This window comes from Jeotgalibacillus salarius, assembly GCF_004405125.1.
Lineage (GTDB): Bacteria > Bacillota > Bacilli > Bacillales > Jeotgalibacillaceae > Jeotgalibacillus > Jeotgalibacillus salarius.
This window is the reverse complement of sequence record NZ_SORX01000001.1, coordinates 1-181,459: the sequence shown is the minus strand read 5'-3', so window position 1 is coordinate 181,459 and position 181,459 is coordinate 1. Positions and strand designations below refer to the sequence as shown.

The window sequence follows — 181,459 nt, the reverse complement described above, 5'->3', positions numbered from 1 at the left end:
GTGCACTCACCGCGCAAAACAGTGCATCCGATGCCCGGGCGGCGTGAAGCAGCATTTGATGCACTTCGGAAACAGGGTCTTAGAGTCTAAAAGGCATGAAGTGGGTGGGTGGACAGCCGAAGTGTGTGGATAGGACATCGAATTCGGTGGTTTGTGCACTCGCTGGGCGATCTTGTGCACTCAACCCGGGTGTGTCGTACACTCACCGGCCAAAACAGTGCATCGGGCGTCATGGCAGTGCCCAGACCCGCTTCTACCCGCTCCACGAAAACAAAACTAGAATTTTCCCTCAATTTAGACTATAATAATACTCATTGATTCGTAAATCGAAATAAAAGGGGCGTACATATATGACAACAGATTACTTATACCATCCATTTGCATCTCAACGTAATACAGTTTTTGCTAAGCGCGGAATGGTCGCGACAAGTCAGCCGCTAGCTGCACAGGCAGGGCTTGAAATTTTACAGCAGGGCGGTAATGCGATTGATGCAGCGATTGCGACGGCTGCTGCACTGACGGTCGTTGAGCCGACTTCGAACGGGATCGGCGGCGATGCGTTTGCACTTGTGTGGACGAAGGATAAGCTTCATGGACTAAACGCGAGCGGTCCGGCACCGAAGTCTATTTCAATAGAAGAAATGAAGAAGCGCGGTTATGAAAAAATGCCGGTGTTCGGTGTTGAGCCGGTAACAGTTCCAGGTGTGCCGGCAGCGTGGGCAGAGCTTTCTGAGAAACATGGCAAGCTTCCTTTTGAAAAGCTGATGGCACCTGCGATCCGTTTAGCGGAAGAAGGCTATCCTGTGTCACCGGTTCTCGGGAAGTACTGGAAGTCTGCAGCTGAGAAGTTCAAAGAGATTTTCAAAGACGACGTCTACAAATCATGGTTTGACACATTTACACCTGAAGGACGTGCGCCGGAAATTGGTGAGATGTGGTCTTCTAAAGGGCATGCTGAGACGCTAAAAGATATTGCTGAAACGAAAGCGGAGAGCTTTTACAATGGAGGTTTAGCTGATAAAATTGACGCTTATATGAAGGAGCACGGCGGCTATTTATCAAAAGAGGATCTTGCAGCGTTCAAGCCTGAATGGGTCGATCCTGTTTCGGTCAACTACCGCGGCTACGATGTGTGGGAAATCCCGCCGAACGGCCAGGGCATGATCGCACTGATGGCGCTGAATATTGCGCAGGGATTTGAGTTTGATGAGTTCCAGAGTGCAGAAACCTATCATAAACAAATTGAAGCAATGAAACTTGCATTTACAGATGGAAAAGCGTTCATCACTGAGCCTGAGGACATGCCGATTTCAACTGAAGAGCTTTTATCTAAAGGGTATGCAGATAAACGACGTGAGCTGATCGGTGACAAAGCGATCGATCCTGAGCCAATGGAGCTTCCAAAAGGAGGAACAGTTTATCTTGCTGCAGCGGATGATGAAGGGAATATGATTTCTTATATTCAGAGTAATTATATGGGCTTTGGTTCGGGTGTTGTTGTACCTGGAACGGGCATCGGCCTCCAGAACAGAGGGCATGATTTCAGTCTCGATGCTGAGCATCCAAATGCGTTAAAGCCTGGTAAACGAACGTATCATACGATTATCCCGGGCTTTTTAACGAAAGACGGTCAGGCAGTCGGTCCATTTGGCGTGATGGGTGGCTATATGCAGCCACAGGGGCATTTCCAGGTGGCAGTGAATACGATTGATTTCCATTTGAATCCGCAGGCAGCGCTTGATGCGCCGAGATGGCAGTGGATGAACGGGAAGACGATTCATGTTGAGCCACACTTCCCGAACCATTTAGCTCAGGCACTTGTACGCAAAGGACATACAATTCAGGTAACAACAGACGGCGGATCGTTTGGACGTGGACAGATTATCTGGCGCGATCCAAAGACGGGCGTATTAAAAGGCGGGACAGAATCCCGTACAGACGGACAAATTGCAGCGTGGTGATTAAAATTGACGAATAGTAAACAGGGCGGTCTGTTCATGGGGTTTTTCAGAGTCGGCATTTTCGGCTTTGGCGGCGGACCGTCATCCATTCCGCTCGTTCATAAAGAAGTGGTGGAACACTATAAATGGATGAGTGACGAAGAATTTTCAGATGTACTGGCGCTCGGGAATGCAATGCCGGGGCCAATTGCAACAAAAATGGCAGGTTACATCGGCTATCGTGTCGGCGGGATATTCGGCATGATTAATGCAGTGTTTGCTACAACGTTTCCTTCAGTCGTGGCGATGATTGTGATGCTGATGGCACTGAACGCTTATCGTGACGTCTCCTGGGTAAACGGTATGTCAGAAGCAGTGGTGCCTGTGGTAGGTGTCCTGCTCGCCGTGCTAACATGGGATTTTGTGAAGAAATCCAAAAGTGCATTTGGCTGGGGAAAAGCAATCGCACTGATTTTGGGAAGCTTTGTGCTGCTTGAAATGGCAAATGTTCATCCGGCTATTTTAATACTTGGCATTCTGCTTTATGCATTGCTGCTTGGCGGAAAGCGGGGTGCAAAAACATGATATACTGGGAAATCTTTTTAGCATTTTTTATTCCCGGCATTCTCGGCTACGGTGGCGGACCGGCTTCCATTCCGCTCGTTGAAAATGAAGTCGTTGACCGTTTTGGCTGGATGACGACACAGGAATTTTCAGAGGTACTCGCACTAGGGAATTCTCTTCCGGGACCGATCGCAACAAAAATGGCGGGCTATATCGGCTATGCTGAAGGCGGTATTTTAGGCGCAGGGGTTGCGCTGTTTGCGACAATTGCTCCATCTCTTATATTAATGGTTGTCCTGCTCGGTTTAATCATGAAATACAAAGATTCACCGCGCGTGAAAATGATGTCTACGCTCGTCCGCCCGACAATCGCAGTGCTGTTAGGTGTGATGACATGGGGCTTTTTCGCGGATGCAATCGAGGCTACAGGCACGGTACAGACAGCCGTACTTGCAGTGATCAGCTTTGTTCTGCTTGAACGATTCAAGGTGCACCCTGCATTTGTGATTGCCGGCGCACTGGTTTACGGAGCGGTTTTCTTAGGGTAGATATAAGCATCTTGATTTAAGGGAGTGCTGAAAATGACGTATTCAATCGTGGGTTATGATCCGGTAGAAAAAGAATGGGGTATTGCCACACAATCTAAATTTCTGGCAGTCGGTGCAGTTGTACCGCATGCGGTAGCGGGTGTTGGAGCAGTTGCCACACAATCATACGCAAACACAGCTTACGGTCCAGAAGCGATGACGTATATTATGGCCGGGAAAACGGCTGAAGAAACGATTGAACTTTTGATCAAAGAAGATGAAGACCGCGCCTATAGACAGGTTGGAGTGATTGACAACCAGGGGAATGCGGCTACATACACAGGCGAGCAGTGCTATGACTGGGCAGGCGGCATGACTGGCAAAAACTTCGCCATTCAGGGGAACATTCTCGTGGAAGGAACCGTGGAGTCAATGGCACGTGCGTTCGAAAATGCGGAGGGTCAACCGCTCGCTGACAGACTTTTGGCATCACTAGCTGCTGGCCAGGCTGCCGGAGGAGACTCAAGAGGGCAGCAATCTGCAGCGCTTTTAGTAGTAAAAGAAAAAGGCGGTTACGGCGGCTATAACGACCGTTTCATTGATCTGCGTGTTGATGATCACACTACCCCGGTTGACGAACTTGCAAGAATTTACCGCATGCACCAGCTGTATTTTGCGCCGTCAAAAAAAGAATTTATTATGCCCATTGAAGATGAAGTCGAGAAAAAACTTGAACTTCAACTCGTACGGCACGGCTACCTGAAGGACGCCATCACAATCGATAAAGCACTGAGAAATTACCTCCATACCGAAAACTTCGAAATGCGCGAGCAGGCAGAGGGTTATGTGGATATGGAAGTTGTAGAGTATATGGAAAGAAGCTAAAGCCGGGCTGCTGCCCGGTTTTTGTTTTTGGGTTGGGGGTTATGCTATGGTGCACAGTCTCAGTTGCCGCCATTTTCGGCTGAGCGGTAGCAATCAGCGTTCAGGCGGTAGTAATACACACGGGAAGTGGTAGCGATCGACCCGTGAAGTCGTAGCAATCCCCCATTTGTGATGTCCTATCCACTTACAAAGTTGCTGCACTTCATACTCTTGATGCATTTAAGAAAATAAAAGACAGTTTCCCAAGTGCATGCAGGGCCGGGTGTGATTCACGGACTCAGTTGCCGCCATTTTCGCCTGAGCGGTAGCAATCAGCGTCTGAGTGGTAGCAATCCACCAGTGAAGTCGTAGCAATCCTCCGCTCAAGTGGTAGCAATCGCACATTTAAGAGGTCCTATCCACCTGCGAAATTGCTGCACTTCACTCTCTTGATGCCCTTAAGTAACTAAAAACTCTACTGGTATACAATAATTTCTCGTAATTAAGTCTCTTCTGAAATATAATAAATCTATCTTCAGAAAGGAGTGAAATTTTGTATACGAACGAAAGATTCCCCTCTATTAAACACCAGTCATATCAAGCCATGATCAGGCGACTCCCCAAAAGCCATCCGAGCTATCAAAGACTCCTGAATAAAAAAAGTATAGAAGACTCAGGATTGCATGGTGAAATGTATTTCGATCAGGTAGCATCAAAATTACTATCCCCAACATGTCTCCATTTAAAAAACTCCTTACTTACGCTATTTAAGGAAACGTTTCAGGTCGACTCTATTATTATCACCCCATATTTTATATTAATCAGTGAAATTAAAAATATGGTAGGAAATTTGATTTTTGATAAAAAAGGAGGCAGCCTAACGCGAATGTTAAATGGTCAAAAAGAGTATTTTACATGTCCGTTATTTCAAGTTTCCAGGCACACTGAATGTGTTGAATACCTATTAAATCAGTTAAATATCTCAGTCCCTGTTATTGATCAGGTCATATATACCAACCAGTATGTTGAGTTTACAGTAAAAGATTCAGAGATCGACATTTATGAAAAGATTCTCCGCATTGAGCAGTTTACTTACCACTATCGAAAAATTATAAAAAATTACCCTCACAAGCACCTCACTGAAACGCAAATTAAATTTATCTATCAAACCCTTCTTCAAAGAAATGTCCTCCCGTTTTGGAATAATCATCTTACCCTATTAGGTATCTCTCGTGATGAAATAATTAAAGGTTTTATATGTCTGGAATGTAATAACATTGCTGAAACTGCTTATGGAGGATGGCGTTGTCATACTTGTCGTAAGCGGGTGGATCACATGTTTTATCAAAATATGATTGATTATTTTTTGCTGAGTGGCTACACAGCTAAATCAAGTGATTTGAAAGATTTTCTTGCCATGTCAAGTAACAGGCAAGTGCTCACTTATATAAATAAAATTGACATTCAATCAGAAATGGTAGGGAGGCAAAGAATATTTTTTAGTCCTATTCATGCCAAATCTACATTCGAATGAGGGGGAAAGTCGCGTTTTCTGCAGGAGTGGTAGCAATCGCACATTCATGATGTCCTATCCACAAGCAAAATCGCTGCACTTCACCCTCTTAATTCTCTTAAGAAACCCAAAGACTTTTTCCTAAGTGCATGCAGGCTAAGTTGTTGCTAATTTCAGCTGGGCGGTAGCAATCAGCGTCTGAGTGGTATCAATCCACCAGGGAAGTCGTAGCAATCACTCAAACAACTTGGAGCAATCCACCCAGGAAATCGTAGTAATCAAGATTGATCAGCGTCATGCCCGCTACCCACCATCTCACATCCTCCAATTCTTGTATCCACACTTCACTAGTGATAAGATAATTAGGTGTATACGTATGTTTAAATTGAACGCAGCAGGGGTATACCTTCTGCTTACATTTCGAAAAGCAAGGACGGTTTTTTCCGCCCGATATATAAAGGAGCGTTAACATGTCTGGAATTTTGAATAAAATTTTTGATGGTAATAAGCGTGATGTGAAACGTTTTGATAAAGTGGCTGAACAGGTAATTGCGAAATCGAGTGAAATTGAACAGCTTTCTGATGATCAGCTGCGCGGAAAGACTGAAGAACTTAAAGCACGTTATGAAAATGGTGAAACACTGGATGATCTGATGCCTGAAGCATTTGCCGTGGTTAAGGAAGGTGCTAAGCGTGTGCTTGGACTGGATCCATATCGCGTTCAGATGATGGGTGCTGCTGCACTTCATGAAGGTAACATTGCTGAAATGAAAACCGGTGAAGGTAAAACGCTGACGTCTACAATGCCGGTTTATTTAAACGCGCTTACTGGCAAAGGCGTGCACGTTGTGACAGTCAACGAATATCTTGCCAGCCGTGATGCTGAGGAAATGGGCCATCTGTATAACTTCCTCGGTCTGACAGTCGGACTGAATTTAAACAGTATGGAAAAAGATGAGAAGCGAGAAGCCTATTTAGCTGACATTACGTACAGCACGAATAATGAACTCGGCTTTGACTATTTGCGCGATAACATGGTGCTTTATAAAGAGCAGAAGGTTCAGCGTCCATTGCACTTCGCTGTCATTGATGAAGTTGACTCAATTTTAATCGATGAAGCGAGAACACCGCTGATCATTTCGGGACAGGCGCAGAAAAATACACAGCTTTACATTCAGACAAACGCATTTGTCCGTAATCTCAGAATAGAAGAGGATTACACGTACGACGAGAAGACAAAGGGTGTTCAGCTGACTGAAGACGGAATTACAAAGTCAGAGAAAGCGTTCCGTATTGATAATCTGTTTGATTATGCGCACGTGACATTGAACCACCACATTACTCAGTCGTTAAAAGCGCATGTATCAATGAAGCGCGATTTCGATTATGTAGTCGAAGAAGGCAAAGTTGTGATCGTTGACCAATTTACAGGCCGTCTGATGAAAGGCCGTCGTTACAGCGATGGACTTCACCAGGCAATTGAGGCAAAAGAGGGTCTGGAGATTCAAAATGAGTCAATGACAATGGCTTCAATCACATTCCAGAACTACTTCCGCCGTTATGAAAAGCTGTCCGGTATGACAGGTACAGCGAAAACTGAGGAAGAGGAATTCCGCAATATTTATAATATGAGAGTTGTTGTAATTCCGACAAATCGGGAAATTGTACGTGATGACAAAGCAGACCTGATTTTTGCTTCTGTTAAAGGGAAGCATATGGCGGCAGTTGAGGATATCGCGGAACGCCATGCGCAGGGGCAGCCAGTGCTTGTTGGTACTGTGGCAATCGAAACGTCTGAACTGATCGCAAGCGAATTGAAGAAAAAAGGCATTCCGCATAACATCCTGAATGCGAAAAATCACGGCAGTGAAGCACAAATCATTACGGATGCCGGTAAACGTGGCGCTGTAACGATTGCGACGAACATGGCCGGCCGTGGTACAGATATCAAGCTTGGCGACGGAGTGAAAGAGGTTGGCGGTCTGGCAGTTATCGGTACTGAACGTCATGAATCACGCCGAATCGATAATCAGCTTCGTGGTCGTGCAGGACGTCAGGGAGACCCTGGAGTTACACAGTTCTATCTTTCGATGGAAGATGATCTGATGCGCCGCTTCGGATCAGATAACATGAAAGCGATGATGTCACGCCTTGGAATGGATGATACACAGCCGATCCAGAGTAAAATGGTGACGCGAGCAGTGGAATCAGCTCAGAAACGCGTTGAAGGTAACAACTTTGATGCGCGTAAACAGCTTCTGCAATACGACGATGTATTGCGTCAGCAGCGTGAAGTCATTTACACAGACCGCGATGAAATTCTTGAGTCTGAAAACCTGCGTCACATCGTTGATAAAATGGTTGAAACATCTGTCCATGATGCAGTTGACGTACACGCTCCAATGAATGAAGAGAGAAAGAACTGGGATCTGAAAGCTCTTGAGAACTATATCTTTGCCAACCTGCTTCCTGAAGGCGTCGTGACAGCTGAAACGCTTGAAGACAAGTCGAATGATGAAATGAAAGCACTCATCATGGACGAAGTCACAAAGCGTTACAATGAGCGTGAAGTAGAACTTGGTGAAAGAATGCGTGAGTTTGAAAAAGTCGTCCTTCTCCGTTCACTTGATACGAAGTGGATCGACCATATTGATGCAATGGACCAGCTGCGCCAGGGTATCCACCTTCGTGCATACGGTCAAATCGACCCGCTGCGCGAGTATCAGAACGAAGGCTTTGCGATGTTCGAAACGATGCAGCAGTCTGTGAATGACGAAGTGACGAAGTATATTATGAAAGCCGAAATCCGCAGTAACCTCGAACGTCAGGAAGTTGCCCAGGGGCAGGCAGTGAACCCGAAAGAAGACGGCGAAACAAAGAAAAAAGTCCAGCCTGTCCGCCGCGAAAACAACGTGGGCCGCAACGATCCATGCCCATGCGGCAGCGGGAAAAAATATAAGAACTGTCACGGAGTTTAATTGGATCTGTGATTAGTATCTTTGTAGTATGACTTAGATATATTATGACAAGACTCAGCTGGTGATTGGAGTGGGGGACGTAGACTCTCGCCCCGAAAAGGGTTAGGTGAGATCCCGCAAGGCGAAGCCTGAGGAAGCTCACCGCCCGGGGCAGGAAAGCGAAGTCCCCCACGGAAATCACCAGCGGTTTTTTAAAACAATTTAACTTTAAGGTGGAACTCAAATGGAATTATCAGACGTAAGAAACGAGCTCGAAAAAACAGCCAAAACACTGGCTGACTTCAGGGGGTCTCTTTGACTTAGAAAACAAAGAGGCAAAACTCGCTGAAATCGATGAACTGATGGTTGACCCAACTTTCTGGGATGACCAGCAAAAAGCGCAGGGAATCATCAACGATCAAAACGCATTAAAAGATGTTGTGAATGGCTATCAAAACCTGGTCGACACTCAGGAAAACCTGGAAGTGACACACGAGCTTTTAAAAGAAGAGCCGGACGAAGAGATGCACGCCGAAATGGTTTCTGAACTGGCGGCATTCCGCAAAACGCTGGATGATTTTGAATTGCAAATGCTGTTAAGCGAACCTTATGATAAGAACAATGCGATACTTGAACTGCATCCGGGTGCTGGCGGTACTGAGTCTCAGGACTGGGGATCGATGCTGCTGCGCATGTATCAGCGTTGGGGTGAAAAGCGCGGTTTTAAAGTAGAGACACTGGACTATCTTCCAGGTGATGAAGCTGGCATTAAATCAGTGACAATTCTATTTAAAGGTCATAACGCGTATGGCTATTTAAAAGCAGAAAAAGGCGTACACCGACTTGTGCGTATTTCGCCGTTTGATTCATCAGGTCGCCGTCACACATCATTTGTGTCGTGTGACATCATGCCTGAATTCAATGATGAAATTGAAATTGAAATCCGCACTGAAGATCTGAAAGTGGATACGTACCGTGCAAGCGGGGCCGGCGGTCAGCACATTAACACGACTGACTCAGCTGTCCGTATCACGCACATTCCAACCGGTTCGGTCGTGGCGTGTCAGTCTGAGCGTTCACAGATCAAAAACCGTGATTCTGCGATGAAAATGCTGAAGTCAAAACTTTATCAGTTAAAGATTGAAGAGCAGGAACAGAAGCTTGCTGATATTCGTGGTGAGCAAAAAGAAATTGGCTGGGGAAGCCAGATCCGCTCGTACGTATTCCATCCGTATTCAATGGTGAAAGATCACCGCACAAGTACGGAGTCAGGAAACGTACAGGGCGTCATGGACGGAGACATTGATCCGTTTATTAACGCGTATCTGCGTTCTAAAATTAATAATTAATGTGTGGGAGGTCCGCTGCCTGGGTGCAGCGGATTTTTTTGCGGAAGAAAGGTAGACCCGGGACAGACCCGTTTCTACGCAACCGGCCGGAGAGTAACGGTCACATGTAGCGCTGTGACGGCAGTTAGACCCGGGCAAGGGCAGCCTTCACCCAGACTCTTCACCGCACTAACGCTCTAGCATGACAATATTCACAGAAATGTCTCTACATGCTATACTCTCTAGCGGTGTAGACTTGAATAGAGAAAGGATGACAGTCAATGGGCAAGCGAAATCGCCGCGGTCAGAGTGAACCGAAAGCATGGCACGGGGCAATTGACTATGTATACGTAATCATCGGGGCATTATTTGTCGCGATTTCTTTTAATGTATTTTTACTTCCAAATGCGGTCGCTTCGGGCGGCACAAGCGGGATTAGTACAATTTTAAATGGACTGTTTGAGTGGCGTCCTGCTATTGTGCAGTATGCTTTTAATATTCCGCTATTTATCGCAGGCGTGATTTTGCTCGGCAAAAATTTCGGACTGAAATCATTTGTCGGTACACTCGCACTGCCTGGGTGGGTATTTTTGACGGAGAATTGGGCACCATGGACAGAGGACCCTCTGCTTGGCGCATTATTTGGTGGGATTGGTGTTGGAATTGGTTTAGGAATCGTATTTAGAGGTAAAGCATCTACAGGCGGTACAGATCTGGCTGCTCAGATTATACATAAATACAGTGGCTTGGGACTTGGGACGAGTATTGCAATGATTGATGGTTTGATCGTGCTCAGTTCAGCAATTGTTTTTAGCATTGAGCAGGGGTTATATGCACTGATTGCCCTCTACGTTACGAGTAAAACAATTGACCTTGTTCAGGTCGGATGGCAGCGCTCGAAAATGGTGCATATCATTACAAATCGTCAGGAAGAAATCAGCCGTGCGATTTTTGAAGAAGTAGACAGAGGTGTGACAAAGCTTTCAGCATACGGTGGTTACACAGATCGTGAACGTCCGATCCTAATGTGTGTCATTGATCAGACTGAGTTCACTAAATTGAAGAATGTAGTAAAAAAGATTGATCCGAATGCTTTTGTGATTGTAAATGACGCATCTGAAGTGTTAGGTGAAGGTTTTAAAAGAGATTAAATTGTTATTTTAAGAAAAGATTTTACATTATTTTAAAGATGAGGTGGATATTGATGAAAAAATGGTGGTTAGGTGTTGCACTGGGATCTGCAGTTTTACTTGGAGCATGTGGAGGCGGAGAAGAGGAAGCAACTGATACAGGCTCTTCAGCCGGTGAAATGGATCCTGAAGAGATTTTTATTGGAAATTGCTCTGGCTGTCACGGTGATAATCTTGAAGGTGCAAGCGGTCCAAACCTGCAGGAAGTAGGTTCGAGGCTGAGTCAGGATGAAATTCTGAATGTGATTCAGCAGGGGCAGGGAAGCATGCCTGCTGGTTTAATTGAAGGTGAAGAAGCAGAAGTAGTTGCAGAATGGCTGTCAGAAATGCAATAATATAGCCGAAGTTGAGCATCTTTTTCCAAATTGGAGAAAGATGCTTTTTATATTTCATTGACGAAATGAAACTGTAATATAAATGTCGTTAACAAAATTCGCTAGAATGATATAATGTTCTTGTGCCTTCAGCAGAAATCCTGCAAAATTAGCTATTTAATCCTATTGTGCAGCGAATCATGGCACTTACACCAGTCAGCTAAGTACAGTCATCAAGGAAATTTAAAGATAAGGTGAGTATTTTTTATATGATACAGATGAATGAAGTATACAAGAAGTACCCCAACGGAATCATGGCTGCAAACGGATTTGATGTGAAGATACAGTCCGGAGAGTTCGTCTATGTAGTCGGACCAAGTGGAGCTGGTAAATCTACATTTATCAAAATGATCTACCGTGAAGAAAAGCCGACAAAAGGTAACATTATGGTAAATGGAATCGATATTGCGAAACTGAAGAGCAAACGTGTGCCTTACTTACGCAGAAATATCGGTGTGGTTTTTCAGGATTTTAAACTCCTGAATAAGCTGACTGTTTACGAAAATATAGCTTTTGCTTTAGAAGTAATCGAAGAACAGCCAAAGGTAATCAAGCAGAGAGTAATGGAAGTGTTAGATCTAGTTGGATTGAAACACAAAGCCCGCATGATGCCCGATGAGCTTTCCGGAGGGGAACAACAGCGAGTATCTATCGCACGCTCCATCGCAAATTCACCTAAAGTGATGATTGCAGATGAGCCTACAGGAAACCTTGATCCGGAGACTTCATGGGAAATTATGAACTTGTTTGAAGAAATTAATTCACGCGGCACAACGATTATTATGGCTACGCATAACCGAGAAATTGTGAACACAATCCGCCACCGTGTCATTGCCATTGAAAATGGTGTCATTGTCCGTGACGAACAGCGGGGGGACTACGGTTATGAAAGCTAGAACTTTATCAAGGCATTTCAGAGAAAGTTTTAAAAGTCTTGTGAGAAACGGATGGATGACATTTGCATCTGTCAGTGCTGTAACTGTAACATTGCTCTTAGTCGGCGTATTCACAGCTCTAATGCTCAATATGAATAAAGCCGCTGATGATATTGAAAATGATGTTGAAATGAATGTCTACGTTGAGCTCGAAGCCGATGAACAGGCAGTATCCACGCTTGAACAGGAAATTGAACGGCTCACCGGTGTTGAATCCGTTGACTATTCAACGAAAGAAGAAGAATTATCCGGTCTGATTGACAGTTTCGGTGAAGAGATGGCACTGTTTGAACAAAATAACCCTCTTCGCGATAAATTTGTCGTCAAAGCCGTTGACCCGAGACAAACTGAACGTCTCGCTTCCCAGATCGGTACGCTTGAAAGTACACACTCTGTCGAATACGGCGAAGGAAAAATCGATCGGCTATTCAGCATCCTTGAAGTCAGCAGGAATGTCGGTGCCGTTTTGATCTTCGGTTTATTGTTTACCGCAATGTTCCTGATTTCAAACACAATTAAGATAACAATTGTTGCAAGAAGAACAGAAATTGAGATTATGAAGCTGGTTGGCGCGTCTAACTGGTTTGTCAGAATTCCATTCATACTCGAAGGAATCTGGCTCGGCATTATCGGCTCAATCCTGCCGATCGCAGCCGTATCAATGATCTACTACAATGTCTATGAATATATGGAGCCACGGCTTGAAAATTCATTCATACAGATCCTTGAGTTTTCACCGTTTATTTATCAAATTAACGCATTAATTCTACTGATGGGCGTCGTAATCGGCGTATGGGGAAGCTTTATGTCCGTCAGAAAATTCCTGCGCGTATAAAAAATTATTGAAATCCACTGATAATTTTGTTTTACAGCTGGGATTGGAGCGTAAGGCGGCGACTCCAGCATGAACGACGGACAGGTGAGACCCCGCAGTGCGAAGCACGAGGAGGCTCACCGCCGTCCATGCGGAAAGCGTCCGCCTGAAGCGGAAATCAACAGCCAATTTTTACAGAGAAAAAAGAAATGCTAGATTCGAAGGGAGAACAATATTTGTGAAAAAGTCATTCGTCAGCCTGTCATTAGCAGCAGCATTAATTGCAAGCAGCATACCTGCACTTAACACAGCTTCTGCTGAATCATTAGACAACTTAAAAGAAGAACGTTCATCAATTGAGAATCAAAGAGAAGAAGTCAGCGGTGAAATCAGCACTACCAATAACCGCATTGAAAAGATTGTAAAAGAGCAGGAGAAAGTAACTGCTGAAATTAAAAAGCTTGATAGTAAAATTGAAGATACAACTGATAAAATCAATGGCGTAGCTGGTCAGATTGATGAGACTAATGCGCACATCGCAAAGCTTCGCGGAGAAATTGAAGAATTAAAAATAAAGATTGAAGAGCGTACGGCGCTTCTTGAAGAACGCGCACGTGCGATTCAGCTTACAGGCGGTTCAGTAGACTATGTTGATGTACTGCTGGGAGCTGAAAACTTCGGTGACTTTATCGACCGTTTCTCAGCTGTTAACACATTAGTATCAGCTGACCGTAAAATCATGGAAGAACAGCACCAGGATAAAGTATCTCTTGAGCAAAAAGAAGAAGAAGTGAAGCAGCAGCTTGCTGAACTTGAAGCTCAAAAAGCTGAGCTTGACGGCTTAAAAGCTGATCTTGATTCTCAAAAAGCAGACAAGAATTCTCTTATGGAAGAACTTGAAGCAAAACAGGCAGAGCTTGAAGATGAAAAATCCAAGCTCAAAGAAAAAGACGGAGAACTTAAAAACCTTGCAGCAGATGTAGAAGACCGCATTGTTGCTGAACAGGAACGTCTTGCTGAACTTGCAAGACAGCGTGAAATCGAGCGCCAGAAAGAACTTGAGCGTCAGCGTAAAGCAGAGGCAGAGAGAGCCGCAGCAGCAGAAGCGGCCGCAGCAGAAGCCGAGGCAGCAGCACGTGCAGAAGCAGCAGCTGCTTCACAAACAAGCAGATCGTCGTCAAGCAGTTCAAGCAGTGCTTCGACACCTGCACCTGCACCACAGGCAAGTGCACCAGTATCAGCTGGAGACTGGGTTAATCCTGCAAGCGGAAGAATCACAACTGAATTCGGTTATGACATTCTGAACGGCAAGCCAAGATATCACTATGGAATTGATGTTGCAAATGGAACAGGATCATCAATCGTTGCAGCAGCTGGCGGTTACGTTGTTGAAGCATCATCAGGTAATAACGGCGGCTACGGTAACATGATCTTAATTACACACAACATTAATGGACAGACTTTCACAACAGTATATGCTCACTTAAGCAGTATCGGCGTATCTAATGGCCAGTATGTAGAAAAAGGTCAATATATCGGCGGTATGGGTAACACAGGATTTTCATTCGGATCTCACCTTCACTTCGAAATTCACGAAGGACAGTGGAACGGATCTAAGTCAAACGCTGTTAACCCGCGTAAATATATCTCATTCTAATCTAGCAGACTCCCAAACTTTGGTTTGGGAGTTTTTTTATTGAGCGGCACAGTGGGGACGGAGTTAACTGCGACACTTTTAGAATCATTCTAAAAATGAATCACTTAACTCCGTCCCTAGTGTGCTGCATAAATAATGGAAATCACATTCAACCTGCACTAAAAAATTACCAGACATAATCAATTACGATTCATTCATATACTCCTCCGAGGAGGGGCGGCGTATGATGGTGCAGAGGGTGAGAATGGCTGGATGGGTATTTGCTGTAATGTGTTGTGCAGGGGTGTTTTTTCTGATCAGTGCAGAGCCGGGTCCTGAATATGAACCAGTGATGCAGACTTTAGAATTAAATGAAGCGCCGGATTTTATACTGGCCATGCAGGATGGTACTGAACTTACTAAGCAGGATTTTTCCGGGAAGCCTCTGATACTTAATTTCTGGACGAGCTGGTGTCCGCCTTGTATTGAAGAGATGCCTGAACTGAAGAAATTTACGCGTGACCATCCCGATATTAATTTGATTGGTGTCAATCTGACAAAAGAGGAATTTAAGAAAGAGTCAGCGTTTAATTTCATCGATGATCACCAGATTAATTTTCCGATTGCATTGGATGAGGATGGTGATCTTCAGAAGGTTTTTCGGATATTTACGATTCCGATCACAGTCGTGATTACGCCTGATGGCAGGATCTATGAAACGTTCTTCGGTCCGGTCACTGCACAGCAGCTTGAAAAGAAAGTGAATGCACTTCTAAGTGAAAATACAGCTTCATAATGTTTAACAGGGAGGGGGAAGCTGGTGAAAAAAGCACTGATGATCCTACTATGTATGGTATTAGGAGCCGGCGTTTATTATAGTGCAGATCGTTTTATTGTGAAACGTGTTCCTGAAGAAGTTTCAGTGGAGCGGTCTAAAATTGAAAAAGCGCAGCAAATGATTCAGGAAAGCTATGTTGAAAATGTGGATGAAAAAAAGTTACTTGATGGTGCGCTAAAAGGTATGGTAGCTGCACTCGGTGATCCATACTCTGTGTATATGGATGAGCAGGCAACAAAACAATTTCATGACTCCCTTGATTCTTCATTTAGCGGAATTGGCGCAGAAATTACGCAGCAGGATGGGGAATTTATCATTGTTGCTCCGCTGAAGGAATCGCCTGCTGAGACTGCGGGGCTAAAGCCGAATGATGTCATCACTCACGTCGATAATGAAGAGATTGCCGGTCTTACGATTTACGATTTAACGTCAAAAATCAGAGGTCCTAAAGGAAGCCGTGTTCAGCTTGGCATTAAAAGAGGTGAATCTGAAAAGTCCTTAACGATCAATGTGGTTCGGGATGATATCCCTGTAGAAACAGTCGCTCACCAATTATATGAACGGGACGGTGCAAAGGCCGGGTACATAGAAATCAAAACGTTCGGTGAGGGTACAGGAAAAGATGTGAAAACTGCTTTGGATGAACTGGAAAAAGAGGAACTGTCGGGGCTGATTCTCGATGTCCGCGGGAACCCTGGTGGTTTATTGTCAAGCGTTGAGGAAGTGCTTGGGAATTTTATTACTGATAAAAAACCGTTTATGTATGTGGAAGAACGCTCCGGTAAACGTGAAGCGCTCACCTCAGCTGCGAAAGATAAAAAAGAATATCCGGTTGTGGTGCTTATTGATGAAGGCAGTGCGTCTGCTTCAGAAATCCTCGCTGCAGCGATGTATGAAGTGGAAGGTTATACGCTGATTGGCACAAAATCATTTGGCAAAGGAACTGTTCAGCAGTCGCTTGAGCTTGGAGACGGCAGTCAGATGAAGCTGACGGTTTCTAAATGGCTGACCCCTGATAAACGCTGGATTCACCGCAAAGGTATTCAGCCTACACTCGAAGTCGTACAGCCGGAAGTTTTTGAGCTGTCGCCTGTTCAGTCTTCGATCGTACTTAAAAAAGGAATGAATGATGAACGGGTTGCTTCACTTCAAAGGCTCCTGGATGGTCTGGGTTATAAAATCGATCGTACAGACGGCTACTTCAGTGCTCAAACTGAAAAAGCGATCCAGGAATTCCAGAAGAAGTCCCGTTTAAAAGAGACAGGGGAAGTTAATACGTCAACGTTAAAAAAGCTGGAATCCACGCTTGAACTATATAAGAAAAATCCGAACCATGATCATCAGCTTCAATCAGCGATCGAATTTATCGCGAGACATTAAGGTGAGATGTTAGCTTGAAGTTCCCGGACATTTACCGGCAAAATTCCTATATAGCGATTCCCTCAGGTCTGATACAATAAATAGAAGAATTTGTTTTTGACCGGGGGGATCGTATGTTCAGTAATTGGCTCAATGAATTGCCGGGTGCACTAGTATCAGGAATCATGAATCCGGTATTGATGATTGCATTGGCAGCCGCCATCATCGCAGGGGCTGCAAGATTAAAAAGGGAACGACGTGATGTAAGAACAGCGGTAAAACCGTGGTACATAGAAATACTCAGCTTTTTAGGACTTTCTTTAGTAATCGGCCTTTTGTTATCCGCTGTGATCAGCGGTTCAGGTCTGGTTCTTGAAGTATTCTGGATCTATGCAGTGAGTGTATTGATGATTCTGTTCACAGGAAGCGGCCAGTTCAGGCTGTTATCAGCAGGATTTATCTTTCCGCTGGTATTAGCTGCAATTTATGGGCTCGGGTATTCGGGTATTACACTGCCAGAATGGATCCCTGATCTGCCTGTAGCTTTTATAACTGCAGGTATCATCATGGGACTGCTTTTAATTGCAGAAGGGCTGTTGATCCAGCTAAATGCGGTCCGGCAGACGTCTCCTCGCTTGATCAGAACGCCGCGCGGATTGAAAGCAGGTGCATTTTTCACAAAAAGAATATGGCTTGTACCGCTTCTGGTTCCTGTGCCTGATGGACTGATCAGCGAAACAGGCTGGTGGCCACTGATCGCGGTTGGTGATTCATTCTCACTCATGATTCTTCCGGCAGTGTTAGGTTATCAATTAACAGTCGTTCATGACCTGCCAGGCAGTATATTAAAAGTGAATGGTGCACAGGTAATCTGGCTCGGTGTCCTGTCAACAGTCATTGCAGCTGGTGCATTTTGGGCGCCGTACTTAATATTTGCAGCTTTTGGCATTGCGTTCGCCGGCAGATTATTCATCATGCTGAAAACCCGTGCAATTTGCAGAAGGTCAGGCTATCATTTTATGAATGGTGAAAGAGGTGTCATGATCATTGATGTCCTCCCAGGCACACCTGCAGCAAAAATGGGACTGATGCGAGGCGAAATGATTCATAAAGTAAATGGTGAGATCGTTAAAAATGAGCGGGAATTCTATGAAGCGGTTCAGAAAAGCCGTGCCCATTGTAAGCTGGAAGTACTCAATCATGCAGGCGAAGTACGCTACACGCAGGCTGCATTGTATGAAGGCCAGCACTATCAGCTTGGACTCATTTTAATAGAAGACCGCAAACGTGAAACAGCCTGATAAATCGGGCTGTTTTTAACGTAACCGGCTCATTTCCGTTACAGGCGGATGCTTTTCGAGTGGCGTGTGCCAAGCCTCCGCGGCTCTGCCAGCGGGATCTCAGCGTACACGCGTCTCAAGCCGAAGTCCAAGCCTTCCACTGCAATGAACCTAACTTTTTTCATTGTGAAGGAAAAAAGATGAAGCTGACAGTTGTTTACTCCTTTTTAAATTCATCTACATATTCACTTTGTAAAGAATTCATATCTTAGGTATTGTACTTTCTACACTGCTAGTGCTACGATTAGCTAAAAATAACGGGGTGAGCTGATGGGCATTCATCATTATTTTAAAAGTTTATCGGACATGGAGAAACTTTTCAGGTGTCCGGGCAAGTTTAAATATAACGAACACACTGTAGCAGCCCATTCATTTAAAGTAACGAAAATTGCTCAATTTCTCGGAACGGTTGAAGAGCATCACGGTAAAACAGTTAATTGGAAAAATCTATATGAAAAAGCATTAAATCATGATTATCCCGAAATTTTCACTGGAGATATTAAAACGCCGGTAAAATATGCATCGTCTGAATTAAACAGGCTGTTCAGCGAAGTGGAAGAAGAGATGGCGCACAAGTTCGTTTTGGCAGAATTTCCTGATGAATATCAGTCAATCTACCTCGCGCGTTTTAAAGAAGGGAAGGACCGGACGCTTGAAGGGAACGTTTTATCTGTTGCTGATAAAATCGATCTGCTATATGAGTCGTTCGGTGAGATTCAAAAAGGTAATCCTGAGCCGATTTTTCTGGAGATTTATCAGGAGGCGCTTTCAACGATCCTCAGGTTCAGAGAAATGAAAAGTGTTGAATTTTTTCTGGAAAAAGTATTACCTGATATGCTCGCTGAGAAATTTATCCCCCATTCGGAGTTAAGTAAGATTACGGAAAACCTTATTGCAGCATCAAAATGAGTTCAGTATGATTGAATCGAGAGGTGATTAAATGGGCACGAAAATTCTTATGGCCATGTTCCTTCCAGCACTATTAGTTGTATTATTTACCCGCATCACCTACAGCCGCACGATCGCCATGCTGCTTACAATTGCACTGATCGCCGGGTCTTCTTACAAAGGGTACACAGGCAGCTGGTACGTCATTATCGTCGATGCCGCTTCACTGACTCTCGGACTCTGGTACGTTAACCGCTATATGAAAAATTACACCAAAAAGCAGCGCGGAATCGCATAGATTCTGTGCTGTTTTTCTGTATCGCTCTGGAGAACCGCTGATCTGCGCTCCAGGCGGATGCTTTCCGAGCGGCGGTCGCTGAGCCTCCTCGCCTTTGGCTGCGGGGTCTCAGCTGTCCCGCTTATCGCTCCGGAGTCACCGCCTTCCACTCCGATCAGCTGAGTGTGTAGAATAACTATGTTATGTAAAAATGATTAAATGCCAATGAATTATTTAAATTCTTTAACAAAATTCAGCTGACCCTTGTAGTGGAGGGCGGAGACTCCCGCCCCGGAAAGGGTCAGGTGAGACCCCGCAAGCGAAGCTGAGGAGGCTCACCGCCCGGGGGCAGGAAAGCGCAGCCCTGAACGGAAAGGGTCAGCGGTTAAAACAGCTCAAGATGCTTTTTGAGAATGTATGTTCGCTTTTTGCTGTCATTTTCAATCTCATGGTGGTAAACTGGTTGAGACAATTAATTTGCCATAAACCCTGTTTCGTTTCATCATAAAGGGTATGAATATAGAAGAAGGTTTTTTCGGAATTATTTTTAGGAGGCGTAACACATATGGTGCAGGAATTTGATTTGCAGTCAAAATATCAGCCAGCGGGGGATCAGCCTGCTGCAATTAAGAAGCTTGTAGAGGGCTTGGAACAGAATAAGCAACACCAGACATTACTCGGTGCAACCGGTACAGGGAAGACCTTTACGGTTTCGAATGTTGTGCAGGAAGTAAAAAGACCAACGCTGGTCATTGCCCATAACAAAACGCTTGCGGGACAATTGTACAGTGAATTTAAAGAGTTTTTCCCTAATAATGCAGTTGAATATTTTGTCAGCTATTATGACTATTATCAGCCTGAGGCCTATGTGCCGCAGACGGATACTTTTATAGAAAAAGATGCGAGTATCAACGATGAAATTGATAAGCTGCGACACTCTGCCACGTCTTCATTATTTGAACGTGATGACGTGATCATCATTTCATCCGTTTCCTGCATCTACGGTTTAGGTTCGCCGGAAGAATATAAGGAATTGGTTGTTTCATTAAGAATGGGTATGGAGATCGAACGTAATCAGCTGCTGAGAAGGCTGGTTGACATTCAGTATGAGCGTAATGATATTGCATTTACGCGCGGAACTTTCCGTGTGCGCGGTGATGTTGTAGAGATTTTCCCTGCTAAAAATGATGAGCATTGTATCCGTGTAGAGTTTTTCGGAGATGAAATAGACCGGATCAGAATGGTGGATGCACTAACAGGCGAAATTCTTGGTGACCGTGATCACGTGGCAGTTTTCCCTGCATCCCACTTCGTGACGCGTGAAGAAAAAATGCGCAAAGCGATTGAAAATATTGAAATAGAGCTTGAAGAACAGTTGAAAATCTTAAGAGCGGACGATCATTTGCTTGAAGCACAGCGTCTCGAACAGCGTACACGCTATGATCTGGAAATGATGAGAGAGATGGGATTCTGTTCAGGGATTGAAAACTATTCAAGACACTTAACGTTGCGTGAAGCAGGGGCAACACCGTATACATTGATTGATTATTTTCCGGATGATTTCCTGCTTGTCATCGATGAATCCCACGTTACGCTTCCGCAAATCCGCGGTATGTATAACGGGGACCAGGCGCGTAAGAAAGTACTTGTAGATCACGGGTTCCGTTTGCCGTCTGCAATGGATAACCGTCCATTAAAATTTGAGGAATTTGAAAAGCATGTGAACCGTGCGATATATGTATCAGCAACACCTGGTCCATATGAAATTGAACATACGGGTGAAATGGTTGAACAGATTATCCGTCCAACCGGTCTGCTTGATCCGACGATTGAAATCAGACCAAGTGAAGGACAGATTGATGATTTACTCGGTGAAATTCAGGAGCGAATTGAGAAAAATGAGCGGACGCTGATTACAACACTGACCAAAAAAATGTCTGAAGACCTGACCGATTATTTGAAAGAAATCGGCATTAAGGTTCAATATCTTCATTCCGAAGTAAAAACGCTCGAGCGGATCGAGATCATCAGGGATCTTAGAATTGGTAAGTATGATGTCCTGATCGGGATTAACCTGCTTAGAGAAGGTTTGGATATACCTGAAGTATCACTGATCACCATTTTGGATGCAGATAAAGAAGGCTTCTTACGTTCTGACCGTGCACTGATTCAGACAATTGGACGTGCGGCACGTAACTCAAATGGTCATGTTATTTTGTACGCCGATAAAGTAACTGATTCCATGCAGCGTGCGATGGATGAGACTGAAAGAAGACGTGAGAAACAGGTTGCTTATAATGAAAAACACGGGATTACTCCGGTTACGATTAATAAGGAGATCCGCGATGTAATCAGAGCTACGCATGCTGCTGAAGAATCAGAAGAGTATGTATCTCCTGCTGAACAGATGAAGAAACTGTCTAAGAAGGAACGTGGCAAAGTGATTGAATCAATGGAAATTGAAATGAAGGAAGCAGCACGAGCGCTTGATTTTGAAAAAGCGGCTGAATTGCGCGACCTTATTTTAGAATTGAAAGCGGAAGGATGACCTGACAATGGGTAAAGATCAGATTATTATACAGGGCGCCCGCGCTCATAACCTTAAAAATATAGATATTAAAATTCCGCGTGACAAACTCGTAGTGATGACAGGTCTTTCAGGATCAGGTAAGTCATCACTAGCTTTTGACACGATATATGCTGAAGGGCAGAGACGTTATGTTGAGTCTCTTTCAGCTTATGCAAGACAGTTTCTTGGCCAGATGGATAAACCGGATGTTGACACTATTGAAGGCTTATCCCCGGCAATTTCAATTGATCAGAAAACAACTAGTAAAAACCCGCGTTCAACAGTTGGAACAGTCACTGAGATTTACGATTATTTAAGACTGTTATTTGCAAGGGTTGGACGCCCTGTCTGCCCGGATCATGGGATTGAGATTACCTCTCAGACTGTTGAACAAATGGTCGACCGCATTTATGAATATCCTGAAAGGACGAAGCTGCAGGTTCTGGCCCCACTGGTTGCAGGCCGTAAAGGCACGCATGCCAAAATTCTTGAGGATGTAAAGAAGCAGGGGTATGTACGTATCAGGGTAAACGGTGAAATGATGGACGTCAGTGATGAAATCGAGTTGGATAAAAATAAGAAGCATTCGATTGAAGTGATCATCGACAGAATCGTGGTAAAAGAAGGCGCTGAAGCCCGTCTTGCAGATTCACTTGAAGCAGCGTTGAAGCTGGGTGACGGTAATGTCATTGTAGATGTAATCGGTGAAGAAGAGATTAAGTTTAATGAGCATCACGCGTGCCCGGTTTGTGGATTCTCAATAGAAGAACTTGAGCCGCGCATGTTTTCATTTAACTCGCCGTTTGGTGCATGTCCGGATTGTGACGGGTTAGGAACGAAGCTTGAAGTGGATCTTGAGCTTGTCATTCCGGACTGGAACCTTTCTCTGAACGACAATGCGATTGCGCCCTGGGAACCGACAAGTTCACAATATTATCCATCTATGCTGAAAGCAGTCTGTGAACATTACGATATTGATATGGATATCCCTGTTAAAGACATTCCGAAGAAAAAGATGGATAAAATTTTAAAAGGTTCCGGCAAAGATAAGATTTATTTCCGCTATGAAAACGATTTTGGACAGGTTCGTGAAAATAACATCAACTTTGAAGGGGTAATGCGCAACGTCGAGCGGCGATACCGCGAGACAAGCTCCGACTATATTCGTGAGCAGATGCAGAAGTATATGGCGAAGCATCACTGCCCGGCATGTGAAGGGCATCGTCTGAAGCGTGAAAGCCTGGCTGTAAAAGTTCAGGATCTTCATATTGGACATGTCACATCATTTTCAATTGAAGAAGCAAATGAATTCTTTGATCAGCTTGAGCTATCAGAAAAAGAAATGCAGATTGCCAGATTGATTCTGCGTGAAATTCATGAGCGTTTAAATTTCCTGATCAACGTTGGTCTCGATTATTTAACACTCAGTCGTTCGGCAGGAACATTATCCGGTGGGGAAGCGCAGCGGATTCGGCTCGCAACTCAGATCGGTTCACAGCTGACTGGTGTGCTGTATATTCTTGATGAACCTTCAATCGGCCTGCACCAGCGTGATAATGACCGTCTGATTGGTACACTTAAAAATATGCGTGATATCGGCAATACGCTTATCGTTGTTGAACACGATGAAGATACGATGATGGCTGCGGATTACTTAATTGATGTAGGACCCGGAGCTGGTGTTCACGGAGGAGAGATTGTAGCTGCCGGTACACCAAAACAGGTGATGAAAAGCAGCAAATCACTTACTGGACAATATTTATCAGGTAAGAAATTTATTCCTCTGCCGGCTGAGCGCAGAAAGCCGGATAAAAAACGCCAGCTTGAAATCAGGGGAGCCAACGAAAACAACCTGAAGGAAGTGGATGTTAAAATTCCTCTTGGTTTATTTACATCTGTCACAGGCGTTTCCGGATCAGGAAAAAGTACGCTGATTAACAGTATTCTTCATAAGTCACTTGCACAAAAACTGCACCGTTCTAAAGTGAAACCTGGTGAGCATAAAGAAATTAAAGGAATCGATCAGCTTGAAAAAGTGATTGATATTGACCAGTCTCCAATCGGCAGAACACCGCGTTCAAATCCTGCCACTTATACCGGGGTATTTGATGATATCCGTGATGTATATGCAACGACGAATGAAGCGAAAGTGCGTGGATACAAAAAAGGCCGCTTCAGCTTTAACGTAAAAGGTGGCCGCTGTGAAGCCTGTCGCGGGGACGGAATTATCAAAATTGAAATGCATTTTCTGCCCGATGTCTACGTACCTTGTGAAGTATGTCATGGCAAGCGCTATAACCGTGAAACGCTCGAAGTGAAGTATAAAGGTAAAAATATTGCTGATGTTTTAGAGATGACAGTTGAAGACGGACTTTCATTTTTTGAAAACATTCCAAAAATAAGCCGTAAACTTCAAACGATCGTGGACGTTGGACTTGGCTACGTCACACTCGGTCAGCCTGCTACAACACTTTCCGGTGGTGAAGCCCAGCGTGTGAAACTGGCATCAGAACTGCACAAACGTTCAAACGGCAAATCAATGTATATTCTGGATGAACCGACAACAGGTCTTCATGTAGATGATATTTCACGTTTATTGACTGTCCTGCAACGCCTTGTAGATAACGGAGATACTGTCTTAATTATCGAACACAATCTGGACGTTATTAAAGCGTCTGACTATATTATCGACCTGGGACCAGAAGGCGGTGACCGTGGTGGAACTATTCTCGCATGCGGTACACCTGAGGAGATCGCTGAAGTGAAAGAATCTTATACCGGGAGCTATCTGAAACCGGTACTGGACCGTGATCGCAGCCGCATGGAAGATAGAATGGCTGAACGGACAGGCGAAAAAGTCAACGCTTAAACCGATCTGCAGGTTTAGCAAAAAATCAGCCTCAGGACCGGTTATCATTTCCCGTTTATCTGTCATGCTAATAATCAAATGAAACTTTTATTCCGTTCATTCGTATAAAGGGTAGCACGTTCAATAGATTGTAGAGGCAATTTCAACAAAAAGGAGAGTGTCAAATACATGGAAAACGAACGCAAGAGAATTTTAAGTATGGTGGAAAAAGGAACGATCACTGCGTCAGAGGCTTTAACGCTTTTAGAAGCACTTGAAAAGAATCCAGGCAGCAGTGCGAGTTCTGCAAGCAGCAGCACAACTTCCACTCATCAGGAAACGACTTATGAGAAACAAAGTCATTCACGTGAGAAAGAGTCAACTGACTCAGGAACCAGCGGTCAGGGCAGCTCTCAGAAAAAAGACTTCCCATTTAACATTGATGAAATGATCAATGACCTGTTTGGTAAAGTTGAGAAAAAGGCAACTGATTTTAAAACAGAACAGAATAAAAGAAATACACAGCAACAGAAAGATAAGCTGACTGATTTCGTCCAAACTGCATTTGAAAAAGTCAGAGGACTGGACCTGGAATTTAACATGGGACCGTCAATGGAATTCAAACATGCCTTTGAATCAGAAAAAGCTGAACTGATTGACATTGAAGCAAGTATTGCCAACGGGAAGCTCGTTATTCGTCCTTGGGATGAAGATTTCGTGAGAGCGGAATGTAACGTAAAAGTTTACCGGGAAGACGATGAATTCAAAGCAAAGCAGCATCTGAAGGATTCTGTAGTCTTTAATACGAACTTCAAGAAACTCCGCTTTATTTCTGATTTGAAAATGATGAGCCTGGATACAGTTCTTTATGTGCCGAAAGCGAGTTATGAAAGATGGGATATCCGATTATTCAACGGCAAATTCCACGCTGAAGGCGGTAATGTAAATAAAGTTAAAGTACGTACAGCAAACGGGAAAATTGAACTTTCAAACATGCTGATTGAAAAAGCAGAGCTTGAAACTGCAAATGGTGGCATTAACGTTGAAAATACTCGTGCGGATCTGATTGAAGCTGAATCAGTTAACGGTAAAGTAAATGTAGAAGGTGCAATCGATGAAATCGATGCGCAATCTGTTAATGGAAAAGTTGTCTGCAGTACATCGAGCACTTCTGCCCGGAGAATTGAGGCAAAGACGCTTGCGGGACCAATCGAAATCAACGTGCCTGACTCCATTTCACTTGATGGAACGCTCAAAACAAATTTCGGGAAACTGAAGGTTGATTTTGATCAGATGGATCATGTTGAAGAACGCGAAGAAATGATGCAGCGCAGGTTGAACTTCCGAAAAGATCGTGAAGGTGCATCTAAGCTCTATATTACAGCAGATGCCAAAACCGGAGCTGTAATGGTCAAATCTTATTCAAAAAAGAGTGAAACAAACGCTTAAGTATTTCGTCTAAATAGGTGACCAGGATTCACACATATAAAAAACAGCCTGATGCGCGTCCCCCCCAGACCAGCGCATCAGGCTGTTTTGTTTTTAATGCGGACCTCTGAGCCTGACTGAGTGTGCATGATTCGTGTGTGATGTCGCTATTTCAGCCGGTGATGGTGCGATACACCCGGGTTGAGTGCGCTATTACTGCCCGTGAGTGTCCTATTTCGTGAATTGATTGTTCTCAAAGGTCTGGAATATCCACCGTAGACCTGGGACAGACCCGCCTCTACGTACCTCATCACGATAAAATGTTTCCAAACCCTCTCATCATGGTATAGTACAATAAATACATAAGGCGGGTGAGGAAGATGGAGACGTTTATTAACCGCATCATGTGGTTCGGTTTCAGTACGGTTGGAGCTGCATTTCTTGGAACAGGTGTCCTATTTGTTGTACTGGCCCTGGTGACGATGAATACTGACATTATGGGTCTGTTTAAATGGATTCTGCTCATTTTTAACTGGGGTGTTGGTGGAATCAGTCTGTTGATTTCAGTTGCTATTCTGGCGCTGGGTCTGAAAATGCGTTTTTCTTCAGGAAAACAAAATACAGAAGTATCAAATGCAAATTAAAAAGAAGTCTGCACAGCGCAGACTTCTTTTTAATTTGCTTATTAACATTATTTAATAATGGCTTCAAACCCCGCTTTTTTCAACGCCGCCAACTGATTTTCTGCATTATCCCGGTCCAAAAATGCCCCTGTCTGAACAAAGTAGATCCTTTTAGCTTTCCCCAGAAATTCAAGTATGCCTCTACCTATCGCTTCGCCGCATAAAGTGCGGTACTGGTCACTTGCGAGCAGCTGCTTTTCCTGTCGGTTTGTCATAAATCCACATTCCACAAGAATCGAAGGCATTTTTGTTTCCCGGAGAACGTGAAAGTCAGCTTTTTTAATTCCTCTGTCAGGTCTCTTGGTCGTTTTAATTAAATGACTGTGAACATGATGTGCCAATTTATTTTCCTCATTTGAATGAAGGTTATGAATATAAGTTTCTATCCCCTGCACACCATTCCAGACTGATCCACCAAACGCATTTGCATGTATAGAAATAAACAAATCCGCACGTCCATCATTAGCGAGGTTTGTTCTCGCAGAAAGCGGTACGTCGTAGTCATCACGGTGTGGTGTTAAAACAGTTACTCCTGCCCGCAGCAATATTTTTTTAGCTGCAAGTGCTGCGGCTTTGTTAAATGCATACTCGTTCATGCCATCCGGACTTCTTTTACCCGGAGTGCTATAGCTGTGGCCTGCATCGATACAAACGATTGTCATAAAAGTTCCTCCTTTAATATAAGTGAGGTGCGGGTTTCGGTCGTGCACTTAAAAGATCGTCTATCTCCAAACATTCAGACACCTTGTCAAAAATGTTTCGGTTTTCTAATGTAGTGCTTCATTTTTCAAAGTGCTACAATAGACTGTATGTGAGATAAGGTAGGAGGTTCTTTATGGCTAAAGTGACGACGAATGAAATTATTGAGAAGTTTAAACTCGAGCTGGTCAGTGGTGAGGAAGGCATTCACCGCCCGGTAACAACGAGTGATATATCAAGACCGGGTCTGGAAATGGCGGGTTATTTCAGCTATTATCCTGCTGAGCGTATTCAATTGCTCGGACGGACTGAAATGTCTTTTTATGAACTTCTTTCAACGGATGAAAGAAAGGACCGGATGAATCAGCTTTGTACGGATAATACACCGGGCATTATTTTGTCACGTGATATTGAAGTGCCTAAGGAATTAATTGAGGCTTCTGAGCTAAATCAGGTACCGGTCATGAAAACACCGGTTAAAACGACGCGTTTTTCAAGCCGTCTGACTAACTTTCTTGAGAGCAAGCTTGCGCCGACGACTGCTCTTCATGGTGTGCTCGTTGATATTTATGGTGTTGGGGTCTTAATCACTGGTAAAAGTGGTGTAGGTAAGAGTGAAACAGCGCTTGAGCTGGTGAAACGCGGACATCGTCTTGTAGCGGATGACAGCGTGGAAATTCGCCAGGAAGATACGGATACATTAATCGGTTCATCACCGGAACTCATTGAGCACTTACTTGAGATCAGGGGACTTGGCATTATTAATGTGATGACGTTATTCGGTGCCGGTGCAGTACGCAGTCACAAACGTGTCACGCTCGTCATTGATCTGGAAATCTGGGATAAGACGAAACAGTATGATCGTCTGGGACTTGATGAAGAGACGATGAAAATTGTTGATACAGATGTTACGAAAATTACGCTGCCGGTTCGTCCAGGTCGAAATCTGGCTGTCATTATTGAAGTTGCGGCGATGAACTTCCGTTTAAAAAGAATGGGTATGAATGCAGCTGAACAATTTTCAAGTCGTCTGAACGACATTATTGTAGATGGGGATCATGACGACATTTAATCAGGAGGAAAACTTATGATGCTTTTAACAGCCCAGCCGATTGATCCGATTGCATTCAGCGTCGGACCGCTCAGCGTGGCATGGTATGGACTGATTATCGGAACAGGAATTGTACTCGGATATCTGATGGCTAATCACGAAGCGAACCGCCTCGGGATGCCGAGAGATATGTTCGCAGATCTTTTAATCTGGGCAGTGCCGATTGCGATTATCAGTGCCAGAATTTATTATGTGATTTTTCAGTGGGATTACTATGCGCAGAACCCGGGCGAAATCATGGCGATCTGGAACGGCGGAATTGCGATCCATGGAGCGCTAATCGGCTCAGTCGCTACAGGTGTAGTGTTTGCGAAAAAGAAAGGTCTTTCTTTCTGGAAGATTGTCGATATTGCTGCGCCTAGTATTATCCTCGGTCAGATGCTCGGGCGCTGGGGCAACTTTATTAATCAGGAAGCGCATGGCGGCGAGGTGTCACGCAGTTTTCTTGAAGGATTGATGATACCTGAATGGATCATTAATCAGATGTATATCAATGTGAACGGAAGCTATGCCTATTACCATCCGACATTTTTGTATGAGTCGGTGTGGAGTTTAGGTGTGCTGATTTTATTACTTTTATTAAGAAAAGTAAATCCACTTCGCGGGGAAATCTTCCTGAATTATGTGATTTGGTATTCAGTCGGACGTGCTTTTATAGAAGGATTGCGTACAGATAGTCTGATGCTGACTGAAACAATCCGCGTTGCACAGGCGATTTCAATTTTGCTGGTCATCGCAGCGATTGGATTGATTCTTTACCGCCGTTTTGGACAGGGCATCACGACACGTTACGCTGATAAACGAAATTAGGTGAATTGAATGAATAAGCAAACGTTTATTGACGGTTTAAAAGCTGGACTGAATACGACATGGACGCTTGGGAAAATCATTTTTCCAATCACTTTTATCATTACCATTCTTCAGTTCACGCCTGTTTTGCCGTTTTTAACCGAACTGATTGCGCCGTTTATGGGGTTGTTCGGCCTGAGCGGGGAAGCAGCAGTGCCACTCGTTTTAGGAAATCTGTTAAATTTGTACGCGGGAATTGCCGGAATTTTATCGCTGGAAATGACAGTAAAAGAAGTGTTCATTATTGCTGTTATGCTTTCTTTTTCTCATAATCTGTTAATTGAGACAGGTGTGGCGTTAAAAGTTGGTGTAAAGCTATGGGTGGTGCTGCTCGTCAGACTTGGACTGGCCTTTGTATCAGCAATTGTCATTAACCTTGTCTGGACCGGTGGTGGTGAGATTGCCCAGTATGGCATGGTGCCGGTTAGTGAACCGGATATCAGCGGATGGGGCTCAATCATCCTGCTTGGACTTGAAAAAGCTGCCTTTGGCGTGCTGCAGCTTGCGATGATCGTGATACCATTAATGGTGGCAATCCAGATCATGCGGGATATGAAGTGGCTTGATGTGTTTTCCCGCTGGATGGCCCCAATTACAAGAGGGCTTGGTATGAGAGAAAATACGTCCATGACACTTGTGGCTGGACTGACAATCGGACTTGCATACGGAGCAGGTGTCATGATTAAGGCTGTCCAGGAAGATGGAGTCAGTAAAAAAGACGCCACACTGGCATTTATTTTTCTCGTTGCATGTCACGCAGTTGTCGAGGACACATTAATCTTTATTCCGTTGGGTATTCCGATTTTACCGTTACTGCTTATTCGAGTCATAACGGCAATTCTTCTGACGATTACAGTAGCAGCGATCTGGAAGCGGGCTGAGAGGAGAGAACCAAGTTATGAGCAATCGCATTGATACAGTGTTATTCGATCTGGATGGCACACTGATTGATACAAATGATTTAATTATATCTTCATTTTTACATGTCATGGATCATTACTATCCGGGAGAATATAGCCGGGAAGATGTGCTCCAATTTATGGGACCGCCTCTGGTTGATTCATTTCAGACACTAAATCCTGAGAGAACACAGGAGATGGTTGATTATTACAGAGCATATAACCTGAAAATGCACGATGAGCTCGTGACACCATTTGAAGGCGTGAAAGAAACGGTTCAGACATTGCATGAACAGGGTATAAAAATGGCAATTGTGTCAACTAAACGAAATGACATGGTCCGCAGAGGTCTGAAGCTGATGAAGCTTGATCAGTATTTTGATGTGGTGATAGGCCTTGACGATGTTGAACATGCGAAGCCTCACCCCGAACCATTACAAAAAGCACTGGACGCACTCGGCTCGAAAGCTGAACATGCGATTATGGTCGGTGATAACCATCATGATATCGAGGGCGGACAGAATGCAGGCACGATAACTGCCGGCGTAGAATGGACTTCAAAAGGCATAGCGTATCTTGAAACCTACAATCCAGATTTTATGCTTAAAGAAATGAGTGACCTGTTGAAAATTATTAAGGAGAGCGGTTCATGAGAAGAACAAAGCGTTATCCTGTAGAAGGATCGAATTCGCTTTGGCAGCTGTATAAAACCGTTTCTTTTTTCAAGGTCGCACGTAACTTTGTCGTACTTCAGACAGCGCGCTACACGCCATTTTTCAGCGTGAAGAACTGGATGTACCGCAAACTTCTGGGGATGAAAGTTGGAGAAAAGACGGCTTTTGCCCTGATGGTCATGCCTGATACCCTTTATCCTGAAATGATCAAAGTAGGCCGCAATACAATCATTGGCTATAATTCAACGATTTTAGCCCATGAATATCTAGTCGAAGAGTACAGACTCGGGGAAGTAGTCATCGGAGATAACGTGATGATTGGCGCTAATTCAACTGTGCTGCCTGGTGTTGTGATTGGTGATGGGGCTGTTATTTCAGCAGCAACACTCGTTCACCGCGATGTACCGGCGGGGGCGTTTGCCGGCGGAAATCCGATGCAGATTATTAAAATGCCTGAATAGAAAAAAGAGCAGAGGGATTGAATCCTCTGCTCTTTTGCTGTTTTATGCTGGAATGCTGGTTTTTGATACGCGCGTCTGGGGGAATACCTGAAGCATTTTAGCTCCAACGACAGCGGCAACGACCGCGAGTACAATATCCTTTGGAATCGTTGGCAGCATCCAGATCCACGCCATCGTGTATGTGAAGCCATCCGGTGCATTGAACCACAATTTATAGGCCATATACATCCAGTTGGTTCCGAGTACGTAGTTAATCACAGAACCAATCAGTGCTGCTGTAATCAGCATTGCAAATGACTTATGCTTTTCAGTCAACAAACCGACAACCCACGCGACAACAATATAAGACAGAATAAAGCCGAATGTCGGACTGATTAATGTACCAAGTCCACCGCCCCAGCCTGCGAATACGGGCATACCAGCAAGGCCAATCAATAAGTAAACCGTCATTGCAACTGGTCCCCATTTTTTGCCGAGCAGGATACCTGCGATCAGGCAGACGACAGTTTGAAGTGTGACCGGAACATTTCCGATAACCAGAATGGGTACTATTGAAGTGATGTTCGCTCCAATTGCCATGAGTGCTGCGAACAGTGAAGCCAGCACCATTCCATGAACAGGTGATTTTACCATTTGAACCCCTCGTTTCTTGTTATATATGCAAAGTATCTATGTACAAAATTGATTATAATTCTAAGAATATTTTTAGTCAACTATATATTTATATAGGTTAACTAAAAGTTAATGCTACATTCATTTCTGGAATATTTTTTATTAGTAGCTGCTCAGCTGACCATTGGAGTGGAGGGCGGAGACTCCCGCCCCGGAAAGGGTCAGATGAGACCCCGCAAGCGAAGCTGAGGAGGCTCACCGCCCGGGGGCAGGAAAGCGCAGCCCTCCACGGAAAGGGTCAGCGGTAATAAAGATCCACCATTACAATGATGTTTCAATTTAGTGAAATTAAGTGTTAATGGTTTGCTTTTTTCCTAATGTCCGTTACAATGCAACCTAGGCTAAGAAATAGAGATTTTGGAATTTCGAAAGGGGTTTTACCAAATGAACTTTAAAAAAATCTTTCTTCCATTTGCTGCAGGTGCACTAGCGCTCGGACTCGCTGCATGCAGTGATGATGAAGAAGCAGCGAATACAGAAACCGAACAAACTGAAGAGACTGAAGAAGCGACGCCTGAAGAACAGCAGGCAACAGAAGAGCAACAGGCAGCTATGGAAGAGATGCAGGCTAAGATGGAAGAGCAGCAGGTTGCAGAAGATGAAGTGGTTGCAACGATCAATGATGAAGAAATTTTAGGTGAAACCTATAATTCAGCATTGGCTACTACTCAAAGTAACCTTCAACAAAGTGGACAGGACCCTACAACTGAAGAAGCAGCAGAACAGGTTAAAAACCAGACATTAGATCTGTTAATTAATCAGACGCTGATTACTCAAAAAGCCGATGAAGCAGGACTTGAAGCATCTGAAGAAGAGATTGACGAGGAGTACGCTGCGTTCCAGGAACAGTTCGGCGGTGAAGAAGCGCTGAACGAAATCATGGAAGCACAGGGTATGGATATGGAAACACTTCGCGGACAAATGGCTGACTCAATTAAATTTGATAAGTACGTAGACCAGGTAGCACCTGTTGAAGAACCAACAGATGAAGAAATCCAGGAGTACTATGATCAGTCATCTGCACAAATGGAAGAGCAGGGTCAGGAAGTACCTCCACTTGAAGAAGTGAGAGAGCAAATTGTAGCTGGTATGACTCAGCAACAACAGCAGGAACAGTTAATGGCTCATCTTGAAGAGCTGAAAGCTGATGCAGAAATTGAAAGATTGATCTAAATGTTTGAGAGGCATCTCCTTTATGGGGATGTCTTTTTTTATTGCACGAAAGATTAATGCAGTGCGGTCTTCTGGTGGCTGGAACGTGCGTTCAAAAAACATGGTTGCTACCGTTGAGTTGGTGATTGCTACGAGTTTCCGGGTGTATCACTACAAGTCGGAGCACAATTGCCACGACCTTTACGAAAATAACGACAACCTCGTCATATATAAGTACTTCCAGCCCTGCATGTACTTAGGTAACAATCTTTTAGTTTCTTAAAGGCATGAAGAGAGTGTTGTGAGACAACTTTGCGGGTGGATATGACATCGGAAACCGTTGATTGCTAAAACTAGACGGGGTGATTGCTACGAGTTCCCGGGTGTATCACTACAAGTCGGAGCACAATTGCCACAACTCCGGCTAAAACAGCTATAAACCTCAACCCTGGTCAGTATTCCCGCCAATACAAATCCTTCTTTGCCCATTCCTCAAACATCACCCTTGACTATCTCTTCTGACCCTAGTAAACTACAAAATATCTTTACTTAGTTATCGTATTAGCGAACTAAAGGATTCAGTTAATAATTTTAGTTATCCTCATATAAAAGGTATAATGAAATGATACGTTTTTTATCTGTATGATTGAAAAGTTATTTTATCAACAATCAGCTGAGCTTTGGAGTGGTTGGTGGAGACTCCAGCCCGAAGAAGGGACAGTTGAGATCCCGCAAAGAGAAGCCTGAGGAAGGTCACCGCCCGGGGGCAGGAAAGCGCAGCCCTCCATGGAAAGGCTCAGCGGTTTAAATAGTACTGAAAGGTTGTGGAGACGATGTCAAAGTTGTTTATGTTTGAGAAACCGATCGGAATGAGAGATACGTTTCCTCATTTATATAGTCTGAAAAAAGAAATCCGTATGAACGTTGAAAATGAAATGATCAACTGGGGCTATGAATTTATGGAAACACCAGCCCTTGAATATGACGAAACAGTAGGTGAAGCGTCAGCTATTTTGGATCAGCAGCTTTTTAAATTGCTTGATCAGCAGGGAAGAACACTTGTACTGAGACCTGATATGACAACACCAATTGCACGTGTAGCAGCTTCAAAGCTGTTAAAAGACCGCAATCCGCTCAGACTGGCATATGCGGCAAATTTATTCCGTGCCCAGCAGCGTGAAGGCGGCAGGCCGGCTGAGTTTGAACAGATTGGTGTAGAGCTCATTGGTGACTCAACGGTCAGTGCAGACGCAGAAACGATTGCCCTTTTAGCATCAGTACTAAAAGCTTCAGGGTTGAAAGACTTTACGATTGCAATCGGGCACGTTGGCTTTCTGCAGGAGCTGTTCCTGCAAATCGTCGGTACGGAGGAAAGAGCTGAAAAGTTAAGAAAGCACCTTTACGAAAAAAATTATGTAGGTTATCGAAAGCATGTTGATTCATTACCGCTTTCTTCTATTGATAAGCAGAGGCTGATTAATGTTCTTCACATACAGGGCAACGGCGGCTCTGTGGCGAAAGCTGAAGCGCTTTTAGAAGGTGAAGGCGGCCGGGGAGCGCTGCGCGAGTTAGAAGAATTGCTTTCAGTGTTAAAAGACTATGGCGTAGAAGATTATGTGAAAATGGATGTATCGCTTGTCAGCCATATGTCTTACTACACAGGCGTACTGTTTGAAGTGTATGCGGACAATGTAGGGTTTGTTCTTGGTAATGGCGGACGTTATGATCATTTATTGAAGAAATTCGGTGCTGAAGTTGGCGCAACAGGATTCGGTATCAGAATGGACTACTTGATGGAGGCGCTGAATCAGAGCGTTGAACAAGTCCAGCCAGCGCTGATTTTATTTTCAGCTGAGAGAAGAAAAGAGGCTGCTGATAAGGCGGCTGAATATAGAAGTAACCAGCAGCCTGTAATTGTGCAGGATGTCAAAGGTGTTTCTGACCTGGACAGCTTTACGTCAGGATTCAGAAATGTTCATACGTTTATTGGAAAGGCAGGGGATCAGGCATGAAGGAATTAACGATTGCCATGCCAAAGGGGCGTATTTTTGAAGAAGCAGTAGTCATGCTGAAAGAAGCCGGCTACAATTTGCCACCTGAATTTGACGACTCAAGAAAACTCATCATAGAAGTGCCGGAAGAAAATTTGCGTTTTATTTTAGCAAAACCGATGGATGTGCCGACGTACGTTGAGCATGGCGTTGCGGATATTGGGATTGCCGGTAAGGATGTCATGCTTGAAGAAGAGCGACACGTGTATGAGTTACTTGATTTGAAAATCAGCCAATGCTATTTAGCGGTAGCAGGGCTTCCTGATACGGAAATGAATGAAGTCGCGCCAAGGATTGCGACGAAGTATCCAAATGTGGCCTCATCTTACTTTAGAGAACAGGGTGAGCAGGTTGAGATTATTAAGCTGAACGGATCAATTGAGATTGCACCGATTATCGGTTTGACTGATCGGATTGTTGATATTGTTTCAACTGGACGTACTTTGAAAGAGAATGGTCTGGTTGAGTATGAGCATATTGTGGATATCACGTCTCGTCTGATCGCGAATCCGGTGAGCTATCGTCTGATGCATGACCGGATTAGTGAGATGACGGACAGGCTTGAGAAAGTTGTGAACGGGTAATTTTGGATCTTTGACAGTGGCGCACGATCTGCGTTTCAGGCGGACGCTTTCCGCAGGGACGGCGGTGAGCCTCCTCGGCTTCGCCTGCGGGGTCTCACCTGTCCGTCTTCTCCTGCTGGAGTCGCCGCCTTACACTCCGATCAGCGCTGCGAATCAAACACTTTTATCCCATCTTGCTAAGAGAAAGGAATTATTTAGAATGGACATTCGTTTTTTAAATGAAAGCAAAATTCCGCGTCAGTCGCTTGATCAGGGTACTGAAGCGCAGCGGAAGAGTGTGCAGGACATAATTGCAGCAGTAAAAGAAAAGGGTGACGAGGCTGTCCGCTTTTACACTGCGCAGTTTGACGGTGTGAAGCTTGAGTCATTGAAAGTAACGGATGGTGAAGTGGACGAAGCACTTCGGGAGCTTGATGAAGAATTGCTGTCGATTTTACAGGAAGCTGCAAATAACATCCGTTCTTTTCATGAAAAGCAGGTTCAGCAGTCCTGGATGACGACTGAAGAAAATGGAACGATTCTCGGGCAAAAGGTCACTGCGCTCGATGCAGCGGGTATTTATGTGCCAGGCGGGACTGCCGCTTATCCTTCTTCTGTCCTGATGAATGCGATTCCGGCCCAGGTTGCAGGCGTGAAACGGATTGTCATGGTGACACCACCCGGTAAAGACGGTAAAGTGCCGGCGGGTGTTTTAGCCGCGGCGCGTCTTGCGGGCGTTAGGGATATTTATAAAATTGGTGGCGCTCAGGCAGTTGCAGCGCTTGCTTATGGTACTGAATCAATTGAACCGGTTGATAAAATTACAGGCCCAGGGAATATTTTCGTCGCACTCGCAAAACGAGAAGTGTTTGGTACGGTTGATATTGATATGATTGCCGGACCGAGTGATGTGACTGTGCTTGCTGATGATACTGCTTTTGCACATGAAGTGGCAGCTGATCTTTTATCACAGGCAGAGCACGGTGAACTGTCACAGGCCAACCTCGTGACAACTTCAAAAGAGCTTGCTGAAGCTGTGCAAAGAGAAGTGGAGTCACAGTTACATGAACTTCCAAGACATGATATGGCACGTGTAGCCATTGAAGAACACAGTGCAATTTATGTGGCAGGGTCAGTTGATGAAGCAGTAGAAGCGGTCAATCAAATTGCGCCTGAGCATCTCGAAGTACAAATGGAAAACGGTATGGAACTGATCGGGAAAATCCGTCATGCCGGCGCCATTTTCGTAGGCCGTTACAGCTCAGAGCCGATCGGTGATTACTTTGCCGGACCTAACCACACACTGCCAACGAGCGGAACAGCACGTTTCTCAAGCCCGCTGTCAGTAGATGACTTCGTGAAAAAGTCCAGCATTATTTCGTACAGTAAAGCTGCCTTCGACGAACATGGCAGCAAGGTTGCCAAATTTGCCAGACTCGAAGGACTCGAAGCCCACGCACGTGCGATTGAGGCTAGGGGTAAAAACTAAAAACTTTTTAAGAACCGCTGAGCCTTCGAAGGACTGCGCTTTCCTGCCCCCGGGCGGTGAGCCTCCTCAGCTTTGCTTGCGGGGTCTCACCTGTCCCTTCCTGAGGCGGGAGTCTCCGTCCTCCGAAGGCTCAGCTGGATTAGATATTAGCATGATTAAATACTATTGATGTTAAGAAGAGGACATTTCACTACGCTTCTCTTCAAATCCACAGCGGTGATCGCAGTGGAAGGTGGTGACTCTAGCGTGAGAAAAGTGTCTGGCGCGGGAGTTGACGTTCTCCGAAAGCTGAGCTGGAGTGGTATTAATTTTTATTTTCAATCGCAGAATGTGATTTTGCTTCATATGAATGTCCATCAATATACCTGCACAGCTGATGATTGGAGCGTAAGGGGGCGACTCCAGCAGGAGAAGCCGGATAGGTGAGACCCCGCAGGCGCTTGCGCCGAGGAGGCTCACCGCCGGCCCTGCGGAAAGCGTCCCCCTGGAGCTCCAATCATCAGCCCACTTTAACAGAGCTACTAAAATATCTGATGTATACATACAAAGGAGTGTCCAAAATGACTGAACGTAAAGCTTCATTGAAAAGAAAAACGAACGAAACCAATATATCGCTCTCACTGAACATTGACGGTGAAGGCACAAGTGACATTCAGACAGACGTTCCGTTCATGACCCATATGCTCGACCTGTTCACAAAACACGGTCACTTCGATCTGACAGTTGAAGGGCGCGGCGATGTGGACATTGACGGTCACCATACAACTGAGGATATCGGCATTGTGCTCGGTCAGGCCCTGCTTGAGGCACTTGGTGATAAAAAGGGAATCAAGCGTTACGGCAATGCATTCGTACCAATGGACGAGGCGCTTGCGCAGGTAACGGTTGATTTGAGTAACCGCCCTCATTTAGTGATGAATGCAGACTTTCCTGCAGCGCGCGTAGGAGATTTTGATGTGGAACTGGTGCATGAATTTTTATGGAAGCTGGCCATTGAAGCGCGAATGAATCTTCATGTGAATGTTCATTACGGTTTCAACACGCATCATATGATTGAAGCAGTATTTAAAGCGCTTGGACGGGCTCTTGATGAAGCGACTCAGATTGATCCCCGTGTAAAAGGTGTGCCATCTACGAAAGGGATGTTGTAAATGATCGGAATTGTCGATTATGGAATGGGCAATCTTTTCAGCGTCAGTAAAGCGCTCGAGCGGATTGGTGTTCCATATATAATCAGTGATAAAAAAGAGCAGCTTGATAAGACAGACGGACTGATTCTGCCCGGTGTTGGCGCTTTTCGCGATGCAATGAAGCTGCTTGATGAGACGAACCTTTCTGAGTTTATAATAGAACAGGCTGATAAAGGTAAACCAATTTTAGGAATCTGCCTTGGAATGCAGCTTTTATTTGACGAAAGTGAAGAGAACGGCGTTTTTAAAGGGCTCGGTCTTTTAAAAGGAAAAGCAGTCCTGTTTCCAGGTGAGTCAAATGGCGAACGCTATAAGGTTCCGCATATGGGATGGAATAAACTGAAGTTTCATCAGGATTCACCGCTGACTGCTGAAGTACATGCAGATCACGTGTACTTTGTTCACTCTTACTTCATTACGGGTGAAGAGCGTGATGCGCTGGTTGCCTCGTCCGATTATTTTGAAGAGGTGCCGGCAGTGGTTGGAAAAGGAAATGTATTCGGCATGCAGTTTCACCCTGAAAAAAGCGGTGATTTAGGTATGGCACTATTGAAAAATTATACACAGTACGTACAAAATACGGAGGTGGAAGTATGAGTTTCACAGTCTATCCGGCAATTGATATGAGAGGCGGAAAGTGTGTTCGTCTAACACAGGGAGATTATGCTCAGGAAACGATCTATGGTGATTCACCTTTTGATATGGCAAAGCAGTTTGTGGATGAGGGTGCCGAATGGATTCACATGGTTGACCTTGACGGTGCAAAGGACGGCAAACGTGTAAATGACGTATTTGTTGAACGTGTTGTAAAAGAACTGCCAGCACGTGTTCAGGTAGGTGGCGGAATACGTACAGAAGAAGACGTGGTACACTACCTTGATCAGGGTGTTGACCGTGTGATTATCGGAAGTCTTGCAGTCACAAACCCTGCTTTAGTGAAAGAGTGGCTGAAGAAATATGGCAGCCGCATTGCAATCGGTCTCGATGCAAAAGACGGTTTCGTGGCCACGCACGGCTGGATTGAAACGTCTGAATTAAAAGCAGTTGACCTTGGAAAAGAGCTTGCAGAAGCCGGCGCTGAAACGTTTATTTTTACAGACATCGCAACTGACGGCATGCTGAGCGGTCCAAATGTTGATGCAGTTGTTGAACTTGCTGAATGCACTGGCGCTGAAGTGATTGCTTCTGGCGGCGTCAGCTCCCTTGAAGACCTGCGCACGCTTCAGGCAGTGTCAGGAATCGGAGTTGCAGGTGCGATTGTCGGTAAAGCAATTTACACGAATAAATTTACCGTGAAACAGGCGATAGAGGAGACATCGTAATGCTGACAAAACGGATTATTCCATGCCTTGATGTGAAAGAGGGCCGTGTGGTAAAAGGGATTCAGTTTGTTGAGCTGAGAGATGCAGGTGATCCGGTTGAGCTTGCCCGCGCATACGATCAGCAAGGTGCAGACGAGCTTGTCTTCCTTGATATTTCAGCTTCACACGAAGGTCGTAAAACAATGGTGGATGTTGTGCAGGGTGTCGCTGCAGAGCTCGCCATTCCATTTACAGTGGGTGGCGGTATCAATGCACTTGAAGATATGAAGAGAATTCTGCGCGCCGGTGCTGACAAAGTTTCGTTAAATACAGCAGCCGTACTGAGGCCTGAATTGATTCGTGAAGGTGCTGAATATTTTGGCACGCAGTGTATCGTTGTTGCGATTGACGCGAAATGGGATGAGGAAGCCGGTACGTGGCGTGTTTATACACATGGCGGCAGAAAGTCGACTGATAAGCTTGTGATTGATTGGGTGAAAGAAGCTGCGTCACTTGGAGCAGGGGAAATACTTCTGACTTCGATGGACCGTGATGGTGAAAAGTCAGGCTTTAATATCGCACTGACAAAAGCGGTTAGTGAAGCAGTCAATATTCCGGTGATCGCTTCAGGCGGCGCTGGTGGCAGTGAACATTTTACTGAAGTATTTACTGAAGGAAAAGCAGATGCGGCTCTTGCTGCTTCAATTTTCCACTATGAAGAAACGAGTGTAAAAGAAGTAAAAGCACATTTAAAAAATGAAGGAGTGAATGTAAGATGACCATTGATACAGCGAACATTCGCTTCGATGAAAAAGGGTTAATTCCTGCAGTTGTGCAGGATGCTTTAACAGGAGAAGTACTGACAGTTGCGTATATGAATGAAGAATCATTTAAGAAATCAGCTGAAACAGGAGAAACGTGGTTCTACAGCCGTTCGCGCCAGGAGCTTTGGCATAAAGGTGCGACGAGCGGTAACACGCAACGAATTGTGGACATGACGCTTGACTGTGATGGCGATTCACTCGTTGTCCGGGTTAAGCCTGAAGGACCGGCATGTCACACAGGCGCACGTTCATGCTTTAACGAAAAAGTATTTGACTCCGGTGAAAAAGTTGCCGGCACACAGATTCTGTCAGTGCTTGAACAACTGATTGCTGAACGTGACGCGGAACGTCCTGCAGATGCTTATACAACGTACTTGTTTGAAGAAGGCGTTGACAAGATCCTGAAAAAGGTCGGGGAAGAGTCGGCAGAAGTCATTATTGCAGCGAAAAACCGCGATAAAGAAGAACTGAAATGGGAAACGGCTGATCTGCTGTATCACACGCTCGTTCTCCTGCGTGAGCAGAAGCTGCCGCTTGAAGATGTGATGAGTGTACTTGAAGAGCGTCACCATAAACCGAAATAATTGCTGCACCCGACTCCTTAAATGGAGCGGGTGTTTTTTAGTGCGTTTGGGTTGGGGCTGTTTTTTAAATAGTGGTAGCAATCCGGCCATGACTTGTGGCGATCCACCAGGCAACTTGTAGCAATCAGCAGCTGAAGTGGTCGCGATCATGTTTTTATGATGTTATATTCGCCCCAAACGTAGTTGCACGACACCCACTTGATGCCTTTGAGAAACTAATGTCCTGTTTCCGAAGTGCACGAAGAGCGGCTTCGCTGTGCCCGGGCATCGGATGCACAGTTTCGCGTGTTGAGTGTCCAGTTTTGGCCGGTGAGTGCATGATACACCCGGCACGAGTGCACAACATCCGGGCGCGGATGCACAAACCACACAATCCGATGTCCGACTCGCGCTCTCTGGTTGTTCACTCCGCCCGCTTGATGCCCTTGAGAAACTAATGTCCCGTTTCTGAAGTGCACGAAGAGCGGCTTCGCTGTGCTTGGGCATCGGATGCACAGTATCGCGTGCTGAGTGTACAGTTTTGGCCGATGAGTGCATGACACGCCCGGGTTGGGTGCACAACATCCGGCCGCGGATGCACAAACCACACAATCCGGTGTCCGATACGCGCTCTCTAGTTGTTCACTCCGCCCGCTTGATGCCTTTGAGAAACTAAGGTCCTGTTTCCGAAGTGCACGCAGAGCGGCTTCGCTGTGCCCAGGCATCGGATGTACAGTTTCGCGTGCTGAGTGCACAGTTTTGGCCGATGAGTGCACGACACGCCCGGCACGAGTGCACAACATCCGGGATTGAGTGCACAACCTGCCATATTGGATGTCCTAATCCGCACACCCTCCGCACTCCTGCCGATCTTCTGCAAAAATCGTGGAGTTCATCCCCTTTTCACACTCTTCAATCCGTGCTAGAATTGATTAGTTAATACAATGTACGGAGGCTATACATGAAAAAAGGATCGGATCACCAAAGAGGAAAACTTGTGCCATTTACCCAGACTGGAGAAAGTCTGTATAAAAGAGGAATGGCCATTTATCAAAAAGGTCAGCTGGAGAAAGCTGTGAAATATTTAGGCAGAGCAGCTGAGCTTGAGCCGGAAGAGCCAATGATTGCACTGCAGATTGCGATGATTGAAACGGAACTGGGACATTTTCAGGATTCCAATGACCGTCTGGAGAAAATTGCTAAGTCGACCGATCCGTCAATGACAGAAATTCACTATTTCATGGCGAATAATTATGCACATCTGGGACTGTTTCAGGAAGCGTACCGTCATGTGAATGCATATTTAGATGATCAGCCTGATGGGGAGTTTTCAGAGGATGCTGAAGATCTTCTTGAACTGCTTCAGTTTGAAGAAGATGATGATGTTGAAGAAGGATTCGAACAGGATGAGCTGATCATTCATCAGGAAAAAGCGGGGAAACTGCTAGCCGACGGTCAGTTTAATGAAGCGATAGAAGTACTCGAAGGCGTCGTTGAACGCTTTCCGGATTACTGGTCTGCTTATAATAATCTGGCGCTTGCGTATTTTTATCAGGGTGAGACAGAGCAGGCTTCTGCTATTTTGTCTGAAGTGCTCAGTAAAAATCCGGGGAACTTGCACGCTTTGTGTAATTTAGCGGTATTTTATCATTATGAAGGGCGCGATCAGGAATTAAAGGAGCTTGTGACTGCTCTTGAAACGGTAAGGCCGTTCCTGATCGAACACCGGTTCAAACTTGGCGCAACGTTTGCTTTATTGGGGCGTCATGAACAAGCTTACGGATGGCTTAAAAGCCTTGCGAAAAAAGGGTTCGAAGGTGATGGTGGTTTTTACTACTGGCTTTCACACTCCGCCTGGCATTCCGGTCACAAAAAAGCTGCAGAGGATGCATGGAAACGTGTCATGGAAGATCAGCCTGAGAAAAAAGGGCAGGAACCATGGAACCGTGCAACAACACGCAACGATGAAAAGTTAAAAACATTTTATCCCGAAGAGCGGATGTTTATCCTTTTTAAAGATATTCAGGAATCAGACAGTATTTTGAAAGAAGCACCTCCAGCGTATTTTACACAGGTTGAAAAAGACTATTATGACATGCTTAAGTCTGATGAACCGGTTGACTCGCCCCTGAGCAGAGCGCACAGTGTGGCAGGAGAGCTGATGAAACACTTTGATCTCAAAGAGAAGACGCATCAGGGATTATTTTATATGTGGTTCCACATTGTTTATCACGCGTCTGTTGAGGGCTATCCATTTAAAAATGTAGAAGCGCTTGCGGGAGCGGCTGAATATTTATGGCGCAATGTAAGAGGGACGAATCTCCCCCAAAAAGAAATTGCAGCCAAATACGGCGTATCACCGGGTACACTCGCAAAATACCGTGGTGAAATCGATCGTTTTCTACCATAGGCAGATAATTGGACGATTTTTAAACCTTGAATTACGATATATTATGAAATTAAACTTATGAACTCATCAAAAGGAGTGTCATTTCATGACTGAAGAAAAAATCTATGATGTGATTATTATTGGCGCAGGTCCTGCAGGGATGACAGCTGCTGTTTATACGTCAAGAGCGAATCTTTCTACTCTGATGCTTGAGCGCGGAGTACCTGGCGGCCAAATGGCGAATACAGAAGACGTTGAAAACTATCCGGGATTTGACCATATACTTGGACCGGATCTTTCTAATAAAATGTTCGAGCACGCAAAGAAATTCGGTGCTGAATATGCATATGGTGACGTTAAAAGCATTGAAGACGGCAACGACTACAAGACAATCAAAACTAGTTCCAAGGAATTCAAGGCACGTGCAGTGTTAATTACGACAGGTGCTGAATACAAAAAACTTGGCGTGCCGGGTGAAAAAGAACTTGGCGGCCGCGGTGTATCTTACTGTGCGGTATGTGACGGTGCATTCTTTAAAGGAAAAGACCTTGTCGTAGTAGGCGGCGGTGATTCTGCTGTTGAAGAGGGTGTGTATCTGACACGCTTTGCAAACAAGGTAACAATTGTTCACCGCAGAGAAGAACTGCGCGCGCAGAAAATCCTCCAGCAGCGGGCATTTGATAATGAAAAGATTGATTTTATCTGGAATACCACAGTAAAAGAAATCAATGAAAAAGATGGTAAAGTCGGTTCTGTAACGCTTGTATCAACTGAAGATGGATCAGAAAATGAATTCGCGGCAGACGGCGCATTCATTTATATCGGAATGGTGCCACTGACGAAGCCGTTTGAAGGTCTTAATATCTTAAACGATGAAGGCTATATTGAAACGGATGAAAAAATGCAGACAAATGTACCAGGCATTTTTGCAGCTGGTGATGTGCGTGACAAGACACTGCGTCAAATCGTTACAGCAACCGGCGACGGCAGTGTAGCTTCACAGGCAATCCAGCATTATGTTGAAGAGCTTGCTGAGTCAATGAAGGTAAAGTCTTAATTAAATGATGGTCTATAACAACCGCTGGTGATTTCCACGGAGGACTGCGCTTTCCTGCCCCCGGGCGGTGAGCCCCTGCACGCTTCGCATGCACGGTCTCACCTGTCCCTTTTCTGGGGCGGGAGTCTCCGTCCATCGTTCCAATCACCAGCTTTATTTATTTTAAAACGAGATAAAAATTCTTCAAAAACATTAATATTACATTTAATACAGTGAATTAAGTAACTGATCTTCTGAATAGTAAGGTTACGTTTTAAAATTTTATTTTTGAATTTGCACTGAGTTGATCGAAGCGGAAGGTGGTGACTCCAACGCGATAAGCCGGACAGGTGAGACCCCGCAGGCGCGAAGCGATGAGGAGGCTCACCGCCGGCCGCGTGGAAAGCATCCCCCTGAAGCGGAAATCAACAGCCACCTTAGATAAAGATAATTTCAATAACCAAATCTTTATCTAATCGTTACCAAACTGTAATGGCTATGCAACAATTAGTGGGTATAGTAAGACCATAAGTAATTGACCCCCTTTTACTATATATTTTTTGGCACGGACCCCGAATAGGTCCGTGCCCTTTTTTTGTTTTCATACAGAAAAGGAGATTTGCATACAGATAGAGAAGGAGTCGGTACGGCTTCATTGTGAGAGCCTTTGAAACCATGTATAATGAAATGAATGAGCTAAAAATGAGCAGGTGATAAAATGCAAAGAATTACAAATTGTGTCTATATAAAAGATAATCAGGCGCTGCTTCTCCAAAAGCCGAGAAGAGACTGGTGGGTAGCTCCGGGCGGTAAGATGGAGCCGGGGGAGTCAATCAGAGATGCCTGTATTAGAGAATACAGAGAAGAAACAGGTTTTTATGTAAAAAATCCTGAAATTAAAGGAATTTTTACGTTTATTATTAAAGAAGGTAATGAAGTGATTTCAGAGTGGATGATGTTTACGTTTCTGGCAACAGATGCTGATGGTCTTCTTCTGGATGAGTCGCCGGAAGGTATTCTACAGTGGCAGCCTGTTGAAGCGGTTCAGTCACTTGATATGGCTGAAGGAGACCGGCATATTCTTGAGTATGTGATTCATGGCCAGGGCGTTATATATGGCACATTCACATATACAAAGGATTTTGAGCTTCTATCTTATCGTCTGGATCCAAGCTGAGAGGGAGTGTCATGATGTCAACAGATATGGAATTAGTGATTATTACAGGGATGTCGGGAGCAGGAAAAACAGTCGCCATTCAAAGTTTCGAAGATCTGGGTTTTTTCTGTGTAGATAATCTGCCTCCCACTTTACTGCCTAAGTTTCTTGAACTGATGAAAGAATCAGGGGATAAGATGAACCGTGTGGCAGTGGTCATGGATTTAAGAGGGCGTGAATTTTTTGACTCACTTTTTCAGGCACTGGATCGATTTGATAAAGATGAACTGCTGAAGCCCCGCATTCTCTTTTTAGAAGCAGATGATCAGGCACTTGTGAGACGATACAAAGAAACACGCCGTTCCCATCCACTGGCACCTGAAGGGCTGCCGATGGATGGTATTAAGCAGGAAAGACTGCTTTTGGCAGAGCTTAAAGGACGTGCGCAGACCATTTACAATACGTCGAATTTAAAACCGAGAGAGCTGCGCGAGAAAATTCTCCAGGAGTTTTCGGTGAACAAGCAGTCTTTATTTACAGTGAACGTCATGTCTTTTGGGTTCAAACATGGACTTCCAATTGATGCTGACCTGGTATTTGATGTGAGATTCCTTCCGAATCCGCATTATATTGATCATATGAGAGCCCAGACAGGCCTGGATGAAGAAGTATCTGAGTATGTAATGAAATGGACAGAGACAAAAAAGTTTTTAGAAAAAACGGTTGATCTGCTGCAGTTCATGCTTCCACATTACAAACGTGAAGGCAAAAGTCAGCTTGTGATTGCAATCGGCTGTACAGGCGGTCAACACCGTTCTGTAGCGCTGACTGAACAAATCGCACGCGCATTTGCCAAAGACTATCATACTCAGATTACCCACCGCGATATTCATAAAAAGCAAGGATTGCCTAAGACATGACTACTCCGAAAAGCAACGGTAAAGTTGTCGTGATCGGTGGCGGAACAGGCCTGTCTGTTCTGCTCCGCGGGCTGAAGCACCACCCGCTGGATCTTACGGCAATTGTAACCGTAGCGGATGATGGAGGCAGCTCGGGAAGAATCAGGGACGACCTGAAAATTCCGCCTCCAGGAGATATTAGAAATGTAATTGCAGCATTGTCTGATGTTGAACCGCTGGTAGAAGAGATGTTTCAGTACAGATTTGCGAGCAAAAACGAATTAAGTGGTCATTCACTGGGGAACTTAATCATTGCAGCAATGGCTTCAATTACCGGTGATTTTGCACACGGTATAGAGGAAATGAGCAAAGTGCTGAATGTCAGAGGGCGTGTGCTTCCATCTGCCAATCAGAGCATTGTACTTTCAGCTGAAATGGAAGATGGCACAATTATTAAAGGTGAATCGAAAATTCCATTCAGCGGTAAGAAAATTAGCCGCGTGTTTTTATCCCCTAAGCATGTGGAAGCACTTCCGAAGGCTGTTGAAGCAATAGAGGAAGCAGATATGATTATTATAGGACCGGGCTCCCTGTACACGAGCATTTTGCCCAACCTTCTTGTAGAAGAAATCGGCAGTGCCGTATTAAAGAGCAGTGCGCCGAAGGTTTATATTTGCAACCTGATGACACAGGCCGGTGAAACACTGAATTATACAGCCTCACAGCATGTTGAAGCGATTTATCAGCACATGGGAGAACAATTTATGGACTATGTGCTCGTTAATAATGAAGACGTTCCGGCAGAGATCCGTTCACTTTATGATAAAGAAATGGCGGAGCCGGTAAAATTTGATGTGGATCGGTTAAAAGGACTCGGACTTCAAGTGGTTTATGATAAAATAATTATTAATCGCGAAGGACTTATACGACATGATACAGATCGTGTCGCAGAAATTGTTGTTCGCTTAATGACTGGTTCAACAGATCAGTTCGCGTAGTTAGAGAAAGAGGGAGGCGGAAAAGACAAATGTCGTTTGCGTCAGAAACGAAAAAAGAACTCACCCAGATTGAGGCAAATGAATGCTGTTCAAAAGCGGAGCTCGCTGCGCTGATTAGAATGAATGGATCGCTGTCTTTTTCAAACAAAGTTTTAGTGGTGAATATACAAACAGAAAATGCGGCAATTGCCCGCAGAATTTATACTTTAATAAAGAAAAGTTACACGGTTCAGGTTGAGTTACTGGTCCGCAAAAAAATGCGTCTGAAGAAAAATAATGTATATATCGTAAGAATCGTGGAACAGGCACGTGCGATCCTGGAAGATCTCAATATACTCGGTGAAGGCTTCCGCCTGAATCACAATATTTCACCAGCGACAATCGGTAAAAAGTGCTGCCAGCGTGCATACCTGAGAGGTGCATTTCTCGCGGGTGGATCTGTCAATAATCCGGAAACGTCGTCTTACCATCTTGAAATCTTTACACTGTATGAAGAGCATAACGATTCGCTGGCTAATCTGATGAACCAGTTTGATTTGAACAGTAAAACAATAGAGCGGAAAAAAGGCTTTATCACTTATTTAAAAGAAGCTGAGAAAATCACCGAATTTTTCAGCCTGATTGGTGCTCACCAGGCACTTCTCAGATTTGAGGACGTGCGGATCGTCAGAGATATGAGGAACTCGGTGAATCGCCTTGTGAACTGTGAAACAGCCAACCTGAACAAAACAATCGGTGCAGCGCTTCGCCAGGTTGAAAACATCCGTTTTATTGAACGTACGGCGGGCCTTAGTGTTTTACCAGACAAGCTGCGGGAAATTGCAGAACTCAGAGTGGCTTATCAGGACGTGACATTGAAAGAACTTGGAGAAATGGTTTCCGGCGGCGCTGTCAGCAAGTCCGGTATTAATCACCGTCTAAGAAAAATTGATCAGATTGCTGAAAAATTACGTAAGAATGAAATGGTAGGAAATTAATTTGAGACAGGGGGAGATCAGATGCAGCAAAAAGAGGTAACGGTAAAGTTGAAAAATGGATTGCAGGCACGTCCTGCATCCATGTTTGTTCAGGAAGCTACAAAGTTTCAATCAGATGTGTATATTCAAAAAGAAAACAAGAAAGTAAACGCCAAGAGTATTATGGGCTTGATGAGTCTTGCGCTCAGTACCGGTGAAAGCTTTACACTTATTACAGATGGCGCTGACGAAGACGCTGCAATGCAAACGCTTGCAGCATATGTAGAAGAAGCGAACTAACGAGGACCCTTTTCGGTTTATTGCCGGGGAGGGATTTTTCACCTTAAAAAGCTGTGAGTGGAGAGATGGTAACGGTCGATTACAGTGAAAAGACGGTCACTGAGCCTGATATGACGGTCGAGATGTGTGGAAACGACGATCGAGGGGCTGGGTACGACGGTCAGCGGAGCGGAAACGACGATCACGGGGCAGAATACGACTGTCGCCGGCGCGAATAGCACGCTCACCAGTACATATACGCACATCAATCCGGGTGTATCGCTACTTCTCCAGAAGATATTGCAACATTTAAAATAATAAAAGAGCATATGCTTTTAAGTGCAATTAAAAAAGCCGACCACTCATCAGAGTGATCGGCCAGGCTTAGCGCCCTCGAAGGGAATCGAACCCCTATCTCAAGAACCGGAATCTTGCGTCATATCCATTAAACTACGAGGGCATGGTTTAACGATGCTTTTCTATTATAATAAAGGAGTTTTAGGATTGCAAGAGAAGTTTTATAAGGTAAGAAGATGGTTTAGACTTGTTAATTAGGCACTCAGATGGGTATGATGAAAGGAAGAAAGAATAAGTCATTTTGTTTGACCTTGTTTGACCTTCATTGTAAGATGACAGTACATATTGATGCAACACAACCACTAGATTGTTAAAGGAGGATTTTTAAATGAACTTAATTCCAACAGTAATTGAACAGACTAACCGCGGTGAGCGTGCGTATGATATTTATTCACGTTTGCTGAAAGACCGTATTGTTATGCTCGGCAGTGGAATTGATGATAACGTTGCGAATTCAATCGTATCACAGCTGCTATTCTTAGAAGCTGACAATCCTGATAAAGATATCTACCTTTACATTAACAGCCCGGGTGGAAGTATCACAGCGGGTATGGCAATTTACGATACAATGCAATTCATTAAGCCGAAAGTACACACGATCTGCATCGGTATGGCAGCATCAATGGGTGCATTCCTTCTAGCTGCAGGCGAAAAGGGTCACCGCTACGCACTTCCTAACGCTGAAGTAATGATCCACCAGCCACTTGGCGGCGCACAGGGACAGGCAACTGAAATTGATATTGCTGCTAAGCGTATCCTGTTCCTTCGTGAAAAGCTGAATAAGATTCTTGCTGAGCGCACTGGTCAGGATTACGAAACAATCTCTAAAGACACTGACCGTGATAACTTCATGACAGCAGAGCGCGCGCTTGAATATGGTCTTGTTGACCAGATCATGGATCGCAACAAGCTTGCTGAAGATGGTAAATAATTAATGCGATTAGCCGGTCTCTCTAAATGGGGGATCGGTTTTTTGTATTGATAAATTGTGGGCTGGGGTCGTATCTGCGGTGTTAGTTGTACTTATCTCAGCAGTTGTGGTCGTGATCTCACTTTACGTGGTACAAACACACGGCGTGTTGGTATTAAGCCCCGTGCGTGTCGGTACTAATCCAAGTTTCAGTTGTCCATCACCCTTTTTTCCAATTATAATAAAATCTATCAAACCCCGAGGTGAACCAAATGATTGTACACTACTACACACGCAAAAACTGCGGCTTATGTGATGAAGGAAAGTTAATGCTTGAGCTTGCGCAGGAAGATCACGGCTTTGAAATAGAAGAACGTGATATTGATACGTCTGACGAATGGACAGAGAAGTATGGACTGATGATTCCGGTAGTGGAGGCAGATGGTGAGATCATCCAGGCCGGACGGATAGATTTTGTGACAATAAGTAAACGTTTTCAAAAAAAGTCTTGACTTTATTTCTTGAAACGTTATAAGAACATTGCTATGATTAGAGATGTAGCAGGAATCTTTTTTTTGATCCGGATGGGACATAAAATGTCTATGTGGGACAAAAAATGACCAGGAACACTTCGATGTCAGGAATATCATTGCCCGGCTATGAAGTGCTTATTCACTAAAAAGGAGCTTTGATATGCCAAACATAATTGACATCCAAAAGCGTCTGGTGCCTGACCTGCTAGAGAAAATTCAATTGAAGTACCAGGTTTTAAGGTCTGTCAGGTTCTTGCAGCCTGTTGGCAGAAGAAGTCTTGCGCAGTCTCTTGGTATGACGGAGCGTGTATTAAGGAAAGAGGTCGAGCAGCTGAATGCTCAGGATCTTCTAACGATTCATTCTTCAGGCATGAGCCTGACAAGAGAAGGAATGGAAATCCTTATTCCGCTTGAACGCATGATCAATGAGATTTCGGGTATAACCTTAATGGAGCATTCATTAAAAGAAATGCTGAAAGTAAAAGAGGTTATGATTGTCCCGGGTGACAGTGACGATTCGCCATGGGTAAAGGAAGAGCTTGGCCGCGCAGCGATTCAAAGTATGAAGCCTTATATCGGCACAGACACAATCGTTGCAGTGACCGGCGGTACGACCATGTCTGCAGTTGCGGGCATGCTGACACCGGATTTTGCCACACCTGAAACTTTATTTGTTCCAGCGCGGGGCGGTATCGGTGAGGACGTACAAAATCAGGCGAATACAATCTGCTCGACAATGGCCATGAAATCCGGTGCAAAGCACAGAGTATTATATGTGCCTGACCAGGTCAGCCGGGAAGTGTACGAATCGATTACAAAAGAACCTGCCATTAAAGAAGTGATGTCACTTATTACTTCAGCAGATATCGTCCTTCACGGAATCGGTGATGCTTTTACAATGGCGAAACGCCGTCACACAACTGAAGAGCATTTCCATACGATTTCACACGGACAGGCTGTAGGCGAAGCATTTGGTTATTATTTTGACGTTGAGGGCAACATTGTCCACAAGGTGAAAACCATCGGACTTCAGCTGAAAGATCTGGGCAACGTACCTAATGTATTTGCTGTTGCCGGAGGACATTCCAAGGCACAGGCAATCCGCGCTTACTTTAAAGGAGCGCCTCAAACTTCTTCGACTCTGATTACAGATGAAGGAGCAGCAAAAGAGCTTTTGAAAGGCTAAGCCCTTTTAAAATATATAAAGCACCATCCCCAAACATCTTAAGGAGGAATTATTCATGACAGTGAAAATTGGAATTAACGGATTTGGACGTATCGGACGTAACGTATACCGTGCAGCACTTAACAACCCGGAAGTAGAGGTTGTAGCAGTAAACGACCTTACTGATGCTAATATGCTTGCACACCTTCTACAGTATGATTCAGTTCACGGCAAACTTGATCAGAAAGTAGAAGTTGATGGAGACGACAACCTTCTCATTGACGGTCAAAAAGTAAAAGTACTTGCTGAACGTGACCCTGCGAACCTTCCATGGGGCGAGCTTGGTGTTGAGATCGTAATCGAATCAACTGGTATCTTTACTAAAGGTGAAGCTGCTGCTAAGCACCTTGAAGGCGGAGCGAAGAAAGTTATCATCTCTGCACCAGCTAACGGTGAAGACCTTACAGTTGTTATGGGTGTTAACGAAGACAAGTATGACCCTGCTAGCCACAATGTTATTTCAAACGCTTCTTGTACAACGAACTGCCTTGCACCATATGCTAAGGTTCTTAACGACAAGTTCGGTATCAAGCGCGGTATGATGACGACAGTTCACTCATACACAAATGACCAGCAGATTCTTGACCTGCCACACAAAGACTACCGTCGTGCGCGTGCAGCTGCTGAAAACATCATCCCAACTTCAACTGGAGCTGCAAAAGCAGTATCTCTTGTACTTCCAGAACTTGAAGGCAAGCTGAACGGTATGGCTATGCGTGTACCAACGCCAAACGTATCACTAGTTGACCTTGTAGTTGAACTTGGTCAGAACGTAACAGCTGATGAAATCAATGCTGCACTTAAAGAAGCTGCAGAAGGCGACCTTAAAGGAATCCTTGCATACAGCGACGAGCCACTTGTATCAACTGACTACAATGGCAACACAAACTCTTCAATCGTAGATGGTCTTTCTACTATGGTTCTTGAAGACAACATGGTAAAAGTACTTTCTTGGTACGACAACGAAACTGGTTACTCAAACCGTTGCGTAGACTTAGCTGCTTACATGGCTAAAAAAGGACTGTAAGAAGTCCGGAATTTATAAAGAGTATGATTGGTCTTTCGACCGGTCATCCCTTATAATAAGAGGGTGAAATGGGGAGAGGGGAATGATCCCCACTCCCTTTTTTCATCTGCTTGCCAATCATTTGAAGGAGGCCTGTACTCAATGAACAAGAAAAGCGTAAAAGATGTTGATCTTAAAGGACAACGGGTATTCTGTCGCGTAGACTTTAACGTTCCAATGAAGGACGGCGAAGTATCAGATGATACACGCGTGCGCGCAGCACTTCCTACGATTAAGTTTTTAACAGAAGCTGGAGCTAAGGTGATTTTAGCTAGCCACCTTGGACGTCCAAAGGGTGAAGTTGTTGAAGAACTTCGTCTCGCGCCTGTTGCAAAGCACCTGTCTTCACTGATTGGAAAAGACGTGAAAACAGTTGATGAAGCATACGGTGAGAAAGCTGAAGCAGCAGTATCTTCTCTTGAGGAAGGGGACGTTCTCGTTCTTGAAAATGTGCGCTTCTATCCTGGTGAGGAAAAGAACGATGCTGAACTTGCGAAGCAGTTTGCAAGCCTTGCTGATGTGTATGTAAATGATGCATTCGGAGCAGCACACCGTGCACACGCTTCAACTGCAGGAATTGCAGAACATCTTCCGGCTGTATCAGGTCTGCTGATGGAGAAAGAGCTTGATGTATTAGGAAAAGCTTTATCTAATCCGGAGCGTCCGTTTACAGCAATTATTGGCGGAGCGAAAGTGAAAGATAAAATCGGTGTCATTGATCACCTTCTTGATAAAGTGGACAACCTGATTATTGGTGGCGGACTTGCTTACACATTCGTGAAGGCACAGGGTCATGAAGTTGGTAAGTCTCTTTTAGAAGAAGACAAGATTGATCTTGCCAAACAATTTATGAAAAAAGCAGAAGACAAAGGCGTGAAGTTCTATATGCCGGTCGATATCGTGGTAGCGGATGATTTCTCAAACGATGCCAATATTAAAGAAGTTTCAGTCGATGAAATCCCGTCAGACTGGGAAGGTCTTGATATCGGACCGAAAACACGCGAATTGTACCGAGACGTAATCCTTCAGTCTAAACTGGTTATCTGGAATGGACCTATGGGAGTATTTGAACTTGAATCATTTGCGAATGGTACAAAAGCTGTAGGACAGGCCCTTGCTGATGCACAGGATACATATTCTGTCATCGGTGGAGGAGACTCAGCAGCAGCAGTCGAGAAATTCGGCATGGCTGATCAGATGAGTCATATCTCAACAGGTGGCGGTGCCTCTCTTGAGTTTATGGAAGGGAAAGATCTTCCAGGCGTTGTCGCACTAAACGATAAGTAAACCAGGAAAGGATGTTTTAACATGCGTAAACCAATTATTGCAGGAAACTGGAAAATGAATAAAACAGCATCTGAAGCAAGAGCTTTTACTGAAGAAGTTGCTTCTAAAGTACCTTCAAATGAGAAGGTAGATGCTGTAATCTGTTCACCGGCACTATTTTTAGCACATCTGGTTGATTTAACTCATGACTCTGATGCTGCGATTGGTGCACAGAACATGCACTTCGAGGAAAATGGAGCATTTACAGGTGAAATCAGCCCTGTAGCTTTAAAAGACATTGGGGTACAATATGTCGTTCTTGGACACTCTGAACGCCGTGACATGTTCAATGAAACGGATGAATCAGTGAACAAGAAGACACATGCTGCTTTCAAGCACAGCCTTACACCGATCGTGTGTGTAGGTGAATCACTTGAACAGCGTGAAAACAATGAAACAAAAGACTTTGTCGGCGGACAGGTGAAGGCTGCACTTGAAGGATTATCTGAAGATCAGGTAAAACAGACAGTGATTGCATACGAGCCTATCTGGGCAATCGGCACTGGTAAATCTTCAACTGCAGAAGATGCGAATGAAGTATGTGCACACATCCGTTCAGTTGTTGCATCAGTTGTGTCACAAGAAGCTGCTGACGCAGTTCGTATTCAGTATGGCGGCAGCGTAAAACCTGCTAACATCGAAGAGTACATGGCACAGAGCGATATTGACGGAGCACTTGTCGGCGGTGCAAGCCTTGAAGCAGATTCATTCCTTGCACTTGTGGAGGCTGGCGCAAATGCGTAAAGCGCCAGTTGCTTTAATAATCCTTGATGGTTTTGCATTGCGGGCTGAATCTAAAGGAAATGCAGTTGCACAGTCAAAGAAACCTAATTTTGACCGTTACTGGGAAACCTTTCCCCATAATACACTGACAGCATGCGGTGAAGCTGTTGGACTTCCGGATGGGCAAATGGGTAACTCAGAAGTCGGTCACTTAAATATCGGCGCAGGGCGTACGGTATATCAGAATTTGACGCGCATTAACATTTCAATTCGTGACAAGGAGTTTCACTCTATCCCGGAATTCCTTCGTGCAGTTGATAATGCCAAGCGTCACAACAAAGCCCTTCACATCATGGGGCTGCTTTCTGACGGCGGCGTACACAGTCACTACGAACACCTCTTTGCATTGCTTGAACTTGCAAAAGAGTCAGGTTTGACTAAAGTGTATGTTCACGGATTTTTAGATGGACGCGACGTTGCTCCTTCATCTGGTCTTCAGTATATTGCGGATGCTGAAGCAAGAATGAAAGAGATCGGCGTTGGTGAGTTCGCTTCGATTTCCGGCCGTTATTATGCGATGGACCGTGACAACCGGTGGGAACGCGTTGAAAAGTCTTATCATGTGATGGTTGACGGTACTGGTCCTTCATTTAGTTCAGCTGAAGAAGGTGTTCAGGCATCATATAACGAAGAAGTGTATGATGAGTTTGTTATTCCATTTGTAGTTGAAAAAGACGGCGAACCTGTCGGCAGAATTGAAAGTCAGGATTCAGTTATTTTCTTCAACTTCCGGCCTGACCGTGCAATTCAAATGTCATCAGCTTTAACAAATCCTGATTTTAAAGGATTTGATCTTGGTCCGAACAAACCTGAAAATCTGCAATTCGTCAGCTTCACACATTACAGTGATAAAGTGCGTGCTGATGTTGCGTTTAAATCAGAGGATCTGAAAAACACAATCGGTGAAGTGCTTTCATCTCAGGGCCTTACGCAGCTGCGTATTGCTGAAACGGAAAAATTTCCTCACGTTACGTTCTTTATGAGCGGCGGCCGTGAAGAGAAATTCCCGGGCGAAGAGCGAATTCTGATTGATTCACCTAAAGTGGCTACGTACGATCTGAAGCCTGAAATGAGTGCATATGAAGTAACGGACGCGTTACTTGATGCAATCAATGAAGACCGATTTGATGCGATTCTGCTGAACTTTGCGAATCCGGATATGGTTGGTCACAGCGGTATGCTCGAGCCAACAATTAAAGCGATTGAAACTGTAGACGAATGTCTTGGCAAAATCGTTGATCTGATTCACGAAAAAGGTGGACATGCCATTATCACAGCAGACCATGGTAACTCTGATGAGGTAATAACTTCAGAAGATAAGCCGATGACTGCTCACACAACAAATCCTGTACCGGTGATTGTAACAAAGGAAGACGCGGAGCTTCGCGAAGGCGGAATGCTCGGCGACCTTGCACCGACTATGCTTGATTTAATGAAGGTTGAAAAGCCTGAAGAAATGACTGGTGAGTCACTTATTAAGAAGTAGTTGACTGCTGATAATCGCTGATCTGCGCTTCAGGCGGACGCTTTCCGGACGGTTGTTGCTGAGCCTCCTCGCCTTCGGCTGTGGGGTCTCAGCTTCCAACTAATCGTCCCGGAGTCGCCGCCTTCCGCTCCGATCAGCTGAGTAACACTTTCATAAAAGATACAGAGACTTTTCCGGACTTTGTATCAAGAATAAACCTATTTAAGTAAACAAGTTAATAAAGCAGTGTAACTTCCGGCCTGTAAATTAGCTTTTACTAACAAAATATTTGCACCTAGTTGATTGTAGCGGAAGGGGGGACGACTCCAGCAGGAGAAGCGTGACAGGTGAGACCCCGCAGACGCGCAGCGTCGAGGAGGTCCGATTGAACCGGAGCCAAAAGCGGCTCATGCGGAAAGCGTTCCCCCCTGGAGCGGAAATCAACGGCTCAAGTATTGAAATTAATTTATCCCGAAAAATCATTTAAAAGAGGAGAGATTTTAACATGCCATTTATCGTAGATGTATACGCACGTGAAGTAATCGATTCACGCGGTAATCCAACAGTAGAAGTTGAAGTTTACACTGAAGGCGGCGCATTTGGCCGTGCACTTGTACCATCAGGTGCTTCAACAGGTGAATATGAAGCAGTAGAACTTCGTGACGGTGACAAAGACCGTTACCTGGGTAAAGGTGTTCTTAAAGCAGTTGAGAACGTAAATAACGTAATCGCGCCAGAACTAATCGACAGCTATTCAGTACTTGACCAGGTATCAATCGACCATGCAATGATCGAGCTTGATGGCACTGAAAATAAAGGTAAATTAGGCGCAAACGCAATTCTTGGTGTTTCTATGGCAGTAGCACATGCTGCAGCTGACTACCTTGATGTACCACTTTATCAGTACCTTGGCGGATTCAACGCGAAGCAGCTTCCAGTTCCAATGATGAACATCCTTAACGGCGGAGAGCACGCTGATAATAACGTAGACATTCAGGAATTCATGGTTATGCCTGTAGGCGCTGAAACATTCCGTGAAGGACTTCGTATGGGTGCAGAAATTTTCCACTCACTAAAATCAGTTCTTAAAGACAAAGGTCTTAACACAGCTGTTGGTGACGAAGGTGGATTTGCTCCTGACCTTGGTTCAAATGAAGAAGCACTTTCTACAATTATTGAAGCAATTGAAAAAGCTGGTTACAAGCCGGGAGAACAAGTTCTTCTTGCAATGGACGTAGCGGCTTCTGAAATCTTCAATAAAGAAGATGGTAAATACCACCTCTCTGGAGAAGGCGTTGTGAAGTCTTCAGAAGAAATGGTTGACTGGTATGCAGAAATGGCTGACAAGTATCCAATCGTATCAATCGAGGATGGCCTTGATGAAAACGACTGGGACGGTTTCAAGCTGTTGACTGAAAAGATCGGTGATAAAGTTCAGCTTGTTGGTGACGATCTGTTCGTTACAAACACTGAAAAGCTATCACGCGGAATTGAGCAGGGAATTGGTAACTCAATCCTGATCAAAGTGAACCAGATTGGTACACTGACTGAAACATTTGATGCAATCGAAATGGCGAAGCGCGCAGGTTACACTGCTGTTATCTCTCACCGTTCTGGTGAAACAGAAGATGCAACAATCGCTGATATCGCAGTTGCAACAAATGCTGGTCAAATCAAGACTGGTGCTCCATCACGTACAGACCGTGTTGCGAAATACAATCAGCTTCTTCGTATCGAAGATCAGCTGGCTGCAACTGGACAGTACCTTGGCGTTAAAACTTTCTATAACTTAAACAAATAACAACGAATCCTCTCTGCTGTCATGGCAGGGGGGATTTTTTTGCGGTACAGTAGGACGGTGTCCACTGATAGGTTTGTGTAATGATTCTAAATGCAGCACCTACACCTTCCCCGGTGAGCCCCCGATAATGACATCTTTCAAAGCCTTTTTCATACAATGATGTAGAGGTGAAGATTGTGACGAGAGTTAAACATACGAGTAAGGATATTGATTTAATTGCAAGGATGATGAGGGCAGAAGCTGAGGGTGAAGGGAAATTAGGAATGCTGATGGTTGGGAATGTCATAATCAACCGAGCAGTAGCGGATTGTCTGGATTTCAGAGACGTCAGAAATATAAACGATGTGATTTTTCAAATCCAGGGTGGAAATTATTCTTTTGAAGCAGTGCAAAAAGGTAATCTATTCTATAGTCCTGCAAGAGATTTAGAGAGAGAGTTAGCGCGGCGGGTGGTGAAGTCCTGGAGGCAGCACCCTTCTAAATACGCGCTTTGGTATTTTAATCCTTATGCGCCTTGCCCTCCAACGTGGTATGGTCAGCCGTTTGCGGGACAATTTAAACTTCATTGTTATTACGAACCGCAGGCGAATACTTGTGACAGTGTCTATAGATAGCTACATCTTAAGTGTATTTGATAGATCCTCCCGCAGATAAAAGCAGGGAGGGTTTTTAAATGTTTAGAAAAGAGGGGGACGGATATAATAGATATAACCGAAAAGTAAACTGAATAAAAATAATATTCAGTTTACTTTTCGGTTTTTTGTTAGATATTATTAGAATATGAATGCCATGGCAGTATTTGATTCTCCAAAAGAAGGAGGGGCTTTTGATGGAACAAATGATTATGTGCGAAGTGAACAGCTGCAAATTTAACAAAGAAGGTGTCAGATGCGGTGCGCCTAAGATTCATGTAGCACCACATAAAGGACGTGCGGATTCGAGTGATGAAACAGACTGTAAGACATACGAGCATGTATAAAAAAAGCGGCTGCCGTGCGAAGCAGCCGCTTTTTTCAATCCGTACTTACTGCTTTTTTCGCCGAAACAGCTGAGAACGTAATCGTAATAGCACAAAGAACAGCAATCACAATGAAGCCTAATACGATGGGCCACGTATCAGTAAAGCCATCAATTAAGACGGTCCGCATCGCTTCAAATAAGTAAGTGACAGGATTAATCGTTGCAGCTACTTTCAGCCACGCAGCGTCGATCAATTCATATGGAACGAATGTGGTACTCAAAAAGATCAGCGGGAAGAAAATAAACGTTCCGGCCTGGGCAGACTGTGCATTTTTTGCACGCAGCGCTACCCCGACTGAATACCCTGCAAATGCTAGCCCCCAGCCGAGGGTTAACAATAATACTACGACAACGCCCCATGCACCACCGGCAACTTCAAGCCCCAAAAAGAATCCGACACATATAATTAAACCGGCCTGAATGACTAGCTGAAGCATTCCTGCAATGATCGGTCCAAGCACAATCGCAAGCCGCGAGCTCGGGGTCAGAAGCAATCTTGAGAAAAAGCCATTATCCAGATCTTTTACAAGTGCCTGACCTGCACCACCAGCGCCTCCGATTGCGGCAGATACGATAGAGACTGGCAGAATAAATGCCAGGTAATTTGCCCCTTCAAATGCAGGAAGGTTCGCGATCCCGCTCAAGCCTGCTTCATAAACGAAAAGAAAGAACATACTGATTGCAAGATTCGGTATAAAAATAAGCGGGTTTCTTAAAATCGTAACAATGCTCCGCTTTGTCATAACAAGCGTGTCTGAGAAGAAATTTCCCTGCTGTTTATTCAATTGAATCACCTTCTTTCTGTTCGTTTGTCACTTGAATAAACACGTCATCAAGTGAAGGTGGCTTCACGTTCAGCTGAGCAGGATGCAAATTTTGTTCATCCAGCTTTCTGATGACATCAGCTAAAATAGACGTTCCATTTTCTGTGAGAATGGTGATGTCGTTTTTGACCCGTTCAGTCTGGTAATCAGGTGAAGCAACAGCCTGCTGTGCTTTTACTGCATCTTCTTCCTCATCAAACTGCAGCACGACTGCATCAAGACCCAGCGTTCTTTTCAATTCAGCAGGGGTTCCGGTTGCAACAATCTGACCCTTATTAATGATCGAAATGCGGTCAGCAAGCTGATCAGCTTCTTCTAAATATTGTGTGGTCAGAAAAATCGTTGTGCCTTCTTCTTTATTCAGTCGTTTAATTTCCCGCCAGATGGCTTTACGATTAGCTGGATCAAGTCCGGTTGTCGGCTCATCCAGAAATAAAATTTTCGGCTGGTGAACAAGTGTCATTGCAAGGTCAAGCCTTCTTCGCATCCCGCCGGAATATTTTCCGCTCAAGCGGTCTGCATCCTCAGTCAGTCCGACAAGCTCGAGTAATTCATCTGCTCTTTTTTTAGCCTCTTTCTTGGTGAAGCCAAATAGCCTCGCCTGAAATTCCAGCAGCTCTCTACCTTTCAAATCGGGGTCTATACCTGTTTCCTGGAGCGCAACGCCTATCGAAAGACGCACCTTTTCAGGATCCTTGCTCACATCATATCCGGCTACTTCAAGCTTTCCGGAAGTAGGTTTTAAAAGGGTCGTCAATAACTGTACAGTAGTAGATTTCCCAGCACCATTAGGACCGAGAAATGCAAAAAATTCCCCTTCCGCGATATCAAAAGATACGCCTCGTACTGCTTTTATATCACCTTTGAAAGTCTTTACAGCATTTTCAACGTGAATGGCACCATTCATCATGTAACCTCCCGACATAAGTGTCAATTTTGATTATATTCTATGCTTCTTTAACTAATCTGACAAATTACAGTGTTTTTTACTCTGAGTCTAAAACAAAGATTGTATGCCTTATGGGCGTATGATAAAATGGTACGAGTGTAAGGTCGGTTCAGGAGGTGGAACACATGGAAACATTATTAACTGTCTTATTAGTCATAGTATGTATCTCGTTGATCGTCGTGGTTCTTCTGCAGTCAGGTAAAAGTTCTGGTCTGTCAGGCGCTATTTCAGGTGGTGCGGAGCAGCTTTTCGGCAAGCAGAAAGCACGTGGGATGGACCTTGTTTTAAATCGTATAACAATCGTTCTGGCGGTACTGTTTTTCGTATTGACGATTGCAGTTGCCTTCGTGGTAAAATAAATGCTCAAAACCCGATCAGATGGTCGGGTTTTTATTTTTTATGTGTAAGAATTGTGCGGATGGTTTATATAAAATCGTTTTGCGGATATAAACGTTGAGCTGCGCTGCGGGGGGACGCTTTCCGGACGGAGCTTGCTGAGCCTCCTCAGCCTGCGGCTTGCGGGGTCTCAGCTTCTCTCTAATCGTCCCGGAGTCGCCCCCTTCCGCTCCACTCAACTGACTTTTCTAGTTATTGCGATAGAATACTTATTTTTAGCAATCCTGAAGATATTTAATGATCAGGCACAAACAGATAATGTGATGCCACAGTCAACTCGTGTGACCCTGCAGTCAAAATAGGTATCACGACCGTCGCGGCGGGTCTCACTACCGTAAACCCGGGTGTATCGGACGGTCAGCGAGGAGAATATGACGGTCACCGGCGATTTTGCGACGTTCAAACCGTTCAAAGTGTCTTCAGCCGCACGAACAATGCGCTCTAATAGCTTTCCGGCGCGTTTTCTACTAAAATAGAACAAGATGAATTTGCAATTGGAGTGACGGAAAATGAAATTGAATTTACCTAAACCTTTTACATTTGAAGGCGGGAAGAGAGCGGTTTTGCTGCTGCACGGATTTACAGGAAATTCTTCCGATGTCAGAATGCTTGGCCGCTTTTTAGAAAAGAATGGTTATACATCTCACGCCCCTCACTATAAAGGACACGGCGTGCCACCTGAGGAACTGGTTAAAACCGGACCGAAAGACTGGTGGAAAGATGTTGAGGAAGGGTACGAACATTTGAAAAGTCAGGGCTATGAAGAAATTGCAGTTGCCGGACTTTCACTTGGAGGCGTATTTTCACTTAAGTTAGGTTACACTGTTCCTGTAAAGGGTATCGTGACAATGTGTGCGCCGATGTACATTAAGAGTGAAGAAGTGATGTACAAAGGAGTTTTAGAGTACGCCCGCGAATTTAAAAAGTATGAGAAAAAAGATGAAGATCAGATTGAAGCTGAAATGAAGGAATTTGAAAAGACGCCGATGAATACGCTGAAGGCACTTCAGGAGTTAATCGGTGATGTGAGAAATTCTGTGGACATGATCTACACGCCGACTTTTGTTGTGCAGGGAAGACATGATCACATGATTAATACAGATTCAGCAAATATTATCTTTGAAGGCATCGAAACTGATCAGAAGAAGCTGAAATGGTATGAGGAGTCAGGCCACGTGATTACGCTTGATAAAGAGAAGGAACAGCTGCATGAAGATGTGCTGGAGTTTCTTGATTCCCTTGACTGGTCAGTTGAAAAATAACAGCTGAAAATGGAGGGATCGCTGATGGAAGATTCGGTGATGAAGATGAAAGACAAACTGCTCACGTATATGCGTGAAGAGGCTTATAAGCCGCTGACTGTGCAGGAATTTGAGGAAGCATTTGAGATTGATGATGCGGTTGAATTTAAAGCCCTGGTAAAGTCACTTGTGATTTTAGAGGAAAAAGGTGAAATCGTCAGAACGCGCAGTAACCGGTATGGACTTCCGGAGAAAATGAACCTGGTCCGTGGAACACTTTCCGGACACGCAAAAGGCTTTGCATTTTTAATTCCGGATGAGCCTGGCAGAAAAGATGTGTTTATTCCGCCTAATGAGTCTGCGCATGCGATGCACGGTGACAAAGTCATGGTCCGCGTATCAAGTGAATCTAAAGGGGACCGTGAAGAAGGTACGGTTGTACGGATTCTTGAGCGCAAGACGAAACAGGTCGTCGGGACTTATACAGAAAGTAAAAATTTCGGTTTTGTCATGCCGGATGATAAAAAAATGACGAGTGATATTTTTGTTCCGAAAAACGCGAGCAAAGGTGCGGTCGAAGGGCACAAAGTGATTGTGGAAATTACGGCATATCCTGATGGACGCAACAGTGCTGAAGGGGAAGTCATTCAAATCCTCGGCCATAAAAACGACCCGGGCGTTGATATTTTATCAATCATCCATAAGCATGGTATTACTATCGAGTTCCCGGATGAAGTGATCCAGCAGGCGAATGAAGTGCCTGATGAGATTGACCCGGCTGATTTGAAGGACCGCCGTGACCTGCGTGAAGAAACCACGGTGACGATTGACGGTGCAGATGCAAAAGACCTTGATGATGCCATTTCACTGAAGAAATTGGACAATGGCAACTATCAGCTTGGTGTTCATATCGCTGATGTCAGTCACTATGTTACGGAAGGTTCTCCAATTGATGAGGAAGCCTACGACCGCGGGACAAGCGTTTACCTGGTGGACCGTGTCATCCCAATGATTCCACACCGCCTGTCAAACGGGATCTGCTCACTCAATCCTAAAGTCGACCGACTGACACTTTCATGTGAAATGGAGATTGATCAGAACGGCGGCGTCATTAAACATGAAATTTTCCAGAGTGTGATCCGTACGAATGAACGAATGACATATACGGATGTCAATAAAATTCTGGTCGATGAAGATGAAGCGCTGATTGAAAAGTATGAGCCGCTTGTACCGATGTTCCAGGACATGGAGAAGCTCGCAGCGATTCTACGCGGTAAGCGTTTTGGCCGTGGTGCGATTGATTTTGATTTTAAAGAAGCTAAAGTGCTTGTAGATGAAGAAGGTAATCCAACTGAAATTGGTATTCGTGAGCGTTCTGTCGGTGAAAAACTGATTGAAGAATTTATGCTTGCTGCCAACGAGACAGTCGCTGAACATTTCCACTGGATGAACCTGCCGTTTATTTACCGTATTCACGAGGATCCGAAGGCTGAGAAGCTGGAACGTTTCTTCGAGTTTATTACGAATTTCGGTATTACGGTAAAAGGAACAGGTAATGAAATTCATCCGAGAGCGCTGCAGGAAATCATTGATGACATCCAGGGAACCCCTGAGGAAATGGTCATTTCCACAATGATGCTTCGCTCAATGCAGCAGGCAAAATATGATGATAACAGCCTTGGTCACTTTGGTCTGGCGACTGATTTTTATACACATTTCACATCGCCAATCAGACGTTATCCAGACTTAATTGTGCATCGCCTGATCAGAACGTATCTGATTAATCATAAGGTAGATGAAAAAACACAGCAAAGATGGGCAGAACAATTGCCGGAAACTGCTGCGCATACATCAGGACGTGAAAGACGTGCTGTTGACGCAGAGCGTGAAACGGATGAACTGAAAAAAGCTGAGTACATGATGGACAAGATCGGTGAAGAGTTTGACGGCGTGATTTCATCTGTGACAAACTTCGGTATTTTCGTTGAGCTGTCCAATACAATTGAAGGTCTAGTGCACGTCAGCTACATGACAGATGATTATTACCGCTTTGATGAGCGTCATATGGCGATGATCGGTGAGCGGACAGGCAACGTATTCAGAATCGGCGATGAAATTTCAATTCGTGTTGTAAACGTGAATAAAGACGAGCGCGCAATTGATTTCGAAATCGTGGGTATGAAAGGCACACCAAGAGTTCGCAGAGAAACAGCGCGTGTAGTTGACAGCCGAGGCAAAGCCGGACGTGATAAGAAAAACCGCAAACGTGATGACGGCGGTAAGGGAGACAAAAAGAAATTTTACAAAGGCGCTCCGAAGAACAAGAAGAATAAAAAGAAGAAAAGAAAGTAAGGTGCAGGGGTCAGCTTTGACCCTTCTGCCTTTTGTCGGGGAGGATGTAACAGATGCCTAAAGGAGAAGGTAGAGTTCTTGCGCAAAATAAAAAAGCGCGTCATGACTATTTTATTGAAGAAACTTTTGAAGCGGGAATTGTGCTTCAGGGAACTGAAATCAAATCGATTCGCAGAGGACGAGTGAATTTGAAGGATTCTTTTGCGCGTATCAGTAACGGAGAAGTGTTTTTAAATAACGCGCACATCAGCCCTTATGAGGAAGGTAACCGTTATAATCACGATCCGCTGCGTGAAAGAAAGCTGCTTTTGCATAAACAGCAGATTAATAAGTTAATAGGTTTAACAAAGCAGCAGGGCTATTCAGTTGTTCCATTGAAAATGTATCTGAAAGATGGATATGCAAAAGTTCTGATTGGAATTGGTAAAGGTAAAAAGAAATATGATAAGCGTGAAACGTTGAAGAAGAAGGACGCGCAGCGGGAAGTCGCACGTGCATTGAAAGATCGTCAGAGGTAGGTTGTTCCAGTTGAAAAAAGACGTTAGTATGTTATAATAGATTATGCCGTTAAAGCGGCAGGACAACCGGATACTATCCGGATCCCGTACTGAACCAGGTGTATGCCTGATTCATCCTTATCATGGGGACGTTACGGATTCGACAGGAATGGTTCGAGCTTGAGTTGCGAGTCGGAGGGATCGTCTCCGTCATCAACGTCAACAAAAATAGTTAACAACAAACAAGATTACGCTCTAGCTGCCTAATAAGCACTTGAGGCCTCACTTGTCTATCACCCATGTAGACCTGCCTGAGGTTCACTTATAGTGGGATACGCAGTCTGCTACCACCTGAAGCAGCCTGAAGAGACTAATCAGGTTAGCCGTTCGGACGCCTGTCAGTTGGCATAAGTTACGGTGAAATGCGAATAGGCTGACTACGCTCGTAGAAGCTTAAGTATTGAAGTTTCTGGACGTGGGTTCGACTCCCACCGTCTCCACCAAATATATATTTGGTGGTTTTTTATTTGGTTTTAAAAGCAAGTTCAATGGTATAATGAACTCATAAGATCACATATTAATGGCAGCGTATGTTGAAGGGCTGTGATTGTATGTGTAAGAAGGAGGAAGACAACATGGCTTCAGAGTCAATTGTAAAAGTCCAATCCAACAAAAAGATACGTGAACTCAGTAAGGCATTACAGGAAGTAGAGATGATCCAATCCAGTTTAAACAAAACTAAATGATTATTTTAGCTCTTTCTAAATGAAGTCAACGAATTAATTATAAAGTCTACTTTAAGAAGAAAATGAATAAATGGGTTTTACTTCCACTGTATTTATTATCAATATACATCAGACGAACGATTATTTAAAAGGAAAGAGTTAATATTTTTTATGACAGAATTAATAAAGAAAAAGATTAAATTATTTCACAAACCTAGACAAGGATTAATTTCCTTGTCTTATTATTATTGCTATTATGTAATAAAGTTTGGTTATAATAATGAACATTCTTGTTTTTTGATATAATTAATATACCGATTATTGTTAAATTTCATCAAATTTATTTAGTTTACACATACATATGGAGATACTAAATATTATTAGTCCTAAAATAAAGGTAAAAGGATGAGGTTAATATGGAGGATGGAATACTTGAAGGTTTAGAAAACTTTGAAACAGAAGACGATCAATTAATAGATGTTACTATCTCGAATGAAGAACATAATATTTATCCTGAAGCAAATATAAAAGTTGAAAGAAGTCAATATTCTGTTTATGAATTGAATAGGAAATATTTAAGGGAACAATTGATATTAGATCCTGATTTTCAAAGAGAGGTAGTTTGGATAAAGGATCAGCAATCAGAGTTAATTGAGTCTGTTTTAATGGGAATACCACTTCCTATATTTTATTTGAATGAAACAAAAGATGGAGAATTAGTCGTTATTGATGGACGTCAACGGTTAACCACTTTTTTTTCTTTTTTAAATAATGAATTTAAATTAAAAAATCTAAAAGTATTGAATTCGTTAAATGGTTTACACTTTAAAGAACTTGAAGAAAAGATGAAGGCAAATTTAGAGGACTTTCAGATAATTGCACAAGTGATTAAACCTCCAACACCGGATAGAATAAAATTCGATATATTTGATAGGGTTAATCGAGGTGGAACCCCTTTAAATAATCAAGAAATGAGAAATGCACTGTATCAAGGAAAATCAACCACTTTACTTAGAAATCTTGTTCAACTAGATATATTTAAATTTGTGACCAGTAATTCTATAAATTCTACAAGAATGAAGGACCGTTACTTAGTTTTAAGATTTATTTCTTTTTACTTATGGAGAAAAGGTCTACTTCTAGATCCTAATGGTTCTCCAATTGAATATAAGAATGATATTGATGAGTTTCTAGGGAAATCTATGGAGTACCTAAACAAGTGCAATGATAACAAAATCGAATATTTAACCGATTTATTTATGAATACAATGCAAAATAACTTTATAGTGTTTGGAAAGGATTCATCTTTTAGAAGATTGTCCAATAGTGATAAAAAAAATCCAATAAATATGATACTTTTTGAAGCATTTGGTTATTTATTTGCGCATTTTGATCAGAATTATTGTATTGAAAATAAGGAATGTTTAAAGGATATGTGTAATCAATTATTATCTACAAAAGAATTAAATAAATTACTTACCGACGATAGGGGGCGTGGAGTTGTTATTCCAGATGTATTTAGTATGTTTGATGATTTAAAGGAGAGGCTTTTACATGATAACAAATTTAACGATTAATGGACTGAAGAGTTTTGATGAGACTTCATTGGAATTAAACAATTTTACATTACTTGTAGGCATGAATTCTGCTGGAAAATCTACAGTTATCCAAGCGCTATTATTAGCAATCCAAAACATAACGGACGATGGACGTTCTCCACTAAATGGGAGGCTAGTTTCTTTAGGTGAGTTTTCAGATGCAAGAAATTTTATTAAGAATGCAAAGTCTTTTTCAATAAAATTAAGCTCTCAATTCGAAGATTTATCGCTTAATTTTTTTGAAGATGATGGAATTGTTCAGTGTGAAATAAATCCAAATCAAAATGAACTAACCCGATATTTAAACCAAAAGAATAAAAAAATTCACTACATATCTTCTAAAAGAATAGGTTCACAAGACTTATATGGAAAAAATTTCGAAAAAAATAATGACTTTGGAATTTTAGGAGAATATGCAATAGATTTTTATGAATCAAATAAACAAAAAATGGTTGAAGAATACTTAATTAAGGATAAAAATGTTGGTTATACTCTTGCGCTACAATTGAATTATTGGCTAAAGCATATCGTTAATAGTGAGTTAATCACAGAAGATATAAAAGATACTGATAAAGTCAAAGCAAAATTTTTATCTGTCAATAATCGATATGTTAGACCCAAAAATATTGGTTCTGGCCTAAGTTATATAGTTGCAATACTTGTGAGTGCATTAACATCAAAAAAAGACGATTTAATTATCATTGAAAATCCAGAAATCCATTTACATCCACGCGCTCAATCTAAATTAACTGAATTCTTAACTTTTATTTCTGATAAAGGTATACGATTTATAATTGAAACTCATAGTGACCATATTTTTAATGGAGTACGAAAATCAATATACAATAAAAATATATCTAAAGAGAAGGTGTCTACATACTTTTTCTCTATAGACGATAAAGAAATGGTAACAAACTCTGTGAGAATTGAGTTTAATAATAATGGTAATGTCATAAATCACCAAGATGGCCTCTTTGATCAGTTTGACGACGACTTAGATGAATTATTGGGGTTATAGTATGGAGATTTTGATTAATGAACTTTCTTTAGATGGTAGTTTCAGGAATTTGGAAGAGTTTTATGATTCATTAAGATCAGTATTAAAAATACAAAAACTAATGGAAAAATCAAATGCTTCTTTTTTAAAACACCAAGAACTATACACATTTAAGGTGACAAAAGAACTAAACCTCCATGATGCATTTAGGGATAGAAGAACAAGAACAAATAATGAAATTCGGAGATTCAAACAATTATTAAACAGTCTAATGTCAGATCCCTCTTTTTGGCATGAAGACCAAAGACATAATAGTAAGGATCAATACTTATGCGAGTTCACTTCAAATACAAGTGGTTATTCACTTGCAGAAGCCTGTGAAAGAAGTAAAATAGTTATGTCATTCTCGAATGCTCGTTTTGCAAAAGAAATTCTTGAAGTTAATAAAAATGGGTGTACTTTTGATCTAATAAATATTCAAAATTTCACTACTTTTAGTGAGTTACTTTATGAAGAGAATGTGATAGGTGCTCGAGTTTATTGTAATCATAGATTCGAAGGAACTAATTTATCTTTTGCATACTTGGAAGAAGGATATGATTTTAGTATTCTCGAAGAAAGTGAGGAAAAAGCATTTATTTCTACTTTTAAGATGTTTAATGAAATGAATTGGGATGCAATTATGAGATCTGATGGATTAGATTTCAAAAAATATCAACCAGCAAAAAAAGATAACTGGTTTTTAGGTACTCCATACTCAAGTAAACAGATATATAAATTCAGGACAAGTCAAAAGTTTCGTTGCTTCGGATATAGAGAAGGAGATACATTTATTGTTTTAAGATTTGAAACGGATCATAGTATTAGCGATAATGGATAAATCTATAATCCTATTCTTTTTATGGTTCATTTATTAAGGTAGGGAAAAGACAAGGAATTTAATCCTTGTCTTTTTTTGAGTGCGCCTGGCATGGGTGCAATCTATAGGATGAGAGTCCCTAACACTCAAGGCAGTTGTACTGGTTAGTTTAGTTTAAGGGTGTCCGAGGTGACCTGGAACCTGAAGGAAGCGGGCGACAAACCTCTGGTTAGAGGAACACGAATCTCATACAAAGCTTGTTTACTGGATAAGTCTGTTCAACAAGACAAAGTCCAAACTGTCGGAGGTACAGAAAGTAAATGAGGCGGATAGATGGAGGGAAGATTGCACTCTTACGCGGGGAGATTTGGCGGATATGCCTTGTATACTTGGTAACTGGATAAGCTATTCTCCGTAGAACCGCCAGGAAGTCAGCTGAAGTCATAATACCAAATTTTCTTGAGACAGCCGAGAAGGACTGAACAATCAAGAGAGTGCCACGATCTGGTTCATGGTAACTGAGAGACTCACAGACAATCTGAAAAGAGCTGTTTATCAAGAAGTAGCGGTGAATTCCGTGTGGGCTGGTGGAAGTGTGAGGCGCTGCCATCGAAAGAGGAAACGTGAAACGCTAAGGAAAAGAATAACAGCGATGTTGATGAACACGATTCTGTCAAAACCGAATATGCCTGACGCACTCTAACGTATAGAGAGTAATAAGGAAAGGCATGGCGCGGATCTTACGCCCGTTCAAAACCTAAGAACGCAAATTATTGCACAAATGGCAGTCGATTCGAAAAAATCTCCTTGTGGGAACTTACAAAACAGATCCGGTACGTCGGATTGAAATCTCGAAACCAGACGGCGGAGCTCGATAAGGACGGAATAGTGATCTATAAAGATAAGCTAGTTGTATCAAAAATTGATCGATTAGCTAGGTCAACTCTTGATCTTCAAATGATTGCTAGTGAGTTAAAGGATAGGAAGATTGGGCTCGTATTCATAAAGGAGAATATTGATTTCTCCACTCCATCTGGTGAGTTGATGTTTACAATGCTTGGGGCTATAGGACAGTTTGAACGTACCTTAATCAAAGAAAGAACAGCAGAAGGAAGAGAGAGAGCAAAGTTAAAAGGTAAACATATGGGAAGACCGAGCAAACCTAAGAAGAATATAGAACGTGCTATGGTTTTGTATAATGAGCGGGCACACAATGGAATGAGTGTTAATGATATTTCCAAGCTTACAGACGTTCCACGTTCAACTATATATGCTGAAATAAAAAAGAAGAAAGTAGCAGGTCAATCCAGCGATGAATGGTAACATGCTATCACACAAATTTGTCCTTACCGTTTAATACAGTAAGGATTTTTACTTTACCCGTTACTTAATAATGAGTCGTATAGGACAATATTTAGATCAACAACTCTATACTATTTTAACATTTTAATTTATTTATTAAATTTTCAGAAGCTAGATATAAATTTATCAATACTGTATTTTCATCTAACTAAAATTAAATAAGTCTTTTATGATTATTTAAGTATGGTATAATTTAACTATAATTTTACCTTTATTATAGCAATGAATTAGGTGGAAAGAATGTAAAACATAAATTTTTACGTAGTTTAGGAGGGCTAATAGTGAGTAAAAAAGAAAAGTCTGTTCAAGAATTGACTTCAGCAGAATCCAAGTCTATTGGATTCGATTATCAATATTACTTCTTCTTAAATGAAGTATTAAAAATTGAAAGTGAAGAGTCTGTTGGATATGAAGTGCGTGATGATGTTCATATCGATAAAGCTGATGGAAAACAAATATTAATTCAATTGAAACATTCAGTTGTAACAAAAGCTAGTGGAGGAATAAGCAATCTTTCTGAAAAAGATATTGATTTGTGGAAGACAATTTCTAATTGGATTGAAATGATTAACGATAAAACTGAGGGAAGAAAGGAATTGAAGGAGCAATTAAAATACATATTAAATACTAGCTTTATTTTAGTAACAAATAAGTCAATAACTTCATCCAATCTGTTTTTCATAAATATAGAAGAATTCCAAAAAGGAAATATTAGTATTAATAATATTAGAGACTATTTAGCGGATTTATCTAAGGTTAAAAAAGGTAAGAATAGTTCAGTTACGGATTGCTATATAAAAAAATTATTAAAACAAGATGATACATGGTTAGAGCCTTTTTTGAGAAATTTAGAAGTCAAAAATAATGTTGATGATTTAATCAATCTAGCTAAGTTAAGAATTAAAGAAAAAAATGTAAATGACACCAGACTTGAAGATGTATTTAAAGCGGTAGATAGTAGTCTTAGAAAACTAATTTATGATGAAGTAAAAGATGGAAACAAAGTAATATTAACTTTTTCTGAATACCATAAAAGATTTACAAAATACTTTGAATTGGGTAGGAGTAGAAAGTTACCAATTAGATTAAATAATCCAAAACACAACAAACCTGCTGATCCTGAAAAACATACTTCAATAAAACAACTTATCGATATAGAAGTTATAAATCCAGAAGATGAAGATTTTGAAGATAAGATAGTTGAAATTTTCACTTGTAAATATTTAATGCATAATAATTTAGAGCAATGGATTCAAGACGTAGATATAACAGAAGAACAGAAAGATAAATTTGAACAGGATGTAATAAAAAAATGGGATAATCATTTTAATAACATCCATTCTAAAATTAGAAGAAAGTTAAGAAGAGTTAAATTAGATGATATAGATCAAGAAGAATTAATTGAATCAGCTATTGATTGTTATTATGGGACCCTAGGAATGTCTTTGAAGATAGATGAAACGGAATTAGATGCTAGATTGAGTAATGGTTATATTTATCTTTTATCGGATAAGCCCTCTATAGGATGGTATTTTGGTTGGAAAGAGAGGTATAAAGTTGATGGCTAACATAGCGAGCAATGTGATGACAGAAGATTTTAATTCTTCAATTGCAGGATCAAATTTATATAACAACGAACTTATAGGGTGTGTAGCAATATATAATGTACTCAGTCAATCTAAAACTATCAGTTCGGCAAAAGCTATGCTTATAATTCCTCTGATGTGTCATAACGGTTTTTTAAGTTACATAAACAGAGCAAATACGGATTTGAAAAGTATTGAACAATTAGTCATTAGAAAACCTGAGCTCGTTTCAAACTTTAATGAACGTTTTTATTCTTTAATGCTTAATTCTATAAATTCAATCTCCATATTAAATTCAATAAATGTAATTGAATTCAGTGAAAATAATATTAAAATATCAGAAAAAAAAGACTTCTATTCTATAGAACAGACTTCTAAATTGGGATTACGAGCTAAAAAAATTATAGCAGCATCTCCAACCGTTGCAAAATTATTAGAAGATGATGTAGAAAATTTATATCTTCAATTGAGGGTGAAATTATGAGATTTCATATTAATAAACTAATTTTGTGGTTTAATAACGGCAAAATAAGAGAATTGGAATTTGAAAATAATAAGGTAAATATTATAACGGGGGAAAGCGGGACTGGTAAATCTGAAATAATAAGTATTATTGATTATTGTTTCTTTTCCAGTAAGCCTAATATTACTGAAGAAAGAATAAATGAGAATGTAAAATGGTATGGTATTAAATACAATATAAATGATAAGAATTATACTGTTGCTAGAGGGGCAATACAAGATAGGGTAGTGTCAAAAGAATACTTTTTCTCACCTAGAGGAGGTATCCCTAGAAATCCTAAAAGTAATATTGAAGAAAAAGATTTAAAGGTAATTATTGATAAAGAATTTAGCATAACAGAAAATACTGTTTTTCCGTATGGGGGTAAGAAAATCTCTTTGGGTAGTAAGATCTCTCCTAGATATTTTTTTATGTTTAATACTCAATCAGGAGACGTCATCTCACATAGTGAAGTATTTTTTGATAATCAAAATGATGACAAGTATAGAGAAGCATTAGAGAGGATTTTTGATCTAGCAATAGGGATAGAGTCTGAAAGAAATATAGGAATGCGGGAAAAAGTAAAAAAATTGGATCAAGAAGTAAATGCTCTGACAAAAAAACTAAACTTAATAGATAAAGAACTAAATGTATTTAATGACAATCTTATAGATTTGTTCCAATTAGCGAAAAAATATAATTTAATTGGGTATACTGAAATAGACCAAAATAGTATATTACCAAAATTAAAAGAAATTGTTGAGAATTATAAGGAAGAAAATATAGATTATAATTTAGACAAAGTTAATAAGTTGAAAAGTAAAAAGAACTCTCTAATTAGAAAAATAAGAAATCTCAAAAGATTTAAGAGTGAATATGAAAATTATAAAAATATAGAGAAAAATAATTTAGATAGTTTAAAGCCAATTGAGGTAATTAAAAAAAATTATTATAATTTTCTAGACTTGCCAGACTTGAACTTATTAATAAAAAATTTAAGCGAAGAGTTTGAACAAATTAATGAGAACATAAAGGGGAAGCCGCCTTTAAATTTTAATATTAGTAAAAAAATTAAGGAATATGAAGAGCAATTAGAATCTATAAATGACCAAATTACAGAGGTCCCATTAAATAGTAAGCAGACTAAGAATGAAATAGATAAAATAATGTTTATTGGTGAAATGAAAGCTAAATTATCACTATATGAAAAACAATGGGATGATTCGGAAGATAGACAAATCATTGAAGCATTATTGAAAGATAAAAAAGAAATGAAAAATGAACTTGAGGAATCAATTGTGGATTATACAGAAAGAAGAGAGTCTATTCTAAACTTATTAGATGAGTTAATACAAAATTATTTAGATCAAAGTAGTGCAGCTTTAGGTATATACAGTGGATATAGATCTAATTTTATATATAAAGGAAAGAGGCTTTCATTGAGAAAGCCAAAATCTATCCATCCTAGTAAGGTAGGGAGTAGTTCTAATCATTTATTTTTACATCTTTGTTTCTTTTTTGGACTTCATGAATTAATAATCAGACAAGGCTCTCCTTATGTTCCTCAGTGGATAATATTAGATCAGCCGAGTAGACCTTATTTTGGAGAAGATAATAGCGAACAGAAAAAAAGCTGGAATGAAATAGTGAACTCTGATAGAAACAAAATAACAATTGCTATGACTGTTATCAACAATTTTATAACTTATGTAAATAAGGAATTGAACACCGACTTTCAAATAATTGTACTTGAACATATTCCTAAATCAATATGGGTTGATGCGGAACTAGAGAATTTTTATTTAGTTGATAGTGAATTTAATGGGGGGAATGCACTAATTAGATTTGATACAGAAGGAAATCCCTATTAGAAAATATTATTTATATTATCTTAGACTTTTAACTAGAAGTATTTAAGCAATACTTATTTTAAGCTCGAAAGACTCTCGTAAAAACCTTGAATTTAACTAGACTTTAAACATATTTGTGGGAAAAAGACATAAAAAAAGAAACACTTATAAATCCGTAAAAGCACTGGGTTTTTCAATATTATTACTTCGTATGAAAATATGAATCGAACTATAACAAGATAGTGTTTTTAGAAGTGCTAATATACCGTTTCACTAGTTGAGTTTAATGAAACGAGTTATTAAAAGTTTGTTGCTACGTGGTTTATTTAAAAGAATTTTTAATTTAGTAATTGAGTAATGTGAGGAGAAATATAAATGGGGAAATTAAAAAAAAGCGTTTATAGTCTATCTGGTAAAGAAGAAGATTTAAAAGATTTCAAAATAAGTATGCAAAATAAAATAGGGCATAAAAGGATGTTAATTGATTTTGAGCGTCAGGATGAAGAAGCAAATTACGGAAAGATGCCATATTTTGTATATTCTGGAGCGGTTGAGTTTCCTGCTCAACTAGCTATAAGTATTTTGAGTGAATTGGGTTTAGGAAGCGATAAGTTAAATTTTCAAAAGGGTACTGAAATAATATTTGATAATCACGGTGAGAGTTACAGCTATGTTAAATTCGATGAAATATGGGATTTTATAAAGAAACTTAATGAAAAAAATTTTTTGGTTGCAATGTTACTAATAGCTTCGAGTAATAATCATTGGGTAAGTATTACTTCTATACAACAATTAATTATAAGAGAGTTAAAGGAATATAAAATTGAAATTGACTATAGTAAATCATCAGTTTTTATTGCTATGTCTTTTGGTGAAGAAATGCTAAAAGCCCGGAAATCTATTGCTAATGTAGTAAGAGATTTTGGGTATGAACCAATGTTTATTGACTCGAAAGAACACAATAATCAAATTGTTCCAGAGATTTTTAGCGAAATTGAAAAGGCAGAATTTGTGATCAGTGATTTAACCGAGCAAAAAAGAGGCGTTTATCTTGAAGCTGGTTATGCACTGGCATTAAAGAAACAAGTCATTTTAAGCTGTGAAAAAGAAGATTTTAAAAACAACCATTTTGATGTGAGTCAAATTAATACTATAGTCTGGTCTGATGAAAATGACTTAGAAAGCAGATTAAGAGAAAGAATTAAAGCAATGCACAATTTAGTCAAAGTATAAAAGCAATGATTTGTTAAGAAGGTTAAACATAATTACGGTTTAACAAACTTACAAAACTTAAATGCGACATATAGTAGGCTAAATCAGTTAGAAATATTGTATAGAGTCCCCAAAAAGTATTTAGAAATAGGTTTTTAAATTCTGCTTATACCAGCACAAATCGGTGTGTTATAATTGTAAACAAGGAATTGAACCGAGTTCGTAAAAAAGTTATACTCCCTAATGCTAAAAAACTATATATCAGAAGCTTCAAGTCAGTTGGCATAAGTTACGGTGAAATGCGAATAGGCTGACTACGCTCGTAGAAGCTTAAGTATTGAAGTTTCTGGACGTGGGTTCGACTCCCACCGTCTCCACCAAATGATTATTTGGTGGTTTTTTATTTGTCTTTTATTACCTTTTTAACGCTATCTCAGAGAACGTTAATAAAACATGAAAAGTAACGTTCCCACAATAAAACAATAATAAGAAAAGTATAAAAGCTTTCCATTTTTCAAAACGCTAATAAACCATTTCATTGCGATGTAAGTCATAAGCAGTGTCGTAAAAAATGCTAATAGATATGGGGCTGCGAGATTTGATTTATCCGGCTCGTTCACAAAATTAGACAATCCAAGAACAACACCGGCAAGACTGATGGGTATATATAGCAAAAATGAAAACCTTAGTGCTGTATCCTGATTCATTCCAACTGCGATTGAAGAGATGATCGTTGCGCCGGAACGACTGATGCCCGGAATAAGTGCAAGAGACTGACCAAACCCGACGAGCAGCGAATCTCTGGCATAAATATCACCTTCATCTTTCCTTCCTTTTATATCCTTTATCAGCCACAAAGCAATTCCTGTCATGAATAACATCAGTGCGATGGTTGTCATACTCGTTTGTTCAGCAATGAAGTCATTCAGCAGCAGCCCGAGTATTCCGGCAGGAAATGTTGCAAGGATTAAAAATCTGATGAACTGAAAATCATTTTTATAATCTGATTCTTTTGTTTTCAGATAACTGATCGAGTTTACAATCAGCCTGATAATATCTCTTCTGTATATCATGAGTATAGCTATAAGTGATGCGGTATTGGTTAAGATGACAAAGGTGAATCCCTGTTCGCCCAGTCCCAATAATTCACTGGCAATCATTACATGACCGCTTGAGGATACAGGGATCGGTTCTGTGAGACCCTGTACTAAGCCAATGATAACGATTTTGATTAAGTAGATAAAATCTGATTCATTCATAATTTCCTCCATGCAAAATAAAGACCTGAAGATAAACAACTGTTCAGAGATCTTTAAAGCTCAGGTAAACCAATATATACACTTAATGTCATGATTGAAAATTCAAAGGTGAATTGTTATTCAAACTGTCCACATCCAGCACAATACTCTTCATCCAATCACCTCATTCATTTCTCTTTGTATTCAATAATGTCACCGGGCTGACAATGTAGTGCGCTGCATATCCTTTCAAGCGTAGAAAAACGGATTGCTTTAGCTTTTCCAGTTTTTAAAATTGAAAGGTTTGCCATTGTGATGCCAACTTTTTCTGACAGCTCAGTTACGCTCATTTTTCTCTTTGCTAACATCACATCGATATTAATGATGATCATTCATTTCACCTCATATTGTTAATTCATTTTCCCTTTTCAATTCGATTGCTTCCCACAGGAGTTTTTCGAGTATAGCGGCAAAAACACCGATTACCAGTGAGGCGCCAACGATAATGATGCCTATTAATATAAATCCCGGGGTATCATCCGAACGTGCCACTACCACAATGAACGGCAACGCCATTGAAAAAAGCAAACTAATGAGCACTGCATTTTTTTTAATCAGCTTTAAAGAGATGACAGACTGAGCTGAAAATGCCCGATTTTTATCAATATTTAAAAGTAATTTGAATGCCTGATACAAAGAGAGAAAATAGGGGATCGCCGCTGCATACATAATCAGAATGAATCCGAGTAATACAATCGCTAATGTTTCACCTGCTAATGCCTGATCAATCACATCAAACACCAGAACCGGAAATGCGTACACGCACACGATTAAAATAGGTATTGCAAGAACAAATAGGGTTAATTTAAGTAAAAGAGTGGATCCTTTTTTCATCATGCACCTCTCATAAAAATTATTTAATTTTAGATTTTGGCTTAGTTAAAGTTCATTGTTGTTTATGCAAAACTGGTGATTGTAGCGTAAGGCGGTGACTCCTGCGCCCGGCCGCGGAAAGCGTCCGCCTGAAGCGGAAATCAACAGCCGACTTTAACAAAGATTAGATTTTACAACCTTCAAGTTTGCCACAATCAAAAAACTCACGATCATCAGCAACAGCCAGGAACTGATCTTTCCTACATGCACTAATTCCCATGCTTCATGTTGATTGGGGTACTGCCACGCACCCAGGAAAGTAGCGATGTTCTCTCCAATCCATATTAAAAATCCAATCAGCAGAAAGAACATTAAAATGGGAATTTTAAAGTAAAGACGATTCACTTTAAAGGTCAGCTGAGCCTGATAAAATGTCAGGGCTACAAGCACAAATAAAACCCAGCGAAAGTCCATCATGTAGTGGTGAGTAAAGAAGTTCAGATAAATCGCTCCTGCCAACGGGACTGCAAGAAGCAGTGAGGGCCATTTAATTAGTACCACATCAAACCTTCGCCAAAACTGACACAGATAGCTCGCAACACTTGCATACATAAATCCGCTGAATAAAGGAACGCCATATACTTTAAAAAATGCTTCCTCCGGATAACTCCATGACCCCATGTTTACTTTGAAAATCTCCATCACTAATCCGATTAAATGAAAAACAGTGATCACCTTTAGTTCATCCAGACTTTCAACCCCAAAGCGAACCATTAATACCTGCATGAGCAGACATAAGAATAGCAGCCAGTCATACCGGGCGAAAAAAGGTAAGTCTAAGGTCTGCGTCAATCCAAGGCAAAGAAAGATGTAGACTGGAAACATTGCGGACTTACATTGACCTGCAATGAAAATCCAAAAATCACTTAAAGTAACCCTGCTTTTGATTTCTGTAAAAGTCGTAATCGTGATCGCCCCTCAGTTTCAATTTGAATAACTAGATAATATCACCATATTTATTGAAAAACAATAAATAATTATTAAATATAAATATATTTTTACTTAATATCGTGTTTTGCAATGCTTCATGAGCGGTTTGTATCGAAAGCATGTTAAACCTGAGAATAAAAATATTCCCGGATTAAAGATCTATCAGTTATAATACTTTGTAACTAATAAATGTTGAGTCTATTCATAAATTTTGTTCATTCAGTTAGTCTTTTTGCTCATAGTAATTCAAATCGATATCATTTTTTGTATGAGATATAGTTATGCATGAAGGAATATTTTAAGGGAGAGGACGTCATGTTTGAATATTCTCACCGTAACGCTGAAAGCTTGTTCGATTTTGTACGATTGTTTGATTATGTCGAAGATCTTGTGTTTTTGATGGGTGTGCAGGGGGATCAGGTTATTTATGAATATATCAATCAGGCAGCTAAAAATATGACGGCGCTTTCTGATTGGGTAATTGGTAAAACTGTCAGTCAGGTTGTAAGAGCTAAAGCAGAGGCTGCAGCTTTAAATGGACAATACCTGAATGTTGCCATTATGAAAAAAAGTATTCATTTCACACATACGATTAATAACGGTACAGAGCTTTATACAGGGGATACGACGTTATATCCGCTATTGGATTCAAATGGGGAATGCCGTTTTATCCTTGGTATTGTGAGAGATGTGACTGAAAAACATTTACTGGAGCAGAAATTGCTTGAAACCGAGGAATTGTTTCGCATCATCACTGAAAACACAATGGATGTAATACGAATCATTGATCCAAATGGAATGATTCAATATTCTTCACCATCAAGTGAAGTAATTGCGGGATATAATGCAGATTTTTATAAAGGAAAGCATTTTTCAGAGGTTATCCATAAAGATGACAGAGAAAGAGCAAAAGAACAGTTTCAACTGCTGATTGCTGAGAAACGCAGTGCAGTTGTTGAGATAAGACATATACACAAAAATGGTTACTCCATTTGGAAGGAAGTAGTGGCTACGCCTATTCTTGAAAATGATCAGGTGAAAAGCGTTGTAACATCCTCACGGGACATCACAGAAAGAATCGAATATAAAGAGAAACTTTCGAAAATGGCGTTTTATGATTATTTGTCAGGTCTCCCTAACAGACGATTGATTGACGACCGTCTGGAGATGGCAATTCACCTCGCTGAAAGAACAGGAAAAAAGGTCGGGTTATTATTTCTTGATGGAAGGGATTTTAAAACGATTAATGATCAGTTTGGACATGAAATGGGAGATGAGGTCATAAAAGCTGCTGCACGGATTTTAGAGAAGTGTGTAAGAAAAGTTGATACAGTTGGCAGATTAGGGGGAGACGAGTATGTGGTAGTCTTACCTGACATCAGTCAGGATGAAGACATATTTGCAGTGGCTAGCCGGATTTCAGAAGCGCTGGACGAACCGGTCACAGTAAAGAATACTGTATTGAATTTTATGCTCGATATAGGCATTGCGATTTATCCTACTCATGCGAATCAGAAAAAAACGTTAGTTAATTGTGCTGATCATGCGTTATATCAGGCAAAAAAGCACAGAGACGCTGTTTTTAAAGTATTCGACCCGGAGATCAGCTGAAAAAATAACAAGCACACTGATTTGAATGAACAGGCTGGCATTACATATCACAACATTGTCCTGTTTAGAAGTGTCACCATTTAACTATACAAAAACGTCAGTTATAACCGATATATATAGTACAAAGGTTTTATATTCAAATTTCCCACGTGAGGTGAGTACTTTGCGATATAATCGGCAGGAAGGCTTCAGGTTTTCGTTTAAAAAGCCGTTAGAAGCAGCATTTAGAATCTATGAATTGCATGGTCGTGAGGTTAATTCACAGCCAGGGAAAGCATTGATGCATGATTTGAGCCCGAGCGGTACAAAGATGAGTTCAAAATTAAATTTACCGGTCAGCAATGAAGACCCCGTCAAAATTCATCTGCAGTTTATGCTGAATGAACTGGTGTATGAGATGAAGGCTGAACTGGTATGGAAACGTGCAGGCGGTAATGAATTTTATTATGGGGTTCATTTCTACGCCTCTGAAGATGTGAAAGAAGATATTGTGAAACAGCTTAAACAATACGTTAAAACAGTGTAAAAGAGCGGCTTCCGAGGAGGCCGCTCTTTATGATGAGAAAATGTTAAGTAGAAGTGCTGCGCATGTTCACTTTTGATGCTTTCGATTTGCGATTGGCATAATAAATTCCTGCAAATATGATCACCATGCCTCCAATAAGCGAGGGTGTAACAGGTTCATCAAGCAGCACACTTCCCCAGATCATCGCTGAAACTGGTGCCAGATAGGTAACCGTGGTCGCAAATTCAGGTGATTTCTGCCTGATCAGATAGTAGAAAAGCAAATAGGCTACACCTGATCCAAAACATCCAAGTCCGACTGCAGAAAGCCAGAATGACGTGTTATATGTAAAAGACAGCAGGCTGTATCCATTGAATGTCATCATGATCAGCCCGACCATAGAACCCGTGATCAGTGAAGTGGCTGACAGTAAAACCACTCCGGTTGCCGGTGTGAACCGTCTGACATAGTGTGAGCCGAAGCCGTAACACATCGCTCCGAGCATCATTGTACCGACACCGATAAATTCAGAGCCAAATATATTGCCGATTTTAAATTCTATTAATACGAGAACGCCAAAAAATCCGATCAGAATACCAGTCCACTGCTGCAACTTCAAACGCTGTTTAAATAGAAAAAAGCCGATCAGTCCTGCAAAAACCGGAGTCGTTGCATTCAGGACTGATGCAGTATTCGATGCGATTCTCGTTTCACTAAGTGCAATCAGAGCCCATGGAAGTGCAGCGTTCATAATCCCGCTCACGATCAGGTGCTTCCATGGAATTGGGCGATCAATTTTGCGCCACTGTGCAATCAGAATCGGCAGCAAAATCAGTGCACCGGCAGTACATCTGATAAAAACTGTTCCCCAGACACCTGCTGATTCAGCAAGAATTTTAATAAATACAAATGACAGTCCCCAGATTAGACTGAGACCGATGAGTGCTGCATATGCCCTCATGCTATTCAGCCGCCAATGAGTGTAACGGTGTATTGACGTGAGCGGGGACCATCAAACTCACAAAAATAAATGCCCTGCCACGTGCCAAGCACCAACTTGCCGTTCTGAACAGGAATTGTCTGTGCATGACCGACTGTGCTCGTCTTTAAATGAGAAGCAGTGTTTCCTTCCATATGACGATCCTCCGGATGATTCCATGGATAAACCTCATCTAACCTTCTCAAAAAATCCGTTTTAACATCGGGGTCTGCGTTTTCGTTTACAGTAATCCCGGCAGTTGTGTGTTTGGACGATACAATTGCAATACCGTTTTTAAAAGACTGACTGCTAATCCACTGCTGAATGTCAGTCGTGACTTCAACCATTTCATCTCTGCTATGTGTTCTTACAGTATAAGTGTTAAACATTTATATCATCTCCTTCTTTCACAGTGTACCGCACGAAATTAGGGTTTTCTATCCCGCAACTCATATTTTGACAAATGTTCGTACATTTTTAAAATGAAAGCGTTTTAATTGATAGAAATGTTGATAAATTCAGAATACTTATTGCGGAACCTCACATCTGTATGTATGATGGTCTTTATACAAAAGTTTCGCTGCAACGGTGTAAAGCGGAAAATCATCAGGAGGGTTACACGATGGATAAAACGAAAAAAGATCTGAGAATCAGAAGTAAAGTGATCAGTGAAGGTGTCAACAGAGTTCCAAACAGGTCAATGCTTCGTGCAGTCGGTTTTACAGATGAAGACTTCAAAAAACCAATGATTGGCGTAGCAAGTACATGGAGTGAAGTGACGCCGTGTAACGTACATATTGATAAGCTTGCCCAGCGTGCGAAAAGCGGTGCAAAAGCTGGTGGCGGCGCGCCAATGATTTTCAACACAATTACAGTATCTGACGGCATTGCGATGGGGCATGAAGGTATGTTTTACTCACTGCCAAGCCGCGAAGTGATCGCGGATTCGATTGAAACAGTAACAAATGCAGAGCGCCTTGATGGTATTGTTGCAATCGGAGGCTGTGATAAAACAACCCCAGCCTGTGTTATGGCGATTGCACGAATGAATATTCCTTCTGTCTATGTTTACGGGGGTACAATTCAGCCTGGAAAACTCGACGGTAAAGACATCGACATCGTTTCTTCATTTGAAGCGGTAGGTCAGTACCAGGAAGGGCTGATTGATGAAGAGCAGCTGTATAAAGTGGAGTGCAGTGCATGTCCGGGGGCTGGAGCGTGCGGTGGTATGTATACAGCGAACACAATGGCATCAGCGGTTGAAGCACTTGGGATGAGTATTCCGGGATCTTCTTCAACACCTGCTATCAATGATTACAAAGAGCAGGAATGTGAACAGGCCGGAGAGCTTGTCGTCAAGCTGCTTGAGCAGGATATTTACCCGCGTGACATCATGACAAAAGAAGCGTTTGAAAACGCGATTACAGTTGTCATGGCTCTTGGAGGATCAACTAACGCATTTCTCCACCTCCTGGCAATGGCGCACACAGCTGAAGTGGACCTGACGATGGACGATTTCGAACGTGTACGTCAAAACGTACCGCATATTGCTGATCTGAAGCCAAGCGGTAAATATGTGATGCAGGATCTTTATGAAGCGGGCGGTGTACCTGCCGTGATGAAGCTGCTTTTAGAAGAAGGATTGCTTCACGGCGATTGCATTACAGTAACCGGTAAAACAATCGCGGAAAACCTTGCAGAAGTTCCTTCATTAAAAGAAGGTCAGCAGGTGATCAAACCAATCAGCGAGCCGCTTAAGAAGACTGGACCTCTTGTTGTGTTAAAAGGGAACCTAGCTCCTGAAGGCGCAGTTGCTAAAATGAGCGGACAGAAAATCAGCCGTTTCGAAGGACCTGCAAAAGTGTATGACAGCGAAGCGGAATGTACTAAAGCAATTGAAGGTAATCAAATTAAAGAAGGCGACGTTGTTGTCATCCGTAATGTTGGGCCAAAGGGTGGACCAGGAATGCCTGAAATGCTCTCCATTACCGCAATGATCGTTGGCCGCGGCCTAAATGGTAAAGTAGCACTCATGACAGACGGACGCTTCTCAGGAGGGTCACACGGCTTTGTAATCGGACACATCGCACCGGAAGCCGCAGTCGGCGGACCAATCGGCCTCCTGCAAAATGGAGACATTGTTGCAATCGACAGCGACACACAGGAAATCAACCTGCAAATTTCAGAAGAAGAATTCGAAAAACGTGCACGCGAATGGAAAAAGCCCGTACCGAAATTCACACGCGGCATCCTTGCGAAATACGCAAATAACGTATCCTCATCATCTAAAGGTGCAGTAACTGATTTATTTGAAGAATAAACTCTTTTTTAAAACCGTTCAGATAAATTCTGAGCGGTTTTTTCTCTTAATTAATGACTCTGTTAAAGGTGGCTGTTGATTTCCGCTGCAGGGGGGAACGCTTTCCACAGGGCGTGCGGTGAGCCTCCTCGCGCTTATCCTGCTGGAGTCGTCCCCCCTTCCGCTACAATCACCATCTGTGCTAAAACATCATTGGACTTTAACATAGCTTATTTAATAAAAACTAAATTTAACTGGTGAATTACTATTATAAACTTATTCTTGATTAAACCTTTCTTTTGGAAAAGCTCAGGTTGGCTGTAGTGGAAGGCGGGGACTCCGAGACGACTAGCCTGTCAGCTGAGACCCCGCAGGCTTGCCGAGGAGGCTTAGTGCAGGCCGTCCGGAAAGCCTCCGCCTGGAACGGAAGTCAACCGGCTCCTACTTCCAATGCAAACAGCAGGCAGATCTTTCGATTATAAAAAATAAACATTGTAAGATAAGACTATGAACAATCAGGAGGGATTCACCAATGAAAATTGAAGTTTGGTCAGATTACGTTTGCCCATTTTGCTATATCGGAAAAAGAAAGCTTGAACACGCTTTGAACTCGTTTGAACACAAAGATCAGGTCGAAGTCGTCTATCGCAGCTTCCAGCTCGATCCTGATGCGCCAATGAACGCAACTGAAGATACTGTTACTGCGCTTGCGAAGAAGTACAGCATGTCTTACGATCAGGCAGTAGAGATGACAAACAACGTCGTGGCACAGGCGAAAGAAGTCGGCCTGGATTATGACTTTTCAAAAATGAAGCGCACAAATACGCAGGATGCACACAGGCTTACTCATTTTGCTGCTGAACACGGGAAAGATCAGGAAGTGACTGAAAAGCTGTTAAGTGCTTACTTCCTTGAGTCTAAACATATTGGTGATCACGACCAGCTGGTTGCGATTGCAGAAGACGCAGGACTTGATGGATTGAAGGCGCGTGAAGTCCTGACTTCGGATCAGTATACAGCTGAAATGAATGCCGATATCCAAAAGGCTTCACAAATCGGTGTATCCGGCGTACCGTTTTTTGTATTAGAAAATAAATATGCGATCTCAGGTGCACAGCCTGATGAAGTATTTACACAGGCACTTGAAAAAGTATGGGCAGAAACCAATCAGTCACCGTTAGTAAATGTCGGTGGACAGGGCAATGCCTGCACAGACGATTCATGTAAGAGTTAACAATATAAAAGCTTCTGAAAATGGTGCTTGAAATAGACCGGTTCATTTCCGTTTCAGGCGGAGGCTTTCCGGACGGCCTGCACTGAGCCTCCTCGGCAAGCCTGCGGGGTCTCAGCTGACAGGCTAATCGTCCCGGAGTCCCCGCCTTCCACTGCAATGAACCTGAGTGATCTATACAATATAATGTAACGAAAAGGAAGATGATGCTCAGCAAGTTTGAGAGCATCATCTTCCTTTATTTTGTTTGTGTAGAAAAATTCTACATTTTAAGTGTCTTCACATTTATGACTAGTGTTTCACTATGGGTGTTAAGCTTTCATTGAGCAGAAAAAACGCCTGCAACATGGCAGGCGTCCAACTCTTAAGATACTTTCTCATCTGCATCTTTTTCGATCGTCTCGCGTACTTCATCCCAGCACTCTGTATTTTCAATACCAAGAGACTTAGGTTTGAAGATTGGATCCAGCCCCTGCAGGCGCTGAGCTTCATAATCTTTTAATACTTTAATCGCAATACCGCTTAACAACACGATACCGATGATATTAATCAATGTCATTAAGGCCATAAATACATCTGCCATACTCCAGACCATACCAAGACTTGCATATGAACCGAACATGACCAGACCCATTGTCAGTACACGATAAACATTGAGTGCTGTTTTGTTCTTTCTGATAAACTCAATGTTTGTTTCACCATAGTAGTAGCTTCCGATAATTGAGCTGAATGCAAACATGAAGATTGCTGCCGCGATAAAGATTCCTGCCCAGTCACCAACCTGTGCGCTTAGTGAACTTTGAAGCAATTCAATTCCTTCAAGCCCGCTTGCCTGATAATCAGTGTTGACAAGAATGATGAACGCAGTCGCTGAACATACGATTAACGTATCTACATACACACCTAAAGTCTGAATGAACCCCTGTTTTGCAGGGTGGCTGACATTGGCTGTCGCAGCTGCGTTAGGTGCACTACCCATACCAGCTTCGTTGGAAAATAGTCCGCGTCTGACACCTTGCATAATCGCTGCACCAATACCGCCGCCCAGCGCCTGTTCAAATCCGAATGCGCTATTGATAATTGTCATAAATACAGCAGGAATCTGTGTGAAGTTCATGGCAATCACGACCAGCGCAATCGAAATATATAATACTGCCATAATCGGCACGATCACACTTGAAAAACTGGCAATACGGTGAACGCCTCCAAAGATGATTAAGCCTGTTAATACAGTTACAATCCCGCCGACAATCAGACGGTCAATGCCGAACGCACTTTCAAATGCTAATGAAATTGTATTACTTTGAACAGAGTTGAAAATTAATCCGAATGTGATGGCAATTAAAACAGCAAACACAATACCAAGCCATCTTTTATTTAAGCCTTTTTCAATATAGTAAGCTGGGCCACCACGGTAAGCATTACCGTCTCTGACTTTATATACTTGTGCCAGCGTGCTCTCGATAAAGCTCGTCGCACCTCCGAGAAGTGCCACGATCCACATCCAAAACACTGCCCCCGGTCCACCAATTACAATCGCTACTGCCACACCGGCAAGATTTCCGGTCCCGATTCTTGTTGCAGCACCTATTGAAAATGATTTAAATGAACTGATACTTTTCATCCCATCTGGTACAACTGTCTTGTCTCCGAGTACTTTAACCATTTCTTTTAAATATCTGAACTGTACAAAACGTGTTGCCACTGTGAAATAAACACCAGCTCCGAGCAGTACTGCAATTAAAACGTAAGTCCATAAAATGTTGTTAACCGAATCAATAATCCCCTGCATGACCGTCACCTCATCATTTAATAATGTTCTGAATATTGTATAATATATATAAATATTCATCTCATGTAAATAGGAGATAATAGGAAGAGATGTTGATGTGACAAGGTTATGTGAGGTGCATTTGGTATAAATATCAAATGAATATACATTTTATGAATATTCATTTCCAGTAAAAAAGAGTAAAAACCCTTTGCTTTAGTAAATATATGCGTCACAGTGATAAAGTGATTTCCATTAGAGAATCGAAATAAAAAATCAGCTACTATCACATACAGTTTAAAAAAATGTTACTAAATACTCATTCATTTCTTTTTCAAGATTTAAAGAAGGCTGAGACAAAACAATCTCTTATGTTGATTTAAACAATTTTTTTTGAAATCTAAGTGTAGCGGAGCGTAAGGCGGTGACTCCAGCGCGATAAGACGGACAGGTGAGACCCCGCAGACGCGAAGCGGTGAGGAGGTCAAATGGGGCCACAAAACGGCCCGCGCGCGGAAAGCGTCCGCCTGAAGCGCAGCGAAACGAGTAACAAGATGAGACAGCTTTTGTTCCATCCCCTTTAAGAGAGAATTTAGAGATTAATGTTGTTTAAAATACGTTTCAATCAGCATCTGATACTGCTGATCTGTTAACTCAAAAGGATCATGGCCCGCTTTTTCAAGCAAAGCTTTGGTATGATCATCTTTAAAAATTACAGTGCGTGATAAGTAAGAGTGAAAAACGCGCATAGGCGCATTAATGACTGCGTCCTCTTTAGAAAGTTCTACTGCATTTGCGGTGACGGCCAAATTCTCAACTCCGCTTTGTTCTTTAATCCACTCCATGACAGTTGCATTTTTTGGCGCATGGTTATTTGAAATATGATAAATTTTATTTGCTTCAGCATAATGTGCAGCAGCTGTCAGCACGTCTACTACATAATTGACTGGCACGACATTGTTAGAAGCTTCAGGGTCACAAAGAAGTTTGATCATTTTATTCTGGTCGACCCGTCCACGTGCAACAAGCTTCTTCAGTAATGCCACAGCCTTCAGCAGACCATATAGCGCAAATGTCGTATCAGCTTCACCGGTAGTTGTATCTCCTACAATGATCGACGGTCTGAAGATACTTACCTTTAATTGATCTCGCTTGTCCCACACGAGGTGCTCAGCGTGATTCTTACTTTCTTCGTAATCATTTACAAATGGTCTGTCTGAGGAGTGAATGTCTTCATAAGACAAATCGTCCAATCCGGATGTATAAGCTGTACTCACATGATAGAAAGCAGGAATCTGAAGTTTCTCCGCTAATTCAAGTGCGTGTTTCGTACCATCTACATTTACATCAAACGTTTTTTTTCGGTCATTCGGATCAAATGATAAGTAGGCAGCGGTGTGATATAGAATGTCAATATTTCCGGTAAGCGAGTCCGTATAATGAATCCCAAAATCGGTACGTGTAATATCGCCTGATACAGGATGAATTCTTGCAGCCTGGTCAGGTGTGGTGTTATTTATAAATTGATCAATCTTGTGCTGATTGCGTACTACCGGATAGAGGATGTGTCCTTCATCTAAAAGTGAAAGCATCAGTTTAGATCCTACGAAGCCCGTGGCTCCTGTAATCATAATTTTCATCGTGATCTCCTTTAGAAAAGCATTAGGTTATTATTATAGCAAAAGAGCGGCCCGGTTTTAAAATCCGGGACCGGTCCGGCATTAAACAATAAAAAAGAGCTGCCCCAAAAGGACAGCTCCAGATTGCTTAATATTGACCGCTTTTCTTAAGCTCTTTTCCTTTACGTCTGAAACGCAGGAATACGAGGTAAAGCATTGGTACAATAACCAGCGTCAGTAATGTTGAGAATGCGATACCTGCAATAATCGTAACTGCAAGTGGTGTGAATAGTGCATCTCCACTCACTGCAACAGGGATCAGGGCAACGATTGACGTGACTGCTGTTAATGTGATTGGACGAATTCTCACGCGTCCTGCTTCAATTACAGCATCCCGTACCATCATGCCGTTTGCAATGCCCTGTTCGATAAAGTCAATCAGGACAACAGAGTTTCTTACAACAATACCGGTTAGTGATACCATTCCCATCACAGCAAGGAAGCTGATTGGTGTTTGTGTAACGAATAAACCGAGTATTGCGCCTGCAATTGCCAGATATACAGCTGTCAGCACAAGGAAAGGCAGTGACAGTGAATTAAACTGGAATGCAATCAGCAGGTAAACAAGGAAGATCACGATCGTGAACAGCAGGATGATTTCAGAGAAGAAGTCATTCTGTGCTTCGTTTTCTCCCCCAATTGTCAGAGAATAATCGTCATTTAAAGAAGAACGGACTTCTTCGACAATATCAGTTGTTTTTGCTTCAAGATCCTCCACTTCGCCAGGGAAGGCACGGATTGTAATCGCACGTTCACCTTCTTCGTGCTGGATCCGCTGCAGCTGTGACGTTTCTTCAGCCGATACGAGTTCAGACATTGCGATTAATTGAGGAGGGCCTTCAGATTGTTGGACCGGCACCTCAATGTCATCAAGCGGAATGTCCTGACCTTCTTCAACCGGGTCAACGAGCAGCTTCATATCACGCTGCGTGACGCCATCATCAAATGAAGCCATTGGAATTCCTTCAGTCACAAGACGGATCTGCTGACTGATATTCTGAATGCTAATATCATTTTCTTCGAGTGCATCCCGATTAGGAACATATGAAATAACAGGTTCTTCTTCTCCAATATTATCAAGCACCAGGTCTACACCCAAATCTTCAATCTGAGTCATTACATCATCACGAATTGATACAAGTTCTTCAAGTTCAGGTCCTTTTACTGTAACAGTAACCGGTGCACCTGAAGGAGGACCCTGTTCAATCGTATTCATAAATATAATCGCATCAGGGTACTGACTTCTTAATTCATCAGTCCAGTCATCAATTAACCCTTTTGCCGTCTGATTTTCACGGTCAACACGGGCCACAATCTGACCTGTATAATCACCCGTTGTATCCAGGGAACTGTTGAACAGATTAGGAAGTCCTGTGCCGGCAAATACAGACGTTTCATAAACACCTTCATCCTGTCCGAGCACGTCTGCCATTTCAAGCAGTGTACTTTCCGTTTCCTCAAGAGGCGTTCCGATTGGAAGAGTAACATCAACCGTTACTTCTTCACGATCAGCGGCAGGGAAGAATTCAAATGGTGTAAACGCGATCAGTCCGAAGAGCATTGTGGTGACAAGCAACCCTAACGCACCAGTTAACAACGGTTTTTTTGCTGTTCTTTTCAAAATCTTATCTGCATAAAAATCAGCAAGCAGGTTCAGCGGCTTACCTAGCAGTCCAGGTGAATCAGATACTTTTTTCGATGTGTTTCTGTAAAAACTGTAACGAAGCATCGGTACAAGCAGCAATGCAACGATCGTTGAAGCGATAATTGTTGTAATCAGTACTGTTGGCAAAGCTCTGATAAAGGCCCCGTTTCCACCTGATAAAAATACGAGCGGAAGGAAGGTGAAGACAATCGCTAATGAAGAAGTGACAATTGAAACCCAGACTTCTTTCACGCCGGTTATGACACCGGGAAGTGCTTTATCACCAAGCTTGAATCTGCGCTGTATATTATCGTTGACGACGATCGAGTCATCAACCAGAATCCCGAGTGCAATAATCACGCCAATTACAGAAATCTGATTTAAATCAACACTTGCAGCAGGTAAGGGGATAATTCCCATTAACACTGACATCGGTACCGCAATGGCTACTACAATTGCCCCACCGGCAGTCAGACCGAGTGAACTCGTGACGATAACAGCTAATACGGCAATCGCAAGCGAGAAGAACAGTCCCTGGAAAATTTCATTGACCAGATTTGCCTGTGAATAGTACGGTTCAAACGTAATGGATTCCGGCAGAAGTTCTTTAAGTTCAGCAACTTTTTCTTCTGCTGCTTCACTAACTGAAGGAATATCCTCACCAGTTTCTAAGTATGTTGTAACTGAAACAGCCGGCTGACCTTCAAATGTGATCAGATCTTCCGTTTCTTTAGGTTGTATATCGACAGTTCCTACATCAGAAAGCAGTACAGCTTCTCCCTGAGGACTCTGCCCAATGACTACCTGTTCCATTTCTTCAACAGAAGAATATGATTCAATTGATAATTGATAGATTGTTTCGTCCGCTTCCTGTTTGCCTAGTGGAACCGGGTTGAACTCTTCCTCAATCGCTGTCAGTACCTGAGGGAAGGCGAGTCCGTTTTCCCCAAGGTCTTCACTGTTTAAAGTAAGGATAATTTCTTCTTCCTGAACACCTTTTACAGTGACACCTGAAATACCGGGAATCGAAGACAATTCTTCTTCCCATGTATCCATCACAGTTCGGAGTCCTTCAAAATCTTCACGGTTTTCTGCAGTCAGCATGTAAGATGTGACCGGGAAATTTGCAGCCGCTTCGCTGACAGTAGGGTCAACTACTTCTTCTGGAAAAGCAGACCCTGCATCAGAAACTTCCTGTCTGATAGCAGACAATGTTTCCTGTTTGTCAGCACCATCAGTCAAGGTCACAATAATTTGAGAAAAACCGGCAGCAGATGAAGATGAAATACTATCAATTCCATCTAAGCCATCAAGGTTTCTTTCAATCGGATTTGTGACAGTCCGCTCTACGGTTTCAGGTGTAGCACCCGGGTACGGTGTAGAGATTGTGGAGATGTTAATCGACGTTTCCGGTATTTCACGCTGTGGCAGCTGAAGAAACGTCAGAATGCCGATAATGAGAAATAACACAAATAAAATCATAAATATTTTCGATCGTTTCAGCACCCATTCAAACATGGTTGCACCTCCAATTGTTCTGTTAATAGACTTACTTTTTCACATTACCGACAGATGTGTCAAGAATGAAGGTGCTGGGATGTGCAAAAGGGATGTGACGAGAGGGGATAGAAGGTTGTTTGGATGAGGTGTCTATGGTGACAGTGTTATGTTGCCCGGTGATGGTACGATACACCCGGGTTGAAGGTAGTGTTATCCCGAGCGACGGTCGTAACCGCCCAAACGACGGTAGTATCCCCAGAATCGACTGCACTATTCAGCCCCAAAGACGGTCGTATCCCCAGAATCGTTTATAATATCCTGCCCATAGGCATAAAAAGCACGCAAAAAAACCGGAAAATGTCCATCAGCACATTTTCCGGATTATGAATAAGGATTATGATTCCCATTTAATTAAAATATCCGCGACACCTGTCAGGGTGAAGTCGGCGAGCTTAGAAAGGTCATGCCTGAGTTCAGGGTTTTGGTTTACTGCAATGCTTTTACACCCTGCTGCTTTTGCCATCATGCAATCAACTATACTGTCTCCAACCATTAAAACTTCTTCAGGTGGAACGGTAAAGTCCCGGCAGATTTTTTCAAGCATATCGGGGGACGGTTTCCCATGAGAGACGCTTTCAGGTGTGACGATAAAATCAGCGTCATGAAAGCCGAGCAGTTTCATACATGCATTGGTTCGCTGCTTGTTATCAGAAGTAGCGATTCCAACGACATAACCGGCACGCTTTAACTCCTGCAGGAGACTTACTGCTCCGGGAGTTGGAATAAATGCTTCTTCAATATTTAAAGAATGATTACTTTCAGCAAGCAGTTTTTCTGCCAGTGCGAGAGATTCGATCCATGGTTTACCTGTATGCCGGTACAACAGAGCAGCAATGACCGTTTTTTCCTCGGATTCACTGGCAACTGCCAGCAGTCCACTGTGGTCTACGCCATCTTCTGTAACGCCCATGATCCGATCCCATTCTTCACCGTGGTGAAGTCCTGTGATAGATACAAAACGCTTTTTTCTTTCTTTATTTAAAGCTGTCCAAAAAGGTTCTGCCTGAAACAGTGTGCCATCCTTGTCAAAAGCGACGACTGAAGCTGAGACAGGGAGTTCACCGACCTGAATGGTTCTGGCTGTCATGGCTGACCTCTCCTCTGATTACTTTTGCGCTTCTAAAAATTCCTTAACCTGTTCGGGGCTTTTTGCATTTGCAGAATGAAGATGTGCTTTCTTTTCACCATTCTTAAAAATGAGAAGACTTGGTATACCCATTACTTCCTGCTCGTCTGCAACCTCAGGCAGTTCATCACGATTCAGTTCATACCAGCTATATTGCTGATATGTATCCATAATGTCATCAATGAACATATCCATTCTGCGGCAATCAGGGCACCAGTCTGCTGTGAACTTTACAATCACCGGTTCACTTTTGTTGATTGTTTCTTTAAATTGATCATTGTTTTTGATACCTTGCATTTGTCATCCCTCCATAAAGGAATCATAAGAGTTTTCAATTTAAAACGCAAAAAATAAATTCGGAATTATTGATAATGATTCTCAGAATCATTGACTGATATAAGAAAAGAGTCTAGAATTAAAGAAGAAAAGTTGCTGAAGCCTGCGAAGGAAACTAAAGGAGATCGAATTTGATGCTAAAGACTCAGTCGTTAACATTAGGATACGGAGATTCCATTATAATAGAAGAGCTTGATTTAACCGTTCCAAAAGGAGAGATTTCTGTTCTGATTGGTGGAAACGGATGTGGGAAGTCAACCCTGTTGCGTTCAATGGCCCGTCTGCTTAAACCTCAGGATGGTGATGTGTTACTGAATGGAAAAGAAATCAACCGCTATTCTTCGCGTAAAGTAGCACAGGAAATGGCGATTTTACCTCAATCACCAGTTGCACCTGAAGGACTCACTGTTTTGCAGCTAGTGAAGCAGGGCAGATATCCTTACCAGGGCTTTTTACAGCAGTGGTCTAAAAGAGATGAAGAAGCTGTAGAAAGTGCGCTTGAAGCAACAGGAATGAAAGAATTACAGGATCGGTTTGTAGATGAACTGTCAGGCGGTCAGCGCCAGCGTGCCTGGATTGCTATGACACTCGCACAGGATACTGAACTGATTTTACTGGATGAACCAACGACTTATCTGGATATGACCCACCAGATTGAAATACTTGACTTACTATTTGAATTAAATGAACGTGAAAACCGGACCATCGTCATGGTGCTGCACGATTTAAATCTGGCATGCAGATATGCACATAACCTGATTGCCGTAAAAGACCGTAAAGTGTACAAACAGGGCAAACCTGAAGAAGTAATCAGTTGTGATATGGTAAGGCACGTATTTGAAATGAACTGTCAGGTCACTACAGACCCGCTTTTCGGAACACCTTTGTGTATTCCGCATGGCAGAGGACGGTGTATTGTTCAGGAAACAAAAAAAGCGGCAGATGCAGTTTCATAAATGGAAAACCGTCTATCGCAGGCGGTTTTTATTTTTATCGGGTAATCGAACTTTGAATAAATTTGAGCATAACTCATGATTGAAGCGAAAATCATCAGCAATTCTATCATTTTACAAAGATTCTGACGAATTAAGGTTAATTATACACAAACAGGGAAGGGATGTAAGTACAATGATGAATGAAAAAATGGATGCAATGGTTGAAAAATACGCAGAACTGCTGACAGGTGATACATCTGACCAGTCAATCGAAGAAATCAAAATGTACGTACTATATAATCACATTGCTAAAACAATGCCTGCTCTTGCCAGACACTGGAACAGCCTATATCCGGAAGGTAAAGAGGAAATGAAGAGAATTGTCAGGGATATTCAGAAGAAAAATAAAGCGGTTCGAGCAGAAAAGAAAGAGAATGAAGAAGATTAAGGCATAAAAAATCCGAAAAGTGTGACTCACACTTTTCGGTTATTCTATTCATCCGTTAATGCACTGGAAGCTGACTTTTATCTGCCTGCGCCTGACTCGAAGCCGCCTGGATATTCACAGGCGTTTCCTGTGCCGGATTGTACCAGTTTTGTTGTGCCATAAATGAATAGAGCGTATGCTGCTGTCGTCCGGTTTCATTCAGTAATGATTGCAGAAACTGAAAAAGCTGATTCGTACTGGCTTCATTTGAAGCGACACTATAGCTGACAGCCAGATGTTTTTCCAGTATAAGAAGATCTGTTGCCCAGTCTTTTTCAGACATTGTGGCATGTTGTTGAATATCCTGCATTTAAATTCCTCCTGATTCGGTATAAATTATTGAATCTGATCCTGGGGCTGTCCTGAAAGAAAAGCCGCTGTTCGTTCATAGTGATTTTTGTGCATTGTACAGCATGCTTCCAGAGATGACTTCAGTTGAGGATTTGTACACTGCGAAGCAGCAAAATGTGCTTTTTTTGAAGCCAGCAGATTCCATTCGAGAACGTCTTTCAGGTACAAAAGATCTTTTGTTGAAATTTGATGTTGAGTCATTTTATCGCCTCCTTTTTCGTCCTGTTTACTATGTGCAGGAAATGGAAGGATTATGCGTCGATTTTTGTATTCAAATGAAACTTGGCATGATAAGATTATGCTAGTCCGCTAAAGGATTTCTTATTTTAGAAAAATAGAAAGCGGTTACAAAACAATTTTTGATTCAGGGGGTTTGACATCATGGAACGAGTGATGCGTGATTTCTTTTTATTTTTATCTTCTAATAAACCGATGACGAAGGCAGCAAAGCAGTATGGACTAAAGTTTGGTGCCAGCAGATTCGTAGCGGGAGAGACGGTTGAACAGGCAGTTAAGACCATTAAAGAATTAAATGAAGAAGGTCTTTGTGTAACCCTCGATTGTCTTGGAGAATTTGTGGACAATGAGCAGGAAGCAGCAGAAACTGCTGAACTATGTATCGAAGCTGTTCGTGCAATCGGACTCAATCACCTTGATTCAGAGCTTTCACTCAAATTAACTTCATTAGGATTGGATCTTTCAGAAGAGATCGTCCTTGAAAATATGAGAAGAATCCTTGACGTTGCAACTGAACAAAATGTTTTTGTTACGATAGATATGGAGGATTACGAAAGCTGCGGTAAAATACTCTCCGTATTCACTCAGCTTAAATCCGAATATGACAATATTGGAACGGTGATCCAGGCTTACCTTTACCGCACAGAAGAAGACATGAAAATGCTGAACGCGTATTCTCCGAATCTTCGTCTTGTTAAAGGGGCGTACAAAGAGTCACCAGAAGTTGCATTTCCCGAGAAGAGAGATGTTGACGAAAATTTCAAACATATCATTAAAATGCATCTGTTAAATGGAAATTACACAGCGATTGCAACGCACGATGATGCGATTATCGACTATACGCTGAAGCTTGTAGAAGAACACAGCATTCCAAAAGAACAATTTGAATTCCAAATGCTTTATGGTATTCGTGAAGATCGTCAAAAAGAGCTTCATGCGCAAGGATATAAGATGCGTGTGTATACACCATTCGGCACAGACTGGTACGGATATTTTATGCGCCGCCTGGCCGAGCGCCCGCAGAATGTGGCTTTTGTGGCGAAAGGGATCATTAATAAGTAACTTATGTGACTGTCCAACCGGGCAGTCTTTTAAATTTAGCGGGAGAAAGTGACATTTAAAGAGGGGATTGCTACATCGTGGACGGGGATAGCGACTAGTTCCCGGGTGTATCGCTACAAGTCAACGCAGGATTGCTACCTCCCGGCTGGAAACTGCTACAACTGGCGCGGGATGTCCTGCATTCACTTGATGCACCTGGGAAGCATGCTTTTAAGTTTCTTAAAGGTGTCGGGTGTTGTGCAGGATATCGAGTGAATAGGATAACAGAGCGGGGGAATTGCTGCAACTTCGGGTCGGATTACAACTAGTTCCCGTGTGTATCGCTACAACCCGGATGCGGAATGCTACCTCCCTTACAGAAACAACTACAATCAGGCTTACGCACCCCAAATAGGTCATGCTGAAAAATTTTCCACTTTTCAATGAAAGCGCTTCTAATTTTCTATTGCTTTATTCTGAAAACTTTATTAAAATAGAAATGTAGAGAATTTTCTTATATTTTTTTGCCGTAAAATGAATGAGTATTCATTCAAAAAATGCGGATTCAGTTTAAAGGGGGATCTTTAACAGATGAGACACATTAAAAAAGCAGCAGTAATCGGCTCTGGTGTAATGGGATCAGGCATTGCTGCCCACCTTGCAAATATCGGTATTCCATCGCTTCTATTGGATATCGTGCCAAAAGAGTTAACAGAAGCAGAACAGGCGAAAGGGCTGACGATTGAAAGCCCGCAGGTAAGAAACCGTCTGAGTCAGGGAGCACTTCAGAAATTATTTAAACAAAAACCAGCACCATTATCATCTAAATCAAATGCTGCATTAATCACAGCAGGCAACCTGGAAGATCACATGGACCAGCTTGCAGAAGCAGACTGGATTATTGAAGTAGTTGTTGAAAACTTAGACGTTAAAAAAATCGTATTTGAAAAAGTGGATCAATACAGAAAGCCTGGCAGTATCGTCAGCTCGAATACATCAGGTATTTCAATAGAAGCAATGGTTGAAGGCAGGTCTGAGGATTTCCAAAAACACTTCCTTGGTACACATTTCTTCAATCCACCGCGTTATCTGAAGCTGCTGGAAGTGATTCCTGCGCAGTCTACAGATCCGGAAGTGGTTCAGTTCATGAAAACATTCGGTGAAGACACACTTGGTAAAGGCGTGGTGTTCGCGAAAGACACCCCTAACTTTATTGCAAACAGAATCGGAACATACGGACTGCTTGTTACAGTGAAGGAAATGCTGAAAGGCGGCTACAGTGTCGGTGAAGTTGACTCTGTTACAGGCCCGTTGATCGGCCGTCCGAAAAGCGCGACATTCAGAACGTTAGATGTTGTTGGACTCGATACTTTCATCCACGTTGCGAAGAACGTATATGACAAGGTCGACAGTCAGGAAAAAGAAGTTTTTGAAGTTCCTGACTTTATGTTGAAAATGAGAGACAATGGCTGGCTTGGAAGTAAATCAGGTCAGGGTTTCTTCAAGAAGGAAGGCAAAGAAATCCTTCAGTTAAATCCTGAAACGCTTGAGTATGAAGCGCGAGGAAAGTTAAAAGCAGCTTCAGTTGAAATGGCGAAGCAGGAAAAAGGCTATTCAAACAAAATGAAAACGCTCGTCAATGGAAAAGACCGTGCGTCATCATTACTTTGGTCAATTCTCTCGCCAGTGCTTGTGTATTCAGCAGAACTTCATGGAGAAATTGCTGATGACATTACAGGTATTGATCAGGCGATGAAATGGGGATTCGGCTGGGATAAAGGTCCATTTGAAACGTGGGATGCAATCGGCGTAGCTAAATCTGTTGAGCGAATGAAGGCAGAAGGACTGAACGTTCCTCAGTGGGTTGAGAAAATGATTGCAGACGGTCATGACTCTTTCTATAAGGAAGAAAACGGAGATCTTTTCTTCTATCACAATGGTGATTACAAAGCAGTTGAAGAAAACGAAAAAGTAATCAACTTAAAGCGCCTGAAGAAAAAGAACGGCGTCATTAAGAAAAATTCAGGTGCGAGCCTGATCGATCTTGGAGATGGCGTAGCACTTCTTGAATTCACTTCACCTAATAATGCAATTGGGATGGATATCACTCAAATGATCAATTTTGCAGTGGATGAAGTGTCCAAGAACTACAAAGGGCTTGTCATCGGGAACCAGGGTAAAAATTTCTGTGTCGGTGCAAACCTTGCGATGATTCTGATGGAAGCACAGGATGACAATGTATTTGAAATCGACATGGTCGTCAAACACTTCCAGCAGGCAATGTTGAAGCTGAAGTACAGTTCATTCCCGGTGGTTGCAGCACCGTTTGGTATGACGCTTGGCGGCGGAACAGAAGTTTGTCTGCCGGCTGATCACATACAGGCCTCAGCTGAAACGTACATGGGACTTGTAGAAGTTGGCGTTGGGCTGATCCCGGGCGGTGGCGGAAACAAGGAGCTTTATCTGAACTACTACAACAGCTTGCCAAAAGGCGTAGACTTCGACCTTCAGAAAGTAGCCAACAAAGTGTTTGAAATGATCGCCATGGCAAAAGTGTCAACATCTGCTGCTGAAGCAAGAGACTATAACTTCCTTAGTCAGTCAGACGGAATCAGCGTGAACGGTGATCACCTGATCTATGATGCGAAACAGGCAGTACTTCACCTGGCTGAAAACTACAGCCAGCCTGTAAAAAGGAAGGTGCCTGTCGTAGGTGAGCCGGGATATGCAACACTGCTGCTCGGAGCTCAGTCCATGTATCAGTCAGGCTTTATTTCTGAACATGACTTGAAAATCGCAAAGAAACTGGCATACGTTATAGCAGGCGGAAAAGTACCTTATGGAACAGAAGTGGATGAAGAGTATCTGCTTCAGCTTGAAAGAGAAGCATTCCTAAGCCTGATCGAACAGCCAAAATCACAACAGCGCATGCAGCACATGCTCGTAAAAGGCAAGCCGCTGCGTAACTAAGAGTATTTAAATAACTGTTGTTAATTTTCATAGAATCTGAATTGTTAACAATTCACAACAGAGATTTTCATCTAAAGAGTTTAATGACCATCCAGTCGAACGGAGCGCAGGGCGGTGACTCCGACGGGATATGACGGATAGGTGAGACCCCGCAAGGCTTTAGCCTGAGGAGGCTCACCGCCGTCCCCGCGGAAAGCATCCGCCCGGAGCGCAGTTTGACGGTGTATGCAGATAAAACCAGCATTTAAGGGGGAGCACTATGCGTGAAGCAGTAATTGTTGCTGGAGCAAGAACTCCAGTCGGTAAAGCAAAAAAAGGTTCACTGGCTCATATGCGTCCAGATGATTTAGGCGCTATCGCTGTCAGAGAAACATTAAAACGTGCAGGAAACTATGATGGTGAAATTGATGATCTGATCTTCGGCTGTGCAATGCCTGAAGCAGAACAGGGAATGAATATGGCGCGTAACATCGGAGCGCTTGCAGGTTTATCATACACAGTACCTGCTATCACAATTAATCGTTACTGTTCATCAGGTCTTCAGTCAATTGCATACGGTGCAGAACGGATCATGCTTGGTCAGGCTGACACAATCATTGCCGGTGGAGCTGAATCAATGAGTCTTGTGCCTATGATGGGTCACACTGTTCGTCCGAATTCAAAAATCGCAGAAGAAATGCCTGAATATTATATGAGCATGGGCCATACAGCTGAAGAAGTTGCAAAAAAATATGGCATCACGCGTGAGGATCAGGATGCTTTCGCTGTACGAAGCCACCAAAAAGCGGCTAAAGCAGTTGAAGGCGGCGTGTATGATGAAGAAATCGTACCGGTCGAAGTGACTCGCCGTACAGTAGGAAAAGATCACAAGATTAAAGAAGAAACGTTCACATTTGCAAGAGATGAAGGAGTCCGTGCTAATTCATCTGTTGAATCACTCAGCAAGCTTCGTCCGGCGTTCTCAATGACAGGTTCGGTAACGGCAGGAAATGCTTCTCAAACAAGTGACGGAGCAGCTGCAGTCATGGTAATGGACCGCGAAAAAGCTGAATCACTTGGTCTTAAGCCAATCGCTAAATTCCGTTCATTCGCAGTAGGCGGCGTACCACCGGAAATTATGGGTGTAGGTCCTGTTGAAGCGATTCCAAAAGCGCTAAAACTTGCTGGTCTTTCATTATCTGATATTGATCTCTTTGAACTGAATGAAGCCTTTGCTTCACAGTCAATTCAGGTCATCAGACAGCTTGGTCTGAATGAGGATATTGTAAACGTAAACGGCGGTGCGATCGCACTTGGTCACCCGCTTGGCTGTACAGGAACGAAGCTGACGCTATCACTTCTACACGAACTGAAGCGCAGAAATCAGCAATTCGGTGTTGTCACAATGTGTATCGGCGGCGGTATGGGTGCAGCAGGCGTCTTTGAAATGATTAATTAATTTAGTCTTTTAGAATAAACGAAAAGTTTATAAGTTACATTCAGCTGTGACTGTAGCGGAAGGCGGTGACTCCAACGCGATAAGCGTGTCAGCTGAGACCCCACAGGCGCTTGCGCCGAGGAGGCTCAGCGCACGCCGCGTGGAAAGCGTCCGCCTGAAGCGAAAGGAGCAGCGTTAATAAAGCACAAAAACAAAGGAGGAATTTTTCATGTCAAACGAAACAAAAGCATTGGTTAAAGGCGGCAGTTTTCTAATTGAGGATGTAGAAGCTTCAAGCGTATTTACACCTGAGGACTACACAGACGAGCAGAAAATGATTGCAAAAACAACTGAGGACTATGTGATCAATGAAGTGGTTCCTGAAGTTGAGCACATTGAAAATCACGAGTTTGACCGTTCTGTAAAGCTTTTGAAAAAAGCAGGTGACTTAGGTCTTCTTGGCGCAGACGTTCCTGAAGAGTACGGCGGTCTTGGACTTGATAAAATCAGTTCAGCACTGATCGCAGAAAAAATGTCACGTGCGGGCGGCTTCTCAATCACTCACGGTGCGCACGTAGGGATTGGTTCTCTGCCTATCGTTCTATTCGGTAACGAAGATCAGAAGCAAAAGTATCTTCCTTTGCTTGCGACGGGAGAAAAAATTGCTGCCTATGCATTAACTGAACCAGGTTCAGGTTCTGATGCACTTGGAGCTAAAACGACTGCTAAATTAAATGCAGCAGGCACTCACTATGTACTTAATGGTGAAAAGCAGTGGATTACAAATGCAGGTTTCGCAGATGTATTTGTTGTCTATGCAAAAATCGACGGCGAGCACTTCTCTACATTTATTATAGATCGTGATTTCCCAGGCGTTTCTGTAGGTGCTGAAGAGAAGAAAATGGGAATTAAAAGTTCATCAACACGTACGTTGATTCTTAGTGATGCGGAAGTGCCGGTTGAAAACCTTCTTGGTGAAGCAGGCAAAGGTCACGTCATTGCCTTTAACATCCTCAACATTGGCCGTTATAAGCTTGGAGTAGGTACTGTTGGAGCGTCTAAACGTGCGCTTGAGCTTGCAGTGAAGTATACAAATGAGCGTAAACAGTTCAATACACCAATCTCAAGCTTTAACCTGACTAAAGAAAAGCTATCAACAATGGGCGCGAAGCTATATGCAACTGAAAGCTCGGTGTACCGTACAGTAGGTTTGTTCGAAGACCGTATGAGCCAGCTGTCTGATGAGGAAATTAAAGACGGTAAAGAAGTAGCAAAATCAATCGCTGAATATGCAATCGAGTGTTCTCTGAACAAAGTATTCGGTACTGAATCACTTGATTATATTGCCGACGAAGCAGTTCAGCTGCACGGCGGTTACGGCTTTATGCAGGAATATGAAGTAGAGCGCATTTACCGCGACTCACGTATCAACCGTATCTTTGAAGGAACAAACGAAATCAACCGCTTGTTAGTGCCTGGTACTTACCTGCGTAAAGCAATGAAAGGCGAACTGCCATTGCTTCAAAAAGCACAGGCGCTTCAGGAAGAACTGATGACAATGATGCCTGAAGAAATCAGCGATGAGCCGTTAAAGCAGGAAGAATATCTTGTGAAAAATGCGAAGAAGATTGGTCTTCTGGCTGCTGGTCTAGCTGCTCAGAAATACGGCAAAGCGCTTGAAGCAGAACAGGAAATCCTTGTAAACATTGCAGATATCGTTTCTCTGGCGTATGCAATGGAATCTTCACTTCTACGTACGCAAAAAGCTGTTGAAAAATCAGGTCTTGAAAAGAACCAGCAGAAAGTTCTTTATACGCAGATCTTCTGTCAGGAAGCTTTCAACGAGATTGAACAGCATGCAAAAGAAACATTGATCGCAGCTGAAAGTGGAGATTCACTTCGCATGATGCTGTCAGCACTTCGTAAGTTCACTCGTTTCACACCGGTGAACCTGATTCCGAAGAAGCGTGAAGCAGCAGCTAAGCTGATCGATGCTGAAAAGTTTGTCGTTTAATTAATAAAATATAAATCGACTTAAAGAGCCTGAAACGATTATGTTTCAGGCTCTTTAATCGTTCCGCTGCGCTTCAGGGGACGCTTTCCGGACGGTTGTTGCTGAGCCTCCTCGACGCAAGCGTCTGCGGGGTCTCAGCTTCCAACTAATCGTCCCGGAGTCGCCCCCTTCCGCTACGCTGCACTTAGATTTGTCATCTGTGCTATGTAACTAAGTCCCTGTCTATTAATCAATAGAGCACTCTCAATTGACTTCCAATGAATAAATCTTTACGATATGTTTAAACTTTTAAACATATAGACATAAGGAGAGTGGTTATATGAATGTTTTAATTACTGGCGCTTCAGGAGGAATAGGAAAAGAGTTTGCGAAGTTATTTGCTGAAAATGGGCATAATCTAATTCTTACGGCGAGAAGTGAAGATAAGCTGCAGGCACTGGCTGCAGAACTTGCAGATAAATATACTGTTCAAGTGCAAGTCTTTAAAAGTGATTTGTCGCAGTCAGGTGCTGCTCAAAAATTGTATGACGATGTAAAAGCACAAGGTCTGACAGTGGACACATTGATTAACAATGCAGGTGTAGGCTTGTTCGGTGAGTTTCACAATACAGATTTGCAGAAAGAGCAGGAAATGATTCAGTTAAATATCACTTCTCTGACAGAGCTGACCAAATTATTTGGAAAAGAGATGGTCAGTGCAGGACAAGGGAGGATACTCAACGTTGCTTCAACAGCTGCATTCTTCCCGGGACCGCTGATGGCTGTTTATTACGCATCTAAAGCGTATGTGAAATCTCTGACGGAAGCATTGGATAATGAATGGGCAGACCTTGGCATTCAGGTTTCCGGTCTTTATCCGGGGCCAACAAGTACTGGCTTTAAAGATCAGGCTGAATTAAATGATTCAAAACTATTTAAAGGCGGGACTATGAAGGCACAGGCTGTCGCAAAAATTGCTTATATTGAATTTATGAATGGGAAAAAACAAATTATCCCTGGTGGCATGAATAAGCTTCAGTCCCGTGCCAGCAGATTGATTTCAAGATCTGCTGCCGCCGGAATTGTTAGAAAAACACAGGAAAGAGAATAATTTTTAAAAAGAGGTGACAACGATGGGGGAACAGGCAGAAAAAGCATTTCGGGATTGTATTCCGTTATTTCAGGCATTAAGTGATTCTTATCGTCAGGATATTGTATTGATGCTTTCAGATAAAGATTCAATGACAGTGAATGAATTAACGGATCGACTTCCACTATCCCGTCCTGCAGTTTCTCACCATTTGAAAATTTTGCGTGAACAGGGTATTTTAAAAATGGAACAGCACGGAACGCAGCGCAATTATTCACTGTCACTTGAAGGAGCGCTTGAAACATTAAAGCACCTAATCATTACAGTGGAAGACCGCTGTTATTAAAAGGAGGAAATGAAGATGGCAATCACTTTTTACACATATCCAAAATGTGGCACGTGCCGTAAAGCAAAGAAATGGCTGGATGAGCATGAGGTGTCTTATAACGAGATTCATTTAATTGATTCTCCACCTTCTAAAGATGAGTTGGCAGAGCTACATAATAAGAGCGGCCTGGAGTTAAAGAAGTTTTTCAATACAAGCGGTGTGAAGTATCGTGAGCTGGGTTTAAAAGACAAGCTTGCGGACATGACTGACGATGAAAAGCTTGAATTACTGGCATCAGACGGCAAGTTGATTAAACGTCCGCTTACGACTGATGGAAAAAAGGTAACAGTTGGTTTTAAAGAACCTGAATTTGAAGAAAAATGGCAGGTATAAATCATAAACATTTCTTGTTTTCGGGCACCTGTTATGCCAATATGAAGTAGTATAGAAATCAATTCGTATGCGGAGGGAAATGACATGAGTTCACCAAAAGAATTGCGTTATTCAGAAGAACACGAGTGGGTAAAAGTTGAAGACGGAAAAGCACGTATCGGCATCACAGCGTTTGCACAATCAGAGCTTGGCGATATCGTTTTCGTTGAATTGCCGGAAGTAGGCGACGAACTTCAGTCGGACGAGCCGTTTGGCAGTGTAGAATCTGTGAAAACAGTATCAGAGCTTTACGCACCAGTCAGCGGAAAGGTCATCGAAGTCAATGAAGACCTTGAAGACAGCCCGGAGTATGTCAACGAATCACCTTACGAAAAAGCATGGATGGTCGTTGTTGAGCTTTCAGACGAGTCAGAACTTGACGAACTGATGGATGCAGAAGCTTACGACAAAATGACAGACGAAGACTGATTAATGTGCCGTTCACCTTTTGTGGTGGGCGGTTTTTTAATGCTTTTCCACAAAATAGAAGATTGTTTGTCACACCTAATAATTTGTAAAAGAAAATATATTACTTGCACAGCTGATGATTGGAGCGGAAGGGGGCGACTCCAGCGGGAGAAGACGGACAGGTGAGACCCCGCAGGCGCACAGCGATGAGGAGGCTCACCGCCGTCCCCCTGAAGCGGAAATCTTCAGCCACCGTAACAAAGTAACCTGATCTTCTCCATCTCATTTACTTGCATTTCTCCACAGTACAGGCGACAATTAAATCAGCAGCATACCATGTTAGAAAGCCGTGCGATCCTTAAGGTGAGGGTGTGATGGGAAATGGAGTGCAGGAAAGTCATTATTGTTGAAGGGAAATCTGATAAACGCAAAGTTCAGCCGATCATCAGAGAGCCAGTGGACATCATTTGTACAAACGGCACAATTAGCCTGACGAAGATGGATGAGCTGATTGATGAATTGTATGAAAAGGATGTATATGTTCTTGTAGATGCAGATGATGCGGGAGAAAAGCTGCGCAAACAGTTTAAAAGAGAAATGCCTGAAGCTGACCATCTGTATATTGACAGAGCGTATAAAGAGGTCGCAACAGCCCCTGAACAGCATCTCGCCGTTATTTTGGCGGGAGCAAATATTGATATTAACACTGAGTTTTTGGAAAGAAGGATGAATCTTTAATGATACAGGAATGGTCAATCGAGGAATTGGACGAGAGACTGAAAAATCAACAGCAGTCAGCGATGTATCTTTACACACCGATGTGTGGAACGTGCAAACTTGCAGGCAGGATGCTTGAAGTAACAGCTGCTGCCATCAGAGATACTGACATTGGTAAAGCGGATCTTAATTTTGTGGAGCCACTGGCAGAGCGCTACCAGATTGAAAGCGTACCTTGTCTGTTGCTTTTTAAAGACGGTCAGATGGTCCGGAAAATATATAAATTCGAGTCGGTTCCAACGATATTCGAAGCATTTGAACAGCTGTCAAATCAGCCTGTTCAAAAGTAAATGTGCAATATTGAAAAAAATTCGTTGACATTAAATTTAAGGTCATGATACGATTTGTCTCGTACTCTTAAAGAACTTAACTTAATATGCGAAACTCTTATCAAGAGCGGCGGAGGGAAGTGCCCGATGAAGCCCGGCAACCGACAGTCTAACTGGAAAGGTGCCAAGTCACACAGGTGTAAACCTGGAAGATGAGAGAAAGACGTTTTTCATTTTGGACGCCTTTCTGCTCATCACGCAGAAGGGCGTTTTTATATGCAGATGAAATAATCGGAGGATTATACTACTCTTCTGCTTTAACGAGATACCAAGTTAATTAAGGAAAGCAGGTGATGGCATGATAACCATCTCGGATGTAAAAAAGGTATTTAAAACAAAAAGCGGTTCACTCACAGCTGTAGACAACGTGAACCTGGAAATAAATGAAGGTGAAATTTTTGGCGTGATTGGTTACAGCGGTGCAGGTAAAAGTACATTGATCCGAATGCTGAACGGCCTGGAACAGCCTTCTGAAGGTAAAGTTGATATTAACGGAAAGCTGATTTCCTCCATCAGAGGTGGGGATTTAAGAAAAGCCAGACAGAAAATCAGCATGATCTTTCAGCATTTCAACCTGCTGTGGTCACGTTCAGTGAAAGATAATATCTCTTTTCCACTCGAAATTGCCGGAGTGCCTAAACAGGAAAGATTAAAAAGAGTGAACGAATTAATTGAACTGGTTGGTCTCGAGGGGCGAGGAGATGCCTATCCGTCACAATTGAGCGGTGGACAGAAACAGAGAGTCGGGATTGCAAGAGCGCTGGCAAACGATCCGGAAGTACTGCTTTGTGATGAAGCGACGTCAGCACTTGATCCGCAGACGACCGATTCAATACTCGAACTGTTGGTAGATATTAATAAACGCTTGGGACTGACGATCGTTCTGATCACACATGAAATGCACGTGATACGAAAAATCTGTCACCGTGTTGCGGTAATGGAAGATGGCAAGGTTGTTGAACTAGGAGATGTGCTTGATGTTTTCAAACAGCCGAAAGAACAAATTACAAAACGTTTTGTTCAACAGGTAACTGAGCCTGAAGAAACGAAAGAAACGATTGCCCATCTTCTGGAGGAGTACCAGGATGGAGAAGTCGTCAAGCTTACTTTTGTTGGAGAATCTGCCGGACAGCCGGTAGTTACGAATCTGATCCGATCATTTGATCTGCAGGTCAACATTCTCCAGGGGAAAATTTCACAAACTCAACATGGCGCCTATGGCTCATTGTTTATTCATTTACACGGCAAACCGGATGAGCTGGCCCGGGCAATTGAGTTTTTACAGGCAGCAAGCGTTGGAGTGGAGGTGATCACGCATGATTGAGCAGATTTTCCCGAACGTTGAGTGGCCGGTCATGTGGGAAGCGACATATGAAACCATTTATATGACCGTCATTTCAGTTGTGATCACATTTATCTTAGGTTTGGCCCTCGGGCTGCTGTTGTTTCTCACTTCTAAAGGTAATCTGTGGGAAAACAAAATTGTCTATGCGATTACAACAGCATTCGTCAATATTTTCAGGTCAATCCCATTTATCATTCTGATCGTTCTGCTGATTCCGTTTACTCGATTCCTGCTTGGTACAATCAGGGGTGCTGATGCAGCGTTGCCCGCATTGATTATTGGTGCAGCACCATTTTATGCGCGGATGGTTGAAATCGCACTGCGTGAAATTGATAAAGGTGTGATCGAAGCGGCAAGGTCAATGGGTGCTAAGGTCAGTACGATTGTCATGAAAGTTCTGATCCCTGAATCTTTACCGGCACTTATTTCAGGTATTACGGTTACAGCGATCGCACTTGTAGGTTATACAGCAATGGCCGGTGTCATTGGTGCAGGAGGACTTGGTAACCTTGCCTTTCTCGACGGTTTCCAGAGAAGCCGTGATGACGTTACGCTGGCAGCCACCATTATCATTTTGGTGATCGTATTCATCATCCAGTTCTTCGGTGACTTCTTTACGAACAAGCTTGATAAAAGATAGTGTACAAATTGCTTTACGATTTATTTATAAAATAAACCATATTTAAAGGAGAGACTTACACATGAAAAAATTCGTAGCAGGAACATTCGCAGCAACAAGTATCTTTGCATTAGCCGCTTGCGGTTCAGATAGCGCAGAAGAAGAAATCGGCACAGGAGAAGACGGTGAGCCAGTTGAATTAAGAGTTGGCGCATCAAACGTACCACACGCAGAAATCCTTGAGCAGGCTCAGCCAATTCTTGAAGAAGAAGGGGTAGACCTTCAAATTGAAACTTATCAGGATTACATTTTGCCTAACCAGGATCTGGATTCAGGCGAAATTGATGCAAACTATTTCCAGCACATTCCTTACCTTGAATCTCAAATCGCAGAACATGAGTATGATTTTGCAAATGCTGGCGGCATTCACATCGAACCGATCGGCGTATATTCTCAGGAGCATTCTTCACTGGAAGATCTTCCGGACGGTGCTGAGATTCTAATGAGTAATTCAGTAGCTGATCACGGCCGTATCCTGACAATGCTTGAAGCTCAAGGTCTTATTACGCTGGATCCTGACGTGGAAAAAACTGCAGCGGAAGTATCAGACGTTGTTGAAAATCCTAAAAACCTTCAGTTTGAAGCAGACTACGAAGCAGCACTTCTTGTTCAACTGTATGAAAACGGAGAAGGTGACGCTGTACTGATCAACTCTAACTATGCAATTGATGCAGGAATTAACCCGCTTGAAGATTCAATCGCACTTGAAGATTCTGATTCACCATATGTAAATGTGATTGCAGTAAACAGTGGGGATGAAGAAAATGAAGCAGTACAGAAACTTGTTGAAGTTTTAACTTCTGAAGAAATCCAGGACTTCATTCTTGAAGAGTGGGGCGGCGCAGTCGTTCCGGTTGATGGAGAGTAATATATAGAAGAAATAAAACTGTCCGGTTTGCGCCGGGCAGTTTTTTTTCGTTCCAGAGCCGGTTGATGAATTGCGAAATTGTCGCTGTTTCCGCGCGATTTGTATCAATCTCCGCCCAGAAGGTAGCGATACGCCCGGTAACTTGTAGTAATCCCCGCCCAGGACGTAGTAATCCACCCGCGAACTTGTAGCAATCAAACAATGTCAATGTCGAACCCTCCCAAAAAAATTACCAAAAAAATTTTTGAAAATGTTTCAGGTGTTGGTACTAAAACAATGTAAACCCTTACATAAATCAGGATAATATTTGTAATAGTGAAAAAATTGTGATAGGGTGTTTACTAAGTTATGCAAGGGGTAATACACCATTAGGTTGAAAACACTTTCGCCACGGAAAAAACTAAACGAGAAAAGGAATGATTCATTATCCATCCTATCAAAGTTGATTTTACAACTGACATGGAGAAGCAGATGCTAAGTTCGCACGGAGTTGGTTACGAAACGTATATGAGAGATCACAATGTGCGTATGAACGTGGAAATGAAACGTGAACAAGAATACAAAAAATCGCAGGACTTAGTCCAGGAACTTGAAGGTAAAGTCATTAATCATTTATAATAGTAGAGAAATGAAAAGTCAGTGTATCTTACACTGACTTTTTTGATTTTATAAACAAGGAACGGCACCATTTGATTCTAGTTTTAATTTGTTATAAGATTAGAATGAGAATAAACTGAGAATGGTTCTCCCATTTCAAATATATATAATACGGAGGTAATTAGACAATGGCTTCAACTTTAGTAATTAAAGATCTCCACGTTGAGATCGAAGGCAAAGAAATTTTAAAAGGTGTAAACCTTGAATTAGATAGCGGAAAGATTCACGTTATTATGGGACCTAACGGAACAGGTAAATCAACGCTTGCTTCTGCAATTATGGGACACCCTAAGTTTGAAGTAACAAAAGGTGAAGTACTGCTGAACGGCGAAAACGTTCTTGAAATGGAAGTAGATGAGCGCGCACTTGCAGGACTATTCCTTGCAATGCAGTACCCAAGTGAAATCACAGGCGTGACTAACGCAGACTTCCTTCGTTCTGCAATCAATGCACGCCGTGAAGAAGGTCAGGAAATTTCTTTAATGAAATTCATTAAAGAATTAGATAAAAACATGGACTTCCTTGAAATGGATCAGAACATGGCACAGCGTTACCTGAATGAAGGTTTCTCAGGCGGTGAGAAGAAACGTAATGAAATTCTTCAGCTGATGATGATCAGACCTGAATTCGGTATTCTTGATGAAATTGACTCCGGTCTTGATATCGATGCACTTAAAGTTGTATCAAAAGGAATCAACAAAATGCGCGGCGAAGACTTTGGCTGCCTGATTATCACACACTACCAGCGTCTCCTTAATTATATCGAGCCTGATCATGTACATGTCATGATGCAAGGCCGCGTAGTGAAATCTGGTGGACCTGAACTTGCTAAGCGCCTTGAAAGCGAAGGTTATGAGTGGATCAAGCAGGAACTTGGTATTGAAGACGAAACTGTAGGACAAGAAGCGTAATCGATAGGAGGATGAACATGACGACACAAACGAAATTGCCGGTTGATCAGCAAACGGTGCAGGCTTTTTCAGAAAAGAACGGCGAGCCTGGCTGGCTGTCGTCCCTTCGATTGGACGCACTTGCGAAAGCAGAAGAGCTGCCATTGCCGAAGCCGGATAAAACAAAGATTGATAAATGGAATTTCACACAGTTCACACACCACACTGTTGAAAGTGATGTGTATGCATCATTAGAAGAGCTTCCTGAATCATTGAAGTCTCTTATAGATGCTGATAAGCAGGAAAACCTGTACATTCAGCGTAACAATACACCAGCTTACCTTAAGCTCTCAGAGAGCCTGAAAGAAAAAGGTGTGATCTTCACAGACATTCTAACTGCTGCGAAGGAACACTCCGATCTTGTAGAGAAATACTTTATGAAGGACGCAGTTCAAGTGGACGAGCATAAGCTGACTGCGCTTCATGCAGCACTTTTGAACGGAGGAGCATTCCTTTATGTTCCTAAAAATGTTGAGCTTGAAGATCCGATTCAGGCTGTGTATGTTCACGACAATGCTGACTCTGCTCTATTCAATCATGTGCTTGTAGTAGCTGAAGAAAACTCATCTGTAACGTATGTTGAGTCTTATCTTGCAACTGAAGGAGCGGGCGAGTCAGTCGCGAATATTGTAACTGAAGTTGTAGCAAAAGATAATGCGCGTGTTGTATACGGAGCTGTTGATAACCTGTCAGAAGGCACAACAACTTACGTAAACCGCCGTGGTATTACCGGACGTGACGCTAAAATTGAGTGGGCACTTGGCATGATGAATGATGGAAACACCATTTCAGAAAACACTACGCACTTAATTGGTGACAATTCATTTGGTGATACAAAAATGGTTGTAGTCGGCAGAGGAAATCAAAAGCAGAACTTTACGACTAATATCAGACACTGGGGTAAAAACTCAGAAGGTTATATTCTTAAGCACGGCGTAATGAAAGATGCAGCATCTTCAATTTTCAACGGAATCGGTAAGATTGAAAAAGGCGCGACTAAAGCGAACGCTGAACAGGAATCACGTGTTCTAATGCTGAGTGAAAAAGCACGAGGAGATGCGAATCCAATTCTGCTTATTGATGAAGATGATGTGACTGCAGGTCACGCTGCTTCAGTTGGCCGTGTTGATCCGATGCAGCTATTTTATCTGATGAGCCGCGGTATTTCACAACAGGAAGCAGAGCGTCTTGTTATTCACGGATTCCTCGCACCTGTTGTATCGAAACTTCCGATTGAAGGAGTCAAGCAGCAGCTTACAGAAGTAATTGAAAGGAAAGTGAATGTATGAATGTTCAAGAGATCCGCAGACAGTTTCCAATATTGGACCAGGAAGTAAACGGTCAGCCGCTCGTCTATTTAGACAGCGCAGCTACTTCTCAAAAACCGCTGTCTGTGATCCAGGCGCTTGAAGCGTACTATAAAGGGTACAACTCAAACGTGCACCGAGGTGTACACACGCTTGGAACCCGGGCCACAGACGGGTATGAAGGAGCTCGAGAAAAAGTTCGTAAATTCATTAATGCCGCATCGCTTGAAGAAGTGATTTTCATGCGCGGTACGACAACTGCCATCAATACAGTGGCACAAAGCTACGGGCAGGACAATGTGAAAGAAGGCGATGAAATCGTCATTACTCATATGGAGCATCACAGTAACATCATTCCATGGCAGCAGCTTGCTAAAAGAACCGGAGCGGAGCTGAAATACGTACCGCTCCAGGAAGACGGTACACTGTCACTGGATGATGTCCGTGAAACAATTACCAAAAAGACGAAAATTGTTTCTATTATGATGGTGTCCAATGTGCTTGGTACGATGAACCCGATTAAGGAAATTACTGAAATTGCTCATGAAAACGGAGCAGTTATGGTAGTGGATGGTGCACAGGCTGCGCCGCATATGAAAGTTGATGTACAGGCACTTGATTGCGATTTCTTCGCTTTTTCCGGTCATAAAATGGCAGGTCCGACAGGTATTGGTGTGCTTTATGGAAAGAAAAAGCATCTTAACGCAATGGAACCTGTTGAATTTGGCGGAGAGATGATTGATTTCGTAGGGCTTCAGGATTCAACATGGAAAGAGCTTCCATGGAAGTTTGAAGGCGGCACACCAATCATTGCCGGTGCCATTGGACTTGGGGCCGCGATCGATTTCCTTAACGAAATCGGTCTGGATGAGATTGAAAAGTATGAGCATCATCTTGCAGCCTATGCGATGGAGAAAATGTCTGAAATCGATGGTTTAACGATTTACGGACCTGAAGATCCATCAAAGCGCGCAGGTCTTGTAACGTTCAATCTGGATGATGTCCACCCGCATGATTTAGCGACTGTACTTGATGCAGATGGTATCGCGATCCGTGCAGGTCATCATTGCGCTCAGCCGCTTATGAAGTGGCTTAACGTATCTTCTACTGCCCGTGCAAGCTTCTATTTGTACAATACAGAAGAAGATATTGACCGTTTAGTCAATGGACTCGTTAAAACAAAGGAGTATTTCAGCGATGTCTTTTAATAATTTAGATCAGCTGTATCGACAAGTGATTATGGACCATTATAAAAACCCCCGAAATAAGGGTGAAATCGAAGATAGTGTTACAATTGATATGAACAACCCTACATGCGGTGACAGAATCCATCTGACACTGGATGTACAGGATGGTATTGTAAAAGAAGCGAAGTTTGATGGAGAAGGATGCTCCATTTCAATGGCGTCTGCTTCTATGATGACACAGGTGATCAAAGGACAGCCAGTAGAAGAAGCATTAAAATATTCCCGGATCTTTTCAGATATGATGCTTGGCAAAGAATACGATGATTCAGTTGACCTTGGTGATATTGAAGCACTGCAGGGTGTTGCAAAATTTCCTGCCCGTATTAAATGTGCAACGCTTTCATGGAAAGCAATGGAAAAGGGAATTGACCAGCAGTCTGAATAACTGCAAACAATAAAGGAGGAATCATCATGGCGAAGAAAATGCCAGAAGTTGGCGATTATAAATATGGCTTTCATGATAAGGACGTCTCAATATTCCGTTCTAAGCGTGGTTTAACACGTGATATCGTGGTAGAGATTTCCAGCATGAAAGAAGAGCCTGAGTGGATGCTGAATTACCGCCTGAAAGCTCTTGAACAGTTTTACAGTATGCCAATGCCTCAATGGGGCGGCGACTTAAGCGGCCTTAACTTTGATGAAATTACGTATTACGTAAAACCATCTGAGCGAAGCGAGCGCAGCTGGGACGAGGTTCCGGAAGAAATCAAGCGTACGTTTGACAAGCTTGGTATTCCTGAAGCTGAACAAAAATATCTTGCAGGTGTATCTGCACAGTATGAATCAGAAGTTGTGTATCACAACATGAAAGAAGATCTTGAAGACATGGGTATTGTCTTTAAAGACACTGATTCAGCACTTAAAGAAAACGAAGAGCTTTTCAAAAAGCACTTCGGTACTGTTATTCCTTCAAGTGATAACAAGTTCTCGGCGCTTAACTCAGCAGTATGGTCGGGTGGATCATTCATCTATGTACCTAAAGGTATTAAAGTGGATACGCCACTTCAGGCTTACTTCAGAATTAACTCTGAAAACATGGGTCAGTTCGAACGTACACTGATCATTGCTGATGAAGGCTCAAGCGTACATTATGTTGAGGGTTGTACTGCACCAGTGTATACAACAAACTCACTGCATAGTGCGGTTGTTGAGATCATTATCAAAAAAGATGCTTACTGCCGTTATACAACGATTCAGAACTGGGCAAACAATGTGTTTAACCTGGTAACGAAGCGTGCAGTATGTGATGCAAATGCAACAATGGAATGGGTAGATGGAAACATCGGCTCTAAGCTGACAATGAAATATCCTGCGGTTATCCTTCGTGGTGAAGGTGCACGTGGTATGACACTGTCTATCGCGCTTGCAGGTAAAGGTCAGCACCAGGATGCAGGAGCTAAAATGCATCACTTAGCGCCAAACACATCTTCAACAATTGTCTCTAAATCAATCTCTAAACAGGGCGGTAAAGTAACGTACCGCGGTATCGTACACTTCGGACGTAAAGCACACGGTGCACGTTCTAACATTGAGTGTGATACATTGATTATGGATAACGAATCAACATCTGATACAATTCCATACAACGAAATTCTGAATGACAACATTTCACTTGAGCACGAAGCGAAAGTGTCTAAGGTATCTGAAGAGCAGCTGTTCTATCTGATGAGCCGCGGAATTTCTGAAGAGGAAGCAACAGAAATGATCGTAATGGGCTTCATTGAGCCATTCACGAAAGAGCTTCCAATGGAATATGCAGTTGAGATGAACCGTCTGATCAAGTTCGAGATGGAAGGTTCAATCGGTTAATATAACAAAAACCCGTACTTTTTGGAGTGCGGGTTTTTTCATGTTTTGATCCTTTGTAAAACCGCTGAGGCTTGCCGTTCAGGACTGCGCTTTCCTGCCCCCGGGCGGTGAGCCTCCTCAGCTTCGCTTGCGGGGTCTCACCTGTCCCTTCCTGGGGCGGGAGTCTCCGTCCTGCACGGAAAGCCCCAGCTATGAATGCACTTATAAATTAATAATCGCTTCCAGAGCTTAGATCAATAATTTATAAACGATCCAAATCTCATTAGTAATTCTCAATGAAGCGCAGCGAAACGATTATAAAAAGCCTGAGATATTTTTATCCCAGGCTGCTAATTTAGTTTTATTTAGTAAGACAAATCTTCTGAAACCTTCCCGGCTGAAGATGGTCTCCACATGAATCCAATCGCTGCACCAACAAGTGCCGGCAGTATCCAGCCGAGTCCGATTTCATATAAAGGTAGGTAAGTCATATAAAAACCTGTTACGGCATCAAATGCTCCGTTTGCAATAACAGGCAGTGTGCCAACAAGTGCATTGTAGCCGTCGATCAGGCTGACGAAGAATGTCAGGAACATGGCGCCTGCATAAATGCTTCGCTTGTGACCGAACAGATTTGAAGTCAGCCCGAGTAAGATCAGAACAATTGCGAGTGGGTATAAGAACATCAGTACAGGTACAGCGTACTGGATAATGTTCGTTAAGCCGAAATTCGCAATGAGCAGTGACATGAGTGACAGGATTAGCACAAACGTTTTATAGCTGACTTTTGGATAAAGCTGATGGAAAAATTCACTGCAGGCGATAATCAGTCCGATACTTGTCTTCACGCAGGCAAGTACGATAATCAGTGCAAGCAAAATAGCGCCAAATGGTCCGAAGTAATGCTGTGCGACTGCAGCAAATGTCAGTCCGCCATTTTCAAATGTGCCGACTGCAGAAGGACTTGAAGCACCCATATAAGTAAGCAGTCCATAGATTAGCATCATTAGTCCTGTAGCGATCAGTCCGGACATTAGCGTTGTTTTGGCAATTGCTTTTTTATCTGTAATGCCAAGGTTCTTAATTGCATGTATGACGATGATACCGAAAGCAAGTGCTCCCAGCGCATCCATCGTATTGTATCCTTCACGAAAGCCGCTCATGAATGGAAGTGTCTGATAATCTCCTACAGGTGCAGCAAATTTCCCCATTGGATTGACGACAGCAGTAATGATTAAGATCGATAGGAAAAATAAGAAGACAGGTGTCAGATATTTACCGACAATATCCATTACCTTTTCAGCTCTTAAAGATAGGACATAAACGATTGCGAAGAAAACAATACTGAAAACTGCAAGCCACAAGCGTGTCTGTTCCGGACTGATAAACGGTTCGAATCCTACTGTAAAAGGTACTGTAGCAGTTCGGGGGATTGCAAAAAATGGCCCGATTGTCAGATAAAGAATGAGTGCGAAAACTGTACCGAAAAGAGGATGAACTCGACTGGCTAAGTCATGAAGTCCTTTGCTCCCTGATAGTCCGATTGCAAGAATACCCAATAGTGGAAGCCCAATGGCGGTTACAAGAAAACCGATCAGTGCTGGCCAAAATGATGTTCCGGCAAGCTGTCCGAGCTGGATTGGAAAAATTAAATTTCCCGCTCCGAAAAATAGACCGAAAAGCATAGTACCGATTATAATATAAGTTGAAAATGAGATCTTCTGTTGCATATGTGTGTTCCTTTCCATTGCCTTCTTAAATAAGAGGCGTTGATGTAATAGAAATAACCCTAACAAGAATCCAAGCGCAGCACAATAGCGTTTAATGTATTTATCCAATCATTTTTTATGGTAACGCTTACTTATGTAAATATCTGTTTTTTATTTGTATACCGGGGTCATCTCATACGATATGTTGATCGCTACGCGGGCACTTAACTGTGATACAATCATTGTATTAGAACGGTCATAAGCAGGTGATCATGTGATTTATATTGGATTAACAGGATGGGGTGACCATCCTGATGTATATGACGAACATTCATCAAAACAGGATAAGCTGAAAGACTACGCCGGGCATTTTCCAATCGTGGAACTTGATGCCTCTTTTTACGCGGTACAACCCGAACGTAATATGAAAAAATGGATAGCAGAAACACCTGCTTCATTTAAATTTATCGTCAAAGCGTATCAGGGAATGACAGGCCACCTGCGCGGTGAAAATCCTTTTGAATCGCGTGAAGAAATGTTTCATGCATTCCGGTTGTCACTGATTCCTTTGATCGAAGCAGATAAACTTGGTGTTGTCCTTCTGCAATTCCCGCCGTGGTTTGACTGTCAGAAACATAATGTTGACTACATAAGATATTGTAAAAAGCAGCTGGAAGGACTTCCACTTGCAATTGAATTCAGAAATCAGACCTGGTATACAGATGAATTTCGGGCGCGAACACTTCAGTTCTTGAAAGATGAGGAGCTTATTCACAGTGTCTGTGACGAACCACAGGCAGGTGAAGGCTCAATTCCTCTTATCGCTGAAAGCACGCATAGAACAACTGTTTTCAGATTACATGGCAGAAATACTGCCGGATGGACGAAAAAAGGGAATGAAAACAGCTGGCGTGAGGTGCGCTATCTTTATGATTATACTCAGAGAGAACTCGAGGATCTTGTATCTGTCCTTCACAAATTGGAACGGCAATCCGATAAAGTGTATGTGCTGTTTAATAATAATTCCGGTGGTCATGCAGCTTCTAATGCGAAGCTGATGATCGATCTTTTAGGATTAGATTACGGAGGATTAGCACCTCGCCAGCTTGATTTATTTTAAGATTGGAATGAATAAAATGGAATGGATATTACTGCCTTTAATCGGGCTCGCAGCGGGTGCAATCGGTTCGCTTATCGGACTTGGTGGCGGAGTGATTGTGGTTCCGGCCTTATTGTTTTTTGGACCGGCACTGATGTGGATAGAAGGCATTACCCCTCAGACAGCTGTTGGGATTTCTCTTGTCGTGATGATTTTTACCGGGTTATCCTCGACGCTGGCTTATTTGAAAACTAAAACAGTCGATGTGAAAAGTGGACTTCTATTTTTTGCAGGGAGTGGCCCGGGTGCTATATTCGGCTCTTATATTAATCAATATCTGACACTGGATTCTTTTCATCTCTACTTTGGATTTTTTATGATCTTTTTAGCTTTTATCCTTTTAATAAGAAACAAAATAAAACCATTTGGAAAGTTCAGTCAGGCTTCGTATCAACGTCATTTTACTGATCCGCAGGGCGTACAATGGACTTATGGATTTCCACCGGTTGCAGGCATCATTGCAGCATTTGCGGTAGGTTTCGCATCAGGTTTATTTGGCATTGGAGGAGGGTCCGTCATGGTTCCTATCATGATCATCGCTTTTTTATTCCCGCCTCATGTAGCTGTTGGAACTTCAATGCTTATGGTATTCCTGTCTGCGCTCCTGGGCTCAGCTTCCCATATTTCACTCGGAAATGTGGACTGGCTATATGTTGCGCTGCTTGCACCTGGTGCATGGTTTGGAGCAAAGCTCGGTGCCTGGATGAATCAGCGGATACAGTCTGACAAATTGGTTATCGTTCTCAGATTGATTCTGGTCCTGATTGGAATCAGATCGATTCTTGAAGGTATATATGGCTGAATCAAGTAACTGGAGGTAAAAGCGTTATGAAAGAAAGAATTACGCTCTATCATACAAATGATTTGCATAGTCATTTTGAAAACTGGCCGCGAATCCACCAATTCTTAATTCAACAGCGACGTATGCTTGAGCAGGAAGGGGAAGAAGTATTCCTCTTTGATATTGGAGATCATGCGGACCGGTCACATCCATTGACTGAAGGCTCCTCAGGGAAAAGAAATGTTGATATGCTGAATCATGCAGGCTATGATGCTGTAACGATTGGTAATAATGAAGGAATTACATTTTCTTATGATGAACTGAATGAACTTTATGATCATGCTGAATTTGAAGTTATACTGGCAAACCTTTTTACCTCAGAAGGAAAAAGACCTGACTGGGCACGCCCTTATCTTATCAAAACTACGAAAAGCGGCATAAAAATAGGGATCACTGCCGTTACTGCTGAGTATCCGGTCTTTTATGAAAAGCTTGGCTGGCATATTACATCTGCTAAAGATGAGTTAAAAGCGCAGGTCAGAGCAATGAAAGATAAAGTTGATGTGATTATTCTGTTGTCGCACCTGGGGATTCGGGAAGATGAATGGGTGGCGGAAGAATGTCCTGATATCGATGTGATTATGGGCGGTCATACACACCATGTGCTTGAAAATGGACGTCTTCATCATCAGGTCCTGCTTGCGGCAGCCGGTAAATTTGGAATGTACACAGGTAAAGTTGAAATTGACTTTGATCACGTCAGCAGAAAAGTATCAGGTGCAACAGCAACACTTTATGAAACAGGCGGATTGCCAAAGGCTGACGATCAGGAAGCCGAGTGGCTTGCTGAAGGAAAAGAGCTTCTGTCGAATGAAATCACAGTGCTTGATCAGCCGATTCAGCATAATCCATTGCAGGAAGAATCCCCATTAACAAATTTATTGGCAGAAGCAATTCTTGAATGGTGTGATGCCGATCTATCAATTGTAACCGGAGGACTGTTGCTACACTCACTTGAAGCAGGTCCGGTGACTGAATACGATCTTCATCACATTCTTCCGCATCCGATTAATCCCTGTCTTGTTGAATTAACTGGCAGTGAACTGAAGGAAGTGATTCGGCAGTCACGTCATCAGGCCTGGCCGACTACTGTCATTAGAGGACTTGGCTTCAGAGGAACAATCCTAGGAGAATTTGTATATAAAGGACTGGAAGAAAAAGAACATCAGTTTTATGTTGGTAATGAACTTGTACGCTCTGACCAGGTGTATCGAATCGCAACAGTAGATATGTTTACTTTCGGGTTTTTCTTTCCGGAAATGCAAAGAGCAAAAAAATATTATTTCATGCCTGAGTTTTTACGTGATATTTTAAAAGAGAAATTAAGAGGGGATGCCCGTTAGAAACTGATAGCAGATAGAAAAGGGTGGTCAATGAATGAGGTTAATATCCACAAAAGTACTTCGTGCGGGCATGGTGCTGGGTCACACTATATATAACGTAAATGAAAAACCTTTGTTGCAAGCCGGGGTCACACTGACGGATGGAATGGTTGAACGCTTACGTTTTTTAAAGGTTCAATACGTCTATATTTCAGATGAGCAGTCCAAGGGCATCGAAGTAAAAGAAAGTGTGCCGGTTCTTGTTAGACAGGAATCGATCAGGGAAATGAAAGAAACATTTTCTTCTATTCAAACGTGTAAGCAAAAAAACATGTCAGCGATGCTGGAAAGCAAAACGAGTAAAATTCAGGATGTTTTGAAAAGTATTATGAGCGAGATGGATGCAAATCAGGACCTTTTAATGATTTTGTCAGATGCCTATCTCTATGACTCATATATTTTCCACCATTCCTATAATGTCACGCTTTATACACTGGCGATTGCTAAAGAGCTTAAGCTGCCTGTAAAACAGCTTGAGCAGATAGGGCTTGGCGCGATGCTTCATGATATCGGGAAGTCAATGATTGAAGAATCGGTTTTAATGAAAGACGGTCCTTTAACTGAAGAAGAGTTTGAAGAAATAAAAAAACACACTGTTCATGGGTTTGAAGTGCTGAAGAACCTTCACAATGTGTCTTTATTAACTGCGCACTGCGCTTTTCAGCATCATGAGAGATTGAACGGTTCGGGCTATCCAAGAGGAATAAAGAGCGAGGATATTCATCCTTATGCAAAAATACTTGCAGTCGCCGACGTATTTGACGCATGTACTTCAAACCGGGTTTACCGGAAAAAAATGCTTCCTTCAGATGCGCTTGAAATCCTGCTTGCAGGTTCTGGTACACTGTTTGATCCGACAGTAATAAAAGCATTCCAACTGGCGATTGCCATTTATCCAAACGGTCTTACGGTTGAATTAAGCGACGGCAGAAAAGGAATTGTAGCACGCCAGAACAGAGGCATCTCGACACGTCCGATCATCCGGGTCGTGGAGGAAAATGAAAAAATAGTCAAGGCTACATATGAAGTTGACTTGTCTGATCATTTAGGCTGTACAATTGCTAAAACTGATATCAAATTTGTTTCAGAATAATTCTGTGTAAAAAACCCTTCTACCGGGCATAGACTGCCATATAGGAGGGCTTTTTTATGCGCAGACGGAGACAACTCATTACTATTAAGCCACTTACAGCACGTTCAGTATGGCTATTATCCTTGATGTTGTTTTTAATCATGACTGCAGTTGGTCTTGCGGTAATTAATACAGGGATTAAACCGACGCTGATGATTTATGCAGAATCCCAGACAAAAAAAATCGGGGCGCTTGTGATCAGCAAAGCAGTAAATAGAGAAATTGCGAATGTCATGGATATTAATGAAATCATTGAAAATGTTCCGACTGATTCAGCTGAGATGGTCACAACGAAATTTAATACGGAAATTATTAACCGGGTATTAGCGGAAACGACTGAATTGGTTCAGGAGCAGCTGAGAGCGATAGAAAGAGGAGACACGAGTATTCTGAAGTCTCTGACTGAACTTGATCTGGAAGTTGAAGATGCCGGTGAATTAGAAGGGATTGTCTATACTGTGCCGCTGGGTCAGGCTACCGGAAATGCATTACTCGGAAATCTTGGTCCGAAAGTTCCGATTCGTTTTCATGCAGTTGGCAGTGTAACGTCTAACATCCAGTCGGAAATAGATGAGTTTGGTATTAATAACGCTTTTGTGCAAATCAACATCCATTTGATCGTCGATGTACAGATCATTGTACCTTTTGCAACAGAAGTGACGACCATAGAACAGGACATTCCGGTTGCAATGGGGTTGATTCAGGGACAGGTACCGGAAATATATAATGTAGGTGAAGGCATGTCTCCATCACTTGAAGTACCAATTCCAACAGAATAGTCTTGAATTGAAGAAAAGGTCTTGTTATAATTGATCAGTAAAATGAATAATCACCACATCATAATCCGATGGGGTAGAGGAGCAGGGTTTAAGAGTAATCTGTGTGAGGATGACAACTGCGATCACAGATGAAAGGGGATCACTGCCGAAATGAGAAGAACCGGTCAGGGTTTTATCATTGGGGTTATCTTTAACAGGGATAACACTCTCTTGCTGCAGGTTTTTTCTGCAGGATGAGGAGCTACAGATCGTGATGGAGCATAACATTACTGAAGCCAAGGGTAATGGTAGAGTCCTCTATCATTGCCCTTTTTTGCGTTTTTTTACGATTTTGCCTCATTACTTACCCTATCAAAAAATAAAGGAGGGAACATTATGGAAGGAACATGGTTATCACTTTTACCACCAGTTATTGCAATTTTAATGGTTTTAGTTACAAGACGAGTATTACTATCACTGGGAGCGGGGATTGTTGCAGCTGCACTCTTGATTACGAGCTTTGGACCGCTTGCTACACTTGAGACGCTTTGGCTGTCATTCAGCGGCGTATTTTGGGAGCATGGTGCGGATGGAGAACCCGGCGCACTGAACTTATGGAATATTTTTATTATGTTATTCCTGATTATTCTGGGCGTTATTACTGCTTTTATTAACGTATCAGGCGGAGCAAGAGCATTTGGGGAATGGGCGATGAAGCGTGTAAAAACGCGCGCAGGCGCTCAGCTCGTCACGGCTTGTCTGGGTGTCATTATCTTTATCGATGACTACTTTAACAGTCTGGCTGTGGGACAGGTAGCACGACCGCTGACTGACCGCCACCGTGTATCACGTGCCAAGCTTGCATACCTCATTGATTCAACAGCAGCACCGGTGTGTGTGGTGTCCCCTGTATCAAGTTGGGGTGCCTATATTATTGCTGTGATCGGCGGTATTCTGGCGACTCACTCAATTACTGAATACACGGCTTTCTCAGCATTTATTCAAATGGTGCCAATGAATCTTTACGTATGGGCAGCTCTTGGAATTGTCTTTATTGTTGCGCTTCGCGGTATTGATTTCGGTCAAATGAAAGTACACGAAAACCGTGCAATTGAAACCGGTGAAGTATACGACCCAAATAAAGATATTCCCGGCGAGCTTAAAAATGATCTTCCTACTTCAAAGCATGGAACTGTCGGAGATCTTATTTGGCCAATCATTGCACTTGTGGTCGGAACAGTTGCTGCTATGATGTGGACAGGTTCACAGGCTTATGCTGCTGACACAGGAGAATCTGCAACATTATTGCAAATGTTTGAATACACAGATGTTGCAAAATCATTAGTATATGGTGCGCTTGTTGGATTAGCAGTTGCCATTGCGTTCTTTATCAGACAAATTGGCCGTTCTGAAAAAATCGGCGGAGCTGAATTCCTTCTTGCACTAAAAGAAGGAGTAAAGTCAATGCTGCCGGCGATTTATATCCTGGTGTTTGCATGGATGATCGTCGGACTGATTGGCGACCTTGGTACAGGTGAATTTCTTGCAGGTGTAGTAGAAGCATCTAACCTGCCGATTGGCTGGCTGCCGGTTCTGCTATTCCTTGTAGCAGGCATCATGGCATTCTCAACGGGAACATCATGGGGATCATTCGGAATTCTGCTTCCGATCGCAGGGGAAATCGCAGCGGGTACAGATATTTCACTGCTTCTTCCTTCACTTGCAGCAGTTCTTGCAGGTGCAGTATTTGGAGATCACTGCTCTCCGATCTCAGATACAACGATCCTTTCTTCTACAGGAGCGGGATGTAATCACATTGATCACGTAGCAACACAGATTCCTTATGCTGTAACTGGTGCTGCGATTGCTTCAGCAGGTTACATCATGCTTGGCTTCTCAGGCAGCACGCTGCTTTCTCTGGGACTTGTCATCATTCTGCTCATTCTTTTTGCAATTATTATGGGGAGAAATCCTGATAAGGCGAGAACTGTTTCTGCTAAATAATGTATAGAATAAGTCATACGAAAGCCTGAATGGTTAGTCCATTCAGGCTTTTTTTAGAAAGGACTATCGTATGACTGAGAAAATGTATGAATTATATAATGTGTGAAAAATTTTGCATACTACAAAGAAGAACCTTGTATTTACAAGGTTCTTCTTTGCTAATGATTATTCTGATATAATTTCAGAATTTTTCAAAATAGTACTTTTACATTTAGGAAGCAAGTGCTATACTGATTTTAGATTATGAGAAATAATCTGAATATATAAAAACTTTCTGTTATTCAGGAAGTACTTACAGGGGGGAAATTAGATGAATCGTCAACAGTGGGGATCGCGTGCCGGATTTATTTTAGCAGCAGTCGGTTCTGCGGTAGGACTAGGAAACATTTGGCGTTTTCCGTATGTCGCTTATGAGAACGGTGGAGGAGCATTCTTCATTCCATATTTATTTGCACTCTTAACTGCCGGTATTCCAATTCTTATTATGGAGTTCACCATCGGACATAAGTACAGAGGATCAGCGCCGCTGTCATTCTTCCGCATGAGCGGTAAAAAAGCAGAATGGCTTGGCTGGTGGGCCGTATTCGTATCATTTGTCATATCCACCTACTATGCCGTCATTATCGCCTGGGCTATGAGATATACCATATTCTCGTTCGGGCAGGCTTGGGGAGAAGATACAGAAGGGTTTTTATTCACAGAATTTTTGCAACTTGACGTAGCACCTGGTGAAACAGGCGGAATTGTGTGGGGTATCTTTATTCCACTGTTACTGGTATGGGTGATTACGCTTGGAATTCTTGTAGCAGGTGTTAAAAAAGGAATTGAGTATGCAAACCGTATTTTCATTCCAACACTTGTTATCCTTTTCCTGATCATTGTGATCCGTGCAGTAACACTTGAAGGCGCGGGACTTGGTCTGACGGCTTTCTTCGAGCCAAACTTTGAGAACATCATGGATCCGTCTGTCTGGGTAGCAGCCTACGGTCATATTTTCTTCAGTTTATCAATTGCATTTGCAATTATGATTACTTACTCAAGTTACCTTCCGAAAAAGTCGGATATTACAAATAACGCGTTTATCACAGGTTTTGCAAACTCAGGTTTTGAGCTATTAGCAGGTATCGGGGTATTCGCAGCACTTGGTTTCATGGCTACACAGCTTGACGTGCCAGTTTCAGAAGTTGCATCTGCCGGTGTCGGACTTGCGTTTGTCGTATTCCCGCAGATTATTAACCAGCTTCCAGGATTAAATGGAATTTTCGGGGCACTGTTCTTCTTGTCATTAACATTAGCAGGATTGACGTCGTTAATGTCAATTACAGAAACTTACGTAGCAGGTTTAACTGAAAAGCTTGGTGTTTCACGTAATAAAGCCATTTTATTTGGTGGCGGACTTGCAGCACTGATTTCTGTTCTGTTTGCAACTCAGGGCGGACTGTTCTTCCTTGATGCAGCAGATTACTACATTAACCAATTTGGTGTAGCAGCAATCGGACTTGTTGAAGTCATTATGATCGCATGGATTCTGCGCAAAACAAATGTGCTTCAGAGTCATGCAAACTTGACTTCAGATATTCATTTAGGCGGATGGTGGAAAGCATGTCTTGGTATCGTGACACCAATCGTTCTTGGTTATATGATGTTTGGTCTGATCACACAGAATATCCTTCAGCAGTTTGATAATGATACAGGTAACTATGAAGGTTACTCTAATGAATTTGCGTTAATTATGTTCCTTGCGTCAGCCGGTGCAGCTTTAGCAGTGGGCATTATCGTTTCACTGATCAAATGGAGCCGTTCAACACCAGTTGAGCTTCCGGATAAGGAATAAAAAGGGGGGTCCGCAATGACAGCCAGCGCAATTGTAATGATGGTGATTGGAATGGTCCTTTTATGGGGCGGACTTGCTGCAAGTATTACAAATGCAGTAAGAAAATCAAAGAAAAAAACAGTATAATATCGAGGCTGCCTGTGCTACAGTACAGGCAGCTTTTTTGATACATATTCTGGAGCAATGTCATACTCATTAAATACGGAAGGGAGCCATTGAGAAAAATCCGAAACTTCAGGGGGCTCAGGTTCTTTTGTGCATCCCGCAATCATCAATGTGAGAACGACAGCATAAATGAGTTTCATTAAAGCAACACTCCTTTTGCTGAGTTTGTCCTTTTTGATTCGCAATCATACATAGAAAAAAGTGTGTAGTCATGTATAATAGGAAGTAGTTCACAGGCAGGAGTGAGAATATAATGATTACAATGCACAATCAAAATTACGAAATAATTGAAGAATATAGAGAAGGCTATGATGAAGAGGCTTTTGAAGCACGTTACAGTGAGATTCTTCATAAGTATGATTACATTGTAGGCGACTGGGGCTATGGACAGCTGAGACTGAAAGGTTTTTTTGAAGACACGAATCAGAAGTCTTCATTTGATACGAAGATTTCAACTGTGAAGGACTATTTATATGAGCATTGCAATTTCGGTTGTCCTTATTTCATTGTGAAAAAGGTTGCCGGCGCAAAAAAATGACCCTTACTGAGGGTCATTTTTTTATGGCTTATGTGCGCCTGGATCCTGTCTTGGGATTTCTTCGTGAGCGCCTTTGTTTTCATAGTTAAATGCACTGTAGTAGCGCTGGCCGCTTTTCCAGGGGCCGGATTTATTTTTAACAAGTGAGTATTTTCCTCTGGGTGATCCGTAAGGACCTTCAGGCAATGATTCAGGTATGAGATATTCCTTTTGCACTTCAACGTTTGAGAAGTCACTGTAACGTTCCATTTAACTGCTCCTTTTTAAATTAGTATGAGCAGGTGAAGTGTAGTTGATTCATAAGATGACTTCGTTTAAAAATTCACGAAGTTCTGATGCATCTTGTTCAGAGAGCTTAAAAGCGTGCTCCAGATAACCCTGTTCATCCAAATCATCCTGTCCGAGGATGGCAAAACGGCTGCCCTGGATATCCATTACAATGGCTTTGCCGTAATAGCGGTCAGAATACATAATCGCCAGATCAAAGCGCTGGTGATCTCCCATAAAGCTCACAAACCTCGTTTTGGTTTCTTCAGTATCATCATATAAAAAGAATCGTTCAGTCATAGTCAAAATCCTCCTTAATCTGTACTCCTAATTATAACGATTAACACCCGTCATGCCAAAAAATCAGAAAGCTTATGGTACACTTGAAACAGACATTTTTATGGAGTGTGAAGAAGATATGTACTTCGTTGACAGAGCTACGATTGAACAGACGCTTGTATTTATGGAAGAACAGCTGGCGTTTTTACAACAGCATACTACATGGGATACAAAAATCGGACAGCTTGCGCTTGAACGCAGCCTGCATACTGTTATAGAATCAATCATTGATGTTGGAAACTCTATGATTGATGGGTTTATCATGCGCGATCCCGGCAGTTATGAAGATATTGTTGATATTCTTGAGGATGAAAAAGTTATAGGGAAAGACATGCACACAGATCTTGTCCATGCAGTCAAACTGAGAAAACACCTGGTGCAGGAGTTTACACATGTGGATCATCAAATGTGTATAAACACTTTCTCATCTTCACAAAAAGCACTGCTTGCATTTGCGCCTGCAGTCAGAAAATACCTTGATCATGAACTTGGACCAGTTTCAGCATTCAGACGGTAAGGAATAGAAAGGAAGTAAGCAATGAAAACATATAAAGGTTATTTGATTGATTTAGACGGAACCATGTACAGAGGAACGGAACCGATTCAGGAAGCAGTTGAGTTTGTTAAAAAATTGAAAGATAGAGGAATTCCTTACCTTTTTGTAACGAACAATTCTTCAAAAACGCAGGAGCAGGTGGCAGCGCATTTGCAGAATTTCGATGTACCTGCTGAACCTGATCAGGTATTTACGACATCTCTTGCAACAGCATCAGTCATTTCCCGGGAAATGCCGGGAGCATCCGCGTACGTAATAGGCGGCGATGGTATCCGTCAGGCGCTTGGCGATAAAGGGATCACGATAAAAGATGAGGACCCTGACTATGTAATTGTTGGTCTGGATCGGGAAATTACGTATGAAAAATTGGCACTCGGGTGTCTTGCTGTCAGAAACGGAGCGAAATTCATCTCAACGAATGGTGATATCGCTATTCCTACAGAAAGAGGATTGCTTCCCGGAAATGGTTCGCTGACATCGATCATTACCGTTTCAACGCAGACTGAACCACTGTTTATCGGAAAGCCGGAAGCAGTCATTATGGAACAGGCATTAAATGTGCTTGGTCTTCCTAAAGAAGATGTTGTGATGGTTGGGGATAATTACGATACGGATATCAAAGCCGGCTTTAATACCGGGATGGATACACTCATGGTCCACACAGGCGTTTCACCTAAGAGTCTGCTGTTGGAGAAAGAACAGCAGCCGACTTATTCGATTGATTCTTTGTCTGAGTGGGAATTTTAAAGGTAATGTGTTTAAAAGCGCTGTCCCTTTCCGTGGAGGACTTCGCTTTCCTGCCCCCGGGCGGTGAGCCTCCTCAGCTTCGCTTCCGGGGTCTCACCTGTCCCTTTTCGGGGCGGGAGTCTTCGTCCTCCACTCCAAGTTACAGCTGAGTGATACATACATAAAATTGTCTAATCATTCTTTTTTAAAAGGGGGATATGGCTTATGTCTAAGATTTTTATTACCCGAAAAATAGATGATGCAGTGATTGCGGAACTGAAAGCCTCTTTTGATGTTGAAGTTTGGGATTCGGAAGAAGTGGCGGTACCGAGAGATGTTCTGTTGAAGCATGCGAAAGAATGCGATGCTTTATTAACGATGCTGTCTGATCAGGTGGATGAAGAGCTATTGTCGGTTGCTCCTCATTTGAAGGTTGTCGCGAATATGGCGGTTGGTTATGACAATGTCGATGTTGAGGCAGCTGACAAGGCTGGGGTCATCATTACGAATACGCCTGATGTGTTAACGGATACGACGGCTGACTTGGTTTTTGCGCTGATGCTGGCGACTGCCAGAAGAATTCCTGAAGCTGCTGACTTTATCAGGCAGGGAGAGTGGACGTCGTGGTCTCCATATCTGCTCGCAGGACGTGATGTTCACCATAAGACGATCGGCATTATCGGAATGGGTAAGATTGGACAGGCTGTTGCTAAGCGTGCGGCAGGTTTTGATATGAATATTCTTTATCATACGAGAAGCCGTAAGACAGAGGCTGAAAAAGAGTTCGGGGCACAATATAAAAACCTTCATGACCTGCTGGAGAAATCTGATTTTGTGCTGGTGCTCGCTCCTTTAACAGAAGAAACGAGGGGCATGATAGGGTATGAGCAGTTCAGACAGATGAAAAAATCTGCGATATTTCTGAACGTTGGAAGAGGTCCTGTTACAGACGAAGAGGCATTAATTGAAGCCCTGAAAAATGATGAAATTGCCGGAGCAGGGCTTGATGTATTTGAAAAGGAACCTATCAGCCCTGACCACCCGCTGCTTTCAATGAAGAATGTTGTAGCAGTACCTCATATCGGAAGTGCATCAGAGGAAACACGCTATGCCATGATGAAGCTGGCTGCTGATAATATAAAGTCAGTACTGGAAAACGGGCGACCTTTAACAAAAGTATCTTTGTAATATTCTCATTTGAATTAAAAATTTCTCAATAAAAAATCCTCTTGCTGTGATCAGCAAGAGGATGATTTTTAATTAAAATACCTGTTCAACTTCTACAACGCCTGGTACTTCTTCAAGCAATGCACGCTCAATACCTGCTTTAAGTGTGATAGTTGAACTTGGGCATGTACCGCATGCGCCAAGAAGTCTTAATTTTACGATTCCATCTTCAACGTCTACGAGTTCGCAGTCTCCGCCGTCACGAAGAAGGAATGGACGAAGTTTATCAAGTACTTCCTGAACTGAATCTTGCATTTCTACTTCTGTCATTCGAATCGACTCCCTTCCTGTATTCTATTATAATGAGTATGACGAAAAAAATCCATCCATGTTATTTGAAATTATTATTGTTTACGCAAACATTCGATAAGCGCTATAAAACCGCTGGCAATTTCCGTGGAGGACTGCGCTTTCCTGCCCCCGGGCGGTAAGCCTCCTCAGCTTCGCTTGCGGGGTCTCACCTGTCCCTTTTCCGGGGCGGGAGTCTCCGTCCTCCACTCCAAGTGCCAGCTAAGGGCTGGTTCATTAATCAATGTAGTTGAAGTTTGTAAATGTATAAGATATATCATGTACAGTTGTTATTGAAAACGTAGGGGCACGATTCCAGCGTCCGGAAGTGAGTCACCTGAAGCAAAAATCATCGAACCACAAAATAATTAATAAATAAAAAGGGAGTTGTTTAATATGGCGAATGAGGCTGTGACGGTTACAGTGTATGGGGCAGAGACGATTTGTGCGAGTTGTGTGGGGGCACCTTCTTCTAAAGAGACTTATGAATGGCTGGAGGCGGCAATTGGCCGTAAGTTTCCGGATCGTAAGTTTGTGATGGATTATGTGGATATTAATACAGAGCAGGAAGATCCGAAAAAGGCTGCTTTTGTGGAGCGGGTTTGGGAAGAGGATTTATTTTATCCAGTTGTTTTAGTCGAAGATGAGATTGTGGGAGAAGGGAACCCGCGTCTTAAGGCTGTATATAAAGAGCTTGAGAAGTATGGATTTCAGACTGCTGAATAATACAGAAAACGTCCGGCGTGATTTTGAACTGCCGGACGTTTAATCGTTTAGATTTCTGTAAAGTTCAATCCCTTTAGCACTTCGGAATCTGATTTGTCGCATAAATAGTATTTGTCATGTTCATCCTTCATTACAACATAATCAGGATTTTGATTGTTGTAATCATTAGGAACTTCCACGAGGTTGTAGCGTTCATGAAAAGGGAGTAGGGACACGTTTGATTCACCGCCTTATTCAAATATTTCTTTTAGTATACTGATGTAGGTGATAAATCAAAGTTATAGCCGGTTTGAAATGTGCCAGAAAAAAACGTGCTGTTTTTATCAGCACGTTTTGGTTATCCATTATGATATTTATACATCCAAAGCACGCCGGATTTCAGCAGTCTTGCGATACGTCCCGTAACAGTACGATCTCCAAGATAGGCAAACCCTTGCTTTTTACCGAGTGATCCCATAAAGCCTTTGAGCTTGATTTTAGGCATTTGCTCTGGAAGCTCTTCGTTTTTCCAGCGGGTAAGCAATACTTTAACGATCTGTTCAGCCTGTTCTTCGGCAAGCTGCGCACTTGGTGCAAATGGAAGGCTTGCACAGTCTCCAACGACATAGACGTTTTCATTATCCGGCAGGTTATGATACTGAGAGAGAACGACTCGATTGGAAGAATCCTTCTCACCAGGAAGTTCACGGACAACTTTGACGGGCTGGATACCTGCAGTCCAAACACATACATCTACAGGAATCTTTTCTTCATGATTGTAAAGCATATTTGGTTCTACTTTTGTGATATTCGAATTGCTGACAACGTCTACATTGTTCGCGTCAAACCACTTCTGTACGTAGTTACTCAGGCGCTGTGGGAAGGCTGGAAGAATACGTTCACCGCGGTCAAACAGTTTGATTTTCAGGTCATCACGGCTTTCGCGAAGTTCACTGGCAAGTTCAATGCCGCTTAATCCCGCACCTACAACTCCGACTACTGATCCAGATGGTAAATTTGACAGTCTCTCATATGTGGCTCTCGAGCGCTGGATTGACTGAATGCTGTAAGTATGTTCATCCGCACCAGGTACGTTATGATACTTATCTTCACATCCCAATCCAATCACTAGGTCATCATATTCAACTTGGCTATTGTCTTCGAGAATGACACGTTTATTTTCAGTATCAATTTCTGAAACTGAACCGTACTTAAGATCAAGCCGTTCATGCTCAGGAAAACTGACGCGCACTTCCTGGTCAGAAGCAGTTCCTGCAGCCAGTGCATAGTATTCCGTTTTCAGACAGTGGTACGGTGTACGGTCAATTAGTGTAATTTTTACGTCTTCAGGCAGTTTGTCCGGCAGCAGTCGCAGTAAAACACGCATATTGCCGTAGCCTCCACCCAATAATACTAAGTGTTTCATGGATAGCCCTCTCTTTACAGTAATCATAGTAGTAAGTAAGCACTTTCAATATGATCATACATACACAATGTGTTAGATCATTACGTTTACATTCATTAAAAAGTATATCGGAATAAAGGTCTCAGTACAATCATATTAAGAGAATTCTTTCACAAACTTGTCAATTAATACAGGCAGGATGATTGACGAAGTTTTCCGAAGGCGTTACATTTGAAATTAGTATGAGGTGATAAAAATGAAACCAATTATAGAGTTTTGTATTAGCAATATAGCAAGTGGGTCTCAGGAGGCATTTGAAACGCTTGAACGGGATCCGAATCTTGATGTCATTGAATATGGATGTACAAGTCACTGTGGAGTTTGCGCAGCATCTATGTTTGCAATCGTGAACGGGGAATTAGTAGAAGCGGATACACCTAAGGAACTGGTTGAAGCTGTCTATGAATTTCTGGAAGAGAACCCAATGTTTTAATAGAAAATTCATGGCACAAAAAAGCTGATCGGAGTGTTTGCGATCAGCTTTTTTAAAGGACTTTACGTTCTTCTCTGTATGTCTGCCATCTTTCTTTTGCCATGTGAACCATTTTTGGATCATTAGAGTTATGCTGTTTTTCAATGATTTTTGAAAAATGACGAGTCGCATCTTCATCTTCTCCAAGGCGCAATGAAAGTTCAGCGATCAAGTAAAGTACACGTTCTGTTGTGATTTGGGTGCCTGCATAATCCTCTTTTGAATAAGCATCTTTATAAGCTTTCACTGCAAGCCGTTGAAAACGTTCTTCCTGTTCATGATCGCGGTTGCGGTATAACCAGGATAACCTCAAGTAAAGTCCTGCCAGAATGATGCTCTTCTCACGCTTGATGGTTGCCATATAAATCGCAAGTTTATAAGCTTTAATTGCATCATCAGGGGTACGTTCACCTGAAAAATCAAGATGCTGCCAATGCTTTGAGATTTTATCCTGGATTTCTTCTTTGCCTCCAGGCGGAAAGTAAAGCGCAAAATCATCTGTAAATGAATACCCGCACTCCGTACAGACGTGGACATGGTACAAATTAGGATTGATCGAACTGTCTTCATATACTGGCATTAAATCTGTGCTGTATTCTTTAACCCGTACAAATCTTCCCCTGATTTTTGTAGAAGTGAATTTATGCTTACACAATCCACAGGTAACACTTTTAGCGTACAACGGTGTCAGTTCCATTTCATTCACCCCAGTCTATATCTTAAGATAGATGTGCTATATATCTTTTAGTATACCCTTTTAGTGGGTCTTTTGAAACGTTTTTTTCATTAAATTATATCTTTTGACGCAATTGTTAGTGGTTTATATTTTAGTTTTGTTTTTGTTAAAGGTGGTAATTGATGTCTGCTTCATAAATGCACTGGAATAGAATCGGGACCTTAAGCACGAATCAAACCGATATATTTTAAAAATCAGCCATTAGGTGTAGTGGAAGGTGAAATTGTTTGTATGACGGGCATTCATTCGTATCACTTCTGAGGCATATGGTCATATGACAGTTTGAATCGGTTGAGTAGAAGCTGGATAAGCGATATACTAAAAATAGCAAAAACGTTGGAGGTGCTGGAATGGCAAATGTAATCAAATTATCAGAAGCTGCAGCGCTTCAGGTAAAAGATATGATGAAGCAGGCTGAAGAGGAAGACGCTTATCTTCGCGTAGCGATAAAAGGCGGCGGTTGCAGTGGATTGTCTTATGGCATGGGCTTTGAGCATGAAACTGGTGATACGGACAAAATAGAAGAGCATCATGGCATTCAGGTGCTTGTGAATAAAGATGACGCTGACATTCTGAGCGGTACGGAGATTGACTATAAGCAGTCGCTTATGGGCGGCGGCTTTACAATTGAGAATCCGAATGCAATTGCATCATGCGGATGCGGATCTTCATTCAGAACAGCTACAAAAACAGGTACACCTGAAAATTGCTAGACATAAAAAAATCGCCTGCGGATCTAATCCGCAGGCGATTTTTTTATATAGCTTTGAGTGCTTCTTTTATTGGCTCATCACCGTTGACCATTTCAATTGTCTTATGGTCGAGATTGGTACATAAAATCGATTCAACAAGTATTGCAGCTACGTCCTCGCGTGTGATTTCTCCATCACGATGCTTCATTTCTTCTGAAACATCAATTTTACCGGTAGCAGAATCATCTGTTAACGCACCCGGTCGGATAATCGTATAGTTCAGGCCGCTTTGTTTTAAATGAACATCTGCATCATGTTTGGCCTGTAAATAGTGGTGGAAGGCTTCGCTGTCGCCGGCAATCGACGGGTCGTCAGCACCCATGGAGCTAAGCATGATAAAGCGTTCAATTCCTTTTTCTTTTGCGAAATCAACTGCTTTCATTGCACCGTCACGATCAACTGCTGTCGTTTTATCGCTGCCTGTGTCAGGACCTGAGCCGGCAGCGAAAATCACTGCGTTCACATCTTCAAATGCATATTTGAATTCCTGTTCCAGGTCGGCAATAATCGGGCGTGCGCCAAGGTCTTCCATTTCTTTAGACTGTTCTGATTTTCGGATCATCGCTTTCACCAGATGCTGTTCACTTTCGGCCAGCTTCTGAACTGCCATTCGTCCAGTCGTTCCATTTGCACCAATTACGAGTACATGCATGGTATCACTCTCCAAAATTAGTTGATACTAATTAACATACCCGACCTGCTTTTTTGCTAAACGGATGATCAGCTGAACATAGACGTACTGTGCATTGGCTGAACGCGTGCTTTAGGATCAATTGACGCCTTGGCATTGTTCACAGCAGTCGGTGCCTCACCGAAACCTGATGCAATCAATTTAACTTTACCATCATACGTACATACATCTCCTGCTGCATAAATGCCTGGAATATTTGTTTCCATTCGAGAGTTTACGACAATTGAATTTTTCTCAATATCAAGGGTCCACTGTTTGATTGGACCGAGAGAGGATACAAAGCCATAATTGACAATTAAATGGTCAAAGTTCAAAACAGTCGTTTCTTCTTCCTTGGATTTTTGAAGTGTCAGTGACTGTATGTTGTCATTCATCGTCTGATAGCCTACAGGCACATAAGGTGTCATGACGCGAACCTTTGATTGTTTTAACTGCTCAACACTTGCTTCGTGTGCACGGAATGAATCACGTCTATGCACAAGCGTAACTGATTTCGCGACAGGTTCGAGCATGAGTGCCCAGTCAACCGCTGAATCACCACCGCCAAGAAGGACGACATCCTGATCTTTAAAGTTTGAAAGATCTTCTATAAAGTAGTGAAGATTTTTTTCTTCAAAATCGTTTAATCCATCCAGGTTTAATTTTCTTGGCTGAAATGCACCGTTTCCTGCAGTAATAATGATTGTTCTCGTATAATGAACTTCCTCTGGAGTTGTAAGGACAAAAACACCGTCTTCACGCTTTTCCACGTGAGTAACTTCCTGACCAAGACGGATTTCAGTGTCAAAGCGTGACATCTGAGCAGTCAGATTATCTACAAGCTCCTGCGCCTTCACTTTTGGAAAACCTGCTACATCATATATATATTTATCAGGATATAAAGCAGTCAGCTGCCCGCCAAGATGCGGGAGACTTTCAATCAGTTTCACACTTGCCTGACGCATACCGCCATAAAAAGCTGTGAATAAACCAACCGGACCGCCGCCTATCACAGTAATATCATAAATCGAAGTATCTTCTTTCATCTGAGATCCCTCCACAAACCTGATTTGCATGTAGTGTACCATATAGTACGTACTTGTAGCCTTACAGGAGGTTCTGTTTATACAGTTTTCAGACTTTAGGATGAGGACATAAACTTTTCATATTTACGCGGAAAACCTTGAAATAGGGAGAAAAAAAGAATATGATTGATAAAGATATAGAATCAATAGAAGAAGTATGATGTTCATTTTCGTGAACAATTTCACAATCTTTTATAAGGGCAAGCGTTGCTGCCTTAAACGCATCGTAATCTCATATTAAAAAGGTGGAAGTGATCCAAGTGAAAAGACCTACAGTGGTTGTTTTAGGAGCAGGATACGGCGGATTATCCGTTATTACAAAACTTCAGAAACTCGTGAATGCAGACGACGCAGACATTATTCTTGTCAACAAGAATGATTACCATTATGAATCAACGTGGCTGCACGAAGCAGCAGCAGGAACAATGTCTCCTGATGCTGTGCGCTATGATATCGGCGGTGTGCTTGACAAAGGTAAAGTAAATTTTGTACAGGCTACAGTTGAAAACATTGATACAAAAGCACAAAAAGTTATTACAGACCGTTCAGAAATCGGATATGACTATCTGGTAGTCGGCCTTGGTTTTGAAGGTGAAACTTTCGGAATTCCTGGTTTGAAAGAGCACGCTTTCTCTATTGCTAACGTGAAAGCAGCACGCCAGATCCGTGATCACATCGAATATCAATTCGCTACTTACAGCCTTGAAGAAGTAAAAGACCCTTCAAGACTGACGATTGTTGTTGGGGGAGCAGGTTTCACAGGAATCGAATTCCTTGGCGAACTGGCTGACCGTCTGCCAGTGCTTTGCGAAGAGTACGATGTAGATCCGAAAGCAGTTCGTATTCTCTGTGTAGAAGCTGCACCAATGGTTCTTCCTGGATTTGACGAAGAACTGGTTGAGTATGCGGTATCATACCTGAAGAGTAAGGGAATCGAATTCTCTATTGGAACACCTTTAACAGAAGCTACGCCAGAAGGTGTTAAGATTAAAAAAGGTGAAGATACGTTCGAAGACATTCCTGCCAAGACAGTTGTCTGGGCTGCGGGTGTTCGCGGAAATCCAATCATCGAAAAAGCTGGTTTCGAAAACATGCGTGCCCGAATCAAAGTTGATCCTGAGCTTCGTGCACCAGGACATAACAACGTATTTATCGTTGGAGACTGTGCGTTAATGATCAATGCTCAAACAGAGCGACCATATCCACCAACTGCACAGATTGCAATGCAGCAAGGTGCGCACACTGCTCACAACCTGGTAGCACTTTTTAAAGGTGAAGAATTAGAGCCATTTACTCCGGATTTAAAAGGTACAGTTTGCTCACTGGGTGAGAACGAAGCGATCGGTGAAGTATTCGGCCGCAAGATCACTGGTAAAAAAGCTGCTATGATGAAGAAAGTCATCGATAACCGTGCGTTATACGTACTTGGTGGTCCAGGACTTGTATTCAAAAAAGGTAAGCTGAACATGTTTTAATAAAAGAGCAGCTGCGGCTGCTCTTTTTTCTACATATATAAGGGGTGTTTGACATGAAGCGGGGAAAAGTATGGCTCGGTGCAGCAGGTCTCATTGAGAACAGTAAAGGTGAATGGCTTGTCGTAAAGAAAAAGTATGGTGGATTAAAGGACAAATGGTCTATCCCTGCCGGCTTTGTTGAAGAAGGGGAAACAGCAGACCAGGCCGCAGTAAGAGAAGTAAAAGAAGAAACAGGTATCACAGCAGAAGTGATTAAAGTAGCAGGATTCAGAAGCGGTGTACTCAAACATACGATTAGCGATAATATGATTATCTTTGTCATGAAGGCAGTGGATGAATCAGAACTGTTACAGGTACCTGAAGAAGAGATTGCAGAAGCTGCATGGATTGATAAACATGAGCTGAGAGATCATCCGGACGTTTCATCCATGATCCCGGTCATGATCGATCACGAAGAAGCAGCCACGCTTGAAATTAACCGCCACTCAAATCCAGGTGACCAGTTTGGCTATACGAAGTATCATTTGTTTTTCTGAAGTCTGTATATAATAACCGCTGCCCCTTTCCGTGGAGGACTGCGCTTTCCTGCCCCCGGGCGGTGAGCCTCCTCGAGCTTTGCTCTGCGGGGTCTCACCTGTCCCTTCCTGGGGCGGGAGTCTCCGTCCTCAACTCCAAGGGGCAGCTACGTATTGTACAGTTATAATATTCTGTCAAAAATTATTATAAGCGCTAAAATGTTTAATCCCTTATCGAGCAAATGTGAACAAATTACGAAATTTACCCACAGTTCTAAATTTTCTGATAATTAAAGAGAACGGAAGAAACAGGGGTCATGTATTCGCTTACATGGCTTTTTTTCAACGAATTTGGCGCTTTTCAGTATGAAAGCGTCCGTGCTATATTACTCTCAATACATCAGAAGAGAGGGTGCTTCATATGAAAAAACCAACAAACTGCAGCTATTGCTCAGGTAAAGGATATTTTCAATTAAGACTAGGCGGATCAGAAACTTGCCCGAATTGCGGAGGGGAAGGTAAAAAATAAATAATACAGCCGGGTGCTTATGCATTCGGTTTTTATTTTGCTTTAAAACCGGTTGTCACTGACTGTTCAATGATGATCAGGGATGATGCAATCTTGATGAGAGCTGAGTCAATGATAAAAGGAGATGATTCAACATAACTTGCCCCCCTTCAGGTCATTTACTTCTTCAAATACCTCAGTAAGGAAGCTTCTTTCAAGAACGTGTTGCTCCCCTTCTAATCTCTTATTTAAAATAAATAGTCTGCATACTTTGTGTCATCAAATTGAACGTTCAAACAGGGGCATTGCACTGCATTCTATGTTGATGTAAACTGTTCTAGTGAACCTGGAGGTGTATCATTTGGCAACGTTTGGGATAGCTGAACTTTTAATTTCGATGATGCTGTTTCTGATATTATTTTTCGGAATCGGCTTTTTATTAAATATGCTATTACGTATGACATGGATCATGGCAGTAATCTATCCAGTTATTACAATCCTCATTGTAGATGAGGTCAGATTCATAGAGTATTTTCGAGAAACGGGAGACTCATTCTCAGCACTCGGAACCCGATTTGCTTCGCTGGCAGCAGCGGATATTTTAATATTAACAAGCGGTATGGCAGGCGCGATTATTGCAGGACTTGTAATGATATGGCTCCGTAAGCAGGGTTACCGAATGTTCTAAGCTCCCCGGATAACGAGGAGCTTTTTTAATTGTCAGTCAATTCAAAGGATTAAGGCTTTCGTCATATATGATTAAAAATTGTCTGAGAGGGAATAAATAGTTTTGGAAGGAGTAGATTCAATGTCTAAAATGTTTATAGTGTCCGCAGGTATATTACTTGCAGGGCTGGCATCAATATTTATTGCGCACGATAACGAGGCTGCCGCAGCGGAGTGGTCGGTTGCACTGCCGTCTGAAGCGTTAGTGCCGGTTGTTGAAGATATGAGAATGTTACAGGACAGAGAGTTATCTTTAACATCAAAAACACTGTCTGAGGAAGATACTGCTTTTAATCTCGTTGCTTCGAAAATGAAAAGCCATGAGACGAAGTCAGTGCCTCAGCACGTTGTAGATAATCCGTCTAAGACGGTAAAAGCAACTGGTTATACCGCAGGAATCGAATCCACTGGAAAAGAGCCTGGAGACGAACTATATGGCATTACTTTTTCAGGTGTGCAAGTGAAAAGAGATCTGTATTCAACCATTGCAGCTGATCCAAAAGTATTTCCGATAGGAACTGTAATGTTTATACCGGGATATGGTTATGGTGTTGTAGCTGATACGGGCAGTGCAATTAAAGGTGATATAATTGACCTGTACTTTGACACTGTAGATGAGGTATTTAATGAATGGGGCAAGCAGGACGTCGAGGTGTATGTGCTTAAGGAAGGTGACGGCACATTAACTGAAGAAGAGTTTGCAGCGTATAATAATCAGTAATAAAAAAGTCACGCCTGAGGGGCGTGACTTTTTTATGTGAGCTTTAATTCTTCAGGCAGTTTGATCTCTTTATATTGTTCAGGATGTAAAATCTGTCCGAGTTTTATCAAACCTTCAAGCAATCTTGGAGATGGCCTGCAATAGAGTGCTTCCTCGAGTACATGCACGCGTCCGTTCTTTACCGCATCAAGCTCTGTCCATCCTGGCCTCTTATTTAAAATAGAAGGATTTACTTTGCGTGGCTGCACACCGACCCACGCCAGACAGATTACTTCAGGCTTTTTATTCGCAACATCTTCCCAGCCGGTCTGGATGCTGGCAAGTTCAACAGCTTCATACAAGTTGACACCGCCTGCTAGACGGCTGATTTCTGTTAACCAGTTCGTGCCGCCGGGTGTGAATACCGGCTTAGGCCACCATTCCCAGTATAAAGAGGGATGAGATTCTGTCTCAGATGCAGCTTTTTCACATTGAGCAAGCACGCTGTTAAAAGCCTCTGCAATACGATTTGCATTTTCCTCTATACCTGCTGCCCGACCAAGAACTTTTAAGTCTGCAACAATGTCTTCCAAAGATTGTGGATTAAAGCAAATATGGTTAAGACCTCTTCTATCAAGCTCTTCTATATTTTTTTCCATTCCAGGTACGCTTAACGAAGACAAAATTAAGTCCGGCTTCAACGCTTCAACTTTATCGATGTCAATTGAGAGGTCGGGACCAAGCTGTTCAATATGTTCAACTTCCTTAGGCCAGTCTGAAAAGTCATCAACACCTACAATATATTTTGTAAGCCCCAGATATGCTGCCAGTTCAGTATTACTCGGACAAAGTGAAACGATTCTCATGACATGTCCTCCAATCAAACAGTTATCAGATAGTGAACGAGTAATGTTAAAAAGATTCCTGTTAAGCCGCCGAAAAATACTTCAATCGGTTTGTGACCAAGTAATGTTTTCAGTTCTTTTCGTCTTTCTTCTTCATCTTTCTGCTGCCAGCCTTTTGCTTCTGAAACAAATTTATTAAAATCACGCATCAGCTGATTAATGACAGCAGCCTGTTCACCTGCCTGAAATCGTACACCTGTTGCATCAAACATCGTGATGATCGCAAATACAGTTGCTAAAGCAAATACAGGTGAAGCTAAGCCGTTTTCAAGCGCGATTCCCGTAGCAAGAGCAGTAACTGCAGCGGAATGTGAGCTTGGCATTCCTCCTGTTGATGTAACAAGAGACCAGTCCACTTTTCGCGTGGCTGCATATTGAATAGGTACTTTAACTACCTGAGCAAATAAAATCGCAAATAATGAAGCCCAGAGAGGGAAATTGCTGAAGAGTTCCATTGACGTATATTCATCCTTTCAAGTGGCCGGGGTTTTAGGCAAGTATATCATATTTCACAGGGGCAAGAATGTCCGGAGATCGAATTATCACAGAATTTACAGTATACTTATTTACGGAGGTGTTTGATATGAAATGGACAATACATACAAATGAAAACGTGCTTGATCAGCAGCACGAATACTTAGCAGCTAGCACATGGCACCAGCCGGTCGTATCAGGTTTTTCAAAAGAGCTGGATGATCAGATGAAAGGCGGCTTAACAGAGCTGATCAAAGAAGGGGATATCGAAGCAAAATCGAGGCAGATTACCGTACTGCCAACACTTGGAGCGCTTTCTGCCAAAAGAATTATTTTTTCAGGTTTGGGTAAGGAATCAAATTTATCGTTTGAAGAGCTGAGAGAGTGCTTTGGTGTGCTGGGCAAAACGCTAAAAAAGAAAAAGGTGTCTTCACTAGCAATTGCCCTTGATTCTTATAAAGGTAAGAATTTTGATGCAACAGATGTTGCTCAGGCACTCATTGAAGGAATTACGCTTGCAATGTATGAGTTTGAAGGTTATAAAAAGAAATCAAATGTACCCGATGTAGCGCTTGAAGAGTTGCACATCTACTCTAAGCATGATGCGAAGGAGCTTGAAGCGGCACTTGAGGTTGGTGAGGCTTTAGCGGATGGTACAAATGAAGCCAGAACGCTTGTTAATATGCCGTCTAATCTTTTAACCTCAGTGAAAATGGCTGATTACGCTCAAGAAATGGCTGAGCGCCACGGCTTTGACATTGAAATTCTTGGTAAAGAAGAGATTGAAGAAATGGGAATGGGTGCACTTCTTGCAGTTAACCAGGGTTCTGAAATCCCTCCCCGCATGATTGTGATGAAGCATCAGGTTACTGAACAGTGGGATGATGTGCTGGCACTGGTAGGTAAAGGAATCACCTTTGATACAGGTGGCTATTCGATCAAGCCGAAAGATGGCATAGTTGGTATGAAAGCTGACATGGGCGGCGCAGCAGCTGTTCTTGGCGCAATGGAGATTATCGGCAGACTGAAGCCTGAACAAAATGTCATGGCAGTCATAGCAGCTACAGATAACATGATCAGCCATAAAGCTTTCAAACCGGACGATGTGATTACATCGATGAGCGGTAAAACGATTGAAATTTTAAATACGGATGCTGAAGGCAGGCTTGTCCTTGCGGATGCTGTAACGTATGCAAAGCAGCATGGAGCAGATTATCTTGTTGATGTTGCTACGCTGACGGGTGGCGTTGTTGTTGCTCTGGGACTTGATAAAACCGGCGCATTGACAAACAATGAGCCTTTATTTGAAAAAGTACTTGAAGCTTCTGTGGAAGCAGGAGAATTCATCTGGCAGCTGCCGTATACTGAAGGCGACCGTAAACGTGTTCGCAACAGTCCGGTAGCAGATCTGAACAATTCACCGGGCCGTGATGGACATGCACTGTTTGCAGGAGCATTTATCGGTGAATTTACAGAAGGTACGCCTTGGGTGCACCTTGATATTGCGGGTACAGCGACAACCAAGTCAGCCCACTTACTTGGACCGGCAGGCGGAACCGGCGCCATGGCAAGAACACTTGCTTTATTGACAGAGCAGTTTGTGCTCGAACGTACTGAGAAGTAAGTAAATGAAAATGATCATTTAATATTAGTGCATGATTAAAAGGAGAAATGGGCAACGTGCATTTCTCCTTTTTTCATCTTTAATTTCAAATTTTGCAACAATCATCAATCATATTGACAGCCCTGCTTTTACTCTGTTAATGTATGAAAGGTGTTTTTAATACGTTACCTGTTTAGCAGAGTAAAGATTTCAATATAAAGGAGTTAATATAGATGAATGCTGTTGTCATTGCTGTCATAATCATGCTGGTTTTAAGTTTAATTCGAGTCAATGTTGTAGCTGCACTCATCATAGGGGCTGCGGCTGGCGGTCTGATCGGCGGACTGTCTGTAGAAGAAACAGTCAGTGTGTTTTCTGAAGGTGTAGGTGGTGGTGCAAATATCGCACTGAGCTATGCTCTGTTAGGTGGATTTGCAGTGGCCATTTCTTATACTGGCTTGCCAAAGTTAATGGTAGATAAAATTGTAGCTGTTGTCAGTAAAGAAGGCGAGCCGAGAACAAAGGCACTGCCAAAGGTTTTGATTATCCTTGCAATATTATCAATTTCGATCATGTCACAAAACATTGTCCCGGTGCACATTGCTTTTATCCCGCTATTAATTCCACCTTTACTCTTGGTGATGAATGAATTGGGCATAGATCGAAGACTGGTTGCAACGGTGATTACATTCGGATTAACGGCACCATATATATTACTGCCATACGGGTTCGGTCAGATTTTCCATGACACCATAGCAACCAATATGGATTTAAGCGGTCTGACAATTGATATGAACGACATTCCCACGGCAATGCTGATTCCAACTGCGGGAATGATACTCGGTCTCCTGGTTGCCATTTTCATCAGCTATAGAAAAACGCGCGAGTATGATAATCGCAGAGTTTCTCTTCAGGATGGAGATGCGAAAACCATTACGACAAAAGATTTAATCGTTACAATCATTGCGATTGTGGCAGCTCTTATTATTCAATCAGTGTTTCAATCAATGGTATTCAGTGCAGTAGCAGGTCTTGCGGTCCTTTTCGTGAGCGGGACAGTGAGGCTGAAAGACCAGGATCAGCTGATGACTGATGGTATGAAGATGATGGCATTCATCGGGTTTGTGATGATTTCTTCGAACGGTTTTGCAGAAGTAATGAAGGAAACTGGTGCAGTAGAAGGCCTCGTAAATAGTTCAGCTGATTTAATTGGCGGAAATCAGGCTGTAGGCGCGTTGCTGATGTTAATCGTTGGATTAGTCGTCACGATGGGGATTGGTTCTTCATTTGCAACGATCCCGATCATCGCTGTGCTGTTCGTTCCTTTAGCGCTTGAGCTTGGGTTCAGTCCTATGGCTACAGTCGCATTAATTGGAACAGCCGGTGCTTTAGGAGATGCAGGATCTCCAGCGTCAGACAGCACGCTTGGACCAACAGCCGGTTTGAATGCAGACGGTCAGCATAATCACATCTGGGATACATGTGTACCGACATTTTTACACTTCAATATTCCGCTTATCCTATTCGGCTGGATCGCCGCACTTGTTTTATAATCAAAAGGCTCTGTTTCTGCAGAGTCTTTTTTTCTTGCGTATAAACACCTGCTGGGAGAAGATAGAAAAAAGGGGGAGAAACAATGGATTGGAACAGAGACACACTAATGGACGCACTTGGTATCAAAATGATCAGCGTAGAAAAAGGCAGAGCAGTGGCTGAAATGCCTGTAGACGGTCGTACACATCAGCCATTTGGCTATCTGCATGGAGGCGCCTCAGTTGCACTTGCTGAAACGGTTGCAAGTGTAGGGTCCGCTGCAATGGTAGATTTGAAGGAATACAGCTGTTTCGGACTTGAAATAAATGCTAACCATATTAAAGCAAAACAGGAAGGTATCGTCACAGGTATTGCCGAGATTATACATAAAGGTAAAACAACAATGGTATGGCAAATTAAAGTGGTGGATGAAGAAGGGGAGCTTCTTTGTATTTCACGATGTACAGTGGCGGTTGTGCCTAAAAGGAAATAGGGTTTAATTTCCTTTCATAGTGGAAAAGAATGAATAACTAGGAGGTCTCTATATGCCGTGGAGTAAAAACGATTATCCGGATTCATGGAAAAACCTTGACCCGGACGTCAGAAATAAAGCAATTGAAATTGGTAATGCACTTTTAAGAGATGAAAACTATGATGAGAGCAGAGTCATCGCGATTGCCACAGATAAAGCCAAGCAGTCAGTTCAACAGGATGACCAGGACACATATCAGCTGAAGCCGCATGATAATGGATGGCAGCTAGTCAAAAGAGGATCCGATCAGGCGATTTACGTTGAAGAAACAAAAAACGCACTGGAAGAGAAAGCAAAATCTTATGTAACTAGTCATGGTGGTCAACTGGAGATGTACAAAGAAGACGGTTCGTTCGATGAGACATTATATGAATCAAAAAACTCATCCGGGGATTAATCCCTGGATGAGTTTTTCTTTTTCTTCGCTTCGAATTGTTCTTTTTTAGCAAGATCGTCCTGAATACTCTCAGGAGCAAGTTTAACACCTGTATTGTAGGCAGCTCGTGCAATTAAGTGACCGCCTACAGGAGCGGTGATCAGAACAAAAAAGATACCGAGAACAATACGTGAATTAAACATGCCTTCCTCCGTAAAAAAGAAGAGGAGTGCACCAATTAATACACTCATCACACCAAGGGTTGCACTTTTCGATGCAGCGTGTGTCCGTGTGTACAAGTCAGGTAACCGGATCAGTCCTATGGCAGTGACGACGCCGAAAAATGCGCCAATTAGAATAAAAGCAACTACAAAATACTCACTTATGTCGATCACGGTCTATAATCGCTCCTTTCTCAATATATTTGGAGAAAGCAACTGTACCGATAAAGGCCAGAATGCCCAATAGCAGAATGACCTCTAAAAAGACACTCGTACGTAACAGGATTGAAAACAAAGCAGTAACAGCAATCAGGCTGATTCCAAGAGAATCGAGCGCAATGACACGATCTGCTGTTGAAGGTCCTTTAATGGCACGAAAGACAATACCAATCATCGCAATCGCAAAGGCGACAAGTGCAATATAAACGCTCATGTCCAGCATTATCGGCTCACCTCCATGATTGCTTTTTCAAAACCTTCCCGGATTGAAGAAATGTTGCTCTTAATATCTGCTGCATTTAATGCGTGAATGTAGAGAGTACCATTATCATCACTGACATCAACAACCAGTGTTCCCGGTGTTAGTGTAATCAGTAAAGATAATAGTGTAACTTCCCATCCATGCTCTAGCTTCGTGTCATACTTAAATATTCCTGGTTTCAAATCCATTTTAGGACGAAGTACAATTGCAAGTACTTCAATGTTGGCTTTAATTAATTCATAAGTAAACAGCAGCGTTAACTTTAGAATAGCCCAGACCCTTAAAATATAGATCCGTGTCTGGAAGAATCGTCGTAATACATAAATAACGAGTAACCCCAGCAAATAACCAATTATAAAACTTGATATGCTGAATGATCCGGTCAAAAACATCCAAAGGAACGCTAGAAAGAAATTTAATAATACTTGAAAGGCCATATCACATTACTCCTTTAACACTGCTTCAATATAGATTGAAGGATCGATGAGTGGTTCAGCCGCCATTTGAATAAACGGGTAGACAGCTTCAGCCCCAACGCCATATGCAATGGCAATCAGAACAAGTCCTGCCGCCGGCACCCAAAGACGGTTTGCGTGTTTTGCTGATACTCCGTGATACTCTTTTGGCGTTCCCCAGAAGCCATTCATAAAGATCTTCATTGCAGAATAAAGGACAAGCAGGCTGGACAGAAGAATTAATAACGGACCAATCATATCTCCAGTTTCAAAACCACCCTGAACAATCAGCAGTTTTCCAACAAAGCCGCTGAGTGGTGGTATCCCTGCAAGCGCAAGGGCTGCAACAAAATAAGTCCATCCTATTCTTGGATAGTCTCTGATCATGCCACCCATTTGATTGAGGTGACTGCTGCCGGCCAGTGCAATCATAATACCAATTAGCAGGAACAGTGCGGCTTTGATAATCATATCGTGAAGAAGATAGAATACTGCTCCTTCAAGTGCTGCAGGTGTCATCGCTGATACACCGTATAGAATAACGCCGACTGCAATGACGATGTTATAAATAATGATCGTTCTCACATCTCTGTAGGCCACAGCCCCAATGACACCAACCACAATACTCAGTAATGCAAGCACTGCAAGGATCTGGTGAGTTAATCCCTGATCATGATAGAAAAACAACGTGTACGTTCTCATAATTGAGTACACACCGACTTTTGTCAGTAAGGCCCCAAATAACGCAAGGATCGGAATCGGTGGTGCGCTGTACGATCCAGGAAGCCAGAAGTAAAGCGGGAAGATTGCACCTTTTAATCCAAATACGAGTAAGAAAAAGATTGCAATGACCGAAACGATTCCGGGGCTTCCCAGTTCAGTAATGCGCTGAGACACATTTGCCATGTTCAATGTTCCAACAACTGAATAAAGGTACGCAACAGCTGCAACAAACAGCGCGGATGAAATCACATTGATCAGCACGTATTTTATGGATTCACGCAGCTGTCCGCTTTTCCCGCCTAATACAATTAACATGTAAGAAGCGATCAGAAATACTTCAAAAAATACAAACAGGTTGAAAATGTCACCTGTTGTAAAAGCACCATTAATTCCGACTAACAGGAACATAACGCCAATATAAAAGAAGAAGCGTTCATATGATTCATTCATATAATAGATGGCGTACCATACGACAAAAAACGTTAGTATACTTGATGTTAAGACTAATAGAACAGAAAGCATATCCGACACCAGTGGAATTCCGTATGGTGCAGGCCAGCTTCCCAGATTTACTGTTTGAATTCCATTCGCTTTTACTTCTGCTGCCAGCACAATTGAGGCAATAATTGTTCCGGCAATGCCAATAAGGGCAATTGTCCGCTGTGCTTTAATACGCTTCGGGAAGAACATTAATAGTACAGCAGCTAGAAGTGGAATGAGAATTGGTAATAGCGGTAAATTAATCATTCGGCTCATTCCCTTTCATTTCTTCCATATTATCTGTTCCAAGCTCCTGATAAGCACGATAAGCAAGTACCAGGAAAAATGCCGTTACCCCGAAACTGATGACAATCGCAGTCAATACAAGTGCCTGTGGAAGAGGGTCAGCATATGACGTAATGTCATCCATTAATACAGGTGCTGCACCTCTTTTTAGCCCGCTCATTGTTAAGAGTAACAAATGGGCACCGTGACTTAGCAATGCTGTACCAATAATGACACGAAGCAGGCTTTTAGAAAGAATAAGATACACGGCAGATGTGAATAAAATTCCTACGACAATCGACATTAAGATTTCCATTATTCACTCTCCCCAATCGTTTGAATAATGGTCATTGTGACACCAATGACAACCAAATACACACCTATATCAAACAACACTGCTGTGTGAAGTGAAGTTTCACCTAATAAAGGCAAATTAAAGTAGTCATACGCATGTGTCAGAAATGGCTGATTAAATAACAATGCACCAGCTCCTGTTAACACAGCAATCATTAATCCTGCAGCAGTCATTAGACGATAGTCAAAAGGCAGGATAGTATTGAGCGTCTTAATATCATACGCGAGCAGCAATAACACAAGAGCTGCAGCAGTCATTAATCCTCCTATAAACCCTCCACCGGGCGTATAGTGTCCGGCAAAGAATAAATGGATTGAGAATAAAATAATGATAAACGAAATAACCGTTGTAACCGTTTGGAGGATTAAATCATTCGGTTTTTTCTTCATCCTTTTTGCCTCCTAACGCCACGGAAGTTAACCATCGCATAAATACCCAGTGCAGCGATACCTAATACGCAAATTTCAAATAATGTATCAAAACCACGGAAGTCAACGAGAATTACATTGACCATGTTACCTCCTGCTGCCAGGTCATAGACATTATCAATATGATACTGAGAGATGGACTCAAATGACTGGTTGCTGTAGGAAGCAATTCCAATCAGGGTAACAGTAATTCCGACTAAAATAGAAATGACTGCATTTCCAATTTTAAATTTCATGCGTTCTTCTTTTCTGCTGATTTCAGGCAGATGATAGAAGCACAGCAGGAACAGTGCAACTGAAACAGTTTCAATCACAAGCTGAGTCAGCGCAAGGTCAGGTGCTCTGAAGAACACAAAGAACAATGCAACCGAATAACCGACCACACCGAGCAGTACGATCGATGTCAATCTGGATTTCGCAAACAGAATCGTGATCGCCCCGGCAACCAGCACAAGTGCAAGCACTACTTCATAAATGCGGATTTCCGCAAGGTTTGACGTATCAATCGCAAATGCGTCACGAACGCCAAGTGTCGATAACAGAATGGCAACAAAGAAAGCAAAAATGTAGATCAGATAAGATCTCATATAACCCGTCATGATAAATTCATTCAGCCTGAAGCTTCCTGATTCACCTTTTTCAAGACCATTATCATATACACCGTTGATCGTAAATCTTTCAGGAATCCGGTTATAAATTCCCTGCCATTTAGCAAGCGTAGCGTACATGATGATACCGGTTAAAATGATGCCCAGTGTCATAAACAGCTCAGGCGTGAACCCGTGCCAGAAATAAATATTTACATACACTTCCTGTCCGGCATCAGTCAGGCTTGGCAGTATTGATTCAACTGCCGGCTTAATCATACTGTTCGCCAAAAGGTTAGGGAAGAAACCGAACAGAATAACAAGCGATACCAGGATAAGAGGTGAGATTAACATACCGATTGGCGCCTCATGCGGCTTTTTAGGCAGCTTATCGAACTGAGGCTTACCAAGAAACGTTTTAAAGACAAGTTTAATACTGTAAATAAACGTGAACACACTTGCAATCCAGGCAAGTACAGGGAACAGAATCCCCCACGTATTTAAGTTAAACAGATCAAGTTCAAAAACAGAAATCATCCCCGTCAGGAACATTTCCTTACTCAGGAATCCATTAAACGGAGGAAGACCGGCCATTGAAAATGATCCAATGATCGCAATGGTGAACGTGATTGGCATCAGGTTGACTAATCCGCCAAGCTTTCTGATATCACGTGTTCCGGTTTCATGATCGACAATTCCCGCCATCATGAAGAGACTTCCTTTAAAGGTTGCGTGGTTAATTAAATGAAAGACAGCTGCAATCGTTGCTGTCATATACATATTGTCATCCAGCGTATCAAAGTGAAGTGCAGCAGCACCAAGGCCAAGTAATGACATAATCAGACCAAGCTGACTGACTGTAGAATAAGCAAGTATTCCTTTAAGATCAGTTTGTTTAACTGCGTTAAAGGATCCCCAGAATAAGGTGAAGATACCAAACCCTGCTACAAGCCATAGCCATACACCTGATTCTGCAAATATCGGGCTCATACGGGCAACAAGATAAATACCCGCTTTAACCATTGTCGCAGAGTGAAGGTAAGCTGAGACTGGTGTCGGTGCTTCCATTGCGTCAGGCAGCCAGACGTGAAACGGAAACTGTGCAGATTTAGTAAATGCACCGAGAAGCACTAGTAGCATTGCCATAATAAATAATGGATCTGCCATCAATTGGTCGGACATGCCGATCAACTCTCTGATGCTGAATGTACCGCTCATCAGATAGAGAAGAACAATACCACCAAGCATGGAAAGTCCGCCGAACACGGTGATAAGCATAGATTTCTGAGCACCGTAGCGTGAGCGTTCTTTGTCATACCAATATCCGATTAACAGGAAAGAGGAAATTGAAGTGAACTCCCAGAACATGTAAAGGACAATCAGGTTATCTGAAAGAACGACCCCGAGCATCGCACCCATGAACATAAGTAAGTACACGTAAAAATTATGAAGTGCTTCTTTTTCCTTTGCCAGGTAATAGATAGAATAAAGGACGACAAGTGATCCAATTCCTGTGATCAGCAGGGCGAATAACAGTCCGAGCCCATCTACATAAGCAGTAAAGTTAATTCCCAGTGATGGAATCCACTCGAAAGTCTGTGAAACAGTTTGTCCGCTGCTTGTTACTGGCATGTACTGTATAAAGTAAATAAACAGTGCCAGTGGAACGAGCAAGACGAACCATCCCGTGTGAACTGAACGGAATCCCTTAAATAAAAAAGGGACGAATACTGCCGCAATAAAAGGCAGTACGATGGCTAAGTGAAGCAGCGACAATGAAGATCCCTCCTTAAGTTCTCTGTCACACATTTAAATAAGGACTCTCGTCTTACACGGAAGTCCTTAGTCATGTGATCATTTTTATTTTGTATAGAAATAAGTATAACGTAAAAGAGCTGTATATGCATAATGGAATCACTTGTATCATAGGCTTTCTCTCTATCTTATATATAGGAAGAAAGCGGTCTGCTGTCATAAAAATTTTAATAAATCGTGTCGGATTTTGCCGACTGTATCTAGAATCTTTTGGAATTTCCTTTTAATAAAAGTCAGAAAAGTTTATGATGTGAATAGAATAAATGCCAGGAGAGTCATAGATGAAAAATACGTACTTAACAGGATATCTGCCTTTATTTTCAATATTGATGTTCAGTCTCTCTTTTTCAGTATACGGTGTAGGTGTATTAACCGAATTATTCAGAGGGATTGGCATATACGCAGGAATGAGGGAATTTCTTTCCGATCTGGAGTTAAAAATATTTATATTAATTGTATTAATGATTATCTTTTTTATGATTTTTGCTGCTCTGAAGCTGATTGCTGAGACGATCAATGAGGTCGCGCTGCTGTTTTTTTCGAGGGATAAAGAAGGCGAAGCGCTTAATCGGGTGCGTTCCGGGTCCCTGATCTATTTCTTTGGATCACTTGCAACGATTATTAGTCTGTCATCGATTAGAGGCTTGTTGATTATTTTCGTTGTGACTTCATTTGTTTATTTCGTATACTTTGTGCTGAAAGTCAGTACGACACTCTCTGCAGGCGGAACAGTAGGGGTCATCCTGTTTGAAATTACGATTTGGGCAGCTTTGATATCAGCGGTTCTTTATGTAGTAATCAGACTGTACAACGGTCTGCTTGCAAGTCTGCCGATTCTTGAACAGTTACCGGCATAGCAAAAGGTTGGAGTATAGCTTAACCGGCTCACTGCGCTCCAGGCGGATGCTTTCCGCGTGGACGGCGGTGAGCCTCCTCGAGCTGAAGCTCTGCGGGGTCTCACCTAACCGTCTTCTCACGCTGGAGTCACCGCCTTCCGCTTCGTTCACCTAAGAGAGTTTATAATAAAACATCATGCGAAACTTACGTATTTTTTAACCTTGTCCCTGCTCCTTCTTGGAGTCTTCTTAACTTCCACTTCAATCACCCTGAGACTTCTTGGTATAGATTAGTATTAAAAAGGAGTATTACACTGTAACTTAAACAGGGTAACACTCCTTTTTGATGGTCTTTTGTTTTAACTCAACGCATCATGTCTTTCCAGATCATATGTGCAGGGCGGTTTGTTTCGATGTTTCTCATATTTTCCGGGATGTCGTGGCCAACCCATACGCCGCCAGTGTATTGGTCGGTCAAGCCGACTGTCCAGTAGTCTGCCCAATCGTTTGTTGTGCCGGTTTTTACACCGATATAAGGCTTGTTAAGATAAGCGGGGCTGCCTGTGCCTGAGACTGCTGCCGTATTCAGTAATTCTCTCATCTTAGTTGTAGTTTGAGGTGACCAAATCGGTATTTGTTTATCTTCCCATTCATAGAGCACATTTCCGCTGGTATCTGTTACCATCCGGATTGCATGGGTTTGAGCATAGTTTCCGTCTATGAAACTGGTAAAAGCATCAGTCATTTCAAGAGGAGACATTCCATATGTGAAACCACCTGAAGCTGCTGCGAGAGTCTGGTCACCAGGCTGCATGTGATCAAAATCAAATGCATTTAGGTATTTGAACGCATTCTCTACACCTGTTTCATTCATCAGTCTCACCGCAGGGGTATTGAGTGACAGAAGAAAAGCTCTTGAAATCGATACGTTCCCATATTCGATTCCGCCATAATTTTCAGGACAATAATTCTGAATGCAGAGACTGTCCGCGTTGACGGTCTGACTTAAAAACGGCTGGAAAGTTTCAATATATGGCGCATACACGAGCAGAGGCTTAATTGCAGAGCCTGGCTGACGTGTAGCCTGATAAGCCCGGTTAAAATTATATTTATGATAATCTTTCCCGCCTGAAATTCCCACGATTTCACGGGATGCATTATCAATCAGCACTGCAGCACCTTCCACACCCTCATAGGGCAGATTTTGTCTGACTGCAGCAACCGTTTTATTTTGAAGTCCGGGATCAAGAGCGGTATGAATGTATATACCTGATCCGAGTACTTCAGTTGTCCGCTGATCGAGTTCCTGATAGATCTGTTCTTTTACAGAAGTTTTTTTGGCACTGTTGAGCCGGTCTTTATAGCCTTCTTTTTGTGCGATCAGCTGCTTAAGTTCATATTCAACGTAGACTGCATAGTCAGGATATAAATCTGTGTTCTCATATTGCTGAATCGTAATTCTTTCTGCTTTCAGAGTCTCAGCTTCTTCACTGTCAAGCATTCCTTCAAGCACGAGAATATCAAGCAGTCTTTCCTGACGCACTTTTGCCTCATCAAAATTGTTGATAGGGTCATATTTTGAAGGGTTGTTAGGAATGGCTGCTAAAAATGCCATTTCAGCTTTTGATAATTCACTTAAATCTTTATTAAAGTAGTACAAAGAAGCACCTTTAACACCATAAACCCCGTTACTGTAATAAATAATATTTAAGTAAGCAGAAAGAATTTCATCTTTTGACAATTTTTTTTCAAGCTCATTTGCATAAAAAAGCTCAGTCATTTTTCTGTTGTAGGTTTTGTCCTGTGTTAAATACAAATTTCTTGCAAGCTGTTGAGTAATTGTACTCCCGCCCTGCTGAATATGTGTGAAAACAAGGTTTTTCACAACAGCACGAATAATAGCGCCTGCGTCAAATCCAATATGATCATAAAAGTTCTGATCTTCTGAATAAACGGTTACATCTTTTAAAAACTGTGGCATCTCTTCATCAGAGGCATATAGCCTTACGCCGGAACTTCCCTGTGCGAACCGGTTTCCGTCTTTGTCCAGAAGAAAGCTTGTTTCATTTGCTTCTATATTATTTACATCTACTTTTTCTGACACTGCTTCCTGGAAAGCAGCCTGTGTTTTTATTTCTTTGTCTGTTTCGATCCACAGGAAAATGCATAGCGGCAGAAGCAGCATTACACCTGCAAAACCCAGTGTCATTCGCATGATGCAGTTCTCCATTTCTATTAATTTGCTAATTGAATCTGACGTCTGCTCCACCAAAGAAGCCCGAACGCACTCAGGAACAAAAATCCTGTTACATAAAAAACGGAAGAAATTCCGATGTAACCTGATAACAATCCTCCAAATACAGGCCCTGCGACATTACCAAGGAATCTGAAGCTTTGATTATATCCGAGGACTTCCCCCTGCATTGAAACAGGAGCAGCATGTCTGATAAAGGCAGTCACACTCGGGATGATTCCTCCAATTGCTATACCAAACAGGAATCTTAAAATAACGAGCTGCCAAAGCTCTGTGACAAGCGCCTGTGGCACAATAAAAGCCGCAGACAAAATAAGCAGAATGATCAGCACTCTCTCATAGCCAATCGAATCACCGAGATTACCCCAGCCGCGGGTTGCAATTAAGTTTCCAAATCCAGTGGCCGAAAAAGCAAGGCCTGATAAAAAGGCAATATTGGAAGCGCTCGTCAAACTATCAACATAAAGCGCGAGGAGCGGTTGTATACTGAAATTAGCCATTTGTACAAGGAATGAAAGAGCCATCACAGTCAGTAACATCCGGTGACTGACAATGTGTTGAAACACTTCTTTTCTTGTATACGACTTCTCATTCTTTTTATCGGCAGATTTCTTCTTTTCTGTAATCCCGAACATCACGACTGTTGCAGCAATTGAGATAAAGACCGCTGTAATGATAAATGTGTAACTGAATCCAAATGCATCAGCCATCAAACCGCCAAGAATCGGTCCAAATAGACCGCCGGATACGGTGCCCATCTGCAGCGTACCTAATGTTCTGCCGGCAATATGTTTTGGTGTCTGAGAAGAAATGAGTGCAAGGGACGTTGGAATAAACCCAGTCACAATGCCCATAAACATTCTCAATATAAACAATCCAAGAACTGAATCAATAAATCCCATCATAAAGACGCTGAATGCTATGCCATATCCTGTAATCATCAAAATTGGTTTGTAACCAAAACGATCACCAATTCTCCCCCAGATTGGAGAGACAAAAAATGCAGTTAAAAAAGTAACACCAAACACGAGTCCGGACCACTTTTGAACATATTCACTCGAAAAATCACCCATTGTTTCTATATACAAAGATAAAAACGGTAAAACCATCGTAGCACTGGCAGCAACAAGAAAGTTTGCAACCAGCATAATAATCAGGTTCTTTTTTTCAACAGTAATTTCAAACACCTTCTTAAAATAGTTAACTGAATTATTTCGTGTGACGTAGTAATTATACAGGATAGAAATGATCCTGCAACAAAACCTCACGGAAATTGTCGTATGAAAATTCAGACTTTTTTATAAACATTTAACCACAGCATGGTATAATAAACCCAATATTTTATGCAGGTGGTATCTGCATTAAAAAGGAGGTCTAACATGAAGAACAGGGAGAGTATCACATTGTTTATAGATTTCGAGTTCTCAATGCCTGAAGGGAGAGGTCATAAAGGATTTTTTCCTGAAATAATTGAAGTGGGTCTGCTTGCTGTCCGTGGTGGCAAACAGGAAAAATTTTCGAGTTATGTGAAGCCGCGTGTATTTAAAAGGCTGACCCGCAGATGTAAGAATTTCCTGAATATCAGCCAGCAGCAGGTTGACGGCGGAATTTCTTTTCATGCACTGGTGGAAAGACTGGCACTATATGACGAAGTGGGACACTGCAAAGTTGTTACGTGGGGCAACATGGATATGAAGGTTTTGAAACACAACTGCCAGATCGCAAAAATTCCTTTTCCATTTACCGGAGAGTTTGTTGATCTTTCGATGGAGTATAAAAGATTTTTTGGTGACAGAAATCAGACCGGTCTCTGGAAAGCAGTTCAGGAGTATGGAAAAGACGGCACAGGTAAACACCATAAAGCGCTGGATGATGCTATGACGACATACCACATTTACCAGCTGGTGGAGAAGGATAAAAAGTATTTAAATCAATCGGAATCCACAACGATTGGTGACAGGGTAGACTTTTCGGTACTCCGGCAATTTCTTGCTCAATAAAAAAGAACCCTCAAAAAGGGTTCTTTTTTTTGAACAATTGAAAAACTAAAACTTCAGATTGTACATCAACTCATACTCGCGCTTCACACCTTGCAAGGCTTCGAGGCACTTTTGATTAAATGGTGTATCTTCAGACTTAAGCTTTTCTTCCATTTTCAGCACCGCCTGAATTAGGCTTTCATTATAATCGCCTGGGTCCTCATCGTGTGGTTTGATCATATTACCTGGGATGTTCGCTCGTTCGTTAAAAGCTAATGCCTTGCGCTCATGAAAGAATGGAACATCCACCTGATTCGGATTGTGCAGATCTCCCTGCTGTGGGTGTTTGATTACGGCTTTAATTTTTATAACCTGATGGTCTGTATGTACCTGGTCCACTTCTCCGATATAAGCACCTGTTTTATAAAAAGCTTTAACGGTCTTCATAAAGTCATCACTCCTTTTACATAAGTTTAACGCAAATTGATGATTTTTTCTTTTCGTTAGTCTAAAGTATGAAGTGGAGGCGATTTAAATGAAAATTAAAGGGCTATTACTATTATCTTTTTTACTATTACTGACAGCGTGTGGCGCTGACGAAGGTGCGCAGGATGATACCACTGCAGAAAGCACCGAACCGGAATATACAGTGGTAGAGGGATATCCGCAAACTGATCCGGAACCATCTGAAAATGAACCGGTAGCTACAATGGAAACGTCAGAAGGTACGATTACGATAAAATTATTCCCGGAATCCGCACCAAAAGCAGTTGAAAATTTTATGACGCATGCTGAAAATGGCTACTATGACGGCTTGACTTTCCACCGTGTGATGCAGGATTTTATGATTCAGGGTGGTGACCCGGATGGAACAGGTGCAGGTGGTGAAAGCATATATGGAGAACCTTTTGAGGATGAATTTGATGAAGCATTGATTCATATGAAAGGTGCTTTGTCTATGGCTAACTCAGGACCAAATACGAATGGCAGTCAATTTTTTATTGTTCAGGCTGACACAATGACTGAAGATATGGTTCTTCAAATGGAGGAAGCAGGATTTCCTGAGCAAACGATTGAAATTTATCAGGAACGTGGTGGAACACCCTGGCTTGATAATGGTCATACTGTATTCGGACAAGTCATTGAAGGAATGGACGTTGTAGACCAGATCGCCCAAACTGAAGTTGTCAATGACAAGCCTGAAGAAGATATTTTGATTGAATCAATCGCGATTGAAGAGTAGCGTACACGAATTGTTCACGTGATGTCACAGTGAGTGACTGCTATAATGAATGCATCAGACATGAGGAGGACGGCCAATGATTGCTGAATGGTTTGTCTTACAGCTTTTCTTATACTTCCCGGAGGATAAATCCGAGTACTTACCAGCTGGATTATGGCTGCTGCTATTCGTATTACTAACCTTTATTACTTATAAATGGATTGTACGTGTATCGAAACGCCAGGCGGATGAAACGAAGAAGCTGGAAGACGAGATATTCAATCGTAAAGATACGCATTCCTGATTGAAAAGACCGAAGCTCAGAGAATATACTGAGTTCCGGTCTTTTTTTATGGCGTGACTGGATACTGCGTTGGAGATGGTGGACGCTACAGTCACCGGGTCGGATACTACAATCATCAGGCCGGAATACTGTCATCACTCTCCAAGAATCTACTGCCACTTACTCAAACGCTTTATTCAAACGCTCCATACCTTCTTCAACCATTGCACGTGGTGAAGCAATGTTCATGCGGATAAAACCTTCTCCGCCTTTCCCGTACTTTTCACCCGTGTCAACACCGAGCTTCGCTTTTTGGTAAAGAGCTTCTTTCATTTCATCTTCACTTAACCCTTTTTCCCGTGCGTCGATCCATAACAGGTAAGTGCTGTCAGGTTCCATCAAATAGAGCCCATCAATTTTATCGATGCCTTTTCTGACAATCTCAAGATTGCCTTCAAGGTAGTCAATCAGCTGTTCAAGCCATTCCTCTCCTTCTGAATAAGCTGCTTCCATTGCTGTAATCCCAAATGTTGAAAGGGTAAAGAAGCCTTGTTTTCCCTGATCTTCCTGCAGCTTTTTGCGGACTTCTTCATCTGGCGCAATGATCGCTGAAGCCTGCATGCCTGCCAGGTTAAATGTCTTAGACGGCGCGACAAAAGTGACGATATGTGGCGCATTGTCAGCGGCTTTTGCAGCGGGCACATGCTTTGCATGACGGTAAACAAGGTCGGAATGAATTTCATCAGATATCAGGTACACGTCCTCCTTTTTGCACAGGTCAGAGATTCTTTTTAACTCATCCTCAGACCAGATTCTGCCGGAAGGATTATGAGGACTGCAAAGCAGGAACATTTTTGCCTGCTTAAGCTTTTCGGCAAAATCATCCCAGTCAATTTCATAGCGATTATTTTTTTCGATCAGCTGGGTTAGCACCAGTTCACGTTCGTTTTGTTCAACCATACTGAAAAATGGTGGGTAAGCAGGTGTCATTGTCAGCACCTGGTCGCCTTTTTCGGTCAGTGCCCGAACAGCTGTAGCAATAGATGGAACAACACCTGGCGAATACATATACCACGCTGCATTTGTCTGCCAGTCATGTCTTTTTTTAAGCCAGCTGGAGATGATCCGGGCAGTTTCCGGCGGTACGAATGTATAACCAAATGGAGGTTCATTCAAACGCTTTTTCATTGAATTCAGCACAGCGTCCGGTGGGAGGAAGTCCATATCTGCCACCCACATCGGGAGTAGGTCATCCGTTCCAAATACGTCCTTCATCATATCCCATTTCACTGAATACGTTCCTTTACGTTTTAATTCCTCGTCAAATATACTCATCAGACACACATCCTTTCTATATCTCTTTTCTATGGTATGATAGATTGAGCATTTTTCATAATGATTAGGTGGGGCAAATGGATATTAATGAAATGAATTTAAAACTTGTGTTGATCTTGCAGGAATGGGACCCTTTTAAAATTGGAGAAGAAGGTTATGATTCAGAGATTGCGGATGTGATAAAGGCAGTGAATGAATTTCATCACCCTACAGACCTGGCGAAGAAAATCCAGGCGATTTATGAAGCTTCGTTCAAAGAGTGGATACCTTTGCAGGCGTGCACCAAAGTTTCATATAAGCTATTGGCAGTCAAGATGGAAGTCACGTGCCAAATATAACAAAACCCCTTAACACCGGTTATGGTGTTGAGGGGTTTATTTTAAATCCATCTCTTAATTTCCTGATCAAGCAAGAATTAATATTTTTTACTCATTATGAAAAAGAAAACTAATTTAATAAGCACAGCGATGATCGGAGTGGAAGGCGGTGACTCCAGCGTGATAAGACGGACAGGTGAGACCCCGCAAGGCGCAGCCTGAGGAGGCTCACCGCCGTCCGCGCAGCTTCCGCCTGAAACGGAGATCTTATGCCAAATTTCTTAATTCAACCTAGTTTTCTTAAATAATCTCTAACGACTGCAAAAAGATTGCGATGATTGCCAGTGGTGCCACGACTTTAATCAGGAAGTACCAGACGTGCATCCATTTTGCATGTCCGTTTGTTCCTTTTGAAAGTTCCTCGAATACATCTTCTTTCTTCAGACGGTAACCGACAAATAAACTGATCAGTAAGGCCCCAAGTGGTAACCCGAAGTTATTTGCTACATAATCCGCAAAGTCAAAAATCAGCATGCCGTTAATTGTTACATCAGTCAACACACCAAACGATAAGGCACTTGGCAAACCGACAATGAAGATTAATGTTCCGGCAATCCAAGCATACTTTTTACGTGCTTCCGGACGTCCTCTTGAAAATGATGCTGTAACAATTTCTAGTATAGAGAAAGCCGAAGTCAGTGTTGCGAAAAGGAGCAGTGCCAGGAATACAAACATGAATAGCCCGCCAAATGCAAGCTCATTAAATACTGCCGGCAGTACGACAAATACCAGTCCCGGTCCTTCACCAGGCTCAAAACCAAACGCGAATACTGCAGGGAATATCACAATTCCGGCAAGCAGTGAAATCACAATATTTAAAACCGCAACTGAACCCATTGATCTTCCAAGGTTCTCATCATCTTTCAGATAAGAAGCGTAAGTAACCATAACGGAAACCCCGACACTTAATGCAAAGAACGACTGTCCCAAGGCCAAGAGCATGGTTTCACTCGTCATATAACTCCAGTCAGGAATGAACAAGTAGGCCAATCCTTCTGAAGCACCATCAAGTGTTAATGATCTGATGGCAAGAATGACAAACATCACTAAAAGGGCAGGCATCATAATCTTACTGGCACGTTCGATACCATTTTGAATACCAGTTTGAACAACCGCAATGGTCATGATCATAAAGATCGCTTGAGCGAGCAGAACTTCAACAGGGTTTGAGATAATGGTTTCAAACAACCCGCCGTATTCTTCCTGAGATAACCCCATCAGGTTACCAGTCACACTTCGATAAAGGTAGGATAAAATCCATCCGCCTGCAACGCTGTAAAACGATAGAATAATAATTGCGACGATTGTACCGAGATATCCTACAAACGGCCATCCGCTTGAAGGTGCAAGTTTCCGGTAAGCTGATATCGCATCAGATTTTCCGCGTCTCCCAATAACAAACTCAGCGAGCAGGATTGGACCCGCAATTAACATTGTAAATAATATGAAAAACAGCAGAAAAATACTCCCGCCATTTGATCCCGCCATATACGGAAACTTCCAGATCGCACCGAGACCGATTGCTGAACCGGCAGCTGCCAGTATAAATCCAATCTTCGACGACCATTGCTGTGACTTCATCAGTTCCACCTCTTCTTTCATTGATTTGTATATGCTACTACAAGTATACAAGGGCTGAAAAGACTTTTTTGATAAATCTTTTTTAAAATGTTCTGTAAATTCTTTCTAACAGCCCAAATTACCCAGTATTTTCTGTATAATAATGAATAGAACAGGGGGGGAATGATGGAGCAGTTAAAACAAAAGTGGCTGATTGAAGCAAATCAGTTGTTGCTACAGCTGGGCGTAACGCCTGAAAATCGACAGGTCTGCCTAGTTAAACTAAACACTAAACAATTCAATTCCAGATTAGATATTTTAAAAGAGTGCCTGCTTTTTGCACGGTCATCAGAGAATGATGAATATGAAAAAATCTCACCCCACGCAGATGATCAGGAACTCCATGAAGCGATTCAAAGACTTCCATTCAACCAAAAATCAAATTTATCCCTTCATCGTTATTACTCATTTTCAGAAAGTGAAATTGAACAGCTCACTTCTCTGTCATATAAAGAATCTCTTGAACATGAACAGTCTGCAATCACCACATTAGCTGATTTGTGGCAGACAGATAGAAGTCAAATCCCTCATTTTCTATCGCTATTAGAGGAAGCTTATCAAAGTAAGCAGCTGGATCCGGAAGATCTGTCCCAGCCGGATGAGAAAACAGAGGAAGCAATTAAATTAAAAGAAAAAAAGAGTTCCAAATGGCCGACAGTTGCTGCCGGAGGTGTCCTAGCGGCTGCAGTTGGCACGATGTTTTTAATGAATGACCCACTTCCTCAGGCAACTGAAGAAACAGCTGGAGATGCAGTTCATGAAGCACCGGAGGAAGAACCTGAATTTGATGACGGAAAATTAACTGAACTGGATACACTCATCAAAACCAGAAAAGAAGAACTTTCAGGGGCTCTGGGACTTAACGAAGAGGAAGTAAACAGTTTAAATGTCATCATGAATGTGGAAAGTCAGCTCCAGTATATGAGGGAGATCAATGAAGGATATCACCAGGGTTCTCATGGTGACAGCGAGCAGATGATAAGCATGCTGACTGATGAAATACAGGCATCTACTGCACCTCCAATGGATATGCTGGAGGCATTTTATGAACTGTCTGGAGAGTATTATGGAAATACTGAAGTTGAACTGTCTGATCAGACAGTCACTATGTTTATGAATAACGGTCAGAATTTGATCGCATTGTATGAAAATAAGTTGAATGAACATATAGAATCAATTGCACCGTGGAACCGTTCTTATTATAAAGATGATGAACTGCCTGAAAAGGAAAAAGTATTGAGGGAAAAGATAAAAGAGAATGGATTTACTTATGATTATGATGCAGAGGAAGCGGAATTCACTGTTACTTTGGGTGGAGAAATATTTGAAGAAAGAACCGGGTTTCTCCAGCCAGCGTATAGAGAATTTCTGAAAAACATGCCACCTTCTTTAGATGAACTGTATCAGGCAGGGTCTGTTGAAACGGAACCTGATTACTGGAGTTATGCAGTTACAGCGCTGGAACTTGAACACAATATAAATGATTTTTATCAACTGGAAAGTGAGTCTAAAAGAGAAAACAGTGAAATACCTATAATGCTGGGATTGCCACAAAGCCTTAATTTTCATTACAGTGAGCTGATCCGTAGTCTTGTAACAGGAAATACAGTCAATCATTCAAGGACTTATTCAGACTTAAGAGAAGAACAGCTTGAAGTGTGGGAGAGAATCCTTGAGGATGAAGCATTTGAAGGCTCTTATATTAGAGAAATGATCGCATTCCAATATCGAATAGGGGAAGAATCTCAATTTGATATGCCGTCCGGCTGGTCGGATATTGAATTCGCACCTTTTTTTACGAAGACAGGTATTTGGCATGAATCCGGACATTCAACTCATACGGACGTGCCGCTTCAGGATTACCTGAAGGAAGTGTATGAGACATATGTGTTTGAAAAAAATCAGGAGGCAATCAGGCTTTTACATCCGAAATTTATCATTCTGTTTTACTTTCATGCATTGGAACAAAAAGATTATGAGGTTGCTTATTCGTTAATGGGAGGAGAAGCTCTTCCTGAATTCGGCCGTTTTGAAAAGGTCGTAAGTGAACAGAAATATGAGTTTGAATCCGTAAGATATATCGTTGGAGGAACTTCTGGTGGACTGGATACAGAAGCTATCTTCACGATTCAAATTAACGGGACTGAAACAGGAATAACGCTGATTTTAGAAGATGATATGTATAAAGTGAAGTATATTCGAGACGGCATGTTCAATTTGTATGAGACAAAGGAGGAGGAAGATGCTCCGATCTGAGAAAGACCTGAATAATTTCTGATTTGCTGCAAGGTATAGAAAGAAAGAGAGAGCTGTCATCATCAGGGCAGCTCTTTTAATTTTGGAACAATAAACAGCATTTGACTGTAGAAGTCTTTATGAATGTTCAGTGAATTCAATCAATTGGACCAAACGTCTCAGGGATTTCTGTATAATGGGAAGAAATAGGGGTGAAATCATGCATTTTTCAATAGAAGAACCTTACTGGAAAAATAAAGCGGAGCAGTTTATGATTCAGCTAGGAATGAGCGAAGAGAGCCGCAGAGAAATTCAAATCATTTTAATGAAGAATCAGCCGGAAGATGCAATCCAATTATACAAAAAGATTCTAAATGAAGCATCAGTCAGACAACCGTCTGTAGAGGAGATATCTCCACACGCTGATGATCAGGAATTACATGCTGAACTCCAGCGGTTACCATTTGAATTGAGAGCCGCAGTTGCTCTTTCCTCTTTTCACCAAATTGAAAACAACAGGCTGGAGCAGCTTGTCGACAGCGGCGATGTTCAGGAAGGACTTCGTCAGTTGGCAGATCAGCTGAAAATAGATAACATGCAGACTCGAAAGCTGCTTCAATACCTGGCGCATACATATGAGAAAAAAGAAATGTCTGAGATAGAAACAGAGGAATTAACAGGAAAAGCCGGACCAGAAGAAATTGAAGTTAGAAAAAAACGGTCTCTGATTAAACCACTAGCCGTCGCAGCAGGCGCTGTTGCAGCATTATCAGCTGCGATGCTGTTATTGAGCGATCCTGTTTCACCAACTGAAGACCAAAGTTCAGGTGATCAGGTGGAAGAAGAAGGTGAAGAAGAAACCCAGAAAGCCGAACCAATTTTTTCAGATGAAGAAATAGATGAACTAAAAGAAACTCTTAAGCAAAATAAAGAACAGCTTTCACAAACGCTATCTTTGCCTGAAGAAGAGATCAACATGATGATGGTCTCCCACCAGGCTGAAGCACACTTGAGCTATATTGAAAGGTTAACGACTGCTGATAGCGAACATGCACATGGCAATGTTAGTTCTCTAAAGGATTCAGCAGTTAATATGATTGATATGGTAAGGCCGCCGCTAAAAATACTTAAAGCAGCTTACGACGAAGCAAATGAAATGATTGGGTACGACGAAATCGATTTGAGTGATGTCTCAGTCTCGATTTTTATGCACATAGGTTCAGATTTCCTGACTGTTTATCAAAATAAGCTGGAGCAGTTAATAACAGCACACCAGTATACTGAAGAACAACTAAAGGAAAACCATCCTGATCTATTTAAAAGTATGACCGAGAATGGAATCGAAGTAAGATTTGAAGAAGACGATCAAGTGACTGTCGAATTCGGAGGAGAGCGGTTTATTGATGAGACTGAATTTTTACACCCTTATTATAGGGATGCGATCGCTTCGATACATGAACAGTATTTATTCGGGGATTTTTATAGCGAGGATCAGAATGAAGAAGTATTGATGGAAATGCCGAAAATATTACTCAGGCTGGAATCACAAATTGTTAAATTTTACGAATTGGAAAAGGATTTAAACGATTCTGAAGATGCAGACTCACGCTACCGGATGCTTCAAGTGCCATCTACATTAAGCATGAATTACACCGAAATGCTGATGTTACTTACGGCACAAAGCAGTATGTATGATGGGAGTTCGAGTGATGAAATATCGGAGAAACATTTAACAGTCTGGAATCATATTTTGCAGGAATCTGAATATGAAGGCACAAGACTCAGGAGTATCATCTCAATGCAAAAAGAAGTATTTGAAGAAAATGATTCCGACAGACCGGACGGCTGGGGAAGCATAGCTCTTTCACCATTTAAAGAATTTACAAATCCTATGAATTTTAGGGGACGGCAGATGTTAGTTTCAATGCCGCTGGAAGGGTATGCATTGCAGTTGTATAACAAATATGCAGCAGAAGGAAATGACTCCTTAAAATACCTTCATCCGAAGACATCGATTCTTTATTTTCTAAATGCCCTTCAGCAGGGAGATTATGAAACAGCATATTCATTAATGGGAGGAGAGGAGTTGCCAGTGTTTGAGGATTTTGTCTCGGAAGCGAAACAGCAGGAATTCAATTTTGATCAAATGGTTGACCTGGTGCCGAGCTCTTCTCAAGTAGGTGAATTTGACTTTCAAAATCAGCACGGGAATCAATCTATGAATTTTACGTTGATTAAAGAAGATGAGAGATTTGCAGTCAAATATAATGCCAGGTTATTAGAAGGGTTAAGTACCGGGGATGATCCTGATGCTTTATGATGAAAAACAGCTGAATGATTTTCTTTTTGCAGCCGGTCTGCCACTGCAGGAAAGGGCTAAAATCATCCGGGAAGTATTGGATCTGCCTAAGGATAAAAGAATCCCTGCCATGGTCAAAAAAGGGAAAGATGTACCTGCGCTTCATAGATCAGATGTTTTCAATCACATTGAAGATGAAGAAGTATGGCTTGAATTATCAAAGCTTGATATGCGGGACAGAGTGGCGGTGCTGCTGCCATATTTTGAAGAAACAGCTGTGTTTGAAGAAGAATCCTTCCAGCTCCTGAAAGAACGGATAGAATCAAAGCTCGGGTACAGGATTACATCAGAACAGCTTGATCAGATGGTGCAGATGATGGTGTCGGAAGTCAGGAAACGCTCGCATGAACCTTTACCGGCTGCTGAAGAGGATGAAGCTGTTGAACCTGTTAAAAGCCGCACCCAGGTCAGTAAATGGATCTGGGTTGCTGCAGGTTTTTTTGTGATTGTGACCGGCATACTGCTGGTCCAAAACCCTGGACAGCAGGAGGGAGGCAGCACAATTGTCCCCACTGAATCTGAAGGTTCATTAGAGGAAGAGATGAGCAGCTTAAATCAGGCGGTTGATCAGGAGATTGAATCTCTTTCAGAAGAGCTTGGGCTGAGTACAGAAGCAGTGTGGCAGCTGGAGTTTGTCAGTAATGTGTTAAGTCAGGTAAACAGTATTGAGGAATACATTGAATACGCCGAGTCAGAAGAAGAAAGATCATCGGCACTTAGTGAAATCAGAAGAACAGAACAGCTTATTTCTTCACGTCTGATGAGACCGATCAGTCGGCTGGATGATGCTGCTTCCCGGATTTCAGCGAGTACAACTTACGGCATTCTTGAAGTAAATGACAGCTTGTTATCAAGATTCACTTATGATGCTTCAGGGATGATTGAGTTATATGAAAATGCATTATCAGTGTATGATGAACAATTAACCGAATTGGATACCCAGCTGTCAGATTTTACGTTTTCTGAAGATGTTCAGCGATTAATTGAAAAAATAGAGTCTAACGGATTTGAAGTTACCATTTTACCTGATCAGCAGGAGTTTGATGTGAATTACGGTGAAGAATCGATTGACCGGGCAATGAATGGTTTTTTAGTAAATGAATATCTGGATATCATTCAGGAGCAGAAAAAGCAGCCTTATATTCAGGATGACGGTGAAACGGCTTATACCTATGAACAGCAGGCAGTGAAACTGTTTCAGACAGAAGAACTGCTCGTCCGCTCAGCAGGAACTGAAACCTTATCAAGTGAACTGTTATATCATCACACAGAGCTGTTTCAGTACTTTCTAAGGGATATTACTGATGAATCAGGTCAGCTGAGGTCTGAAGTGAAGGAGCTTTGGGAAGCACTGATTTCAGAAGACCATCAGCAAAAATATACTGTAGCCCGTTATATCAAAAGCATCTATGAGGCGTTCGAGCAAAATGATTTTTATATTTCTGAAGAAGTAAGAAAAGTCAGAGACCGATACACAGTTGTACCTGTTTCCTATCGCATCAGAAAAGCAGATGCTTACTTTCCTTTAAGTGAATCGATGAGAGCGAAATATAATATGATCACCGCATTTAAAGAAGAGCAGGATATCAACTTTTTACTGCCTAAGGAAGCTGCATTAATCTATGTCAATTCGCTGGTGTTAAATAATCAGGAGGCCACAGCACAAATCACCGTTCCTGAAACGTTTGGCAATGCAGACAAAAGCAATTGGACCGGTACCTCCATGCAGGCAAATGAAATCACTAGCATTCAGACTGAGTATGAAAATGGCAAAGCCATCGTAACTTTCTCAGGTGAGAACTTTGAAGAACACCAGATTATCATGCAGGAAATAAACGGCGTCTGGAAAGCTGAATTTGACCCTGAGCATTTAGAGTGGTTTTGATTTTATGATCGACTTGTGATATAATCAATAATTGCGTGAAAACGATAAAAAATAATTGGTTATAGGAGAGATTTCTATGTCTACAAAATTCGCAGCAGGACAAGAACTAAAAGGTAAAGTTACAGGAATTCAGCCATACGGTGCATTCGTTGCACTTGATGAAAATACACAAGGTCTCGTACACATTTCTGAAGTTACTCACGGTTTCGTTAACGACATTAACGATCACCTTACAGTAGGTCAGGAAGTTAACGTGAAAGTTCTTTCAGTTGACGAAAATGCTGGTAAATACAGCCTTTCAATTCGTGCTACTGAAGAAGCACCTGAAAAGCCACAGCGTAAAGAACGCCGCCCGCAGGCTTCTAAAGCTGTATCACACACTGAAGATACTACAGGTTTCAACAGCCTGAAGGACAAGCTTCAGGAATGGATCGACAAGTCAGACATGAAGCGATAATAGTATTAAAAAAGACTCCTGCAGGTTTAGTTGCTGCAGGAGTCTTATTTTATGATTTGGAAAGATGCTGAACACGTTCTCCGGTTTTTCTGGAGGAATTAGCTCTGCTCCGGGGATAATTGGCTCACCTCGCAGAATAATTGAATCACCCCCGGCAATAATTGGCTAACCCCCTCACAATAATTGAACGCCCCAAGATTAACCGGAAAATGAACTCAACCACTGAACATATCTGGATCAGCCCTTCAATTTCAACCCATGTTTCTTCATTCTGTACTGCAGATTCTGTCTGCTCATACCGAGCGCATCTGCAGTTTTAGTGATGTTGTAATCATGGTACTGCAGTGATTTCTGGATATAATATGACTCGGCTTCCTGCAAAAAACTGTCAAGTGTTTGTGAGGCTTTGCCTTCTTTGACCATGAAGGCAGTTCCGTCAAGTGCCGGCATGTTACTTGATGGGTCATCAAATTTCAGTCTGAAATAGTGGGGAAGGTGTGAATATGCGATCACGTCTTCACTTCCCAGTGCCAGCATAGAAGCTTCCATCATGTGCTCGAGCTCTCTGACGTTACCAGGCCAGTCGTATTCATTGAACAACTGGAGCACTTCTTCTGACGCTCCCGACACAGAGGTTTGAAAGCGAATGTTAAATTGATCTATAAAATACTTCGCAAGTTCTTTAATATCTTCCTTTCTATCTCTTAAAGAAGGTACGAATACTGTCCTCTCACTGATTACATAGTACAACTCTTTCAACAGCTTTCCTGATTGTATGGCATCAATGGGATCCTCGCTTAACGTCAAAATAAAATAATCCCGTTCTTCGCGTGATTTATTTTTTTCTTTTAAAAGTTTTTTTGCGAGATTTCTCTGCAATTCGATTGATAAATATTCTGCATGGCCCATAAAGTAAGTTTTTCTGTTGCTGCCCTGGAGCTCTCCAATAAATTTTTTGCTCCGTTCATCAGATGAGTTTCTGAAATCCAGTCCAATAAAGCTGCTTTCATGCAGACCTCTTTCTAAATGGATGCTTTGAGCAAGCAGTTCTTTTCCTGTCCCTGCTTCTCCGCATAATAGTAAATAATCTTCGCTTGCTGCTGCACGCTTCCCTTCTGTAATCATTTGATTGATCAGTGGAGACTTACCGGCCCAGTGATCAAAGGATGAGAGTTTTTTGTGCGAACTGATTTCCTGGTCGACAGCAGTTATTTCTCTGGAGACCTCGATTGCGCCTAATACCACATCCTCCACGACGATCGGAAAAGTATCGTTAATCGCAGAAATTTCATGTCCTTTTAAATTAAAGTAAGACTGTTGCACATTTAATATAGGTTCTTTTAAAGCAAGTGCCTGAAGAAGCGTACTCTGTTCATCAGGGTGAAATTGAAATACATCAAGCAAACGCTTATCCAGAAGGTCGATATTATCCATCCCTTCCATTTCGCGCATTTTTTTATTATAAAAAATGGTTCTGCCGTTGGCATCCACGACGTGAATGCCACGGTCGATCACATCAATCATTGATGAAATAAATGCTGAACGCTGAATTGAGTCTTGGCGCACGGCCTTTTCACTCCTTTCGTACTGCAGTTTAGCAAGGTTTCTGCAACATGGATTGGCTTTTTTAAATGACAGAAAAGAGAAAATACTTGAAAAATGCAATGATCTTTTGCATTATTATATATGTAAGGGTTTTCTTACTGCAAATATTTTTTGCGCAAGACCCAAAACAATATTCAATTAATTAGGAGGTTTATTATGATTCCTTACAAGCATGAGCCATTTACTGATTTTTCGGTAAAAGAAAACAAAAAAGCATTCGAAGACGGTATGAAAACCGTTGAAGGATATTTAGGGCAGGACTACCCGCTGATCATTGATGGACAGCGCGTGGTAACAGAAGATAAAATTGTATCTTACAATCCTGCAAAGAAAGATGAAGTTGTAGGCCGTGTGTCAAAAGCGAACCAGGAGCTTGCTGAGAAGGCAATGCAGGCTGCAGATGAAGCGTTCAAAACGTGGAGAAAAGTGAAGCCTGAAGTCCGTGCTGATATTCTTTTCCGCGCAGCAGCAATCATCAGAAGACGCAAGCACGAGTTCTCTGCACTGCTTGTTAAGGAAGCGGGTAAGCCTTGGAATGAAGCGGATGCTGATACAGCTGAAGCAATAGATTTCCTGGAGTACTATGGCCGCGAAATGCGCGCGATGAAAGAAGGCAAGAAAGTTGAAAGCCGCCCGGGTGAATTCAATCAGTACAACTATATTCCGCTTGGGGTAGGGGTTGTCATTTCACCTTGGAACTTCGCTTTCGCTATTATGGCAGGAACTGCAGTTGCAGCCATGGTTACCGGGAACACAGTACTATTAAAACCGGCTTCTACGACTCCGGTTGTAGCAGCAAAATTTGTAGAAGTGCTTGAAGAAGCAGGCATGCCTAAAGGTGTAGTTAACTACATTCCAGGTAGCGGTAAAGAAGTGGGAGACTATCTTGTTGACCACCCAAGAACACGTTTCATCTCTTTCACAGGATCACGCGATGTAGGTACGCGTATTTATGAAAGAGCTGCAAAAGTTCAGGACGGTCAGGTTTGGCTGAAGCGCGTGATCGTTGAAATGGGCGGAAAAGACACAATTGTTGTCGATAATGAAGCTGATCTTGAACTTGCTGCACAGTCAATCGTCAAATCAGCGTTCGGATTCAGTGGACAAAAATGTTCTGCATGTTCAAGAGCGGTTGTTCTTGAAGAAGTGTATGATCAGGTACTTGAGCGAGTAATTGAACTGACGAAAGAATTATCAGTTGGCGAAACAAAATCCCCGGATACATTCATGGGGCCTGTCATTGATCAGGCTGCATTTGATAAAATTATGGGTTATATTAACATTGGTAAAGAAGAAGGCCGACTGGTTGCAGGTGGTGAAGGCGACAGCAGCAAAGGGTTCTTCATTAAACCAACAGTATTTGCTGACGTTGATCCGAAAGCACGTATCATGCAGGAAGAGATCTTCGGACCAGTTGTCGCAATTACTAAAGCCAAAAACTTTGACCAGGCAATTGAGATTGCAAATGATACAGACTACGGACTGACAGGCGCGGTCATTACTAATAACCGTATGCATCAGGAGCAGGCAAGAGAAGACTTCCATGTTGGGAATCTTTACTTTAACCGCGGCTGTACAGGTGCCATTGTAGGTTACCAGCCGTTTGGCGGATTCGATATGTCGGGTACAGACTCTAAAGCCGGCGGACCGGATTACCTGACTTTACACATGCAGGCAAAAACAACTTCAGAAATGCTTTAAGCTTTAAAAGAAAAAGCAGGCAGGTAAGAGATTGTACAGATATGTCTGTATACGGGCAGTGTTTGCCAGTCTCTTCCTGCCCTTTTTAATAGGAGGAACAAATAAAATGGTAAAATCAACATCAATTATCGAAAAAACAGAGCGTTACGGTGCCAATAATTATCATCCGCTTCCAATCGTGATTTCAGAAGCAGAAGGCGTATGGGTTAAGGATCCTGAAGGCAACAAGTATATGGATATGCTGAGTGCATATTCAGCAGTGAACCAGGGACACCGTCACCCGAAAATCATCCAGGCACTAAAAGATCAGGCGGATCGTGTAACACTGACGTCCCGTGCTTTCCACAATGATCAGCTTGCTCCCTGGTATGAATTAATCTGTGAGCTTTCAGGTAAAGAAATGGCACTTCCGATGAACACGGGTGCTGAAGCAGTGGAAACAGCGGTGAAAACTGCAAGAAGATGGGCCTATGAAGTAAAAGGTGTTGAAAAGGATCAGGCAGAAATCATTGCGTGTCATGGAAACTTTCACGGCCGTACAATGACAGCTGTATCTCTTTCATCTGAAGAAGAATATCAGCGCGGATTTGGACCAATGCTTCCTGGTATCAACCTGATTCCTTACGGAGATCTTGATGCACTGGAAAAAGCCATTACAAAAAATACTGCAGCATTTCTTATTGAACCGATTCAGGGAGAAGCGGGTATTGTCTTCCCGCCAAAAGGTTTCCTGAAAGCCGCAAAAGAACTTTGCAAAAAACACAATGTCCTTTTCATTGCTGATGAAATCCAGGCGGGACTTTGCAGATCAGGTAAAATGTTTGCCTGTGAGTGGGAAGATGTCGATCCGGATATGTATATCCTTGGTAAAGCGCTTGGCGGAGGGGTTTTCCCGATTTCGTGTGTAGTAGCTGATAAAGATGTACTCGGTGTATTTAACCCTGGATCACATGGCTCGACTTTCGGTGGTAATCCAATGGCTTGTGCGGTTTCAATCGCATCACTTGAAGTATTAAAAGATGAGAAGCTTGCTGAACGTTCACTTGAGATGGGTGAGTATTTCATGGATGCACTGAAGAAGATTGATAACCCGATTATTAAAGAAATCCGCGGCAGTGGTTTGTTCATTGGGATGGAATTGACAGAGCCGGCTAGAAAGTATTGTGAAGAGTTAAAACACGAAGGATTACTGTGCAAAGAAACGCATGAAACAGTAATCCGTTTTGCACCTCCGCTTGTCATTTCCAAAGAAGAACTTGACTGGGCGATCGAAAAAATCACACGCATTCTTTCTTAAATTTTTGTTAACAAAACCATCGTCTAAACATGCTGGTTATGTTACAATAATGCCGATTCATACTATTGAAATAAAAGAGGCGAACATTAATCATGGCAGAAAATTTGAATCTCTTTACGTCTACACAAGAGGTTATTCACGAAGCACTGACAAAAATGGGGTACGATGATGCAGTTTATGAACTAATGAAAGAACCAATGCGCCTTCTGACTGTGCGTATGCCAGTCCGCATGGATGATGGCAGCACGCGCGTATTCACAGGATACCGCGCACAGCACAACGATTCTGTTGGTCCGACAAAAGGCGGCGTTCGCTTCCACCCGGATGTGGATGAAGAAGAAGTAAAGGCACTTTCAATGTGGATGACGCTGAAATGTGGAATTGTTGATCTTCCATATGGCGGCGGTAAAGGCGGAATCATTTGTGATCCTAGAACAATGTCAATGGGAGAGCTTGAAAGATTAAGCCGTGCATATGTACGTGCAATCAGTCAGATCGTAGGACCTACCAAGGATATTCCTGCACCTGATGTTTACACAAACTCTCAGATTATGGCGTGGATGATGGATGAGTATAGCCGGATTGATGAATTCAACAGCCCTGGTTTTATTACAGGAAAGCCAATCGTTCTCGGTGGTTCTCAGGGACGCGAAAAAGCAACTGCTCAAGGTGTAACAATCTGCATTGACCAGGCTGCTAAAAAACGTGGAATTGACATTATAGGTGCACGAGTCGTAATACAGGGATTTGGTAATGCGGGAAGCTTTCTTGCAAAGTTCATGCATGATGCCGGTGCGAAAGTAATTGCAATTTCTGATGCGCATGGTGCGATCCATGATCCTGATGGACTTGATATTGACTATCTGCTTGATCGCAGAGACAGTTTTGGTACAGTCACAACACTGTTTGAAAATACATTAACAAACGATGAGCTGCTCGAAATAGAATGTGACATTCTTGTTCCTGCTGCTGTTTCTAATCAGATTACTGCAAAAAATGTAGACAATATTAAAGCATCAATCGTTGTTGAAGCTGCAAATGGTCCGACAACGCTTGAAGCAACAAACCGTCTGAATGAACGCGGCGTTCTGCTTGTACCGGATGTACTTGCAAGTGCCGGCGGTGTAACTGTATCCTACTTTGAGTGGGTACAGAATAACCAGGGCTACTACTGGACTGAAGAAGAAGTAAATGAAAAGCTTGAGAAAAAGCTTATTGATGCTTTCAATCAGGTATATGACCTTTCACAAAGCAGACGTGTCAATATGCGTCTTGCTGCTTATATGGTAGGCGTACGAAAACCTGCTGAAGCGAGCCGTTTCCGAGGCTGGGTATAATCTAATTTGTTTTACAAAGGGTTGTCTGACATTTTGTCAGACAACCCTTTGTGTTCATGTCAATCACTGAATGTGTGTGAACATGTTCATTATGAAATAGGAGCCGGATCTCTTTCCTGCCTTACAGAAGGCTCCCAGGATTTAAATAATAATCCTAAATTAATGAGTCCTGCGATCCCGACAAGTACGTATACAATTCTTGCACCGACTGAATCAACTCCCCCGAATAAAGAAGCTACTGCATCAAATTGAAAAAACCCAACGAGGCCCCAATTAAGTGCGCCGATCACAGTTAAGAATAGTGCAGTTCTCTGGACAGTGTTCATCATATCCCTCCTTTAATATAAGATCGCTTTATTATTTGCAGTTACTCCTTTGCTTATTCTGCTCAAGCATCTCAATTGCATTCAACTCTTTAATAAAAGATAATGATTAGTGGACAGCAGAACAAAATAGGAGGTATCACAATGGATACATTTACATTTTATAATCCTGTGAAATTAATTTTTGGTAAAGACCAGGTAGAACAATTAAAAGAAGAAGTACCTAAATATGGAAACAAAGTGTTAGTCGTATACGGTGGAGGAAGCATTAAAAAAAATGGACTTTATGATCAGATCATGGGTCTATTAAAAGAAATCAATGCTGAAGTGCATGAGCTTTCAGGTGTTGAGCCAAACCCGAGACTGACTACAGCTGAAAAAGGGATTGAAATCGCTAAAAAAGAAAACATCGACTTCATTCTGGCAGTTGGCGGCGGCAGTGTAATTGACTGCACAAAGCTTATTGCAGCAGGTGCTAAATATGATGGCGCTGCATGGGACCTTGTCACAAAGAAAGCATTTGCCAGCGAAGCACTTCCGTTTGGAACAGTATTAACACTAGCAGCAACAGGCTCTGAAATGAATGCAGGTTCTGTTATCACAAATGAAGAGACACAGGAAAAGTACGGCTGGGGAAGTCCTGCAACATTTCCACAGTTCTCAATCCTTGATCCTCAAAATACATTTACAGTGCCTCAAAACCAAACGATCTACGGCATGGTAGATATGATGAGTCACTTATTTGAGCAGTACTACCATAATGTATCAAACACACCAGTACAGGACCGCTTAATCGAGAGTGTTCTTCGTACAGTGATTGAAACCGCTCCAAAGCTTCTTAATGACCTTGAAAATTATGAGCTGCGTGAAACCATTTTATACAGTGGAACACTTGCATTGAATGGTATGCTTCAGATGGGTTACAGAGGAGACTGGGCATCACACAATATCGAACACGCTGTATCAGCTGTTTATGATATTCCGCACGCCGGCGGTCTGGCAATCCTGTTCCCGAACTGGATGAAGCACAATCTGGAAGTGAATGAAGCGCGTTTTGCTCAAATGGCAGTCCGCGTATTTGATGTAGATCCTGAAGGTAAATCTGACCGTCAAATCGGCGAAGAAGGTATTCAGCGTCTGCGCGAATTCTGGACAGAAATCGGTGCACCTTCAACACTTGCCGATTATGATATTTCAGATGAAAAAGTTGACCTCATGGCTGACAAAGCAATGATCAACGGAGAATTTGGGAACTTCAAGAAATTAAACAAAGATGACGTAGTGAAGATTCTTACTGCATCACTGTAAATTACAATGAATGCATTTAATAAAAGGGATGGGACAAAATTGTCTCATCCCTTTACTCGTTTCGCTGCGCTTCAGGCGTACGCTTTCCGTGTGAGCCGTTTTATGGCTCCGGTTCAATCGGACCTCCTCGGCACAAGCGCCTGAGGGTCTCACCGCCCGGCCGCGGAAAGCGTCCCCCTAGAACGGAAATCATCGGCCAATCTAATAAAAATTAAACTTTTTTATAATGTATCCGTTTACAATCAGGACCATTCTTGATTCTCTAATAGACATCATATAAAGTGAAGAAAGATAAACTAAGGAGGATAAGCGATATGACTTCAATTCGTTTTGATTATTCAAATGCACTTGATTTTTTCGGTGAACATGAACTGACTTACCTTCAAGGAGCAGTAAAAGAAGCTCACAATGCACTGCACGAAGGAACTGGTGCAGGAAGCGACTTTTTAGGATGGGTAGATCTTCCGGTGAATTACGACAAAGAAGAGTTCGCACGAATCCAACAGTCAGCTGAAAAAATCCGTAAAGATTCAGATGTGCTATTAGTAATTGGGATTGGCGGTTCTTACTTAGGTGCACGTGCTGCGCTTGAAATGCTGAATCACAGCTTTTATAATGCCCTATCAAAAGATCAGAGAAAATCACCTCAGGTTTTATTTGTGGGGAACAATATCAGCTCTACATATATGAGAGACCTGATGGACCTGCTTGAAGGGAAAGATTTCTCAATCAACGTCATTTCCAAGTCAGGTACGACGACTGAACCGGCAATTGCTTTCCGTATTTTCCGAAAAATGCTTGAAGAAAAGTATGGTAAAGAAGAAGCGAAATCACGTATTTATGCGACAACAGATAAAGAAAAAGGTGCGTTAAAAACATTGGCATCTGAAGAAGGCTTTGAAACATTTGTTGTGCCTGATGATGTTGGTGGCCGTTACTCAGTACTGACAGCAGTTGGCTTATTGCCAATCGCCGCAGCAGGCATTGATGTTGAAGCAATGATGAAAGGTGCTGCTGATGCACGTGAAGAGTACAGTTCTTCTGAGCTTTCAGAAAACGGTGCTTACCAATACGCTGCAATCCGTAACGTTCTTTACAACAAAGGGAAAACAGTTGAAATGCTCATTAACTATGAGCCAGGACTTCAGTATTTCAATGAATGGTGGAAGCAGCTGTTTGGGGAAAGTGAAGGGAAGGATCTGAAAGGAATTTTCCCTGCGTCAGCAAACTTCTCAACAGATCTTCACTCTCTTGGTCAGTATGTTCAGGAAGGACGCCGCGATATTTTTGAAACAGTGGTCAAAGTAAAAAGCCCGCGTCATGAACTGAAAATTGAAGAAGCTGAAAGTGATCTTGATGGTTTGAATTACCTTGCAGGTGAAACAGTAGACTTTGTTAATAACAAAGCATTTGAAGGAACGCTGCTCGCGCATACAGACGGCGGAGTACCGAACCTGATTCTTGAAATTCCAGCAATGGATGCTTATACATTCGGTTATATGGTTTATTTCTTTGAAAAAGCCTGTGCAGTGAGCGGTTATCTTCTGGGTGTTAACCCATTTGATCAGCCTGGTGTTGAAGCATATAAAGTAAATATGTTTGCACTGCTGGGAAAACCCGGCTTTGAAGAGAAAAAAGCTGAGCTTGAAAAGCGTCTGAAATAATGACTGAAGGCTGTCCTTTACCGGGCGGCCTTTTTACATACAATTTATTGGTTTGGGATACTCTACACGTTAAAGGAGTGTGGAATATGCATAAATTTCAATCTTCAATAGAAGGAAAAGAGTTTCCGCTGGTTTTACTGGAGGATCGTCTGAAAAAAGAAGGCTATGTTATAGGAGGAGGCTGGGAGTATGACCATGGATATTTTGATTTGTTACTCAGTCAGCAGGGCGAATACTTATATTTAAGACTCCCGTTCGAAGCTGAAGGAGGAGAATTGGATAAAGATGATAGTACTGTCCGGATGCTGCAGCCATTTTTGCTCAGTCATCAATATGACCCTGACAGGGATCAGGATGCGTCATCCGGAGCGGTGTCAGCTGCCTTCAACCAATTCCAATCGCCTGAAAATAAAGATGCATCACTTTCGCCCGAGCAGATTGAACATGGACAAGCCACATTAAACAGAGCAGAAAAACTCCTCAGTTAGATCCGTGCTGGCTGAGGAGTGCTTCTCCGATCACTTGCTTCGTTTTAACAACTGAATCTGCTCCTGCTGAAAACGCCTGTTCAATCAATTGATCAGAGATTAATTCTGCTACACATTTGATTGAAGGATTGATTTTTTTGGCAGACAGAATCGTTAAAATTGTCTGGGCATCAGCAGCTTCTTCGTTTAAATGCTGATCCGCAGTAATGATGATTACGTTAGCTTTATCAATACAGGCCTGACGTAAAACGGAAAATTGATGGGCTGTTCCTTTTATAAAATCGACCCGTTTTACATCATACATTGGATGAGCGTTTAAGGTATGGTCTATAATAATTGCATCTTCCTGAAGCTTTGACAGCACATAAAAAGCTCTGGCATTCCACCCGACGACAATTGTATGTTTCGATTTAGATACGCTTGCCGCGCCTTCCCGTACTGCCTGTTGAGTGTGAAGTGCATATGATGCAAACATAAAAAAGTATGTGGATAACAGTCCCGCACCTATAAATAAGAGGAAGGCAGCAAGCAGTCTTCCTTGTGTACTTGCAGGTACAAGATCGCCATAACCGAGCGTGGAAATCGTAACCAGTGCCCACCACCATCCATCACCCATTGATCTGAAGGTTACGGGTTCAAGGAGATGGATCAAAATCCCGCCAAAAAAGATTAAAAAGAAAACAGCACAAATTAAAAATAACCATCTGGGCAGTCGGCTAATTTGCTGAAAAATCATCGGATTTCACCTCGAAATCAGTATTGCCTATTTGAATATGAAAATATTCCTTTAAGTATTGCAACAATGATTTTTGACGGTATAATAAATTGTGGACGGGGCTATAGTTCAGTGGGAGAATGCTTCACTGGCAGTGAAGAGGTCAGGGGTTCGAATCCCCTTAGCTCCATTTAAAGAAACCCTTGAGGCTCATGAGCTTCAAGGGTTTTTTGAATTAAATAAGATATTAGACTGACGATCCCAAAGCGATTCTTCAACTATCTCGATTCGATTTCCACACCTTCCACATCTTTCATAACAGATAACGAACTATAAAGTTCCATTACACTTTGTTTAATTGGTATAGATGCATTCAGTTCAACCAAATGGAATTTTTCTTTTGTGTCTTTTAATCTGACCCGTTCAATCACAACACCATCAGCTTTCAGGTCTTCTAATAATTTTTTGCCGTACTCAGGTTTTGATAATAGTATTTTGATGTAGATTTCTTTTTGTCTGAAATGAGATGGACCAGTCCATTTTAAAATGAATGGAAGCAATTCAACGCTTACGATAATCAGTATCACGCCCATTGTAGCCTCAACGTAGAATCCGGCACCAACTGCAATTCCTACACCTGCAGCACCCCAGATGATCGCGGCAGTTGTCAGACCTGAAATCGTATCATTTCCTTTGTGGAGGATCACGCCTGCTCCGAGAAAGCCAATGCCGGAAACAATTTGCGCTGCCAGTCTGAGGGGGTCCATGGTAATATTCACTTCTTCATCTCCGCTGAAAGTATAAGCGGATTCAATTGATACGATTGTTAAGAGGCAGCTCGCAATAGATATAACCAAACTTGTTTTAAGACCAACCGGCTTCTTTTTTAATTCGCGTTCAATCCCGATGATTAAACCGAGTATAGCGGTAATGCCTAACTTAATTAATAGTTCTTCATTAATCATTTACAGCACCCCCTTGAATTATATGAATGAATAGATCAAAGTAAAGATATGGCAGTGCTTATACATATTATACCGCGGCGAAGGGGAATGTACTATGCGAATTAGTGAGAGGCTCGCTCCACTTGCAATTATCATTGGCGTGATCACAGTTTCATTTTCGGCAGTTCTCGTAAAGTTATCATCCGGAGAACCAGGAGTGATTGCTTTCTATAGAATGTTTTTTAGCGCACTCATACTGTTACCTTTCTTTTTAAAAAGTCATATTAAAGAAGTGAAACATCTGAAGAAAAAAGATTGGATGATTACTGCAGCCTCAGGTGTCTTTTTAGCTTGCCATTTTATACTCTGGTTTGAATCGCTTCAGTACACATCAGTAGCCAGCTCTACTGTATTAGTAACAATGCAGCCTTTATTTGCATTTGCAGGCGCATACTTTCTCTTTAAAGAAAGAATCACATCACAGGCCGTTATCTCGGCATTGGTCGCAATATCAGGCAGTGTGCTGATCGGATTGGGGGATCTTCAGGTAAGCGGTCTTGCGTTGTTCGGTGATATCCTTGCGCTGATATCCTGCGCATTTGTAACTGGCTATCTGTTATTCGGTCAAAGTGTCCGGAAGCATCTTTCCCTCACAACATATACCTTTCTTGTTTACTCATTCAGTGCGCTTGTACTTTTAATATATGTACTAATAAAGAGAGAATCACTCGGTCCATTTGAAACGAACGACTGGATCATTTTTTTGAGCCTTGCCATCCTGCCAACTTTATTCGGACATTCGCTTTTCAATTGGGCTGTTAAATGGGTGAGTACAACGGTGATCTCAATGGCTATTCTATTCGAGCCTGTTGGCGCAGCGATATTTGCTTATTTTATATTGCATGAAACAATCAGCACAACACAGTCACTTGGAGGAATGATTATTCTGTTAAGCCTGGGTTATTTTGTTTTAACCATTAAGAGGATCAAAGTATCTTAAACAAGTTTAAAAGTTTTTTTGTAAAAGGTATTGCGCTATATAAAATGCCATGATATATTATTACCTGTCCTTAAGAGACGCGAACACAAAACGCACAACATTTTAACTTGAAGGAATTCAAAAAAGTGTTGACTCGTAAGGCGAAAAGAGATATGATGATTAAGTCGCTCGAGTGAGAAATCACGCTGAGCTGGAGAAACATTTGAACCTTGAAAACTAAACAACCAAACGTCAACGTTTAAGATTTTAA

The 181,459-nt window shown here is 42.3% G+C and carries 172 protein-coding genes, 2 tRNA genes, 1 other RNA gene, 1 pseudogene and 2 riboswitches; of the genes and pseudogenes, 131 read left to right on the top strand and 45 right to left on the bottom strand.

The window, feature by feature from the left end; genetic code table 11:
- The first annotated feature begins 350 nt into the window (after nt 1–350).
- From E2626_RS00865 to E2626_RS00765, 21 genes are all read left to right on the top strand, one after another.
- Entirely contained in the window at nt 351–1,961 is a 1,611-nt protein-coding gene (locus tag E2626_RS00865) for a gamma-glutamyltransferase family protein (protein ID WP_134378670.1), read from the top strand.
- 36 nt (nt 1,962–1,997) lie between these two features.
- Nucleotides 1,998–2,525: a chromate transporter gene (locus E2626_RS00860; protein WP_134379299.1), complete on the top strand. Its 528-nt coding sequence runs from the start codon at nt 1,998–2,000 to the stop codon at nt 2,523–2,525.
- Nucleotides 2,522–3,052 (top strand): chromate transporter, encoded by a 531-nt coding sequence (locus tag E2626_RS00855; RefSeq protein WP_134378668.1) that lies wholly within the window; start codon nt 2,522–2,524, stop codon nt 3,050–3,052. The genes E2626_RS00860 and E2626_RS00855 overlap by 4 nt, the downstream gene beginning before the upstream one ends.
- A 33-nt stretch (nt 3,053–3,085) precedes the next feature.
- Nucleotides 3,086–3,916 carry a DUF1028 domain-containing protein gene (locus E2626_RS00850; protein ID WP_134378666.1) on the top strand — a complete coding sequence of 277 codons (831 nt, stop codon included), beginning with the start codon at nt 3,086–3,088 and terminating at the stop codon, nt 3,914–3,916.
- 532 nt (nt 3,917–4,448) lie between these two features.
- The gene (locus tag E2626_RS00845) at nt 4,449–5,429 is read left to right on the top strand and encodes a nuclease-related domain-containing protein (RefSeq protein ID WP_134378664.1); all 981 of its coding nucleotides are present in this window, start codon (nt 4,449–4,451) and stop codon (nt 5,427–5,429) included.
- Between the two features lie 449 nt (nt 5,430–5,878).
- Entirely contained in the window at nt 5,879–8,386 is a 2,508-nt protein-coding gene (gene secA / locus E2626_RS00840; protein ID WP_134378662.1) for a preprotein translocase subunit SecA, read from the top strand.
- Nucleotides 8,387–8,609: 223 nt separating this feature from the next.
- Nucleotides 8,610–9,714, top strand: a protein-coding gene (gene prfB / locus E2626_RS00835) for a peptide chain release factor 2 (RefSeq protein ID WP_134378660.1) whose coding sequence is annotated in 2 segments (ribosomal slippage) — nt 8,610–8,681 and nt 8,683–9,714 — 1,104 coding nt in all. Because the reading frame shifts where the segments join, the coding sequence is not laid out codon by codon here.
- A 260-nt stretch (nt 9,715–9,974) separates the two neighbouring features.
- A complete protein-coding gene (locus E2626_RS00830; RefSeq protein WP_134378658.1) occupies nt 9,975–10,844 on the top strand; it encodes a YitT family protein in 870 nt (289 codons plus the stop codon).
- Nucleotides 10,845–10,897: 53 nt separating this feature from the next.
- A complete protein-coding gene (cccB, locus tag E2626_RS00825; RefSeq protein ID WP_134378656.1) occupies nt 10,898–11,218 on the top strand; it encodes a cytochrome c551 in 321 nt (106 codons plus the stop codon).
- A 248-nt stretch (nt 11,219–11,466) separates the two neighbouring features.
- Entirely contained in the window at nt 11,467–12,153 is a 687-nt protein-coding gene (gene ftsE, locus E2626_RS00820) for a cell division ATP-binding protein FtsE (RefSeq protein WP_134378654.1), read from the top strand.
- On the top strand, nt 12,143–13,027 hold the full coding sequence (ftsX, locus tag E2626_RS00815) for a permease-like cell division protein FtsX (protein ID WP_134378652.1): 885 nt from the start codon (nt 12,143–12,145) through the stop codon (nt 13,025–13,027). Before ftsE ends, ftsX begins: the two co-directional genes overlap by 11 nt.
- A 217-nt stretch (nt 13,028–13,244) precedes the next feature.
- The gene (locus tag E2626_RS00810; RefSeq protein ID WP_134378650.1) at nt 13,245–14,663 is read left to right on the top strand and encodes a murein hydrolase activator EnvC family protein; all 1,419 of its coding nucleotides are present in this window, start codon (nt 13,245–13,247) and stop codon (nt 14,661–14,663) included.
- A 223-nt stretch (nt 14,664–14,886) separates the two neighbouring features.
- On the top strand, nt 14,887–15,438 hold the full coding sequence (locus tag E2626_RS00805) for a TlpA family protein disulfide reductase (RefSeq protein WP_134378648.1): 552 nt from the start codon (nt 14,887–14,889) through the stop codon (nt 15,436–15,438).
- 24 nt (nt 15,439–15,462) lie between these two features.
- Nucleotides 15,463–16,860, top strand: a complete 1,398-nt coding sequence (locus E2626_RS00800; protein WP_134378646.1) for a S41 family peptidase — start codon at nt 15,463–15,465, stop codon at nt 16,858–16,860.
- A gap of 113 nt (nt 16,861–16,973) precedes the next feature.
- The gene (locus tag E2626_RS00795; protein WP_134378644.1) at nt 16,974–18,140 is read left to right on the top strand and encodes a PDZ domain-containing protein; all 1,167 of its coding nucleotides are present in this window, start codon (nt 16,974–16,976) and stop codon (nt 18,138–18,140) included.
- A gap of 309 nt (nt 18,141–18,449) precedes the next feature.
- On the top strand, nt 18,450–19,088 hold the full coding sequence (locus tag E2626_RS00790) for an HD domain-containing protein (RefSeq protein ID WP_134378642.1): 639 nt from the start codon (nt 18,450–18,452) through the stop codon (nt 19,086–19,088).
- Between the two features lie 31 nt (nt 19,089–19,119).
- Entirely contained in the window at nt 19,120–19,365 is a 246-nt protein-coding gene (locus tag E2626_RS00785) for a CsbA family protein (RefSeq protein WP_134378640.1), read from the top strand.
- 544 nt (nt 19,366–19,909) lie between these two features.
- A complete protein-coding gene (gene uvrB, locus E2626_RS00780) occupies nt 19,910–21,892 on the top strand; it encodes an excinuclease ABC subunit UvrB (protein WP_134378638.1) in 1,983 nt (660 codons plus the stop codon).
- A 7-nt stretch (nt 21,893–21,899) separates the two neighbouring features.
- Nucleotides 21,900–24,782, top strand: coding sequence for an excinuclease ABC subunit UvrA (uvrA, locus tag E2626_RS00775; protein WP_134378636.1), 2,883 nt, complete (start codon nt 21,900–21,902; stop codon nt 24,780–24,782).
- 168 nt (nt 24,783–24,950) lie between these two features.
- Nucleotides 24,951–26,210 (top strand): DUF4097 family beta strand repeat-containing protein, encoded by a 1,260-nt coding sequence (locus E2626_RS00770; RefSeq protein ID WP_134378634.1) that lies wholly within the window; start codon nt 24,951–24,953, stop codon nt 26,208–26,210.
- Nucleotides 26,211–26,569: 359 nt separating this feature from the next.
- Entirely contained in the window at nt 26,570–26,833 is a 264-nt protein-coding gene (locus E2626_RS00765) for a hypothetical protein (RefSeq protein WP_134378632.1), read from the top strand.
- Nucleotides 26,834–26,880: 47 nt separating this feature from the next.
- On the opposite strand, the gene E2626_RS00760 is transcribed toward E2626_RS00765, so the two are convergent.
- Entirely contained in the window at nt 26,881–27,534 is a 654-nt protein-coding gene (locus tag E2626_RS00760; protein WP_134378630.1) for an N-acetylmuramoyl-L-alanine amidase, read from the bottom strand.
- A gap of 173 nt (nt 27,535–27,707) precedes the next feature.
- Between E2626_RS00760 and hprK the strand changes: the two genes are divergently transcribed.
- The 5 genes from hprK to E2626_RS00735 are packed head-to-tail and all read left to right on the top strand — an operon-like array spanning nt 27,708 to nt 31,565.
- On the top strand, nt 27,708–28,643 hold the full coding sequence (gene hprK / locus E2626_RS00755) for an HPr(Ser) kinase/phosphatase (protein WP_134378628.1): 936 nt from the start codon (nt 27,708–27,710) through the stop codon (nt 28,641–28,643).
- An 18-nt stretch (nt 28,644–28,661) separates the two neighbouring features.
- Complete coding sequence (lgt, locus tag E2626_RS00750; RefSeq protein WP_244094223.1) at nt 28,662–29,492, top strand: prolipoprotein diacylglyceryl transferase; 831 nt, start codon at nt 28,662–28,664, stop codon at nt 29,490–29,492.
- A gap of 9 nt (nt 29,493–29,501) precedes the next feature.
- Entirely contained in the window at nt 29,502–30,446 is a 945-nt protein-coding gene (locus tag E2626_RS00745; RefSeq protein WP_134378624.1) for a nucleoside recognition domain-containing protein, read from the top strand.
- Nucleotides 30,430–31,083 carry a pyrophosphatase PpaX gene (gene ppaX / locus E2626_RS00740; RefSeq protein ID WP_134378622.1) on the top strand — a complete coding sequence of 218 codons (654 nt, stop codon included), beginning with the start codon at nt 30,430–30,432 and terminating at the stop codon, nt 31,081–31,083. Before E2626_RS00745 ends, ppaX begins: the two co-directional genes overlap by 17 nt.
- Nucleotides 31,080–31,565: an acyltransferase gene (locus E2626_RS00735; RefSeq protein WP_134378620.1), complete on the top strand. Its 486-nt coding sequence runs from the start codon at nt 31,080–31,082 to the stop codon at nt 31,563–31,565. Before ppaX ends, E2626_RS00735 begins: the two co-directional genes overlap by 4 nt.
- A gap of 42 nt (nt 31,566–31,607) precedes the next feature.
- On the opposite strand, the gene E2626_RS00730 is transcribed toward E2626_RS00735, so the two are convergent.
- Nucleotides 31,608–32,198, bottom strand: coding sequence for a biotin transporter BioY (locus tag E2626_RS00730; protein WP_134378618.1), 591 nt, complete (start codon nt 32,196–32,198; stop codon nt 31,608–31,610).
- Nucleotides 32,199–32,621: 423 nt separating this feature from the next.
- On the opposite strand from E2626_RS00730, the gene E2626_RS00725 reads away from it, so the two are divergent.
- From E2626_RS00725 to E2626_RS00650, 16 genes are all read left to right on the top strand, one after another.
- The gene (locus E2626_RS00725) at nt 32,622–33,410 is read left to right on the top strand and encodes a SurA N-terminal domain-containing protein (protein ID WP_134378616.1); all 789 of its coding nucleotides are present in this window, start codon (nt 32,622–32,624) and stop codon (nt 33,408–33,410) included.
- A gap of 812 nt (nt 33,411–34,222) precedes the next feature.
- Nucleotides 34,223–35,401 (top strand): ATP phosphoribosyltransferase regulatory subunit, encoded by a 1,179-nt coding sequence (locus tag E2626_RS00720; protein ID WP_134378614.1) that lies wholly within the window; start codon nt 34,223–34,225, stop codon nt 35,399–35,401.
- Nucleotides 35,398–36,024, top strand: coding sequence for an ATP phosphoribosyltransferase (gene hisG / locus E2626_RS00715; protein WP_134378612.1), 627 nt, complete (start codon nt 35,398–35,400; stop codon nt 36,022–36,024). The genes E2626_RS00720 and hisG overlap by 4 nt, the downstream gene beginning before the upstream one ends.
- A gap of 199 nt (nt 36,025–36,223) precedes the next feature.
- Nucleotides 36,224–37,492, top strand: coding sequence for a histidinol dehydrogenase (hisD, locus tag E2626_RS00710; protein ID WP_134378610.1), 1,269 nt, complete (start codon nt 36,224–36,226; stop codon nt 37,490–37,492).
- Between the two features lie 560 nt (nt 37,493–38,052).
- Complete coding sequence (gene hisB, locus E2626_RS00705; RefSeq protein WP_134378608.1) at nt 38,053–38,643, top strand: imidazoleglycerol-phosphate dehydratase HisB; 591 nt, start codon at nt 38,053–38,055, stop codon at nt 38,641–38,643.
- Nucleotides 38,644–39,279: an imidazole glycerol phosphate synthase subunit HisH gene (gene hisH / locus E2626_RS00700; protein WP_134378606.1), complete on the top strand. Its 636-nt coding sequence runs from the start codon at nt 38,644–38,646 to the stop codon at nt 39,277–39,279.
- Nucleotides 39,276–40,004, top strand: a complete 729-nt coding sequence (gene hisA, locus E2626_RS00695; RefSeq protein WP_134378604.1) for a 1-(5-phosphoribosyl)-5-[(5-phosphoribosylamino)methylideneamino]imidazole-4-carboxamide isomerase — start codon at nt 39,276–39,278, stop codon at nt 40,002–40,004. The genes hisH and hisA overlap by 4 nt, the downstream gene beginning before the upstream one ends.
- Nucleotides 40,004–40,762 (top strand): imidazole glycerol phosphate synthase subunit HisF, encoded by a 759-nt coding sequence (hisF, locus tag E2626_RS00690; protein WP_134378602.1) that lies wholly within the window; start codon nt 40,004–40,006, stop codon nt 40,760–40,762. The genes hisA and hisF overlap by 1 nt, the downstream gene beginning before the upstream one ends.
- A complete protein-coding gene (hisIE, locus tag E2626_RS00685; protein ID WP_134378600.1) occupies nt 40,759–41,391 on the top strand; it encodes a bifunctional phosphoribosyl-AMP cyclohydrolase/phosphoribosyl-ATP diphosphatase HisIE in 633 nt (210 codons plus the stop codon). Before hisF ends, hisIE begins: the two co-directional genes overlap by 4 nt.
- Nucleotides 41,392–42,331: 940 nt before the next feature.
- The gene (locus E2626_RS00680; protein WP_134378598.1) at nt 42,332–43,780 is read left to right on the top strand and encodes a tetratricopeptide repeat protein; all 1,449 of its coding nucleotides are present in this window, start codon (nt 42,332–42,334) and stop codon (nt 43,778–43,780) included.
- A gap of 85 nt (nt 43,781–43,865) precedes the next feature.
- Nucleotides 43,866–44,816 (top strand): thioredoxin-disulfide reductase, encoded by a 951-nt coding sequence (trxB, locus tag E2626_RS00675; protein ID WP_134378596.1) that lies wholly within the window; start codon nt 43,866–43,868, stop codon nt 44,814–44,816.
- A 697-nt stretch (nt 44,817–45,513) separates the two neighbouring features.
- Complete coding sequence (locus E2626_RS00670; RefSeq protein ID WP_134378594.1) at nt 45,514–45,972, top strand: NUDIX hydrolase; 459 nt, start codon at nt 45,514–45,516, stop codon at nt 45,970–45,972.
- A 14-nt stretch (nt 45,973–45,986) separates the two neighbouring features.
- The gene (rapZ, locus tag E2626_RS00665; RefSeq protein WP_134378592.1) at nt 45,987–46,871 is read left to right on the top strand and encodes an RNase adapter RapZ; all 885 of its coding nucleotides are present in this window, start codon (nt 45,987–45,989) and stop codon (nt 46,869–46,871) included.
- The gene (locus tag E2626_RS00660; RefSeq protein WP_134378590.1) at nt 46,868–47,848 is read left to right on the top strand and encodes a gluconeogenesis factor YvcK family protein; all 981 of its coding nucleotides are present in this window, start codon (nt 46,868–46,870) and stop codon (nt 47,846–47,848) included. Before rapZ ends, E2626_RS00660 begins: the two co-directional genes overlap by 4 nt.
- A 29-nt stretch (nt 47,849–47,877) precedes the next feature.
- Nucleotides 47,878–48,825 (top strand): DNA-binding protein WhiA, encoded by a 948-nt coding sequence (gene whiA / locus E2626_RS00655; RefSeq protein WP_134378588.1) that lies wholly within the window; start codon nt 47,878–47,880, stop codon nt 48,823–48,825.
- A gap of 21 nt (nt 48,826–48,846) precedes the next feature.
- On the top strand, nt 48,847–49,104 hold the full coding sequence (locus E2626_RS00650; protein WP_134378586.1) for an HPr family phosphocarrier protein: 258 nt from the start codon (nt 48,847–48,849) through the stop codon (nt 49,102–49,104).
- Between the two features lie 367 nt (nt 49,105–49,471).
- Here E2626_RS00650 and E2626_RS00645 read toward each other — a convergent pair.
- A tRNA-Arg gene (locus E2626_RS00645) sits at nt 49,472–49,543 on the bottom strand.
- Between the two features lie 225 nt (nt 49,544–49,768).
- Here E2626_RS00645 and clpP point away from each other — a divergent pair.
- From clpP to E2626_RS00595, 10 genes are all read left to right on the top strand, one after another.
- Nucleotides 49,769–50,371: an ATP-dependent Clp endopeptidase proteolytic subunit ClpP gene (gene clpP / locus E2626_RS00640; RefSeq protein ID WP_134378584.1), complete on the top strand. Its 603-nt coding sequence runs from the start codon at nt 49,769–49,771 to the stop codon at nt 50,369–50,371.
- Nucleotides 50,372–50,622: 251 nt separating this feature from the next.
- Nucleotides 50,623–50,862, top strand: coding sequence for a glutaredoxin family protein (locus E2626_RS00635; protein WP_134379297.1), 240 nt, complete (start codon nt 50,623–50,625; stop codon nt 50,860–50,862).
- A gap of 181 nt (nt 50,863–51,043) precedes the next feature.
- On the top strand, nt 51,044–52,069 hold the full coding sequence (locus tag E2626_RS00630) for a sugar-binding transcriptional regulator (RefSeq protein WP_134378582.1): 1,026 nt from the start codon (nt 51,044–51,046) through the stop codon (nt 52,067–52,069).
- Nucleotides 52,070–52,124: 55 nt separating this feature from the next.
- The gene (gene gap, locus E2626_RS00625) at nt 52,125–53,135 is read left to right on the top strand and encodes a type I glyceraldehyde-3-phosphate dehydrogenase (RefSeq protein WP_134378580.1); all 1,011 of its coding nucleotides are present in this window, start codon (nt 52,125–52,127) and stop codon (nt 53,133–53,135) included.
- 141 nt (nt 53,136–53,276) lie between these two features.
- Nucleotides 53,277–54,461 carry a phosphoglycerate kinase gene (locus tag E2626_RS00620; RefSeq protein ID WP_134378578.1) on the top strand — a complete coding sequence of 395 codons (1,185 nt, stop codon included), beginning with the start codon at nt 53,277–53,279 and terminating at the stop codon, nt 54,459–54,461.
- Nucleotides 54,462–54,482: 21 nt separating this feature from the next.
- On the top strand, nt 54,483–55,244 hold the full coding sequence (tpiA, locus tag E2626_RS00615; RefSeq protein WP_134378576.1) for a triose-phosphate isomerase: 762 nt from the start codon (nt 54,483–54,485) through the stop codon (nt 55,242–55,244).
- Nucleotides 55,237–56,769: a 2,3-bisphosphoglycerate-independent phosphoglycerate mutase gene (gene gpmI, locus E2626_RS00610; RefSeq protein WP_134378574.1), complete on the top strand. Its 1,533-nt coding sequence runs from the start codon at nt 55,237–55,239 to the stop codon at nt 56,767–56,769. Before tpiA ends, gpmI begins: the two co-directional genes overlap by 8 nt.
- Nucleotides 56,770–57,253: 484 nt before the next feature.
- Nucleotides 57,254–58,549, top strand: coding sequence for a phosphopyruvate hydratase (gene eno, locus E2626_RS00605; RefSeq protein WP_134378572.1), 1,296 nt, complete (start codon nt 57,254–57,256; stop codon nt 58,547–58,549).
- Between the two features lie 176 nt (nt 58,550–58,725).
- Nucleotides 58,726–59,163: a cell wall hydrolase gene (locus E2626_RS00600; RefSeq protein WP_134378570.1), complete on the top strand. Its 438-nt coding sequence runs from the start codon at nt 58,726–58,728 to the stop codon at nt 59,161–59,163.
- Nucleotides 59,164–59,378: 215 nt separating this feature from the next.
- Nucleotides 59,379–59,528, top strand: a complete 150-nt coding sequence (locus tag E2626_RS00595; RefSeq protein WP_134378568.1) for a DUF1540 domain-containing protein — start codon at nt 59,379–59,381, stop codon at nt 59,526–59,528.
- A 34-nt stretch (nt 59,529–59,562) separates the two neighbouring features.
- Here the strand turns inward: E2626_RS00595 and E2626_RS00590 are convergent, their stop codons facing one another.
- Nucleotides 59,563–60,354 carry an ABC transporter permease gene (locus E2626_RS00590; protein WP_244094214.1) on the bottom strand — a complete coding sequence of 264 codons (792 nt, stop codon included), beginning with the start codon at nt 60,352–60,354 and terminating at the stop codon, nt 59,563–59,565.
- Nucleotides 60,347–61,300 (bottom strand): ATP-binding cassette domain-containing protein, encoded by a 954-nt coding sequence (locus E2626_RS00585; protein ID WP_134378566.1) that lies wholly within the window; start codon nt 61,298–61,300, stop codon nt 60,347–60,349. The genes E2626_RS00590 and E2626_RS00585 overlap by 8 nt, the downstream gene beginning before the upstream one ends.
- 167 nt (nt 61,301–61,467) lie before the next feature.
- On the opposite strand from E2626_RS00585, the gene secG reads away from it, so the two are divergent.
- The 13 genes from secG (at nt 61,468) to E2626_RS00520 (ending at nt 76,540) form a co-directional block, all read left to right on the top strand.
- Nucleotides 61,468–61,701 carry a preprotein translocase subunit SecG gene (gene secG, locus E2626_RS00580; protein ID WP_134378564.1) on the top strand — a complete coding sequence of 78 codons (234 nt, stop codon included), beginning with the start codon at nt 61,468–61,470 and terminating at the stop codon, nt 61,699–61,701.
- 546 nt (nt 61,702–62,247) lie between these two features.
- Nucleotides 62,248–63,000 (top strand): alpha/beta hydrolase, encoded by a 753-nt coding sequence (locus E2626_RS00575; protein WP_134378562.1) that lies wholly within the window; start codon nt 62,248–62,250, stop codon nt 62,998–63,000.
- 24 nt (nt 63,001–63,024) lie between these two features.
- On the top strand, nt 63,025–65,331 hold the full coding sequence (rnr, locus tag E2626_RS00570; RefSeq protein ID WP_134378560.1) for a ribonuclease R: 2,307 nt from the start codon (nt 63,025–63,027) through the stop codon (nt 65,329–65,331).
- 53 nt (nt 65,332–65,384) lie between these two features.
- The gene (gene smpB, locus E2626_RS00565) at nt 65,385–65,849 is read left to right on the top strand and encodes an SsrA-binding protein SmpB (RefSeq protein WP_134378558.1); all 465 of its coding nucleotides are present in this window, start codon (nt 65,385–65,387) and stop codon (nt 65,847–65,849) included.
- A gap of 124 nt (nt 65,850–65,973) precedes the next feature.
- Nucleotides 65,974–66,331, top strand: a transfer-messenger RNA (tmRNA) gene (gene ssrA, locus E2626_RS00560).
- A gap of 638 nt (nt 66,332–66,969) precedes the next feature.
- Nucleotides 66,970–68,130 (top strand): DUF262 domain-containing protein, encoded by a 1,161-nt coding sequence (locus E2626_RS00555; RefSeq protein WP_134378556.1) that lies wholly within the window; start codon nt 66,970–66,972, stop codon nt 68,128–68,130.
- Nucleotides 68,108–69,169: an AAA family ATPase gene (locus E2626_RS00550; RefSeq protein WP_134378554.1), complete on the top strand. Its 1,062-nt coding sequence runs from the start codon at nt 68,108–68,110 to the stop codon at nt 69,167–69,169. Before E2626_RS00555 ends, E2626_RS00550 begins: the two co-directional genes overlap by 23 nt.
- Before the next feature lies 1 nt (nt 69,170).
- Nucleotides 69,171–70,028, top strand: a complete 858-nt coding sequence (locus tag E2626_RS00545; protein ID WP_134378552.1) for a hypothetical protein — start codon at nt 69,171–69,173, stop codon at nt 70,026–70,028.
- An 867-nt stretch (nt 70,029–70,895) separates the two neighbouring features.
- A complete protein-coding gene (locus E2626_RS00540; protein WP_424955106.1) occupies nt 70,896–71,330 on the top strand; it encodes a recombinase family protein in 435 nt (144 codons plus the stop codon).
- A 320-nt stretch (nt 71,331–71,650) separates the two neighbouring features.
- Nucleotides 71,651–72,937, top strand: a complete 1,287-nt coding sequence (locus tag E2626_RS00535; RefSeq protein WP_134378548.1) for an ABC-three component system protein — start codon at nt 71,651–71,653, stop codon at nt 72,935–72,937.
- Nucleotides 72,930–73,439, top strand: a complete 510-nt coding sequence (locus tag E2626_RS00530; RefSeq protein ID WP_134378546.1) for a three component ABC system middle component — start codon at nt 72,930–72,932, stop codon at nt 73,437–73,439. The genes E2626_RS00535 and E2626_RS00530 overlap by 8 nt, the downstream gene beginning before the upstream one ends.
- Complete coding sequence (locus E2626_RS00525) at nt 73,436–75,328, top strand: DUF3732 domain-containing protein (RefSeq protein ID WP_134378544.1); 1,893 nt, start codon at nt 73,436–73,438, stop codon at nt 75,326–75,328. Before E2626_RS00530 ends, E2626_RS00525 begins: the two co-directional genes overlap by 4 nt.
- Before the next feature lie 354 nt (nt 75,329–75,682).
- A complete protein-coding gene (locus E2626_RS00520) occupies nt 75,683–76,540 on the top strand; it encodes a hypothetical protein (RefSeq protein WP_134378542.1) in 858 nt (285 codons plus the stop codon).
- 422 nt (nt 76,541–76,962) lie between these two features.
- Here E2626_RS00520 and E2626_RS00515 read toward each other — a convergent pair whose 3' ends face one another.
- The 4 genes from E2626_RS00515 to E2626_RS00500 form a co-directional block, all read right to left on the bottom strand.
- Nucleotides 76,963–77,778: an undecaprenyl-diphosphate phosphatase gene (locus E2626_RS00515; protein ID WP_134378540.1), complete on the bottom strand. Its 816-nt coding sequence runs from the start codon at nt 77,776–77,778 to the stop codon at nt 76,963–76,965.
- 167 nt (nt 77,779–77,945) lie between these two features.
- Entirely contained in the window at nt 77,946–78,149 is a 204-nt protein-coding gene (locus E2626_RS00510; protein ID WP_134378538.1) for a helix-turn-helix domain-containing protein, read from the bottom strand.
- Nucleotides 78,150–78,159: 10 nt separating this feature from the next.
- Nucleotides 78,160–78,651, bottom strand: coding sequence for a DUF2975 domain-containing protein (locus E2626_RS00505; RefSeq protein WP_134378536.1), 492 nt, complete (start codon nt 78,649–78,651; stop codon nt 78,160–78,162).
- 153 nt (nt 78,652–78,804) lie between these two features.
- Nucleotides 78,805–79,515, bottom strand: a complete 711-nt coding sequence (locus tag E2626_RS00500) for a DUF817 domain-containing protein (RefSeq protein WP_134378534.1) — start codon at nt 79,513–79,515, stop codon at nt 78,805–78,807.
- 420 nt (nt 79,516–79,935) lie between these two features.
- Between E2626_RS00500 and E2626_RS00495 the strand changes: the two genes are divergently transcribed.
- Both E2626_RS00495 and E2626_RS00490 read left to right on the top strand, forming a co-directional pair.
- On the top strand, nt 79,936–81,231 hold the full coding sequence (locus tag E2626_RS00495; protein ID WP_166786676.1) for a diguanylate cyclase domain-containing protein: 1,296 nt from the start codon (nt 79,936–79,938) through the stop codon (nt 81,229–81,231).
- Between the two features lie 163 nt (nt 81,232–81,394).
- Complete coding sequence (locus E2626_RS00490; protein WP_166786675.1) at nt 81,395–81,757, top strand: PilZ domain-containing protein; 363 nt, start codon at nt 81,395–81,397, stop codon at nt 81,755–81,757.
- 43 nt (nt 81,758–81,800) lie between these two features.
- On the opposite strand, the gene E2626_RS00485 is transcribed toward E2626_RS00490, so the two are convergent.
- Together E2626_RS00485 and E2626_RS00480 are read right to left on the bottom strand one after the other, a co-directional pair.
- A complete protein-coding gene (locus E2626_RS00485) occupies nt 81,801–82,697 on the bottom strand; it encodes a DMT family transporter (protein ID WP_134378528.1) in 897 nt (298 codons plus the stop codon).
- Between the two features lie 5 nt (nt 82,698–82,702).
- The gene (locus tag E2626_RS00480) at nt 82,703–83,104 is read right to left on the bottom strand and encodes a secondary thiamine-phosphate synthase enzyme YjbQ (RefSeq protein ID WP_134378526.1); all 402 of its coding nucleotides are present in this window, start codon (nt 83,102–83,104) and stop codon (nt 82,703–82,705) included.
- Nucleotides 83,105–83,337: 233 nt separating this feature from the next.
- Between E2626_RS00480 and ilvD the strand changes: the two genes are divergently transcribed.
- Nucleotides 83,338–85,035 carry a dihydroxy-acid dehydratase gene (ilvD, locus tag E2626_RS00475; RefSeq protein ID WP_134378524.1) on the top strand — a complete coding sequence of 566 codons (1,698 nt, stop codon included), beginning with the start codon at nt 83,338–83,340 and terminating at the stop codon, nt 85,033–85,035.
- Nucleotides 85,036–85,546: 511 nt separating this feature from the next.
- A complete protein-coding gene (locus tag E2626_RS00470) occupies nt 85,547–86,248 on the top strand; it encodes a DsbA family oxidoreductase (protein WP_134378522.1) in 702 nt (233 codons plus the stop codon).
- A 361-nt stretch (nt 86,249–86,609) separates the two neighbouring features.
- Here the strand turns inward: E2626_RS00470 and E2626_RS00465 are convergent, their stop codons facing one another.
- From E2626_RS00465 to E2626_RS00445, 5 genes are all read right to left on the bottom strand, one after another.
- Nucleotides 86,610–88,037: an alanine/glycine:cation symporter family protein gene (locus tag E2626_RS00465; protein WP_244094213.1), complete on the bottom strand. Its 1,428-nt coding sequence runs from the start codon at nt 88,035–88,037 to the stop codon at nt 86,610–86,612.
- 578 nt (nt 88,038–88,615) lie between these two features.
- Nucleotides 88,616–89,656, bottom strand: a complete 1,041-nt coding sequence (locus E2626_RS00460; protein ID WP_134378520.1) for an SDR family oxidoreductase — start codon at nt 89,654–89,656, stop codon at nt 88,616–88,618.
- A 127-nt stretch (nt 89,657–89,783) separates the two neighbouring features.
- Nucleotides 89,784–92,858 (bottom strand): efflux RND transporter permease subunit, encoded by a 3,075-nt coding sequence (locus E2626_RS00455; RefSeq protein ID WP_134378518.1) that lies wholly within the window; start codon nt 92,856–92,858, stop codon nt 89,784–89,786.
- Nucleotides 92,859–93,234: 376 nt separating this feature from the next.
- Nucleotides 93,235–93,987 carry an HAD family hydrolase gene (locus E2626_RS00450; RefSeq protein WP_134378516.1) on the bottom strand — a complete coding sequence of 251 codons (753 nt, stop codon included), beginning with the start codon at nt 93,985–93,987 and terminating at the stop codon, nt 93,235–93,237.
- A gap of 18 nt (nt 93,988–94,005) precedes the next feature.
- Nucleotides 94,006–94,323: a thioredoxin family protein gene (locus E2626_RS00445; RefSeq protein ID WP_134378514.1), complete on the bottom strand. Its 318-nt coding sequence runs from the start codon at nt 94,321–94,323 to the stop codon at nt 94,006–94,008.
- Nucleotides 94,324–94,496: 173 nt separating this feature from the next.
- Between E2626_RS00445 and E2626_RS00440 the strand changes: the two genes are divergently transcribed.
- Both E2626_RS00440 and E2626_RS00435 read left to right on the top strand, forming a co-directional pair.
- Nucleotides 94,497–95,318: an ABC transporter ATP-binding protein gene (locus E2626_RS00440; RefSeq protein WP_134378512.1), complete on the top strand. Its 822-nt coding sequence runs from the start codon at nt 94,497–94,499 to the stop codon at nt 95,316–95,318.
- Nucleotides 95,319–95,490: 172 nt separating this feature from the next.
- The gene (locus E2626_RS00435) at nt 95,491–95,745 is read left to right on the top strand and encodes a DUF2573 family protein (protein WP_134378510.1); all 255 of its coding nucleotides are present in this window, start codon (nt 95,491–95,493) and stop codon (nt 95,743–95,745) included.
- Nucleotides 95,746–95,800: 55 nt separating this feature from the next.
- Here the strand turns inward: E2626_RS00435 and E2626_RS00430 are convergent, their stop codons facing one another.
- Both E2626_RS00430 and E2626_RS00425 read right to left on the bottom strand, forming a co-directional pair.
- Nucleotides 95,801–96,094, bottom strand: a complete 294-nt coding sequence (locus E2626_RS00430) for a spore coat protein (protein ID WP_134378508.1) — start codon at nt 96,092–96,094, stop codon at nt 95,801–95,803.
- A 26-nt stretch (nt 96,095–96,120) separates the two neighbouring features.
- Entirely contained in the window at nt 96,121–96,336 is a 216-nt protein-coding gene (locus E2626_RS00425) for a hypothetical protein (protein WP_134378506.1), read from the bottom strand.
- A gap of 180 nt (nt 96,337–96,516) precedes the next feature.
- Between E2626_RS00425 and E2626_RS00420 the strand changes: the two genes are divergently transcribed.
- From E2626_RS00420 to sufB, 19 genes are all read left to right on the top strand, one after another.
- Complete coding sequence (locus E2626_RS00420) at nt 96,517–97,434, top strand: proline dehydrogenase family protein (RefSeq protein ID WP_134378504.1); 918 nt, start codon at nt 96,517–96,519, stop codon at nt 97,432–97,434.
- Nucleotides 97,435–98,004: 570 nt separating this feature from the next.
- On the top strand, nt 98,005–100,383 hold the full coding sequence (locus tag E2626_RS00415; protein ID WP_134378502.1) for a 3-hydroxyacyl-CoA dehydrogenase/enoyl-CoA hydratase family protein: 2,379 nt from the start codon (nt 98,005–98,007) through the stop codon (nt 100,381–100,383).
- Between the two features lie 259 nt (nt 100,384–100,642).
- Nucleotides 100,643–101,821, top strand: coding sequence for an acetyl-CoA C-acetyltransferase (locus E2626_RS00410; RefSeq protein WP_134378500.1), 1,179 nt, complete (start codon nt 100,643–100,645; stop codon nt 101,819–101,821).
- Between the two features lie 208 nt (nt 101,822–102,029).
- A complete protein-coding gene (locus E2626_RS00405) occupies nt 102,030–103,814 on the top strand; it encodes an acyl-CoA dehydrogenase family protein (RefSeq protein WP_134378498.1) in 1,785 nt (594 codons plus the stop codon).
- Between the two features lie 319 nt (nt 103,815–104,133).
- Nucleotides 104,134–104,904 (top strand): SDR family NAD(P)-dependent oxidoreductase, encoded by a 771-nt coding sequence (locus tag E2626_RS00400; RefSeq protein ID WP_134378496.1) that lies wholly within the window; start codon nt 104,134–104,136, stop codon nt 104,902–104,904.
- 22 nt (nt 104,905–104,926) lie between these two features.
- Complete coding sequence (locus E2626_RS00395) at nt 104,927–105,229, top strand: ArsR/SmtB family transcription factor (RefSeq protein ID WP_134378494.1); 303 nt, start codon at nt 104,927–104,929, stop codon at nt 105,227–105,229.
- 15 nt (nt 105,230–105,244) lie between these two features.
- Nucleotides 105,245–105,604: an arsenate reductase family protein gene (locus E2626_RS00390; RefSeq protein WP_134378492.1), complete on the top strand. Its 360-nt coding sequence runs from the start codon at nt 105,245–105,247 to the stop codon at nt 105,602–105,604.
- Between the two features lie 84 nt (nt 105,605–105,688).
- Nucleotides 105,689–106,072 (top strand): glycine cleavage system protein GcvH, encoded by a 384-nt coding sequence (gene gcvH / locus E2626_RS00385; RefSeq protein ID WP_134378490.1) that lies wholly within the window; start codon nt 105,689–105,691, stop codon nt 106,070–106,072.
- A 360-nt stretch (nt 106,073–106,432) separates the two neighbouring features.
- The gene (locus E2626_RS00380) at nt 106,433–106,789 is read left to right on the top strand and encodes a toprim domain-containing protein (protein WP_134378488.1); all 357 of its coding nucleotides are present in this window, start codon (nt 106,433–106,435) and stop codon (nt 106,787–106,789) included.
- Nucleotides 106,789–107,118, top strand: a complete 330-nt coding sequence (locus E2626_RS00375; protein WP_244094212.1) for a thioredoxin family protein — start codon at nt 106,789–106,791, stop codon at nt 107,116–107,118. Before E2626_RS00380 ends, E2626_RS00375 begins: the two co-directional genes overlap by 1 nt.
- A gap of 94 nt (nt 107,119–107,212) precedes the next feature.
- Nucleotides 107,213–107,316: riboswitch (SAM riboswitch) on the top strand.
- Between the two features lie 139 nt (nt 107,317–107,455).
- On the top strand, nt 107,456–108,481 hold the full coding sequence (locus E2626_RS00370; RefSeq protein WP_134378486.1) for a methionine ABC transporter ATP-binding protein: 1,026 nt from the start codon (nt 107,456–107,458) through the stop codon (nt 108,479–108,481).
- Complete coding sequence (locus E2626_RS00365; protein ID WP_134378484.1) at nt 108,474–109,142, top strand: methionine ABC transporter permease; 669 nt, start codon at nt 108,474–108,476, stop codon at nt 109,140–109,142. The genes E2626_RS00370 and E2626_RS00365 overlap by 8 nt, the downstream gene beginning before the upstream one ends.
- Nucleotides 109,143–109,203: 61 nt before the next feature.
- Nucleotides 109,204–110,049 carry a MetQ/NlpA family ABC transporter substrate-binding protein gene (locus E2626_RS00360; RefSeq protein WP_134378482.1) on the top strand — a complete coding sequence of 282 codons (846 nt, stop codon included), beginning with the start codon at nt 109,204–109,206 and terminating at the stop codon, nt 110,047–110,049.
- A gap of 471 nt (nt 110,050–110,520) precedes the next feature.
- Nucleotides 110,521–110,667 carry a YuzK family famiily protein gene (locus E2626_RS17085; RefSeq protein WP_166786670.1) on the top strand — a complete coding sequence of 49 codons (147 nt, stop codon included), beginning with the start codon at nt 110,521–110,523 and terminating at the stop codon, nt 110,665–110,667.
- A 167-nt stretch (nt 110,668–110,834) separates the two neighbouring features.
- The gene (gene sufC / locus E2626_RS00355; RefSeq protein WP_134378480.1) at nt 110,835–111,617 is read left to right on the top strand and encodes a Fe-S cluster assembly ATPase SufC; all 783 of its coding nucleotides are present in this window, start codon (nt 110,835–110,837) and stop codon (nt 111,615–111,617) included.
- Nucleotides 111,618–111,634: 17 nt separating this feature from the next.
- Complete coding sequence (sufD, locus tag E2626_RS00350) at nt 111,635–112,945, top strand: Fe-S cluster assembly protein SufD (protein WP_134378478.1); 1,311 nt, start codon at nt 111,635–111,637, stop codon at nt 112,943–112,945.
- Nucleotides 112,942–114,171, top strand: coding sequence for a cysteine desulfurase (locus tag E2626_RS00345; protein ID WP_134378476.1), 1,230 nt, complete (start codon nt 112,942–112,944; stop codon nt 114,169–114,171). The genes sufD and E2626_RS00345 overlap by 4 nt, the downstream gene beginning before the upstream one ends.
- Complete coding sequence (sufU, locus tag E2626_RS00340; RefSeq protein WP_134378474.1) at nt 114,161–114,595, top strand: Fe-S cluster assembly sulfur transfer protein SufU; 435 nt, start codon at nt 114,161–114,163, stop codon at nt 114,593–114,595. The genes E2626_RS00345 and sufU overlap by 11 nt, the downstream gene beginning before the upstream one ends.
- A 26-nt stretch (nt 114,596–114,621) precedes the next feature.
- Nucleotides 114,622–116,019 carry a Fe-S cluster assembly protein SufB gene (gene sufB, locus E2626_RS00335; RefSeq protein ID WP_134378472.1) on the top strand — a complete coding sequence of 466 codons (1,398 nt, stop codon included), beginning with the start codon at nt 114,622–114,624 and terminating at the stop codon, nt 116,017–116,019.
- 344 nt (nt 116,020–116,363) lie between these two features.
- On the opposite strand, the gene brnQ is transcribed toward sufB, so the two are convergent.
- Nucleotides 116,364–117,728, bottom strand: coding sequence for a branched-chain amino acid transport system II carrier protein (gene brnQ, locus E2626_RS00330; protein ID WP_134378470.1), 1,365 nt, complete (start codon nt 117,726–117,728; stop codon nt 116,364–116,366).
- Between the two features lie 253 nt (nt 117,729–117,981).
- Here brnQ and E2626_RS00325 point away from each other — a divergent pair, with 253 nt between their 5' ends.
- The 8 genes from E2626_RS00325 to E2626_RS00290 all read left to right on the top strand — a co-directional run bounded on the left by E2626_RS00325 (nt 117,982) and on the right by E2626_RS00290 (nt 126,943).
- A complete protein-coding gene (locus E2626_RS00325) occupies nt 117,982–118,827 on the top strand; it encodes a DUF72 domain-containing protein (RefSeq protein ID WP_134378468.1) in 846 nt (281 codons plus the stop codon).
- A gap of 16 nt (nt 118,828–118,843) precedes the next feature.
- Nucleotides 118,844–119,668: a sulfite exporter TauE/SafE family protein gene (locus E2626_RS00320; RefSeq protein ID WP_134378466.1), complete on the top strand. Its 825-nt coding sequence runs from the start codon at nt 118,844–118,846 to the stop codon at nt 119,666–119,668.
- A gap of 26 nt (nt 119,669–119,694) precedes the next feature.
- Complete coding sequence (locus E2626_RS00315; protein ID WP_134378464.1) at nt 119,695–121,050, top strand: bifunctional metallophosphatase/5'-nucleotidase; 1,356 nt, start codon at nt 119,695–119,697, stop codon at nt 121,048–121,050.
- 34 nt (nt 121,051–121,084) lie between these two features.
- Nucleotides 121,085–122,182, top strand: coding sequence for an HD-GYP domain-containing protein (locus E2626_RS00310; RefSeq protein ID WP_134378462.1), 1,098 nt, complete (start codon nt 121,085–121,087; stop codon nt 122,180–122,182).
- A 56-nt stretch (nt 122,183–122,238) separates the two neighbouring features.
- Nucleotides 122,239–123,000: a sporulation protein YunB gene (gene yunB / locus E2626_RS00305; RefSeq protein ID WP_134378460.1), complete on the top strand. Its 762-nt coding sequence runs from the start codon at nt 122,239–122,241 to the stop codon at nt 122,998–123,000.
- A gap of 66 nt (nt 123,001–123,066) precedes the next feature.
- Nucleotides 123,067–123,252, top strand: a riboswitch (Lysine riboswitch).
- A gap of 123 nt (nt 123,253–123,375) precedes the next feature.
- Nucleotides 123,376–124,983, top strand: coding sequence for a Na+/H+ antiporter NhaC family protein (locus E2626_RS00300; RefSeq protein WP_134378458.1), 1,608 nt, complete (start codon nt 123,376–123,378; stop codon nt 124,981–124,983).
- A 310-nt stretch (nt 124,984–125,293) separates the two neighbouring features.
- The gene (locus E2626_RS00295) at nt 125,294–126,817 is read left to right on the top strand and encodes a sodium-dependent transporter (RefSeq protein ID WP_134378456.1); all 1,524 of its coding nucleotides are present in this window, start codon (nt 125,294–125,296) and stop codon (nt 126,815–126,817) included.
- Between the two features lie 15 nt (nt 126,818–126,832).
- Nucleotides 126,833–126,943: a methionine/alanine import family NSS transporter small subunit gene (locus E2626_RS00290; RefSeq protein ID WP_134378454.1), complete on the top strand. Its 111-nt coding sequence runs from the start codon at nt 126,833–126,835 to the stop codon at nt 126,941–126,943.
- A gap of 17 nt (nt 126,944–126,960) precedes the next feature.
- On the opposite strand, the gene E2626_RS17080 is transcribed toward E2626_RS00290, so the two are convergent.
- Nucleotides 126,961–127,122, bottom strand: coding sequence for a hypothetical protein (locus E2626_RS17080; protein WP_166786674.1), 162 nt, complete (start codon nt 127,120–127,122; stop codon nt 126,961–126,963).
- Between the two features lie 113 nt (nt 127,123–127,235).
- Here E2626_RS17080 and E2626_RS00285 point away from each other — a divergent pair, with 113 nt between their 5' ends.
- Nucleotides 127,236–127,520, top strand: a complete 285-nt coding sequence (locus E2626_RS00285) for a YutD family protein (RefSeq protein WP_134378452.1) — start codon at nt 127,236–127,238, stop codon at nt 127,518–127,520.
- Nucleotides 127,521–127,541: 21 nt separating this feature from the next.
- Here the strand turns inward: E2626_RS00285 and E2626_RS00280 are convergent, their stop codons facing one another.
- Both E2626_RS00280 and E2626_RS00275 read right to left on the bottom strand, forming a co-directional pair.
- Complete coding sequence (locus E2626_RS00280; protein ID WP_134378450.1) at nt 127,542–127,769, bottom strand: cytosolic protein; 228 nt, start codon at nt 127,767–127,769, stop codon at nt 127,542–127,544.
- A 48-nt stretch (nt 127,770–127,817) separates the two neighbouring features.
- Complete coding sequence (locus tag E2626_RS00275; RefSeq protein WP_134378448.1) at nt 127,818–128,087, bottom strand: DUF3055 domain-containing protein; 270 nt, start codon at nt 128,085–128,087, stop codon at nt 127,818–127,820.
- Between the two features lie 118 nt (nt 128,088–128,205).
- Here E2626_RS00275 and E2626_RS00270 point away from each other — a divergent pair, with 118 nt between their 5' ends.
- The 3 genes from E2626_RS00270 (at nt 128,206) to E2626_RS00260 (ending at nt 130,596) form a co-directional block, all read left to right on the top strand.
- Complete coding sequence (locus E2626_RS00270; RefSeq protein WP_134379290.1) at nt 128,206–128,643, top strand: DUF86 domain-containing protein; 438 nt, start codon at nt 128,206–128,208, stop codon at nt 128,641–128,643.
- A 21-nt stretch (nt 128,644–128,664) separates the two neighbouring features.
- Nucleotides 128,665–129,429 carry a TIGR01457 family HAD-type hydrolase gene (locus E2626_RS00265; protein ID WP_134378446.1) on the top strand — a complete coding sequence of 255 codons (765 nt, stop codon included), beginning with the start codon at nt 128,665–128,667 and terminating at the stop codon, nt 129,427–129,429.
- A gap of 204 nt (nt 129,430–129,633) precedes the next feature.
- A complete protein-coding gene (locus E2626_RS00260) occupies nt 129,634–130,596 on the top strand; it encodes a 2-hydroxyacid dehydrogenase (RefSeq protein ID WP_134378444.1) in 963 nt (320 codons plus the stop codon).
- A 72-nt stretch (nt 130,597–130,668) separates the two neighbouring features.
- Here E2626_RS00260 and E2626_RS00255 read toward each other — a convergent pair.
- A pseudogene (locus E2626_RS00255) lies at nt 130,669–130,961 on the bottom strand (NifU family protein).
- A gap of 358 nt (nt 130,962–131,319) precedes the next feature.
- On the opposite strand from E2626_RS00255, the gene E2626_RS00250 reads away from it, so the two are divergent.
- Nucleotides 131,320–131,649: a YuzD family protein gene (locus tag E2626_RS00250; protein ID WP_134378440.1), complete on the top strand. Its 330-nt coding sequence runs from the start codon at nt 131,320–131,322 to the stop codon at nt 131,647–131,649.
- Nucleotides 131,650–131,986: 337 nt separating this feature from the next.
- Here the strand turns inward: E2626_RS00250 and E2626_RS00245 are convergent, their stop codons facing one another.
- Entirely contained in the window at nt 131,987–133,054 is a 1,068-nt protein-coding gene (locus E2626_RS00245) for an NAD(P)/FAD-dependent oxidoreductase (protein ID WP_134378438.1), read from the bottom strand.
- A gap of 235 nt (nt 133,055–133,289) precedes the next feature.
- Between E2626_RS00245 and E2626_RS00240 the strand changes: the two genes are divergently transcribed.
- Nucleotides 133,290–133,526, top strand: a complete 237-nt coding sequence (locus E2626_RS00240; RefSeq protein ID WP_134378436.1) for a YuzB family protein — start codon at nt 133,290–133,292, stop codon at nt 133,524–133,526.
- A 52-nt stretch (nt 133,527–133,578) separates the two neighbouring features.
- Here E2626_RS00240 and E2626_RS00235 read toward each other — a convergent pair whose 3' ends face one another.
- A complete protein-coding gene (locus tag E2626_RS00235; RefSeq protein WP_134379288.1) occupies nt 133,579–134,262 on the bottom strand; it encodes a DUF2225 domain-containing protein in 684 nt (227 codons plus the stop codon).
- 389 nt (nt 134,263–134,651) lie between these two features.
- Between E2626_RS00235 and E2626_RS00230 the strand changes: the two genes are divergently transcribed.
- Complete coding sequence (locus tag E2626_RS00230; RefSeq protein WP_134378434.1) at nt 134,652–135,014, top strand: HesB/IscA family protein; 363 nt, start codon at nt 134,652–134,654, stop codon at nt 135,012–135,014.
- A gap of 43 nt (nt 135,015–135,057) precedes the next feature.
- On the opposite strand, the gene E2626_RS00225 is transcribed toward E2626_RS00230, so the two are convergent.
- Complete coding sequence (locus E2626_RS00225; protein ID WP_134378432.1) at nt 135,058–135,705, bottom strand: SDR family oxidoreductase; 648 nt, start codon at nt 135,703–135,705, stop codon at nt 135,058–135,060.
- Between the two features lie 68 nt (nt 135,706–135,773).
- Nucleotides 135,774–136,769, bottom strand: a complete 996-nt coding sequence (locus E2626_RS00220) for an NAD(P)/FAD-dependent oxidoreductase (RefSeq protein ID WP_134378430.1) — start codon at nt 136,767–136,769, stop codon at nt 135,774–135,776.
- Nucleotides 136,770–137,068: 299 nt separating this feature from the next.
- Here E2626_RS00220 and E2626_RS00215 point away from each other — a divergent pair, with 299 nt between their 5' ends.
- The 5 genes from E2626_RS00215 (at nt 137,069) to E2626_RS17410 (ending at nt 140,753) form a co-directional block, all read left to right on the top strand.
- The gene (locus E2626_RS00215) at nt 137,069–138,283 is read left to right on the top strand and encodes an NAD(P)/FAD-dependent oxidoreductase (protein ID WP_134378428.1); all 1,215 of its coding nucleotides are present in this window, start codon (nt 137,069–137,071) and stop codon (nt 138,281–138,283) included.
- 53 nt (nt 138,284–138,336) lie between these two features.
- Nucleotides 138,337–138,819: an NUDIX domain-containing protein gene (locus tag E2626_RS00210; RefSeq protein WP_134378426.1), complete on the top strand. Its 483-nt coding sequence runs from the start codon at nt 138,337–138,339 to the stop codon at nt 138,817–138,819.
- A gap of 400 nt (nt 138,820–139,219) precedes the next feature.
- Nucleotides 139,220–139,327: a YuiA family protein gene (locus E2626_RS17075; protein ID WP_166786673.1), complete on the top strand. Its 108-nt coding sequence runs from the start codon at nt 139,220–139,222 to the stop codon at nt 139,325–139,327.
- 376 nt (nt 139,328–139,703) lie between these two features.
- Nucleotides 139,704–139,994: a YuiB family protein gene (locus tag E2626_RS00205; RefSeq protein ID WP_134379286.1), complete on the top strand. Its 291-nt coding sequence runs from the start codon at nt 139,704–139,706 to the stop codon at nt 139,992–139,994.
- A gap of 120 nt (nt 139,995–140,114) precedes the next feature.
- Nucleotides 140,115–140,753, top strand: coding sequence for a 3D domain-containing protein (locus E2626_RS17410; RefSeq protein WP_279587241.1), 639 nt, complete (start codon nt 140,115–140,117; stop codon nt 140,751–140,753).
- Nucleotides 140,754–140,785: 32 nt separating this feature from the next.
- Here the strand turns inward: E2626_RS17410 and E2626_RS00195 are convergent, their stop codons facing one another.
- Together E2626_RS00195 and E2626_RS00190 are read right to left on the bottom strand one after the other, a co-directional pair.
- Entirely contained in the window at nt 140,786–141,598 is an 813-nt protein-coding gene (locus tag E2626_RS00195; RefSeq protein WP_134378424.1) for a cobalamin-binding protein, read from the bottom strand.
- 14 nt (nt 141,599–141,612) lie between these two features.
- Entirely contained in the window at nt 141,613–142,092 is a 480-nt protein-coding gene (locus tag E2626_RS00190) for a divergent PAP2 family protein (RefSeq protein WP_134378422.1), read from the bottom strand.
- 128 nt (nt 142,093–142,220) lie between these two features.
- Between E2626_RS00190 and E2626_RS00185 the strand changes: the two genes are divergently transcribed.
- From E2626_RS00185 to E2626_RS00170, 4 genes are all read left to right on the top strand, one after another.
- Entirely contained in the window at nt 142,221–143,735 is a 1,515-nt protein-coding gene (locus tag E2626_RS00185) for a leucyl aminopeptidase (protein ID WP_134378420.1), read from the top strand.
- A gap of 212 nt (nt 143,736–143,947) precedes the next feature.
- Nucleotides 143,948–145,267: a Na+/H+ antiporter family protein gene (locus E2626_RS00180; protein WP_134378418.1), complete on the top strand. Its 1,320-nt coding sequence runs from the start codon at nt 143,948–143,950 to the stop codon at nt 145,265–145,267.
- 83 nt (nt 145,268–145,350) lie between these two features.
- On the top strand, nt 145,351–145,740 hold the full coding sequence (locus tag E2626_RS00175) for a hotdog fold thioesterase (protein ID WP_134378416.1): 390 nt from the start codon (nt 145,351–145,353) through the stop codon (nt 145,738–145,740).
- A 52-nt stretch (nt 145,741–145,792) separates the two neighbouring features.
- Nucleotides 145,793–146,176, top strand: coding sequence for a DUF2188 domain-containing protein (locus E2626_RS00170; RefSeq protein WP_134378414.1), 384 nt, complete (start codon nt 145,793–145,795; stop codon nt 146,174–146,176).
- Here the strand turns inward: E2626_RS00170 and mnhG are convergent.
- From mnhG to E2626_RS00135, 7 genes are read right to left on the bottom strand one after another with little or no spacing between them, the layout of a single operon-like run.
- On the bottom strand, nt 146,173–146,550 hold the full coding sequence (gene mnhG, locus E2626_RS00165) for a monovalent cation/H(+) antiporter subunit G (RefSeq protein WP_134378412.1): 378 nt from the start codon (nt 146,548–146,550) through the stop codon (nt 146,173–146,175). The genes E2626_RS00170 and mnhG overlap by 4 nt on opposite strands.
- Nucleotides 146,534–146,809: a Na(+)/H(+) antiporter subunit F1 gene (locus E2626_RS00160; RefSeq protein WP_424955109.1), complete on the bottom strand. Its 276-nt coding sequence runs from the start codon at nt 146,807–146,809 to the stop codon at nt 146,534–146,536. Before E2626_RS00160 ends, mnhG begins: the two co-directional genes overlap by 17 nt.
- Before the next feature lie 8 nt (nt 146,810–146,817).
- The gene (locus E2626_RS00155) at nt 146,818–147,294 is read right to left on the bottom strand and encodes a Na+/H+ antiporter subunit E (RefSeq protein WP_134378408.1); all 477 of its coding nucleotides are present in this window, start codon (nt 147,292–147,294) and stop codon (nt 146,818–146,820) included.
- A 6-nt stretch (nt 147,295–147,300) separates the two neighbouring features.
- Nucleotides 147,301–148,782 carry a Na+/H+ antiporter subunit D gene (locus E2626_RS00150; RefSeq protein ID WP_134378406.1) on the bottom strand — a complete coding sequence of 494 codons (1,482 nt, stop codon included), beginning with the start codon at nt 148,780–148,782 and terminating at the stop codon, nt 147,301–147,303.
- A complete protein-coding gene (locus E2626_RS00145) occupies nt 148,775–149,116 on the bottom strand; it encodes a Na(+)/H(+) antiporter subunit C (RefSeq protein ID WP_134378404.1) in 342 nt (113 codons plus the stop codon). The genes E2626_RS00150 and E2626_RS00145 overlap by 8 nt, the downstream gene beginning before the upstream one ends.
- Entirely contained in the window at nt 149,116–149,544 is a 429-nt protein-coding gene (locus E2626_RS00140; RefSeq protein WP_134378402.1) for a Na(+)/H(+) antiporter subunit B, read from the bottom strand. Before E2626_RS00140 ends, E2626_RS00145 begins: the two co-directional genes overlap by 1 nt.
- Entirely contained in the window at nt 149,541–151,946 is a 2,406-nt protein-coding gene (locus E2626_RS00135; RefSeq protein ID WP_134378400.1) for a Na+/H+ antiporter subunit A, read from the bottom strand. Before E2626_RS00135 ends, E2626_RS00140 begins: the two co-directional genes overlap by 4 nt.
- Before the next feature lie 320 nt (nt 151,947–152,266).
- On the opposite strand from E2626_RS00135, the gene E2626_RS00130 reads away from it, so the two are divergent.
- Complete coding sequence (locus tag E2626_RS00130) at nt 152,267–152,842, top strand: DUF5366 family protein (protein ID WP_134378398.1); 576 nt, start codon at nt 152,267–152,269, stop codon at nt 152,840–152,842.
- Nucleotides 152,843–153,185: 343 nt separating this feature from the next.
- Here E2626_RS00130 and E2626_RS00125 read toward each other — a convergent pair whose 3' ends face one another.
- Together E2626_RS00125 and E2626_RS00120 are read right to left on the bottom strand one after the other, a co-directional pair.
- Nucleotides 153,186–155,036, bottom strand: coding sequence for a transglycosylase domain-containing protein (locus E2626_RS00125; protein WP_166786672.1), 1,851 nt, complete (start codon nt 155,034–155,036; stop codon nt 153,186–153,188).
- A 20-nt stretch (nt 155,037–155,056) separates the two neighbouring features.
- On the bottom strand, nt 155,057–156,253 hold the full coding sequence (locus tag E2626_RS00120; protein WP_134379282.1) for an MFS transporter: 1,197 nt from the start codon (nt 156,251–156,253) through the stop codon (nt 155,057–155,059).
- A gap of 201 nt (nt 156,254–156,454) precedes the next feature.
- Here E2626_RS00120 and kapD point away from each other — a divergent pair, with 201 nt between their 5' ends.
- Nucleotides 156,455–157,075: a 3'-5' exonuclease KapD gene (gene kapD / locus E2626_RS00115; protein WP_134378395.1), complete on the top strand. Its 621-nt coding sequence runs from the start codon at nt 156,455–156,457 to the stop codon at nt 157,073–157,075.
- A gap of 45 nt (nt 157,076–157,120) precedes the next feature.
- Here kapD and kapB read toward each other — a convergent pair whose 3' ends face one another.
- Nucleotides 157,121–157,501, bottom strand: a complete 381-nt coding sequence (kapB, locus tag E2626_RS00110) for a kinase-associated lipoprotein KapB (protein ID WP_134378394.1) — start codon at nt 157,499–157,501, stop codon at nt 157,121–157,123.
- 88 nt (nt 157,502–157,589) lie between these two features.
- Here kapB and E2626_RS00105 point away from each other — a divergent pair, with 88 nt between their 5' ends.
- Together E2626_RS00105 and E2626_RS00100 are read left to right on the top strand one after the other, a co-directional pair.
- The gene (locus E2626_RS00105) at nt 157,590–158,297 is read left to right on the top strand and encodes a peptidylprolyl isomerase (RefSeq protein ID WP_134378393.1); all 708 of its coding nucleotides are present in this window, start codon (nt 157,590–157,592) and stop codon (nt 158,295–158,297) included.
- A gap of 76 nt (nt 158,298–158,373) precedes the next feature.
- Complete coding sequence (locus tag E2626_RS00100) at nt 158,374–158,580, top strand: hypothetical protein (protein WP_244094211.1); 207 nt, start codon at nt 158,374–158,376, stop codon at nt 158,578–158,580.
- Nucleotides 158,581–158,739: 159 nt separating this feature from the next.
- On the opposite strand, the gene E2626_RS00095 is transcribed toward E2626_RS00100, so the two are convergent.
- Complete coding sequence (locus E2626_RS00095; protein WP_134378392.1) at nt 158,740–159,894, bottom strand: MalY/PatB family protein; 1,155 nt, start codon at nt 159,892–159,894, stop codon at nt 158,740–158,742.
- 77 nt (nt 159,895–159,971) lie between these two features.
- Here E2626_RS00095 and E2626_RS00090 point away from each other — a divergent pair, with 77 nt between their 5' ends.
- On the top strand, nt 159,972–160,232 hold the full coding sequence (locus E2626_RS00090) for a DUF1871 family protein (RefSeq protein ID WP_208528114.1): 261 nt from the start codon (nt 159,972–159,974) through the stop codon (nt 160,230–160,232).
- 279 nt (nt 160,233–160,511) lie between these two features.
- Here the strand turns inward: E2626_RS00090 and E2626_RS00085 are convergent, their stop codons facing one another.
- The gene (locus E2626_RS00085; RefSeq protein ID WP_244094210.1) at nt 160,512–161,852 is read right to left on the bottom strand and encodes a sodium-dependent transporter; all 1,341 of its coding nucleotides are present in this window, start codon (nt 161,850–161,852) and stop codon (nt 160,512–160,514) included.
- A 165-nt stretch (nt 161,853–162,017) separates the two neighbouring features.
- On the opposite strand from E2626_RS00085, the gene E2626_RS00080 reads away from it, so the two are divergent.
- From E2626_RS00080 to yugI, 4 genes are all read left to right on the top strand, one after another.
- Nucleotides 162,018–164,147 (top strand): hypothetical protein, encoded by a 2,130-nt coding sequence (locus E2626_RS00080; RefSeq protein WP_134378389.1) that lies wholly within the window; start codon nt 162,018–162,020, stop codon nt 164,145–164,147.
- Between the two features lie 199 nt (nt 164,148–164,346).
- Complete coding sequence (locus E2626_RS00075) at nt 164,347–166,446, top strand: hypothetical protein (protein WP_134378388.1); 2,100 nt, start codon at nt 164,347–164,349, stop codon at nt 166,444–166,446.
- Nucleotides 166,436–168,370: a hypothetical protein gene (locus E2626_RS00070; protein WP_134378386.1), complete on the top strand. Its 1,935-nt coding sequence runs from the start codon at nt 166,436–166,438 to the stop codon at nt 168,368–168,370. The genes E2626_RS00075 and E2626_RS00070 overlap by 11 nt, the downstream gene beginning before the upstream one ends.
- 76 nt (nt 168,371–168,446) lie before the next feature.
- Nucleotides 168,447–168,827: a S1 domain-containing post-transcriptional regulator GSP13 gene (gene yugI / locus E2626_RS00065; RefSeq protein ID WP_134378384.1), complete on the top strand. Its 381-nt coding sequence runs from the start codon at nt 168,447–168,449 to the stop codon at nt 168,825–168,827.
- Between the two features lie 237 nt (nt 168,828–169,064).
- On the opposite strand, the gene E2626_RS00060 is transcribed toward yugI, so the two are convergent.
- On the bottom strand, nt 169,065–170,393 hold the full coding sequence (locus tag E2626_RS00060) for an AAA-type ATPase lid domain-containing protein (RefSeq protein WP_134378382.1): 1,329 nt from the start codon (nt 170,391–170,393) through the stop codon (nt 169,065–169,067).
- A gap of 192 nt (nt 170,394–170,585) precedes the next feature.
- On the opposite strand from E2626_RS00060, the gene pruA reads away from it, so the two are divergent.
- From pruA to E2626_RS00045, 3 genes are all read left to right on the top strand, one after another.
- Nucleotides 170,586–172,133, top strand: a complete 1,548-nt coding sequence (pruA, locus tag E2626_RS00055; RefSeq protein WP_208528116.1) for an L-glutamate gamma-semialdehyde dehydrogenase — start codon at nt 170,586–170,588, stop codon at nt 172,131–172,133.
- Nucleotides 172,134–172,239: 106 nt separating this feature from the next.
- On the top strand, nt 172,240–173,430 hold the full coding sequence (locus tag E2626_RS00050; protein ID WP_134378378.1) for an ornithine--oxo-acid transaminase: 1,191 nt from the start codon (nt 172,240–172,242) through the stop codon (nt 173,428–173,430).
- 92 nt (nt 173,431–173,522) lie between these two features.
- A complete protein-coding gene (locus tag E2626_RS00045; protein ID WP_134378376.1) occupies nt 173,523–174,767 on the top strand; it encodes a Glu/Leu/Phe/Val family dehydrogenase in 1,245 nt (414 codons plus the stop codon).
- An 89-nt stretch (nt 174,768–174,856) separates the two neighbouring features.
- On the opposite strand, the gene E2626_RS00040 is transcribed toward E2626_RS00045, so the two are convergent.
- Nucleotides 174,857–175,093, bottom strand: a complete 237-nt coding sequence (locus tag E2626_RS00040) for a DUF378 domain-containing protein (RefSeq protein ID WP_134378374.1) — start codon at nt 175,091–175,093, stop codon at nt 174,857–174,859.
- A gap of 141 nt (nt 175,094–175,234) precedes the next feature.
- Here E2626_RS00040 and E2626_RS00035 point away from each other — a divergent pair, with 141 nt between their 5' ends.
- From E2626_RS00035 to E2626_RS00025, 3 genes are all read left to right on the top strand, one after another.
- A complete protein-coding gene (locus E2626_RS00035) occupies nt 175,235–176,398 on the top strand; it encodes an iron-containing alcohol dehydrogenase (RefSeq protein ID WP_134378372.1) in 1,164 nt (387 codons plus the stop codon).
- 314 nt (nt 176,399–176,712) lie between these two features.
- Entirely contained in the window at nt 176,713–178,062 is a 1,350-nt protein-coding gene (locus E2626_RS00030) for a glucose-6-phosphate isomerase (RefSeq protein WP_134378370.1), read from the top strand.
- An 86-nt stretch (nt 178,063–178,148) separates the two neighbouring features.
- On the top strand, nt 178,149–178,550 hold the full coding sequence (locus E2626_RS00025; RefSeq protein WP_134378368.1) for a YugN family protein: 402 nt from the start codon (nt 178,149–178,151) through the stop codon (nt 178,548–178,550).
- On the opposite strand, the gene E2626_RS00020 is transcribed toward E2626_RS00025, so the two are convergent.
- Nucleotides 178,543–179,286, bottom strand: a complete 744-nt coding sequence (locus tag E2626_RS00020; protein ID WP_134378366.1) for an ion channel — start codon at nt 179,284–179,286, stop codon at nt 178,543–178,545. The genes E2626_RS00025 and E2626_RS00020 overlap by 8 nt on opposite strands.
- Before the next feature lie 97 nt (nt 179,287–179,383).
- Here E2626_RS00020 and E2626_RS00015 point away from each other — a divergent pair.
- Nucleotides 179,384–179,455: transfer RNA gene (locus E2626_RS00015), tRNA-Ala, on the top strand.
- A gap of 88 nt (nt 179,456–179,543) precedes the next feature.
- On the opposite strand, the gene E2626_RS00010 is transcribed toward E2626_RS00015, so the two are convergent.
- Nucleotides 179,544–180,230: an MgtC/SapB family protein gene (locus E2626_RS00010; RefSeq protein WP_134378364.1), complete on the bottom strand. Its 687-nt coding sequence runs from the start codon at nt 180,228–180,230 to the stop codon at nt 179,544–179,546.
- Between the two features lie 94 nt (nt 180,231–180,324).
- Here E2626_RS00010 and E2626_RS00005 point away from each other — a divergent pair, with 94 nt between their 5' ends.
- Entirely contained in the window at nt 180,325–181,209 is an 885-nt protein-coding gene (locus tag E2626_RS00005; RefSeq protein WP_134378362.1) for a DMT family transporter, read from the top strand.
- Nucleotides 181,210–181,459: the final 250 nt, after the last annotated feature.

What these genes read in the sequence shown, in the direction of transcription:
- E2626_RS00865 (WP_134378670.1), top strand. Translation starts at nt 351, where the DNA reads ATGACAACAGATTACTTATACCATCCATTTGCATCTCAACGTAATACA.
- E2626_RS00860 (WP_134379299.1), top strand. Translation starts at nt 1,998, where the DNA reads ATGGGGTTTTTCAGAGTCGGCATTTTCGGCTTTGGCGGCGGACCGTCA.
- E2626_RS00855 (WP_134378668.1), top strand. Translation starts at nt 2,522, where the DNA reads ATGATATACTGGGAAATCTTTTTAGCATTTTTTATTCCCGGCATTCTC.
- E2626_RS00850 (WP_134378666.1), top strand. Translation starts at nt 3,086, where the DNA reads ATGACGTATTCAATCGTGGGTTATGATCCGGTAGAAAAAGAATGGGGT.
- secA (WP_134378662.1), top strand. Translation starts at nt 5,879, where the DNA reads ATGTCTGGAATTTTGAATAAAATTTTTGATGGTAATAAGCGTGATGTG.
- E2626_RS00830 (WP_134378658.1), top strand. Translation starts at nt 9,975, where the DNA reads ATGGGCAAGCGAAATCGCCGCGGTCAGAGTGAACCGAAAGCATGGCAC.
- cccB (WP_134378656.1), top strand. Translation starts at nt 10,898, where the DNA reads ATGAAAAAATGGTGGTTAGGTGTTGCACTGGGATCTGCAGTTTTACTT.
- ftsE (WP_134378654.1), top strand. Translation starts at nt 11,467, where the DNA reads ATGATACAGATGAATGAAGTATACAAGAAGTACCCCAACGGAATCATG.
- ftsX (WP_134378652.1), top strand. Translation starts at nt 12,143, where the DNA reads ATGAAAGCTAGAACTTTATCAAGGCATTTCAGAGAAAGTTTTAAAAGT.
- E2626_RS00805 (WP_134378648.1), top strand. Translation starts at nt 14,887, where the DNA reads ATGATGGTGCAGAGGGTGAGAATGGCTGGATGGGTATTTGCTGTAATG.
- E2626_RS00795 (WP_134378644.1), top strand. Translation starts at nt 16,974, where the DNA reads ATGTTCAGTAATTGGCTCAATGAATTGCCGGGTGCACTAGTATCAGGA.
- E2626_RS00790 (WP_134378642.1), top strand. Translation starts at nt 18,450, where the DNA reads ATGGGCATTCATCATTATTTTAAAAGTTTATCGGACATGGAGAAACTT.
- E2626_RS00785 (WP_134378640.1), top strand. Translation starts at nt 19,120, where the DNA reads ATGGGCACGAAAATTCTTATGGCCATGTTCCTTCCAGCACTATTAGTT.
- uvrB (WP_134378638.1), top strand. Translation starts at nt 19,910, where the DNA reads ATGGTGCAGGAATTTGATTTGCAGTCAAAATATCAGCCAGCGGGGGAT.
- uvrA (WP_134378636.1), top strand. Translation starts at nt 21,900, where the DNA reads ATGGGTAAAGATCAGATTATTATACAGGGCGCCCGCGCTCATAACCTT.
- E2626_RS00770 (WP_134378634.1), top strand. Translation starts at nt 24,951, where the DNA reads ATGGAAAACGAACGCAAGAGAATTTTAAGTATGGTGGAAAAAGGAACG.
- E2626_RS00765 (WP_134378632.1), top strand. Translation starts at nt 26,570, where the DNA reads ATGGAGACGTTTATTAACCGCATCATGTGGTTCGGTTTCAGTACGGTT.
- E2626_RS00760 (WP_134378630.1), bottom strand. Translation starts at nt 27,534, where the DNA reads ATGACAATCGTTTGTATCGATGCAGGCCACAGCTATAGCACTCCGGGT.
- hprK (WP_134378628.1), top strand. Translation starts at nt 27,708, where the DNA reads ATGGCTAAAGTGACGACGAATGAAATTATTGAGAAGTTTAAACTCGAG.
- lgt (WP_244094223.1), top strand. Translation starts at nt 28,662, where the DNA reads ATGCTTTTAACAGCCCAGCCGATTGATCCGATTGCATTCAGCGTCGGA.
- E2626_RS00745 (WP_134378624.1), top strand. Translation starts at nt 29,502, where the DNA reads ATGAATAAGCAAACGTTTATTGACGGTTTAAAAGCTGGACTGAATACG.
- ppaX (WP_134378622.1), top strand. Translation starts at nt 30,430, where the DNA reads ATGAGCAATCGCATTGATACAGTGTTATTCGATCTGGATGGCACACTG.
- E2626_RS00735 (WP_134378620.1), top strand. Translation starts at nt 31,080, where the DNA reads ATGAGAAGAACAAAGCGTTATCCTGTAGAAGGATCGAATTCGCTTTGG.
- E2626_RS00730 (WP_134378618.1), bottom strand. Translation starts at nt 32,198, where the DNA reads ATGGTAAAATCACCTGTTCATGGAATGGTGCTGGCTTCACTGTTCGCA.
- E2626_RS00725 (WP_134378616.1), top strand. Translation starts at nt 32,622, where the DNA reads ATGAACTTTAAAAAAATCTTTCTTCCATTTGCTGCAGGTGCACTAGCG.
- E2626_RS00720 (WP_134378614.1), top strand. Translation starts at nt 34,223, where the DNA reads ATGTCAAAGTTGTTTATGTTTGAGAAACCGATCGGAATGAGAGATACG.
- hisG (WP_134378612.1), top strand. Translation starts at nt 35,398, where the DNA reads ATGAAGGAATTAACGATTGCCATGCCAAAGGGGCGTATTTTTGAAGAA.
- hisD (WP_134378610.1), top strand. Translation starts at nt 36,224, where the DNA reads ATGGACATTCGTTTTTTAAATGAAAGCAAAATTCCGCGTCAGTCGCTT.
- hisB (WP_134378608.1), top strand. Translation starts at nt 38,053, where the DNA reads ATGACTGAACGTAAAGCTTCATTGAAAAGAAAAACGAACGAAACCAAT.
- hisH (WP_134378606.1), top strand. Translation starts at nt 38,644, where the DNA reads ATGATCGGAATTGTCGATTATGGAATGGGCAATCTTTTCAGCGTCAGT.
- hisA (WP_134378604.1), top strand. Translation starts at nt 39,276, where the DNA reads ATGAGTTTCACAGTCTATCCGGCAATTGATATGAGAGGCGGAAAGTGT.
- hisF (WP_134378602.1), top strand. Translation starts at nt 40,004, where the DNA reads ATGCTGACAAAACGGATTATTCCATGCCTTGATGTGAAAGAGGGCCGT.
- hisIE (WP_134378600.1), top strand. Translation starts at nt 40,759, where the DNA reads ATGACCATTGATACAGCGAACATTCGCTTCGATGAAAAAGGGTTAATT.
- E2626_RS00680 (WP_134378598.1), top strand. Translation starts at nt 42,332, where the DNA reads ATGAAAAAAGGATCGGATCACCAAAGAGGAAAACTTGTGCCATTTACC.
- trxB (WP_134378596.1), top strand. Translation starts at nt 43,866, where the DNA reads ATGACTGAAGAAAAAATCTATGATGTGATTATTATTGGCGCAGGTCCT.
- E2626_RS00670 (WP_134378594.1), top strand. Translation starts at nt 45,514, where the DNA reads ATGCAAAGAATTACAAATTGTGTCTATATAAAAGATAATCAGGCGCTG.
- rapZ (WP_134378592.1), top strand. Translation starts at nt 45,987, where the DNA reads ATGTCAACAGATATGGAATTAGTGATTATTACAGGGATGTCGGGAGCA.
- E2626_RS00660 (WP_134378590.1), top strand. Translation starts at nt 46,868, where the DNA reads ATGACTACTCCGAAAAGCAACGGTAAAGTTGTCGTGATCGGTGGCGGA.
- whiA (WP_134378588.1), top strand. Translation starts at nt 47,878, where the DNA reads ATGTCGTTTGCGTCAGAAACGAAAAAAGAACTCACCCAGATTGAGGCA.
- E2626_RS00650 (WP_134378586.1), top strand. Translation starts at nt 48,847, where the DNA reads ATGCAGCAAAAAGAGGTAACGGTAAAGTTGAAAAATGGATTGCAGGCA.
- clpP (WP_134378584.1), top strand. Translation starts at nt 49,769, where the DNA reads ATGAACTTAATTCCAACAGTAATTGAACAGACTAACCGCGGTGAGCGT.
- E2626_RS00635 (WP_134379297.1), top strand. Translation starts at nt 50,623, where the DNA reads ATGATTGTACACTACTACACACGCAAAAACTGCGGCTTATGTGATGAA.
- E2626_RS00630 (WP_134378582.1), top strand. Translation starts at nt 51,044, where the DNA reads ATGCCAAACATAATTGACATCCAAAAGCGTCTGGTGCCTGACCTGCTA.
- gap (WP_134378580.1), top strand. Translation starts at nt 52,125, where the DNA reads ATGACAGTGAAAATTGGAATTAACGGATTTGGACGTATCGGACGTAAC.
- E2626_RS00620 (WP_134378578.1), top strand. Translation starts at nt 53,277, where the DNA reads ATGAACAAGAAAAGCGTAAAAGATGTTGATCTTAAAGGACAACGGGTA.
- tpiA (WP_134378576.1), top strand. Translation starts at nt 54,483, where the DNA reads ATGCGTAAACCAATTATTGCAGGAAACTGGAAAATGAATAAAACAGCA.
- gpmI (WP_134378574.1), top strand. Translation starts at nt 55,237, where the DNA reads ATGCGTAAAGCGCCAGTTGCTTTAATAATCCTTGATGGTTTTGCATTG.
- eno (WP_134378572.1), top strand. Translation starts at nt 57,254, where the DNA reads ATGCCATTTATCGTAGATGTATACGCACGTGAAGTAATCGATTCACGC.
- E2626_RS00595 (WP_134378568.1), top strand. Translation starts at nt 59,379, where the DNA reads ATGGAACAAATGATTATGTGCGAAGTGAACAGCTGCAAATTTAACAAA.
- E2626_RS00585 (WP_134378566.1), bottom strand. Translation starts at nt 61,300, where the DNA reads ATGAATGGTGCCATTCACGTTGAAAATGCTGTAAAGACTTTCAAAGGT.
- secG (WP_134378564.1), top strand. Translation starts at nt 61,468, where the DNA reads ATGGAAACATTATTAACTGTCTTATTAGTCATAGTATGTATCTCGTTG.
- E2626_RS00575 (WP_134378562.1), top strand. Translation starts at nt 62,248, where the DNA reads ATGAAATTGAATTTACCTAAACCTTTTACATTTGAAGGCGGGAAGAGA.
- rnr (WP_134378560.1), top strand. Translation starts at nt 63,025, where the DNA reads ATGGAAGATTCGGTGATGAAGATGAAAGACAAACTGCTCACGTATATG.
- smpB (WP_134378558.1), top strand. Translation starts at nt 65,385, where the DNA reads ATGCCTAAAGGAGAAGGTAGAGTTCTTGCGCAAAATAAAAAAGCGCGT.
- E2626_RS00555 (WP_134378556.1), top strand. Translation starts at nt 66,970, where the DNA reads ATGGAGGATGGAATACTTGAAGGTTTAGAAAACTTTGAAACAGAAGAC.
- E2626_RS00550 (WP_134378554.1), top strand. Translation starts at nt 68,108, where the DNA reads ATGATAACAAATTTAACGATTAATGGACTGAAGAGTTTTGATGAGACT.
- E2626_RS00545 (WP_134378552.1), top strand. Translation starts at nt 69,171, where the DNA reads ATGGAGATTTTGATTAATGAACTTTCTTTAGATGGTAGTTTCAGGAAT.
- E2626_RS00530 (WP_134378546.1), top strand. Translation starts at nt 72,930, where the DNA reads ATGGCTAACATAGCGAGCAATGTGATGACAGAAGATTTTAATTCTTCA.
- E2626_RS00525 (WP_134378544.1), top strand. Translation starts at nt 73,436, where the DNA reads ATGAGATTTCATATTAATAAACTAATTTTGTGGTTTAATAACGGCAAA.
- E2626_RS00520 (WP_134378542.1), top strand. Translation starts at nt 75,683, where the DNA reads ATGGGGAAATTAAAAAAAAGCGTTTATAGTCTATCTGGTAAAGAAGAA.
- E2626_RS00515 (WP_134378540.1), bottom strand. Translation starts at nt 77,778, where the DNA reads ATGAATGAATCAGATTTTATCTACTTAATCAAAATCGTTATCATTGGC.
- E2626_RS00510 (WP_134378538.1), bottom strand. Translation starts at nt 78,149, where the DNA reads ATGATCATCATTAATATCGATGTGATGTTAGCAAAGAGAAAAATGAGC.
- E2626_RS00505 (WP_134378536.1), bottom strand. Translation starts at nt 78,651, where the DNA reads ATGAAAAAAGGATCCACTCTTTTACTTAAATTAACCCTATTTGTTCTT.
- E2626_RS00500 (WP_134378534.1), bottom strand. Translation starts at nt 79,515, where the DNA reads ATGTTTCCAGTCTACATCTTTCTTTGCCTTGGATTGACGCAGACCTTA.
- E2626_RS00495 (WP_166786676.1), top strand. Translation starts at nt 79,936, where the DNA reads ATGTTTGAATATTCTCACCGTAACGCTGAAAGCTTGTTCGATTTTGTA.
- E2626_RS00485 (WP_134378528.1), bottom strand. Translation starts at nt 82,697, where the DNA reads ATGAGGGCATATGCAGCACTCATCGGTCTCAGTCTAATCTGGGGACTG.
- E2626_RS00480 (WP_134378526.1), bottom strand. Translation starts at nt 83,104, where the DNA reads ATGTTTAACACTTATACTGTAAGAACACATAGCAGAGATGAAATGGTT.
- ilvD (WP_134378524.1), top strand. Translation starts at nt 83,338, where the DNA reads ATGGATAAAACGAAAAAAGATCTGAGAATCAGAAGTAAAGTGATCAGT.
- E2626_RS00470 (WP_134378522.1), top strand. Translation starts at nt 85,547, where the DNA reads ATGAAAATTGAAGTTTGGTCAGATTACGTTTGCCCATTTTGCTATATC.
- E2626_RS00465 (WP_244094213.1), bottom strand. Translation starts at nt 88,037, where the DNA reads ATGCAGGGGATTATTGATTCGGTTAACAACATTTTATGGACTTACGTT.
- E2626_RS00460 (WP_134378520.1), bottom strand. Translation starts at nt 89,656, where the DNA reads ATGAAAATTATGATTACAGGAGCCACGGGCTTCGTAGGATCTAAACTG.
- E2626_RS00455 (WP_134378518.1), bottom strand. Translation starts at nt 92,858, where the DNA reads ATGTTTGAATGGGTGCTGAAACGATCGAAAATATTTATGATTTTATTT.
- E2626_RS00450 (WP_134378516.1), bottom strand. Translation starts at nt 93,987, where the DNA reads ATGACAGCCAGAACCATTCAGGTCGGTGAACTCCCTGTCTCAGCTTCA.
- E2626_RS00445 (WP_134378514.1), bottom strand. Translation starts at nt 94,323, where the DNA reads ATGCAAGGTATCAAAAACAATGATCAATTTAAAGAAACAATCAACAAA.
- E2626_RS00440 (WP_134378512.1), top strand. Translation starts at nt 94,497, where the DNA reads ATGCTAAAGACTCAGTCGTTAACATTAGGATACGGAGATTCCATTATA.
- E2626_RS00435 (WP_134378510.1), top strand. Translation starts at nt 95,491, where the DNA reads ATGATGAATGAAAAAATGGATGCAATGGTTGAAAAATACGCAGAACTG.
- E2626_RS00430 (WP_134378508.1), bottom strand. Translation starts at nt 96,094, where the DNA reads ATGCAGGATATTCAACAACATGCCACAATGTCTGAAAAAGACTGGGCA.
- E2626_RS00425 (WP_134378506.1), bottom strand. Translation starts at nt 96,336, where the DNA reads ATGACTCAACATCAAATTTCAACAAAAGATCTTTTGTACCTGAAAGAC.
- E2626_RS00420 (WP_134378504.1), top strand. Translation starts at nt 96,517, where the DNA reads ATGGAACGAGTGATGCGTGATTTCTTTTTATTTTTATCTTCTAATAAA.
- E2626_RS00415 (WP_134378502.1), top strand. Translation starts at nt 98,005, where the DNA reads ATGAGACACATTAAAAAAGCAGCAGTAATCGGCTCTGGTGTAATGGGA.
- E2626_RS00410 (WP_134378500.1), top strand. Translation starts at nt 100,643, where the DNA reads ATGCGTGAAGCAGTAATTGTTGCTGGAGCAAGAACTCCAGTCGGTAAA.
- E2626_RS00405 (WP_134378498.1), top strand. Translation starts at nt 102,030, where the DNA reads ATGTCAAACGAAACAAAAGCATTGGTTAAAGGCGGCAGTTTTCTAATT.
- E2626_RS00400 (WP_134378496.1), top strand. Translation starts at nt 104,134, where the DNA reads ATGAATGTTTTAATTACTGGCGCTTCAGGAGGAATAGGAAAAGAGTTT.
- E2626_RS00395 (WP_134378494.1), top strand. Translation starts at nt 104,927, where the DNA reads ATGGGGGAACAGGCAGAAAAAGCATTTCGGGATTGTATTCCGTTATTT.
- E2626_RS00390 (WP_134378492.1), top strand. Translation starts at nt 105,245, where the DNA reads ATGGCAATCACTTTTTACACATATCCAAAATGTGGCACGTGCCGTAAA.
- gcvH (WP_134378490.1), top strand. Translation starts at nt 105,689, where the DNA reads ATGAGTTCACCAAAAGAATTGCGTTATTCAGAAGAACACGAGTGGGTA.
- E2626_RS00380 (WP_134378488.1), top strand. Translation starts at nt 106,433, where the DNA reads ATGGAGTGCAGGAAAGTCATTATTGTTGAAGGGAAATCTGATAAACGC.
- E2626_RS00375 (WP_244094212.1), top strand. Translation starts at nt 106,789, where the DNA reads ATGATACAGGAATGGTCAATCGAGGAATTGGACGAGAGACTGAAAAAT.
- E2626_RS00370 (WP_134378486.1), top strand. Translation starts at nt 107,456, where the DNA reads ATGATAACCATCTCGGATGTAAAAAAGGTATTTAAAACAAAAAGCGGT.
- E2626_RS00365 (WP_134378484.1), top strand. Translation starts at nt 108,474, where the DNA reads ATGATTGAGCAGATTTTCCCGAACGTTGAGTGGCCGGTCATGTGGGAA.
- E2626_RS00360 (WP_134378482.1), top strand. Translation starts at nt 109,204, where the DNA reads ATGAAAAAATTCGTAGCAGGAACATTCGCAGCAACAAGTATCTTTGCA.
- E2626_RS17085 (WP_166786670.1), top strand. Translation starts at nt 110,521, where the DNA reads ATGCTAAGTTCGCACGGAGTTGGTTACGAAACGTATATGAGAGATCAC.
- sufC (WP_134378480.1), top strand. Translation starts at nt 110,835, where the DNA reads ATGGCTTCAACTTTAGTAATTAAAGATCTCCACGTTGAGATCGAAGGC.
- sufD (WP_134378478.1), top strand. Translation starts at nt 111,635, where the DNA reads ATGACGACACAAACGAAATTGCCGGTTGATCAGCAAACGGTGCAGGCT.
- E2626_RS00345 (WP_134378476.1), top strand. Translation starts at nt 112,942, where the DNA reads ATGAATGTTCAAGAGATCCGCAGACAGTTTCCAATATTGGACCAGGAA.
- sufU (WP_134378474.1), top strand. Translation starts at nt 114,161, where the DNA reads ATGTCTTTTAATAATTTAGATCAGCTGTATCGACAAGTGATTATGGAC.
- sufB (WP_134378472.1), top strand. Translation starts at nt 114,622, where the DNA reads ATGGCGAAGAAAATGCCAGAAGTTGGCGATTATAAATATGGCTTTCAT.
- brnQ (WP_134378470.1), bottom strand. Translation starts at nt 117,728, where the DNA reads ATGCAACAGAAGATCTCATTTTCAACTTATATTATAATCGGTACTATG.
- E2626_RS00320 (WP_134378466.1), top strand. Translation starts at nt 118,844, where the DNA reads ATGGAATGGATATTACTGCCTTTAATCGGGCTCGCAGCGGGTGCAATC.
- E2626_RS00315 (WP_134378464.1), top strand. Translation starts at nt 119,695, where the DNA reads ATGAAAGAAAGAATTACGCTCTATCATACAAATGATTTGCATAGTCAT.
- E2626_RS00310 (WP_134378462.1), top strand. Translation starts at nt 121,085, where the DNA reads ATGAGGTTAATATCCACAAAAGTACTTCGTGCGGGCATGGTGCTGGGT.
- yunB (WP_134378460.1), top strand. Translation starts at nt 122,239, where the DNA reads ATGCGCAGACGGAGACAACTCATTACTATTAAGCCACTTACAGCACGT.
- E2626_RS00300 (WP_134378458.1), top strand. Translation starts at nt 123,376, where the DNA reads ATGGAAGGAACATGGTTATCACTTTTACCACCAGTTATTGCAATTTTA.
- E2626_RS00295 (WP_134378456.1), top strand. Translation starts at nt 125,294, where the DNA reads ATGAATCGTCAACAGTGGGGATCGCGTGCCGGATTTATTTTAGCAGCA.
- E2626_RS00290 (WP_134378454.1), top strand. Translation starts at nt 126,833, where the DNA reads ATGACAGCCAGCGCAATTGTAATGATGGTGATTGGAATGGTCCTTTTA.
- E2626_RS17080 (WP_166786674.1), bottom strand. Translation starts at nt 127,122, where the DNA reads ATGAAACTCATTTATGCTGTCGTTCTCACATTGATGATTGCGGGATGC.
- E2626_RS00285 (WP_134378452.1), top strand. Translation starts at nt 127,236, where the DNA reads ATGATTACAATGCACAATCAAAATTACGAAATAATTGAAGAATATAGA.
- E2626_RS00280 (WP_134378450.1), bottom strand. Translation starts at nt 127,769, where the DNA reads ATGGAACGTTACAGTGACTTCTCAAACGTTGAAGTGCAAAAGGAATAT.
- E2626_RS00275 (WP_134378448.1), bottom strand. Translation starts at nt 128,087, where the DNA reads ATGACTGAACGATTCTTTTTATATGATGATACTGAAGAAACCAAAACG.
- E2626_RS00270 (WP_134379290.1), top strand. Translation starts at nt 128,206, where the DNA reads ATGTACTTCGTTGACAGAGCTACGATTGAACAGACGCTTGTATTTATG.
- E2626_RS00265 (WP_134378446.1), top strand. Translation starts at nt 128,665, where the DNA reads ATGAAAACATATAAAGGTTATTTGATTGATTTAGACGGAACCATGTAC.
- E2626_RS00260 (WP_134378444.1), top strand. Translation starts at nt 129,634, where the DNA reads ATGTCTAAGATTTTTATTACCCGAAAAATAGATGATGCAGTGATTGCG.
- E2626_RS00250 (WP_134378440.1), top strand. Translation starts at nt 131,320, where the DNA reads ATGGCGAATGAGGCTGTGACGGTTACAGTGTATGGGGCAGAGACGATT.
- E2626_RS00245 (WP_134378438.1), bottom strand. Translation starts at nt 133,054, where the DNA reads ATGAAACACTTAGTATTATTGGGTGGAGGCTACGGCAATATGCGTGTT.
- E2626_RS00240 (WP_134378436.1), top strand. Translation starts at nt 133,290, where the DNA reads ATGAAACCAATTATAGAGTTTTGTATTAGCAATATAGCAAGTGGGTCT.
- E2626_RS00235 (WP_134379288.1), bottom strand. Translation starts at nt 134,262, where the DNA reads ATGGAACTGACACCGTTGTACGCTAAAAGTGTTACCTGTGGATTGTGT.
- E2626_RS00230 (WP_134378434.1), top strand. Translation starts at nt 134,652, where the DNA reads ATGGCAAATGTAATCAAATTATCAGAAGCTGCAGCGCTTCAGGTAAAA.
- E2626_RS00225 (WP_134378432.1), bottom strand. Translation starts at nt 135,705, where the DNA reads ATGCATGTACTCGTAATTGGTGCAAATGGAACGACTGGACGAATGGCA.
- E2626_RS00220 (WP_134378430.1), bottom strand. Translation starts at nt 136,769, where the DNA reads ATGAAAGAAGATACTTCGATTTATGATATTACTGTGATAGGCGGCGGT.
- E2626_RS00210 (WP_134378426.1), top strand. Translation starts at nt 138,337, where the DNA reads ATGAAGCGGGGAAAAGTATGGCTCGGTGCAGCAGGTCTCATTGAGAAC.
- E2626_RS17075 (WP_166786673.1), top strand. Translation starts at nt 139,220, where the DNA reads ATGAAAAAACCAACAAACTGCAGCTATTGCTCAGGTAAAGGATATTTT.
- E2626_RS00205 (WP_134379286.1), top strand. Translation starts at nt 139,704, where the DNA reads ATGATGCTGTTTCTGATATTATTTTTCGGAATCGGCTTTTTATTAAAT.
- E2626_RS17410 (WP_279587241.1), top strand. Translation starts at nt 140,115, where the DNA reads ATGTCTAAAATGTTTATAGTGTCCGCAGGTATATTACTTGCAGGGCTG.
- E2626_RS00195 (WP_134378424.1), bottom strand. Translation starts at nt 141,598, where the DNA reads ATGAGAATCGTTTCACTTTGTCCGAGTAATACTGAACTGGCAGCATAT.
- E2626_RS00190 (WP_134378422.1), bottom strand. Translation starts at nt 142,092, where the DNA reads ATGGAACTCTTCAGCAATTTCCCTCTCTGGGCTTCATTATTTGCGATT.
- E2626_RS00185 (WP_134378420.1), top strand. Translation starts at nt 142,221, where the DNA reads ATGAAATGGACAATACATACAAATGAAAACGTGCTTGATCAGCAGCAC.
- E2626_RS00180 (WP_134378418.1), top strand. Translation starts at nt 143,948, where the DNA reads ATGAATGCTGTTGTCATTGCTGTCATAATCATGCTGGTTTTAAGTTTA.
- E2626_RS00175 (WP_134378416.1), top strand. Translation starts at nt 145,351, where the DNA reads ATGGATTGGAACAGAGACACACTAATGGACGCACTTGGTATCAAAATG.
- E2626_RS00170 (WP_134378414.1), top strand. Translation starts at nt 145,793, where the DNA reads ATGCCGTGGAGTAAAAACGATTATCCGGATTCATGGAAAAACCTTGAC.
- E2626_RS00160 (WP_424955109.1), bottom strand. Translation starts at nt 146,809, where the DNA reads ATGAGCGTTTATATTGCACTTGTCGCCTTTGCGATTGCGATGATTGGT.
- E2626_RS00155 (WP_134378408.1), bottom strand. Translation starts at nt 147,294, where the DNA reads ATGGCCTTTCAAGTATTATTAAATTTCTTTCTAGCGTTCCTTTGGATG.
- E2626_RS00150 (WP_134378406.1), bottom strand. Translation starts at nt 148,782, where the DNA reads ATGATTAATTTACCGCTATTACCAATTCTCATTCCACTTCTAGCTGCT.
- E2626_RS00145 (WP_134378404.1), bottom strand. Translation starts at nt 149,116, where the DNA reads ATGGAAATCTTAATGTCGATTGTCGTAGGAATTTTATTCACATCTGCC.
- E2626_RS00140 (WP_134378402.1), bottom strand. Translation starts at nt 149,544, where the DNA reads ATGAAGAAAAAACCGAATGATTTAATCCTCCAAACGGTTACAACGGTT.
- E2626_RS00130 (WP_134378398.1), top strand. Translation starts at nt 152,267, where the DNA reads ATGAAAAATACGTACTTAACAGGATATCTGCCTTTATTTTCAATATTG.
- E2626_RS00125 (WP_166786672.1), bottom strand. Translation starts at nt 155,036, where the DNA reads ATGCGAATGACACTGGGTTTTGCAGGTGTAATGCTGCTTCTGCCGCTA.
- kapD (WP_134378395.1), top strand. Translation starts at nt 156,455, where the DNA reads ATGAAGAACAGGGAGAGTATCACATTGTTTATAGATTTCGAGTTCTCA.
- kapB (WP_134378394.1), bottom strand. Translation starts at nt 157,501, where the DNA reads ATGAAGACCGTTAAAGCTTTTTATAAAACAGGTGCTTATATCGGAGAA.
- E2626_RS00105 (WP_134378393.1), top strand. Translation starts at nt 157,590, where the DNA reads ATGAAAATTAAAGGGCTATTACTATTATCTTTTTTACTATTACTGACA.
- E2626_RS00100 (WP_244094211.1), top strand. Translation starts at nt 158,374, where the DNA reads ATGATTGCTGAATGGTTTGTCTTACAGCTTTTCTTATACTTCCCGGAG.
- E2626_RS00095 (WP_134378392.1), bottom strand. Translation starts at nt 159,894, where the DNA reads ATGAGTATATTTGACGAGGAATTAAAACGTAAAGGAACGTATTCAGTG.
- E2626_RS00090 (WP_208528114.1), top strand. Translation starts at nt 159,972, where the DNA reads ATGGATATTAATGAAATGAATTTAAAACTTGTGTTGATCTTGCAGGAA.
- E2626_RS00085 (WP_244094210.1), bottom strand. Translation starts at nt 161,852, where the DNA reads ATGAAGTCACAGCAATGGTCGTCGAAGATTGGATTTATACTGGCAGCT.
- E2626_RS00080 (WP_134378389.1), top strand. Translation starts at nt 162,018, where the DNA reads ATGGAGCAGTTAAAACAAAAGTGGCTGATTGAAGCAAATCAGTTGTTG.
- E2626_RS00075 (WP_134378388.1), top strand. Translation starts at nt 164,347, where the DNA reads ATGCATTTTTCAATAGAAGAACCTTACTGGAAAAATAAAGCGGAGCAG.
- E2626_RS00070 (WP_134378386.1), top strand. Translation starts at nt 166,436, where the DNA reads ATGCTTTATGATGAAAAACAGCTGAATGATTTTCTTTTTGCAGCCGGT.
- yugI (WP_134378384.1), top strand. Translation starts at nt 168,447, where the DNA reads ATGTCTACAAAATTCGCAGCAGGACAAGAACTAAAAGGTAAAGTTACA.
- E2626_RS00050 (WP_134378378.1), top strand. Translation starts at nt 172,240, where the DNA reads ATGGTAAAATCAACATCAATTATCGAAAAAACAGAGCGTTACGGTGCC.
- E2626_RS00045 (WP_134378376.1), top strand. Translation starts at nt 173,523, where the DNA reads ATGGCAGAAAATTTGAATCTCTTTACGTCTACACAAGAGGTTATTCAC.
- E2626_RS00040 (WP_134378374.1), bottom strand. Translation starts at nt 175,093, where the DNA reads ATGAACACTGTCCAGAGAACTGCACTATTCTTAACTGTGATCGGCGCA.
- E2626_RS00035 (WP_134378372.1), top strand. Translation starts at nt 175,235, where the DNA reads ATGGATACATTTACATTTTATAATCCTGTGAAATTAATTTTTGGTAAA.
- E2626_RS00030 (WP_134378370.1), top strand. Translation starts at nt 176,713, where the DNA reads ATGACTTCAATTCGTTTTGATTATTCAAATGCACTTGATTTTTTCGGT.
- E2626_RS00025 (WP_134378368.1), top strand. Translation starts at nt 178,149, where the DNA reads ATGCATAAATTTCAATCTTCAATAGAAGGAAAAGAGTTTCCGCTGGTT.
- E2626_RS00020 (WP_134378366.1), bottom strand. Translation starts at nt 179,286, where the DNA reads ATGATTTTTCAGCAAATTAGCCGACTGCCCAGATGGTTATTTTTAATT.
- E2626_RS00010 (WP_134378364.1), bottom strand. Translation starts at nt 180,230, where the DNA reads ATGATTAATGAAGAACTATTAATTAAGTTAGGCATTACCGCTATACTC.
- E2626_RS00005 (WP_134378362.1), top strand. Translation starts at nt 180,325, where the DNA reads ATGCGAATTAGTGAGAGGCTCGCTCCACTTGCAATTATCATTGGCGTG.